The organism is Chryseobacterium sp. CBTAP 102 (genome assembly GCF_003201365.1).
GTDB lineage: Bacteria > Bacteroidota > Bacteroidia > Flavobacteriales > Weeksellaceae > Chryseobacterium > Chryseobacterium candidae.
This window is the reverse complement of sequence record NZ_QICX01000005.1, coordinates 45,885-276,570: the sequence shown is the minus strand read 5'-3', so window position 1 is coordinate 276,570 and position 230,686 is coordinate 45,885. Positions and strand designations below refer to the sequence as shown.

Below are 230,686 nucleotides of genomic sequence, written 5' to 3'. Positions count from 1 at the left end.
ACTTTATTTGCTATTTTACCATTAACATTAGGAATGTATGGGAGTTTTACATTGATGAACAATCCGGAAGGTCCTTTAGGTTTCTGGTTATCCATCATCCCGTTTACTTCACCGGTTGCCATGATTGCCAGAATTCCGTTCGGAGTTCCTGCATGGCAGATTGCATTGTCTATTACATTATTGCTGGCAACCACTATTTTTATGATCTTCCTTGCCGGAAAAATCTACCGTGTAGGGATTTTGATGTATGGGAATAAAGCTACGTTAAAAGAACTTTGGAAGTGGATTAAGGGGTAAGAAGTAAAAAGGCCAATTGATCAATACATTTATTCTATTAAGGTTTGTAATAAAAAAATCCCGGAAAAAATTGAATTTCCGGGATTTTTTATATTCTGAAATATTCTATTTGAATATATAGCTTAAAGTAAGTGCAATGACCTGTTCTGATTTTTTCTTATCAGTACCCTTAGTTTCTTTTTTAAGACCAGGGTAAGTATCACCAAGACCTAAGTCATATTTTACGGCTACTTCAAGTTGTCTTTTGTAGCTATATCCTACACCCAGTCCAAGTCCCCAGTTAAAGCTCTTCGCCTTACCATTAACGCCTGCCGGCTGGTTAGGATCAGTAACATCCGGATCATAATAAGGTCTGCTTACAGGAGCATCTTTAACGTTCTGGCTCAGCAAGAAGTTAAATCTAGGTCCTATTAATCCAAAGAATTCTGATTCTGCTTCAGAAAAATATCCTTTGAAGTAAAGAGGCACACTCAGGTAGTTATTAGCATATAAAGCGTCATAACCGCTTGCACCTTTAGCATCTTTATCTTTTCCTGTTTCTCCTGCACCATAGTACAGAACTTCAGGCTGGATAAAGAATTGATTTGCATTTCCTACGGGAATCAATGCCAATGCTCCAGCCTGGAAAGTGTATCTTGGGCCTGAAGGATTGTGAGCGTTCGATACTCTGGAGTAGTTTAAACCTCCTGTTACTCCAAATCTTGTACTTTTCCACTGCACTTGTGCGAATGATAAAGCAGAGAGCATTAAAGCAGAGGCTAATAAAAGTTTTTTCATATGTTGTGGGTTTTATATTATCCTAGAATCTTAGCTACTGTAGCACCAATATCAGCAGGAGAATCAACAACGTTGATACCGTTTTCTCTCATGATTTCCATTTTAGCCTGAGCTGTATCTTCAGCACCACCTACGATAGCACCTGCGTGTCCCATTGTTCTTCCTTTTGGAGCAGTTTGTCCAGCGATGAAACCTACAACCGGTTTAGTAGATCCGCTTGCTTTGTACCATCTTGCAGCTTCAGCTTCAAGACCTCCACCAATTTCACCGATCATTACAACAGCTTCAGTTTCAGGATCGTTGATAAATAGCTCTAAAGCTTCTCTTGTAGTTGTTCCAATGATTGGGTCACCACCGATACCGATTGCAGTAGAGATACCGTAACCTGCTCTTACTACCTGGTCAGCAGCTTCGTATGTAAGTGTTCCTGATTTTGAAACGATCCCTACTTTTCCTTTTTTGAACACGAAACCTGGCATAATACCAATTTTAGCTTCTTCAGAAGTAATGATTCCAGGGCAGTTTGGTCCGATTAATCTGCAGTCTCTGTCCGCGATATAAGATTTTACTTTTACCATATCAGCTACAGGAATACCTTCAGTAATACATACAATTACTTTGATTCCTGCTTCAGCAGCTTCCATGATAGCGTCTGCTGCGAATGCCGGTGGTACGAAAATGATACTTACGTTAGCTCCTGCTTTTTCAACCGCGTCAGCTACTGTATTAAATACCGGTTTTCCTAGGTGCTCGCTGCCTCCTTTTCCTGGAGTAACACCACCTACTACGTTTGTTCCGTATTCAATCATCTGACCAGCGTGGAAAGTTCCTTCGTTCCCTGTAAATCCTTGTACAATTACTTTAGAATCTTTGTTTACTAAAATTGACATTTTATTGTTGTTTTAATTTATTTATTATTTTATTAATGCTCACAAATTTACTTAAATTTCTTTGATTTTGGATAAAACCTTTGGAATTGTTTATTTGAGATTTCTCAGTTTTACTTCTTTTTTCAGATAAGTTTTAAAATCTTCTGCAAACATCCCGATATAGGTTCCTTTTTCAAGATCTCTGTTCACCCCTGTTTTTCCTAAAAGTACTGATCCTGACTCTATTTTGTTACCGGAAGCAATTCCTACCTGTCCCCATAATGTCACCTCATCTCCAATGATACAACATCCCGCAATTCCTACCTGAGAAGCAATCAGACATTTTTTCCCGATAACGGTATCATGTCCGATCTGAATCTGGTTATCCAAAACGGAACCTTCTCCAATGATGGTAGAGTCTGTAACGCCCCTGTCAATGGTACAGCCGTTACCGATCTCCACATTGTTTTCAATGATAACATTTCCCACAGAAATCAGACGATCAAAATTTCCATTTAATTTTCTGTAATAAAATGCATCACCTCCTAACACTGTATTGGACTGGATAATGACGTTATCACCAATTTCCGTACGGTCACCGATTACAACATTAGGGAAGATAAGGGTATTTTTCCCGATTTTCACATTATTTCCTATCACTGCTGAAGAGTGAATCTTTGTACCCTCTCCTATTTCCACGTCGTGAAGTTCTTCCGTGAAATTATAGATTCTGGTAAAATGGGTATTGATTTTATTAAAGTCTCTGAAAGGATCATCAGAAACCAAAAGTGCCTTGCCTTCCGGACAGTCTACTTCTTTATCAATTAAAATAATAGTGGCTGCAGAGTTTAATGCTTTGTCATAATATTTAGGGTGATTCACAAATACGATATCACCTGGTTTTACCATGTGAATTTCATTGGTGCCCAATACTTCAAAATCTTCCGGCCCTACAAATGCTGAGCCTATTAAATCTGCAATCGTTTTAAGCTTTTGCGGAGAATGGAATCTCATAACAATAGATTTTCTTATAAAACAAAATTCGGAGTGCTGATGCAAACCGAATTTATGTAAATTTTATTTATTCTTTTACTCTTTCTAAGTAGCTGCCGTCTTCAGTGCTTACTTTAATTCTGTCTCCCGGTTCAATGAACAAAGGAACCATTACTCTTGCTCCTGTTTCAACGATTGCGTTTTTAAGGGCATTGGTTGCCGTGTTTCCTTTTACACCCGGATCAGCTTCGATAACATCAAGGTATACTGATTGTGGAAGTTCAGCAGAAAGTGGAGTTTCATCAGCCTCTTTCAAAATGATGGTTACTTCTTCACCAGCTTTCATAAACTGAGAGTTCTCAATCATTTCTTTATTGATGTATAGCTGAGAAAAGTCATCATTGTTCATGAAGTGGAATCCGTTCTCATCATCATACAGATACTGGAATTTTCTGGTGATTACTTTTACTTCATCAATTTTGTGTCCTGCAGAGAAAGTATTATCAATTACTTTACCGTTAGTCACAGATTTTAATTTTGTTCTTACGAAAGCAGGTCCTTTTCCTGGTTTTACATGAAGAAACTCGATTACTTTAAAAATATCGTTGCTATACTCGATGCAAAGACCTTTTCTGATATCGTTACTTGTTGCCATTAATATATATTATCTTTTTTTACTTAAATTGTATTGGCTGGCAAGCAAACAGGCAGATTTGCAAATTTGCTTTTTAGCATTTCTCTTAATTACTCTCTTTACCGGTTCCGTACCCTTTTACGATACCTCTTGGTGAGTTTTGAATAAACTGTAAGATTTCATCTCTTTCAGCCGTTGGAAGCATTTCTTTTTCAATATGGGAAATAGCCTGGGAAACGTTCATCTTCATCTGGAAGATGGCTCTGTAGATTTTCTGGATTTCAAAGATCTTTTCATTCGTAAATCCTCTTCTTCTTAAACCCACAGAATTAATACCAGCATAAGACATAGGCTCTCTTGCTACTTTTACGTAAGGCGGAATATCTTTTCTTACCAGAGTACCTCCGGAAATCATGACATGTTTTCCGATTTTACCAAATTGGTGAACTGCTGACAGACCTCCCATTACGGTATAATCACCAATTTCCACATGTCCCGCAATACCACAACCGTTTACAATGATAACGTGATCTCCAATAACGCAATCATGGGCAATATGCGAAGTAGCCATAATAAGGCAGTTCGCTCCTATTTTAGTATATCCCAAAGCCTTTGTCCCCCTGTTTACGGTAACACACTCTCTGATTGTTGTGTCATCACCGATAATTACCTGGGTATCTTCACCATCAAATTTCAGATCCTGAGGAATTGCAGATATTACGGTACCGGGAAAAATCCTACAGTTTTTTCCTATTCTTGCGCCATCCATAATGGTTACATTAGGACCAATCCATGTTCCTTCTCCTATTTCTACATCCCCTGCAATGGTAGTGAAAGGTTCTACGATTACATTTTTGCTGATTTTCGCACGTTTATCAACGGCTGCTAATTGATGAATCATTTAATCAACTTTATTTTTTGCAACTTGAGCCATAAGCTCTGCTTCTACTGCTACTGCATCTCCTACATATCCATACCCCTGCATATGCACAATTCCTCTTCTGATAGGCTCTATCAATTCAATTTTGAATATAAGTGTATCTCCCGGAATTACTTTTCTCTTGAATTTCACCTTATCAATTTTGATGAAATAAGTAGAATAGTTTTCAGGATCCGGAACGCTTGCCAATACAAGAATTCCTCCTGTCTGTGCTAATGCTTCTACCTGAAGAACTCCAGGCATTACAGGTTCTTTAGGGAAGTGTCCCACGAAGAAAGGTTCGTTCATTGTTACATTTTTCAAACCTACAACGTGAGAGTCTGAAAGTTCAAGAACCTTATCAATCAATAAGAACGGAGGTCTGTGAGGCATAAGCTTCATAATTCCGTTGATATCGAATACTGGTTCTTTTGTCAGGTCAAAATCCGGAACGTTTTTCTTTTTCTGCAATTTCCACTGGCGGTTTAGTTTTTTCGCAAACTGGGTATTCACATAGTGTCCCGGTTTGTTGGCTATAACTTTACCTTTTATTTTTACTCCTGCCAGAGCAAGGTCACCAATTACATCCAGTAATTTGTGTCTTGCTGCTTCATTAGGATAGTTTAAATTAAGATTATCAAGAATACCGTTTGGTCTGATGGATACATTATCTTTTCCAAAGGCTTTCTTTAATTTTTCTGTTGTTTCAGGAGTAAGATCTTTATCTACATATACAATTGCATTGGAAATATCTCCACCTTTGATCAAACCATGATCTAAAAGCATTTCCAATTCATGCAGGAAGCTGAATGTTCTTGCTGATGAGATTTCGTCTTTAAATTCTGAAATATTTTTAAGAGTAGCATTCTGAGTACCTAATACTTTAGTCCCAAAATCTACCATAGTAGTAACTTCGTAAGTATCTGAAGGAATGATGGTGATTTCCGAACCTGTAGCCGGATCACTGTACGTAAGAACTTCTTTTACCACAAGATATTCTCTTGCAATGGTTTGTTCTGCTACTCCAACACTTTCGATTGCTTCCACAAAGTATTTTGAGGATCCATCCAAAATAGGAGGTTCAGAGGCATCCATTTCTAAAATTGCATTATCAATATCGCAGCCAACAAGGGCAGCCAAAAGATGTTCGCAAGTGGTAATTTTTACGCCTAATTTTTCTAATGTAGTTCCTCTTTCAGTTGCTACAACATAATTTACATCAGCTTCTACCTGAGGATGTCCCTCCAAGTCTGTTCTTACAAATACAAAACCTGTATTTTCTTTAGCAGGTTTAATGGTCAGTTTTACTTCTTTACCCGTATGAAGTCCAATTCCAGAAAGAGTTACCTCTTGCTGAAGTGTTTTTTGCATATCACTCATTAGTATTATCTTTTGAGTTATTCTCAAGATTATTTATTCTGTTTACTATTCCAGGTAAGTTCCTGAAATGAACATAACTCCTTAAATAGTCATTGTAACTGATTGCGGGTGAACCATACAATGTTTCTCTGTCATTAACACTGGAATTCACGCCACTCTGAGCCTGAATTTTCACCTGATTTCCTATTTTGATATGTCCTACAACGCCTACCTGGCCACCAATCTGGTTCCAGTCACCGATAGTTGTAGAACCAGCAATTCCTGCTTGTGCAGCAATTACGTTGTTCTGACCAATTTTCACATTGTGGGCAATCTGAATCAAATTGTCAATTTTGGTTCCTTTTCCGATGACAGTAGAGCCAATGGTAGCTCTGTCAATACTGCAATTTGAACCAATTTCTACATCGTCTTCAATAATTACATTTCCAAGCTGTGGTATTTTTTTGAAGCCTTCAGCTGTTGGCTGGAAACCAAAACCATCACCTCCGATTACGGTATTGGAATGAATTACACAGTTATCTCCAACAATACAGTAGTCGTAAATTCTGGCACCACTGTCTATCTTACAGTTTTTACCAATTTTCACTCCTTTTCCTATATATACATGTGGATAGATCTGTGATCCTTCCCCTATCTTAGCTTTCTCGGAAACATAGGTAAATGCTCCGATATAGGCTTTATCACCTATAACCGCTGAGTCATGAATAGATGAACCATTCTCAATACCTTCTTTTCTTCCCTGCATTTCCTGATATAAATTCATCAGAATCTGAAAAGAAAGATAGGCATCCTTTACAACGATTAAGGTAGGGTTATAATGATTTTTCTCCAGAAGTTTTTCCGAAACGATGATAACAGAGCATTTTGAGCTGTCCAAAAAATGAGAAAACCGATCTTGTGCTATAAAAGAAAGATGTCCTGATTCCCCATTTTCAATTGGTGAAACTCCCGTAATAAGTGCGTTCTCGTCACCTATTATTTTTCCGTCAATAAAACTTGCAATTTGCGAAGCTGTAAATTCCATATTCTGCAAAGATAAGAAATTCTATAATTTGCAAACATGTTTTAGTTTCAGATCGTAAATTTTAATATTCTTTAAGAGTCCAGTATGGATATATCTCTTGGAAACATAAGGATATAGCGGGTTGTTTTATTTACAATCAACCCTGATAAAAGCTGATCTTCCGACTCATGCAGCCTTGTTCTCCTGCCATTTTTATGCAGTAAATAGATGGGTTGTTTCTCTGCATGATAAGGCAGTAATCTTCTTTTAATTTCATGAACCAATTCATTACCATTATCAATTCCGAAAAGTTCATTGCTCTTTTTTATTTTTTCTTTAATTATTTCCTGGTCAAATGGATGTGATGAAATAATGGTTTTAGGCAGATTTCTCTGAATTACACATTGACACCAATACGACAAAACAAAGTCATCCGAATTCTGCCATTCTTTCATTGCCTGGATCACATCATTGTCATCAAGTTTTGTAAATCGCTCTATATCTTCATCCGTTGCAGCACTCTTTTCACGGTATAAGAAATATTGCAGATTATCCGTTGCGGGAAGTTTTGCTCCCTGAGAAATCAGATACTTTGCTCTTTCAAGGATTTTCACCAAAAGAAACTCTGCCAAAGCTGAAGTTTTATGATAATATACCTGCCAGTACATAAACATTCTGGCCGTAAGGAAATTTTCAATGGAATAAATCCCTTTTGCATCAATTACCAGTTCGCCTTCTTCACAGACATTCATCATAGAAATAATTCTCTGCGTATTAATATTTCCTTCAGACACTCCTGTAAAAAAGCTGTCTCTTTTAAGATAATCCAAACGGTCAACATCCAATTGGGAAGAGATCAGTTGATTGAAAAATTTTCTGTGATATTTCCCCTGGAACATTTCAATAGCCATTGAAAGCTGACCTTCAAATTCTTCATTTAGTTTATTCATCAATAATAAAGAAAGGTTTTCATGATGCCAGTCATCCATCAGCATACTTTCCAGCGCATGTGAAAACGGACCATGACCAATATCATGCATCAGAATGGCCAGCATCGCTCCTTTTTCTTCTTCCTCAGAAATTTTCACTCCTTTCTGCTTCAATGTTTCCAGCGCGGTAAACATCAGATGCATTGCTCCAAGAGCATGGTGAAACCTTGTATGGGTAGCCCCTGGAAATATCAGGTTCAAAAGCCCGGTCTGCCCGATTCTTCTTAATCTCTGAAAGTAGGGATGCTCAATGATATCAAATAAAATTTCGTGTGGTATTTTTATAAATCCGTGAACGGGATCGTTGATGATTTTTAGCTTATTCTGCATTGAAACGTCAGTATTAGTAAACAAAGTTAGGCATTTTAAAGTTTAGCCTTTCATTAAATTACTATTAAAATATTGGCATAATCCGTTGATCTACCCAATATTCTCATCAAAAACATCATCATATCAATTGTAGAAATTTTCTTCCGGATATTTTTTTTCAATTCAATATTTTTTGAAAACCTTTTGCGTCTGTTATATTAAAGGATTATCTTTGAGAGAAAACGCTACAACCTTTAATGAGAAAACATTCTCTTTTTCTTTTATTACTCTTAAGTTTAAATTTTTCCGCACAAATGATCACTGAGACGCAGAAGTTGGAATCTCTGTGCAGAGTTTGGGGATTTTTAAAATATTACCACCCTCATGTAGCCAAAGGGAATCTGAACTGGGACAAGGAGCTTTTTCAAAAGATCAATGAACTTGAAAATATTAACGATAAGGAATCTCTCAATAATTTGTATTCCGAATGGATTGAAAGCCTCGGAGAAGTCCCGCGCTGCAAAGAATGTTCAGTTAAAGATCAGAAAGTGTATTTCCTTAAAAATTTTGATCTGCGCTGGATAGATAATTCGCAAATTTTCTCAGATGATGTATCTCAAAACCTCCGCTATATTGAAAACAACAGGAATCTTGAAGACAATCACTATATTGGAAAAAGTGGAAGAAAAATATATTTCAGGAATGAAAAATCCTATGGTTCTAAATTTACTTCTAAAAGGAATAGTTTACTGGAGTTATTCAGATACTGGAATTACGTAGAATATTTCTTTCCCTATAAATACGAAACCGATCAGAACTGGAATGATGTCCTTACAGAAATGATCCCAAAATTTCTAATGATTGATAATGATGAAAATTTTCATTTGGCATTGGCAGAGCTGGTCACTAAAACGGATGACTCACACGCCTATATTTCGTCAAAAGAAATTCAACTTAATTTGTATGGTCAGCGAAAAATCCCGGTAGAATATTCCTATGCTGAGGGGAAATTATTGATTACAAAAATTAATACCACTCGATCCAGACATAAAAGTCCTCTGCATCCGGGAGATGTCATTTATGATATTGAGGGAAAAACTATTCCGCAAGTGATCAACAGTTTGGGAAAATATGTACCCGCTTCCAACTCATGGGGTAAAGTCAGCAAAATAGAAGACAAGCTTCTCTTCAGCAACAATGATTCTATTTCCGTAAAGATTGAAAGAGAAGGTCAAAACCTGGAAATAAAAACCAGAACATACCTTACTAAGGATATTATTCATGAAAAAATTCCGGTTCTGAAAAAATGGAAGTTTATGGATAATGAAAAGAAAATCGGGTACGTGAATATGGGAATTATAGAAAAGGAAGATCTTGATGAAATGTACAGCAGCTTAAAATCTGCCAAATCCATTATTTTTGATCTTAGGAATTATCCCAGACAAACGATCATTCCATTAAGTTACCTTCTTCTTCCTAACCCCTCGGTTTATTATCAGTTTACTTTTCCTGATACCAGCTATCCCGGCAAATTCTACAGCAGAAAAAATGTCACCGGCAGAAAAAATCCTGAATACTATAAAGGAAATGTCATCGTTTTAGTAGATGAGAATACGCAAAGCCAGGCAGAAACTACAACAATGATGCTCAAACAGCATCCTAAGGCGAAAATTATCGGGAGTAATACTTCGGGAGCCAACGGAGATGTTATTGTCTTTAAAATTGCTGATCTTAATACGCGGTTTACAGGTCTTGGTGCTTATTATCCTGATGGCAGAGAGACTCAAAGAATCGGAATTATTCCTGATATCCTGATAAAACCAAGTATAGAAGGAATAAAAAACGGAAAAGATGAAGTGCTGGAAAAGGCTTTAGAGTATATAAAAACCACTGATTAAATGAATAGAAAATGTGAATTATTTTACCGTATTTTCATTTAACTAATATTTAACTTTTAATCTTTCGATTTTGTGAGATTTTAAAAGGAATTGGTCAACATTTTGATAATATAACCATGTAAAAAATAAATTATGTCAGAAAAGATATTATGGATTGATGATGAAATAGATTTACTTAAACCTCATATCGTATTTTTAGAAAAAAAGGGTTACCAGGTAACCCCTGTAAATAATGTGAACGAGGCTTTGGAGCTTATGGATTCAGAAAAATTTGCTTTAACGCTAATTGATGAAAATATGCCGGGTATTTCCGGCCTGGAGGCTATTCCTATGATTAAGGAAAAAGATAATGCCTTAAAAATTGTCATGGTTACCAAAAGCGAAGAAGAACATATTATGGAAGAGGCTATCGGTTCCCAGATTGCCGACTATATATTAAAGCCAGTAAACCCTAATCAGATATTACTTTCCCTAAAGAAAAACCTTCAGGAGGATAATCTGGTTGAACAAAAAACAATTTTACAATACCAGCAGGAATTCAGAAACCTTTCGATGGAACTTTCTTACCTGAGAACGTATCAGGAATGGGCTGAGTATTATAAAAAGATCCTTAGCTGGGAAATCAAATTTGATAAGGTAGCAGATAATGAGTTTGCAGATCTTCTGCAGTCTCAGAAAGAAGAAGCAAATATTCAGTTTGCTAAATTCATTGAGAAAAATTATGAAAACTGGCTTACAGATTCGGATAAACCCATGATGAGCCATACACTTTTCAAGGAAAAAGTGAAACCTGAAGTAGAAAAAGAGAAAGTTCTTTTACTGATGGTAGACAACCTTCGTTATGACCAGTGGAAAGTAATTGAACCTTTATTTACAAAATATTACAATAAAATATCGGAAGATTATTACTATAGTATTCTTCCTACGGCAACACAGTATGCAAGAAACTCTTTCTTTGCGGGATTAATGCCATCCGAGATTGAAAAACGTTTTCCGGATAAATGGTTCAATGATAATGAAGAAGGAAATAAAAATGAATTTGAACGTGATTTCCTGGAAGACCAAATGAAAAGAATTGGTCTTGCATCAAAATCGATGAAGTATCTTAAAGTACTGAATGCTGATTTTGAAAGAAAGATCTACGATGATTTCAATCAGCATAAAAATAATGACCTCCTGGTCATTGTATACAACTTTATTGATATCCTGTCACACGCGAAAACAGACAATCACATAGTAGATCAGCTGATCCGTGATGATAAGACTTTCCGTTCTCTTACCTTCAACTGGTTTGAAAATTCTTCTTTATTGAAGATCATTAAAGCGGCTGCAGAAAATGGCTATAAGCTGGTTATCACCACAGATCACGGAACCGTATACGTTAAAAAACCAAGTAAAGTGGTGGGAGACAGAGAAACGTCTACCAATATCAGATATAAAACCGGTAAAAGCTTAACGTACGATGACAGTGATGTATGGGCCATTACCAATCCGGAAAAACTTTTCCTTCCCAAAGGAAACCTGAGTTCGAAATATATTTTTGCTAAAAACAATATATTCCTGGCTTATCCTAAAAATTACAATCATTTTGTAAATTACTATAAAGAAACTTATCAGCATGGAGGAATTTCACTGGAAGAATGTATCATTCCTATCAGCGTATTAGAACCCAAGTAGTTTTTTTCATAGTTTATTTAATTTTGGGTTAAAGGCGGAAAAAATCATTCGATTTTTTCCGCCTCTTTTTTAAGGCACTCATTTTGCATTTCAGAAGGCAACCTTAAATAAATATAATCTTATGAAAAAGCACATTTTTATTACAGCAGCATTCGCAACATTATTTTTAACTTCATGTAATAAAGAAAAGAAAGCAGCAGATTCCACATCCACTACTGCAGACAGTATTGCTTCTAAGCCTTCTGATTCAGCAGCTGTTCCAGGAACTCAGGATGAAATTGTAAAAAGTACTTCGAAGGACAGCAGTGGAAAAACATTGGACATGACTTTCAATAACACCCAAAATACAGCTACAGTAATTTTCAATAATGAAACAATTGAACTACAGGGACAAAAGCCTGCATCAGGAATATGGTATAAGAATGATCATTATGAGCTGAGAGGAAAAGGCGAGCAAATAGAACTGACAAAAGACGGTAAAACAATTTTTAAAAATTAAGATTACTCATTCAACATATAAAAGCCGGCTTTGAAATTCAAAACCGGCTTTTTTATTTCCCTACATTTGAAAAAATTTATTTTGTTTATGAAATTAATCACTTACAATGTCAACGGAATCAGAGCTGCTTTTACAAAAGATTTCCTGGGCTGGCTTAAAACTGCCGATCCGGATATCATCTGTATTCAGGAAAGCAAGGCCGGAAATGATCAGATAGATATCGAAAGCCTTGAAAAATTAGGGTATCACAGTTATTGGCATTCTGCAGTAAGAAAAGGCTACAGCGGGGTCGGAATTGCTTCAAAAATAAAACCTAATCATGTAGAGTATGGTTGTGGTATCGAAAGCTATGATAATGAAGGAAGAATCATCCGGGCAGATTTTGACGGATTTTCTGCTATATCAGTCTATGTTCCTTCTGCATCTAATATTGAGAGGCTGGATTTTAAAATGCAGTTTTGCCATGACTTCCTTGAGTATATCAAGAATTTAAAAAAAGAAATTCCTAACCTCATTATATCAGGTGACTTTAATATCTGCCATGAAGCTATCGATATTCACAACCCTGTTGGCTTAAAGAATGTTTCCGGTTTTCTTCCTATGGAAAGAGAGTGGATGACCAACTTCATCAATGAGTGTGAACTGATTGACAGCTTCAGATTCTTTAATAATGAACCGGATCATTATACGTGGTGGAGCTACCGACAAAATTCAAGGGAAAGAAATAAAGGCTGGAGACTAGATTATAACTTCACTTCCTATAGTTTAAAAGATAAGCTCACAAGGGCCGTTATTTTAAAGGAAGCTGTACATTCTGACCATTGTCCTGCATTACTGGAATTGGATGTATAATCAACAGGACATTCATCCATACAAAAAGCCAGCTGAATCAGCTGGCTTTTTTTTAATTTAAATCATAAGATTAATCGACAATTTCATATTCGACTGGGATAGTACCATGATTGATATCTCCAATCTCATCGAACGCAGCTTTAGACATGTCTAATGCTCTTGATGAAGGGCCACCATAAGGGCCTCGGTCATTAATTCTCACTATAACCTCTTTACCATTTCTAAGGTTAGTTACCTTAACGTTTGTTCCAAATGGAAGCGTTCTGTTTGCTGCAGTAAACTTTGAGTTATCAAAGATTTCTCCGCTGGCGGTTTTTCTACCGTTAAATCTATCGTGGTAGTACGATGCATAACTTGTTTTTTTCGCATCTGAGGTATTACTTGTAAATGAGTAAACACCTAGGGTTGAAATCATCATTATGATTACGAGAATGAATCTTTTCATCATTTTGAACTTTTATTGGTTTTGACGGGACAAAAGTATCAGGAATCTTTATAAAAAACTACTCAATATGTTAAAGACAGTTAATAAAACCTTAAATAAACGTTAACGACCTTTGTCATATACTATGAATAGGGCTTTCAGACTACATTGTTAAAAAACGTTAAAAAAAAGCTTTAAAAGTTAACATAATTAACTAATTATTGCATAATTTAAAAATTTAAAATTCAAAATCAATTCAAAATCAAGGACTTACAAAACGCGTAATGTTAAGATCCAAGTTTAAAAATTTATACTAATAAATGTAAAGTCATAAAATCTGCCTTTGAAGAAAACAGGTAACACAGCCTGTTCAACCTTATAAAACAATATTTATGGATCAAAATTTTAACGTCTATATATTCTGTTAAAATTTAAAGTCTGATCATTATTTTAATAATCTCCGTATCAAGAATAAAAAATGGTTAACATTGTATCTATAAAAGCAAAAAACCAATGATCTCTCATTGGTTTTTATTATGTAATTAAAATTCTTATTTTAAATATTCCAAGACATAATCATATGTTCCATTCGGATATACTACAGACATGCTAGGAGAACCAGTAATTGCATTACCGGCAGTTGTAGCAATTGTATAAGAATATAAACTTCTATCGTAAACAACGTTTGTACCTGCTTTATAGATAGTGATTCCATACATTGCAGTCATTCCTGTAGGAGAAGGAATATTAACAGCTGTAGAAGTTCCATTTGCTGTAAAAGTTCCTTTGATTGCATAAAGTTGCTTATCTCCTGTTGGAGTATTGATAAGGGTATTGGTTGTTGTTTCTGTCGTTCCAATGGTTACTTTTGGTGAAGCACTAAGTGGAACCCATCTTCCTGTTGTTGCAGAAAAGTTACCAGAAGTAGGTCCTGCAGTTGGATTAGAGAAATAGTAAAATCCTGGTGTAACAGCTTGAGTTCCGATCCCTGACCCTGTAGCTGGAGTATTACCAGTTCCTGTATTATAAACAATCATACCATCATAAGCAGTAGGAAAGTTATCCTCATCGCCCGTTGTTGATGCAAATGTAAAATTAGTTAGATTAGTTCTGGGAAAAACCAAACCTTTTCCATCTTTAGTGTTAGCATCATCACTGAAACCATTGGTAGCACCCGATGCATCCATAAATGCTGATTGCCCCTGAATATTTCCACTAGCAAATCCATTAGTTCTTAATTGAGCTTTAGAATATTGTGATATTGCTAATGCAGAGGCAACTATTAGTAAAAATTTTTTATTCATGACTTATATGTGTAAAAGTTTAATAAGGATAATATTATTGAGCTGAGAAAGATTGCCAATTGGTACCATCAGATACAAATGCAATACCTCTACCAGCTACTTGAATAGCGTTTACAGAAGTAGGACTAATTCCAGCAATTGAGATATTTTGAGTACCTATTCTAACAAGGGTTATAGTTTTTCCTTTATTACTCGCAGTGGCTGGAAAAGCAGTAAGGTCTGCAGAATTACCTGTAAGGAATACATATCCATTTAAATCTGCCGCAGTAAAATCATTCCCTGTAGTAGAAGTTCTAACGTTAGCTGATGGGTTTACTGTTCCACCTCCGCCAATTCCTCTCCAGACATTATTACCATTTGTTCCATCATAATAGTAGAATCCAGGAGCTGTAACATTTACAGTTTTACCTACACCAGTACCTCCAAGTCCAGTTACAAAAACTAAAGCTCCATTCTGAGCGCTTGCAGCAGTAGCATTACCATCAGCATAAGCTGCGTTCTTATTTTCTAGTTCTGCTCTAGATAAACGAGGGACTAATAAGGCATCAGGTCTTGTATTGTCTGTAGTATTGGCTACTACGTCTAATGTTGCGGCAGGTGTGGTTGTGTTAATCCCCACTCGCCCCTGTTGAGCCTTAGAAACGGCCGAAAGGCCAACAAGCATAATTGCTGTTAATAAAATTTTTTTCATAAGTTTTTAAAGATTTTTAATTACATTTTTTTCATCAATATTTTCGAAAAAAGAATATGTATCTCAACTTGTGAATATCAGATCAAATCTAAAACAATCTGATAATTATTTCAATTAAGTTTTAGCTACTTTTAATATTAACTAATTGAAAAACACATCATTTAAAAATATCGTTTCTTTCGCAAATTTAAGACATAATTTTTGAATTTATATACTCTATAAAAGAAAAATTAAAAAACCTAGATTAAGCAAAATTGCAAAACATTGAATATCAGCCATTTAAAAATACGCTACTGAAAAAATTCTATATTAATTATAATTAATAATTTAATTTTAAACATGATATTTTCGTTTGATTAATAAGCATTTAGCTAAACCAAATCTCCGTATAAATCGAATTCTTCGGCAGAGGTAATTTTAACATCCGCAAATTCACCAATGGAAATATAAGTATTTTCAGCTGAAACCAAAACAGTATTATCTACATCCGGTGAATCATACTCTGTTCTTCCGATGAAATAATTCCCTTCTTTACGGTCGAAAATACATCTGAATACTTTACCGATTTTTTCCTGATTTTTTTCCCATGAAATCTGAGACTGCAATTCCATAATTTCTTCTACTCTTGCCTCTTTTACTTCCTGTGGAATATCATCTTCCAACACATAAGCGGTGGTATTTTCTTCGTGAGAATATGTAAAGCAGCCTAATCTGTCAAACTTCTGCTCTCTTACCCATTCTTTAAGCTCCTGAAATCTTTCTTCTGTTTCACCCGGATACCCGACAATCAGTGTTGTTCTGATTGCCATATCAGGAACTTTCTCTCTGAATTTTCCTAAAAGGGCATTTGTTTTCTCATGGGTAGTTCCTCTCTTCATAGACTTCAGCAAATCTGAATTGATGTGCTGAAGAGGAATATCTATATAATTACAGATCTTAGGCTCTTCGCGGATAATATCAAGAACATCTTCAGGGAAACCGCTTGGAAATGCATAATGAAGACGAATCCATTCTACTCCTTCTACTTTTACCAACTCTTTTAGGAGGTCTCCCAATGCTCTTTTTTTATAAAGATCCAACCCATAGTAAGTAAGATCCTGAGCGATAAGAATTAATTCTTTGGTTCCCTTTTTTGCCAGTTTCTGAGCTTCTAAAACCAGTTTTTCGATTGGAGTTGAAATATGGCCTCCTCTCATCAGCGGGATAGCACAGAAAGAGCATGGTCTGTCGCAACCCTCAGAAATTTTAAGATATGCGTAATGTTTTGGAGTTGTTGTTAATCTTTCTCCTACCAGTTCATGTTTATAATCTGCTCCAAGATGCTTTAAAAGTACCGGAAGGTCTCTGGTTCCGAAATATTGGTCTACATCAGGAATCTCTTTTATCAAATCCGGTTTATATCTTTCAGATAAACATCCTGTAACAAATACTTTCTCAACCTCGCCTCTGTTTTTGGCATCAACATAATCAAGGATGGTATTGATAGATTCTTCTTTGGCATTATCAATAAATCCGCAGGTATTGATGACCACGATGTCCCCACGGTCTTCGTGAACCACTTCTTTGCCATTGGCTTTCAGCTGACTCATTAATACTTCAGAATCATATACATTCTTGGAACATCCAAGAGTGACCACATTGATTTTCTTCTTCCCTACAGATTTTGTACGCATCGTTTTGATTTTGAGTCTGCAAAGATACAAAATATTGGAGAGTTAAGATTAAAAAATGAAAACCACTTTATAAAAGTGGTTTTCAGGGATATATTTTAAAAGTTTTTTTCTTTAAATCCAGGGGCATTCTGGTCTTTTTCCGAAAGTACGGCATCTTTTTCCTCCATCTTCCAGTCGATATTAAGATCCGGATCATTGAATTTCACACTTCCTTCTGATTCTTTGTTATAAAAATTGTCACATTTATAAGAAAATACAGCGTGGGTACTCAGTACAGAAAAACCGTGTCCGAACCCTCTCGGTACATAAAGCTGTAATTTATTTTCAGCAGTAAGTTCTAGTCCGAACCACTTTCCGAATGTGGGAGAATCTTCTCTAAGGTCTACAGCCACATCCCAAACGCTTCCTTCAAGGCAGGAAACCAGTTTTGCCTGAGCATGTTCTCCTTTCTGAAGATGCAGTCCTCTCAATACTCCATAGGAAGATTTGGAAATATTATCCTGCACAAAGTGTCCGTTCATTCCGGTAAGTTCTTCGAATTTTTTTTCGTTGAATTTTTCAAAGAAGTAGCCTCTTTCATCTTCAAATATAGTAGGCTCTATGATGTAGCAGTCTTTAAGCGGGGTTTCTTTAATTTTCATAATAGTCAAAAACTCTATTTCAATGTGGTTATTAATGTTTTAAACAAGATCTTTGTATCGTTTTTGAAAGACATATTTTCAAAATAGTCCAGATTCATTTTTACTTTGTTCGGAAACAATACTTTATCATTATAAGCTAAAGGATCTTCCTGGTTGTTCAGAAGGTATTCTTCGTCTCTGTACTTAATGCTTGCTTCGCAGGTAAGCCCTGGTTTGAGTTCCAGAACTTTCCTGTCTTCTCCGACAAGTGTATCGTAATAGCCTTCGATATCAGGTCTGGGACCTACAAAACTCATATCCCCTTTTAAAATATTAAACAGTTGCGGAAATTCATCAAGCTTAAATTTTCTGAGAGTCTGCCCTACTTTTGAACATGTTCTCTTCTGCTCATGAATTGTTTTAATTTTAAAAATGGTAAAGGGTTTTCCATACTGCCCTATCCGGGTCTGAAAAAAAATTCCATTGGAAGAGGTGTCCAAACTTGCAATTACAAATAAAATAATCAGTACAGGCATAAGAAAAAGGATCAATATTGCCGCGAAGACAAAATCAAAAACTTGTTTCCAATATTTATACTGATTCATTAAATTCAAATGATATTAAATTCCAAAGTAAGCATGAACAACCTTTGCTATTCTTTCTCTGTCGCCGTCTGAAAGATTAGAACCTGAAGGAAGACATAATCCGTTGTCAAAAAGTTTTTCAGAAACATTCCCGCCATAATAAGGGGAAGTTTCAAAAACCGGTTGTAAATGCATGGGTTTCCAAAGCGGTCTTGATTCTATATTATCTTCTAAAAATGCGAATCTTAAACCTTCTCTGTCTTTTCCTGTAATTTCCGGATCAATGATCACTGCAGATAGCCAATGATTGGAATAAAAATCTTCTCCGGGTTCTGAAAATACTGTTACCCCTTCAATATTACTGAAAAGATCCTTATAGAAATTATGCATTGCTCTGCGGGCAGAAACTCTGTCTTTAAGCACTTCCATCTGTCCTCTTCCTATTCCTGCTACAATATTGCTCATTCTGTAGTTGAACCCAATTTGTGAATGCTGATAGTGTGGTGCGTTGTCTCTTGCCTGAGTGGAAAGGAAAACGGTTTTATCTTTATCTTCCTGAGTATGACAAACCAAAGCTCCGCCTCCTGAAGTGGTAATAATTTTATTTCCGTTAAAACTTAAAATACCAAAACGTCCGAATGTTCCACATGCCTGTCCTTTATAAGTTGAGCCAAGAGCTTCTGCAGCATCTTCTATCACAGGAATCTGAAACTCCTGAGCAATGGCTGTAATTTCGTCCATTTTTGCCGGCATACCGTAAAGGTGAACTACAATGATTGCTTTAGGTTTTGTTCCTTTCTGAATTCTGTCTTCAATAGCTTCTCTTAATGCTTTCGGACACATATTCCATGTAACAGGCTCACTATCCACAAAAACAGGTATTGCTCCACAATATGCAATTGGATTGGCTGAAGCAGAAAAAGTCATGGATTGGCAGATTACCTCATCCCCATGTACAATTCCGCATTCGATAAGAGCAAGGTGTAATGCTGCGGTACCTGCAGAAAGTGCAGCCACTTTTGCATTTCCACCTAAAAACTGTTCCAGATCGTTTTCAAATCCGTTGACATTTGGTCCCAATGGGGCTACCCAGTTTTCTTCAAAAGCTTCGTTGATATATTTTTGTTCATTCCCACCCATATGTGGTGAGGACAACCAGATTTTAGTATTCATATTAATCGTGAAATTTTATAGGTTTAGCTGGAATTCCTACTGCGGTACAGTTGGCAGGAAGATTTTTATACACTACTGCTCCTGCTCCGACAATAGTATTTTCACCAATCTCAAGAAGATTTATAATTTTTGCTCCAGTCCCTACATATACGGCTTCATTTATTACAACTTCTCCAGAGATATTAACTGTCGGCATGAACGAGCTATAATTTTTTATTATTGTATCATGTCCTACCGTACAGGAAAGATTAAGAATTACAAAATTTTCAATCACGATATTTATCGTAATAATAACACCTGCACAAATAATATTTCCTTTTCCAATTTGGATATCATCCTGCCCAATAATTACTGATGGATGAATTAACGTTGGAAATTCAATATTCGGATTATTTATCCTTTGTATAATTTTTTTCTTGGTCTTAGGATCTCCAATTGCTACTGCAATACATAAGAACTCCTTCACTTCATTTATTTTTTCAACCTTTCCTAAGTAGGGAACTCCATTAATATCATGATCATAGTGTTTGTCATCATAAAAACCATAAATTTCGTATTGCTTTTCTTTTTGATTGATATGATCGATCAGCATTTTCACCTCACGTCCAAATCCTCCTGCTCCAATAATTGCTATTTTTTTCATTTTTAAATATTTCCTTTAAACGGTTCCATAGTTGCTTGTCCTTCTTGTGAAATGCCTTCTCTAATAAATACTTTTTTTATTGTAAGGAAAAAGATCCTAAGATCAACAATAAATGATATATTTTCTACATACCATAGATCATAATCAAATTTTTGATTCCATGATATTGCATTTCTTCCATTTACCTGCGCCCATCCTGTAATTCCAGGTCTTACTTCATGCCTTCGTGCCTGACGCTCATTATAAAGCGGCAGATATTGTACAAGAAGAGGTCTGGGACCAATCAGTGACATATCTCCTTTCAAAACATTGATTAACTGTGGAATTTCATCCAAAGATGTTTTGCGAACGAATGAGCCTATAGGTGTTAATCTTTCTGCATCTGATAAAAGGTTTCCGTTGGAATCCTTTTTATCATTCATTGTTTTAAACTTTATAATTTTAAATATTTTTCCGTTTTTCCCTGGTCTTAACTGGAAGAAAAAAGGTTTCCCATCATTGGATAGGAACAATCCTACCATCACAACAAGAAAAATCGGAAGTAATAAGGTAATTCCCATCAGAGAGAATACAAAGTCGAAAAACCTCTTTAAATAATTTTTATACATTCTTAAAAGTTAGATCTGTTCGTCATAATACTTGGTGGCTTTTACTCAATTCTTTTTGTTTTTGCTGTATAACTAATACCAATAATTATTGAACTAAAGTACAAAAATTCCGGTATATTAAAAAGATTACAAGATGTCTGTACGAGCGTAAAATATTGCAAAAATAAAGCAAAAATAACTTTATAGTATATATTACTTTTGTTTATGTTAAAGAAAATAGAAGCATTTTGGAATACTGACAAAAATTTTATAAAATAAATAATTAACCCTAGAATACCGGTAGCCATTAAAAGTTCTAAAAAGATGTTATGCGGATGAACTCCATCTTCAAATAAAATTCTTCCTCCTACAAAAGGATTTGAATTAAAAATTTCAAGTGCTCCTCTATATAATGGTTCTCTGCTTGAGGTATCTCCCTTGGCAAGCCAATTATACATTCTGTTGAGACTTGTTATTAAGCTGTCTCCATATTGTTCATGGAGAAAAATAAGTCCTACAAATAATAAAAGTAATGTAATGGCGTATAACAGATATTTCTTGTTTCCTTTTAAAAGAACCATATAAAAAGAGCTTACAGCAATGGCAATTAAAGGACTCCTCGCCATAGATTGTATTACATTAAAAAGCCCTAAAAAAAGACAAAAGAATAAAAAATATGATTTATAATCTTTTTTGCAAAATAAAAGCAGAAATAAAGAAATAATAAACAATGAGGCTCCTATATGACCATACATAATGTAGTATGTACTAAAAATATGATCTAAATTGATATATCCATAAATATAATTGACAACAAGAAGACCACATAAAATAAAGAGACAGTACTTTGTAATACTTTTGAAATCTACTTTATTATAATTAATACATAATAATGCTGCACCAGGAAGGAGATTCATAAATAAGATTCTGAAGATATCCTCATTCTCCAATATTATTACATCCTGTTTAAAAGAATAATTATTAAACGAATATATAAGCTTGATGATGTAAAAAATCCAAAATCCAACAAGGCTTATCAATGAAATATTTTTAAAACTAATATTTCTCCTTTCTCTATAAATTATGAATACAGACAATACAATAATAAAAATCCGATACGGTATAGAAAAGCTCCTTGGATTCATTTCCAAAGGCTTTGCGAAAGAAATAGCAATGGTATTTCCTACCATAACAGATAAAAGGAATAGTTTATAAATAAAATTTTTATCAATAGCAATTTTCAAAATAAAGTCTGTTTTTTATTTCAGCCAGTGCAAAGCTACTTCTTTTGCTTTACAGAATGAAATAAAATAGCATCCATATATTTTTTCCCCAGTACCGGATACGTTCTGTTTTCAAAAATCCATTTTCTTCCTTTATCACCTATCTCCATCCTTTCTTCCGCATTCATATTGCCATAATATAAGATTGCATCTTTGATATCCTCTGCAGAGGTACTGTTGATAAACTTACCACAATCAGCTTCATTAATCATGGAAGGATATCCGGTATAAGAAGCTATAATAGGTTTCGCTGCCAACATATATTCCACAACTTTATTCATAGATTGACCGTATTCCCATACTTTTGAATCTTTAGTAGACAAATACAGAATATCGCAAGCATCAAGAAAATATTTAACTTCACTTTGCTGAATTCTTTGTAAAAATGTTACATTGGAACAATCTTTTAGCGTTTCTTCATAGGATGCTCTAAGATCACCACTTCCCACAAGTACAAAATGGATATTATTATCGTCCTTCATCATTTTTACAGTTTCAATAAAAGGCTCCAATGCATTAGTAACCCCCATACTTCCTGCATAGCCAACAATTATTTTGTCTGATGGTATTATGTCTAAAAAAGGATTTCTTTCTTTTAGGAAGTCTTCAGAGTGGTTTTCAGGATCAAATCCCAATGGAGAGCAATGAAAGGGTCTTTGATATCCCAATAACTGCTCTACATGCAAATCTAATCTTGGCATTGTTCCTGCTACCAGATCAGATTTTTTGTATCCAAATTTCTCAATAAATCCTATCAATAAAACAAGAGGGTGCCATTTGGAAAACCCAGCCTCTTCCGTCATTGTTAAAGGCCAGATATCACGAATTTCAAAAACTAAAAAACTTCCAAATTTCTTTTTTAGATAATACCCATAAATAATGGTAAAAATCGAAAGTGATGAAACAATAACAACATCAGGTTTTGCCATGTTTGAAAGTTTCATAGAGAAAAGCTTTCTTTCAAAATCAAACCAGGACAATATTCTGTCTTTAGATGCTGTCCTGATATATTTTTTTGTTTTAATCCACCTTATAGCTACTTCATCCTGTTCTTCATCATTATAAATTTTGTCAGTTTCAGGACAATTGGTAAAATGATTGGCATCTGATGTTATCAATAAAGCTTCGTTTCCTAATTTTTTAAACTCTCTCGCCAGATAAAATAAGCGTGATGGAGCTTTTGCATATTGTGGTGGTGAGGCATATTTGGAAATTAACCAGATATTTTTTTTCATTTTCATGAGTGCAGGGTTGGGTTTTTAATTGGATATATCAGGAAATCAAGCATGATGGCTTCATTCAGAACATTACTGTTATTGAGGTTATCAATTGTGAGACTGTTTTCAAGTCGGCTAAGGTTTGATACAAAATCTTTGGCTTTGGATTTATTCTCTAAAATATTTGATTTTATTCTTTCTCCCACACCATCATTCACCCAATTTTGTGTAACATCAAAGCCTCTTTTCAGACGGTTTTTGAGGATATATCCCGGTACATCTTTTTTCATTATTTCACGTAATAGCCATTTTCCATAGCCATTTTTAATTTTAAATAAATCAGGTAATGCTAAAGCAAATTCTACCAGTCTGTAGTCCATAAAGGGCAATCTGCTCTCAATAGAAAAATACATTGAGTTTCTATCTTCATATCTTAAAAGAGAAGGGATACTATATTTTTGTATATCTGAAATCTGTCTGTCTGACAGCGATGAATTTTCAAACAGATTTAAAGAAATTTCCGGTAAGCAATCAAGGAACGATGTATCTTTTCCAGTTGTCTTCAGATATCTGTTCTTCTCATTCCAATATGTCTTTATTTGTTTTGCTTCAAATACCAACATCAGAGCTAATGAGTGAAAATATTGTAAGCCTGGCAAAACTTCTTTGTTTTCTATTGCCTTTCGCAATGCTACTACGAAAAACTTTCTGTATCCAGCAAAAATTTCATCACCTCCCTGACCTCCTAATAACACTTTAATATTTCTTGCTTTTACCTGCTTGTATACTTCATGCTGTGCTATAATACTAAGTCCCAGAAATGGAGATTCTTGTGCCTCCATGGTTTGATCATAAATATTACCCATCTCATCTGATGTATAAGAATGGTGAATATACTCAACATTAATATTTTTATCCTTTGCAAATTTATTAATAATGGGACCCTCTGATTTCGGATGATCCGGAGCTCCATAGCTAAAGGCCATCAGGTGATCTACTTCTTTCGCTGTAATTGCTGCTATAGAAGATGAGTCTACCCCACCACTTAAAGAAATTGCCAGAGGAACATCACTTCTCAGACGTATCTTGGTTGAACTTTCCAACAGAGCTTTCCCTTGGGAAATTAGTTCATCTGAGCTTAAAGATTCAAGTTCTTTTCTTTTTTTTGCCACCTGCTCTTCCAGGGAGTACCATGATTTTGTTTCTATTTTCAGTTCTCCATCCAGCGTACATTTCATCAATGATCCTGGCAAAAGATATTTTACACTTTTGAAAGGAGTTCTGTCTTCATATCCTTCAAAAAAACCGAACCTTATTCCACTGGAACAATACTCCAAATCTATCTCCTGATTTATTTGTTTTGCTACAGAGGCTATGGAAGAGGAAAACAATAGCTGACCATCAAAAAAAGTATATATTAATGGTTTAACTCCAAATCTGTCTCTTACCAGATAGAACTCTCCTTTAATTTTGTCAAATAAACCAAAAACAAACATCCCGTTTAGTTTATCCAAACAGCCTTCACCCCAGCATTCCCATGCTCTTAAAAGAACTTCAGTATCTCCTGTTGTTCTGAATATAAAACCATTTGATATCAATTCTTTACGGATTTCCTGATAGTTATATATTTCACCATTAAAAGTAATAGTATATCTATCATCATGAGAAATCATAGGTTGGTGAGAAGCTCCTGAAAGATCAATAATTGCTAACCTGGAGTGAGCTAAAGTTACTGACCATCCTTCATATTCTGTTTTTTCAACTCCATAGTAATCCGGTCCTCTTCTTCGTATATAATTATGCAAATCACTTCCTTCTTCAAAATTGAGGTTTTGTGATCTTTTAAACTCTATTGCTCCTGTTATTCCGCACATATTAGTTTGATAAAACTTTTTGATAAAACGTTAATAATTTTTCAGACTGGCTTTCCCATGAAAAATTTTCATAGACTAGCTTTTGTCCCAGTTCGCCCATTTGTTTAGCTCTTTCTTTGTTAAGAATGAAATAATCGATAGCATTGGCTATTTCCTGAGGTTTTTGAGGATTTACGAAAATACAACAATCACTCCCTTTCAATAAACTTCTCCAGTAAGGAAAATCTGAGGCAATAAACGGAATTCCCGCAACCATGTATTCAAACATTTTTATTGGCAGACTCACTAAAAATGTTGGAATGGGATGCAAAGTAACCACACCTACTAACGAACGGTTATAAATATTATCTACTTCTTCAGAATTTACATATCCATAATCATTAACAAGGTGATAGTCTTTATGTTCCTTTATCTCTTTTTCCAGAGCAGGAGAAGAGTACATGCCTGCCAGATTTAGTTTGACTTTTGATTTTGCAAGCTCCAATGAATTTATCAAATCTTTAATTCCTCTTGTACCATCAATGGACCCCACATAACAAACTTCATTCTTTTTTTCATCCCAGGAAATCCTCTCCTGTTTCTTATCAGATAAGATGGGATAGTTATTGATATTTTCAGTTTGTTTGGCAAATTTTTTAAAATAACTTTCAATATGAGGTGTTGCTCCAACCACTCCATCTATTTTTTTACAGATATAGAGTTCGAAACTCTTATATAATAGAGAAATTATATTTGAAAAAGGGGATTTTAAATAAGGTGAAACTAAAATTGTGTTTACTGTATCTTCGTGAGAATCAAAGATTACTTTTTTATTTAGCTTTTTTAGTTTTTTTGCTATTAACAGCAGCTCAGGATCATGAAGGTGAAACACATCTGCATTAAGTTCCTTAGCTTTATTAAAGATTTCAGTTGTAGTTTGTGTAATTCTTTTCAATCTACCAACTGGGGCACCTATATCTATAATTTCCACATTGTCTATCGTCTCATTACCTTTACCATCAGCAACTACCAATGACACCCTGATATCATTGGATGCCAAACTTTTGCACATCTTATGAAATATTCTGGAATCATTCCGTGGATGAACACTCGTCAGATGACATATGTGAAATTCGTATTTTTTATTCATTAATTGGATTTTGGAAAATTTTCAGGTTTCCTATTAAACATTGGTTATGTTTCATTCTTAATTATTTGATTTTCTAACAGATGGAGAATTACTTACTTGAAATACAACACTGCTAAGTCAGATTATTTCAGATTTACAATTTCCTGAAAAAAACCTTTATCATGTGTGATATAGGCACTCTGCTCAGAATAATAAAGGAATTTCCCTGCTATTCTTTCATACATGATATTGACTTCTCTGGTATTTAACATTTTCCACCAGCCAATAAAAATATGTTCAAAGTTCTGAGAGGGCTGGATTCCTTTTTTCCCACCTTTAACATCACTTCGAAAGCTACTGTTATTACCATCTATATAATTATTGAAGGTGTAAAAATCATTTTTTGAATTATAAACAGCAATTTTAGTTATCAACTGATTTGAAAGTAATGTGGTGAGTCTTTCTAAATAACTGTATTTTATTTTGTCGTTTTGAAAATTAAGTTTCAACAGATGCAGATAAGCAGACATTCTCGAAAAATGAGAGGCATCCCAATTGACATTTTGGCTCTTTTCAAGGGCTACATCCTTAAAATCCGGATGATCTTTCCAAATATTTGGCTGCAGATACCATGCTTCATCTTTAATACTTACTTCTTTTTTCAATACCTGATAGAATCTGTCTTTAATAGATACTAAATCAGGAGTTACGGTTCGTTTGGCATCTTTTTCAATGAGTAAAAGACTTACACCAGTTCCCATAACGTATAGCTCAAAATCAGTAATTGCTCTATAATAACTTAGATTACCATTAAAGTTCCCACTTAAGATATAATCTATTCTTTGTTTTGCACCATAAAATTTCTTTGATTCAGCATCCCAAATGTTTGCGGGATTATTATTCCAATAATATAACACTTCACTTTTTATGAAATCATACATCTTGGTATTTTCGGCATTGCCTTTTATTCCACTTCTTCTTAAATATTCTGAAACAGTAAAGTAAAAGGTTCTTTTAGCCAAATCATCAGCCTGCGAATTCTTTTTTACAATAAGTAATGTATTATAAGTAAACAGCTTCTGAAATTTATTTATTAACTCATTATTTTGAGTATCATAAGCATATTGCATAGGAACATACAAAAGAGCTGAACTATCATAGACAGAACTGTACCACTTGGACAGTTGAGTCTCTGAGCTAAATACATCAGTATAAAAATCCAACATTTTGGAAATCTCCTTAACGCTTAAGTTTTTGTTCGTAAATGTGGGATTATCTGATGTAAATATTAATTTATTCTGTATTGCTGGTGCTGGTTTAAAAATAGACATAGCCAAACAGAAAGAACTACTATACATCCAATAAGTAAATAATAAAGTAATCTTAAAAATCAAGGTAGAGCTTTTCATTTACGAACAAAAATTTAAATTATTTTTCAGTATACAATTTCGGAATTTTATTCACGATTTTAATTACTCTTTCAAAATCAAGTCCTAAAGTATCCAAATACCATCTGATATTCTGATAACGTGGAGTATTTTCTATTTCAACAAGTTCTAAAGCTCTTTCTCTCGTTATTTGTCCTTCTCTGATCTGATTGCTTCTGAACGTATCATGCTCTGTAAAACCAGCTACAGTATAATATACATAATTATAAAAAGCTGCAGTACCATCACCAATTCTCCAGGTAGTGGTAGTATCAATTGCTTTTTCCCAATTATAATCATTTAAAAGAGTATTGTCTACCTGCTCCTCATCCCATCTCCAATAATCAAAAATGTGATAGTAATCCTGTTTTTCTGTGAAGCTTCGATAGTATTCACCGGACAAAGTATCCCAAAGTGAGCTATTAAAATATCCAGGGCTCTCCATCATCGCTCTGAATCTTTTGGAATGATATCTCAACTGTTTCATAGCACCATGACTGTATACTCTTTTTTCTTCAAAATCAGGTTCAATATCTAAAAATCCTGTTTTAAAGTGAGTTACTTCCAATGGATTTACTCCCCAAAGATTAAGGTTGATCCCTGTTTGCTTTTTGATATCTTCCACATGTCTGAAGAAATGTTTATCTCCTGCAGTAAGCATTGCCATCATTCCTAAATGAGGTGACTTCAGCCATGCTTCAAGGTTCATTCTGATGTTTTTTCTTTTCAATGAAATATCTGCGGCAACAATAATGTTTTCTACCCCAAGATCAGCACACATACGGCTGATATTTCTTCGGCCAAGATCTGTTACCATTCCCCAGTCATAGGTATAAGTAACAGGTTTCATCTCCAGTTCCTTTACAATAAGATGCAATCCATAGCAGCTATCTCGACCTCCTGAAAAAGGAACAATACAATCCAGTTCCTTACCTTTTCTTCTGTAAGGTTCAACCAATTTAAATAATTCTTCTTTCGGTTTTGGATTATTTCTTGGTTTGTAGCTTTTACAGTAGTTACATACGCCTTCTTCATCAAATTTTATGAAAGGCATTGTCTCCGGAAGAATACATTTAGTACATCTTTTGATATTAAGCTTTTTATATTCAAGCAGTCCTTCTTCAAGAGTATTAAATTTAAACTCAGGGATTAAGTTTTCTACTCTACTTTTTTCATCTGTGACGGTAAGATTTTCTTTTGAGACTGGAATATCCAAAATCAAAGACTCTTCTTTTATCTGGGTGATATTTTCACATCCTATGATTCTAAGTCCATAGCTTTCTGATGCAAAATAAGTTTTGTCCTCATTATAACCTACATATAAACTGCCATTATTAGAAAAAAGAAGAAGTTTTCCTTTTTCTGGCAGAGCAAGAGCACAGGCAATAACTCCCTGACATAAAGAAAGTATCTCTTTAGGAAGGTTTTCTAATTTGTTTTCGTCGTTATTAAGAAATTCTTCTGCAATAGCCACAATAGCTTCGGAATCAATTTTTAATTGCCTGCTTACCGATAGTTTACTCCAGACTTCTTCTTCGTTTACTATAATCCCATTATGTATTGCACATATATTTCCTCTTATCACTGGCTGATTATCCCCCAGTCCATTAGTAATCAATCTACTATGCCCTAAAACAATATTGTTATTATATGGTTTTACCTTATTCAGTAATTTTTCAATGCTATAATCAGCTCTGTTTACTTTATATTGGTTATTTTGATAATAAATCAAACCACTAGAATCTACTCCTCTTTGTTCGGAATGCTTTACCAGAGTTTGAAACTTTTGTTTATTAATGCTGGTGTTCGATACGACACCAAAAATTCCACACATTTGTTTTTTTTTTAAATTAAATAATATTTATAGGAACCTATATAAGTATAATCTAGTTTTATAAAATTAATATTATACATTATTTCAAATGAATTTTTAATTAGTTATGCCAGCTTTGTATCTCTTCTCAGATATAAAAAACATAATCCATATTATACTGCATCTCCAGGAATCAAAAGAGTTACTTTTATTGTCTTCCAGATAAAACAGTAAAACAATAATAAATAATATCAGCATATCTTTATTGCTTTTGGAAATAGAATAATTTCTAAAAAAAAATAATACATATGCTGACAGGTATAATCCTCCTCCTAGTATCCCCAATTCCATCATTGATTCTACAAACAAATTGTGCGGATAATTACTCACATCAGCACCTTCCAGTATAAATCCTGAGCTTCCAATTCCTAATCCAAAAAAAGGATGATCTAGTATTGATTCCAATCCAATCTCAAGAAAATTTCCTCTTATAGATAAACTTGTATCTTCGTTATAAGATTTAAATATGTTAAATCGTTCAAAATCTACATTTTGAAATGCAAAAGTATAAATATTCTCTCCAAAAATAAGAATGGTAAAAAATAATGCCCCTATTGCAAACCCTGTTTTATAATTTATTTTATAATTTTTAAGATTCAAAGTAAAGAAAACAATTAAGGATAGTATCAAATTGATGATAGGTCCTCTTCCCCCAAGTTGAAACAGTAAAAATAATATTGATAATCTGTAAGCCGCAACATACCATGTTAATTTGCTTGCCAGAGAGAAAATAAAACATGCACACAGCATGATTCCAATAACCAAATATGTAGGAACTTTATCCACCAACAATTCAGAATCATGGAATATAATAAACATATTATTAAAATACAGATAAAATAACCCTACAATCATTAATCCACCAATAAGATACATCAATAATTTCAATTCAGAAAAAATAGATTTTTTAAATACAATAATGGGGTACATTACGGTAAAAATATTTAAAATAATAGCAAGAGATTTAGACTGTGCGTAAATACTAGATATTGAATAAAAATTAGAAATAAGAAAAATAAAACTTAGTATAAGAATCAAAATAACTATGAGACGGTCTTTTACTTTTAGTGGAACTATTGTTCGTAATTCAAATATCATTATTATAAAACACAACAAAAGAGACAATAGTGTCAAATCTATTGGAATAGGTAACCACTTAAGAGACCCCGAAAAAACAAAAATAAAATAAATAAATACTTTAAAAAATGTAAACTTGTCGGTAAATAATGACATATTTTTCAATTATATTTGTTTTTATTAAAATTAAGGAAGTTTTTCATTTATTATAAATCATTATATGTTGGATGAAATCTTTTTTTTGTTATTATTGTGATTTTCTATTTTTTCATATTATATTGTGAAATAAATCTCAAATACACCTTCTTATACCACTTTTGATCTCTGAAAACTCTATCATTATGCCAAAGTATGATGAAATCACCTTCAACTCTTCTTGTTATTTTGAAAAGATTTTCCAATACCTCAAAAGCTTTATCCATAGAATATTTTTGGTAATGTGTCAACGTAGCATCCATAGCAATTAGAGGAATCTCAAGAATGTTGTAAGGTTGGTCTTTTTCAAAATTGTATGGATGAAATTGGTGTGCTGTACCACATTTAAATCCTTCATGGTCTGCAAATCCCATAGTATAATCGACCTTTATACCACATTTCTCCAGGTTTTCAAAAGTTATTCTACGGTCAAATCTAAGATAATGCTGTCTTGCCAATATAATATCTCTTTCTGATGTATTTCTAAGCCTCTCTATTTCATCGTTCATAACAGCAATATCCCTGAACGTATTAAAGCCTGGATGAATACCCAGCAGCATATCTGCATCTGCAATTTTGGACATCAAATTCAAGACATTTTGGTTTATAACCTGACCTTTGTCAAATTGAGATGGCTTCGCAGTCATAAAGAAAAAAACTGATCTTAAACCGTATTTTTTTGAATCTTTATACAATTGCTCTATTCCTTTAAGGTACTGATCTTCTTTTTTAAAAACAATAGTTTTTAACATGTTCAGTATTGAACTGCATAATTGTAAAGGTCTTCTTTCTCTAATAGCTTCTGCAGCCAAAGTCTTAATCGATGTAAAAAAACCGTCAAACCTATAAAGGTTATCTATATCATGAGTAGGAACAATTACAGTTGGCTTTAATGAGGGAGTAAAACTTTGTACTTCATTTTTAAGAATTTTTCTGATCAGAAATGCGTATTCATCAACAACGGGTATAGTAATCAGATTATATTTACAGACTAAACTATCTTTATATCTGAATCTGTCATATTCATCTCGTGCTTCTGAGGTCAATTCATCATAGCATGATAATAAAACAAAAGATAAAGTAATAATATCATAATTGATTTGAATATGTCCATTATTACATTCATAAAAATCACTTACATTTTCATGAATAACCGGAATGTAATAATAATCATCATATGAAGGTATAGACTTCATGTGACCTTTGCCTTCTACCAAATCAAGCAATTTATCGTGTGAACATAACTTAAATTTAATTCTTATTCCCTCAACCTGAATCGTTACATTATCCTCCGATAAAAATTCTAAAGTTGGAGAAACGGTATAGCCAAATGCAATTTTAAGTAAAAACTTAATTGTATATAATATGGCATTTTCTGTCCGCAATTTTTTTAACATTACTTTCATGGCAACAAAAAAATCAAGATTTATTAAATAGTAAAGAGAGTAATAAATATCTAAATAGAATTACTCCTACATAAATCCATATAAAGAAATCTATTGTAGAGCTCTTTCCTAAAAAAAATGAAACAAACAAGACCAAAGTAGTAATTACCTCCCAAACGAGGAAAATTTTGTTCTTTCTTTTAACCAATACACCACTTGAATAATGAGAAAAAGACGATGAAATAACCGTAGTGAAAATTATTATTTTACTCATATCAAATGCCTTTCTCCATTTATTAATATCAAAAAATAAAGAGAAAAAATATTCCCCAAAAATTAAATATACAATAGCAAATAGTAGGGAAACCAAAAATAATAATCCAACATAGGTATTCATTTTCTTATTGAGTTTCGCTTTATTGGTTTCTGACAAATCCTTGTATATTAACCCATTTAAACTTTCAGATATTAAACTTAGTGGTTTATTCACAATTTTGGAAGCCATAAAATAATTCCCCAAAATAGCTTCTCCAAAATAATGTTTTATAAAGAAACTGGGCAGCTCTGCATTAAAAGTATTAATAAAATAAGCTGGCATCTGATGCAATGGGAAGGACTTATATTTTAATATAATGTTATAAAATTCTCTGTAAACAATTTTTTTCCTTTGTATTTTGATATAAAATAATATAAATATAGTTGCCAAAAAATTAGGTATCACATAAGATAATATCAAAACCCAATATGATAATTTTATATAATAACCAGAAAGTATAATGATAACTGCAAACACAGAGCTTAGTATCATTGATTTACTGACAATATTCAACAAGCCTTTTTTTATAAGAATATCTTTTGATGCACTATATAAAGATTGACTAAATGCAACCAACGGTACAATTAAAAAATAGGAATCTATATCAAAAAATAACATTGAAATAAGTATAACGAAAAAGGAAATTAATGAGATGGTTATACTTAAAAAAATGGAAACAGCATATAGCATACTATATTCTTCACTCTTTGCTGGTAACATAATTGCTTTGTTGTAGGATAAAGTATAAAAGTACGCTAATGGGGCTGAAATTGATAAAATAAAGGAAAGTACTCCAATTTCGTAATCAGAATAAATTCTTCCGGTTAATGGAACTGCAATCAGTAATATTAATTGAGATAATATATTGCTACCTAAAAAAGATATTATTTTTCTTTTCATAAATTTAAATAATCTTCTTTAGTTCTCTTAAAAAGAGTTTTATATACAATATATATAAACAATTTAAAATTTTTGTTCACGTACGCTTTTTTAAATTGTGATAAAAAAATATCTGATACTGAACTTTTTTTAAGAAATAATGGGGCAATTTCGCCATTCGTTAATGCTTCATGAAATTTCAGATCTTTTTTTTCATATCCCACCACTACATTTAAAAGAGTTTGAGGAATATGAGAATCAGAGCTCCAGATTACGGGTTTTTTATATTTTAGAGACAACAGATAAGACTTGTAATTATTAATGACTGATGATCTGGCGTTAAATACTTCTATCACATCAACAGCTTGTGCCAGTTCTTCTAATTGGGTGTGCCCATCATATGGATGAGGCAAAATCAAGATGGCATTTTGTTCTTTTGCACTTTTATAAAACTCCTGCCATCTCATGTCTGTAATTTCATTCTTTACATTTAATGCTATAACATCTCCCCGATCAGTTTTATATTCCGCAGCAGTAGGAACCTCTACATTCAGATTTAGTTCTTTTATTTTTCTTTGAAGTTCTAAACTCCCTTTTATGGTCTCATGATCAGTTAAAACAACAAAATCAAGTTTTTTATATCTTATTGTTTTCACTATTTTTTCAATCGTATTTATTCCATCATAGGAATAGGTACTATGAAAATGAAAAATTCCCTTTTTCATTTTATTTACTTTGAGAAAATTTTCTTTATGGTCCATATTAATTTGATTGAATCAACGAAAAAGTTTTCAAACAAGTTCGTATAAGAGTCCTTATAAAAATATTCTTTTATTTTATGCAGTTTTCCTGTTTTAAGTAAAACCAAAAGGTCTCCGTCTAAAACCCAAAAGAATTTTTTTCCAACTTCATATTTTTTTTCAGTTTGTTCTTCTATGTTATTTGAATAAGCTTCAATCAAAGTTTTTCCAAAATTGAGTCCTACTGCATAAGATAAATCTAACGAACCCCAAAATTTGGGATTTAACTCTATTAAATAATATTGTTGTTTCGTCTCATCATATTTATACTCAATCATTAATGGGCCGGACCAATTTAAATATTCTATAATTTGTTTAGATATATTAAACATTTTTTCACAAAAAATAGACTTGGCAGCTGTACTAGATCCCCCGGTAATTGGTATTTCTCTAATACGCTGGTGCATGTAATAGCTAATGATTTTACCTTCTTTAGCAATACAAAAGAAGCCTCTACCTACTCCTGATACCTGCTCCTGCATTAATAGTTTTATTCCCCTTGACAAGTATTTTTCTATTTTTTCAAATTCGGATTCAGAACCTAATTTTACATATAACGGATCAAATTTGGCTAAGCTTTCATTGCTTGATTTAACAACACAATTCTTATCTCTACTGTATAGCCTCAATTCCTCCAGATTTGAAAATAATTTACATTCAGGATAATTTACATCCCTAAGAGAGTTCAAAATTAGCATTTTATCTTTATTTAATGCTATTTCAAGACTCTCTTTTATAGGTATTAAACATAATTCTCTATATTTTTCAGAGCATATCTTTACAGCTTCGCTCCCTACAGGAATTATAAAATCGGGATTAATCTGTTTGACTGATTCTTCCAAATCCCCAACAATATAATCTTTACAATAACCCAATCTTTTAGCAAAAAAAACAGATTCTTTATCCATAGCAAAAACTTGGTGCCTATTTTCTCTATGTAATTCCCGCTGTAGCGCTATAGAGTTTTTATAATTTGCTTCCGTTATCAAAATTCTCATATCTGTTTTTCATTATTCAGGGTTGAACAAAATTCAAGGATTTGACAGTATAGTTCTTTCTTTTTTCATTCTCAAAATTCATCATTATGCCAAAGTAATAAGATTTTCCTACTTTTTATCATATATTCTCTCAATAATATCCACCACTTTCAGCCCTTCCAAAGCATTCGTAGTGATGGTATTTCTTCCTTTTAATACATCTACAACGTTTTCAATGATAAAATGGTGATTGGCCGCAGATCCTTTATAAGCACCATAATCATTTCCAGGGTTTGTTGGAGCCAATTCCGGCATTACATAGTCTTTTATATTGCAAACTTCTACTTTGTCCATATATTGTCCTCCAATCTTCACAGAACCATTCTCTGCAATGATCGTCATAGAACTTTCAAGGTTCTGATTCCAAACTGAAGTAGAATAATTTAAGGAACCCATTCCTCCATCTACAAAATCAAAGCTAACGAATCCTGAATCTTCAAAATCAGTAAGCGTTGCATGATTAAAATCTGCAAATTTTGCCTGAATATTAGTAATATCGCCGAACAGCCAGTACATGATATCAATAAAGTGAGAAAACTGTGTAAATAAGGTTCCTCCATCCAGGTCTTTTTTCCCGTGCCATGATTCTGTCTTATAATATCTGTTATCACGGTTCCAGTAGCAATTAAGCTGAACCATATATATATTCCCCAGTTTTCCGCTTTCTACCATTTCTTTCACCCATGCAGAAGGTGGAGAATATCTGTTTTGCATAACGGCAAAAACTTGTTTATGCTTGTGCAACGCTTGAAAAATAAGTTTTTCCGCATGCTGTTTTTTCAGAGCCATCGGCTTTTCTACCACAACATGCTTATCTGCATCTATCACTTTATAAGATTGCTCAAAATGGAATCCGTTGGGAGAAGCAATATTAATAACATCTACTTCAATCCCGGAAGCTAAAAACTCATCCAGTGATGTAAAAAAAGGAACGTCATAACTTTCGATTCCCAATACAGATTTATCTTTAACATCGATCAATCCAACTAATTCACATTCTTCATTTCTTGAGATCATTTCAGCATGTCTCTTTCCGATATGCCCGCACCCAACGACTGCAAATTTTATTTTTTCACTCATTTGTATGTTTTTAAATTTTTGAAACTTTATTATTTTCTAATTTGTATTTTTCTCCACTTTCTTCACAAACAGCAATATTTTCGGCATCAAACTGAAGTCTTTGTCCATATTCACTCATCCATCCCATTTGTCTTGCCGGGTTTCCTACTACCAATGCATAATCCGGCACTTCTTTTGTAACCACTGCTCCTGCACCAATAAAGGCGTACTCACCTATATTATGTCCGCAAACAATTGTTGCATTGGCTCCTATAGACGCTCCTTTTCCTACATGGGTCTTCAGATATTCATTTTTTCTGTTTACTGCACTTCTTGGATTTATCACATTGGTAAAAACCATTGAAGGGCCTAAAAAAACATCATCATCACATGTTACTCCTTCATAAATAGAAACATTATTCTGAACTTTCACATTCTGACCTAAAACTACTTTAGGTGAGATGACAACATTCTGACCTATATTACATTTTTCTCCTAAAATGCAGCCTGTCATAAGATGTGAAAAGTGCCAAATTTTGGTTCCTTTCCCTATGTGACATCCTTCGTCAATAACGGCTGTTTCGTGTGCAAAAAAATCCGACATATCTGCTTTATATTAATTAAAATAATTCTTAATTTCTGTAATAATAACATCCAGTACTTCCTGATCAAACTCTGTATGTACCGGAAGAGAAATAACTTCTGTACAAAGCTGCTCTGTAACAGGAAGACTAAAACCTTCTTCTACATATTGAAGAAAAGCTTCTTGTTTGTATAGAGGTAAAGGATAATATACCATACTTGGAATATTCTTTTCTGCCAAATACTTTTGTAATTCATCTCTTTTCCCATTTTTCACTCTAAGGGTATACTGGTGAAATACATGGGTAGAATTTACAGCTCTTTTAGGAGTTTGAATTTCAGCTATCCCTGCAAGGTTTGTATCATAATAATCTGCCATTCTGTTTCTGGCAGCTGAATACTCATCCAAATGCTTAAGCTTAACTTTTAATACCGCTGCCTGAATGGTATCCAATCTTGAATTACAGCCTAAAACTTTGTGATAATATTTCTTTTCCTGACCGTGGTTGGCAATCATCCTGATTTTGGAAGCCAATTCATCGTCGTTCGTCATCAATGCACCACCATCACCATAGCATCCGAGATTTTTTGAAGGGAAAAATGAGGTACATCCGATATGCCCTATAGTTCCTGCTTTTTTCACAGTTCCATCAGAAAAAGTATAATCGGAACCTATTGCCTGAGCATTATCTTCTATAACAAAAAGGTTGTGTCTTTCAGCAAATTCAAGAATTTTTTCCATATCAGCACTCTGGCCGTATAAATGAACAGGAACAATTGCTTTGGTTCTGGGTGTCAGATATTTTTCAAGACCATTTAACTCTATATCGAAAGTATCTTTGTTTACATCAACCATTACTGGTTTTAATCCTAAAAGACCAATCACTTCCGCAGTAGCTACGTATGTGAAAGCGGGGCAGATGATTTCGTCGCCAGGCTGCAGATCAAGTGCCATCATGGCAATTTGAAGAGCATCTGTTCCGTTGGCACATGGAATTACATGTTTTACTCCCAGATATTTTTCAAAATCATTTTGAAATTCTTTTACAGCAGGACCATTAATAAATGCTGTATTGTCTATGCATTCCTGAATACCAGCATCTACTTCTTCTTTTATTTTCAGGTATTGACCTTTAAGATCAACCATTTGAATTTTCATATTCTTAGTTTTTTGAGTGCACGGAGTGCTATTTTTTAATTCATGATAAGCTCACTTATTTTATTTCCTATGGAAAGGCACGAAGTGGCAGCCGGAGAAGGAGCATTTCTAACATGGATAATGTTTCCATTTTTCACGATATCAAAATCATCAATCAATCCTCCGTTTCTGTCGCAAGCCTGAGCTCTTACACCTGAACCACCTGTAACAAGATCGTTTTCCTGTATTTCCGGTAAAAGTTTCTGAAGGGCTTTTGTAAATGCGGACTTGGAAAGTGAACGGTGCATTTCTCCCATTCCGGTTTTTCCGTATTTCGCTACAATTTTTCTAAACCCTGGCCATAGCATGGTTTGCATGGTTTCGCTAAAATTGAAGTCGAAAAAATGGTATCCTTCTTTTTTAAAAGCCAGCACTGCATTAGGACCTGCTTCTATATTACCATCAATCATTCTGGTAAAGTGAACTCCAAGAAACGGAAAATTAGGATCAGGTACAGGATAGATAAGATGCTTTACCAGATATTTTTTTTCATCCTTAATTTTATAATATTCTCCTCTAAAAGGAATAATGACCACATCGTTTTTTTCGTTGGTCATTCTGGTTATTTTATCGGAATACAATCCTGCACAGGAAATTAACTTTTTGGTTTTAAATTCGGAAATATTGGTATTGACAATAATTTCAGATCCTTTATCAATGATGTTTTTTACTTCATTATTAAATCTTATTTCTCCTCCTAATTCTTCAAAAAGTTCTTTTATTTTTTGGGCTATTCCCGGGTAATCAATAATTCCGGTTTGCGGAACTTTAATTGCTTTTACACCTTCACAATGAGGTTCGATTTCACGGAATTCTTCTCTCGAAAGATATTTTAAATCCTGCAGTCCGTTTTCAACTCCTCTTTTATAGATATTATCCAAAAGTGGTAATTCTTCCTGAGAAGTAGCTACAATGATCTTCCCGCAAAGGTCATATCGTATGCCGTGTTTCTCAGCAAAGTGGATAACTGAGTTATACCCTTCAATGCAATTTTTAGCTTTGAGGCTTCCCGGTTTATAATAAATCCCGCTATGGATTACTCCGCTGTTATGTCCCGATTGGTGCAGGGCCACATCGTTTTCTTTTTCCAAAATTAAAATCTTAGAATCAGGATTTTTCATCTTGGTCTGATAAGCTGTGGCCAATCCTACCAAACCGGCACCAATGATTATGATATCATAGTTCATGATCAGTTATAATCTTGCGTCTACCAGATTTCTGTCTAAACATGCTTTAGTATCGAAAACCACAGCATTTTCTTTTTTAAGCTGATTCAGATCCATTTCCAGAAACTCATTATGAGATACTGCGATCACTAAAGAATCATACTTTTTCCCTTCCTCAAGAGCGTCCAGAATATCAATTCCATATTCGTGCTTTACTTCTTCCTTGCTTGCCCACGGATCATAAATATCAACATTTACTCCGTAATCAGCCAATTCTCTGTAGATATCTACTACTTTAGTATTTCTGACATCGGGACAGTTTTCTTTGAATGTAACTCCTAAAATAAGGGCACTGGAATTTTTAATTACTCCGCCTTTTGCAATAAGAAGTTTCACCACTTTAGCAGCAACAAACTTTGCAATAGAATCGTTTACACGTCTTCCGGATAAGATCACATCCGGATGATATCCGAGTTGTTCTGCTTTGTGTGCAAGGTAATAAGGATCTACGGAGATACAATGTCCTCCCACCAATCCTGGTTTATATTTAAGGAAATTATATTTTGTTCCTGCAGCTTCCAATACATCATTGGTATCAATTCCTACTCTGTCGAAAATTAAAGCCAATTCGTTAACAAAAGAAATATTAACATCTCTTTGTGCATTTTCTATAGCTTTTGAGGCTTCTGCAACTTTAATGCTAGGTGCTTTATGGGTTCCTGCAGTAATAATTTTCTTATACAGTTGATCTACTTCTTCGGCAATCTTTTCCGTAGAACCTGACGTTACTTTTTTAACGCTTGTAAGCGTATTTACTTTATCTCCCGGATTAATTCTTTCCGGAGAGTAGCCTACGAAAAAATCTTCGTTAAACGTAAGTCCTGAATATTTCTCAAGAACCGGTACACATTCTTCTTCTGTACATCCGGGAAAAACCGTAGATTCATAAATAACAATATCTCCTTTTTTGATAATTTCTCCTAACATTTTTGAAGCAGAAATCAATGGATTCAAATCGGGAGCATTATATTTATCAATAGGGGTAGGAACTGTTACAATGAATACATTAGCTTCAGCAATATCAGATAACTGGCTTGTTGCTTTATAACCTAAAGAACCATTGGATTCGTTATACTTTTTCAGTCCGCTATTTAATTTATCAACATCAGCCTCAAGCGTTATATCCTTTCCGTTATTAAGCTGATCAACACGCTGTGTATTGATATCAAATCCAAAAACAGGATAGTGATCTGCAAATTCAAGAGATAAAGGAAGACCTACATAACCCTGGCCTATAACCGCTATTTTATATGTTGTTGCCATTAACTAAATTTATTTTTTATTTTTTGAAACCAAGATTGTTCTGTATGCTGGTTATAGCCATAACCGTATTTGTTACTGTATCCTAAATTTTCTCTGCTTACATCATTAAGTACAAATCCTACATTTCTGATCTTTTTCTGATCGATATTGTTATTGGCAAATTCTAATAATGCCTTTTCAGTGTATTTAGATCTGGAAACATAAATCGTGATATCAGAAAGTTCAGCAATAAGGAAAGTATCTGTTACGAGAAGCAATGGAGCAGTATCCAGAATAATATATTCATATTTTTCTTTCAATTCACTAAGAAGGACCTCATAACGCCCGTTAGATAACAATTCTGTTGGGTTCGGAGGAATCATTCCTGAATAAATTACATCCAGGTAAGGATTAAAAGATGATACATGAATAATATCTGCAAGTTTAGTGTCTTCATTGTATAGATACTCCGTAAGCCCGGCAAGTCCTTTTCTGGCAGGATTATATCTTTGAAGCTGAGGGTTTCTGATATCAGATCCGATAATAATTGCTTTTTTCTTAGGGTTTGCCAATGTTAAAGCCAAATTCACAGATGTGAATGTTTTCCCTTCACCTTTTACGGTTGAGGTAACAAATACTACTTTCCCTTTTTTCTCTTTTGAAAGCATGAAATTCATATTGGTAATAAGAATTCTAAATGCTTCCGCCATAGGAGTAATATCATTCATTTTAACAATCTCGGAATCTCCTTTTTCAAGACTTGGCAATTCTGCAATAATAGGAGCATGTACTAGCTTCTCAAGATCATGTTTAGTAATAATCTTATTATTAAACAGTTGTCTTAAATAAATAATAATGAATGGAATTAACAATCCAAGAAATAATGAAGCAAATAAAATGGCTTGCGTCTTTGGAGCAACAGGATTTGCAAAAGCATAGGCAGCATCAATTACTCTCGCTTTTGGGGCTGTAATAGATTGTGCAATAGCTGTTTCTTCCCTTTTCTTTAATAGTAATAAATATAAGTTTTCCTTAATTTGTTGCTGTCTTTCTATTCCCCTAAATATTTTCTCTATAGAAGGAATTTTAGATATTTTTCCTGTTACCTTATTTTGTTCTCCTACATATTCATTTCTTGCAAGCTCTAATCCAGCCTTATTTCTTTGCAGAGTCTCTACAACCGAAGTACGCATTGAATTTATTTGTTTACTAGTCTCAACAACTACAGGATTATCTGTTGTAGCAGATTCTAATAATCTTGCTCTTTGCAATACTAGTTGATTATAAGAAGTGATCCCTGAAACAGCTTCGGGGTTATTCAATCCGATATTCATCGGTAAAACCTGATACTGTCCTTGTTTTGACATAAAAGAAATCAAGGAATTTGTCAGCTCTAACTGCGCATCAAGCTCCAATTGTTTTTCACGAGCCGCCGCAGAACTTTCAAGATCTATTTTAGCTTCCGTTTCAAGGTCGGTAAGATTATTTTTTGATTTAAAACTTTCTTTTTCATTTTCAACCTGACCTAATTCTACTGAAAGTCTTTTTACCCTATCTTCAATAAAATCTAATGTTTTTTTGGACTCCTGATTTTTATCCAAAATAGCATCGTTATTATAAGCGACAACTAATGAATTGAGAATATCTTGCGCCTTTGAAATTAAGGGATAATTCATTGAAAGTCTTAGTACAGTAGCTTCTTTGTTTGCTAAATTTACATTAAGAGCACTAGTTAAAGCATTAACTTTTGCTTCAACCGATGATATGATTAATTCTAAATTTTTCTTATCAATATTTGGGGATGCTTTAGGATTATATTCTGTATTTTTAGTGATGATAATATTAGCAAAAGGAAGACTTATCATTCTTCCGTAACCAGAAACAATATCTTTTTTCAACCCTTCATAATATATTACAATTTCTTCTCCTTTTAATTCTATATTAATAAGATTATTTGCCTTTTTGGAGGTCTTTTCATTTATAACTTTTACTTCAATGGGAGAAGATTCTTTGTATAGCTCAACACTACTTACTTTTCCTTTAACAATGATATTAGTTTGAAGGTTTTTATTGATAACCACATCCCTCATTAGTTTTTTTGATTTCAAAACTTCAATCTCATTTGAAATACTATTAGTTTTCATTCCTCCCAATCCTGATAAATCAGAAAGAACACCCAATTCGTTATTTGAAGAAGAATTTTTTGAATCTTTTATAAGTAAGGTGGTTTCTACATAATAGACTGGTGTCATAAATCTTATTGCAAAATACCCTATTGTCAAAGCTAAAATTGCACAAAAAATAAACCAAGGCCATCTTCTTAGATATGGTTTGATTATTTCACTAAAATTAATTTTATTTGAATTATTTTCCACTTCTGAAAATTGTGAAGTTTGCTGGTTATCCATCAATTGTTATTTCTTATTAAATAAACTTACTACTACGGCAACTGCTGTAACCGCAATAGAAATAGCGGTCAGGTAAAGGCCTGTATTTGGATTTTGTTTTGCTAAAACATCCTTTGTATTGCTTGAAGAAACAATAATAGCGTCACCCTGTTTAAGATTATAATATGGCGAATTAATCAGATTACCATCCAAAATGTTGACACGACCATGCGAAACGACACCGTTTTCAGTTCTTACAATTAAAATATCATCTCTTTTTCCATACTGAGTCAGATCACCAGCCATCCCTAAAGCATTTAAAATAGTTGCTTGTCCATTAGCTATAGTATAATCTCCTTGTCTGTTTACTTCTCCTAAAACGGTTACTTTAAAATTGGCAAGTCTCACATTAACTGTTGGATTAATAACATATTTCGTCATTTTTTCCCTTAGCTCATCTTTAAAAGCGGTTAAACTTTTGTCTGAAGTATTCAGTTTACCTAATATAGGAAAATCAATATCTCCATTTGCATCTACAATATAGGTTGGTCCTGACAGTATTGTCGCTCCCTGGTTAGGAGTATTCCCTCCTGCTACAGCATTTGTCTGGATAAGTTCTGACGAAGAGTAATTCTGATTAAAAGGTTTTACAACATCCATATCTTTAGCAGTGATCAGAATAACTAACTGATCTCCTACCTGGATGGTATTCGCTGAATTTTTAGCAGAGGCATTGATTGCAACCTGTTCTATATTCTGCATATAATTTAAATCATTCTTAGCATTAGGATTCACTTTACAGGAAATCACTAATGAAGACGCCAAAACTACTGCTAATATTTTTCCTTTCATTATTTTGTTAAATTATGCAAATATACATTTATATTTTTTCTATTTATCCAGGGCCTCATAGATTGAATTATTGCTTCGGAATTCCGGCACTATTTTTTTGAGAATCCTTACCACTTCCACTTTATCTCTTCTAAGAGAAGCTTTAGTAATTTCTTTAGTAAGCGTATCTATTTCTGCAAATCCCATAGAAGGGTCTTTAGAAATCATAATTTTATCATTATGAGTAGGAAGTGTTTTTGCGTCGTCACTCAAGAGTTCTTCATATAACTTCTCCCCAGGTCTTAGACCTGTATAAATAATCTTAATATCAATATTAGGTTCGAATCCGGATAATTTTATCATTCTTTTGGCAAGATCAATAATTTTAACAGGTTCCCCCATATCGAAAACAAAAATTTCACCTCCCTCACCCATTGTTCCGGCCTGAAGTACAAGTTCACAGGCTTCAGGAATCGTCATGAAATACCTTACAATTTCCGGATGGGTAATGGTTACCGGTCCTCCTGCTTCAATCTGCTTTTTGAAATGAGGAATAACAGAGCCATTGGATCCCAGTACATTTCCAAACCTTGTTGTAATAAACTTGGTAACGTTACCTTCTACATTCTGAAGCGACTGCACAAAAAGTTCAGCAGCTCGTTTTGATGCACCCATTACATTGGTTGGATTTACAGCTTTATCTGTAGATACCATTACGAATCTGTTTACTTTATATTTACTGGATAGTTTTGCAACAATCTTTGATCCTAATATATTAACAAAGATGGCTTCGTGAGGGTTTTCTTCCACCAAAGGGACATGCTTATAAGCAGCTGCATGATATACCATTGAGAAATTATAAGTCTGGAAAAGAGATTCCATCCTGTGATGATTGGAAACATCTCCTAAAACAAATTTGAAAGCGATATGAGGGAATTTCTCTGTCATTTCAAGTTCAATTTCATAAAGCGGTGTTTCTGCCTGATCTAAAATGACAATCAATGAAGGATTGAAAAGAGCAACCTGTCTTACAATTTCACTTCCTATGGATCCTGCTCCACCGGTTACTAATACTGTTTTATCAAAATGTCTTTTTTTAACTTTTTCGTTCTGAATTTTGATAGGTTTTCTATTCAACAGATCTTCAATTTGAAGATTTCTAATAGATCCACCCAGATCACTATCTCTAAGCTTTTGTACTGAAGGTGCTTTAAAGACGTTAAGATCCTTCTCTAAAAATAAATTTACCCATGAATTCATCTCATCTCTGGCCATCATTTCTTTAACAACAAGAACGCCATCAATGATAAGATCTTCTTTGGTATTTTCCTCTATTTTTTGTTTTTCATAAATTGGCTTTCCTAGTAGAGAGGCCCTTTTAGAATCTGTTCTTTGTGTCAAAAATCCTACTACCTGATAAGGCAAACTCGGATTATCAAGAATAGCACGGGCAATGGCAATAGATTGTTCATCAATTCCCAATACCAAAATTCTTTTTTTCAGCGCACTTCTTCTGTATTCCCTTACAATATGAAAAAATTCTTTTACATAGAGTCTGAAAAGAAATAATCCCATAAATGAAATTACAAAATAAAGCATCAGATAAGGAGTCAGTATGAATTTGCTTCCTGTAATCCAGAAATAACAGATATTTACTGTTCCGATAGCCAGCATTGTGCAAAAACAGGATATCAGAAGCTTAAATAAATCTATAAATGTGGAATGACGGATAATACCTGCATAGGTCTTGAAGACATACATAAAAGCAGCATTCACAAAGATAATAAAACTAAAAATCAAGCTTTTATCGTCATGATATATAAATTCCTGCTTGGTAATTTTTGCGATAATGTAAGTAGAAAGAAATAAAGATATTACCAGAATAATAATATCTATTACAAGAATTATCCATCTAGGAAGATATCTTACGTCTGAGAGATTGACAACATTATCCCCTCCAAATATTGTTTTTCTAAGAGAATTGTACATTGTCTATATTGGTGTTCATATTTAATTAAGGTATAATATCTAAACTATCCAATCAAAGATAATTTTGATACAATCATGCAAAAATAAAATAAATTTATTTCAATATGCTGAAATCAAAAATAAATTTGATGTTTCATTTATATAGTCTAACAATTTCATTGCGGTACAGCTAAATTCAGTGACAAAAATCGTACCATACAAACTGTTTATGAAGGTGATATTTATCTATACAAATTCTTTAATTTAACTGTTTTTCTTTAAAAGAATTATTAAATCTTTATATATCAATCTTTTTCAATGAACTGATTGTTTTTTTTCCTAAAAGTCATGCGTCAAGTTTTTTTGATTTATTAATATTTAGTCAAAAATATCAATTATTTTTTCATACTCAAAACCTTTACTCATCAAATATTTTATAGTTTTGGTTTTTTTTTGATATTCTTTCAAGCCGGTTTGCCTGGTGTAGTAATCATCAAAAATTTTTCTGATGGTTTTCTCATAATCAGATTCATCAATCTCATCAAAACAGGAGTTAATCAACCTTTCAGAAATCTGTTTCTGTTTCAGATTCATTTTAATCTTGGTCTTGCCCCAGTGTTTGATGTAAAATTTGCCTCGGATGTAGCTCCGGGTAAATCTTTCTTCGTTCAGGTAATTTTCTTTCAGGAGAAATAAAATAATTTCTTCTTTTGCTTCATCAATAAGCAGAAATTCTCTCATCTTCTGTTCCACTTCGGCATGGCAGCGATCCTGATAAACACAATAATTAACCAGTTTCTGCTTAATTTCGTCGAAAGTATAAGATTTCTTTTCCATTTGAATAAAAAAAGAATGAGCAGTCTGCCCATTCTTTACATGATATTGGAATGCCCGTTAGTAATTGAACAGAGCTTTACCTTCCATTAATTCGTTAACTTTCTTTCTTACAGATCCAAGAACTTCTTCATTTTTGATATTGTCTACTACCTCAGAAATTAATCCGGCAATAGTGTCCATATCATTTTCTTTCAACCCTCTTGTTGTAATAGCCGCAGTTCCCAATCTGATACCAGATGTTGTAAATGGTGATTTATCATCAAAAGGAACCATGTTTTTATTACAAGTAATATCAGCAAGTACTAATGCTTTTTCAGTTTCTTTACCGTTTACTCCTTTATTTCTAAGGTCTACCAGCATCAGGTGATTATCTGTACCACCGCTTACGATATCAAATCCTCTGTCTATCATTGCTTTTGATAATGCCTGAGCATTAGCTTTAACCTGTTTTGCATAGGTTTCGAACTGTACATCCAATGCTTCACCGAAAGCTACCGCTTTACCGGCAATCACGTGTTCAAGAGGTCCTCCCTGAATACCAGGGAATACAGCTCCGTCCAGTACCTGGCTCATCATTTTAATTTCTCCTTTTGGAGTTTTGTGACCGTAAGTATTTTCAAAGTCTTTCCCCATCATGATCATTCCTCCTCTTGGTCCTCTCAGGGTTTTGTGAGTAGTAGTAGTTACTACATGACAGTGTTCGAATGGAGAATTTAACAATCCTTTTGCTACTAAACCAGCCGGGTGAGCGATGTCTGCCCAAAGAGTAGCTCCTATTTCGTCTGCCACTTCTCTGAATTTAGCATAATCCAAGTCTCTTGAATATGCTGAGAAACCAGCGATAAGCATTTTTGGCTTTTCTCTCAGTGCTACTTCTCTCATTTGGTCATAATCAATTAGACCTGTTTCCTGCTGAACTCCATAAGAAACTACGTTATACTGAATCCCTGAGAAATTCACTGCAGAACCGTGGGTAAGGTGTCCTCCCATTGAAAGGTCCATCCCCATGATTTTGTCTCCTGGTTTCAAAACTGCAAGATAAATGGCTGCATTCGCCTGAGAACCGGAATGCGGCTGAACATTCACATAATCTACTCCGAAAAGTTCTTTAGCTCTGTTGATCGCTAAAGTTTCAACCTCATCTACTACTTCACATCCTCCGTAATATCTTTTTCCGGGATATCCTTCAGCATATTTATTTGTCAGTACACTTCCCATTGCTTTCATTACATTTTCAGAAACAAAGTTTTCTGATGCAATAAGTTCTAAACCATGGGTTTGTCTTTGTCTTTCCTTTTCAATCAGGTCGAAAATAATATCCATTTTACTTTTAGTTTTTGAAATTTTCACCCCAAATGTACGGAATTTTCATCGAGATTTCTCTATTGAAAAAATGATTTTTAAACACCAAAAAATGAAAAAACACCTCCTTTTATATTATATTAAAACCGTGTCAACTTTTACATTAATTATTTTAACCATAAAAGGCACAAAAATTTAAACACTTAAGTATTTTAGGACCAGATTTTATGCATAATAAGTAAACCGAAGTTTTAAAAAATCTTTGATTTTCATCTTATGTGAACTTTTCTTCAGACTTATTTTAAACTTACTTAAGTAGACTAAAATGGTTTAAAATGAAACCTTTTGTGACTTTTGTGGTTTTATAAAGTTTAAACAACTTTATAATAAGAAAGCCTTTAAAATTCCTCATCGGCAAGTTCTTTATTCACCACAGCACCTGCAAAATTTCCCTGTGCAACTGCATTGGCTACGGAACGCATCATGGTTACATTATCTCCACAGGCAAAAACTCCGGGAATGTTTGTTTTCTGCATCATATCTACTTTAATAAATCCCTGTTCTGTCATTTCACAACCCAGATCACCAGACACATTGATATTTTGTTCAAAAGGAATTTTAGCATACAAAGCCTGTAAAGGAAGTTCTTTTCCGTTTTTGAACACTATTTTTTGAATGAAACCGTTTTCATGTTTTATTTCTTTTATTTCATCTTCGTTAAGAACGATTTTATTGTGACCCAGTTTTTCAATCTGTTCTTTTGAAAGTGAAGACTTTCCGTTGGTAAACAGGGTAAGATCTTTAGTCAGATTAAAAATCAGTTTTGAAAATTCGTAAGCCGTATCTCCATTGGAAAGAATTCCGGTAACCTCGTTTTTCACTTCATAACCATGACAGTATGGGCAGTGTATAACAGAAATTCCCCAGCATTCTGCAAATCCGGGAATATCCGGCATTATATCTTTTACTCCTGAAGCAAGAATAAGTTTTTTAGCATTAAATTTTTCACCGGAGGAAGTTTCAATCACAAAACCTTTGGTTGTCTTTTGTGTTTTCACTACGGTTCCGTTATAAAAGTGAACTGTATTGTATTTTTGAACATCTTCTTTTGCCAGCTTTGCAATTTCCGCGGGTGTTTTCCCATCATGAGTAATAAAATTATGGGAATGCGGAGTCTGTATGTTACAAGGTTTTCCGTTATCGATAATCAGAACATTTCTTAAAGATCTTCCTAAAGACATTCCTGCTGACAATCCAGAATAGCTTCCTCCTGTTATAATGACATCAAAGTTTTTGTTTTTCATAGTTCAGTTGATAGATGATAGATGATAGATGATAGATGATAGATGATAGATGATAGATGATAGTGCAAAGGTAAATTAAAATTAATTAACGCAACAAGATTGCAATAATAATTTATATCTATTAGCTTTATTTTGTAAACAAATCATCACTTCTCTCTCAATTTTGAAAAACTATTTCCACTCATTTTTTACTTCGATAATTTCGTCCTGAATTCTTTTATTGATATCTGTTTTTGCTCCCTGAAAACTGAAAATTGCGGTTCCTCTTTCTCTTGCATACGGATTGGTAATAGAATCAGCTAATTTTGAAACTTCAAAAAAAGAACCGGATTCTTCAAGTTCTTTCCCTGCTTCAGGGGCATCTTTAACTCTGATCACATTTTTATATTTCCTGTTTACATCTATCCAATTGATGTAATCCGCATGAAATGACATGGCCGTAACGCCAGCCTTCGAATAATAATTAATAGCTCCGGCCTGTCCGTAATTATCACACAGCACCATCGTATTTCCGGTTTTTGATACCCTGAAATATTCTTTATCTACTTTTTGAGCCAGCTCTTTCCAACCCTGCATATCGGCAAAATCCTGTGGCAGCGGATGATTTTTTCCATCTTCCCAGCGAAGCAGTCCGAATTTTTTGTATTGATCCTGGTGAGATTCAATATATTCAGGACTTTTATTCGGAAAGGCGACATTATATAGTGGAAGGAATAAAAGTATTGGAATAAGTATGCTAACCGGTTTCAAAAACCTTTTCCATCCTTTTTCTAACACATGCCCGAGAAAAACAGCACCAAAAGCAATATAAACCGGATAAAGCCCTATCGCGTAGTAATCTTTTGCTTTAAAAAACAAAAACAGACTAATAGTTATGATATAGCTCCAGAAGAAAAACCTGAATTTCTCAAAAGGTTTGTACAACAGTAATGCTCCCCAACCTGCAATCGTTACAAAAATAACTCCAACAAAAAATAAAATCTGTGATTTCATAAAACCCATTCGATCTACATGCACCAATTGTTTTTCAGAAAGTTCTTCCATATGATGAATAACCGGAAACTGGTTCTGGTACTGCCAAAGAAGATTGGGGAAAATAATAATTAAAGCTAAAAGAGCAGCCCAATACACATGAGGCTGCATAAAAATCTGCCTTTGCTTTGTCAACAGTAATGCAGGAATAAGCCCTAATAATGAAAAAGCAATATTATATTTGTTTAATATTCCTATTCCGACAATGATGGCACCTATATACAACCATTTTATTTTTTGAGAATTGAAATATCTGATCAGGCTGTAATAAAGGGAAAGCCAGAGTAAAATCTCCAGAGAGGTTGGCTGGAACAGCATATTAATCCGGAGAAGCACTGAAAATAATATTCCTGCAGAAGCCAGAATTTTAGCAAACAGACCTCCTTTAAGTTCTTCAACAACTTTCCATGTCAGCACAATTGTCAAAGCTCCGAACAGCACTGGAAAGAATTTAACCCAAAAAATAGAATTTCCCAACATTTTAATCATCCAGGCCAACCAGGAATTAACAGGAGGAACAGAGAGATATCCCCAGGCAAGATGATTGGCCTGATCAAGATGCAGGTATTCATCTCTGTGAAGTTCATACTCAGGGCTTATCAGTGAGTATTGGAGTGCAAACTTTGCAATGATAAAAAGAAACAGAATCCAATAGTCCTTTTTCATGGGATAATAGTTTGAAATTTAAAGATAAGACAGTTTGAATTTACTTTTTGTTACATTCTTTCTATTTTAGAATACTATCAATATATCAAAAAAGAATCCCGGAGAAAAAAATTTCTCCAGGATTCACAGTTTAAAAGTGTATAGTGTAGTTTATTATTTTTTATTTGCTTTTTCTTTAAGCTCTTCTTTGTCTTTATCAGACGGATTCCAAACTTTAATCTCCGTATCTTTTGTGATATTTGATCCCGGAAGAATCTGAACATTGATCCCATCACTTGCTCCCAGTTTCACGTATACTTTTTTGAACTTCCCATCTTTTTGTTTTACTTCTACGAAAGGTACATCTTTTCCTTGTTTCTTTTCATACTGAACTAAAGACTCATCCAATAATAATGCATTTTTCTGAGAACTCAACACAATTTCACCATTGGCCGAAAAACCTGCTCTAATATACTCATTATTAGGATTAGTTACATTACCTTCTACGGGAAATTTAATAGTTCCTGCGTTATCTTTACCTTTTGGAGCAATCATGGTTAGCTTTCCCGGAAATGTTTTATTCTGAAGAGCACCGATCACGATGTTCATATCCATACCTTCACTTAGCTTTCCTGCCTGTGCTTCATCAATTTCGCCTTTAAAAATCAAAACATTTAAATCTGCCACTGAACAGATTGTGGTTCCTGCGTTAAAGTTATTGGCTTCAATCACCTGGCTTCCTGCTTTTACAGGAACTTCAAGTACGGTACCTGAGGCTTTGGAACGGATTTCTGTAGTAGCTAAACCTTGTCCTTTAAGTTCCGGAGTTGCTCCTGTTTTAGCGATCTGCAATCTTTTTTGAGCGGTATTCAGCTGCTGCTGAGCATTTTTCAACGTCTGCTGCTGAGTGTACAACTGCTGCTGAGAGTTCAGATACTCCTGTTTAGAAGCGACTCCTTGCTTGTATAATTTGTCCTGTATTTCAAACTGCCTTTGCATATTCCCTACATTCATCTGCGCATTACTGATCTGAATCTGCGCATTCTGAACTTCCTGCTGGGCGGCGTTTACTTCAGAGATGCTTGGAACAATTTTAACGGTAGCAATCAGCTGTCCTACTTCTACCTTATCTCCTTCTTTTACTAATATTTTATCTATAATCCCTGCAATGTTGGGTTTGATTTCAATTTCTTCTTTGGGAACAATTTTTCCTGTGGCCATCACTTTATCATCCATATTCTGAATAGTAGGCTTACGGGTAAGGAAAGCCTCGCTTTCTTTAGAGTTAGATTTAATAAGATAGCCAAGCCCCGAGAACAATGCCACTGCAAATAAAAGCCCCAACACTATATAAATGGCTTTTTTCCAGGTGAATTTCTTTTTCATATGTATAGTTTATTTTTTATTTAAAGATTGAATGATTTAAAAATTAAAAGATCAATCCGGTACTTTGATAAACCGGCCGTCTTCATTTTCAAATTTTCAAATTGTTTCATTTTCAAATTAATTACTCTGTTCTTAATGCTTCAATAGGTCTTATCTTTACGGCTCTCTGCGCAGGAATCATCCCAATTATCAATCCCAAAACCACCATTACAGCCATGGCAGCAAATACGTTTCCATAGTTAACGGTCGGATTATAGAAAGGAAATGAATCCTGGCCCTGGGTAACAGCATTGAGGATCATGAGTACAAAAATTCCAAACATAAAACCCAACAGTCCCGAGGAGAGTGTGATTACAACACTTTCCAACAAAATCTGATTTCTTACTTCAGCAGGTTTTGCTCCCAATGCTCTTCTGATTCCGATTTCTTTGGTTCTTTCTTTTACCGTAATCAAAAGAATATTTGAAATAGCGATTACTCCTGCAAGAATAGTCAGTGTCCCAACAATAATGGTCAGTAACTGCATCCCTGTAAGAAAACCAGTCAGTTTTTTAAACTCTTTTCCAAGGTTGAAGCTTCCGAAAGCATTGGTATCTTCAGGTGAAACTTTATTTTTGGTTTTTAGAACCTGCTTCACATCCTCTTCCACAGAATTGACGTTAGCATTAGGCTTGCTTACGATAGCAAACATGTCTATCTGGTCTCCTGCATTATACATTTTTGTGTAAGTGGAAAGTGGAATGAAAGCTGTCTGGTCATTTTCTAAGCCGCCTCCTTTTTTCACACGGAAAACTCCGATGACATTAAAGAAGAGACCTTTAATATTGATTGATTTTCCTATTGGATTTTCTTGTTTCTTGGAATCAAAGAAGTTTTTATAAATTTCTTCTCCAATAACGACTACATTCTTATTCCCGGAAACATCTGCATCATTGATGTAGCGCCCGTAGATCAGTTTCTTTTCTGATATTTTATTTCCTACAGAATAATCTCCCGTAAGCGAATAGGTTCCGTTTTTCCCGTTTCTTGACATTGCTTCTCCCGGTGTTCCGGTAAAACTTCCTCTTGCATTTTGCGGCGATATATAATCTATGTCAGTTACTTTTCTTTTCAGCATATCCATATCTACCAGGTTCAGGTGAACTTCTCTTCCTTTAGGAAAACCGTCATATGGAATAGACGTTTTCTGTGCCCACAAGAAGATTGAATTGGTAGCAAAACCGGAAAATAATTTATCAAAACCATTCTCCATTCCTTTTGCGGCTCCAAGAAGGCTTACATACAAAAACATCCCCCATCCTACGCCGATCATGGTAAGAAATGTTCGGAGTTTATTATTCCTCAATGAATAATAAATCTCCTGCCAAGTATCTTTTTTAAATATGATATTCACCTTTTTGAATTATAAGTTATAAATTATGATTTATGAAATTCATTCATCCTTTTAACTAAAGACCTGCTTTTGCTTTTTAGTTTATATTATTCTGTTCTCAGTGCTTCAATAGGTTTTATTCTTGAAGCTCTGTACGCGGGTACAAATCCAGCAATCAATCCTGAAAAAATCAGTGCAATAAATGCCATAATAATAGCTCCCCATCCTACACTCGGGCTTTTAATAAAGAATTCTTCGAGATTGTCACCAATAAGGGTTAATGTCAAAACACCTATTCCTACTCCTATAAGTCCGGATACCACTGTAATCACAACACTTTCCTGAACAATCAGACCTACGATTCCGGCTGGTTTTGCTCCAATGGCTTTTCGTACCCCGATTTCTTTGGTTCTTTCTTTCACGATATACACCATGATATTACTGATCCCGATAATTCCAGCAAGCAATGTCCCCAGGCCAATAAATCCAACAATAGCGGTAAGAACTGCCAAAAAAGTAAATGTATCATTCATGTTTTTGGCGTTATTCCAGACACGAACTCCATTTTCATCATCAGGAGAAACATTTTTTCTGGCTTTCAATTTATCTTGTAGCTCATCACCATATTTTATAGCCTGATCCGGAGTCAGCTTATCACTATAGGTGATATATGCTATATTTACAGTATCAGAACCTTTTTTCATCTGCTGCAAAGTGGTAATAGGAACTGTAATATGTCTTTCATCTCTGTCTCCTCCATCATCTGAAAAGACTCCTATCACCTTGTACATCGTTCCATTAATATCAAGATCTTTTCCAATAGGATTTCCATTTTTGATCAAATCACGCTGAACCATTCTTCCGATTACTGCCACATTTAATTTCCTTGTCAAATCCATAGATGTCAGATAACGGCCATCAATAATTTTTCTATTCTCAATAACCTGCTCCCCCGGCTCAGCACCATTGATCTGATAAAGACCACTCTCTTTCCCATATTTCACCATTAAATTGGCGCTATACCTGGGACTTGAAGGACCCGTTTTTTCCTTATCCGCATTAATCAAAAAATCATAGTCTGCGTTATTCATTGAAACATTTCTATCAGACTGTAACCCTTTATACGCTAAAGTGGCTTTCCCGGTTGAAATAACAATAAGGTTCTTAGCATCTCCGGCAAATCCCTCAAAGAAAGCATTCTGAAGTCCTTTTCCAATTCCAAAAAGTACAATGAAAATAAACAGTCCCAGGGCTACCGTAAACCCTGAAAGTACCGTCCTGAGCACATTGCTCCGGATAGAACTGAATATTTCCTGCCAACGATCTAGGTCAAACATTTTTATTGGTATTTAAAGATTGAAAAATTTAAAGATTAAAAAACTGAATCAGTAAATTTTCAAATTATCTCATTTTCAAATTATCAAATTCCTAAAGCACAATCTGCTTAATAAACTCATCACTTTCAATAATCCCGTCCTTCAGTACTACATTCCTTTTGGTTTGTGCAGCTACATCGGGTTCGTGGGTTACAACAATGATTGTTTTCCCCTCATTATTAATATCCTGAAGCAGTTTCATAATATCATGAGTGGTTTTGGAATCCAATGCTCCTGTAGGCTCATCTGCCAGTACTACTTTAGGATCTGTAATCAAAGCTCTTGCAATAGCGACTCTTTGTTTCTGTCCTCCTGAAAGTTCACTTGGAAGGTGGTTAGCCCACTGTGCCAATCCTACTTTCTCCAGGTATTCCATCGCTTTCTGATTTCGCTCTTTTCTCGGTACATTCTGATAGTACAAAGGCAGAGAAACATTTTCCAGGGCTGTTTTATAATTGATAAGGTTAAAAGACTGGAAAATAAATCCTAAGAATCTACTTCTGTATTCGGCCGCTTTTACTTCGGACAAATGCTCAATAGGAACTCCATCCAATTCATAGATTCCTGAATCTTTTTCATCCAGAATTCCAATAATATTAAGAAGTGTGGATTTTCCGGAACCGGAACTTCCCATAATGGAAACAAACTCTCCTTCAGAAATATTCAGATTAATTCCTTTGAGAACATGAAGCTTGCTTTTGCCTGTATCGTATGACTTATTTAAATCCTGAATTACTAACATTAAGTGATGTATGTTTTATACCCAATAAGTAGATCATATTTTCAAATTGTTACAAGAATAAAAATTTATTCAAATATTTTTTTGTTTAACACATTAATCCTTTATTTATAATAGTTTATAAAATATCGTTTAACTGTAACTCCTCATTTGCATCTATTTATCCTCAAGATTGCGGTCCAGCCTATTATCCGAGCCAGTTTCATGTAAATGTGGAAAACTTTTCAGGCTAAAAGTCAGCCTATTAGTATTTACCTCTTTCAAAATCAGTTCTTTTTTTCGAACTTTGCTACTAGTTCTTTACAAGAAATATGGATTTGCGGAAGTGAATAACTTTAATTCACAACCCGCAGAAAAACAAAAAGTTAAGTATTTCCGGAACTTTATCCACAGGGATCTAAATTATTTAATTATAAAGATATTTAATATGGGAATTTTTGATAAAAGAGTAAGTTATAAGCCATTTGAATACCCGGAGGTTCTTCAATTTGTAGAGGCCATCAACAAATCGTTCTGGGTGCATTCGGAAGTGGACTTTACTGCAGATGTTCAGGATTTTCATTCGCAGTTGGAACCACATGAGAAGCATGCTGTGAAAAATGCGCTGTTAGCCATTGCACAGATCGAGGTGTCTGTAAAGACATTCTGGGGAAATTTATACAACCACCTACCAAAACCGGAGTTCAATGGATTAGGATCTACTTTTGCAGAATGCGAGTTCCGTCATTCTGAAGCATATTCCCGCTTATTAGAGGTATTAGGATATAATGACGAGTTCCTTAACGTGATCGAAATTCCTGCCGTAAAAGGAAGAATAGAGTTTCTTGGAAATGCCTTAAAGCATGCTAATTCTGCAACACCTAAAGAGTATGTTTCTGCTTTACTATTATTCAGTATTTTAGTGGAAAACGTTTCTCTTTTCTCGCAGTTTGCCATCATCCTTTCTTTCACAAGATTCAAAGGTTTCATGAAGAATGTTTCCAATATCATTGCATGGACTTCCGTAGATGAGCAGATTCACGCCAATGCAGGAATCTACCTGATCAACAAAATCCGTGAGGAACAGCCTGACTTGTTAACAGACAGCGATATCGAAGACATTTACACCTTAGTAGATGAGTCTATCGCAAGAGAAGGAGATATTCTTAGCTGGATCTTTGAACTGGGAGAAATCGACAACGTTTCCAAAGAAGACCTGTTAAACTTCATGAAATACCGTGTGGATGACAGCCTGAAGAAAATCAACATGAAAACAAGATACAACATTACTCCTGAGCAATACAGACCAATGGTATGGTTCGAGGAAGAAGTTTTCGCCAATTCATTAGATGATTTCTTTGCCAAAAGACCTGTAGACTACACGAAACACGATAAGAGTATTACTGCGAACGATTTGTTCTAATATTCGGGCGCGAGCGAAGCGAGCGTCAAAGCAGTTAGTATCAGAATTATGCTTTTCTGATTAATAAGTGGAATTGCTGTTCATGAATAAAGCACAAATACAAAAAGAAATGATCAATGTAATAGTAACCTATACGGTAAACCCGGAATTTGTTCCAAACAATACCACCAATATCCAAAAGTTTCTGGAAGATTTCAAAAATTTAGATCCTTCCACTTTTGAATACAAAGTTTTTGTAAAGGAAGATGGTGTTACTTTTGTACATTATTCAAACTACATCAATGAAGAAGTTCATCATGAGGTTTTGAACGTTCCGTCTTTTAAAGAATTTCAGACATTAAGAGACGAAAGCGGGCTGAACGGTTCCCACAAAGTAGAAATTTTACAATCAATACTATAAAAAAAACAAAATTCCGGAGTGATTCTCTCATTCCGGAATTCGAAAATATAACATCTATGGAAGAACAAAATTCAAATATATGGTGGCTCAATGAAGAGTCTGAGCAAATGCTGAACAGAGGATATCTGTTAAAAGGTGAAACGGTAGACGGAGCTATCGACAGAATTACCACTGCCGCTGCAAAAAGGTTATACAAACCTGAACTTCAACCGGCATTCAAAGAAATGATCACAAAAGGATGGATCAGCTTCTCTTCTCCTGTATGGGCTAATATGGGGACGGAAAGAGGTCTTCCTATCTCATGTTTCAATGTTCACATTCCGGACAGTATTGAAGGGATTACCCACAAAATGGGTGAAGTTATCATGCAGACCAAAATCGGAGGCGGTACTTCAGGATATTTTGGAGAATTGAGAAACAGAGGAACCGCTGTAACGGATAACGGAAAATCTTCAGGAGCCGTTTCATTCATGAAGCTTTTCGATACGGCTATGGATGTAGTTTCTCAGGGAGGTGTAAGAAGAGGTGCTTTTGCAGCTTACTTAGATATTGACCACGGAGATATTGAAGAATTTTTATCCATTAAAGACATCGGCAGCCCTATCCAGAACCTGTTTACCGGAGTATGTGTACCCGATTACTGGATGCAGGATATGATTGAGGGTGATATGGAAAAACGTAAAGTTTGGGCAAGAGTATTGGAAAGCCGCCAGCAAAAAGGTCTTCCGTATATTTTCTTCACAGACAATGTGAACAGAAATAAACCTCAGGTTTATAAAGATTTGGGAATGACGGTGAATGCAAGTAACCTTTGTTCTGAAATCATGCTTCCTTCTACTATGGAAGAGTCTTTCATCTGCTGTCTGTCTTCCATGAATCTCGAGCTGTACGATGAGTGGAAAGATACCGATGCAGTAAAACTGGCAGTCTACTTCCTTGATGCTGTATTATCAGAGTTTATTGACAAAACTGAAGGTAACTACTACCTACAGGGAGCAAGAAACTTCGCTATGCGTCACAGAGCACTTGGATTAGGAGTTTTAGGATATCATTCTTATCTGCAGAAAAATATGATTCCGTTTGAAAGCTTTGAAGCGACTCAGTTCAACGCAAGAGCATTCAGACATATTAAAGAGCAGGCTGAGCAGGCTTCAAGAGAGCTTGCGAACATCTATGGAGAACCGGAAGTATTGAAAGGGTACGGATTAAGAAATACCACTACAATGGCTATTGCTCCTACCACTTCAAGTTCTGCCATCTTAGGACAGACTTCTCCTGGAATTGAGCCTTTCTCTTCCAACTATTATAAGGCAGGCCTTGCGAAAGGAAACTTTATGCGTAAAAACAAATACCTGGCGAAACTATTGAAGGAAAAAGGGTTGGATAACGAAGAAACATGGAGAACAATCATGTTGAACCACGGGTCTGTACAACACCTGAACGAGCTTACTCCTGAAGAAAAGGCAGTATTCAAAACGTTCAAAGAAATCTCTCCAATGGAAATTATTTCTCAGGCAGCCCAGAGACAACAGTATATTGACCAGGCACAGTCTCTGAATCTGCAGATTCCTTCTACAATGCCTGTAAAAGATGTCAACTATCTTTATATTGAGGCCTGGAAAAAAGGAGTAAAAACACTTTATTACCAAAGAAGTTCATCCGTTTCAAAAGAAATGATGGTTAACTTCGTATCATGTTCAAGCTGTGAGGCATAAAAAATCACAAATAATAAACATTTCTATAGTAAAACACGCTTTTTAAGCGTGTTTTTTTATTGCAACAAAAACTTTAACAAATTTTAACATTTGAAGTTAAAAAAAACTATTTCTCTTTAATCATTCATTAATACTGAAAATTTATAACCATCACTCCCTAAATAGTGAATCAAGTCCCTGTATTATTGATTTTTCATTATTATTATAAACCATTTTTATATACATTTGTTAAAAATAAATAAAAACAAATGTATTTATAATACAAAAACCTCAATAAAAAAGTTAATACAAAATAAAGCTTATATTTTTGTTTAGTTTAATAAAATAGCCGGTTTGGATAATTATAAAACAACATATATTAAAATTAATTAGCTAAAAACACGCTGAATTAAAATACAATACAAAAAAAACACAAAATCTTCATTTAAAACACAAACAAAATTTCAATATTTAATATTATTGAAAAACTAACCCAGGTATAAACACAAACAATTATTTCGAACATGAACAAAATTATTACCTTAATGCTTACATTGCTCAGCATTACTTTTTATGCACAGGTTGGAATTAACACTACAACTCCTGATCAAAGCACAGTTTTAGACGTTACAAGTACTTCCAAAGGCGTACTTCTGCCAAGAATCAGCAATCTATCCGCTGTCACCACTCCGGCAACCGGTCTGATTATCTTTGATACCAATAAAAAATGTATCAGCCAAAATGTAGGAACTCCCGCAACTCCGGATTGGGTATGCCTTTCTCCCTATGTCAATAAGTTTTTCTACATGCCAAGTGTAGTTTTTGATACTACAACAATCACAACGGGCCAAACGAAAGATCTGTACACATTGTATAAAAATCAGTTTTCAAATATCCCGGCAAATGCAAGAAGTACATCTGCTCCTGCATCGATACCTTTTTTTCCCAATGCAACAGATTTATATTATTATGTGACAGGTTATGATACCACTGTTTTTAAAATAAACAGTATCAGCAGTACAGGTGTATTGAATTACGATGTTTTATCCAATGCTACTCCGGCAGCTTTTATTAACATCGTATTTGTTGTAAAATAAGCAGTTATGAAAAAGTATGTTAAAAGGCTATCATTGATGAGCCTGTTTTTTTCGCTGCTTACAAACTTCATGTATGCACAGACAGACAGTACAGAAGTAGCAAGTATATATGGATTTTATTCCTATTCGAGCTCGCTTATGAACGCTTCTTCAGCTTCCGAACTTACGATACAGGGAAATGCATCACATACCTCTACCGGAGTGCAACTTACTCCTGCAAGTTTAGGGCAGTTTGGAGGATTGTTTATCAATGGAAGAACCTTTACCTCGGTTAATGGTCTTCATGTTGAGTTTGAATATGACATGAAAAACGGAACTCCTTTCACTGGTACTTTTGGAGATGGCTTATCCTTTTTCCTGTATGATGGAGCTGTGACAAATCCAGTAATCGGAGCACCCGGAGCGGGTCTTGGATATTCTTACAACAGGGCAAAGGACACCTATGCAAGCCAGAGAAAAGCAGGTCTATCGTCTGCTTATCTTGGTATTGCCCTTGATGAATTTGGGAATTTCAAATCAAAGCGTTTTCAGGGTGAATCAAGGGTAAACGGAATCACTGGAGTAACCTGGTCACAACCTACAAGCCATGTTACCCTCAGAGGAGCAAGAGGAGCTGCTATCAATACAAACGGATTAGGAGAAGGCTTTACAGGATATCCTGTTCTTATTACGCGTTCCACTTTAAGTAACTCGGGAACTGTGGGCAGGGAACTGCAAGCAGACAGAAGCTACCTTGCTACGTCCAATACTCTTTCTACCGTGTTTGATCTCAGAAACAATGCCGGAGAGTTCAGAAAAGTATATCTGGATCTGATTCCCCATTTTACAAGTGCTACCACTACAGACGGATTTGATATAAAAGTAGACATCCAGACAACACAAAACGGAACGCCTGTTAATGTCATCAATTATTATCATTATAAGACTTCAGTACCTTATATGGAAAATGCCAATCCTCAGACAACAGATTTCAATACTTCAGATATAGAAGGAGCTGCAACTCCTCAGACGCTTAATGCAACCGCACCTGCCTTTCTTAAATTAGGTTTTGCAGCCTCTACAGGAGCTGCATTTCAGCAACATATTATCCGAAATGTAAAATTAACCCTTCCTTATTCAGCAGTTACCAATGATGATGCAGCTTCAACGTGTAAGTATCAGGCTGTAAATATCCCTGTTTTCAATAATGATATTGCCTACAAAGGACCAATAAGCATCACAACTCCACCTACCGGAAGTAATGCCAATATTGATTATTCAACATTCAGTTTTGCAAAGACCAGCGACACGGATCTCACATTGTACCGCAAAAAAGTAACTTCTGCCGGTACCTGGACGTACAACAAGTCTACAGGCATTGTCACATTCACTCCTTCAAGCGGATTTACAGGAACTGCTACAATGACGTACAGCATAAAAGGAAAAACGGTAAAGGATTCAAGTGGTACAATCATTGAACCTTATGGTGATACAGCCTATCGGTCTGTTCCCGCTACAATTACTGTTAATTTAAAAACTACCGGCTGCACCTATCCTGTCATTTCAAATAGAATGGTAACACAGGGGGTAAAATAAATTATCAAAAAGATCTTCAAAATAATGAAGATCTTTTTTGTTTATATTTGTGTCTATTGTTTAATACCAAAACTACAGATATGAAATTCGGACAAGTAGAAGATCCATCGAAAATAGATTTCACACTACCTAAAGACCATCCCAGAACCAAGGAAATACTGGCTCTTAATAAAAAAGGACTGGAAAACATTTCTATCGGATGTGCGAAATGGAATAAAACAGATCTTAAAGGATTCTATCCTAAAGGAACTAAGGATGAACTGACCTATTACGCCACTCAGTTTAATTCTATTGAGCTGAATGCTACTTTCTATGGAATGCCCACTCCGGATCAGGTGAAAACCTGGAAAGAAAAAACGCCGGAAAATTTTAAATTTTTCCCTAAAATCACCAATACCGTTTCCCATTTCAGAAGGCTGATTGATGTTACCGATCCTGTAACTCATTTTGCTTCCGCTATTATCAATTTTGATGAGAAACTAGGGATGGCTTTCCTTCAGCTTCACGATAATTTTAAACCTAAAGATTATGACAGACTGGAAAAGTTTGTAAAAGAATGGCCTAAAGAAGTCCCGTTAGCCATAGAACTCCGGAATACGGAATGGTTCACCAATGAGGAAATCCTGAATACAACCTGTGATCTTTTTGAAGCTCATAATATCACCAATATTATTGTAGATACTGCCGGAAGAAGAGATATGCTTCATATGCGCCTTACCACACCCAATGCATTTATCCGTTATGTAGGAGCCAACGCAGAAAGTGACTACGAAAGACTGGATGACTGGCTGAAACATCTTACCCAATGGAAAAAAGAAGGTCTTCAGAATCTTTATTTCTTTGTACACCAGAATATTGAAAAAGCATCTCCTTTATTGTCTGCTTATTTCATCAGGAAAGTGAATGAGGAATGGAAAACGAATATTCATATTCCGCAGATGGCTACGGAGACTACCGGGACACTTTTTTAATGATATAGAGTATAAATAGAATAATTTCGATATATTTTAAAAACAGCCGTTTACTTCCTTTTCATCAAGAAAAATTCGTATATTAGAATATAATGTATTTCACTAAACATTATGCTTTAAAACATAAATCATGGAAAAGGAAATTTGCACAATCAGTATTGCTACCAACTGGCTTGGTGATGAATATATTTTTTATGAAAATCATACCATAAAAAGAGTGTATGACAACCACAGTTTGAATTCCAATAAGAGCGAATGGCTTAAACCCAAAGAAATCAGTAAACAAAATAAGGATAAACTTATTAAAGCCTGTCCTGAAGAATTTAAGGAACAGATTATGCAGATTCTGGATTATCCTTAACAGAAACAGAAAAGCTAATGAGTTTTCAATACTCATTAGCTTTTCTGTTTATTTTTTCTAAGAAGCAATACAAGATTGAGAAATAGAAGCAGAAAATCCAGTGTAATCCAGATTCCCAGTTTTGTATTCTCATAATTATAACCATCTACCTGCTTTTTTGCCGCCTCAGAAAGTTTCATACTTTGATTGATATAGTTCTGTACTTCTACAATCTGGTCAATATTCTTATTGGGTACAGAATGTTGAGAAAAATATACGAGGTTTTTCTTCCCAAGATAGCCTACTATCCAATATTCATCAGACTTATCCATTTTGAGATATTCTATTCTGTAATACTCCGGACGTATTTTTCCGATATGTTTAGGTTCAAGAACTGTATTCTTATCTGTTTTATTTACCTTGATTAAATAAAAGTCCAATGCCTGCGGAAGTTTATTAACCACCTGAAGCCCCACAGAATTATCCACAAATGCCACTGCGCTTTTCTTGATAAACCAATATGTAAAAACAGAAATTGAAAAAACCACCGTTACAATACGAAACAGTTTTGCCCATCTTGCTATGCTTCCTGATTTAACCTTAAACAGGACCAATGAAAGGACACAAGCCAGAAATATGATAAAAATAATGAGTGTCATATTTTACAAAGATACTTCTTATCTCTATTTTATCTATATTTGCGTCCATATTTTTAATTCTAAATAACCATGAAAAAAATACTTTCTGGCCTTATTTTCTTTAGTGTAGCTTCATTTTATGCACAAGTGAAATTTGAAAAAGGCTATATTATAGACCAAAATAATACAAAAAAAGAAGTTTTGATTAAAAACAAAGGATGGGTAAGCAATCCTGATAGCTTTGTTTTTAAAACAGATGAAAACTCTGCTGAAGATAAAGGTACAACTTCTACAATTAAGGAATTTGGGATATACAATGATGCCAAATATGTTACTTACAATGGTGATATCGACAACTCATCAGACGATATTTCCAGTTTTTCCCATACCAATGAACCTAAGTTTGTAAAGAGTTCAGTATTCCTGAAAGAACTTGTTACCGGAAGTAAAAAACTATATATTTATAAAGGTCATATTACAAGATATTTTTATTCTGAATCAGATGCGATCATCCATCCATTAATTTATAAAAAATATTTTTTTAATGGGAATAGTTCTCAGGTTGCTACCAATGATCAATATCTTAATCAGTTAAAAACTATTTTTTCTGATAACAGTGATGTCCAATCATTAGTAAACAGAACACAATATACAGCGTCTAGTTTAACGAAAATATTTAAGACTTATAATAGTAAAAATTCTGATGGAACAACTAACCAAATCAATGATCGGAATTTTACAGAAAATAAAAAGCAGGCGAAATTCAATCTTGCTGTCAGACCGGGAATTAATTTTTATGCACCGTTAAAATTGGAAGATTCTTACAGAAATCCAGGCTTTTCTTCAAAATCAAATTTCAGAATAGGTCTGGAAGCCGAATTGGTGTTACCTTTCAACAAGAATAAATGGTCTATCATCCTTGAGCCTACGTTCTCTCAGTATACCAATAAAAAAACAACTATCCGAACAGAGGATAATCTCTATAATATCACCATGGATAGTTATTCTTCCATTATTATTCCCGTAGGGATAAGGTACTCTATGTTTTTGAATGATAAATCTAAAATCTTTGTTAATGCTGCCATCAACATATTCAACATAAAAACAAGTTCTCCATCTTCAATAGATATAGATTATGATGGAAAAGTATTTGATAATATAGCCCTTGCTTCCAATCAAACTTTCAGAGGTTCATCACTCGGTGCTGGATTTATTTACAATAACAAATTCAGCATAGAAGCAAGATTTAATAACCGTACCAACATTCTGTATAAGGATCTTCCTCATGCAGATCTTAAATCTTTTTCTTTAATTCTGGGATATAATATTTTCTAGTCTACATTCCATTCTTTATAAAACTGGTCGAGGAAATTCAACATATAATGGTGTCTTTCTTCGGCCATTTTTTTTCCTTTTTCAGTATTCATCATATCTTTCAAAAGCAGTAACTTTTCATAGAAATGATTAATAGTGGTTCCATCAGACTTTTTATATTCTTCTTTTGACATTCCCAGTTTGGGTTTTATATCCGGATGATACATCAGGTTATTTTTAAAACCTCCAAAATTGAATGTTCTTGCAATTCCAATAGCTCCTATGGCATCAATACGGTCTGCATCCTGTACAATCTGAAGTTCAACAGGTGGATTTTCGGGTGCCTGATCTCTGTTTTTAAACGAAATATTTTCAATCACAAACAACACCTTCTGAATGGTTTGTTCAGAAACATTCTGTTCTTCAAGAAATGCTCTGGATATTTTGGGAGCAATGGTTTCATCACCGTTATGAAATTTAGGATCGGCAATATCGTGAAGAAGTGCAGACAATTCTACTACTTCTTTGTCACAATCTTCTGTTTCTGCTATCTGAGCGGCCAGTTTCCAGACTCTTTCAATATGGAACCAGTCATGTCCTGCTTCTGCTCCTTCTAATTTTTCTTTTACAAATGCTACTGTGTTGTCAATCGTACTTTTCATTTATCTATCAGTTCATTTAAAATAATATCCCATAGTTTGCTGTTGTAACTTCTAAAAAAATTGATATGTCCTATTTCATTCTGATCAGATTCTGAAGCCGCGACCAATCTGTATGTAGGTTTGAGATTTGAATAGGTATTATTTAATAAACTTAATACTCCTTTTTCTGTAAGCCATATATCATCTTCAGCCCGGATTACAAATACTTTCTGGGTCAGATTTTTAGAAAAGTCATCAATTTTTTCCAACAGCTTATTGGTTGATTTCTTGTTTAAAATTAAGGTTCTCCAGTCATATGCGCAATTTTTTGGAAGACTTTCTCCCAGTCCAAACCAATGTGCGGGGAAATATCCTAACAATGAAGTTGTTAATGGCTGGGCAATTCCAAAGCCTAAATACGCTTCAACTTTTGTTCTCCCTTTAAGGTTTCCTACAAAGGCATTTTGCGTACCCACAAAAACAAATTCTTCAAAGATTTTGGAATCTGCATTCATTCCCAGAATCAACGCGCCTACAGAATGGCCCAAACAGTACTTTTTATATTCTTTAAATTCTGACTTGATATATTGAGTTACCGCTTTATAATCTTTTGAGCCCCAAAGTCTCATAGAGCCATGAAATCCTCTCATATTTTCCGGTTTTGAAAGCCCTATTCCTCTGTAATCATAGGTAACAACGGTAAATCCCTTTTCACAGAAGTAGCTGGCAAAAGAAAAGTAGACCTGCTGTTTTACTCCTGTTGCTGAGTTGATCAGGAGTAATTTCCCATTATCTTTTTCCGGTTTAAATAAATGGCCAGTCAGCGAGACATGGTCTTCTGTGGTTAATATTAGTTTTTCCATACTATAAAAAGAAAAAATCCACTATAAAAGTGGACATTTTACTTATATTTTTATGTTAAGTTTCAGACTTTTGATATGCCGTAAATAGCTTTAAGAAAAGAAATCTGATATTCTCGGAAGTCCTGTCTGAGAGCCTTTGCCTCCGGAAACCCTTGATGAAACTTCATTCCCGAATTTCACACATTCTTCAATGGAATTCCCATGGCATAATGCAATGGCAAATCCTGATGTAAATGCATCACCCATCCCCATTTTATATACTTTTTCATCTTTATCGTTTCTGTAATATTTCATTTCTGTACCATCAAAATAAATGGTGGAATTGGTATCATCTCTTACAAAAACTTTATTGAAATATTTTTTAAGAACCTCTTCCCTTTTTTCTTCCCCGAAAATAACATATAATTCGTTACTTTTTGCCACAATAAAGTCTACCATTTCTAGAATTTCTTCACTGACTCTCATTGCAGGAGAAGCATACAACCCTACTTTTTTTCCGTATTTCTTAGCTTTTCTAATGGTATGCTCTACAACATCCATAGAAACTTCAAGCTGTACCAATACAAGGTCTGTGGTATGAAAATACTTGTCTGCTTCGTCTACATGGGATTTGCTAAGGTGTTTATTGGCGGCAGGTACTACAACAATCGCTGCGTTTCCGTGAGAAGTTGTTACATAAGCTGTTCCTGTAGCTTCTTTATCTGTTTCATGAACAAATCCTACATTCACATTTTCGCTTACCAGATTTCTCATAATCTGCTGCCCAAGAGGATCCATCCCGACGCATCCGATAAAATATACACTTGCTCCCAGTCTGGCTGTACCTACTGATTGATTGGCTCCCTTCCCCCCAAAATAACTATCTGACTTGACGGCTAAAACCGTTTCATTAGGCAAAGGGAGTTTTTCGGTTTCAAGAACCAAATCTATCGATGAGCTGCCCACAACAATAATACGGGGTTGTTCTGATGAGAAATTCATTGTGTTTTGTATTAGCTTTAAAATTTATAACTGACAAAAATTGTGTCTCAAAAATAACTAATTTAAAATTAACTTATTTCTATAAATTCAGTAATTATTTTCACTGGCTGTTGATCTTTGTTGTAGGCTATATAGCTGGCATAAAATCCTTCTCCATATCCGGTTTCAAAAGCAAATATAGTTCCGGGATGTTCTTTTGCCGGTTTAAGAAAGGCGTATTGATCTATTGCTCCGTTTTCATCAAAGAAGTAGTCATGGAAGAATTCTTCATAGATTCCCATAAAATCACCTCCTTTATTTTGATATAATCTTTGCTCCAGTTCGTTAAGACTGTTTTGGGTATCAACATCCATCAGGCATCCCATCCCACTTTCTACAGGATATCCGAAAACCTCTCCTTCCTCAAGATCTTTTATTTTCTGTCCTGCTGTGGTAGCCATTTTCCATTCTTTAATTTCAGAATTATTGAATATAATTTCGGCATAGGCAACACAGTTGCTATCTCTTTCTTTGTGAAGCATTACTGCGAAATCTCCTTTCGGAAATTCTGTAGTGAAAGGAAGCATATCATTAGTAATCAAAGGATCACAGGCAACCAGTTTCCCGCTTGAAAGATAAATCTTTCCTACTTCAAAACTTTCAAGCAAAGGACTTTCTACAAAGTCTTTCGAGAATAGTTTTTGTATGTTTTCTATATGTGTCATTGTATTTATTCTTTAAACCATCAGGCTGGATACAATTATACATGTGTATCCAGCCTGAGATTTGACAAAATTTATTGTCTATACTTTACAAACTTTTCAGTTTCTCTTCAAGGATCGCAATCTTATCCTGAGCATCTTTTTGTTTCTTACGCTCTACCTCAACAATTTCCGGCTTAGCATTGGCAACAAACTTCTCATTGGAAAGTTTTTTATCTACTGAAATCAAGAATCCTTTTAAATATTTCAATTCTTCTTCAGTTTTAGTTTTTTCTTCTGCCAAATCTAAGTTTTCACTTAATGGAATAGAAACTTCAGTTGCTCCTACCAGGAAGGTAAAACTCGGCTTATCAGTTTTCTGTCCAAAATGGATATCAGAAACATTAGCAAGCTTTCTTACTACAGCTTCATTGGCAAATTCAGATGCATTGGTATAAACCTCAACCGCTTCTCTTGGTGATATTCCTTTTGTCTGACGGTAATTTCTAACTCCTGAAATCAACTCTGCTGCCGTTTCAAAGTTTTTAATAATTGTCTCATCAAACGCTCCTGCTTCTTTCTGTTGAGCGATTACTAAAGCCTCATCAATACTTCTATCTGAGATAGTCTGCCATAGTTCTTCTGTCAGGAAAGGCATGAACGGATGAAGTAACTTCATCAGCTCTTCAAAGAAATATATTGTTTTGTTATACACTTCTTTAGAGATTCCTTCTCCATAGTTAGGTTTGATCGCTTCAAGATACCAACCGCAAAAATCATCCCAAATTAATTTATAGATCAAATGCAATGCATCAGAAATTCTGAATTTCTCGAACTGATCATTAATTTCAACGATTGTTTTGTTCAGTTTATTTTCAAACCACTCAATAGCTTGGTTATCTGTAGCAACAGCCGGCTTATCTTCATGATTCCACATATTGATCAGACGGAATGCATTCCAGATCTTCGTCATGAAGTTTCTTCCCTGAAGCATCAGATCTTCATCAAAAAGAAGGTCATTTCCAGCCGCAGAACTCAATAGAATTCCTACACGTACTCCATCAGCTCCATATTTTTCCATTAATTCAATAGGATCAGGAGAGTTTCCTAGAGATTTAGACATCTTTCTTCTCTGCTTATCTCTTACAATTCCTGTAAAATAAACATTCTTGAACGGAACTTCTTTTCTGTATTCCAACCCGGCCATGATCATTCTGGCTACCCAGAAGAAAATAATATCCGGACCTGTTACCAAATCAGAGGTTGGATAATAATAGTTGATATCTTTATTTTCAGGATCAAGTAATCCGTCAAATACAGACATTGGCCACAGCCATGAGGAGAACCATGTGTCTAATGCATCATCATCTTGTCTTAAATCTTCAAGATTAGCAATAATTCCTTTTTGTTCTTCTAATACTACAAGAGCCTGATGCTTATCTTCAGCAACTACAAAATCATTTTCTCCTTCCCCATAGTAATAAGCAGGAATCTGCTGTCCCCACCAAAGCTGACGGGAAATATTCCAGTCACGGATGTTCTCCATCCAGTGCTTATAGGTATTTTTAAACTTTTCAGGATAAAACTTAACCTCATCATCCATTACTACATCCAGAGCAGGCTTAGCAATTTCAGACATTTTAAGGAACCACTGTACTGAAACTTTAGGTTCAATAACAGCACCTGTTCTCTCAGAAGTTCCTACTTTATTGACATAGTCTTCAGCTTTCAGTAAAAGATCTTTTTCTTCAAGTTCTTTAGCGATTTGTTTTCTTACATCAAATCTGTTTTTTCCTGCATAATGTAGACCATGCTCGTTAAGGTTTCCGTCATCATCCAGCGCATCAATCATTTTTAATTGATGTTTCTGTCCGATTTCGTAGTCATTGATATCGTGAGCAGGAGTAATTTTCAAAGCTCCTGTTCCGAATTCAATATCCACATATTCATCTTCAATGATTGGGATTACTCTGTCAACGATGGGTACGATTACATTTTTACCTTTCAGGTGAGCATATCTTTCATCATTCGGATTGATACATACCGCTGTATCCCCAAAAATAGTTTCAGGACGCGTAGTAGCAACCGAAAGAAATTCTTCAGATCCTTCGATTTTATATTTAAGGAAATATAATTTTCCGTTTTGTTCTTTAAATATTACTTCTTCGTCAGAGATATTGGTTTTCGCTTCCGGATCCCAGTTGACCATTCTGTACCCTCTGTAGATGAGTCCTTTATTATAAAGATCTACAAAACTTTTGATAACCTGCTGGGAAAGTTTGTCTTCCATAGTGAATCTGGTTCTGTCCCAATCACATGAACATCCCAGCTTTTTCAGCTGCTCAAGGATAGTTCCTCCATATTTATTGGTCCAGTCCCATGCGTGGGTTAAAAACTCCTCACGGGTAATATCTGACTTACTGACTCCTTCAGACTTCAGTTTAGCAACAACTTTGGCTTCAGTAGCAATTGAAGCGTGATCTGTTCCCGGTATCCAACAAGCATTAAAACCGCGCATTCTTGCACGACGGACCAGAACATCCTGAATGGTATTGTTCAACATATGTCCCATGTGTAGTATCCCCGTTACGTTTGGAGGAGGAATCACTATGGTATATGGTGGTTTGTCATTAGGTTCTGAGTGGAAAAATTTGTTTTCCAACCAGTAATTGTACCATTTTTGTTCTGTTTCCTGTGGATTGTACTTTTCTGAAATCTGCATAAATTCTATTTCTTTGGCTTGCAATTTGCAAAAATAGTCTAAAGAAAAAAATTTTTAAGCATGAATTAAAATAATTTTTAACTTTGTTTCACAAAAATTATCTAACAAACGTATTAACATTCAAGAATATGAAAAAATTAATTGCAGGAATTGCATTATTCGGGACTTTTGCTCTGGCATCTGCACAAACCATTACATTTGATAAAACGACTTTCGATTACGGAACTATTAAGCCTAATGCTGATGGTACAAGATTCTTTACTGTAACGAACTCTGGTGATAAGCCTTTGATTCTTTCCAATGTAAAGCCTTCTTGTGGATGTACAACTCCTGAATTCAGCCAGGATCCTATCATGCCCGGAAAGTCTGCGAAAATTAAGGTGGGATACAATACAGCTATTCCTGGCCCTTTCAACAAAATGATTGAGGTTTTCTCTAATGATCCTGCAAACAACAGAAGTGTAATCTACATCAAAGGTAACGTAGATGCTAACGCTCCTGAGCCAAAAGTGTTAACTCCTGCTGAGCAGAAAGAAGCTGCTAAAGCTGAGAAAAAAGCTGCAAAACTTGCAAAAAAGGCTGCTGCGAAGTAAGCTCTACTCAAAAAAATAAAAGAACCGTCTCCATGGAGGCGGTTTTTTTATTACATTTATGTTTGATTAGGTGGCAGATGACAGGTAATAGGTGGCAGTAAATGTATTGACGTTTATCAAATATATTATTCAGGGTTTGGCTGAAGCCTTCGGATCTTTTTTAAATGGCTGGGCTAAAGCTCACCCCTATCGAATTGTAATAACATCTTCACTTTTATCTTTTTACTTTTATCTTTTTACTTTTATCTTTTTACTTTTATCTTTTTACTTTTATCTTTTTACTTTTATCTTTAAATAAAAAAAATATGGACACCGATTTCTCAGATAACTTTAAGGTAAACGGAAAATTTTCGATAAAAAAAGCATCAACGTCTTATAATGGAAAGCTCACTAAAGAAGAGGGAGAGCAAATGCTGATTCAGGAAAAAGAAAAACTTCGTGAGCTGCAGGAAAAATTATATGCCGACGGAAGCAAGTCTTTGCTGGTTGTATTGCAGGCTATGGATGCAGCAGGAAAAGACAGTATGATAGAGCATGTTTTCGGAGGAGTGAATCCTCAGGGATGTAATGTAACCAGTTTTAAAACACCAAGCTCCAAAGAATATTCTCATGATTTTTTATGGAGACATTACCTTGCCCTGCCACAGAAAGGAATGATAGGAATTTTCAACCGCTCTCATTATGAAAGCGTTCTGGTATGCAAGGTGCATCCTGAATATAATCTGAGCGAAAAAACATGGTCTTCCGTAAAAGATTTTGACAGCAAATTCTGGGAAAACAGGTATGAAAGTATCCGGAATTTTGAAAAACATCTTTCACAAAACGGAACAACTGTTGTGAAGATCTTTTTAAATGTTTCTAAGAATGAACAGAAAAAAAGACTTTTGGACAGAATAGATGAGCAGGAAAAAAACTGGAAATTCTCTGCTGGAGATCTTCCGGAAAGAGCCTTATTTGAACAATACATGGAGGCGTATGAAACCGCTATCAACGAAACATCCAAAGATAACGCACCCTGGTATGTGCTTCCTGCAGACAATAAGTGGTTCGCAAGAGTAGCCGCTATTCAGATCATTATTGATACTTTGGAGAAAATGAATCTTAAATATCCCTCTCTTTCAGATAAAGACAGACAGGAATTACAGGAATCTAAAAAACAGTTGGAAAGTGAATAAACTAGGTTGAAATTTAGAGGCTTGAAGATGGAGGTTTACAATCATTACGTTAAAAAACTTCACTCTTCCAGCCTCTGACTTCCAGCTTTTAAAAAATCACGAGAAAATCTATAAGCCGGATTCTGTACTTCCGAAAAAGTGCCTGTTATTTATCTACGTATTACATTGCTGCAACACTTGAGCTGATTACCCCTCGGCTTTCAGGACGAGCCGCCCCTATTTTCATTACTGAAAAGAACCGATATACTTATCATTGCACCGCAAAGAGTTTACCTGGTTTCACTACAGCCGAACTGTACCTGCTTTCTGTTGCACTTGTCCTACCCTCACGGGTGACGGATGTTATCCGCTTTGCTGCTCTATGGTGTCCGGACTTTCCTACCTCCCGTAAAACGGGAAATCAACAAGCCGATTTTCTCGCGGATGCAAAGGTACATAAATTTTGTGGTAAAAAAGATAAATAGAGAAATGACTACCGGGTTTTAGCTCTCTGTAAATGGTATTGATTGGTAAATATCTTTCTTTTCTTTTTTAATGAAAATACGAATTAATATTCTAAAACCTGAGCAGCTATCCGCTATTCTGCTATTTAACCTTTTTACGATTTCTTATTATAATTTTCACTAATTACTACTTTATTATTATCTTCGTGCCATTATATATCTATGGATTCCAGAGAAAAAGAATTTGCGCAGCTTATCAAAGATAATCAGGGACTGATTATTAAAGTATCGCGCCTCTATACCAATTCTCTGGAAGATGAAGAGGATCTCTTCCAGGAAATCGTGTTACAGCTCTGGAGAAGTTATGATTCCTTCAAAGGAAATTCTAAAATTTCCACATGGATGTATCGTGTAGCGCTCAATACAGCCATTACTCTTTTTAGAAAAAAAAGCAAAAGCCTTCCTACGAATGAGCTGGACGTCAACCACAAGGATTTTGTGGAAGATGATGATGAAAAACAGCAGCAGGTATCACTTTTGTATACTGTAATCAAGACTCTTCCTAATGTGGAAAGAGCCATTGTCATGATGTATCTTGACGATCTGCCTTACAAGGACATCGCAGAAAACCTCGGAATCACTGAAGTCAATGCACGCGTGAAAATGAACAGATTAAAGAAAACCCTTAAAGAACAGATGGAAAAATATGCCTGAATTTGATTTAGATAGCTTTAAGAAAACATGGCAGGAACAACCTGTACAGCATAAATATGACAACACTGAGATTCTTCAGATGTTGAATAGAAAGTCACGAAACTATGTAAAATATATTTTCTGGATCAGCGTCGTAGAATTACTGTTCTTTTCAGTATTGGGACTGTTTTTCTTTTTCCCTGAAGAGGAATCAGACAGCTTCCGCAAAATGCTTGAAAGATTAGGTGCTCAGGAAGCTCCTGAAGTAGAAAACAACTTCGGTTATGCTTATTTAGCTATCAAGGTCTTAAGTTTATTGATCACAGCATATTTTGTATTAAAATTTTACCAGAATTACCGAAGAATCAAAATTGAAGAAAATCTGAAGGGTCTTATCACCCGAATTATTAAATTCAAAACAACAGTCAATGCTTTTATTCTCATCAGCATCGTATTATTGTTAATATTCACTTTTGTATTGGTTGCTTTTATCTTTTATATACTAGATTCTCAGAATATAGAGCCTAGTGGTTCCAATCTTACGATTATTATTGTTGGAATAGCAGTAAGCACATTGCTTGCGATTTCTATGATCTGGCTTTATTACAGACTGGTATATGGCACTATTATTAAAAAGCTTGATAAAAATCTAAAACAGCTTAAAGAAATAGATTCTCAGGAAAATTAGTATACATAGGCATAGTTCGGGATATAATTGTTAATTTTATCCCACCAAATCTTAAACTATGCCCTTATCTTATGTATATGGAACTTCTGAGGTTTCATTATTAGGACAGACTATTGGAGCCAATCTTAAAAGTACTGTCGAAAAACACCCCCACCAGGAAGCATTAGTCTGCGTTCATCAGAATTACAGAGCTACTTATCAGGAATTTTACAATCAGACTACAGCTGTTGCAAAAGCTTTATTATTTTTAGGAGCAAAAGCGGGAGACAGAATCGGAATCTGGTCTTCCAACCGTTATGAATGGGTACTTTTACAGTATGCAACGGCAAGAATAGGAACTATTTTAGTGAATATCAATCCAGCCTACAGAACTCATGAACTGACATACGTACTCAATCAGTCTGAAGTCCGTTTTATTTTCTCTTCTTTAAGCTTTAAAACCAGCAATTATAAAGAGATGGTTGAATATGCAAAAGAAGTATGTCCAACCCTTGAGCACGAAATATTCTTTGATGAAAACTGGGAATACTTTGTGAATAACGGGCAGGAAATTTCAGATGAAGTGCTTCACAGTTTTGAAGAGCATGTACAGTTTGACGATCCTGTTAATATCCAGTATACTTCCGGAACGACCGGTTTTCCGAAAGGTGTCACACTTTCCCATCATAATATTCTCAATAACGGTTATTTTATAGGGATCAGACTAAAATATACTGAGAAAGACCGTGTCTGCATTCCTGTACCCTTTTACCACTGTTTTGGGATGGTGATCGGAAATATATGCTGTACAGCTCATGGAGCCTGTATGGTAATCCCCAATGATAGTTTTGATCCGGAGATTACCTTAAAAGCTGTTTCGGATGAAAAATGTACTTCCTTGTATGGAGTACCCACTATGTTTATTGCTGAACTGGCAGTAAAAGATTTTGACACCTATGATTTTTCAAGTTTGAGAACCGGTGTTATGGCTGGTTCCGTATGTCCTCCGGAAATTATGAAGAAAGTGGAAAGCCTGATGAATATTAAAGAAATGAGTATCTGCTATGGAATGACAGAAACTTCACCTGTATCTACTCAGACTTTAATAGGAACACCGCTGGAAAAACAGGTCAGTACTGTAGGAACCGTTCAGGATCATCTTGAAATAAAAATTGTGGATGAAAATGGCAGAACTCTTCAGCGTGGAGAACATGGTGAACTCTGTACAAGAGGCTACTCTGTCATGCTGAAATACTGGAATGATCCCGAAAATACAAAAAAAGTTTTGGATGATGCGCGCTGGATGCACACCGGAGATATGGCAGTAATGGACAAAGACGGCTATATTACCATTTCAGGAAGAATAAAAGACCTCATCATCCGGGGTGGAGAAAACATTTCGCCTAAAGAAATTGAAGATTTTTTATATACTTACACCAACATTCTGGATGTTCAGATCATTGGTATTCCCAGTGAAAAATTGGGGGAAGAAGTGATGGCCTGGGTAAAAGTGAGAAAAGGATTTACCATCAGCGCAGAAGAGCTGCAGGAATACTGCAAAGGAAGAATTGCTCATTATAAAATACCGAAATACTGGAAATTTGTAGATGAATTCCCCATGACTATTTCCGGAAAAATAAGAAAGGTTGAAATGCGGGAGATTTCTATGAAGGAGCTGGGATTGGATCATGTAAAAAGTAATCACTAAGATTGTGTAGTATAATTAAAAGCTCCAATCAATAATTTTAACTTCCTCTTCTTATCAATGAGCTTCATTTTCACCAACCAGAAATCAATAACTCTATTTTTTTTAAAAAAATAGAGTTATTTAACACACCAGCATGTGAAAAACACAGAAAACAAGAGCATTGCAGAAATTTAATTTTACTGAAAATTTAATGTGTATTTTTTGAAATAAACTAAAAAAAACAGTAAATACGATAAATAAAAAGAATATTTGGTAAATTTTTTTTTATTTTTTTTCCTTGTCATGTGATTAATATGAAATAAAATAATATATTTACAAAAAAACTAACTCATGAAAATTCTATCGGTACTAGGTGTCCTTTTGCTTAGTATAAACCTTTACTCTCAAAAAATCTCAGGGAAAGTTACCGATGAAAGCAATCAAGCTATTTCTTACTGCTCCATAAATCTGGAGAATCTAAATACCAGCACAATTACCGATGTTAATGGTAACTATGCAATAGATATCCCCGAACATGCAAAAAAAAGTGACTATATCATATTTGAATCTAATGGCTATAACGATAAAAAAGTTACTGTACAAGAAATAACCACAGATGCACATATCAAATTAGGCAAAAAGATTAATGTTATTCCGGAAATTAGTATAACAGGAAAAAAAACAAAAAATGAAGCACTGGGCAATACAAAAAGACCTATGCTTACCTTCTCTAAAATGTTTGATAAAAATGTTCCAACCATAGAGCAGGGACAAATATTCAACATTTATAAGTGGACAAAACTTAATAGCTATAATTTTTTTATTATTCCGAGTTCTAAATTCAAGGAAATTACTTTAAAGCTTAATATATATTCTGTAAAGGATAATTTACCACAGCAATCTCTACTTTATGAAAATATTATATTCAAAACGAGCACTACAGGCTGGCAAACCATTGATCTACAAAAATATAAATTAATTTACACGGGCCTTGATCAAGTGGCAATTACCCTACAGCTTGTTGAAAGCGTACCTCAGGATAATGTAGACTTCGTATTTGGAATCTCTGCAAAAAAAACATTATCTAATGATCTGCTGCTCCGCTATCAAAGTCAGGGAAAATGGGAAGCTAGTAAAGGAAGTTTTATCTCTAATATTGATATTAATTATATAAAAGATAAAAATGAAAACACTCCGAAGAATATAAGCCAAACAGTTAATAACACTGAAGATCAAACGCTTGTTGATTATTATAACAATAAAGAGCAGGCCAAGAAAACTATGTATGGAAAAAATAAATCCGGAAAGTATATTGATCTCAAAAATGCTAAAATATACTATGAAGAATATGGAAGTGGAGAACCACTTGTACTGCTTCATGGGAACAATGGCAGTATATCAGATTTCTATAATCAGATTCCTGATTTGGCAAAACAATTCAAAGTAATTGTATTAGATACAAGAGGACAAGGAAGAAGTACAGATCTTTCCACGGAAGATTATACTTATGAAAAGTTTTCTGATGACTTACTTGCAGTAACAAAAGAACTTAACATTAACAAATTCAATATTGTAGGATGGAGTGATGGTGGAATTACAGGTTTATTATTTACTATTAATCATCCTGAATTAGTTAATAAATTGATCGTTATTGGAGCTAATCTCAATCCGGAAGGTATAGAAACTAAAACCCTGGATATGTTTAAAAAGCAACTTGAAATAAAGGATGCTCCTAACCAAAGATTAATAAAACTGATGGTTCAGCAGCCTCATATAGAGACAGATCAGCTGAAAACCATTAAAAACCCTGTTTTGGTTATTGCTGGGAGCAATGACGTAATCAAAGAAGAACACACGAAATTAATCAATAGTACCCTACCAAATTCACAGCTATTGATCGTTCCTGATGCATCCCATTATATTCCGTTTGAGAAACCAGACATACTTAATAAGTCAATCATCAAATTCTTAAAAATATAATTTAATTGATAATAAAGCGGAAACCGAAAAGCTAACGAGTAGGTACAAATTAAAATTTTTTAAACCATGAGCAAAAAGCTTACAAAAAAGTTAACTCTTAAAAAAGAGAAGTTATCTCAATTAAACTCTGAAGAAATGAAATCAGTAAAAGCTGGAAAAGAGCTAGTAACATCTGTTTTTGATTGTTCACACTGGACATGTACTGCTGGAAGCAGCAGATCTACTAACCTTTGCGTTTGTCCTGCTTAGTAAATCAGAAACATTTTATAAAAACTGTAGCTACTCCGTAAGGGGTAGCTGCTTTTAATAGCTCTATTATGGCAAATAAATTAAAAATAGGCCTTTTAGAATTTGGCATAAGAGAAAACTCGCTCAACAATTCTAAGAAATCATTATACGATATCATTGACTATGCTACAAGAGCGGATGAACTCGGTTTCTCAAGGTTTTGGGTTACTGAAAACTATTTTTCAAAAGCACATGACATGGCCTGGTCTACTCCTGAAATGCTGATTCCCATCTTATTAGGCTTAACAGAAAAAATAAAAATAGGAATTGCAGGAGTTATTTTACCCTTACAAAGCCCTTTCAGAGTGGCTCACAATTATAAGCTGTTATCCAGTTTATATCCCAAAAGATTAGACCTCGGGTTTGTTAAAGGTCTCGTTGGTGAATATGATCTTAAATATTTTAATGTGGATGTAGATAAAGATAATTATTTCTCATCATTTCTTCCCAAACTGGAATCTACGTTAAGCTTTTTAAGAGATGAAAGTGAATTTCTCAAAAAAGATTTAATTATTCCTCCTTACAAAGGAAATATTCCGGATGTATGGTATATGGGATCTTCACATTCAGGTTTAAAAGTGGCTTTAGAGCATGATCTTAATTTTGCACGATCCATATTTCATGGAGAATCAAACAAAGAGTATCTGAAAGAAGAATTACAAAATTTCAGAACAGAATACAAAGCAAAATATGGGAAAGAACCATCAATGGTCCTTACTTTTTCAGGTTGCTGTCATAAAACAAAACAAAAGGCGATCAACGTTGCTAAAAAAAGTACCAACAACGATATAAGCAACATAAGCCTTGTAGGAGACGGAAGTTTCTTTCAGGAAAAACTGCTGGAATTTAAAGAACTCTACGGATATAATGAATTTATGTTTAATAATATCTCGAGATCACACAAAGATTCCTTAACAGCTATTGAAATATTAAGCCAGTATGTATAAAGATAAAATTGACTTTTTTTTGACCCAAATTTCAGAAAAATGTAATGAAGACAAAGGTGAAAATATTACGTTTAGTCTGGGAAACGGGTATTATTCATTATTTTACAACAATGATGTTGAGATTGAAAAAATTGAGGATCTTATTGACATGGCGTCAGAAGCTTCTTATTCATCATTTGCTACCGGAAGCTTAGCCATCATCTACTTCATGAGACTTCTGCATAATTCCAATATTATTACGGATGAAGACATTGAAAGCATAGAAGAAGATTCTATTGAATTTTTCCTGGAACTGCTTTCTGCCGCTGCAGACAAAAAAGAGTACGATTTATTCACAGGTCTGATTGGGTTAGGAATCTATTTTCTTGAAATTCAAAAACTGGATGCCGTTGCAAAAATAGTGTCTCACATAGACCATTTAAAACATGAAAGAAACCAATCCTTTTTCTGGATTGATCATATAGTAAAAGAAGACAATATCATTGACCTTGGTCTTGCTCACGGCCAGCCTTCTATCATATCCTTTTTAGCCGAATGCTATCATAAAGACTGTGAGAAGGAAACATGTGCAAAACTGATCAGGGGAAGTGTCAACTTTCTAAAGGAACTTTATGAAGAAAATAAAGATGCACAATTCATATTTCCTTCAAAACTCAATATCGCCACAGGAGAGAAACAGTTATCGGAAAGACTTGCATGGTGCTATGGTGATTTAGGAGTTGCAATAAGCATCTGGAAAGCTTACACCGTTTTACAGGATGAGGAGCTGAAAACGATGTGCCACTCGATGATTTTGAATTTAACAAAAGTAAAAGCAGACAGATCCGGGGTTTTTTATAGTCAAAAAAATGAGTGTATAGACACGGGAATATGCCACGGAACATCTGGAATTTCTCATATATTCAATAAATTCCACAGGATATTTCAAAATGAAGAACTAAAAAAGGCTCACGATTACTGGATGTCTCTAACCTTACAACAACTGGATAAAGGAGCAAAATTTCCTTTCGATCTTAAGAATGACGAGTGGGCAGAACATACAGGACTTCTGGAAGGTATTTCCGGAGTAGGAATGGTATTGCTGGATTATCAGTATCCCGATAAAGCCAAAGATTGGGACAAAATTTATTTAATGAACATAGGATGAAATACAACGATATAGAAAAACTTAACTTTTACCTGCTGAGAACCCCTCTTCTTCCACAGAAAAACATTGATCAGTGGGAAGAGGACATCCATACAGAAAGTTTCCGTAATACCATTTATTTATCATCACCGGATTTATATGAACAGCTTATCAACCTGGACGAAAAAAAATTGTCCAAAGAAAAAGCGGATAAAATAAAAAAATCTCTGTTAAAATATTGGCTGAGAACTCATTTCAGAACCATCCCTTTCGGCACCAATGCCGGTGTAAGTATGGGCGAATGGAGTGACAGTACTCATATTACCCTGGATAAAGACCAGGATAAAATATTTGCAAGACTGGATATGCAGCTTTTGCATGATATTACGGTAAAGCTGGAAGAAAATATGCAGGTGAGAAAAGTTTGTAAATTCTATACCAACAATACCATCTACAGCATTAAAAATAAATACCGTTATATTGAGCCTACCATCAAGGATTCAGGGTTGAAGTATGAGATTATTTCTACCGAGAAAAACAAATATCTGAATTCAATCATAAAAGCCTGTCAGGATGGTTTAACGCTTTCAGAAATCATAGAAATATTAGTTAATCAGGAAATTTCTTATGAAGACAGTTTCGACTATATCAACGAATTGATAGATTCAAAAATTCTTGTCACTGAACTTTCACCAAAGGTTACTGACAAGAATTTTCAGAATTTTATCTATCAGTTTTTAAAAGATTTGAAAATTCCAGCGGATGAAGAAAACAAAGAGACTGCAGAACTGATCCAAAGCCTGATTACTATCTTTGAAATTGTACAGAAAGCTAACGAAACCAATAGTACATTTCTTTCTGTTGATCAGATTTCTGAGATATTAACCTCAATCGGGATTAAAAATCACAAAAAGAATATCCTTCAGACAGACTTACTGAAAGGGAAAACATCCAATACACTAGATAAAAATATTTTTAAGGACTTTAAAAAAGTACTTTCTACAGTCTTTCAGATTGGAGCTGCAGATACTATTGACGCTCTGGATAATTTTAAAAAGGAATTCATCGCAAGATATGATCAGCAGGAAATTCCGATACTATTGGCTCTTGATCCGCTCTCAGGTATCAGCTATCCTTTACATTCGGATAATGAAAATTCTAATTTGACAGACGGAATTCAGTTTAAGTCTGAAAATACCACCAACATTATTCAGGGATCTTTGAAATGGAATCAGTTTTTAGGAGAAAAGCTCATTAATGCCCTAAAAAATAATGAAGATGTAATACAGATTATACAAGAAGAAGTTTCTCCCTTTTTAGAAGAGAATAAAAACATTCCTTTTTCAATGTCTTCATTGGTCCATATCTATGAAGATCAGGAAGGAAAACCTGTTATTTTCCATAAATACAGTGACGGACCTTCATCTTCTACCTACCTGGGACGTTTTTGTCATATGGATGATCAGTTGGAGGCATCAGTAAAAAATGCACTGTCAGAAGAAGAGTCTTTCTTTGACGGGCAGATCATTGCTGAAGTGGTACACAATCCGCAGCCAAGAGTTGGAAATATTACAATCAGACCTCATCTGAGAAAGTATGAAATACCAATCATCAACCTCCACAATACTGATGGCGAGCCTATTTATCTGAATGACATTATGATTTCTGTGAAAAATGACAGAATTGTTCTGCGTTCTAAAAAATATAATAAAGAAGTTATTCCAAGTCTTTCATCTGCACATAATTATAACCTGCATAAAGTACCGATGTATCATTTTCTATGTGATCTTCAGTACCAGCACACAACGCCTTCCTATAACTGGAACTGGGGTATGTTTGTTAATTATGAATATCTGCCCAGAATAATGATCAATAATGTGATTCTGTCCAGAGCATCGTGGTTGTTGGATTATGATAAAATTTTCAATGGAAAAAAAGCTTCTATTCAGGTTTTCAAAGAGTATTTAAAGGAGAAAAATATTCCTGAAATCTGTGTTTTCACAGAAAAAGACATGGAACTTCCTGTATTTACAAACAATCCTCTTTCTCTGGAAATACTTTTTGACCATTTATCAAAAGAAAAACAGATAAGAGTTTTGGAAAACCTTTCCAGTCAATACAAAACTGTTACTAAGGATGCTAACGGAAATCATCACAGCAATGAATTCCTTATCCCATGGAATAATTTCAGCAGCAAAAAGAAAGATAAACTAACCCTTTTCCCTGTAAAAAATACAGTGACCCGAAATTTTGTTCCGGGAAGTGAGTGGCTTTTCTACAAAATCTATTGCAGCACAAAGGTTTCGGATCAGATTATTAAAGATACCCTCTATAAATTTGCCAGTGGACTTGCTAAAAAAGGAATTATAAAAAAATGGTTCTTCATACGTTACAGTGATCCGGACATGCACATCAGAATAAGATTTCTGACAACTTCACAAGATCATATTCTTTCTAGCCAGATTTATCAGTTGCTTGACAAATATCTGACCCGGGAAATGATTATCCATAAAATTGTTCTGGACACCTACAACAGGGAGATTGAGCGATATGGTGAAACCACAATAGACCAGATGGAAAGTATTTTTTACTTTGACAGTGAATGCGTCTGCCAGTTACTGAAAGAAGCCGAATACACTGAAACTCCCATCTGGAAAGCTGCCGTTGCCGGAATCAACCGTATTCTTGATGATTTCGGTTATAACATGACAGAAAAAAGGGACATTCTGAATCAACTTGCCAATGGATACGGAAGTATGCTTGATGACAATTCTAAACAGACATTAAAAGATAAATACAGAGATCACAGACATCAAACCCTGGAACTTTTGGCAGGTAAAGATGAGTTCTCAAAGATCCTGGATATAAGATCTAAAAAAACAGCCCGTTATATTGCTGAAGTAAAGGAACTACAGTCTCAGCAAATGGTAAAATCATTAGTAGTAAGCTATATTCATATGTTTATCAACAGAATATTTGCTTCAAAACCGAATATCCATGAGTCTGTTTTATACTACTTCTTACACAAAAGCTATGACTCATTACTGAATATAAAAAAACTGATGTAAGATGACCAGAATCGCATTAATAAACTGTTATTTTGGCAAAAGCTGGCCTGAGTATTTCAACCATTTTTTATACAGCTGCAAATACAATCCGGATGTTGATTTTTTATTATTTACCAACCTGGAAGCGCCTTTTCATCTACCGAATGTTCATTTTATAAAGATCAGTAGTCTTGCTGAATTCAGTGCAATAGCAAGCGAAAAGCTGGATTTATCCATCAACATTCTGGATGGTTATAAATTGTGTGATTTTAAACCTGCTTATGGATTAATTTTTCAGGATTATTTAAAGGAATACGACTTTTGGGGATATTGTGACATTGATATTATTTTCGGGAATATCCGGTATTTTATCACAGAGAAATTATTGAAAAAATATGATGTTATTTCACCCCACAAAAATTACCCTGCGGGATTCTTCACCCTGTTGAAAAATAATGAACAGTGCATTAATCTTTTCAAACAGAGCAAAGATTATGCGCATATTCTACAGAATACACGTCATTTCTGTTTTGATGAATGTAACTTTGAGTTTAATCTTGTTTATACCAAAGATATTACTGAGATCCAAACTGAAATTGAAAGTTTCACTCTTGTTGTAAGGAAGCTGGAACTTCAAAAGGAAATTAAATATTATCATAAAAACATCGTTCAGGAGTTTGTTTATTCCAATGTAACCCATCACTGGGTAGAAGGTAATATTTTCAATACCGTAACGGAAAAACAATACCTGCTGATTCACCTTATCAATCTTAAGGATAATCCGTATTTCTTTATAGATCCTTTTGAAGCAAAAGGCAATTTTTCAATTTCTCCACAGGGAATTCATTATAAATCTAACAAAATATCTTATCCTTTAAAAAAGATCAGAAGAAAAATAGAGAGTAGAATAACCAATACCCGTTACAGATTTTTATTTTGGAAATCCAGGCTTCTTGCTTACAACCAAAAACAACATGTGAATTTTCTGGAAGAACAGTCTTACAAGATCGGAAAAACCCATATTACCTTTTATCCGCAAGACAAAAATAAACTGATCATTATTAACGAAAGTGAAAACGCACTCTATTACAATCAGTTTTCTCTTTATAAGCTTAAGGGCAATCAATGGATAGGGATAAGTAAAAAGAATATCAGTACGATTGATTTTCATTATAAAAACGAAGAAAATATCCCCTATAAAATAAGCATAAAGAATATCAAGAATCACATCACAGAAAATGCCTACTATATTTATTAAAAAACTTCAGCATTTATGATTGCAAAATATGAGTATCTCCTGTCCTTTAATTTTTTGTTGAAGAAATTTGTACAGCAGCATAAAAAAGCAGGAAAAATAAAAGACTATACCCTACCGCTGGAAGATTATAACTTTTTTAGCTTTTACAATATACTACAAAATGATTTTGATATTGAGGCAATGGTAATAAGGCTGGACGAGTGGGAAGATATTGAAGAACTGAGCTTTCCCGCTATTGCTTTCTTAAAGATCAATGGAGGAATTTTTGTCCTGTTGAATGATTATAAAGATGGAAAAATACATTGGGAAAGCAAAGAATATGGAAAACAGGTCAATACATTCAGTCTGTTTAGAAGAATAAGTGACAATATATTTCTGATTTCTTAGGCGTATCAGATGAATTTAAAATACAATAAAAAAGGTGAATAGATCTATTCACCTTTTTTATTTTTATCAACTTAAAGTTCTTTTCTTAATCTTGCGACAGGAATATTGAGCTGTTCACGATATTTTGCAATCGTTCTTCTGGCAATATTATACCCCTGTTCCTTCAGAATCACCACTAATGCATCATCTGTAAGCGGCTTTCTCTTATTTTCTTTGCTGATAACTTCCTGAAGATGGGTTTTGATCTCTTTGGTAGAAACCTCTTCTCCATCATCATTCGTTAAGCTGTCTGAGAACAGATCTTTTAAATATACAATACCGTTAGGAGTATCTGCATACTTACTTTTTACCACCCTTGAAATGGTAGAAATATCAAAACCTGTAATATCAGCAACATCTTTTAGAATCATTGGTTTCAGCGACTTTTCGTCTCCGGTAATGAAATAATCCTTCTGGAACTTTACAATGGCTGTAATCGTCTGTAATAATGTATTCTGACGCTGGTTAATGGCATCAATATACCATTTTGCAGCATCCAGCTTCTGTTTGATAAATAAAGCTGCCTGCTTGTGTTCCGATGAGTTTTTATCATGGGAATAGGTGGTCAGGATATCTTTATATTCTTCGGACACTCTTAATGTAGGTGCATTCTTGCTGTTCAGCATAGGAACTACCTGCCCGTCTTTCACCTGAATCACAAAGTCCGGAATAATTTCCTGATTAATGGTAATCGTCTGGGTATCAAAATTCCCTCCTACTTTCGGAGATAATTTTGAGATTTCATCCAGAGCATCTTTAAGATCATCTTCTTCAATATCATATTTCTGAATGATCTTGTTATAATGCTTATTGGTTAAAGCTTCAAACTGATGTCTTAAAATATTGGCAGCCAAAGAAACAGCTTTATCAGAGCTTACTTTCTTTTCAATCTGTAATAAAAGACATTCCTGCAGACCTCTTGCTCCTACTCCTGGCGGATCCAGCTTCTGAACATAATTTTCAAGGATATCCTCTACTCTTTCTTTAGTGGTATAGATTCCCTGTGAGAAAGCAAGATCATCAACTATTGATTTAATCTCTCTTCTCAGATATCCGTCTGTATCTAGATTCCCGATAAGGTATTCTGCAATCTTAAGATCTTCATCATTGATATTTACCAAATGAATCTGTTCTGTAAGATAATCATATAAAGACTGTCCTTCCGTTAAAAGACTCTCGTTATCAAATTCTTCATCATCCGGAGAGTAGTTGCTGGATGCGGTTTTATAGCTTGGTTCGTCGTCATAGATATATTCATTGACGTCGAAATCTGTCTCAATGCTTTCTGTACCCTCATCCTGATAAGCATCTTCCAGAGAAGAATACTCATCTTCCTTGGAATCTTCTTTCGCAATTTCCAAAGCTGGGTTTTCTTCTAACTCTCTTTCCAACTCCTCTTCAAATTCAAGAGTATGAAGCTGAATAAGCTTCATCAACTGGATCTGCTGAGGGGCCAGCTTCTGTCCTAATTTGAGTTGTAAGTGTTGTTTAAGCATATTCTTATTTACGTTTTAACATAACATATTCTACGAATTTAATAAATTTATTTGATAAAAAACACATTTAGCATGATTTTTGCATTACTTATCTTAATATAATAAACTATTAAATAATAAAAAAAGCCTTAACTTGTGATTAAGGCTTTTTTTATTGTTCTAGAATTCAGCGCTTTTCGGCGTTCTAGGGAAAGGGATTACATCTCTGATGTTCGTCATTCCCGTTACGAAAAGAACTAATCTTTCCAATCCTAAACCAAAGCCTGCATGCGGTACAGAACCGAATTTTCTGGTATCAAGGTACCACCAAAGCTCGTGTTCATCTACGTGCATATCTGCCATCTTCTGTTTCAAAACATCTAATCTTGCTTCTCTCTCTGATCCGCCAATGATCTCACCGATACCAGGGAAAAGAACATCCATAGCGGCAACGGTTTTGTTGTCATCGTTCAGTTTCATATAGAAAGCTTTGATTTCTTTCGGATAGTCAAATAATACTACCGGGCTTTCAAAGTGTTTTTCAACAAGGTATCTTTCATGCTCAGACTGAAGGTCTGTTCCCCATTTTTCAACCGGGTAAGCAAATTTTCCTTTTTTGTTTTCTTTAGAGTTCAATAAAATTTCGATGGCTTCTGTATAGCTTACACGCTTAAAACGCTTAGCGACAACATTCTGAAGTTTTTCGATAAGACCTTCTTTTGCTCTTTCTTTTTCCGGTTTTGTCTTTTGTTCTTCCGCAAAACGGTTGTCTAAGAATTCAAGATCATCTTTACAGTTATCCAATACATACTGGATCACATATTTTAAGAAATCTTCCGCAAGGTCGATATTGTCTTCAAGGTTGTTGAATGCCACTTCCGGCTCAATCATCCAGAATTCTGCAAGGTGTCTTGTGGTGTTAGAATTTTCAGCACGGAAAGTAGGTCCGAATGTATAGATTCTTCCCAATCCCATTGCAGCAGTTTCTCCTTCAAGTTGTCCTGAAACGGTAAGGTTTGTTTTTTTACCGAAGAAATCCTGTGCAAAATCAATTTCACCATCTTCAGTTTTCGGCATGTTATTCAGATCAAAGTTGGTTACCCCAAACATTTCACCTGCTCCTTCTGCATCAGCTCCTGTAATTACCGGTGTATTGATATAGAAAAACTGATTCTGGTTGAAGAATGAATGAACGGCAAAACTTACTGCGTGACGTACTCTGAATACTGCTCCGAAAAGGTTCGTTCTGAATCTTAAGTGAGCCTGCTCACGAAGTTTTTCAAGACTGTGTTTCTTAGGCTGAAGAATTGTACTCTGAAGTTCTTCCGTAAAGTTATCTCCTAAAATAATAATTTTTTTTGCGATAATTTCCACAGACTGTCCTGCTCCCTGGCTTTCCACCACTTCTCCTACTACTTTCAGGGAAGAAGCTGTACTTATATTCTTGATGATGGCTTCATCAAAATTTTCGAAATCAACAACTATCTGCAAATTATTAATCGTAGAACCATCATTAAGCGCAATAAAGCGATTAGCACGGAAGGATCTTACCCATCCGTAAACTGTAATGTCATGATGTAATACTTTCTTGTAATCCTTTAGGACTTCTTTGATCGTTTGCTTTTTCATTTGTTGATGATAAATTTTTTATATAAAAATTAATGTCTGCAAAGTTACAAAAAAACAGCGCAACTTGATGATTGCGCCGTCTTTAAAAATCATTTAACAAGTATTTAAACTTTCTGTTCAGGAAATTCACCTTTTCTTCTGCTGGCTCTTCTTCATTTTCAGGTACATTTCCACTCAATATTATCCTGAACTTCAATAAACTCCGAAATACCCGGAATGAACACACTTACACAATCACTTTTAAAAGAATAAAATATGATTTTATTCTGAGTTTTCATGGAATTAGTCTATTGTAAATGGTTATTAGTTTTTAAGTGATACGTTTGTGGTCATTACCGGGTCTTACATCCATTTTTAGACTATACTATACTTTTAAACTGTGGCGGATTCACCGGATTTATATTGTTTAATGATTTTTAAATGATCACTACACTTTACATCTTTAAACTCTGAACAATTTCTTCATTATTTATATTTTAGTTTTATTGGTTACTTTTTTAGTTTTCATCCTCTTCATTAATAATTTTTATGATACAATTCCTGACTTGTTTTTTTAAATGATCAACATTTTGGAACTGATATCTTGTATTGTGCACATACAAAATAAATGGTTGTGTTTTTACCTGAAGCAAAGATGCAGGAAGTGGAAGAATGACACAAGGGAATGCTTTATAGATTCATAAATTTATATACCTAAAAACATGAATTTATAAACAATAAACAACTAAAAAACAATAGATTAAACTTAATCCAAAGACATATTTTCAATTTCTTTCAAGTAGACAGAAAGTGGTGTTCCCGTTCGTTTTTTGAAGGCTAAAGTGAAAGCCTGCTCATTATTATATCCTAATTCTTCGGCAATAAAAGGAATTTTATAAGACCTGAATTTTTTGTCGTTGGCCAATCTGCTGATGGCATAATCAATACGAAGATCATTGAGATAGGTTGCAAAGTTTTTCCCTTTGTAAGTATTGATAATTTCTGACAGGTATTTTGAGTTTGTTTTTATTTTTTTTGCCAGACTTCCCAACGTAATTCCTTTATTCAAAAACTGATCTTTGCTTTCAAATATTTCAAGTTCATGTAAAATATTCCGGGCAATATCTTCAGAAATAGTTCTGGATGTTTTATCTTCTGGATTTTCTGGACTTTCTGAGACAAGAGGTTCTGATGAAATTTCTTTATTCATTTCCCGGTCATTGTTTTTTCCTACCCTGTTTTCATTAACGGATTGAATAAGGTCCTGGGCGATCTTCTTATAGTTCTTTTCAGACTTTTTATATTTAAAATAAACGTTGATAAATAGCAAATGTGAAATCAACAAAAGGCTCAGCACGATATAAAAAAGGCTTTTTCTTTTGGTAAGCTCATTGGTAATGTCATCTTTCTCCTGCTGCAGCTCCGGAGTATCATATCTTCTGGGAAGTTCTCTGGAAATATACCTGAACTGATTATCCAGAACCTGATCCACCTTTAAAAACCGGTCTACATAATACAGCTGCTTTTCTTTATCATTATTTTCTTTATAATAATCAATCAGGTAAGTGTATACATCTCTCAGCTCTGGATAAATATAATTTGTTTTAAGAACCAAAGAATCAATCTTTCGAAACAATTCTGCTGCTTTCTCTTTTTCCTGAAGTCCTGCATAAGATTTCCCCAAATACAGAAGGGTATAATTATGGTTTCTTTTACTGCCATTATTTTTGGTGAAGAAATACTTTTCACACTTCAATAAACCGTTAATCGCTTTCTGATAGTTTTTCAAATGCAGATGATAATATCCCAGCAGCCCAAGGTTCTGATAATAACGGTAAACATCTTTATTTTTTTTGGAATCCAATAAGCCTTCCTGTATCAATGCATAAGCAGAATCCATTTTATTGATCTCTATATAGGCATCTGCCAGATTCAATTTCAGAGAATTCTTTTCATCCTGATTCATATAATCGGCATCATAGGCATAATGTTTCAGAACTTTTGCTGTCTCGGCATGTTTTCCGATATAATTATTAAGATAGGCAATACTGGTATGCGCCATAGCAATCTGCCTTTTATTTCCTTTTTCTTTTGCATATTTTAATCCCAGGATATAATTGTTTAATGCAGCCTGGAGATTATTAGTTTTAAGATACAGGTTTCCTCTTAACAGATAGATTCTCGCCGGATAGATATTTTCTTTTGAATTTCTGGTGATGCGTTGTAAGCTGTCAAGGTATTTTAATGCATTGGGTAAATCTTCCTCAAAATGAATCATAACATATCCCTCAGCAATCTGGGGCATATTTTTTTCAGATTTAGCCTTTTTAAGATAAGAACCGGCAATACTTTTTGTACGGTTCGTATCTCCGGGCAAAGCCTTATAGAATTCATCTTCCAATTCTTTATAAGTCCTTTTTTCCGGAATTTTTTTTTCAGCATTATTGGTCTGTGCATGAAAAAACACATTTCCAATAACCAATAACATTAGTAAATATTTTAATTTCATCACTCATCCTGGCTATATTACAAAAATATTATTTTTCTTCAGTAGATGCACCACTCCTTTTGCTTTTTTCCATGTATTAATCAATATTTTCGTTAAAATCAATGATGATAAATCAACAAAGAGAGAGTACATAGTAAAATTACACTCTCTCAAAAAATCACTTCCACTCTACTTTTCCTTCCATATAATATACCCTTCCCTTATCTTCATAAAGAAGATCATATCCCTGAGAGGTCAGATAAAAATGGCAGACTTTAGTTTCGTTTCTTTCTTTAAAATCTATAACTGCAGGACACATTTTCGCCTGATCCATTTTCTTCACCATTAAATCAAAATTTTTCTGAATATTTTTCCTGCTGTACAGTGATAGCATCCGGTCATCAATAAAGCGGATATATTTCAAAGATGAAAGTGGATAAGTAATTAATTTAAAAGATTCTCCCGCAAGCCTGGCAGCATTTTCATTGAAAAAATTCGTCATTGAAAGGCTGTCCTTTGTAATATTCTTCACCACACTTGATTCATATCTTTTCCCATCCGAAAATTCCATACTGTAGATCGCTTCCATTTTAATGGCAAAACCTTTCCCGGATTTTCTTAAATCTGTCAGATCTGTAAATTCTTTTCCTTTTTTAATGACAATCAAAACATTCCCTTCTCCAAAATCACAGTCATAATATTTTTTATAATCAAAAGGTTCTTCTGTTTGGGTATTCAATGTATCAACTGCTGTATTTTGTGAAAAAATACGGACGGACAGCATCAGTGAAAATAATATAAGTTTATAATTTTTCATAGTTGAATTATTTATGAGTTAAAAATCATTTAAAAGACAAGGTTAATTCCTATTCCGAAGCGAAATCCTTTAATGGGAAATGGTTTATACGTATGATATTCAAAGTTGTACCCGAATTCTGCACAAAAGAAATGATAAAAACTGATTCCCGCTTTGGGTGAAACCGCATAAGGCGAAACTCCTGCGCCCGCATACAAAGAGGATACTTCGGCACCGTCCCGGAACGAAACAACTTTTCTGAAATAATCAAACTCCGGAATGACCAGTAGTTTTCTTTCATCCCACCAGTTAAAATGACCTCTTAAGCTGTAGTAATTCTTATCCCCATCAGTCAGTTTTGTTCCTATGGACAAAAATGCTTTATTATCCATTGAAGTTCCTTCAATTCTGGTACTGAGAAGAATGACCAGCCATTTTTTTTCTTTAACTTCTTCAAATTGAGCCTTCATAAAGCCACAAAGAAATAGTACTGTAATGATAACAAACCTTCTCATAGCGTTTTATCTACTTTTTGTTTCTTAAAATTCCAGTTGATCAGAGGAAGCTTTCTTCTTCCATTCTCATTCCATCCTCCAATTTGTATTCCTCTGAAATCTTTACATTGATTGTACAAACCGATCTGTATTCCCCGGCATTTCTGCCCGATATTGGCCAATGGCGCTACAGAAACACCTTTCATCTCATGATGCAGATTAAAAAACGGAGAAACAGACATCCCATTCGTCACAGCATACGTATTGATATTACTCGAAACATTGATTTCCAGTCCATTGGTTACCGTAGGTTCCATATTGATGAGCGATAGCTGCAGTCCGTTAATGGTATTCATTTTTTCACGGGGAACAATTACATAATCATCATTAAGATTCCAATGATCAGGCTGTAAAGTAAAAAGCATGAGTGGTGGAAGAAAAATGCCCATCACATTAAAACCCATTCCTAATCCGTTCACTTTTTTAGGCTTAAAATGATCTTCCTCATCATAATATTTAAATAAAACTCCATTGACATTTCTCACATTTTTTGAAGGTGAAGCTGCAATCAGTCTTGGTTTCAAAGAATCTAATTTTAGACTGTCTGATGCATAAGCCAGACTATTGATTAAAAGACCTGCTACTAATAAAATTCGTTTTTTCATAACTCGTTATTTTAAATTACAGATCAAAATTATCCGCAGAAGACTCAGTTTCGAATGTGAAAAAAAATTAAAAAAAACATTCTGTTTGCGAAAATCGCAAAACGTGGGGTTGGAAGCAGGAAGAAAGAAGCCGGAAGTCACTTTGAGTGATCAATAGTAATAGTGATTATAAATCCAATTACTTTTAAATTGTTATTGATTTTTTCGACCTCTGATACTTCGCTTCTCGCAGCTTCAAGCTTCCGTCCTTCTCAACAGAAAATCAACAACTCTTTCCACAAAAAATACTACATTTGTGAAAATCACAAAACTATGCACCAGGAAGCTTTATTGAAGGAAATCCGAAGAAAAATTGGTGAGAAATCTTTAAATGATGAGATTGCCAACATTCTTAACATCAGCTATGATGCAGCTCACAGAAGGACTTCAATGAAAGCCAAGTTCAGTTTTGAGGAAGCTCTGGAACTCGCCAAATATTATCAGATCTCTCTGGATCAGTTTCTGGGAACGGAAAATCAGTTGGTGGTCAAAAGAACGCAACCTGTAAAAACCACCGAAGATCTTTTAAATTATTTCGAGAACTCTTTGAAAATTTTGAATGTTTTTCAGAACATCACCAATTCCAAAGTATTTTATTCTGCAAAAGACATCCCGTTTTTTTATACTATTTCAGATTCAATGCTGTCTCGTTTCAAGTTTTATGTCTGGATGAATTTATTGAACCAGGATAAGTTTTTAAGTCCGTTTCATGAGTTTACGATGGAATACCATTCTGTAAAAAACGAGATGCTGAAAGATCTTTATGATAAACAAAACGTAACGGAAATATGGAATGACACCACCATTATGAGTGCTTTAAGACAAATTTCGTTCTATTATGAAATGGGTTTATTAAAGAAAAATGATGTGGATCTTATTCTGGAAGATCTGAAAAAATTACTGGAAGGGCTCGAAATCAAAACACTTGAAAAAACTAATTTTCAGATCTATGTGAATGATTTAGTCATTTTAAATAACAGTATTTTATTTAAAAATGAAGAACAATGTTCCTTTTTTGTACCTTTCAGCATGTTCGGATATATGATGACCAATGATAAAATTACGTGTGAGGATTCTCTGAGCTATTTTGAGCATCAGATCAAAAATTCCAGATCGCTGAATGAATCCGGAAACAGGGAAAGAAAAATATTTTTCAATAAAATGTACGACCAGATTGACCGATTAAAACAAAATTTATCATAAAGACCTTCTATAGCTAACGAACTTTTGAGGGATATTTTTATGAAAAAGGGTATTTTAAAAAAGCAGGAAAGAAAAACTTATTTGCTTATTGCAAAACTATTCGTCTTTCTTTGAAGGAACCAGAAAAACATCGATAAGACCTTCAGGAAGTTCCATTTTGATGGTTCTTTCTTCTCTGTCCAATTCAAGAATCCAGTCTTTGATCATAGGAATAACCACTTCTTTCCCATCAAGATTGGTAATGAAATACACTTGCGCTGTCTGATCATTTACAGATCTGATCACGCCACAGTTGTTATCATCCTGATCAAAAATCTCGAATCCGATGATTTCGTGGTAGTAGAATTGTTTTCCTGAAAGTTTAGGCAGTGAAGCAAGTGGAAGGTAAACACTTTTACCCAACACCTGATCTACCATAGCCTCAGAAGAATTTTTGAATGCAAGATTCAGAGCATCCAGTTTGCTCCATGATGATTTTTCAATAAAAAATGGAACCAATAATCCGTTGATTTCAACGAATATTGATTCCAGTTTATTGTAAAGCTCGGGTTGATCGGTATCCAATTTAAGGATTACGTTACCCGCAAGTCCATGTCTGCGTGTGATTTTACCTAAAAAATAGCAATCTTCTTTACGCATAACAGGGTTTGTTCTTAAGCTTCAGTGTTTTCTTCAGTTTCAGCAGCAGGAGTTTCTCCTTCTGTAGCTTCAGCAACAACTTCTTCAGCAGGTGCATTTGCAGCTTCTTCAGCAGCTTTAGCATCAGCTTCAGCTTGTGCAGCAGCAGCAACTCTGGCTTCGTTTACTTTTACTTCAGCTTCTAAAGCAGCTTTCTTAGCATCAGCTTTAGCTGTAGCTAAACCGTCTACTTTACCTTGTACTTTAGCATCTTTAGCTTCTACCCAGGCATTGAATCTTTTTTCAGCTTCAGCTTCATCAAAAGCACCTTTAGCTACACCACCTTGTAAGTGTTTTTTGTAAAGAGCACCTTTGTAAGATAAAATAGCTCTAGCAGTATCAGTTGGCTGAGCACCGTTGTTTAACCACTTTACAGCAGAATCAACGTTCAATTCGATAGTTGCCGGGTTAGTAATTGGGTTGTAAGTACCTAGTTTTTCGATGAATCTACCATCTCTTCTAGCTCTAGAATCTGCAACCACGATGTGGAAAAAAGGCTTTCCTTTTTTACCGTGTCTTTGTAATCTGATTTTTACTGACATAATGTTTGAATTTTACGGGAACTCGTCCCAGTTAAATATTTAAGAGTGCAAAGATAATAAAAAAGTTTGAAGTAAAAAGCTCTGAGAGAAAAGTTTTATAAATTCAAATTGTTTTTTTAACTAAACAGTGCAAAAGAGAAGACTGTTGAAATAATAACAGAAATTAAAACAGCCATGAAAACAACAAAATTATCTCTTGTCTTTCCTGTAATCCCACAGATCACCAAATAGTTGATAATATAAGCAGGTATCATCAGAAAAAATGAAAACTGTCCGGTAGATGTAATCACAGCCTTAAAAAAAAGACTTCCAGTAAAAGAAGCTATTACAAGTCCTAAAAGGCTTTTGAAAATTATTTTCTTATCTATCTTATCGTTTTCTCTAACTTTTGAAAACTGATCAAATTTATTCAGAATAAAAATCTTCAAATCGCTGCTGCCAATCATTTCTGAAGAAATACTTTCAAGGATAGCATCTATATTTTCTCCTTTCTGTACTTTTTTGTGTACTTCAAATGAAATTCTCCCCTTTTCTTTGACTAGTATTTTTCTGTATTCTGCTGCTTTTACAAATTCATCATAATTGAATTTCTGACTGATGGCCTCACGCAATTCATCATTGACTTTGCCCGTATGATCAGTCATATGAAGATAAGCAGCATGCAAATCTTCCTCATTATAATTTCTGTAAATATCCTTCATTTTACACTTCACCCATATAGAAAAGTCCCAGACATTTCTGGTTTTCCTCAATAGTAAGAGAGTTTTTCAACTCGTCTACAATTTTGGGAGAACTCCAGTAGCAGCCGATATTATTTGCAGTGCAGGTAAGATACATATTCTGTACGGCCATTGATGTGGCTGCTATTTCTTCCCATTCCGGAACCATACCACTGAAATTGACTACGATAGAAACGACAACATTGGCTTTATTGATTTTGAAACCAATATCATTGTATTTTTTTTCCAGGAAAAGTGGTTCGGGTGTAGTGGCTTTATAGATAGCCTGCATTTCTGATGCCAGCTGTGCTTTTTCTTCCCCTTTGAATATTTTGAAACGCCAGGGTTTAGTACGTTTATGATTGGGAGCCAATGTAGCAGCGTTTAAAATCTCCTCCAAAACTTCCTGCGGGATTTCCGCATCGGTATAATCCTTCGGAAAAATACTTCTTCTTTGCTCTATGATTTCTTTTAAAATGGATGCATTATTCATGCCTGCAAATTTACAACATGAAATTCAATCCATTGCATTTAAAACATCAACTATTGATAGCTATTTTATAATTTTTATACGCTTTGTAATTACTTATGATAAAGGTTATAAGAATGATTAAGATCAATAATATCCCCAGCCATCTTTCATATTCTTCTCCTTCCACAGGATTCAGCATGTACAAGGCAATAAAACTTATAGCATACACCACTCCGGCCCTTATCCAATTACGGCCGGGATCTGGATATTCTTTTACCACACTTGCCTTGTTATAATTAAAAATTGGAAGCAGTTTATGCTGATCCCACACTACCAATATGAAAACAGCTATCATCATTAAAGATGTTATCATCCATGTTCCAGTAAAGGAGAGACTGATAGTAATGATCCATATATTAGTCAATATAGCCAGAAACATCAATGCTCCAAGTGTTGCGAAACGCTGAGTCATCAGTAGAATTCCGGCTGTTAGCTGTGCCAGTCCTAAGAAATTCCAATAAAAACCAGACCGATAAAGAGCTTCAAAGAAATACCCGATCGGATGATCTGTTGAAATTCTTGTGAACCTCTCCCCCAATAGCTTTACCAGTCCTGACGGAAAAAAAGCAAAGCCCACCAGATATCTCAGATGTATAATTACCCAATGATTGAACCTGCTGGTTCTTAAATTATCAAATTTCATGGTTATATATTTCTGATGTCCAAAATATTAAATAAAAAGAAAACTTCAAATAAATTTGAAGCTTTCTTTTATGATCCATTCATGATTTAGTTGTGAGGCAAAATTTGCTATGCACATTTATAATACTTCCACAATTTTCTGATGGATTTTGTTTAGGGTAAATTCATCGCCTGGTTTCATGCCCATCATTTTTTTTGCCATAGGACTTTCCGGAGATATCGCGTAAAACCTGTCTCCTTCAAAAAAGAATTCACCTAATGACACTGATATATAAAACCTGGCTTTGTTGGTGATGACCAGCGAGCCAAGCTGTACTCTTTCTGTAGCTGTATTCAGGACTTTTGCCATATTTATTTTAAGATCATTCAAAGCCCCCAGCTGTCGCTGCATCTGATAAATCTCCTCTTGCATCTCTTCTCTCATGCTGTCATATTTCGGAGTTTTTTTAATATCGCGGCTGGCTTCAAGGGTAAATTCAATAAAGTTTTTAAGCTTTTCAATTTTCTCTGCAATGATTGTCTTCACAAAGTCTCTGATATCACTTTTTTCAAATACAATCTTCTCCATACAATCGATTCTTTATATAAAGATAATATTTTTAGAATAATATTTCAATAACGTAATGGAAAATAACTTTTGAAAAATGGGCATTATCCGCAAAAATGAAAGTATAGAAGACTATGATTACACTCTATGAATAATAAAGCCCTGTAAACTTTACAAGGCTTTCTTATTATTTTTCGGCTAATTTCTTAAGATTATCCAGACCCTGACCAAACATTTTATCCATGTTATTATCCATCATAGGCTTCATAATCTTCATCATACTATTCAGTTCATTATCTATCATCCAGGTTACTCTGGTTCCATTCCCTTCACGAGTCAGCACAATATTAGCTTTTGCATATCCTTCAAAAGGTTCTATAAAGTGAAGTTTTGTCGCCATTTTCTGATTAGGGATCAGTTCGGTAATAGATTGTTCACCTTCCCCTACATTTTTATCTCCTTTCCAGTGATAAGAATCTCCTAATTTATCTCCTTCTCCTGAATAGGTAATCACAATGTTTTTATCGGCTTTGGAGAAAGGATCCCATTGGTTATATCCTTTTAAGTTCCCCGTATAAGTCCATACTTTTTCCTGGGGTGCGTTGATGACAACAGATTTTTCATAGTGATAGTCTTTACTGAAAGCCAGCACAGCAATGACAGCATAGATAAGAATCAGTACGATGATGATACCGATAATTTTTAAGAGTGTTTTCATAGTTTATATATTTAAGGTTATTTATTTAAATAATAATTTTCAAATCTGTTCTCAAAATTAAATAATCCCACATCACTCCATCTTTTCATATGACAAGATTAATTAAAGATAAGGTATTTTTGTCACAACTTGCCAGTGAGGCATTATTTTTGAGCATTTCAGCTGTGATTCCCAATGAATCATTACATTTACCTTATACAAAAAGATCCAAAAATGAATATTTTAACAGAAAAATTTAACACTCCATATCATTCAGCCCCGTTTGATGTCATTAAAAATGAAGATTATCTTCCGGCATTTAAAGATTTAATTCAACAATCTGAAGCAGAAATTGATGCGATTGTCAATAATTCTGAAGCTCCTACTTTTGAAAATGTTATTGAAGCATTGGCCTATTCCGGAGAACAGATGGATGTGGTATCCAATATTTTTTTCAATTTAAATTCTGCAGAGACCAGCGATGAAATTCAGCAGATTGCCCAGGAGGTTTCACCAATTTTAACGGAATATTCTTCAAAAATTTCTCAAAACGAAGCCCTTTTCAACAAAATTAAAAAAGTATATGATGAAAAGGAAAAATATAATCTGAATGAAGAGCAGGAAATGCTTTTGAATGAAACCTACAAAGGTTTTGTAAGAAGCGGTGCTTTACTGAATGAGGAAGACAAAGAAAAATTAAAGAAAATCAGCATGGATCTTTCTTTAAAATCTTTACAGTTCGGACAAAATGTACTGGCATCCACCAATGCTTATTTTAAACATATCACTAATAAAGAAGATCTTGCAGGAATTCCTGGGGCGATCATTGATCAATATGCTGAAGAAGCGAAAGAAAGGAATCTTGAAGGCTGGGTGGTCACTTTACAGTATCCAAGCTATATTCCATTCATGACCTATGCTGAAAACCGTGAACTGAGAAAGGAGCTGGCTTTAGCCAATGGTAAAAAGTCTTTCGATGGTGGTGAATTTGACAATCAGAATTTGATTAAAGAACTTCTGAATTTAAAACAACAAAAAGCTGAACTTTTAGGATATAAAAACTACGCTGATTTCGTTCTTGAAGAAAGAATGGCCAAGTCTCCGGTAAAAGTTTTGGATTTTTTAAATGAACTTCTGGCCAAAGCAAAACCGTATGCTGATAAAGAAATTGAAGAATTAAAAGCGTTAGCAAAAGCTGACGGAATTGAGGAAATGCAAGGTTACGACCATGCATTCTATGCTGAAAAACTTCGTAAGGCGAAATTTGATCTTAATGATGAAGAATTAAAACCCTATTTTCCGTTAAACCAGGTACAGGATGCTGTATTCGGGCTGGCTGGAGAACTTTTCGGACTGACTTTTGAGGAAAGAAATGACATTCCGAAATACCACGACGATGTAAAAGTATATGAAGTAAAAGAAATTATAGCGGTTTCCAGTACAGGAAAGACAGAATCTGATTATAAGGCGTTATTATACGTTGATTATTTTCCGAGAAAAGGAAAAAGAGCCGGCGCATGGATGACCAGCTACAAAAACCAATACAAGCGAAACGGGGAAAATTCCCGTCCTCATATTTCCATTGTCTGCAACTTCAGCAAACCAACAAAAGATACCCCTAGCTTACTGACTTTCCAGGAAGTGACTACTTTATTCCACGAGTTTGGGCATGCACTTCACGGGATGATGGCAGATACTCAATATCCTACTCTTTCCGGAACTTCTGTGAAATGGGACTTTGTAGAACTTCCGTCACAGTTTCTGGAAAATTTCTGCTATGAGCCGGAATTCTTAAAAACTTTTGCAACACATTATAAGACCGGAGAAGTACTTCCTGACGAAAAAATTGAAAAAATTGAGCAGTCTAAAAACTTCATGGAAGGATATCAGACTTTAAGACAGCTAGGTTTTGGACTTCTGGATATGAACTATCACACAAAAGTGGCAGAACTGGAAAACGAAAGCGTTAAAGAGTTTGAAGATAAATATACCCAAGCAACCACTCTTTACCCTTCTAATGCTGAAACAGCAATGAGCCCAAGTTTCTCACACATTTTCCAGGGAGGATATTCCGCAGGATATTATTCTTACAAATGGGCGGAAGTTCTGGATGCTGATGCTTTCCAGTATTTCAAAGAAAACGGAATTTTTAATCCTGAGATTGCAGCCAAATATAAAGTATTACTTTCTTCGGGCGGAACAAAAGATCCGATGGAGCTTTATAAAAATTTCAGAGGTAGTGAACCAAAAGTAGAAAGTTTGCTGAAAAGAGCGTTTGGATAGAATACAGACTGAGATGACGACAGAAAAAATTAACATGCTGGAAACTATTTTTAATCAATCTTTAAAAACAGCTCTTGACAATACTACTCCAGAAAAGATTGATGAAATTCTTGACAACAGAGATTCTGCAGAGTTTTCAGATGAATGGATGAAAGCGTATCAGGTGATTGAAGAAAAAACTTTTGATGAGGAAACAGAAGACCAGATAACTGATATCCGAAAGGAGATTTTTGTTTCCACTTTCAAAAGTACTGGTTCTTCGGATCTTCCGGCTTATATTTCGGATGATTTTGGTTTGATTTGCTCTTACTACATTCATCAGGTTGAAAACAGCTGGGTCACCAATTTGCTTTTCACCTATCTTCATCATCAGATTCCACAAGGTGAACTGATGAAAACAGAAAAAACAATGAAAAAACTGATCCCATAGATCAGAAAATACAATATAAAGAACAGCGATTGCTGTTCTTTTTGTTTTAAATTAGTAGCTCGATAATTTCAAAATCAATTCCTGATCCATGACCACCCAAGAACAAATTCAGGACTATATCAACAGCCAACCGGAAGTTAAACGTAATGATATGGAGGAACTCCATCAAATCATTCTCGAACTCATGCCGGATTGCCAGCTGTGGTTCCTCGATGGTAAAAACAGCGAAAACAAGACAGTTTCCAATCCCAATATCGGATATGGATCATATACCATGCAGTATGCTGGCGGAAAAACAAGAGATTTTTATCAGATTGGAATGAGCGCCAATACAACAGGTATTTCCCTTTATATCATGAATATCAGTGATAAAACTTATTTATCTAAAACCTATGGAGAAAAAATAGGTAAAGCCAGCGTCACTGGATATTGTATTAAGTTCAAAGCATTGAAAGATATCAATATTCAAATCCTGAAAGCTGCCATACTGGATGGACTTAAAGAGTAAAAAGCTAAATTTGCACATTAAGTAAGCATTCATTCTGTAATTTTAAATAATGAGCACGATAACAACAAGATTAGAAAACGTAAAAAAACTTCAGGCTAAAAGATGGGAAAATGAAGACCATTGGGACACTTTGAACGAGCTTTTAGTTAAAGAATTAGAGGAAATTTTACTTATTGAACCTGAAAATACTTCAGCTTTAATCAATATTGGTGCTATTTATTCTGATATGGGAGAAAATGAAATGGCTCTGGAGTATTTAAAAAAGGCATTGGATTTAGGTTCCAAAGACAAAAATCTTTTTGTAAATCTTGCCATTGTTCTTGTTTATATGGAAAAACATCAGGAAGAGTATTTGGAATATCTTGAAGAAGCGGAGGATAAAACGGAAGACCCTCTCACTTTTAAAGCCTATTTTGATCCTGAGTCCCGTTAAAAATCAATTCATTAAAAACAAAAAATCATGCTACTAGCCATATTACTCCCATTCTTATCTTTCATGGTCCGTGGAAAAGTTCTCACCGGAATCGTATGTCTGATTTTACAGATCACTCTGATCGGATGGCTTCCTGCTGCTATCTGGGCCGTACTTTCTTTAAATAATGCAAGAGCCGATAAAAGAAATGACAGGCTAATAAAAGCAATGCGGGAAAACAAAAGATAAAGCTTACTCAAAACCAACACAAACAACTGATTTAAAATCAATTAACAAACACCATCTATTATTTTCTAATTTTTGATTTATAATTTTCATGATAAAAATTTGCGAAACCGAAAAGTTGCATATATATTTGCAACCATATGGTTTCATTTAAAAATCATCATCTATGAGAAGAGATATTTTCCAGGCAATAGCAGATCCCACACGCAGGGCCATTATTGCGCTGATCGCAGTACAGGCAATGACACCCAATGCCATTGCAGAGCATTTTGATACCACAAGACAGGCTGTTTCAAAACACCTTAAAATCCTGACAGAATGTGAATTGGTGACTCAAAATCACCAGGGAAGGGAAATTTATTACTTGTTAGAAATTGATAAGATGAAAGAAATAGATCATTGGCTGGAACAATTCAGAAAAATCTGGGAAAGCCGTTTCGGGCAGCTTGATACTTTACTGACCACATTAAAAAGCCAGCAGAATAAAATTTAATACAACAACCAAACTATAAAATAGTATTATGAAACATCATCTTCAGTTCGATTTTCTTGCAGACAAAGAAAAGAACACCTTAACGATCAGACGTGAGTTTATGGCCAACCGACAATTGGTATGGGACTGCTACACAAAAAGTGAACTTCTGGACCGCTGGTTTGCCCCGAAACCACTGACCACAAAAACAAAATCAATGGAATTCCGTGAAGGCGGACACTGGCATTATGCTATGGTAGAGCCCAATGGAACAGAATATTGGGGCTGGGTAAGCTACCATAAGATCAACTCCATTGATTCTTATACTTCCAGCGATGCATTCTGTAATGAAAAAGGAGAAATCAACACAGACCTTCCTCAGGCAGAATGGGTAGTCACTTTCACGGATAAAAATGAAAACACCCTTGTAGAAACTATTGTCACCTATCAATCCTTAACTGATCTGGAAACCATTATCGAAATGGGTATGGAACAGGGAATGAGAGCTACATTGGAAAAACTTGACGAATTATTACTCACATTAAACCCATAAAAAATGAGCCAAAAAATCACAGTTTCTGCTACCATTAATGCAGATGCAAAAAAAGTATGGAATTATTACACAAATCCCGAAAACATCATCCAATGGAACTTTGCTGATCCTTCATGGCAGTGTCCTTCTGCTTCCAATGATATGAAAGTAGGCGGAAAATATGCGGCAAGAATGGAAGCTAAAGATGGAAGCTTCGGTTTCGACTTTGAGGCTGTATATGACGAAATAAAAGATGGGGAAAGCTTTAAGTACACTATGCCGGACGGAAGACAGGTACAGGTTGATTTTAAAGAAAAAGAGGGTCAGACCCATGTAGATGTAGCTTTCGATCCGGAAAACCAGAACCCTGAAGAAATGCAGAAAGCAGGCTGGCAGGCCATTCTCGATAATTTCAAAAAATACACAGAATCGAATTAAAAAATTCTCCCATGAGGATTGATATAAAGCTGGATCTTTTAGATTCAGCTTTTACTTTTTCAGTGATTAGAAAACCCTGAATTCCAATAATATTGTACATTTACTTTTCAAAGTCTGAATGGCTGAGTTCAAAGAACCTCAATTTTTGAAGCTATGAAAGAAAAGCTCTGGAAGATGTTGATTATCCTGCAGAAAAATTTGATGTAATACTCAGCTCACTCCCATTACATTATATAGAATCATTCGATGTTATTGCTCAGCACATCTATACATGGCTTACTCCCGGCGGATCTTTTGTATTTTCAGTAGAGCATCCTGTATTTACTGCGGAAGGCGGTCAGGACTGGATGTATGATACAAATGGTGAAAAAATCTGCTGGACCGTAGACCGATATTTTACAGAAAGAAAAAGAAACAATATTTTTTTGGGTGAAAATGTGACCCAATACCACCGTACTCTAACTTCTTATTTAAATACATTATTAAAGCACGGTTTCAAAATCAGAGAAATCATCGAGCCAAAGTCAACTCCGGACATGTTGAAAGAAATTCGTGAGATGAAAGAAGAACTCCGCAGACCTATGATGTTAGTCATTTCTGTTTCCAAATAATTTTATAGAATATCAACATTTTAAAATAAAAAAACAATCACCTATATTGTATAACATAGTAATAAAAATGTTTTATATCTTTGTATAACAAATTACATCGATATGATTATTAAAAAACTGATAACCACTCTTGCTTTGCTTCCATTTTTAAACAATACGATGGATGCTCAGTTACAATCAAAAGGATATGAAAAGAAAATTGACAGTATTATTCAAACTGAATTCGGAAATAAAAATGAACCGGGAGGTGTATTTCTGATCACTCAAAACGGAAAAAACCTGTACCGGAAAGCATTTGGTAAAGCCAATCTTGAACTCAATGTGAATATGACTCCGGACAATGTTTTCCAGATCGGTTCTATGACCAAACAGTTTACTGCCATAGCCATTCTGATGCTCGAGCAGCAAGGGAAACTCAATGTTAATAATCCTGTTTCCCAATACATCAAAGATTATCCCAACGGAGATAAGATCACTATTCATCATCTTCTGACGCATACTTCCGGAATAAAAGATTTTACGAAAATAAAATCGCTTTCTTCCATCGCTCAAAAAGAGATGAAACCTGAAGAGATGGTCAATTTTTTCAAAAACGAACCTGTAGATTTCGCTCCGGGAGAAAAATTTGATTACAACAATTCCGGCTATATTGTTTTGGGATATATTATCGAACTTGTTTCGGGGATCACTTATGAAAATTTTATTAAGAAAAATATTTTTGATAAGGCAGGAATGAATCATTCCTATTACGCTTCCGACAGAAAAGTTATTCCTCAAAGAGCATATGGCTACCACAAAAAAGAACAGGGATTTGTAAATAAAACCGTTATCAGTTTCAGCATTCCCTTTTCTTCCGGTTCATTGATGTCTACGGCAGATGATATGCTGAAATGGCAGCAGGCTTTACAGCAAAATCTATTGCTGGATTCAACAGAAACTCAAAAAGCTTTTCAGAAATATAAACTGAATAATGGTGAAGAATTTACTTACGGATACGGATGGCATTTGAAAGAGATCAATGGAATTTCTGACCGCGAGCATGGTGGAAGTGTCTTTGGATTTAAAAGCATGGGTATTTACATTCCCAGTGAAAATATCTACGTAATTGGCCTCAGCAACTGTGACTGCCACTCTCCTACTGAAATAACCAGAAATATGGCAAAAGCCACTTTAAATGAAATTAAAACCTCATCAAAAAAACAATAAAAGCAGTATTTATTTTTTATACCTCGTTTCAGGAAGAACATGATCCGGAACTTTAAAAATACAGATCATTACAAAAATCAGACAGAAAATATTAATCAGCAGAGCAACAGAGAAAGCATTGTTATAATGCTTTACAACAGGTTTTTCTCCAAGAAAATAATAAAAAATACTACCTACAGCAACTATTCCGACAATGGCTGCAATCTGCTGAAAAGTATTATAAACACCGGATGCATTCCCGATCAGCTTTTCAGACATTCCCGACAAAGCAATAGTAGCAAGCGATGGTATGACAGATCCTATTCCCAGTCCATGCAAAAATAACAGCAGACAGAAAACCGGAAAGCCAGTCTCCATTCTGAATAAAAACAACTGAAAGACAAGAACTACAATAATAAAGAAAAGTCCTGCTATCAGGGCTTTTTTGCCATATCTTAAAATCAGCTTTACTGAAAGAACGGAAGCCACAATAAAACCCAATCCCTGAAAAACTATAATCTCACCTGCATCTAAAGGACTGATCTTTAATCCATTTTGAAAAAAGAGAGACAGAATATAAAAATAAGAGTCCAGCATGATAAAAAAGAAGGAAACCGCTACAATCCCCAGGTTAAAGTTTGTAAAACGGAACAGTTCAAAATCAATCAGATAAGAACGTTTATTGTGGATTCTTTTCTTCTGATCTTTTATAAAAATGAACAAAATTCCGGCTGAAATAATCATTAATAACCCATTCTTGAAATTAAACCCTTCATGCTCAGACATAGTAAAGGCATAAGTAGCACAGAACAATCCTCCAGAAAGAACTAAAACACCGCCGGCATTAAAAGACTGCTGTACAGAAATTTTAGACTCATCCATTAGTTTCAGGGTAAAGAAAACAGCCGGTAAACATATGGGAATATTCATCAGGAAAATAAGTCTCCAGGGTTCTTCTATCATTGTCAGAGACGAAAAATAACCTCCAAGAAACTGCCCCAGAACAGTTCCTATTCCAATGGTAATCCCATACCAGCCCATCGCTTTGATACGTTTCTGATGATCAGGAAACATAATCTGTATCATGGAAAGTACCTGCGGAGCCATCATAGCAGCGCTTATCCCCTGCACAAACCTTGAAATAACCAGCTGCTCCGCACCTGCAGAAAGCCCACACGCAATGGAACTGACCATGAAAGCTAATAATCCGGTGATATAGATCTTTTTTCTTCCGTACAGATCTCCCAATCTTCCTCCGGTAATCAGTAAAGAAGCAAAACCGATAAGATAAGCTGCAATCATAAACTGCATTTCTCCATGAGAAGCATGAAGGTCTCTTTGTATCGAAGGTATGGACACATTGATGATAAAAATATCCATTATCGTCAACAACTGACCCAACAATATCACCAATAATTTCAAATACTTATATTTCATTTTTATATAGATATATCTATTTTTAATGTATCAAAAAAAAGTTAAGGCAATAAACCCTGAACAATTTTTTTCACCTGGTCAAAAGCATCATTTTGTCTATTGATCGTGGATGTAACAACTGCTCCCTCTATTAAAAGGAAAATATTTTCTGCTATTAAATCAGAATCTATCTTCTGCACTTGAACTGCATATTCATTAACGAGTGTTCTAATCATCTCTTTTTGTTTTTCTTTATGCTCTTTGACAAAACCGGAAACGGAAGGATTACCTTCTCCTATTTCGGACACAATTTTAATAAAGTGGCACCCTGCAAACTTTGAGGTCTGCTGCAGTTTTTTTCTGTAATCAATGAGGGTAAGAAGTTTTTCTCTCGGATCTGAAATTTTAGAGGTGCTGTTTTCAAACCCTTCAAACCAGCTAAGTTCCTCTTTGACAAGATAAGCCTGAAGAAGATCATTTTTAGATGAAAAGTGATTATACAAAGAACCAATGGCGATATCAGCTTCAGCAATAATCTGATTGATTCCCGTAGAATTGTACCCTTGTCTGTAAAACAGATCTGAAGCAACCCTGATAATTCTTTCGCGCACTTTTTCTTTTTTCATCGTAAAAATTTTTACAAAAGTAAATAAAAAATAGATAAGTCTATATATTTTTATAATTGAGATAAAATTCTATTTTAGATTCAGGAAATAATCTCCTGACTGTTATCATACCTAAAAAAGCAGACAAAAAATGTGTTTTTGCAGTAGCAGAATCTGAAGAATCAGAAGGAAACAGAATTGCACTTCATAAAACGGTAAAATAACCATACCATTCACAGCATATTAATTTTTTTAATACAGTTGACGCATATTTCGTATATTTAAACAACCATTTGAAATCTAATTTGGTAAATAACTATGGCAGAAGAACTTTATTTCATCAAGACCAATCCTACTATTGCCAAGATTAATTTGTACAATAAGCTCTGCCGTGAAGAAGAAAATATTCTGAAATTCCTTCAGCCTGAAGCGCAAAATACCCTTGAAACCATTAAAGAAAAAGTAAAAGATTCCGTTGAAGAACTTACTCAGGAAGAACTTCTGCTTATTTTCCAGTGGTTTCATCAAGTATATTCTTCAGATCACGAGGAAACCAAAACACAGCTTTTCATCAATGGTATTGATCTTTTTTATGAAATTCCAACAACTGTTCATGCCGAAAATTTCGTGCAGATTCTTTCAGATTATGAAAAGCTTCTGAAGCAGGACATGAATTACATGGTTGATGCTAAAAATTTTAATCAATTTCTGATCTACGGAATATTTCTTACAGAAATTCTCAACAGAGAACAGCATCAGGATAATATACTTTGTGAATATCTGAAACCGGACAACAAATCTTTATATCTCCTGGCAGAAAACCAATGTGGACTGAAAGAGCCTGATCATAAACTGATCCCGGATCTTCAGCATTACTTTACAGATCTGTATGATCTGACCAAATTTTACAAAGGTTCTATCATCAAGCTCGAGAATCAATAAAAATGAGGCTTTTTAAGTCTCTACAAGCATTCCGGGATTTCTCATGAGATAATCTAATGCTTCTTTCACAGCTTCTTCGGGACTTTTGGGATTGAATCCCAATTCAGTTCTGGCTTTAGAAATATCAAAATCCTGCTGTAACCCTGAAAACATAGCAATATCTTTTCGGGTGAGTACGGGTGGCTTTCCGCTTAGTTTTGCAGTCAATTCCATGATACCGGCAATTGTAAACAAGATACTCCTGGGAACGGAACGCGGAATATTCAGTTTCAGCTCCGGATAAAGGGTATTGGCCAGAATGGTGGTATCCGTGATGGTCATACACTTTTCATTGGCAAGGATATAACGTTCACCGGAACGTCCTTTTTCAGCTGCCAGAAAGCATCCTTCTGCAACATCTTTCACATCAATCCAGTTCAGGGTAATTTTAGTATCTACAGGGATTTTTCTATTCAAAATTAATTTGAGAACTCCATAGGAAACATTTAACGGTAAAAATGCTTTACTGCCAATCATAGCGGAAGGCAAGACGGAAACAAGTTTTATACCGTGTTTTGCCGCCAGATCAAAAGCCAGTTTCTCTCCATCATTTTTAGAATTATAATACATATCTCTACGATCCGGATTATAACCGTTACTTTCTCTGGCAGGTAACTTTGTATAATCGAGTGCGGCAATAGAACTTACATACACTATTTTCTTTACGCCTGCTTCTGCAGCGGCTTCGATGGTATTCCGGGTACCATTGATATTAACGTCATAGATTTCTTTTCTGGGATCTTTAGCCCATAATTTAAAAGAAGCTCCTACCGCATAAAATGTTTCCACACCCTGAAGGGCTTTTACAAAAGAGGCCTTGTCGGTAATATCCGCCTGTACCAGCTCACAATCCAATCCTTCAAAAGGCTTTCTGTTCTTTGTATTTCTTACTGCTGCCCGTACCGGAAGTCCCTGTTTTAATAAAAATCTTACTAAATTATTTCCCAAATGTCCATTAGCTCCTGAGACAAGGCTTAGATTATTTTTTGTCATTATATTAATTTTAATGCTGCAAACTTCATCTTCCCGGAACCGGAACCACTTGACTTTTGTTAGTTAATTATTTTTCTCCGGATTCTGCTCAGACTTTCTGGCTTCATCCCTAAAAATGAAGCGATGTACTGGATAGGAACATTTTGAATAATTTCAGGATAATCATTCATGAGTTGCAGATAGCGTTGTTCAGCATTCAAAACAGATAATTCTCTGGAACGCTTTTCATTATATGATATCGACTGTTGAAAAACTGAAATGCTAAAATCTTTCATAGCCTGACTTTGGCTGATCAAATGATCAAGATTTTCTTTGGAAATTCTCAAAAGTTCAGAATCAGTGACAGATTCTATGGTATTTTCTGAAACAGTACTGTTGATAAAATCGGAATAAGACGTAAAAAATCCCGGTGGACAATTGATATGTGTTGTCGCTTCATTACCCTTTTCATCTGTATAAAAAAGCCTAAGATAACCTGAAACAATATAATAAAGATATTGAGGTACTCTTCCAGCCTCTTCTATTATTGTATTTTTAGAAAATGCCACAGGCTCAAAATATTTTCTGACCGTCTCTGTTTCTTCCTGAGTGAAACCATAACCGGAATGCATATATTGTAAAAGCTTGTCGTACATTGAAATAAATCTGTTTTAATCTTACACAAAAATACCAAAAGAAAATTTCAATAGTAATGAGTTTAAAAAAATATTGACCTCCAATGTAACTTCCTGCACTCAATAATTGTCTTGTAAATATAACCGGAAAAAACTGTCACTTAAAATGCGGCAAAAATAATTTGTGAATCAGGATAAAAACTATAACACAGCCGGCAGTTTCCTTTACAATGTGGAACTGCCGCCTTTTTTATGAATCTGCCTGACTGCAAAAAAATAATATCCTGTTCCTCCTACAGAATAAGCCAGTACATCAAGAAAATCACCGGTAAAACTGGTAGACAGTTTCGGGCAGAGTACTTCAAACAGAAAAGAAAGATACAATACTGAGGTCAGCATAAATTTCAAATCAGGTTTCCATTGATAGTTCAGAACCGAATTCATGATATATTCTATCAGATAGCAATACATAGGAACTGTAATACAATCCGTAAAATAATCATTGATAACAGGGATAAAAATTCCGCTTCGTCTCAGCAGAATAATGATACCCCAGACTGCCAGCCCCAGCAGAAACCAATATGAAATTCTTTTTTTCATTACAGATGCAATATGGCCATTATTATCCCGAGAATCACCTGCACTATTTTTGATATAACTTCCTGAGGATCTGCCCTATTTTCTTTATCAGTACTTTCTGCTGAATCATAATTGAATTTCTGTTTACCTTCCATTGTCATAAGATTTGATAGTGCAAATATATTAAATTAGAACAATTGTTCTAATTTTAAAAATATGATTTATATCCCCTTTGATATTCTTATCTTTGAATTATGAAGACCAAGGATAAAATTCTGTCCAAAGCATTGGAATTATTTAATGACAAAGGGTATAACAATGTTACCACAAGGCATATTGCGGCTGAACTTAATATCAGTGCAGGAAATCTTCATTATCATTTCAAGCACTCAGAAGATATCATTAAAATCCTTTTCTCAGAACTTACCCTAAAAATGGATGAGCTTCTGAACCTGATGAAAAAAACAGAGAATAAAACACTGGAAGATCTCTACAAATTCACGTATTCTACCTCCGAAATTTTTTATTCCTATCGTTTTATATTTATCAATTTTATAGATATTCTGAGCCAGAATCCTGACGTAGAATCTAAATATGAAAGGATTAATTTTAGCAGAAAAGAAGAATTCCAGCAGATTTTTTCGGATCTTCAGAAGAGCAATATATTTCAGAAAGATATTCCTCATTTTATAATTGATGGTCTTGTTGAGCAGATTTTTATTATTGCCGACAACTGGCTTACGCACAACAGGCTTATTTTGAAACTTAATCCAAAAGAAGCGGTTCAGCATTATACTCTTCTGCAAATGAATCTTTTTTATCCACATTTCAATAAAGAACAGCAAAAACTGTATGAAGAACATTACATCCCATAATCACAGCATAACCCTCAGAAAAGGAGCCAATGATGATCTCCCCGAAATGTTGCAGCTTTTTAGAGCAACAATAGATGAAGTAGGTAAAAAAGATTACGATATTCAACAGATCGAAGCCTGGAAATCCGGTGCGGAGAATGAGGAAAGATGGATGAAAGTGATCAGAGATCAATATGTTTTAATTGCTGTCACCGAAAATCAGATAGTGGGTTTCTGTACGCTCGATCAGGGAAATTATATTGATCTGCTTTTTGTACACAAAGATCATCAGAGCAAAGGAATTGCCTCCAAGCTTTATCATTCAATTGAAAAAGAAGCTTTGCAGCATTCTGAGAAAAAACTTACCGCTGATGTAAGCAAAACTGCCAGGCCATTTTTTGAAAAAGTCGGTTTTCAAATTGTACAGGAGCAGACAGTCAATGTAAAAGGAATTGCTTTGACCAATTATAAAATGGTAAAAACCCTTTCCAAATAATGAAATTACATCCGGAATATAATGAGTACAGAATTTCAGTTCCACATGAATTTGAAAACGTATTTACTCACTTTTATTTTGCTGAAAATACTTCTGAAACATCAGTTGCCAAAACACTTTTACCCACTTATCAGACGATACTGTTATTTTGTTTTGGGGAAAGTGCTACCATGTCTACTCGTGAAAAGACCATTATAAATCTGGATAAATGTATGGTATTCGGACCTGTGAGACAAGCTTTCGAATATACACTTCCTGCAGGATGTTCTATTCTTGTTGCTAATTTTAAAGATGATGCTTTTTTCAGATTTTTTGGGAAGATATCCATTGAGCAGTCGGTAAGACATCCGGACGAACTGTTGGAAGAAAATTGTTTTACGGATCTTTGGCACCAGCTTACACAATTGGATTCAACCACAGAACAGGTAAATCATATTCTTGAATTCTGCAGCCCCTATCTTCAGCATCAGGATTCTACCAGCCAGCTTTTGAGCAGTTTTGATAATCATCTTTTAAATCCTGTCAAAGTAATTGCGGAGCAGACTCAACAGACGGAAAGAAACATTCAGCGAAAGCAGAAAGAACAGTTTGGATATTCTTTAAAAGAGCTTAACCGTTATAATCGTTTTTTAAAAGCGATAAAAATAATTGAAGAGGAAACCGAAAAACAAAAACAGGTCAAATGGTTCACCATCATTGATGAATGCGGTTACTATGATCAGAGCCAGCTTATTCATGATTTCAAGCATTTTATCAACATTTCACCGGCTCAGTATTTAAAATTCCAGCAGGAAATCTGTAATCCTAAATCCCAATAGACCATTTCGTTTTCTTACAATTTTTGAGAAGTACCCCGCAGTACTTTTGTCTCATTAATCTTAACAATCCAAACAATGAGACATTTAATCATTTACGCGCACCCTAATGAAAACAGCTTAAATCATCATCTTTTAAGCACTGTTGTTGAAACACTCCAATCCCGTAACGAGGAAATTATTGTAAGGGATCTTTATACAATCGGTTTCGATCCGGTACTTTCTCTCGCAGATATGCAGGGACAGCGTATAGGAGAAATATCGGATGATGTAAGGACTGAACAGGAGCATATTTCATGGGCAGAACGGATCACCTTTATTTATCCGATCTGGTGGACGGGACTTCCGGCTATGATGAAAGGATATATAGACCGTGTATTCAGTTATGGGTTTGCTTACCGTTATGATCAGGGTATACAGAAAGGTCTTTTGAAAGGTAAAAAAACTGTAATTATCAATACCCATGGAAAATCTAATGAAGAATATGAAAAAACAGGAATGGATAAAGCGCTTACACTGACCTCCGACAATGGTATTTTCATCTATTCCGGACTGGAGATCATCAGCCATTTATTTTTTGATAAAGCAGACAAAGCGTCTGCAGAAAATCTGGACATCTGGAAAGATCAGATTAAAAATTTATACTCTGAACATGTCCTTAAAGATTAATTTTTCTATAATAACGTCTATTGAAAACTGGAAGATCAGCCCTGTTATAAAGGCTTCTTACCAAGTGACGAAAAAAATAATAAAACACGGTTTTTATATCTTTATCCTGTATTTTGCTTTTAAGGGATTTGTGGCATGAAATTGGCTTCAAAAATCGCAAGTAAAATTGTTTTGAACCATTATTTTAAGCCATTAAGATTGATGGATGGTTAAGTTTTTTCTTAAAAACAAATCTTGTTATAACCCTGCAATATGTCTTAATGGTTTAAATACTGGCTCCTCAGGAAATCCCTGTATATTGTCACAATGAAACATCTGAACAGCATATTACGTCTTCCATTCTTCAGTGAATATTACACTCCGGACTATCGTTCGGGAAGACTTTCTATATCTGTAATCCAATAAAATAATCTAACGTATATATAGAGCCCGGACAGTACCTGTCCGGGCTTTTTTCATTTTAAAACTATTCAACATGATTGATTCATTACAAGAAAATGTGGCTATCATCCTGCCGGAAAATGGTTTGGAAGAAAAACTGGCTCAAGCCGAAAAGGAAAACAGAAAACTTATCATCAAGCTAGGCTTTGATCCCACGGCTCCGAATCTGCATCTGGGACATGCCGTAGTCTTAAAAAAACTGAAACAGTTTCAGGACCTGGGGCATCAGATCGTTATTGTGGTAGGAAGTTTTACGGCAAGAATTGGTGATCCCACCGGAAAAAACAAAGCAAGAAAACCTTTGAGTGCTGAAGATGTGCGGCATAATGCCCAGACCTATATCAATCAGCTTTCCAAGGTAATTGATGTACAGAAGACGAAGATTGTTTTCAATTCTGACTGGCTGGATGCTTTAAACTTTTCTGAGGTAATTCAGCTGCTTTCAAAAGTTACCGTTGCTCAATTGATGCACCGCAATGATTTTAATAAAAGGTTTACAGAAAATACCCCTATTGCTATGCATGAACTGGTATACCCTATTCTTCAGGGTTTTGATTCTGTAAAAATAAAATGTGATATTGAAATGGGGGGCACGGATCAGCTTTTCAACTGTACCATGGGAAGACAGCTTCAGGAAGTACACCAAATGCCAGCTCAGATTGTGATGTGCATGCCATTACTGAAAGGGCTTGACGGAAAGGAAAAAATGAGTAAATCCCTGAACAATATTATCGGGCTAACGGACGAACCCAATGAAATGTTTGGAAAAACCATGTCTATTCCGGATGCTTTGATTGAGGAGTTTATCAATCTTACCACTGATTTTTCTGTAGAGGAAAAAACAGCACTTTTTTCGAGAATAAAAGAAGGTGAAAACCCTATGAATATTAAAAAGCTGATTGCTAAAAATATCATCAGCCAATACCATAATTCGGCTTCAGCGGAAAATGCAGAACAGTTTTTCATCAATCAGTTTCAGAATAAAAATTTTGAGGATAAAGTCTATGAACCTGTAGCCATTGGTCTATTGAAAGGTATGGAAAACAGAATTTCTATTATTGAACTTTGTCATCAGCTTAAAAATGACCTCAGCAAATCGGCCATACGAAGATTAATTGAGAGTGGAGGTATTCAGATCAATACCATTAAAATAACGGACGCAAATGAAAAAATAGAACTGATTCCTCAAACTAAAATAAAAATTGGGAGAAGGGGCTTTTTTGAACTGGTATGAAGATGGAAGCAGGAAGCTGGATGATTGAAGTTTTGGCAGACGATGAACTTATGAATTTTTTTGACAGGAATTTTTTTTTAACAAAAGCTAAAATGTAAGTAAGGATGGAAGATGGGAGAAGGAAGTTTTTGGCAGACGTGAAACTTATGAAGTTCTTTGACAGAAATATTTTTTTTAACAAAAGCGATTAAAAAAGGCAAAAGACCTCTACGACACAATAGTAACATCCAGCTTCCTTCTTCCAGCTTCCAACCTTTAACATATGTAAGAAAAAAATGGGACTGAAAGTTGTATTAAAATAAGCTTTAATTTTTTATTTTTGAATATGGATCTTAACCTTCGCTATAAACAAGCTGATGAAACTGATATTGATTTTCTTCTCAATCTCAGAATGAAAACCATGAATCCTCATTATGAAGCTTCCGGACTTTCCACGGATAGGGAAACGACTATGCAAAGAATTCTGTATCAGTTTGAAAAAGCCAATATTATCTATTTAAACAATCAACCTATCGGACTGTTAAAACTAGACAGAACATTTACCAATATTGATATTCTGCAGCTTCAGATAGATCCCAGCCAACAGGGCAAAGGACTTGGAAAAAAGATTTTGTCTGATATTCTGGAGGAAGCCTCATTAGCAGGAAAAACGGTGTCATTAAGTGTCTTAAAAACCAATAAGGCTCAGTATCTTTATAAAAGTCTTGGTTTCAGAATCGTGGATGAAGATCAGTATTCTTATTTTATGGAAACGGAAAGGGAGTAAAGTGAATTTACTTAGATTTCGGCTAATGCCGTTGGTTTTCTTTAATTAAAATGGGGTTTCTCAAAAATCAAATAATTTGATTTTTGCCATTCTGACAAAGGAAGAATTTCATACATAAACATCCATATGAGATTCTTCACTACATTTCATTTCATTCAGAATGACAAGCCTGAAACAAGCATCTATTATGTATTTTACTGATTTGCCATGGTTACGTAGATCAATCTTCCGCCTTCTTCTGAAGATAAAAGTATTTTTTTACCATCGGTGAGTTCTACCATAGAACCTGACGGAATTTCTTTTTGTTCTGTGACATCTTTCATTCCGGATAATCCCTGATTCACCAATACCCATTTTCCCTGATGGAATGTGAAATATCCTACAGGCATTTTATCCTGCATGGTCAGGTTTTCGTTGCGTATTACTTTTCTGGAAACATGCCATTTGAACAGATACTGGTTATGATAGACCATCAGCCTGTGATTTTCGGGCTTCCATACCTCATCATCAAATCTGAAATAAAGATCTAATACAGGAAGTGTTTCCTGATGAGGTGTTCCGCAGAACGGACATTTTGGATTGCTGGTATTATCAAAGACATACCATTTTTCAGTACAGCCGGAATTATGGCAAGGCTGGATAAGATCTACGGTTTTAAGCAAAGCGGCTTCCCATTCATTGGCCGTGGGACGTCTGATGGGATCATGTAATCCGTCTATGAATGTTTTTCTGAACAATTCTGAAAGATAAGGGCCTGTAACCGTATAAGGAATCTTCTGAGGATCACCCCAGAATGCATCCCATTTTCTGAGATGATCTGCTTTTACCTGATTGGAAGGGTTTTCGGGATGTTCTACAAACAACGCTTTTTCTCCCATGGATAAAATTTCATCTTTTTCGGAATCCAGATCCCAGATTTTACCTCCACGAAGAGGATGCCTTCTCAGCAGATACATATAAATCAGAACGGCAAGAGCATGCAGATCTGTTTTTTGATTGGGTAAATGTCTGTTAGGATCCTGAAGATTCAAATGTTTTGTTTTCAACACCTCAGGGGCAATAAAATCTGCGGTGCCTATCACTTCCGGTGGAAAGAGTTTGGGTACAACAAGGCCATCAATATCAATGATACATGCGGATTTTGTAACAGGATCTACCAAAATATTATTGTATGATAAATCGGAATGTGCCAGCCCCATCTGATGCAGCTTTTTTACTCCTCTGCTGATATTGACTGCAATCTGGAAATAGCTCAGCCAATCTCCCAGTTCTGACTGATCCAGTCTCAGCGGATACTGCTGATTCCTGAACATGGGGGCAGTAAACCACTTTCCTACTTTATCCTGTCCCTGTATATTATCTGAACCAATATAGCCTTTGGTAAAATAAAATTTATGGTGATAAACAGGAACTACAATTCCTGTGAGCTTATTTCTTTCAACAATATCATAAGGCCACCTGAAAATTTCATTCAGGAAGTATTCAGAAGTATTTCCGTTCTGTATGCTTTGAAGATAGGTGGAGACAATTCTCATAATCCTTTCTTTCTGTCCTTCATCCAGCGGATTCCGGTAGAAAGCGACTACATATTCTTTATCAGGCGAAAAATAAACATCTTTCACACCGCCCCGGATAGGGTTTTCATCTACATATTCATAGGATTTGGCTGTGTCCAGAACAGAAACAACCTTAATGGTCTTTTTCATGGTATTAATAGATTATTGCCAATGTACGGTCATCGTGGTTTCCTCTGCTCCAGAAATCGCTCCAGATCAAAAGTTCTTCATCAATTTTTTCATCGTTGATAAAATCTGCTTTTGTTCTGTCATCATTATTTCCTGCAAGGTCTTCAAAAAAGGCTTTCCAGCTTTCTGTATCTTCCAGTTTACTTTCTGTGGTAAATTTAGGATCATAAATACCATCCGTCATCAGTACCAGATAAGAAAAATCTTCCACACACGTAATTCTAAAACGGGAAGCTATTTTCTCATTAAAAATCTCTTTCATGGTGATAAAACGAGTGCCACCACCAAACTCTCCCACATCCATTTGGTTTAAAAGTTTTACTTCAGAAAAGTCAGTGTTAATCAGATTGATGGGGCAATCTCCTACTCCAAAGCTCAGAATAACATATCCGAAACTGAACTTTTTAACCAAAGTAAAAATAAGGGTTGCATGCAGATCATTCAAAGAAAGTTCATTTTCTGCGGCTATTTTTTCTAATGCGTGATAAACATGTACAACACTTTCCGATAAAACATTGATAATTTTCTGTTGAGCTTCCAATTTTTCTTCGTCGGAAGATTGACGGTTGTACAGCATGCTGATATTATCTTCAATCCGGTTTAAAACCTCCTGTGAATTGAAAAACTGATTGATGGTTGTTGTTGCCAGTCTTGAACCTTCTCTTGCGGCCTTTGCTGAGCCTGCTCCATCTGAAACAGAAACAATATTCCAGTTTAAGGGAAGCGAATTTACAGCAAAATCATCTTCGCGAAATTTCCCTTCATGGGCATGGGAACGCCCTCTTTTGGAAGCCACCACAATTTTTTTATCTGAAAAAGAACCTTTGAATGAATCTTCTTCCGGCTTATAAAAAATTGCATTTTTATCGCCTGGAATATTTTTCCATAGGTCTTTCGGATCTGCATTCACAAAGAGCTGTATTTTCTTTGTTTCAATCTGATTCTGATCCTGAATGTGATAAAACTGAACATCCAGATGATACATATTATTAGTAACCGGAGTTCCTGAAATTTTTCCGTTTTCAAAACTAAGTCCTGTTTCTTCCAGGTTTCCGATTTTCTGAATCTTGATGTTAGGAAACTCTTCCATATCGAAACTGAATTCATAGAACTGTTTGGCACTGGCATTTTTCAATACCCAATGAGCATCTTTAAATTCTTCTTTTTCTTTATAGATAAGTGTTTGCTCCATAGTTTTCGGTTTGGATCCATCAGCAGACTTTCTGAAAAATTTGCCCATCATTACCCCAGAGTTCTGTTAATATCAAATCCGCCGCCGGAAAATCCATAATAATCCGAAGTTCCGCACCATGGACATTTGCTGTATCCTTCTCCTCTCAGGCAGTGAATACCTCCACATGAGCAGGTAGCTAATGCAATAGGATTCGCACAGTGAGGACATGAAGTTCCTCCGTCCAGTTCTTCTATATTGATTTTAAGCTGTGTTTTCTGATTGGAGGAAAGCCTGTAGTAGGCTTTTTCATCAATTTTATACGCTCCGTCAAGCCTGTAGTATCTTGTAGCCATTCCCGGAATACTTGATTCTGCAAATGCTTTTTTAAACTTCATCAGATAAAGTTTTTCCGTTTCCTGGCATTTTCCGTTCAATACTACAAAATTATTATCCGGGAATCTCTGTTCCATTTCAGGATCTACTTTTTCAAGAATCATGGAATCGATTTTAGACAAATTAATTCCTTCTTTTTTAGCTTCTGTTACACTCTGGCTGGTAGTTTTAATAGAATCTGTTACCCATTTGAAAAACTCTTTGTAAGAATTTTCATCGGAATTATTGAACAGTAAAACATTATCTGCCAGAGAACCGAGAAGTTTGTAATTGGTATTTTCCCCAATAGATACGGCAATCGTATTGGATTTCCCGTTGTATTTATTGTTCCATCTTTCAATGGCTTTGGTAGCATCATCAGTAGGAACTCCGTCTGTAAAAAGAAAGACGATAGGTTTCCAGTCGCCTTTTCTTTCATACGTTGTTTTCACAATATCCCTGTCGATACAATCCATTACTTTGATCAAGCCCTGAGAAAGTGATGTACCGCTTCCAATTGGAATTTTAGGGGGATAAAAACTGATGATATCCTGCATCGGAGTAATCACTTCCGCTTCTCCTGCAAAACCGATTACAGAAATATAAACGGTTTCAAGTGAATAGGGATCTTTTTTTAATTCCCTTATAATATTGGCGATACCTTCCTGTACCTGCTCAATAGGTTCTCCTACCATAGATTCGGAGATGTCTACTAAAAAATAAATAGGCAGTCTTCTCATTGTGTAAAGACAGTTTTTTAAATAATAATATTAAGTTCCGATGGTGGTGGAGGTAATATGAGATTTTCTCCGGTATTCTGTGATTGCCCTCCCTGTGTAATAGAAGAACTCACCCATTTGAAAAAAGAAGAAAGTGTAATAGCGTCCGTAGTATCCAGCTTCACGACATGATCGGTCAGTTCTTTGAGAAACTGTTCATCTGCTTTCGGGCCTGCAGCACATCCTACGATGGCACCAAATTCCAGTCCCCTGATCACCGGAATCATCTGTCTGTATTTCTGAATATCTGAAGGTTTTCCATCTGTAAATATAAATAACAGTGGCTGCCAGTCTCCCTTTGTATCGGCAGATTCTTTGATTATTTCCTTCTGCACCAATTCCGAAACCATTTCCAGCGCTGCTCCAGTATGCGTTGGACCGCTATCCGGACAGGTTATTTCCATGGGATAAAAACTTACCAGATCTGTTAATGGGATGATATTTTTAACTTCTCTGTCGAAGGTAATGACACTCAAATGCAGGCTGTCCATCGCCTGCGGATCTGCACGAAGCATACTGATAAGGCCGTTAAAACCATTGTTCAGCGCCTGAATAGGTTCTCCGTTCATAGATCCCGAAGTATCTAATAAAAAATAAGCTAATAATCTCCTGCTCATTATAGACAAATATTAATTCTGAAGCCGGCGGAGGAAGTCGGAGACTTCCAAGCCGGCTTTTGTGTGAGTTGAAAAAATTGAAAATCTAGTTGGAATACGCGTATTGCTGTCTCAGAATATCAATAAAGTTATCTGTATGATGCGGCTCTCCAACAGCACGGAATTTCCAGTCTCCGTTATGACGATATGCTTCTGCAAAAACCATTGCACACATTCCGTTCATACTTGAATCACCGGAAAGGCTGTATTTCGTAATTTCTTTTCCTGTAGCATCTACCGCACGGATAAATGCATTTTCAATCATTCCGAAGTGCTGGTTATTGGTTCTTCCCTGATAAATGGTAACCAGAAATACAATTTTCTGGTAACTCTGATCCAGCTGATCCAGTTTTACGATGATTTGTTCATCATCTCCATCTCCTGCTCCCGTTCTGTTGTCTCCGGTAAGCCATACATTCCCGCTTGGATGCTGCATGGAATTGAAGAATACCACATCTCCCTGATAAAGCCCCATCTGTCTTCCGTCATTGGTTTGCACCGTTCTTCCAAGATTAGCTACTTTTCCGTTGCCATCTAAAAGAAATGCTACTGCATCAAGGTCATATTCTGCTTCTTTACTGAAGAGTTTCCCAAAAAATCCGCTGCTTTGTTTTCTTACGTCCCATCCTAAACCGATGGTTACTTTTGAAAGATCATAAACGCTTTCGCCACGGTCATTTTTTCTCAAATCTATCGTTTGTCCTTTCTGTAAATTGATTGCCATAGTTATAGTTTTTTTGTATTTGATGATTTATTTGATGATTTGTCCTTTGTAGTATTTTTCAAGGAAGAAGCCAAGATCTGCTCTGTATCCTATTCCTGAAGCTTCAAATTTCCAGCTTCCGTTTCTTTTATACAGTCTTCCGAACTCTACACCGGTTTCAATAGAAAAGTCTTCATCCAGTTCATATTTTGCAATTTCCTGGTTGGAGTTATTATCTACCACTCTGATATAAGAATTTCTTACCTGTCCGAAATTCTGTCTTCTTCTTTCAAAATCTTCAATGGTTACCACAAAAAGAATCTCTTCCACTCTTGAATCTACTTTATCAAGGTCTATAATAATCGCTTCATCATCATCACCATCGCTGTTTTTACCACTCGGATCATCCCCTGTATGGGTAAGAGCTCCGTCCGGAGAATTCAGGTTATTGTAAAAAACAAAGTATTCTTCGCTTACTAATTTTCTGTCAGAATCAATCATGATTGCAGAAGCATCCAGGTCAAAGTCGTAGCCGGTTCCTTCATTCGGATCCCAGCCTAATCCAATCGTCATTTTAGTTAATCCTATCTCGATCTTTTGTCCTTTCTGGAGATTAATTGCCATAGTGTTTTATATTATGATTATTTTTTGCATTAAGATAGAAGTGATTTATGAACTGACCAAATTTATTGATGAAAAAATGTTCCCTACCGATTAATTTTAAACTCTTTAAGTCACAAAATGGCCATAAAAAAAGGTTCAATTAAAAAATTGAACCTTGTATATTTAAAAATGTGTTGAATTAATTTTCAAATTCTTTATCCGAAACAGCGGCATTTCTTGCTTTTGTCAGCATAGGAATTGAGATTAATCCCATGACCAGCATAATCACAATCTGCAGCGGTAAAGAAATAAAGGAATAGGTAAGCCCCATTTCACCCCCGAAATCTGCACTTTTTCCTACTGAAATGAAAAGAGCCATAAAACCATACTTCATGGCCAGGTTATATGCTCCGATTCCTCCACTGGCAGGGATAATCATCCCTAATGTTCCTACAACAATAATGAAGAAACCGTCTGCAAAGGTAAATGCGGATGTTTCAGGAAGAGCAAAACACACCAGATAAGCGGCCAGATAATAGCAAATCCAGATTCCTAATGTATAAAGAATGAATTTTCCTTTTTCTTTTAATTTAAAGATGGAGGTTATCCCTTGAAAAATACCATCAATAAAGCTGACTATTTTTCCTAAAAACGGAACTTCTGCCAGTTTCTTTTTAAATACAAAAAATATAACTGTTCCTACTACCAGAATAGAAAGCATTAATATTATTTTATTAGGATTAATATCCACTCCTGAATTTTTATAGAATGACAGAATAGCTTCGTATTTAAACAATAATGTCAATCCTAAGAAACCTAGCATACAGATCAGGTCTACAACTCTTTCCAAAATAATGGTTCCGAAAGATTTGTCTACAGGTACTTTTTCCACGCCATATAAAGCGGTTGCTCTTGCCACTTCTCCACTTCTGGGGATGGTAAGATTCATCAGATATCCAAATGATATGGACCAAAGTGCATTGGAATTTGAAATCCTGTGCCCCATTGGCTCCAGCATCAGATTCCAGCGGATCGCTCTGAACCAGTACGCAAGAAGACCAAATACGGAAGCAAACAATACCCAAAGATAATTTGCTTTCGCCAGAGACTTCTGAATGACTTTAAAATCCAGCCCTTTTAAGGCAAGCCATAAAAAAAAGCCTGCAAAAGCAAGCGATATTACTATTGTAAGTATTGATTTTACCGGACTTTTTGATGTTTTCTCCATGTACTATGTAAGAAGATTTGTTTTTTCATCCGGGAAAACGATTTTCGGCTGGAAGTCTTTTGCTTCTTCCGGGGTCATCTGAGCATAGGCAATAATGATGATGATATCATCTTTCTGTACTTTTCTTGCTGCAGGACCATTCAGGCATACTTCTCCTGATTTTCTTTTCCCTTTGATCACGTAGGTATCAAAACGTTCTCCGTTATTCACATTCACGATATAGACTCTTTCTCCCACTACCAGGCCGGCAGCTTCTATAAGATCTTCATCAATCGTTATACTCCCTATATAATTAAGGTCAGAGGCAGTTACTCTCACCCTATGAATCTTAGACTTGAAAACTTCTATTAACATGCTGCAAATTTATTAATAAAAATTAATAAAACAGGCCTTTATTAACATTTTAAAACTCCCACAAACACAGGGATTTAATTTAACAAAACACAAAAAATATAAAAATTAATTATAAATTTAATAATCATATGGTCAAAAAAATTAATTGTTTATATATAATTTAGGATTTAATAAATACGAAAAATAATATCAGCTTTTTGCTAAAGTCAATACACATAAGCATTTGGCATGATTTTAGTGACCTGTAACGTAGATTTTCTGTGAAAAGTGGAATTATCATATTTTAACTGATTTCAGTGAAAAGTAAAAAATTTTCACAAGTTTTAATAAAAAAATTGCACAATTAGAAAATAGTACTATATTTGCTATAATTACGAACTAACTTTAATATTAAAAATTATGAACAAGTCTGAATTAATCGACGCAATCGCAAAAGATGCAGGTATCACTAAAGTTGCAGCAAAAGCTGCTTTAGAGTCTTTTATTGGTAACGTTACAACTACTTTAAAGAAAAAAGATGGAAAAGTTTCTTTAGTAGGTTTCGGTACTTTCTCAGTAGCTGAGAGAGCAGCTAGACAAGGTATTAACCCTGCAACTAAAAAACCGATCAAAATTGCTGCTAAAAAAGTTGCTAAATTCAAAGCTGGAGCAGATTTATCAAATGCAGTTTCAGGTGCTAAGAAAAAATAATCATTCAGATTAAAAAAATTCAAGGGCTGTTTCTAAGAAATAGCCTTTTTTGTTTTCAAACAATAACAGGAAACTTAAACCATTAAGAAGTTTTAAGCTCCTAAAGATGATTATGTTTTGGCTATTATACTTAAAAAATAAGCGGGCTAAAGCCCGCTCCATTGATATTACAAAGTTTATATTTTCAGGATGATGATTTGATATTTCACAAACATCATCACTGGCTTCTACCCCCAGATTCTCTCATTACGGAGCCAGTCTCGAAATCTTCCAGTCAAGGTCCTCAAGTTCATAAATTATCCTGTCATGAAGACGGTTTGGCCTTCCCTGCCAGAATTCTATTTCATAAGGTCTTGCAATATATCCGCCCCAATTGGCGGGTCTTGGTACTTCCGTATTTTCATACTCCTTTTCCAGTTCTTTTAATTTCTCTTCCAGAAACTCTTTGTTTGGGATCACCTGGCTTTGCGGGGAGACCACAGCTCCAAGCTGACTTCCTTTCGGCCTTGAATGAAAATAACCGTCACTAAGGTTTTCTGCCACTTTCTCAAGATCAGCCTTGATGATAATCTGTCTTTCAAGATTAGGCCAGAAAAAATGCAGGCAGGCTTTATGATTGTCTTCTATTGCTTTTCCTTTTCTGCTGTTATAATTGGTATAAAAAATAAACCCTTCATAGGTATATGCTTTAAGAAGCACCATTCTTGTTCTTGGACACCCATCTTCTTCTACTGTAGAAACCGCCATAGCATTAGCTTCTGAGATCATTGGGTTCTCGCTTGCCTCCAAAAACCAGTCTCTAAACTGTTCAATTGGATTTTGTTTTATCTCACTTTCAATAAGTTGGGATTTCTCGTACACTTTTCTTTTGTCGTGCAGGTTTTCCATAAATATTTTTTATTAAATTTGAGTATGAATCACTCATACAAAGGTAAAATATTAATCTCGACACCCGACATTTCCGGTGATATTTTTTCAAGATCAGTAGTATTGGTTATTGAACATAATGAAAGTGGTGCATTTGGTTTGATATTGAATAAAAAGAACAGCCAGATGAGTAGCAAATTCAAAGATTTTTTTGACTTTAAAATTGAGGTATATGATGGAGGACCTGTAGAAAATGACAAGGTATTCTTCATTGTAAAAGGCAAAAGAGTTACAGAAATTTATACAGACATTACTGATGAATACTACCTTACAGAAGATATTGAGCGGATCATTAATGCGGTTTTAAGCGGTGAACTTGATATTGAACACATTAAAATATTTTCGGGATACTCTGGCTGGTCTCCTAATCAGCTGGATACGGAGGTTCAAAGGAAAATGTGGACGGTTGTGGATGTCTATAATCTTGATTATACCCTTCCCAATGATCAGACACTCTGGAAGTCTATTATGCAGAATCTTGGAGGGGAATTTCTTCTCTGGGCCAATTCACCTGAAGACATATCCCTAAATTAAATGTATATTTTTCATATTATTCCGAAAATTAACAAACTTTAAGATTCTATTAACCAATTTTAAAGAAATTTTTTCCGTTCTTTGGAAAACCAAAATCACTGATATGAAAGGTATTACCCTACTTGCTTTATCAATAGTTTCTACAGCGTTTTTATCATTTACTCCTACCAATAAAAAATATATTGTCATTGATGCCGGACATGGCGGAAATGATTTTGGGGCTGTTTATGGTGAAATTCTGGAAAAAAATATTTCATTAAGCATTGCTAAGGAAATTCGGAAAATCAATGAAAACCAGGATAAATATGAAATTATTCTAACAAGGGATTCAGACAGTTCTCCTACCCTTACTGAAAGAACAGATCTGATCAATAGGCTGAACCCTGAAATGGTCCTTTCCCTTCACGTTAACAGTTCTCCGCAAAAAGAAAGATCTGACAACGGATTTGAAGTTTACGTTCAGAATTCTGACGTTTCAAAGGAACTGGCCGGAAAAATCTACAAGAAATTCAATGCCTGTAAAATTGAGGAGCGTAATCTTCACATGCTAAGAGAGACCAAAGCACCTGCTGTATTGGTAGAGCTTGGCTTCATTAATAATTCCGACAACAGGAATTATATTACCAGTGAAAAGGGGCAGAAAGAAATCGCACAGAAATTTGTTGAGATTATCAACGAATATTAAATAAAGAAACAATTTCTGATTTACTCAGAATAAAACCCGGTAAAGGACTTCTGGAACTTTGTTGTTTACCGGGTTTGTCAATTTCTATTGATTAAAACTTTGTTTCCAGCTTTCTACCAGCTCGGAGAAGCGGGTCGTTTCAAAAGTTTTGTTTCTTATCTTACCTACAGAAAATATACCTTTCTCATCAGAAATCATTAAAATTTCTTCAGCCTTCTGGGATTCAAAAGCGATAATCTCGTGTTCCTGAATATCAGCAAGGTTATTTTTGTGTAAAAAAGTAACAAAGTTTTCCATCAGAGGAGAAATGTAAGCTCCTTCTGTCTGCTTTGGTACTTTGATAACGTCGCCCTCTAAAAAGAGAAGATTTCCGGCTGTGGTACGCGCTATTCTTTTGTTTGGATTCAGAAGAATCACATCGTCAAGGTCATTTTCCTGGGCATAAATTACCCCGTAGATATTTTCCGGACAGTGAACTCTGATGTTGCTTAAAAGGTTATTATTAACGTTGATTTCTTTAATCAAATCCAATTCAAGAGGTCTCTGATGAACAGCAAGTACATCCGCTATTTCCGTCACTTCGTAAAAATAGGAAACAGAAGATTTCGCTAGTGTTACTCCATCATCATTTCTGAACACCTGAAAATTGATAATTCCATTTTCTACTCCTTTACTTTCAATAATTTCTTTTTGAAAAAGAGTCTGGAAAAGCTCCAGGGTGTACGTCAAAGGAATATTAAGTCTCATCTTTCTCATGGAAGCCATCAGAAAAAAATAGCACTCTTCGTCCATGATCAATCTACCATTTCTTACAAAGAAAGAAACTTTTACTGAGTCTCCCCAAAGAAAAGCTCTGTTCTTTACATTTAACTCGTCTGATGTAAAATATTGATTTTCCAATTTTTGATGTAATTTATTTACAAAAAAATAATGAACGATAAATCGTTCATCAGTTTTATCATTTCCTATAGCCCGGGATTATGCCGCACCTAGTTTTATTCTAAGGTTTTCGATAAGATTTTCCCAATACATTGCATTTTCCTCTTCATCACCTTCTTCACAGAAATCTGTAATATTTAAAGCAAGGTCTTCTGTAATATCATCAATTGTGATAGTCATTTCAAAGAAATTTTTTGTTCCTTCATCTTCTTCCCATCTGAAACGCACGAAACCTTCAGGCTTATATCTGATCAAAGTGGCCTTCTCAGCAGGACCTCCACCCCAGCTAAAAAAGAAATCATCGCCTTTCTCTGTTACCTCATCCGCAAACCATTCAGACAATCCCTCTGCAGTTGCCAGATATTCATATAAAATCTCTGATAAACAGTGCATTGGAAATTCGTAATGGACTTTATGTTTCGCCATATAATCTTTGTTTTATCGTCCCGCAATATATAAATTAATTTTTTTATTACGCAAAAAAACAATTACTTTTTTATAGAATCTGCATGATATTTATCACGGGATTTGAATAACTGCGGTGTTATGTTTTAAAGCTAAAAATTACCATGCAAAAAATAAAAAAATCTCTCATTTACAGAGAGATTTTATTTTTAATTTTCATTCAGTATATCAAGAATAATCTGGCATCCTTCTCTGATTTCGTCCAGAGATAATGTAAGAGGCGGAGATATTCTCAGGTATTCATTTCTGTACAGCTGCCAGAAAACAATAAGCCCTCTTTCCATACATTTTTTAGCTACTTCCAGCGTGTATTCAGGAGTTCCTAAGTTTACGGCAAGCATCAAGCCTTTACCATTGATATTTTTGATTTTAGGGTGAACCAAAAGTTCCCTGAACAACTTCTCTTTTTCCTCTACTTCGTTCATTAAACCGCTTTCCAGAACTTCTTTTAATGTGGCATAACTTGCCGCTGCAATTAATGGATTTCCTCCAAAAGTAGTAATGTGGCCCAATTTAGGCGAATGTGAAAGGGTTTCCATGATTTCTCTGGAGCTCATAAAAGCTCCTACAGGAACTCCGCCTCCCATTCCTTTTCCCATGACAAGAATATCCGGCACAATTCCGAAGTGTTCAAAAGAGAATAACTTCCCTGTTCTTCCAAATCCCGGCTGTATTTCATCCAAAATTAAAAGCGCTCCTACTTCTTCACATCTTTTCTTGAGCTTGATCAGGTAGTCGTTATCAGAAACAAGAAACCCTGCTGCTCCCTGAATGGTTTCAAGGATAACACAAGCAGTCTTCTCCGTGATTTTACCGAAGTCTTTTTCATTGTTAAATTCAATAAAAGAAACCATTGGTAATAAAGGACGGAATTCTCTCTTGTGCGTTTCATTTCCGGAAACACTTAAAGCTCCGTGAGTATTTCCGTGGTAAGAATTTTTAAAGGAAACAATTTCTTCTCTTCCGGTATATCTTTTGGCCAGTTTTAAGCTTCCGTCAATGGCTTCTGCACCACTATTTACAAGGTAAGTAACTTCCAGTGGATCCGGAGTAGCTTCTGCAAGCAGTCTGCATAATGCAACAGGTTTTTCCTGCGCATATTCTCCGTAAACCATTACGTGAAGATATTTATCGGTCTGTTCTTTAATGGCATCCACTATTTTAGGATGTGAATGTCCCAGCGTATTGGCAGAAACTCCTGCTACAAAGTCAAGATATTTCTTTCCATCTGTACCGTAAATATAACTTCCTACTGCTTTTTCCACTTCAAAACCAGCAGCAAACTTGGTGGTTTGAGCCTGATATGTAAAAAAATCTTTATGCATTTCCATTGTCTACAAAAATTTCAGCAAAGCTATAAAAGATTCATTAAACGCTGAAATTAATCCACAAAAAAGACCAGTGAGTTACTGGTCTTTTCTATTATTTTCTGGTACGTTTGGGCTTTTTAGCTTCCTCTTTCGCTTTTTCGTCATCTATGGCTTTCTGAGCTTTATTGAAAAGCTCATTATCTGCTGTATATTGTATTTCTTCGTTATTCGGACTGTCTACAAGGATGTCCTGCCATTTCCGGATCCTGTCTTTGGTATTCCAGTTAAAATCCGGGAATTTTCTTTTCGAAGGTTCTATCATACTCATCGGATAGGTATCGGAAGCAGCTCCGATACTGCAGGAAATAATCTGAAGTGCTCTTTCTTCAAACAACGCTCCGATAATTCCGCAGGTAGACAATGTAATTCCTATTCTTTCCGGTTTTTTGGTTTCCTGATCGGTATCATCAACATAGACGATAGACTGAGCATTTCCAACAACTCTTGCTTCTTTAATAGCATTTTTCTCGTAGTAAACCGTCATGAATTTTCCTTTTACCTGATTGAACTCATCTTTCAGCGTAAGTGAGTCTACTTTACTGATGGCAAAGGCATTTCCTATTACTTTTAAGGAATCAATATCTTCTGTCTTCGTATTGAAATAAGCTTCCACTTTATCTCCGGTAACCTGTTTTTCACCGCTCCATAGAATCGGGTTGGTATACATATGCATAATTCCGTCTGTTTCATTGAAGGCAATGGAATCTGCCCTTCCCTGTGCATTGGATTTATAAACACGGGCTTTCTTATAAGCTCTTATAAAGCTTTTCTTGACTTTGATATCCAACGTATCCGGTCTTTGATAAGAGATAATTTTTTCTGCGGCAAAATAGATAGAGTCTTTTTCCATTGCTTTTACAGCATAAGGATTTTTCGTCATCATTGCGGAGTCTTTTTTCTCAAAAATTTCCCCGTAACCTCCTTTTATAAATCTTTTTTCTTTAGGATCATCAAGGGTTACATTGCCCGTTGCTTTGCCAAACCCTGAGATCTGATTATAATACATATCATCACCGGTAAGGATTTTCTCATTATAAAAGATCCTGGAATTTTTGGTTAGAAAAGCTTCCTTGGAATCCATTTTATACGTCCCTTTTTCGGTATAGATTCTGTTTCTTGGATTCGTTTTGCTGGTAATGGTTGTAGGACCTAGAAAATCAGCAATTTTTGTATTCTGATTCTGCTTGATATTTGGTCCTTCTATTGTATATTGAGGTGTTTCAATCTTTACATTTCCGGTAAGATCCACTACTCTTGTATTAAGAAAATAAGTTCCTACTTTGGCATAGGTAACATTCTGACCATCAGAGATCGTGCCCCCTGTATTAAAATAAGCCTGATTGGCCAGCCTGTCATAGTACAGGATATCTGTTTTTATGGTTTGTTTAGGATCCGTTAGGACTACATTTTTCCTGGCAACACCTTTCTGGGTATTGGCATCATATTCCATCTCACCTGCCGTGATTACAGACCCGTCTGTATTTTGAAGCCTTGTATTGCCTATTGCTTTTACAAAGTTCTCTTCATTGTACAGGATTACTTCATCCGCAGTTAGAATAGATCCCTGGTGTTCAATCTTAACATTTCCTGTAAAATATTGATTCCCGTCATATTTGTCAGGGCTTTTCTTGATCTCGTCGGCATTAATAATCTTTATTTTATCTTCAGGTCTCACCTGTTTAGGCTGAGCTGGTGAAGGAGCCTGCAAATAAGGATCTCTCTTCACAGGTGTTTTATCCTGCGCAAAATTGAGCGTAGAAATAAAGAGTAACAGAAAAAGGGCTATTCTCATTAATTAATCATTCTTAGTGCCATAGAAATACAGCGAATGAGAATCAATTTTTACGCCAAATGCTTCTTCAATGGCTTCTTTGATTCCTTGGATTCTTGGGTCACAGAATTCAATAATTTCTTCAATTTCTTTATCAGAGTCTTTTTTGTAGATCACCAGGTGGTCATGCTGTTTATCAAAATAAGACTTTTCATAAGACGAAGAAGTCAATGTCTTTTCTCCGAACTGATGCTTACGGATTAAGCCCGCATCAAGGAAAATTTCAATCGTGTTGTAAATGGTTGCTTTGGAAACATGATATTTTTTCTGCATCATCAGAAGATACAGATCATCAACATTAAAGTGATGATCCATATTATAAATCTCTTCCAATATCGTATATCTTTCAGGTGTGTTTCTGAACCCCTTTTCCAATAAGTAGTTTCTCAAAACATCCTTGATCAAAGCAATATTTTTTTCTTTTTGTACTGTATCCATTAAAAAAATTATCTACAAATTTATTGAATTTTATTTAAATAGATAGCATGGTTAAATACGAGTGACTACGAGTTGTGACGGAAATAGCCGGACTGCTCGATCTTATTGTCATAAACTGTTAATTCTGTGATGGGTGCAGATTCTACTTCAACGTTATGAGAAGATACTCCCCAGGCCTTAAAATCATCACTTCCGATATACTTCACAAAGTTGTAAATATTAAGTGTAATCTTCTGTTTAACAGTTAAAAGGATATCGTTGATATAGGTGTTATCTATGATCACATATTTAAGATCCGGTGGTATATCATGAGCTCTTAAAGATGGATGGCTGCTTCTTGATGGAATAGTTCCGTCTGCCATTAAGTCTTTAAGAACCATATTGAAATAATCGTTGATTCTCCGGTCTACTTTAAATCCTAAAAGGAAGTTGATTTTATATACTGTTCCGGGAAGAATTTCATCTACTGTATATCTGAAAGTGTATGGATCTTCCTGGTTTACGATGCTCAGGATAAAGTAATGATCTGCTCTTTTCGGCTGTTTTTTGATGATGGAATAGATAATTTTTGATTCCACTTCATCATTTCTTTTTGCTCTGCTCAGATAGGCCAGATTGGTAGCATATTTCGGAATGGTTTCGTCCAGTTTCATGTCTTTAAGAATAGACACATATTTTTCTATTTTCACAAACTGGATAAATCTTGTTTTAATCAATCTTCCGTTATACCATGCATACATAGAAATTCCGATAGAACCAGCTAATACAACAGTGATCCATCCACCTTCCATGAATTTGATGATATTCGCACTGAAGAAACCTAATTCTATTGCCATATAAACCATTGCGAAAACCAGAATCAGGACTTTGCTTACTCTGTGTTTCAGCAGCCAGAAGACCAGCAAAACGGTTGTCATCAGCATGGTCACCGTAATGGAAAGTCCATAAGCAGCTTCCATTTTTCCTGACTCTCTGAAGTGAAGAACCACAATGATACACAGGATAAGAAGTCCCCAGTTGATTCTTGGAATATACATCTGTCCTTTTACTCCGGAAGGATAATCAATTTTCTGATTCGGCCAAAGGTTAAGAGACATTGCTTCCGAGAATATGGTGAAAGAACCTGTAATCAATGCCTGGCTGGCAATAATTGCGGCGGCAGTGGCTAAAATTACTCCCGGGATGATCATCCATTCCTGCATAATTCCAAAGAACGGGTTTACTACAGAAAATCCTGGTTTATTATGATTGGTCAAAAGCCACGCTCCCTGCCCAAGGTAGTTTAGGATAAGCATAATCTTAACGAATGCCCAGCTTATTCTGATGTTTTTAGCGCCACAGTGTCCTAAATCGGAATACAATGCTTCTGCTCCGGTTGTACAAAGGAAAACAGCTCCTAAAATAACAATAGCACTCGGAGAGTTGGCAATAAGCTTGTAAGCATAGTAAGGATTGAAAGATCTTAAAATCTCAAAATTTTCACTTAGGTGCATTACTCCCAGGCCTCCCAATACCAGAAACCAAACCACCATTATAGGACCAAAAAACTTCCCGATAAAGCTGGTCCCGAATTGCTGCACCACAAAAATGGCAATCAGAATTCCAATGGTAATAGGCACAACAGGGGTGTGCGGATTATAGATTTCAAGACCTTCAATAGCTGACATTACTGTCAGTGAAGGGGTGATTACTCCGTCTGCAATAAGCGCCGCAGCACCAATGATTGCTATGAGGTACAACCATCCTTTCTTAAGGTTTCTTACTAATGAAAACAATGCAAGAATACCACCCTCACCTTTGTTATCTGCTCTCAAAGCAATGATCACATATTTGATTGTGGTCTGCAGGGTAAGAGTCCAGATAATACAGGAAAGAGCTCCTTCTATGTACTCATTGAAAGGCATATTGCTTCCCTCGGACCTTGCATTCACAATTGCTTTCATTACGTAAAGCGGAGAGGTACCAATATCTCCAAAAACAATTCCTAGAGACACTAAAACTCCCATGAAGGAAAGTTTCTTTATGTCGAAGTGGTAACCATCTTCTGTAACTTCTGCCATATCAGCTTAATTTATTTTAAAGGCGCAAATTTATACTAATTTTATGACGTCAAGAATTTTTCTTCATAAATATAATAAATGAAAAAACTTCCTTTCGGAAGTTTTTCTCTATAACTATTTTACGTACATCGCTTTTTTAATTTCCTCTTTCACTTTTTCAAGTTTAGGGAACCACTCTGCAAATAATGCAGCAGAATAAGGTGCAGGTGCATCAGGAGTAGTAATTCTCTTGATAGGAGCATCTAAATAATCAAATGCTTTTTGCTGTACCATATAAGTAATTTCTGAAGAGACGGAACCAAATGGCCAGGCTTCTTCTAAAATAACAAGTCTGTTTGTTTTCTTTACAGATTCTAAAATTGTATCAAAATCAAGAGGACGAACTGTTCTAAGGTCAATAACTTCTACAGAAATTCCTTCTTTAGCCATATCTTCTGCAGCCTGTAAAGCCAGCTTCATGATTTTTCCGAAAGAAACCAAAGTAACGTCTGTACCCTGTCTCTTGATATCTGCTTTTCCTATTGGTAAGTAATATTCTTCTTCAGGAATTTCCATTTTATCTCCATACATCTGCTCGGATTCCATGAAAATAACAGGGTCATTATCCTGGATTGCCGTTTTCAATAATCCTTTTGCATCGTATGGGTTAGAAGGTACTACCACTTTAAGTCCCGGACAGTTGGCAAACCAGCCTTCGAAAGCCTGAGAGTGAGTTGCTCCTAATTGTCCTGCAGAAGCAGTAGGTCCACGGAAAACGATTGGGCAATTCCACTGTCCTCCACTCATCTGACGGATTTTCGCCGCATTATTGATAATCTGATCAATTCCTACCAATGAGAAATTGAATGTCATAAATTCTACAATGGGTCTGTTACCATTCATTGCTGCTCCCACAGAGATTCCAGTAAATCCAAGTTCTGCAATCGGTGTATCAATTACTCTTTTCGGACCAAATTCATCCAGCATTCCTTTTGAAGCTTTATATGCACCATTATATTCTGCAACTTCCTCCCCCATCAGATAGATGGATTCGTCTTTACGCATTTCCTCGCTCATTGCCTGTGCAATTACCTCACGAAAAGTATATTCTGCCATATTTTCTTGAAAAATTTAGACTACAAAAGTAGTGTTTTTTTATTATACACATCATAAAAAGGCGTTTCATTTGAATGGAAAATTTTAATGCTTAATTTTATTTATAACGGCTTTTCTTCGTAATAGCTCTCTTATCTGCAGTTTTTCTGAAGCCTCCAAAAAAAATTCCCGATATTTCTTTTATATAAAAAAATGACACCTTAATTCTGAGGTGTCATCTAAAATTCTATTTAAACTTATATTAATTAGCTTTCTCCCAAACCTGGGTTCTTCCTAATAAAGATAATCCTAAGTAACCTCTTACATTCAGTTTATCACCAGTTCTTGTAATGGTACATTTGTATGTTTTTCCTGTTTTAGGATCCGTAATAGTTCCTCCTGTGAACTCATCACCGTCTTTTTTCAATCCTCTGATGATTTCCAATCCTAAAATTGGTTTTCCCTTTCTGTCATCCTTACAAGCTGTACAGTTAGGATCAGAAGGCTTTATCAATAACTGAGAAACTTTCCCGTAATATTTCCCATCAGATTTTTTATATACCTCCACAATAGATTTCGCCTGTTTTGTCTCATCATCTATCGTTTTCCACTTACCTTCGATCTGTGCAAACGTAAGCACACTGAACAGCGAAAGCACGAATGTTAACAATAATTTTTTCATATTTCTTATAGTTTTAATTTTAATACAATATTCTTATCTACGTATTGATAAAAATATAAATTAATTTTCAACAAACAAAAACTTTTATTATACAAAGCATAAAGAGCTAAAGAAAAACAAGAATGTCAATCAAAAATCGATTATTTATCCTTAGTAAAGCTTCCTGTTAATTACCCTGTCCATATAATCCTGATACCAGGCCTTTGCCGTTTTCTTCCCTTGCTCTACTTCAGGATTTTTAACTTCATTCATAAGATTTTTTTCAAGGCTCAGATCAGATTGAGCATACACTCCGATGATTTCTTTTCCATCAAAGCGGTAAATATAATTTCCGATCATGAACTGATCCGTACTTCCATCTGAGTTGACTACTATGAAAGGATATTTTTTATCACTCACCAAACTTCTACCCCAGCTTCTGATAGGTTTGTTATACCCGATAAGATCAGCCAGTGTAGGATAAATATCAGCCTGCTGTGCAATTTCCTGGCTGACTCCTTTTAACTGATAGGCAGGATTCGGAGAATAGAAGACCAATGGAACTGCATAGCGGTTCATCGCTCTCTCATATTCAGGATAATAGACCTGATTGGTATGATCTCCCGTGAAAACAAAGATTGTATTATTGTACCAGGGCTGTTTTTTAGCCGTCTCAAAATATTGTTTGATTGCATAATCTGTATACTGCATCGGCTCGTGGATTTCTATTTTTCCCTTTCTAAATTTCCCGTTATATTTTTCAGGGATTTTAAAAGGGTGATGTGATGATGCTGTAAATACGGTGGCCATAAAAGGCTGTTTCTTTCCTACATTCTTAGCAAAATACTGAAGGAAAGGTTCATCCCAGATCGCCCACATTCCATCAAAATCCTCATCATGATTGTATTCTGTTTTTCCGAAATAATGTTTAAATCCTAAGATATTCCCGAATCCAAGGAATCCCATAGAACCATTAGGGGCACCATGATAAAAAGAAGTATCATAGCCAAGGTCATTACACACGGAAACAATAGACTGAATTTTCTGATTGGAATACGGAGATCCTGTAAATGCGTCGGTAAGACTCGGAATTCCGGCCAATACGCTGCTCATCCCATGAATAGACTGTCTTCCGTTTGCAAAAGTATTTGGGAAAATAAGACTTTGATTAGCTAAACTATCCATAAACGGAGTATAAGAAACGTAGTCTTTAATATTTTTGTCTTTATTGAAGGCTCCAGAATACTCTCTTCCGAAAGATTCTACAATGAAAATAACAATATTGGGACGGTTCTCCACTTTCCTGTCGTATACTTTATAGGGCTGAACATTTTCTTCGATAAACTTTTCATCTACAAAATGAACTTCCTTGAAATTATTGGTATTTAAAGTCCTGAAAAAGGAAAATGTACTATTGAGCACCATATTTCCCTGCAGCGGATTGGTTACAAAACGGGTTGCATCCACCATATTGATCGGTCTTGTACTGTGTTTAAAATCTCCTCGGATTCCTCCCACAACCAGCACCGCTGTAATACACAGCGTAAGAATGGAAGTGATAAAGTAAGGAAGTAGTTTCAAAGGTTTCACATCATCCACTTTCACCCTTTTGTAAAGGAAAACCCATAAAATCATCAGCACGACGTACCAAATCAGCACAAAAGGATGTTCACCAATAGAGATCATCAGTGTTTTGGAAACATTAGACTCATGTTCTGCCACCTGAAATACTGCTGAAGTAAGCCTTGCCTGAGAAAATTTATAGTAAATAAAATCTCCGAAATTCATCGCATACGCAATCCCGTTGGTAATGAAATACAGCCAGAAAAGAATCTTCTGAAAAACTTTCTTTGTATTGATCATCAAAGGCAATAAACTAAGGAGTATAAATAAGGCATTGACATATAAAATAGCTGTGGTATCGAAGGCTGTACCATGGAAAGCCAGCTTTATATATTCTGAAATGGAATCAACTTTAATCAGATCTTTATTAAAGTACCAGAATAAAAGTCTGGCAATCTGATAAAAAACATAGGCTAAAAAAATTCTGTAAACCAGTGCCAGAACTTCCTGTTTTCTAAATCCTTTTAAAAATTTCATGGGACAAATTTACATCAAAATCACTGTAATGCATTTTTTAGTTCATATTATTTTGAGTTAGAATTTCTAAAAACTGTAATTTTGTGCTTATGGATTTTATAAAGAATAATCTGGCCAATGCCTTAACCCTCGCTAATTTATTTGCAGGCTCTATTGGGGCAATACATCTAATATTAGGAGATTATCAGACAACAGCTATCTGTCTTATTCTCTCCTCGGTTTTTGATTTTTTTGACGGCTTTGTAGCCAGAGCTTTAAAATCAAATTCCAATCTTGGGCTTCAGCTGGACTCGCTTGCAGATATGGTAAGCTTTGGGGTAATCCCCGGACTTACGATGTATAAAGCACTTGAACCTTTTGGTGCAGAACTGCTTGGCATGCATTTTCCGTTTGAGATCAAATATCTGGGACTCATTGTCACTGTATTTTCCTGCCTGAGGCTTGCTATTTTTAATCTTGATGAAGAGCAGCGTTATTATTTCAAAGGATTGAATACACCAACCAATACCGTTTTGCTGTTCGGTCTTTATTATGCCTTTAAAGAAACCGGATCTTTCAGCTTTTTATTTGATAATGAATTGTTACTGGTTCTGCTTACTCTTCTTACTTCATGGCTTCTGATCAGCCCGATCAAGATGATGGCAATGAAATTCAAATCCAAACAGTTAAAAGATAACTATCCAAAAGTCTTACTATTAGTGGGAGGAATTGCTATTCTTGCCCTGTTCCAGACTGTGGGAATCCCGATGCTTGTTTTGTATTATATATTAGTATCAATAATATTCCAAAAACAATTAAATTAATCTGTACAATTGATGGGGAATGCTATATCCTCATTTCAAATTATCAAATTAACACATTTTCAAATAGAAAAAATGAATTTAAAACTCCATAAACCACTTTGTATTTTTGACCTGGAAACTACAGGAACCAATATCGGAAAAGACAGAATTGTTGAAATCTGTATTTTAAAAGTAAACCCGGATGCTTCCAGAGAAAGCAAAACATGGCGTGTAAACCCGGAAATGCCTATCCCTAAAGAAAGCAGCGAAATTCACGGCATTTATGATGAAGATGTAAAAGATGCTCCTACTTTCAGAGATATTGCTTCTAAAATTATGGAAATGATTACCGGAAGTGATTTGGGAGGATTTAATTCCAACCGATTTGATGTTCCGCTTTTGGCAGAAGAGCTTTTAAGAGTAGGAATGGATTTTGATCTGAGTAAATTCAGACTGGTAGATGCACAGACTATTTTCCATAAAAAAGAACCCAGGAATTTAGGAGCAGCTTACCAGTTCTACTGTGGAAAAACACTGGAAAACGCCCATTCTGCAGAGGCTGATGTAATGGCGACATTTGAAGTTCTTGACGCTCAGGTTGGAAAATATGACGATATTCCCAATGAAATAGCACCTTTAAGTGAATTTACATTCCACAATAAGAATGCGGATCTTGCCGGATTCATAGGATATAATGAAAAAATGGAAGAGATTTTCAACTTTGGAAAATATAAAGGACAGGGAGTGAAAGCAGTATTCCAAAAAGATTTAGGATATTTCGGATGGCTTCAGAATGCCGATTTTCCGTTGTATACCAAAAAAGTTTTTACAAAGATTCAACTATCAAGCAGATTTTAAAAATGTCAGAACTTGTTCGTTTTAAATTTTATGAGACCGCCCTTGAAGCTAACAGGGATAAGCAGATACTGGCTGAAAACGGTATCAACAGTTTCATTGCAAATGAGCAGCTTATCCAGTCGGATTGGCTTCTTTCACAGGCAGTAGGTGGTATACAGCTTCAGGTTTTTGAAGAAGATGTAGAAAAGGCCAGGCAGATTCTACAGGATTACAAAGACAATGAACAGTATTCATTGGAAGTAGAACATACTATTTCTGATCCTGAATTTGATTTTGTATGCCCAAAATGTGGTTCCAATCATATTTACAGGGATGACAGTGCCACGAGTTTCTTCGGCATTTCCTTTCTGACGAGCCATAAATTCAAATGCTATTATTGCGGGAATGAATTTAGTCATTAAGTTTAAAACTCAGTTTAAATATATTAAATTGTTTTTTAGAAAAGTAAAAAACAATTTAATATACAAAATTAACAGTAAGAAAAACTGAGATGATTAATAAATTCTGAAAAATTATACTAAATCATATTCTAACAATTTACCATTTTAACAACATACAACTATCTATAGTTTTAATATTATTATATCATGTTTAGAAAGAACACTTAAAAATTTATAGGTTTTTCTATTAAAAAATTCAAGCCTTTAGCTGTAAGTCTTATTAAATGTACTACTATGAATATCTTTGAAATTACTTCGCATCAAATGTTATTATTTTTTAAAAAAAATCGCATTAAACATGAAAGAAAAAATAAATAAATATGAAATTTTATTTACTAAATATTCAACATTATTAATTTTAATAAGACATATTGGCTCATTAATAATCAATTGGATATTTGGAGAATATTTATATCTATACATGGATATTTTCATACTTTGTACTATTACTCCAGCTTATATTTTAATTTTTCATGTTTCAACTTTTAATTTTTTGAAATTAGGATCTATAACAAGCATATACTATTTAATTTTAATGATATTATATTCTTCTATAGGGTACTCACAAAATTTGATAATTATATTATTATATATTTTTCTATTTCCTTTAGGATTTTTGTTTTTTTTTAATTTTAAAAAAACTTTTATTTTATCTTTTTCAATACTTTTAATATTTCCCCTCAGCTATCTGATTAAGATTTATTTTAAATTGGAAGTTATTTCAGAACAATATCAAACTCTATTTAATATTTACACAACTATTTTTTCATTAGTTTTATTTTTCACTTACTTATATTATTTTATTCAAACAAATAAGCTAAAATACGTTTATAAATATACTTTAAATAATGAAATTCATATTGATGAATTTTATTTAATAAAACCTCATATTTATAGCTTTTCATCTAATTCTACTGAGTTTACAAATGAAAGTATATATGATGATCAGTCACTTTATAAATTACTATTTGACAGAATAGAAAACTATATGCAGGTATATCAGCCCTGGAAATCATCAACTTATAATCTTAATCAATTAGCAAAAGATTTAAATTCGAATCATCAATATGTTTCCTTTGCAATAAATAAGTATACTGAAAATAATTTCAAAACTTACTTAAATAATTACAGATTAAAAGCTTTTATTGATGTAGCAAAAGATAAAAATGAACAAGGCCTTTTTTCTGTAAAAGAAATTTATCTTACTGTTGGCTTTGATAATCAAGCTACATTTAATCGTGTTTTTAAAAATAAATATTCTTTAACTCCCCAAGAATACTTAAATGATCTTAAAAATAATAACGTTTAGCTTCTTACAATTATTAAAAGGTGAAAAATCCACTAATCAAATACCTAAAAACTTAACCTTTCAAAAATTCTTAATAACATGATTAATCTCTTCTTTTTGATTATTTAAAAAATCAAAAAATTCTTCTTGTGTAAACTTCACTAAAAATGTATCCATTTGAACGGTATTTAATATAAACCAATATTTTTTCAAAAAAAATCCGGAAAAACTTAAGGTTTTCCCGGATCAAATATTAAATAATCATATTGATTTATAAAAAATCATAATTTAACTTAGTATACAAAAGGATAGAATGTTGCTAGTCCCCACCACTGCGCAGTATTATTTCTAACTCTTATTTTGCTAGTTGAAATGGTATTGCTTAATACATAAGTTGTTATACTATTTTGAGTTACCGTAGGTACTGCAGCTATCCCTACCCAAGATGATCCGTTCCAGTATTCGAACTGTAGTCCTGCTACATTTGCATAAGCAGAAACCCACTGTGCATTTCCTGCCCAACAAGTAACCGGGCCAGCTGATACAGCAATCTTTTTAACAACTTTTGCAGTCCCAAAATTGATCTCAATAAATTGATCTGCTGCAGTATTTGGGGAAGCCCAACCTGTTGTGTAACTACTATCTGTCATACTAGCCTGTGTAGCAGGACAGGTGTTTCCATATCCTGAACTTGAGGCAGAATAAGTACCCGTTTTGAATTCCGTAGGATTACCTAACGTTACCTCACATGATGAGCCAATTAAACTGATTGGAAAAGTTTCTTCTTTATAAGAATTACCTGTATAGGTTCCTGATACGTTATAAACGATAGATCCTGATCCGTTCACCATATTTCCGGCAGCTCTTGTTAAAGTAAGTCCACTTTTTGAAACCACTTCTGCATTATATGAAGAAGCAAGAGTAGCAGTATAGTTAACGGTTACCGTTCCCGTATATGACTGCCCATTAATTAAAGTATTGCTGGGAGAAAGAGAAACTACAGCCGCTTCACAATCCAATACAGGAGGAGTTACCTTTGAGTCCCAATATCCTACAGGATAGAAAGTTCCTATACCCCACCATTGTGCAGTATTATTTCTCACCCTTAGTCTTGAAATAGCAGGGGTATCGCAATTTATATCTATAATAGTTACTCTATCCTGATATAGTGTAGGAACAGAAGCTAACCCTACCCAAGATGACCCATTCCAATATTCTAATTGTAATCCTGCTTGATTTGCATAATAAGAAACATAGCTTGCATTTCCTGCCCAACAAGAAACGGGACCTCCAGATAGCACAACTTTTCTCACACCCATAGAAGGAAAAGTAATCTCTACCCACTGATTGGCTGTTGTATTTGGAGAAGCCCATCCAGAAGAATAATTTGTATCTGTCATGCCGAATTGTGTGGCTGGGCAACTATTTCCATATCCATCACTAGAAGCTTTATAAACCCCTGATAAATAATCAGACTGATTATCTCCAATTACTACATTACATATACTGTTTCCTTCCACATTAATGTCTGCGGTTACAATAGCGCAATTACTTCCTGAATAAGTACCTCCAATAGTGTACTCTACAAAACCTGAAGGAGTGGCAAAAGTTCCTGCAGCACGAGTAAGTGTAATACCGCTAGGCAATGTAACAGTTTGTGCAGGATATGTTATACCGCTTTGATAAGCTTTATAAGGAATTCTTACCGTTCCTCCGCTATACGTTGTACCTGCCTTTAGGTATTTTATAGGAGTCATTCCATACACAAAAGCATTTGCACAATCCACAACAATGGATGAATTAAGGACTTCCCCAGATTTTTCACACACTAATCCATTTCCTGCAAACCTTGCTTTAAAAGGACCTGGTACAGTCGGCGTTCCGGAAATAGTATAAGATAAAATAGCACTTGCACCTGCATTAATAGTTATTGGCTGAGCCGGAGTTGGACCAGAAACAGAGAGCCCACCTGTTGCTCCTGATAAAGTAACATAATTAGTAAAATTACCGGTAATAGGAGCAAATGTATTATTATCAATCTTAAATTTAATAACATTAGCAGCAGTATTCGCTACATTTACAATATAATTACCTTCTATTGAACTTCCCGGACAATCAATACTTACTATAGCTCCTTTTGGCTCTCCTAAACATTCCCATGTTGGATTATCTGGTGTTCCAAAATTATAGTTCAAACAACCATCGCTATCACCACCTCTACAATCTGTACAGTAAACGATTAACCCTGCAGCCGGTTTTGTAATAGCATCTCGCACTGTTTTTTTCATTCTCGGTGGCAAGAAACCTTTAGTAGAAGAATTCACATCTAACATTGCGCTAGGATTAATGTTAGTGTCAGAACCAATACCAACTTCTCCTATTCTATAAATAGCGATATTCTTGTTAGCTGCTGCATCCGTTGTAGTTCCATTTAAATACCATTCAGTAGACGGCTTAGGCTGATATGTAATGTATTTAGATGTTGTGGTATCATACTTCCAAAAAGAACCATCCACAGAAGATGAATATACACTATTGGGGTTAGCAGTGACATTTGGAGTAAATAGTGTTGATACTATATTTGGATCTGTAGTATCAAAACTCACTAAACTTGCGACCTCCTCATTAACCTTAACCCATTTTTCCCCATCGTTATAATAAAAACCTTGAGTGACAGCAGAACCAAAAGTACTTTTGTTATATACTATCATGCCTCTTACGTGTAACGTTAATGGGTTAGGCAAATTCAAATCAGTCAATACAACCCTTGGTATTAATACTCCTTTTGTATCACTTACTACATCTAGTACAGAGTTTGGATCTGGTGTTATTGTATTTATCCCCACTTGAGAAAAAGTAAAGGAATAAAATAACAACAACAAAATTAATTGTAATTTTTTCATTTTCTATTTTTTAAAATTCTGAAACAAAGAAAATTAAAATGTTTACAATTAATTTTATAAAACATAAAAACCACAAAACATTATTTAAAATAATATAAATACAACAGTATCAATACTTTATTTTTTTTTGATTTATTAAAATAATTTATTCTAAATATTTATTTATAATTATTATTTAACATTATATATAAAAGAGATTCAACATAAAATTCTTAACAGGTACAGTCGATAGGAAGTATGAATAAAAATCTAGTACATTTTGAAGAATTTGCATGTCCAAAACCATCATTACGTAATGTGCTATTGTTTCCACTCCATTAGAACTTACAGTATAATGATAGGGGAAACTTACAGTATCTAATAATTCTTATATTCATAAGATTCCGGCAGCCCTTTAACATTCATTCTCATTTCTCGAAAGCTTTTTAATTTTTCATAATAATTTAGTTTTAAAATATTCTGTGGAGACTCTTTTATATGTGAATTTTAACTCCTAATATTTGTATAAATATAAAATTCAACAAACACTTTGTTCATTTAATGTAATTATCCTTAAATTGATGCAGTATTTTGTACATAATAGTATATTTGCATTATCAACAAAAACAACCGTTATAGTACAAATGGGCTGATCTCCGATCGTAAATTGAGGGTACTAAATCATAAAAATAATAATTACAGGATTTTTGAACAGCAAAATTATTTTGTATAAAAAATCTTATAAAAAGAAGATTGTATTTTCGAGTATACTGAGTATTAAACTCAAATGGACTATGATCTTAAAAAATATATAGAAAAATAATGCTTTAAAGTTAAATTAAAAAGCAATTAAGTTATGAAAATCATCTGCATAGGAAGAAATTACAGTGAGCATGCGAAAGAATTAGGAAACGAAATTCCTGAGAATCCTGTTATTTTTATGAAACCGGATACTGCCGTTCTAAAGGGGAATGATTTCTACATTCCTGAATTTTCAAATGATATTCACTACGAACTGGAAGTGGTATTAAAAATTTCCAAGGGTGGAAAATATATTCAGAAAGAAGCAGCGCACAAGCATTATGAAGAAATTGGTCTTGGAATAGATTTTACAGCCAGAGATCTTCAGAGTGAACTGAAATCAAAAGGGCTTCCATGGGAACTTGCCAAAGGTTTTGACGGTTCTGCTGTGGTAAGCAGTTTCTTTAAAAAAGAGAGTTTCAGCCTTGAAAACCTTCAGTTTTCGTTGTTAAAAAATAAAGAAAAAGTACAGGATGGTAATACTAAAGATATGATGTTCAGTTTTGATGATATTGTAACTTTTGCTTCCCAGTATTTTACACTGAGAGTAGGTGATCTGATCTTCACAGGAACTCCGAAAGGGGTTGGAAAGGTGGAAGAAAATGATATTCTGGAAGCTTACCTTGAAGAGGAAAAAATCCTTGATATCCGAATATTATAAGTATTTAATACCAAAGTCTGACAAATTTTTCCTATCTTTAGGTAACAAAACCAGAGGTTATGATAAATATTGTATTACCCGTAGATTTTGGGGACAAGACAGACCAATTGGTAGACGGTGCCATAAAATTTGCAAAACAGCTTAATGGCAGAATTTACCTGATCCACGTAGCACCATCAGATATCGGCTTTGCCATTGGTGATATGGGATTTCAATATTTTCCCGAAGTGGAAGCCAACGAAATCAGAGAAGAGCTGGTGCAGCTTAATAAAATTGAGCAAAGAATCATCAGCCATGATATCGATTGTGAGCATCTTTTAAAACAGGGACTTGCAAAAGATATTATTCTGGAACATGCAAAGGAAAAAAATGCAGATTATATTGTGATGGGATCACACGGCAGAAGCGGAATTTATGATGTATTCGTGGGAAGTTTAACCAAAGGAATTACTAAAAGTTCAACTATTCCTGTTCTGGTACTTCCAATTCACGACTAAAAAATAAAATTTTAATCGTTAGTAATAAAAAAACCGATCAAATCACAATGTTTGATCGGTTTTTTACTATATAACCAATTAATTAACCTTCTTTTTTGTAGATATTCGGATCGTAGTAAGGATGCTTACCTTCCGTTGGGGAATAATAGTCTTTATCTTTGTCACCACCTAGCGTAACCACAAGTACGTAGCACCAATAAGTAAATAGTACACAGCAAACTATAAATAGAATCCAGTTTAAAACATTTCCAAACGCATCAAAGAAACCGAAAGTCCATTTGAAAACTTTGCTTAAGAATAGAAAGAAAGACGTCATTATTTTCCTTTTTTAAATTAACTTTGTACAAATTTATAAAAAATGTTTAAATTACTTTCAAAAGAAAGCAATATTTTTTCAATTCCTGTTTATATTGGTTTTCTTCTTTTAGTAGTAATAATATTTAACATACTGAATTTCAATACATATGAAGCCATAGTTGCCGGGATAACTTTTCTGGGAATTGCTTTGGGATATTTTGGTTTTCATAGTATTGCCCTTAATTATCAGACCCATCTGCCATTATTTTTATACACCTTTTTTATTTTCGGGCTGTATCCCGGAAACCTGGATATAGGAATTGCCGTTTCTCTGCTTACCAATTCCTTTCTTATACTTCTTTTGACAAGTACAGATGAAGATATCAGAAAGAAGTCCTATGTATTGGTGGGATCTATTGTTGCCCTGAACTTTATATTTCTTCCTACCACGTGGCCTATGGCTGTTTTTGTAATCATACACGTGGTTGCTACCTCTGCCAAAATCGGGTTGAATCTTTTCAGGTTTCTTCTGGGAATTGGTCTGATTGCGTTCAGTTATTTCTCTGTAATGTATTTCGTTCAGTTCACTTCATGGAATATTGATTATTTTCCGTTTGGAAAAATGAAACCGGTAACAGATTATACGGAACTTCTGCCGTTGATCCCTGTATTGCTGATGCTTATTTACGCAGTGTATGACCATTTTAAAAATTATAACAAGAAAAGTCCGATAAGCAGATATAAATACACTTTCCTGCTGGTCTTTTCTGTAGCACAGCTTATTTCCATCATTCTATATATGAATAAAAGCTATGAATATCTGCTTCTTCTGGCCTTTCCTTCAAGTATTATTCTGAGCAGAATGATGAGATTTTTACCTAAATACTGGATGCGTGAAGCCAGTGTATGGCTTATTATTATTAGTTTACTGACCTTTAAAGCGGGTACAGTTTTTGATTTATTTTAAAAAATTATGATTCAGATAGACGATAAATTGATTTCTGAGGAAATTTTTTCCGAAGAATTTGTTTGCAACCTTACGAAATGTAAAGGTGCATGTTGTGTGGAAGGAGATGTGGGAGCTCCGTTGGATAAAGACGAGCTTGAAATATTGGACAGTATTTTTGATAAAATAAAGCCTTACCTTACCCAGGAAGGAATTAAAGCCCTTGAAGAACAGGGAACATGGACTACTGATCCACACGACGGAATGTATGTTACCCCCATGGTGGAGAACCGCGAGTGTGCCTATGTAACCTTTGATGAAAAAGGAATTACCAAATGTGGTATTGAGAAAGCATATGAAGATGGTGCTGTAGACTGGCAGAAGCCTATTTCATGCCATCTCTACCCCATCCGTGTTACGGAATATTCTTCCTTTACCGCATTGAATTATCATGAGTGGAATGTATGCAGCGATGCCTGTACGCTCGGAAAAGAGCTTCAGGTTCCTGTTTATAAGTTTTTAAAAACTCCACTGACGAGAAAGTATGGTGAAGAATTTTATACTGTTCTCAGCGAAGCCGCTGAAGAATGGAAAAAAGAATATGGTTCTTAACTGATACGTATTTGAATGAAATAATAAAAACCGCAGAGAGATCTGCGGTTTTCTTATTGCTTACGGTAAAGAAAAAATGAATTAGTTCACTATTCCTGCTTTTTGGGTTCATCTTTTTTAACTTTTTCCCATCCGTCTTCCGGCATTAGTATCGCTATATTTTTTTCCTTTGTGAGGTATTTTTTTGCAACATCCTGGAGGTCTTTTACAGTAAGTGCTTTTACTTTATCCTGGTAATTCAGAATAGCATATTGATCACTTCCGTCTAATTGATTTTGGGCAATGCCCTGCAGCCAGAATCCATTGTCTTTAAGGCTGGTTTGATATTCATTGTATTCTCCTTCTTTATATTTATCAAGATCCTTTTGTTCCGGTCCTTTATCTATTAATTTCTGTAATTCGGTCATTACACTTTTGGTAAGCTTATCTGCATTTTCAGGACCACAAGGGAAATTGATATTAAAATCATAGGCACTATATGGGACTTTACTGAAACTTCCTCCTGCACCTCCGTTGTAAATACCGCTTTCGTCTTCTCTCAGTTTTTCAAGAACTTTAATCGTAGCTACTTCTCCAAGAGCTGAAAGCGCCAAAGCTTCCTTCTCATTATAAGGCGCTTCACCATTGTAAGAAATTGTTACAAGACTCTTCGGCTCTTTTCCTTTTTTATAAACTTTTGTGTATCCTCCTTTCAGTGGCCTGTAACCTGTATCTTTAAATGTAGATGATTTTCCTGTTGCAGGAAGTGAAGCAATATACTGCAGAACTTCATTTTTAAGCTGCCCTTCCTCTATACTCCCTACAAAATAGAAGTGGAAATTACCTGCATTGGCAAATTTCTGTTTGTAGATATCATAGGCTTTTTTATAATCTGTATTTGCCCAATCTTTTTCGGTAGGTTCAAGGCTGGTAAATCTTGGGTTTTTCTGATTGATAAATTTGGAATATTCATTGGAGAAATAATATTGCGGATCTGAATCTACATTCGCCAGCATTGAAGATTTCTTTGTTTTGTAGGCGCTGAATGATTCGGGATTGTAATTCAAGTCTGTAAAACAGGCATAAATCAATTCCATAGCTGTTTTCAGATCTTTTTTCGAACTTGTTCCGGAGACCCCGTCTGTAAGACCACCTACATAAGAGCTTACACTTACCTGTTTTCCTGCAAGATAATGGGTAAGATCTGTCTTGGAAAGACCTGCTAATCCAGCTTCCAGCAAAGCATCGAATGCAAATTTTGTTGTATTGTAATCAGCATCCGGAATGACAGAAACACCTCCCAGGCTTATTCCTGCAAAAACAATTTCATCGTCTTTAAAATCTGTTTTTTTGAAGGTTACTTTAGCTCCGTTGCTTAATGTCCAGGTGGTTGTTCCTAATTTGGCATCCGTTTCCGTTTTTGTTATTTTTCCATCAGATTTGAAAGGTTTTATCAGACTTTCAATTTTAGTTTTTTCTTCATAAGGTTTAAGATCAGCCATTTTAACAGTATCAAATGTATTCAGCACCATAGCCTCTGTCGGCATTTTAATATTATCTTTTTTTGGCCCTGTAATGACGATTACCCTGCTGTCATCTTTTACAAACTTTTTGATAATTCCATTGGTTTGCTCCAGTACTATGGTTGGAAGGATTTCTTTAATATGCTCATATCCCCATGTAATCCCAGGTATGGGCTCCTGTCTCAAGAAATTGTTCACATAACCATCTATCAGATCACCGCTTTCGTTTTTGTCTTTGTTGTTGTAGGCCCATTCATAAGATGAAAGCATCTGATCTTTTGCTCTGTCCAATTCAGATTGGGTAAATCCGAATCTTTTTGCTCTTTCCACTTCTTCCAAAAGGACTCTCAGTGCATTCAGCTGATCGCCGTCTTTTGTAGCTGCTGCTCCCTGAAATGCTTCTTTACTTCTTGCATAAGTTCCTCCGTGGTAAACAGATCCATAAGTAAAGGGTGGATTCGTAGAGTTAACCAGTTCTGCCAATCTGCTGTTCAGCATCATATTCACAAGACTTTCTACAATACTCTGATCATATTGCTGAACCGTTACATCCGGCTGGTACGTTTCAGAATCTTTGATGATGAATTGTACTCCTGAACCTGTTGCATCAGGATCAGTTTCAATAGCTACCATTGCTTCTTCATGATTCGGAAGATCAAAAGATTTTCTTTCTCTAGGTTTTGAAGGATTTTTATATTTGCTGAAATTATCCTTAATTTTTCTCTCGATTTCATCTATATTGATATCTCCAACTACAACAATTGCCATCAGATCGGGCCTGTACCAATCCTGATGAAATTTTCGGATAAGATCAGGTTTGAAATTTTCAATTACTTCTTTTTTACCAATAGGAAGTCTTTCTGCATATTGAGATTGGTATAAAAGCTTAGGAAGGTATTTATCCATCATTCTTTTATCAGGTCCAAGACCTAATCTGAGTTCTTCCAGTACCACTCCTCTTTCTTTATTGATCTGTTCGTCAGAAAGTGTCGCATTAAATGCCCAGTCTTCCATCACTTTCAGTCCTGCATCGAGATTACCGGGTTTATCCAACGGAACAGGAAGCATGTAAACCGTTTCATCGAAACCTGTAGAAGCATTAAGGTGCTGACCGAACTTTACCCCAATCGACTGTAAAAAATCTACTAATTTGTTATCCGGAAAATTCCTGGTTCCATTGAAATTCATGTGCTCCATAAAGTGAGCCAGCCCTCTTTGATTTTCGTCTTCAAGAATAGATCCGGCATTAATCGCCAGACGGAATTCTACTTTTTTCTCAGGTAAAGCATTTTTTTTGATGTAGTACTTCATTCCGTTGGAAAGAGTACCAATTCTTAAGGACGGATCCACAGGGATGTTTTGTCCATACATATTGACAGACATCAGGAAGATGACTGAAAACGAAGATAACATTCTTTTCATCTACATTATTTTGACCTTTCAAAAATATTAATTCTCCCAGCGATGAGGCTTTGCCAGAGGGTTAAATTCAAGTTAAAAAATGTAATTATAATAAAATGAAAACAAATTATTGTTTTTATGTTACTTAAATTGATTTTTAATTAAAAAAATTCATCAATTAGTTAAAATAGACTAATTAAAAATAATGTTATTTTCTTATTTTACTCTTAAATTATGGTAAATCCACTATGATATTCCCTTTCTAAAACAAAAAAAATATTATATCGTACTATGGTTTTATCATTTTAATTAAAAAAATTCAGTTATCAACCTATTTCTAAAACAACGCAATAGCACTTTCAGCGAGCTTATGTGCTTTTCGGGTACATATTCTATACTAAAAAACCGGGAAATTCCCGGTTCTTTATCTCTTAAAAAGCAATTTTTACTTAAAATCGGCATCCGAAACTCCGGAATTGATGACCACTTTGTTCGTTTTAATTGTCATTTTCTGACCTCCTCCCTCAGCTTCTACTTCAGCCGGAAACTGTATTCCATCTACAGCCATATAGCTTTTAATGGTTGCTTTACCTTCCCCTGCATCCGTCTTATATAAAAGTCCTGTTCCAGCATCGAAATAAAATTTTCCTTTGTCTGAAGACAATACATTATAGTCTTTTCCATCAAGTTTTTCTGTAGATATAGTCTGGAAATTAGACGCATCAAATGCTAAAGCATCCATTGGTTTTCCTTTTTTAAGGTCTGCAATTTTGTCAGCAGGAATATCTGTTTTAGTTCCCATCTGATCAAAATATCCTTTCTCACCGTCAAAAAGCTGCACCATTTCTTTACCCATGAAAGATTGTACAGATTTGAATTTATTCCCTAATTTCTTAGTGGTCATTTGGATTTCCATTCCCTGCACAGCAACTGTGTTATCAGTAATAGTAGATTTTACAGCGTCCAGTTTATCTTTTCCACCTAATGCTTTGAAATAATTATCAACAACATCTTTAGGTGTAAGTTTTGATTTCACTGCTTCTGTTTTAGCAGATGCAGCCGCTTTTTTCTGAGCTGCTGCAGGTACTGAGAAAAGTACAGCGCAGAAAAACGGAATAATGATCTTTTTCATATTTATAATAAAGTTTAAAGGGTAAATATAGGAATATTGGCGGACATACAGATAAATGATGAGTGATAAGTGATGAATGATGAGTGATGAATATTTACATCATAAAAAAACCGCCAAAGAATTGACGGTTTTCAAATATTTATATCTGACTATAATTATTTTTTAAGTTCTTCTAAAAATTCGTCGTGAGAAATTTTAGTTTCTTTTTTGCTCGCTTTTTCAAGAATTACATCTTTCAGTTTAGCCATCGCTACTTCAGAAGAAATTTGTCTTACCTGCTCCTGGTCTTTCAACATTTCAACAGCATATTTCTGGATTTCTTCATCTCCTAAGTGGTGGATTCCGTAGATAGCCAATTGGTTTTTTACTAACTGTTCAGCCTGAGCCAATACATCAGCATAGTCAAGGTTAATTTCGTTTTCAGTCATCAATTTACCTTCGATGATCTGATATTTCAACTGGTTTTTCTCGGCTTCAAGAATTTCTTTAGCCTGATCTTCAGACTGGATATTCTGGTTAGAGAATAATAACCACTTCACAAGGAAAGATTCAGGAAGTTTTACTTCTTCTTTCTCAGTTACTTGTTCTAATACTTTATTCACGAAGTGAACATCAGCATTCTGTTGGAAATACTCGTCTAATTCAGTCTTAACTTTATCTTTAAGTTCTTCTTCGGATTTAATGTTTCCTTCTCCGTATACTTTGTCGAAAAGATCCTGATTAAGTTCAGCCAACTTTAATGAATAGAAATCTTTCACTTTAACTTCTAATTCATTGTGGTGCAGGTGCTCAACTTCTTCTTTGCTGAATCCTAATTCTTTAGCTAATTCTTCGTCACCTGCAAGAGTTTCTTTCGTTACTTTTACAGAACCTTCCATTTTCAAACCTTTTACCAATTTGAAAGCTTCTTTGTTTTCAGCTGTGATGGTAAGGTTTTTTGGGTGGTGGTGGTGCTCTCCTTCAGCATCTTCTTCCACAACCTGAGAAACTTCTAAAGCAATGTAAGAATCTTTAGTGATTTTATCCTGAGGAACCTGCTCTGCGAAACGCTTCTGCATGTTTTCAATACTCTTGCTGATTTCTTTATCGGAAGCTTCTACTTTGTAATGAGGTGCTTCATATTTAGCTAAATCTATAGTGAATTCAGGCTCATATCCTACTTCGAAAGCAACTTCTAATTGATCAGCATTGTAATCTAATTCGTTTACTGGCTGAGGAACAGGCTGACCAACTAATCTTAATTTGTTTTCATTAACATAGTTGTTTAAAGCATCAGAAACCTGTCTGTTGATTTCTTCAAATGCAATACCTGCTTCATATTGTTTTTTAACCATACTCAAAGGCACTTTCCCTTTTCTGAATCCAGGAACTTGCGCATTTTTAGCATAATTAATCAACTGCTTCTCTACTTTTTCTTTGTAGTCAGATTTTTCCAATGTTACTGTAAGCAATGCACTTACGTCATCATGGTTTTGTGCGGTAACCTTCATTATTGATTAAAATTTTAGGTTGCAAAAATAGGAATTTTTTATGAAAAAAACTCATTTAAAATCAACTTATAACGCCAAATATTGTTAAATAAAAAACCACCGGAGAATTCCGGTGGTCCAAACAAGATTAAAGGTATATTAATTAATAATATTGTAGTTGGCCTGTGCATCTGTTTCACCTCCTGTATGAGTTCCGTAAATCACTCCGTTTCCACTAACAGCAGAAGCTTCAGAAACTGTTACCGGCTCATGGAATAATGTAAGAACCAGCTGACTAGGTGCAGAAGCATTTTTTACAGCAGTATTGACCACCCATTTTGTTTTCAACCCAACACGGTTTCCGTCATCTCTTTTGGAAGATTCATCATCTGTACGGGTTAAGGTGATATCTGAGTTTGGAAAGTTGTATACCAGGAAATGTTCATTTTTTGCTTCTTTAATTTCCTGAGTAGCATCTTCGTCACCATTTTTGAAAATAACTTCTACATTATAAGTGTGGCCATTGATCAGTTTAACATTAGGGTTCGTGGTACTGTTCACCTGATAATCATAAACTACAGGAACTCCTGTAGCTTCATCCGTTACTTTTAAAAGAACATCTGACAGTTCTTCCTGAGGAAGATCATCTGCTTCATCATCGCTTCTGTTACACGATGTTAAGCTTAAAGAAACGGCTAAGAATAAAAGTCCTAAGATAAGCGTTGTATTTTTAAAAATATTTTTCATGTTTTTGATTTTAAGTAATTAAAATTGATATTTAAGAGTTAAAATAAAGTTTCTTCCCATTTCGTTGGAAAAGAAACGAAGTCTGTTCAGATAATCTCTGTACGACGTATTGAATACATTTCGGACTGAAAAATCAATTCCGAAATTTTTAGACAGATTCACCCCTGTCTGAAGGTTCCAAAGGGAATATCCGTTTGGAGGTGTAGAAATATCCACTTCTTCATTGTAAGGATTTCCGTCAGAATCGAATAATCTGATCGGAACGTTATAAACAGGAAATCTTGTCTGTTTCAGATAAGTATTGTTACTCACTGTGAAATAGAAGTTTTTCCATTCTTTTTTACTGAATTCCAAGGAATTGTTAAAATTCGGCGGCATCATGAGAATAAGCGGCACATCATGAGTAGTATCCTGCCCATATACATAGGAACCGCTTCCTTTATAAGTCAGATTATCTGTAATTTTAAGCTGAGCATCGATATCCAGTCCATACATTTTTGCATTGATCTGCTGATAACTATACTCTACAAAAGCTCCACCCCATTGTGTATTCAGATAACCTGTAGGAATCTGATTGATGAAATTCTGAGTATAAAAGAAATATGGGTTTACAGAAATGTTCAATCCTTTTAGGACATTTGCTTTTATGTCTGCCACTAAATTAAACTGATTTCCGGTTTCACTCTTCATTCTCATATTTCCTCTCTCAATGATCGCTGCAGAATGGTGAAGCCCATCTGCAAAAAGCTCTGCGATATTTGGAGATCTTGAAACTCTGGCGTAATTGAATTTCAGGTTAAAATATTCGGATGGGTGATAGACAATTCCACCGTTTACTGAAACATTATTATACGTTAATGATGGCTTGGTAAGAATTCTGTTTTGGTTTATTCTTACTACAAAATTTGAATAATCTGCCGCATATTTTTTATTCCAGTCGCTCAGACCAAACCATTTTGTTACATCATAATGATCGTAATCATATCTCCCCCCCAGTTCAATATCCAGTTCCGGCGCAATTTTATATTTTAGTACAGAATAGATTCCTGCATAATATCTGTCATAGTTCGGGACAAGACGTCTTGCCTCGGTCTGCGTATTGGAATAGTTGTTCTGATACCCTGCGTTAATCCCTGTTTCAAGATTCCAGTTTCCTCTTTCTATCAGGTGATTTACATTAAGATCGTTGGTGATCAGCTCAAGATTCAATGCCGGTTTTTTACTCAAAGCTTCTGTACGTCTGATATCATACTCTTTTCTATGATTGTACTGAAAGCTGTAAGTAGCCGTTATTTTTCCAAAATTTTCAAACCTTTTGTAAGCCGAAACTTTAGCGATATGATGTTCAATTTCCTGTTTAGGATTGTCAATATCATAGCTAAAACCTCTCTGATAAATTGGTTCCGGAGATGTAAGAGCATTACGCAGATCTTCAGAGTTTCCTACGTGAGAACTTCTAAGGATTCCGACTGTGCTTTTCGTCAGATAGTAATCAAATGAAAAACCTTTTTCAAATGTCATCTTCTGTACACCGAAATTAAATCCTGAACTCTCAAGCCCTGTATTCATCAAACCATACTCAGGAGCTTCAAGATCCCCCAGCTTTTTATAGCTTCCATTGGTTTTGATGGCCCAGCCATTCTCCCAGGTTTTTGCAAGCTTAACATTGAGATCAGCCCCTCTTCCGTTTGAAATTCCGGAAAGAGAAACATTTCCCATAATAGTATCTTTCTTTGGTAAAATCTGAGGTTGTAAAACAACGACTCCACCTACAGCACCCGCTCCATATTTCAAAGCAGATGCTCCTTTGATCACATCGATATGTTCAAAATTATTGACATCCACGTTAGGAGCGTGTTCTACTCCCCATTCTTGTTCAGCCAGCTTCACCCCATCATTAAGAATGGAAACTCTGCTTCCATAAAGACCATGAATAATAGGCTTAGCGATATTATTTCCGGTTTTAAGAACATTGACACCGGAAATATTGGTTAATAAATTCCCTAAGTTTTCGGTGACATTTCTTGAAAGCGTTGATTTATCAAGTGTTTTCACCACCATGCTTCCATTGTTCTTGTGGCTTCCGTGAACGGTCACTGTCTCAATGTCTTTGACGTGATGCTCCAGCGTAATAACCAGATGTACATCCTGATAGACTCCTATATTTTCAGTATAATCATCACAATCCGGATGTTGTGCAATGAGTGTATACTTCCCTGCAGGAATTTTATCTAAAGAAAATTTACCTTTCTTGTCTGTTTTGGCTGTAAAGTTCCCGATTTTAATCACTGCATTTTCCAGCAATGTTTTATCATGGAAATCCTGAACGGTTCCCTCTACAGTATACGTTTTTTGTGCACTTGTAAATACTGATCCACAAAAGATCAGCAGCAGGCAATATATCAATTTCATTGTAAATAGATTGATTGCGTACCCTTTTCAACAGGGTACATTTTTCGTTAAAATTTGTGGGAAGGGTTAGTTTTGATAGTACAATGCATTCGTTGTAAGAAGTTAGGATCTGAAAATTAGAAATTGAACATTATTTAAATATCAATTACAGATTATCAGGTGTTTTTCCCAACAACTTTAAACTTTAAACATTGAATTTTAAAGTACAAAACTTTAAACCCTATAGAATCTATGAATTATGCAATTGCGGGCGGTCCCCGAAGCTGGAAGGTGAATTTGGTCTGTGACCAGATTTTCTCCTGAACGGCGATAATTTGTTTTACCTCATGGCTGTAATTCTCAACAGTAAAAGCGAATTCTTCAGGAGCTAATGTATGTCCGGTAACCAAAAAGTGGCAGGCCAGACAGTCGCCAGCTTTCTCTTTAGTAACGGCTTTCGTCATCGTATTCTCTGCTTTTTTAAGATGAAAAGCCTTAAAATAATCTACAGAATCGTGATGGTGAAAGCTTTGAGAAAGCAGCGCGAGGAAATATACTCCAAACAACAGCTTGGAGATAAAACTCTTTAGGTTTCTGCTTTCTTTAATAATCATGGTTCAAAATTATGAAAATAATTTAATTGTTTCCTTTAAACTTTTATTAAATTACTTAATGATTGTTGACAATAGGTAGAAATGAGTACGATTTTGTTACAAAAAAATGCTTCATCCTATTGAGTTGATGAAGCATTTATATTTTAAATTTAATCCAGTTGTGTTCCAAGATATTCCCACTCCTGTAAAGCTGTATTCAGCTCTTCCTTAGTTTTATTGTATTGTTCTAAGGTTTCATCTGAAGGATTTTCTTTGGCAAAAGAAGCTTCCATTTGCTCTACTTTTGTTTCAAGCTCGGAAATTTTCTCTTCCACTTTCTTAATTTTATTCTGAATATTTTTTTGCTCTTTACTTACAATATTTGAAGATTGACTGCTCGTTACTACAGGTTTTTCTTCCACTTTCTTAGGTTCTACCTTTACTTCGCTGTGAAGCTTAGCTTTTTCTGCAGAAATCTCTCTGATGGTTTCCTTTTGTCTGTACTCAAGATATTCATTGATATCTCCCAGGAATTCTTTCATTTTTCCGTCACGGAATTCGTAGATCTTATCACACAATCCCTGAAGGAATTCCCTGTCGTGCGAGATTACGATTAAAGTTCCTTCAAAATTCTGCAGTGCCAGCTTGATAATTTCCTTAGACTGGATATCCAGGTGGTTGGTAGGTTCGTCCATGATCAGTGTGTTGAAAGGACGAAGTAACAGTTTACAAAGTGCCAGACGGTTTCTTTCTCCTCCGGAAAGTACTTTTGTCTTTTTAGTAACAGCATCTCCCTGGAAAAGGAAAGATCCTAATAAATCTCTTACTCTTGGTCTTGTTTCTTCTGTTGCTGCATCTTCTGCTTCTTCCAGAACTGTTTTATTAGGCGTTAAAACCTCTTCCTGATTCTGAGCGAAATATCCGATGTTAACATTATGCCCAAGATTCCATGTTCCGGAATAATCTTTAATATCTCCTGCTAAAATTTTGGCTAACGTTGTTTTCCCCTGTCCGTTCTGTCCTAAAAGAGCAATTCTGTCTCCTCTCTGAACGATAAAATCTACATCATCAAAAATCTGCTTCTGCCCATATGCTTTTCCAAGATTGATGGCTTCAAAGATTACTTTCCCCGGAACCATAGATTGTACGAAACGGATGTTGAACTTTGAAACGTCTTCGTTATCCACTTCGATACGTTCAATCTTATCTAATTTTTTAATAAGTGACTGTGCAAAAGAAGCTTTGGTAGCACTTGCACGGAACTTATTAATGTTATCTTCCATCTGTTTGATCTCCGCATCCTGATTTTTTTTAGCCTGAATCAGTTTTTCACGGCGGTCTTCTCTCATGACAAGATATTTGGAATAGTTCGCTTTATAGTCGTCAACTTTTTTGTTGTTGATATCAAAAGTACGGTTACATACCGCTGTCATAAACTGTTTATCGTGACTTACCAGAACAATAGCTCCCGGATAATCTTTGAGGAAGTTCTCCAGCCAGATGATAGATTCCATATCCAGGTGGTTGGTAGGCTCATCGAGAAGCATAATATCGTTCTTCTGAAGAAGCAGTTTTGCCAATTCGATTCTCATTCTCCACCCTCCGGAAAATTCATCAGTAATTTTCTGGAAATCATCGGCTTTAAATCCTAAACCAAATAATACCTTTTCCATATCGCCTTCAAGATTGTAGGCATCATGATTCATCAGAAGGTCATTCAGTTCGGTCATTTTATTAATCAGATCCGTGTAGGAATCACTTTCATAGTCAGTTCTCACTGTCATCTGGTGATTCACCTCTTCCAGTTCATCTTTCCAGGCATTGATCTGCTCAAAAGCCTGCATGGTTTCAGCCCATACCGTTCTTCCTTTTACAAAATCAAGATCCTGTTTAAGGAAACCAATGGTAACACTACCTTCCGTCACAACCTCTCCTTCGTAGAAATTAATTTCTCCGGAAAGCATTTTCAATAAAGTGGATTTTCCGGCTCCGTTTTTACCAACGAGACCCACTTTATCATCCTTTTTAATGGTGAAATTGACATTTTGAAATAAATAATTTCCTGAATGGTGTAACCCTAAACTTTGAACCGAAAGCATCTTAATTAATAATTAGTAATGAATAATGAATTTTCGGGTGCAAAAATACGGAAAAAGAAATGAATAGCCGAGAAATAAAAAAAGCAGCCAGTTTCGGAGCATTTTCCTTCTATCAAGACAGATGTTACCTTTTAAAAAGGAGACACCATAAGATGTCCCCTAACCTAAATTTAAAACTGAGAAGTGTTTTCACTAATTCTTCCATTCATTTAATCTAACAGCTGCAGGCGTTTTTACAATGGAACGAACCCAGATATCATTATTGGGCACGTTTGTTCCATAAAGAAAGTCAGCAACAAAGCTGTCTTCCGGCAGATGAAGTTCTACGGAAAGCCTTTTTGTCCGGCTTGTTTCATCAACGGAGGTACTGCTTGATACATTTAATCCGTTATTGATCAGCTCAATATTAATTTCACGTTGGGTTCTATCCCGGAAACTATTACTATACAATCCGAAGTTTGACGAAATATGAGTATAATCTGCAAATCTTCCGAAATCATATATTGGCTTTTTGTTTCCGGAAAGGTCTCTCAGGTATTCTTTCATTTTGATATAATATCTATTGAGAAAAGCATGTTTATTATAATCTGTTCCGAAGTAGGCTTCATTTTCTGTACTAAATACTGACAATATGGTATTGGTCTCGTCCATCATCAGTTTTCCATATACTTTTGACAGGTCATTGTATACTTTATCACGGCAGACATACGCCCGTGAAATGCCATCCACCGTTTCCACTTTATATCCTGAGAGTAAGGCATCCCAGATTTTATTTCCTTCAGCATTGGTTTTTGTATTTCTGATATCTGAAACATAATTATGCAGATCATCAACATTGATGAAATCTGTAGAAATATAAACAGATTGCGGTCCTTCCAGATAGCCGCCTCCAATATCAGCATGATCTCCTGGGACAAATACTTCTTTCCAAACTGATGGCTTATTTTCTGATTTCTGATCCTGCATTGTTTTCGAATTCTCAAAAATACCGGTAAGCGGAAAGAAAAACCTGCTCTCATTGACTGCACAGAAATGTAAAACATTTTCTACCTGTGAAGATATCTTCATATTATAAGTATTGAAAGGTTTGGACTCTACCGTATCAAAAAGTCCTAAAAATTTTATTCTGCAATTTCCTACCGCATAAAAAGTCAGAAGCTGATTACCGAAAGTTCTTGCCAGCATACCTCCTCTCCCGAATCCATAGATGTAGAAATGATATTCCTTAGTCTCATCACTTGCTGTTTTTTGCACAAAATCTCCGGCTTTCCGAAGTTTATCATCAGATGAATATCCGCTTCCATACGGCGGGTTTGCACATGTCGCCATGGCAAAATTATTATCCTCATTCCCTGTTACAGTACCAATTCCTTCAATATAAATCTTTTGATCTCCAAGGAACAGACTGTATAATTTATAGATATTGCTGAAAGTACCATAGTAGCTTTCATTATTGTTCAGCGGTTTATCCGGTGAAAGAATATTGACCCCATTGTTTCCTGTACCGTCAAAGAAAATCCCGACGGAAATCACTCTGTTACCATTCATGTTTCTACTTTAATTTTTTACTAAAGATCCTGTTGTGTTTTTTCAACTGACATCCCTAAAAGAGACATTCCAAAATAACAGAAGAAAAACAAGGTTAGCTAGAGTGAAAAGTACCAAATAAAAAATTCCGTATTTCTACGGAATCAATTTATATTTTTTCAAGTGAGTAAATATTGTTGACAATAGCATAAATCACTATTCCCACTGTATTTTTGGCTCCTATTTTTTCAAGAATACGCTGCCTGTGACTTTCTACAGTTCTTGGGCTGATAAAGAGTTTTTCTCCAATTTCGTTGTTAGTCAATTCCTGGCAGATCAGTTTTACCACATCTTTTTCTCTTTCTGATAATTCATCTTCAGTTTCAAACAGAGAATTTTTCTTGGCAGAACTGTTCATATAAGTAAACAGCATCTGATGATCTTCAGCCGTGAAAAATACCCCATTTTTATCTACCATTGTGATGGCATCAATGAAGGTTTTCTTATTCGAATTTTTGGGAAGAAATGCTGATACTCCCAGCTTAACCATGTATCCAAGAATAGAGGTTTTATAATGGGATGACAGAATAATAATTTTAAGATCCGGATATTTTTCCTTGAGGATTTCCACCAGTTCAAAACCGTTCATAGGTTTCATCTGAACATCTACGAGAGCAATATCAGGAAAATCATCTTTTAAAAGTTTTCCGAGGTCTTCTATAAAATCGGGGCCATTATCTGCGGTAAGGCAAACTGATATATTTTTTTCATTGGAAAGCAGCATTTTTACCCCTTCGAGGATCAGCTGTTCATCATCAATCAGTGCTAGTTTGATTTGGGAACTCATGATATTTTGGAATTTTTATAATTAAACGACTTCCTTTATTCGAAAAACTTTTTTTCCATTTGTGTATTGCGTTCATAGATTTGATACGGGATTCTATATTTTTGATTCCCATTCCTTTTTTCACTTTTTCATATTCAAAACCCTGTCCGTTATCAGAAATCACCACTGCCATATTATCAGGATAATCTTTAATGTAAATCCAGATATCCGTTGCATCGGAATGCTTGATCACATTGGTGGTAAATTCCTGAATAATCCTGTACAGCTGTACTTCCACGAAAAGATCTTTCTTTTCATATCCCTGCATTACCTGCAAAGAGATATTAATTTTATGGGAAAGATTGGCTATTAATTCTTCAACATATAAAACCAGCCCTACCGACTCCAGATTTACCGGGTATAATGAATGGGAAATACTTCTGGAAGCGTCAATCAGCGAAGACATCTGGCTGTAGATATTTTTTTTGATCTGCTCATCACCCTGGGTATCAAGGTTATTCAGCCATAAAGAAAGAATATTAAGGCGGTTTCCGATGTCATCATGAATCATCACTGCAATTCTTTTTCTTTCTTCTTCCTGAGCTTTAATATTTTCCAGAACTAATTTTTTCTGATGGAGTACTTCTGCTTCATGCTGTACGTTTTTTTCCTTTATAATTCTGGTAATAAAAGCTCTGTAGGCCAACAGAATAAAGGATACTATAATTGCTATGGTAACAATTATAAGGATCAGCAGATTGATATTTAAAGTTACTTCTTTAATCTGAAAAATGTGTATAAAAATGAACAGTACAAAATACTCGATAGAATATTATTGGCACTGAGAATGGTATAGTAATCGTTTTCCGACAGATTGGCAATCTGATGCTGAATAATAAAAATAAATACTGAAACTGAGTAATAGAAAAAAATACTGGCATCTACAACAAGAAAACGGTTCTGAGCAGAGGTATTCTTAATCTCGAGAATCAGGGTAAATCCGGAAAGGCAAATAATTATAATATTGGAAACCACTTTCGCAATATCAGCATTTGCAGGATAGTCAAATCCGTATTTCGAGATCATAAAGCCCGCAGCCAATACACCTACAGTTAACAGAACGTATCTTGACCAGTCCAGTTTCCTGATAAATAAGCCGGTCAGTAAAAAAAACTCTCCTGCAATGTATAAAGGATATAGGAATGATGTGTCATTCAATCTGAAGATATAAGGCAGAGCCAGATTCAGCAGTTCAATAAAAAAAAGAAAAGCAATACAATGAAAATACTGCTTTTCTTTATGATTTAATATGCGGTATTTTGCTGCTCCCAGCAGTATAACAGATAGGAGCAGTGCATAGTTCAGGAATAAAATTGCCTTATAAAGTTCAGCCATTCCTCAGTGTATCATTTAAAATTCGCATCCTACACCTTCATCCGGTATACGGCAGATAGGAGGACATGGTTTTGCCCAATCGTATGTATTTGAAATAGCTTCGGCTCCAAGTTCTGCATTCCTAAGGTTTTCACGGAAAGAGATAAAAATAAGAGTTACCAGCATTTTCCCATAAATATCATTGTATCTGATACCAAAAGAACAGGTAATACCTGCCAAACCATCATCAGAAAGGCAAAGGTCTGCAGTAGGAACATAGAATTTTCTGAAGATTCCACTTCCCTGATTTTCTCTGCTCTCTTTGTAAAACCAATCCATACCTTGATTTCTCCAGCGTTCAATAGCATCTACAGCTTTGTCCTGCTCAAGAATTGGTGTATTGGAAACCGGTAATCCCATATTGGCATTCTTTTCCATGCTTTCAAGATCTTTAGACAGAACAGCATTTTTAATAAGAGTGTATTCCTGGATCTCCTGGAGTCTAATATCTTTTTCCAGCTGGGTAAGGAAGCTGTATGGATATTCTTTTGCATCTATTTTTACTCCCTCGTTATCGATAGGATAAAAAATAAGAATCAATCTGTCTCTGTAAACTCCTACTGCAGCACAAAAGTCTTTATACTCCCTGAACCCTTTCATCCACTCAAGGTGTTCTCTGGAAATATTAAAAACATAGTTAGTAGGGATAAGTTTTTGAATTTTGGAAAAGTCAGAAAGGGACGCTTTCCACTGGTTTGATGCTGCTCTACATTCTTCTCCAGGCAGCATATAGTCTACAATGTTTAATGTTGACATAAGTATAGTTTTTAGTCGTATAAAAATATACAAACTAAACATGCTACGCAAGAAGATTTTAATTAATAATTTTTCACAGTAATATGATAACAGCTCTGTTGCTTCTCTTTGATATAATATATTCTACCAATCTTCTCATAATGCTTTAAAACTTTCTCCAGAGCTATTTCCATTTTCGGATTGTATTTTAGAACATTGTTAAATCTCACATAAGAAATATCAAAAGAATTCCCATAATTATGAGAACTAATCCCTAATGAGGCATTAGAATTCACTCTTCTTAGCCTGCACTGATCTTCAAGCGTTCTTGTAATGGATGAAACAGTAAATGTACCGCCTTTTGTATCCTTGCTGAACTTAGATGCTATTTTCTCCAGCGTGGTTTTTGCCTTTGATACCATATAAGCCCTGCTGTAATCAAGCCTTTGAACATGATATCCCTTCCCGGATTTTTTTACTTTGTGGAATTTACCGCTATTGATGTATTTCTGTACGGTCCTGGAATCTTTCAGCAGCTGTACCCCAAAACTTTTTGAGGCATCAAGATGAGATTTATAAAGCGGCGTTGGTTCAACCTTCAGTACAGTGGCAAGATCATAACAGGGAAAATCTTTTTTAGCTGCCTGCGAATAATGTAAACTATAAATAAAAGGTACAAAGACCACGCAAAAAAACTTTCTCATTCACCATCCTTTTAAATTACAAATGAAAGATAAAACATTTATGTTATATCTTTCAAAACTGACTATTATACTCTCTCAATAAATCCCAAACAAACTTTACACCAAATTGCAGATTTTACAATTTTTGTTCTCTCTTTTTTGAAATATTTTTAAGATTTATCTTTTTACTTTAAGATTTAAATTTTACATTTGAGATACTTTAAACAATAAACAACATGATAAAAAAACTTTTCGCTGAATTTTTCGGCACATTTTGGCTTGTTTTCGGAGGATGTGGAAGCGCTGTTTTCGCAGCCGGTGTTCCAGATATTGGCATCGGGCTTTTAGGAGTTGCTTTAGCCTTCGGTCTTACTGTTCTTACTATGGCTTACGCTGTAGGACATATCTCAGGAGGGCATTTTAATCCGGCGGTTTCGTTTGGACTTTTAGCAGGAGGAAGATTTTCTGCAAAAGACCTTATTCCTTACATTGTAGCACAATGTCTGGGCGCAATTGTAGCAGCAGGATGCCTGTACACGATTCTTAACGGAGCCGGAGCGGTAGAATTCTCAAAACCCGGAGATTTCGCCACCAACTTCTACGGTGAAGCCGTTTATAACGGAAAAGCTTTCAGTATGGGAGCAGCATTTCTTGCTGAGTTTTTATTAACCGCATTTTTCCTTATTGTAATCATGGGAGCTACGGATAAGTGGGCGAATGGTAAATTTGCAGGTCTTGCTATTGGTCTTGCTCTTACTTTGATCCACCTGATCTCTATCCCGATTACGAATACTTCTGTAAACCCTGCCAGATCACTTTCTCAGGCAGTCTTTGTGGGAGGAACTGCAATGTCACAGCTTTGGCTGTTCTGGGTAGCTCCTATTTTGGGAGGAATTGTAGGAGGTTTAATCTACAAGTTCTTACTTCAGAGAGATACTGCTGAAATTGCAGATTAATTTTAAAATAACATTCAATGATAAAATCCTGTCAGGCGGCAGGATTTTTTATTTTATTTTTTTGATTTCAAAAGGATTTTTAAAGATCAGCTCTTCATGCTTTCCTTTGATTTCCATTTTACGCTGAAGAAGGTTCAAAGCCATTTTTCTGATAAAAAGATCCTTGTCATTCAGTTTCCAGTAAGAATCCTTATGAAGATTTCTAGGCTGGCGAATCAGATAAAATTCAGTTTCCCAGGTATCCACATTATGATAGAACTCTATGATTCCGCAGTGTTCAGGGATAAGGGCTGCATCTACCATTCCCATTGGAAGCAAAAAGCTAAAGGAATTGCATACATAATCGCCACAGGAAATTTTATCATGTTTCAGAAATTTTTCTCCGGTATCTTTATTCAGGTATGATTTTTTGAAATCATTTTTGAAATCACTTTTTGAAAGCTTAATTTCAATTTCGTGACTTTCACCTTCTGAATTGATGATTAAGATATCTGCTTCCCAATCTGCCTGAAAATAATTCGTCAGTACGATTTCTTTTTCAAAATCGCAATGGGAATGAATGTAGGCGTGTATGAGTTCTTCTATTTTGATCATTGATATAATTGTAAAATGTACAATGTAAAAAGTATTAATGATGATGCGCTCTCCTAAAAGTCAATATTGTAAACGCTAAGTTCACAAAGTTTTTTTATTTACCGACTGTTTAAAATGTTCGCAGAGTTGTTTCACTCAGCAAAAGCCGCAAGGTATTTTTATTGATTATGATCATACAAAAATTGACAAGCGAAGCAAATTGACGATTCACAATTGCTTTTATATTTAACTTTTAGCTTACCAGCAGACTGCATCCTCTGATATCGGAATGATCTATTCTTCCTAAGACCTGAAATTTATCTCCTATTATTTTTCCCAAATCCTGTGTTGCAATAAATGAGCAGGAATGGGTGTTGGCAAGATCAATAATATTAATAGCTCCTGTTCGGCCTTCTTTTTCATAAGCTAAAGGATCTTCAGCGTTGCGAACCATAATTCTCATCCAGTTTGGACACTCATATTCATTATTTCCAAGGGAATAAGCCTGTGAAAGCAACTCTGTCATAGAGTATTCGGAATAGATTTTCTCTGTTTTAAGACCTTCCTGTAATATTTTCAGCAATTCATCCTTTGTCATTTCTTCCTTTCGCCCTTTCATACCGCCGGTTTCAATTATCACTAAATTTTCGGGGAAGTTCATGGATTCTTCGCTTTGTTCATGACAATAATCCAAAAAGTCCAGAAGAGCAAAGGAAACTCCGAAAAGAATCACTTTTTTATCCTTCAATGTGTTCAGGAGTTCAAAGAGTTCGGCATGGTTATAAAGAAAATATCCGTTTTCCGGTTTCCCGGATTTTTTCATCAGATAATCTACCATATAGATCAGTGATGAATTCTGTCTCTCCAGATAACTTGGAAGCAGCCCCAGAAAAATAAAATCTTCCGGTTTTCCGATAAACTGATCAAAGCTTTTGTAAATACTCTCCTCATAAAGCTCAGTATCTGCGATGAAATGTTTTGAAAGGTTCATTTGGGTTGTTCCTGAACTTTGAAAGAAAAGATCCGTATCAATATTTTTATCCAGAATCTGATGGTTTTTAAACATTTCAATAGGAAGAAACGGGATTTTCACCAGACTATCGACCTCATCGGGATTAACCTTCAGAAAATCAACAAATTTCCTATATATTTCAACATTTCCATATTGATAACGAAATGTTTTCAATGAGGCATTCAGAAAATCCTGTTCATTCTCTATGTTGAATATATTTTTCAATTCCATAATTTTTGAGTTTCTTAATCCCTTACTACAAGGCAATTACAGAGATAAAATATTGTTTTTAAATAATTTTTTAATGCATTAAACCTATTTTGGTAGACTTATTGCAATGTGTTACTTGGAATATGGATTAAAAACAAGAGTGGGTTTTTCCACCCGTTCGAAAGTTACCTCTTTTAGGGGTAATTTTTTTTGCTTTATTTTTGAAAAGTTTTCAGTTCAAAATCTTTTTCAAAAACCCCGTACGTGAAATAGGAAATCCAGTCTCCAAGGTTGATATATTTTGCATTATGGTCCAGATCCAGTACCATGGGCAGGTGTCTGTGTCCATAGATAAAGTAATCAATCTTCTGAGTTTTCAGTTTTTCTTTGGAATAAATAATCAGAAACTCTTTATCTTCTCCCAGAAAAGCTTTGTCTTCTTCTCCTGAGATCATTTTATTTTTTTGGGAAAGATACAACGCTATTTTCATTGCAATATCGGGATGAAGCCATTTGAAGAACCATTGTGCCAAAGGATTTGTGAATAATTTTTTCATTCTTTTATATCCTTTGTCTCCAGGTCCCAAGCCATCTCCGTGAGCCAGCAGAAACTGCTTCCCTCCCATTTCAAAATATTGTTTCTGATAGAATACGGTGCAGCCAATCTCTTCTTCCAGATAATCTTTCATCCAGAGATCATGATTTCCGACAAAGAAATAAATATGAATTCCTCTGTCTTTGAGTTCTGCAATTTTTCCAAGTACCCGGACATATCCTTTGGGAATAACATGCTTCCATTCATGCCAGAAGTCAAAAAGGTCACCCATTAAAAACAAAACCTGAGCATCTTCTTTGATCTCATCCATCCAGCGTATAAATCTATCCTCCCGTACCTTGCTTTCCTTGGGTGTAGGAGCACCAAAATGCTGATCCGAAGCGAAATATACTTTTTTTCCAGGTTCTAAATTAATTGTTGTTTTTAACACCTTCTGAGTTTTGTGAAAAATTATTGATTATCTTCTGCAAACCATTCTCCATAAGAGTTTTCTGTCTCATGAAGTTTAAGATAGGCTAAAGAAATTCCTTCGGGAAGTCTTGATTTGATTTTAGCAGCAATGGCGTACAACATGTTTTCACAGGTTGGCTGGAAGCTGCAATAGATTACTTTATGTCCTTTCTGCTCAAGGTCATCTCCCAGTTCTTTATGAGGAGACAGCGCATTGACAAGGACCGCATGATCCCATACGTCCACGATCTCAGATTTTACGATACTTTTGATATCTCCGAAATCTACCACCATTCCATTTTTAGGATTTTCAATATCATTAATCGGTCTCCCTTTCACTGTTACAAACAGCTTATAGGAGTGTCCATGCATATTTTTACACTTCCCATCGTAGTTGTAAAGCACGTGAGCCGTTTCGAATGTAAAAATTTTTGTAATACGTATCATATTACAAAGATATGACAAAACCGCTTAATAGAGAAAAGACTGTTTCTATTACGGCGATTTTAAAATATTTTTTTAGCAGGTTTTCAAAATTGATATCTATTACTTCTTGAAAATTAATTGGTCTACTTCAAAACCTAATTGATACAAATAATCCAATCCATCTTGAACTGCTATTGAATTAACACCTGACCACCCATTTTTTAATCCAAGCAAAATAAACTGTTTAATGTACTTTGGCTCATTAAGATTAACGGTATCTTCTGAGTTTGTTAATTTATTTCTCAACTTAATACCGGATTTTAAAGGCTGACCCATAATATAATGATCAAATGTTACAAACTCAACGATCAAAGGAGTCTGTTTATGCTCTCTTAGAAAAACTTTCAATGTTAGAGTATTAATTTCAGTTTCAGCGTTCAATTGATCCGTAACCGAATACAAATATTCATTATTATCGATGACTATCTTTCTTAATTTGTTTTTCATCACCTCTCTTTATCTGATCGTTTTTTCAAATCTGTTAATGACTTTATATTCTTTATTTTTAATGACAATCTCATATTCTCCTTTGTCCAGAATTAAATAACGATTGTCTTTAGATGTTTTGAGTTCAATGATATCGGCAGGAATTCCTTTTTGTTCATACTCCCCTTTTCTATAGGCAAAAATCAATACCGGATATTCTGAAACTTCACAAACCGGAATCTTATACCACTTTCTATTTTTCGTCAGCATCCAATCTGGTCTGCCTTTGATGTATTTTGTAATGGGATGAATGATTTTAATATCGGTATACAGCTCTTTATCTTCTCCGTTATAGATTGCCTGATTTTCATCTTTTAAAACAACAGGGATAGTATTATTTACCAATCTTAAAAGTGGTTCGTTATACTTTGGGTTACTTTTTTCTGAAAACTGAGTCTGATCAATGGTAAAAGGATTTATTCCAGTAAGGTCTGAAAGTCTTCCCGCCATTGTTTTTTCCCAGGATTTATGAACACCTTCATACGCATGCTGGTAACCGCAGTAGATGAAATATTTGCCATCTTTATTTTTCTGCATAAAATCGAAAATATTGTTTGCCTCTCCTATTTCCCTTTGTTTATTATTTCCTTCTGCTTCATATGGGAAAAGCTTGAACCCAATTTTCAAGGCATTGTAAATAAAGTTTCCGAATTCTGGTTCTTTGGAATAATATCCACTGTTAAGAGCAGCAAATTTCGTGGTGTTTACAGAGTCACTCGCTAATGTTTCAAGTCCCAAATATCTGTATCCGTTATCATATAACCCCTGAAGCAAGGAAGATGCGAAAGTTCGGTGACTGGCATTGTGATGGGCTTCATTAATGATGATAATCTGTTCACTAACGGATCTTTTCAAGATATAATCTTTTGCGTTGACAGGGATTAGTTTTGTAAATCTTAAACTATCTGCAGTGCTCAGCTTTTTCACTCTTCCAAAAGTCATATCCCAACTTTTCAATGCAGGGTTATATTGTCCGCTTATCGAGTAAAATGTTGCACCCATCTGGCTTCTCCAGGATTGACTTTGGGTGGAGTCTGCCACCTTTTTTTTAATATCATCTGTAAACCAGTAAGGATTTTCCTGGCCATAACCTGCCATGCTTAAGAAGAGCAATGTCAGTGAATATAAGAGCTTCATATGTATTTAGCTTTTTAATTTGATGCAAATAGTCAAAAAAACTTCTCCAACCAGTCATTTTCCAAACGTTTGATCTTTTTAGTTTCAGGATCAAACAAAATCCAGAGTGTGCTTGAATTTACCACCAGTTCATCATTGCAATAGAATTCTACTTTCCTTGGCTGCTTAGCTCCTTCCGGAGCCATTGGATAGGTTCTTACCGTAATGATATCATGCAGATAAACCTGTTTTTTGTATTGAATATGATGATCCAGAAGCATCCAGGCATCATTCGTATACTCTGTTTTATATTTCAAGAGATCCCAGTGTTCTGCAGCCACTTCTTCCACCCAGTGTACATACTGTACATTATTCACATGGCTATTGTGATCAATATGTTCTTCTGTTACTTTGATCTGTTTTTCGTACATTAAATTCATTCTGCTGAAAGTTTACTCAAATTTATCATTTTAAAACAAAATATTCTTCATGCCATTAATCACTTTTACGCATAAAAAAACGGAATCATGAATTCTGATTCCGTTGTAATATTCAGTATATTAAGTTTCTTATTTAGATTTTCCAGCAGGTTTTGCAGGCGTTGCTGCAGCTCCTAATTTACTTTTCACAAGAGCTGTGATATCTTCACTTCCATCATTGTAAATAAGATTATTAGTTTCCTGAGATGCAATATCAAAAACATAATTGATACCTTTTTCTTTGGCAGCAGCAGAAATAGCAGCTTTTACTTTTTGCTGTAACGGAGTAAACAATTCATTTTGTTTTGCAGAAATATCTTTAGCAGCCTGTGCTCTTGATTCTTCAATTTTTTTACCCAGAGTCTGCAATTCTGTTTGTGCTGCCATCAGTTCTTTCGTTACCGCTTCTTTGTTAGCTTCACTAAGAGTCTTTTCTTTATCCTGGGCTGCCTTCAATTTAGCCTGATAATCACCGATTAATTTTTCAATTTCAGTCTGCTTGGTTTTTGTAAAATTGTCCACAGTTGCACTTATTGTTTTTACTTCGGATAAACTTGCAAAAATTTCATCAGTATTCACGCTACCAATCTTTTGTTGGGCTTTTGCAGCATTGGCTGTAAGTGTTAATCCTAATGTAATAAAAAGTACTTTAATTAAATTCATTTTTAATAATATTTTTTCAGCCTCAAATATAATTCAAATTTCAATTACTTATCATGTAGTATTTATTTCTTTATTATTTTGAGATATCTATAGTGTAAAAACAGGTTTAAACACCTTTAAACAAAAGAAAAACCTTCCCGAAGACGAGAAGGTTTAATATCAAAAAAATATGAAAAAATGACTAATGGAACTGTGCGGTTTCTGTAGAATCTTTCATCGCTACTGTAGCCGAGGAACCGTTTGTGACAATATTCTGTACTTCATCAAAATATCCTGTTCCTACAAAAGACTGATGCTTCACTGCTCTGAATCCTTTCTGCTGTAATGCAAACTCACGCTCCTGAAGTTCTGAATATCCTGCCATTCCTCTTTCTTTATAAGCTAAAGCCAATTCAAACATAGCCGTGTTCAAGGCATGGAATCCTGCAAGGGTAATAAATTGGAACTTGTATCCCATTTTAGCCAGCTCTTCACGGAAAGTAGACATTTCTTCCACACTCAGTCTTGCTGCCCAGTTGAATGAAGGTGAACAGTTATAAGCCAGCATTTTTCCCGGAAATTTGGCATGAATTCCTTCTGCAAATCTTCTCGCCTGTTCCAAGTCAGGATTTGAGGTTTCCATCCAGATCAGATCTGCGTATGGAGCATAAGACAAACCTCTGTCGATTCCCTGTTCTACTCCGTTTCTTACCACATAAAATCCTTCGGAAGTTCTTTCTCCTGTCACGAATTTCTTATCCCTGTCATCAATATCGGAGGTGAGTAAATCTGCAGCATCCGCATCTGTTCTTGCAATAATAAGACTTGGAACACCTAATACATCGGCAGCCAGACGTGCTGCAATCAACTTATTGACTGCTTCCTGAGTAGGCACCAATACTTTTCCGCCTAAGTGACCGCATTTTTTGGCTGAAGAAAGCTGGTCTTCAAAATGTACGCCCGCTGCTCCCGCTTCAATCATCTGTTTCATCAGCTCAAAAGCATTCAGATTACCTCCGAAACCTGCTTCTGCATCTGCAATAATAGGCACAAGATATTCTTTGTTTCCTGTTCCGCTTACGGATTGCACCTGATCTGCCCTTAATAAGGCATTATTAATTTTCTTTACCACAGAAGGCACTGAGTTGGCCGGATATAATGACTGATCCGGATACATCTCCCCTGATAGGTTGGCATCCGCCGCAACCTGCCACCCTGAAAGATATATTGCTTCCAGCCCGGCATCTACTTCCTGTACCGCCTGATTACCTGTCAATGCGCCAAGTCCTGCCACATAATCCTGAGTATTTAATTTATTCCAGAATTTTTTGGACATTTCTGTAGCAATAGTATAATCTATGGTATAAGAACCGCGAAGTTTTAAAACTTCTTCTGCTGTATAAGGTCTTTTCACACCGTTCCAGCGTGGATTTGTAAGCCAATCCTGTTCAATAGCCTGGATTTGTTCTTGTCTTGTTTTCATAATATTGGGATTTTGTTTGATTAGGTTTGAAAATAATTTTGTTGCTGGATGCCAGTTCTATTGTTAGTGTTAATTGATAATTGGGTTTTCAACCAGCAACTATAAAACCAGCAACCAACATTTTATTAAATAAAAGGATATGCTTTAAGGGTTAGAAATTCTTCAAATTTTTCAGAAAAGATCAGTTCATTGAAAAGTTCTTTAGCGAGGTTAAATTTTCCGTTCCGGAAACGGGCTTCTCCTACATACTTTTCAATATGGTCCATTTCTTCTTTTTCCCACTGCAGTATCATGCTTCGGGTTAACGTCCTGTCATCACTCAGAACGGCTTCGTTTTTCAGCCACTGCCAGATTTGTGTTCTTGAAATCTCTGCAGTAGCGGCATCTTCCATCAGATTATAAATAGCAGCAGCACCGGTTCCCATCAGCCAGCTTTCAAGGTAAAGAATTCCAACATTGATATTTTTCCGGACTCCTTTTTCGGTAATATCTCCTTTGGGGATTTCCAGCAGCTGATTTTCCGTTATATGATATTCAAATTTTTTATCGATCTGATTTTTGGAAGGCATATACTTATCAAAAATTTCTTTTGCCACCGCTACCAATGCCGGATGTGCTACCCATGTACCATCATGACCGTTTTTCACTTCCCTTTCTTTGTCATTTTTTACTTTTTCAAAAGCTTTTTTATTGGCTTCATCATCGTCCTTTACAGGAATCTGGGCAGCCATTCCGCCGATAGCATGAACATTTCTTTTATGGCAGATTTCTATCACCCTTTTTGAGTATGCACTCATAAAAGGAGAAGTCATCGTCACCTGGTCTCTGTCCGGAACAATAAACTCGGGAAGGTTTCTGAATTTTTTAATGTAGGAGAAAATATAATCCCATCTTCCGCAATTCAGTCCTGCGCTGTGTTCTTTTAATTCAAATAAAATCTCATCAATCTGAAATGATGCAGTAATGGTTTCTATTAAAACAGTAGCTTTAATAGTTCCTTCCGGAATTCCAAGGTAGTTTTGTGCAAAAACAAAAACCTCATTCCACCATCGGGCTTCTTTATAATGTTCCAGTTTGGGAAGGTAAAAGTAAGGACCGCTGCCGTTTTCCAGAAGCTGTTTTGCGTTTCTGAAGAAATACATTCCAAAATCAGTCAGTGATCCGGAAGCTTTCTCTCCATTGATTTCAATATGTTTTTCCGGAAGATGAAGACCACGTGGACGAACCTGTAGAACAGCCGTTTTCTCATTGAGGGTATACGCTTTTCCTTTTTCATTGACAAAATCAATGTTTCGGTTAATGGCATCAGAAAGGTTAATCTGTCCCTGGATACAGTTTTCCCACACCGGCGAGCTGCTGTCTTCAAAGTCAGCCATAAATGCAGATGCTCCGGAATTCAGGGCATTGATAATCATTTTACGGTCAACAGGGCCTGTAATTTCTACTCTTCTATCCAGCATATCGTCAGGAAGTGAAGCACATACCCAATTCCCATTCCTGATGTCTGCAGTTTCTTTTAAGAACCCGGGCAGATTTCCCTGATCAAAATGTTGCTGAGTATTTTTTCTTTCTTCTAAAAGTTCAAGTCTTTTATCATTAAAGTTTTGATGAAGCGAAATCAGAAAATCTACCAAATCAGGAGTAAATATTTCCTCAAACTGCTTCTGTGACTTTATTTCTAACTGAGTCTTTGTTTCCATAACCTATTGATTTTGTGATTTGATGTTACAAACATAAATAAAAATTTTCACAAATAGCGAACGTTCGCTAAATTTATTTTAAAATTTATTATGCGAATAATCGCATCTATTTATTTATATTTGAGTAATGAATTCAGAAAGCGACTTTATCAAAACAGTTTTCGGGCTAAAACTGAAACAGCAGAGACAAAAGAAAAACTGGTCTCTGCAGGATCTTGCTGTAAAGACAGGATTATCAAAATCTTACCTCAACGAAATTGAAAACGGAAAAAAATATCCCAAGCATGATAAAATCATTCAGCTTTCTGAAGCGCTGAACTGTACTTTCGATGATCTGGTTTCTACCAAACTTGATAAAAGTCTTGCCCCTTTCAATGAAATCCTGCAGTCTGATTTCTTTAAAGAAGTTCCGCTGGAACTTTTTGGAATCAATAAGAACAACCTCATCAGCATCATCAGCGATGCTCCTAAAAAAGTAACTGCTTTTATCAATGCTCTGATCGAAATTTCTCAGAATTATAATCTGGGAAAAGAAAGATTTTATTTTGCGGTATTAAGATCATTTCAGGAATTGTATGACAATTATTTTCCGGAAATTGAAGAAAAGGTAGATTTGTTTACACATGAAAATCAGTTAAAAATCAAGAAAAGCTTAAAGTCTGATATTCTGGAGAAAATTCTTGCAGAAAAATTCAGCTACACCATTCAGTCGGAAGATTTTGAAAAATATGGAACTCTGGACAATCTGCGATCTCTTTTTATTCCGGAAAAAAAACTTTTGCTTCTGAATCAAAAACTGGAAAAGGATCAGAAAACATTCATCCTCGCTAAAGAAATCGGCTTCAATGTACTGGAATTAAAAAATCGTCCCAATACGTATTCATGGCTTGACTTCGGAAGTTTTGAAGAGATCCTGAACAACTTTTACGCCTCTTATTTTGCAGGAGCATTGCTAATTTCCAAAAAATCTGTCATTGAAAAAACTTCAGAATTTTTCCAGCAGAATACATGGGAATCTAAAAGTTTTGAGGGACTGATCGATAGTTTCACCCACTCTCCTGAAACGTTTTACTATCGGCTGACCAACATCCTCTCGGCCGAAATGGGAATTAAAGATCTTTTTTATTTATGTCTGGTAAAAAAGAAAAACTCGGATAAAATTCAGATTTTAAAAGAGCTTCATCTTAATCATCAACAGGCTCCTCATGCGAATGCAATGAACGAACATTACTGCAGAAGATGGATTGCGGTAAAAAATCTTGGTGATTTAAAAGAAAATGAAACCCTTACGGATGCTCAGATTTCTCACTATAAAGATCAGGGAATAAGCTATCTGGTAATTTCTACTTCACAGAAAAATCCTTTTTCAGATGGAAGTAACAGAAGTTATTGTCTGGGGATTTTACTGAATTCTCAAACGATTAAAAAAATAGGTTTTATCAAGTCTCCATCTTTAAAAACCATCAATGTAGGGGTTACCTGCGAATCATGCAGTATTGCCGATTGTGAAGTACGACAGGCACCGCCCGTAAGACTGGAAAAGGAACATTTTAATCTGAGTATGAAAAGTTCTGTGGAAAAGATCAGGAAAAATTTTGAAGGGATCTAAATGTGAACAGTGAATTGTTAACGCGCTTTACTTGTGAGTTCTTTCTATTTTGGATACGTGATTCAATCTTAAACGCAGAACTCGCAAAGTATTCTGTACTATTTTGTATTTTTTCGGGCGCTATGGCGTTTCACTCAGCAACGAAAAAGGATATATCTCTACTCAATTCAATACCCTTTTAACCATTTTTTACTATTGCAAAAATTGACAATTATTTTCATATCTTAGTAAAAACACACTATGATTTTAGATGTATTGTTTCCTAACCGCTGCATTCACTGCAACAGAATCATCGATCCTGAATTTTTGGTTTGTGATCTTTGTTTCAGCCAGATTCATTTTACCCATTACAATTATTTTGAAAATAATCCGGTTAAGGAAAAATGCAGTTTATTCTTTCCGGTTGAAAACGCTTATTCTTTAATACAATTTGAAGAGAAAGGCTTAAGCAGACAGATTATTCATGAGCTGAAATATAAAAGCAGAGAAAAAACTGGAAAGATTCTTGCAGACTGGACGACTGAGCGGCTGAAATTTGATGACCACAAACCTGATTTACTGGTCAGCGTACCTCTTCATCCGAGGAAACTCAAAGAGCGTGGATATAACCAACTTCATTTATACACAGAAACGTTGTCTTCATTTTACAACATCGCTTTTGATCATCAATTAATTAAACGAAATCATTATTCAAAAGCTCAGGCTTTAAAAGATAAGAAACACAGACTGGAGTCTGCCAATATGTTCTCCATTACTCAATCTATTACCGGAAAGCATATTCTACTGATTGATGATGTTTTCACTACAGGAAATACGGTTTCATCAGTGGCATGGGAAATTTTAAGTGCCGGAGATAATAAAGTGAGTGTTTTGGTGATGGCTGAGGATGCTTGATACGGGAACGGGGTGCGAGTTGTGAGTTACAGGATGCTAGTTTCGGGTTTTTCTGTGCAGAGCAATAATCAAGAATATTTTCAAACCCTACAACACTCAAACACACTTACAATTCCTCCTCCATCTATTTTCACGATTCAATTCATTTTCCTAATTTTCCGGAAACTATACAACTATGCCCAATCTGATTTTACTACACGGAGCTTTAGGTCACAGTGACATTTTTAAGCCTTATCTGAACGTTCTGTCATCATATTTTAGAGTTCATACTCCTATTTTTTCAGGACATGGAGATCAGGAACTTCCTGCAGGCGGTCTCAGTATTAAAAAGTATGTCCAGGAATTATCTGAGTATTGTAAAGTGAATCATCTGACTGACCTATCTATTTTCGGACACAGCATGGGTGGCTATGTTGCACTTTGCTACGCCATGCAAAATACTGACAATGTAAATTCTGTTATAACACTGGGCACAAAGTTCGACTGGACTGAAGAACAGGCTTTAAAAGAAAGTAAAATGCTTAATCCGGATGTTATTCTTGAAAAAATTCCTCAGTATGCCCAGCTTTTAGAATCACAACACGGAACAAAATGGAAACAGCTTCTTCCTGCTATTGCTGATTTAATGATTGATCTAGGTAAAAATCCTCCTCTGGAAAATAATTTTGCTACGATTACCACTCCGGTTCAAATCATGGTGGGAGATAAAGATAATATGGTCACTATTGAAGAGAGTATGAGAGTTTACAGAAGCCTTCCAAACGCAAAATTTGCCGTACTTCCGGACACAAAGCATCCTATGGATAAAGTACGGCCTGATTTATTATTGAACTTAATAAAAGATTTCCGGAATCTTTCTTAATTTATCGCTGAAGTTTTTCTCCGTAGCTCAAATCTCCGGCATCTCCCAAACCAGGAGTGATATACCCTTTTGATGTTAAATGTTCATCAATGGCTCCTACCCAGATATGAGCTTCAGGATAAGCATTCTGAACTGTTTCAACTCCTTGCTTCGATGCAATAGCGGCAACAATATGAAGCTGGGTTGGATTTCCGTTGGTCAGCAAATCTTTGATAGCTTCAATAAGGGAAGCTCCTGTTGCCAACATGGGATCTGCCACGATCAAAGGTCTGCCTTCAATGCTTGGGCAGGTAAGATAATCCTGTTTGATGGAGAAATAATCGTTGGCATCATGTTTTCTGTAAGCTGCTACAAAACCACAGTCTGCTCTGTCCAGATAGTTCAGAATTCCTTCGAACAACGGAACTCCGGCTCTTAAAATAGTTGTAATAACCGGTTGTACAGCTATTTCCCGGCTTTTTATCGTATCTAAAGGAGTTTGAATTTCAACTTCTCTGTATTCCAGTCCTTTACTGATTTCAAAAGCGGCAATCTCCCCGATTCTTTCCATATTCCTTCTGAATCTCATTCGGTCGTGCTGGATAGTAACGTTTCTAAGTTCATTTATCCATTCGTTGACCAGAGAGAAGTGTTGCGATAAAATAGTAAGCATGAAAATTTTATTTTTAATTTCAATTGCTGCAAAATTACAACTAAAAAACGAATTGAAAGATCGGGCTGAAAGATAAAGTCTGATCTGATAATATAAAAACCTCCGGCAAGCGAAGCTTGCCGGAGGTTTTTGATGAACATCTGTTCTTGTTATTTTTGTCTGAAATAGACTTCGATCGGAACTCCGGTAAATCCGAATTCTTTTCTCAGCTGATTTTCAGTAAATCTTTTATAAGGTTCTTTCACATACTGTGGAAGGTTGCAGAAAAATACAAACTGTGGTGAAGGCGTAGGAAGCTGAACACAATATTTGATTTTGATATACTTTCCTTTCAATGCCGGTGGTGGTGTATTTTCGAAGATCGGAAGCATTACTTCATTCAGTTTTGAAGTTTTAATTTTCTTCTTACGGTCTTCATAAACTTCCATGGCAACTTCTACAGCTTTCAGGATTCTTTGTTTCGTTAAAGCTGAAACGAATAGGATTGGAATATCCTGGAACTGACCGATCTTATCTTTGATTGATTTTTCAAAATCACGCATCGTATTGGTCTGCTTGTCCTCGATCAAATCCCACTTATTCACAAGGATTACAATTCCTTTTCTGTTTTTCTGAGCCAGTCCGAAGATGTTCATATCCTGAGATTCCCATCCCTGTGTAGCATCTACCATGATGATCACAACGTCTGAATATTCAATAGAACGGATGGATCTCATTACAGAGTAGAATTCAAGATCTTCGCTTACCTTCGACTTTCTTCTCATCCCTGCGGTATCTACCAATACAAACTCGTGTCCGAATTTATTATATAAAGTCTGGATACTGTCTCTTGTGGTTCCTGCGATATCGGTTACGATATTTCTTTCAACATCCAATAAGGCATTGGTCATTGTAGACTTTCCTACATTTGGACGACCTGCAATCGTAATTTTAGGAAGTCCTTCAAATGGATCTTTATATTCTGTAGTCGGGAAATCTTTAACGATATCATCTAATAAATCTCCTGTTCCGGAACCTGTAGCAGAAGAAAGTGTGTAATATTTATCAATTCCTAACTGATAGAATTCTGTTGCAGGAAGCTCTTCTTTTGCAGAATCTACTTTATTGATAACGATGTAAATAGGTTTATTGGATCTTCTAAGAAGTCTGTAAATCTCGTGGTCTGTGTCAGTAAGCCCTTCTTCAACGTTCATCATAAAGATAATAGAAGTTGCTTCATCCACCGCTAATTGTACCTGCTTACGGATTTCTTCTTCGAAGATATCATCTGTACCTACATCATAACCTCCGGTATCAATTACCGTAAAATCTACTCCGTTCCAGTCTGATTTTCCGTAGTGACGGTCTCTGGTAACACCAGCTGTAGAATCTACAATAGCTTCTCTTCTTTCTAATAAACGGTTAAAAAGCGTGGATTTTCCTACGTTGGGACGTCCAACGATTGCGACAATATTTGACATAAAAAATGTTTAATAATCCTTTTGCTTTGCTCAGGATATGTTATTAATGGGTTACTCCAACTTTTGGAGCCCAATTTTTTTTGCAAAGATAAGGTTTTATTATTTAAATGAACCTTGAAGGAGAGAAGCTGGAAGAAGGAGGCTGGAAGTCACTATCTAATGGGAATTCATTACTGGCTTCCCCTTAAAGCTGAACAAACAATATCTGAAAATCTGTTACTATTCTTACAAAAATTGTTTTTTTAAAAAAATTAAAAAATAATTCTTTGGATATCAATACATAAAGCTGCAATCTCAATAATTATGTTAATTAATCTTTAATTTAGATTTTCATATTTAAAATAATTTCTATAATTTCGCGGCATAGAAACAGACCCATGGTGTAGCGGTAACACTACTGATTTTGGTTCAGTCATCTGGGGTTCGAATCCCTGTGGGTCTACAAACAATAAAATAACCATCTAATTCTTAGATGGTTATTTTATTTTCAGACAATGAATTTCTTTTTATATACACTGATAGAAATTTTCACCTTTCCTCTTCATATGATGCTCAGTCCAGACAATTCGATTTCGTTGTTTTGTTTCATTTTTTAAGATTAAACTAAGCCTTTTTAAATATTCATAATTTCCTGATTCATTCATTATAAGATAAGCAGGTCTGTTAGGATTAACTTCCATCATGGTAAATACCTGATTATCAATAAAATTTACTCCTTTACAAAAATGATTTCTTCCATCTGGTAATTGTATTACGACTTAATTTAAAATGCACTGCAGTCTGTATATTATTCAATTTATTTTCCTTCTGATAGTGAAGAATCTCCAAAACAGTTCTTTTATCATATGATCTCAATTTTTGATTAGCGATTTCATTATCTGTTTCAAATAAAAGTCTATTGAGCTTAATCACATCAAGAATACTCATATATTCTTTATTTAAAATATTACCGCATACCTCAATTTTACCCGGATATTTAGCAAGCACCATATCTGTATATATTTTTTTATAATTGGGTCCTTTTATCATAATTTCCTATTTAAATTTCCTAAAACTTAATTCGTCCAAATCGCTTTACCATTTTTACATTTTCTACAATCTCATTATTGAAACAGATGATGATATAGGTTTTCATACCTATCCAATTTGAATTCAAATAATAAGTCCATACATCAGCAGGATAATGATTAAATTCACTTCCAAATTCTGACAATACTTCTTTTTTACTCAGTCCTATTAACTTTTGCAACTCATTCAATTTCATATTATGATATTTTGAGACTATTAAGTTGATGAGACAAGGAATTCTCATTCGAAAATAAGCCCGGGTAATAGTTCCGGGCTTATGATCTTTGAATATATAATATATAGATTATAATATGAGATTATTTAACAAACCATTGCAAGTATCTACCTTCTCCACTATTAAAAGAATGTGGCCTTAGGCTTGTGTAAGAACACGTTTGCGTAGCAAAGCTGTTATCATCTGTAGTACATTTTCCAAATAGGTGATTCCCTTCAACTTCACCAAAGAATCCGAATAAATTATTAAATGATGATGCATTTATTGAAGTACCGTCAGGTGCAGTTATCGTACCCGCAATACGTCCTCCTGCATCCCAGTGAGAAGTATAACCAGAATTAATATACGGGCAAACTCTCCCTGCTGTCGCAACATTATTGTAAGTAGCATTATTGGTACGGGCATCATAAACATATCCGAAGATTTTACCTGTAGTTGGAACAATTGGATGCTCGCAAGTTGATGCAACATTCGCGATATAATCATACCCTGTTGTTGGTTTTGCATTGAAAAAATTACCATTTCCCCAGCTATCATTCATATTAGTTGGATTATTGGTGATTTGAACCCTATAGTCGCCCAGAGTTGCACTTTTAGAGTTTTGCATTGCTGTAAGAGGTATTCTGTAGTTAGTATAATTCATAACCCCTGCAGCAGTTGTAACAACATTCTGTGGTGAGTTCGCAGAAAGTGCTACAGCACCTGAATTCGCGCCAATATACATACTATTAGCCGTTCCGTAAAGACCACCACCTGTGTAAGCGGTTTTTTCAGAGTATGACCACAGCAAAGTATACCCTCCATGAGTCATATCACAATAGGTTTTAATAGGTGTAGCATCTGCAGAACCAGTCTTGATCCAGTATTCCCCATCCGTTCTTTTACCAAGATTGTAAATATCTAAACATCTGTCTGCCGGATCTACAAAAGTACCTTTGGTAGTATCAAATGTTACAGAAAATGTACAGGTTTGTGAATTGGCACCATTCGTTGTAAAAGTATAAGTAAATACACCTGCACTTGTTGGAGTTCCTGAACCGTGAAGCGTTATTGAAGTACTTCCTGTTGTGATTGTTTCTGTATCGGTAAAATTGACACCGTTATTAGATGAACTAATAATGGTTACCTGTCCTCCTGTATCTACGTTAGATAAAGGTATTGTCACCGTATTGGTATTATAATCCAAAACAGTTTGTGCATTATAGGTTCCGTTTACAACTGCGCTACCACATGTGATACCATAACTGATTTGTGAGCCGCTTACCGCTACAGTTACAGATGTACATGAAGTGTCAATAGTTCCATCATATTCAAAAGATATGGTATCCGTCTGAGGTCCTGCACTAGGAGCTCCTGAGCCAGACAAGGAAATAGTAAAAGTTCCGGCATTCGGAAATACACCTGTCTTTTCAAAATAATAGCCATTGGTTGTTTTTGCAATTATATGGTAGGTTCCGGCTGTTGCAACTGTAACCGGCATCGTGATGTAATTATTTACATTAAGGGAAGTCCCTTGAGTATAAGTTCCAAAAACCTTTATTTTGCTGCAGTCTACGGTATAAACAGCAGGTTTATATGTTCCGCAAAGACTTAACCAGGTGGCATTAGTGGCTTGATAGTAATTATAACACTTTTCATCAGTATTATAAATAGTTAACCCATCTTCAGTAGCTGCCAACCCGGTAATAGCATTTCTTTGAGCAGTTGTAAGACGGGTTAGCAAAGTTCCTGTATTTTTATCTTTAGAAACAATGTCAAGCGCAGATTTGCTATTGGGACTAGTTGTATTGATTCCAACTTGAGCATATGCTTGAAAAGGAACGATCATCATTATGAAAATGAGTAATATATATTTTTTCATTTTTTGTTTTTTTGTTTTATTTAAATTACTTCGTTACGGTCCGAAGACCAAATTCTTAAGATACTATTCCCAGTATAAGGAGGTGGCCTTGATAATGACATCTTTTCTTTGTCAAATGAATTTTGCATTTTAATTATAGTATATTGTATTATTAAGATTGGTTATAAAAAGACAAATTCAGAAATATAAAATAGTGGCATTTACATTTGTATGGATTTATACTTTCCATTACCTGTTTCCGGAATAATACAGCATCAGGACCCAGATAATAAATTAAATAAATCACACTGAAATAATTAAAATTATAATTATTTATTAATTATTTAAACTTAATTTTAAATTAACCTTAATAAAACAACAATAAACAAATAATTTAATTAAAATAATTTTCAAAATATTTTTTAATGTTTATATCTTTGCATTATAATTTTTCAAAACAAATATTTTCGAAAGACATATACAGGTGCAAATGTAGGATGAAAAACAAATCAAATAAAGGCAATACAAATCAAAAACCTTAAAATAACTTAAATTACACAAAACCCTATTATTCAACATACTACAAAAAGCATTTACTAGTAAATAACTTTCAAAATAACAAAATGACTGCAAAAAAAAATATAATTGATAGCATTGAGAGGTTGAAAAAAGAGTTATTAGATAAATATATATTGTTAATGATTACTCTATTTATTATCTATGTTTCCATTTTCTATTTTTATTTATACAATAAAATAGTTATCATATATTTATTAAGCGGAATATGCTTTCTATCCTATGGTTATATTATTGTAAGAAGAAGATATTCAATAAACTCAATTGTACATACTTATTTAATACTAGCTCCTTTATATAATATTTATATTATACTTTTTTTTTGGAAAAGTTCTGTTGCCAGCTTATGTTGGCTTATCCCCATCCCTTTAGGATCAAATATCTTCTTTCAGAAAAAACAAACAATAATTTATACCGGATATTTACTATTTTTAGTCATTATCATTTATATCATTGCTGAAAATTTTTCTTTTAATTTTCAGCAATATTCACAATCACAAATAATTGTTACCGATGTCTTACTTTTTATGTCCAATATTTTGATAGTATGCCTATTAGTATATTATAAGGATTTAATAAGAAAACAGGAAATAAAATTAGAACTGGAAGAAAGCAGACTGAATAGCTCATCTTACAAAGCAAAAGTTAGAGAGAGACAGGTGATCAATAATGATATAGATCTTGATGCTTTGGAAAATATTTTCAGCAGGATTGATGAGAGCATGGAAAAAAACTTATTCTTCAAGGACAGCAAATTTAATCTGTCCTCATTAAGCGCTGCTTTACATACTAACCATCACTATATTTCAAAAGCAATCCGAAATAAAGGATATTCTAATTTTAACAGTTATATCAATAATTACAGAGTAAATTATATTAAAAAGTTATTAGACGAAGTTGACTTACAAAAGACAACATTGATGTATATTTATACTGAATCAGGTTTTTCTAACCAATCCACATTTAATCGTGTCTTTAAACAAATTGAAGGCATTACTCCTTCCGATTATATTCAAAAGAAAATGAATGAAATCAAAAAATAATTACCATTAGATATAAACACACCATAAATCATTAATTTACAAACCAATAAAATTTAAATGATTTTACTGAAATTGATTTACGTGCATATTTTCTGATTGATCCGGGATCCTATCTTTGCAGGTAGAAATAATTTAACTTCTGGTGGTGAATCTGTAAGCTGCCTGCATTTTCAAATTTTATTATTATATGTTTCCGGAAAGAACTATATTAAAACATCAGTTCTCTCCGGTTTTCATGAAATAAAACTTAAGATATGGATTCAAGGGAAATAATTAATACATACGCAACTTCTATTTTGGAATATTTCTTTATAGCAAGCTTTTTTTATATCATTTGTTATAAAATATTCGGTCGTGTACTGAAAGAGTCCAAGATTCAAAAGAAAAATTTAAATAGCAGTGACATTCGAAGAGAAATCATAAATTCACTGCTGTCTACATTTGTTATGACTGTAACAATTGTTACAGTTATAAATACTGATTTGGTAAAATACACCCAATGGTATACAGATATCAATCAATATTCATGGTGGTGGATTCCGGGGGCTTTTATTATGGGCTTAATAATTCATGATACTTATTTTTATTGGCTGCACAGATTGCTTCATATAAAACGTATTTTTAAATACGCACATCTGACACACCATAAATCCACAAATCCAACCCCGTACGCATCCTATTCGTTCCATTTTTTAGAAGCAATTGGAGAAGCATTTATTGTACCCATCATCATAGTTCTGCTCCCATTTCATCCTATAAGTTTATTATTATTCCTTGTCTCTTCTTTATTTATCAACGCCTATGGACATTTAGGGTATGAAATTGCTCCAAAGTGGTTAAGAGGGTCTTTTTTATTTACTATAATAACTACCTCAACCTACCATAATCTGCATCATTCTAAATTTAAAGGAAATTATGGATTATATTTTAGGTTTTGGGATAAAATGTTAGGTACAGAATATCCAAACTATGAAAATGTGTACGATGAAATTCAAAATAGGAGATTTCCGGATTAACGCCGTTTCAGATCCTTCAAAAAAACTTAATTAATTCATTTTTTAGATTTTTTTTAAAATCTTTTTTTTCACCCTACTTTTCTCCGATGCTATCAGTTAAAAAACAGTAATAGTATCGGAGTTTTTTAACATTCCACAAGACTATTTAAAATACTGCTATACTAAGACTTCAATAATCTTTTATTAAAAAAAAATATTAAAAACAATAGATCCTTTAATCAAACGTATGAAAATAGATAATAAAAAAAATATAAATAGAATGAGTATTGTCTTACTTTTATTTTCAGTGATTTGCGTAGCCGGCAATATAGTATTCCTTTTTACTCCATTATATCATAAGGCTATCACTTTTGTCTCAATTAGCATACTTGTATTTATAAATTTCTTTATAATCAAAAAAGTGAAATATAGTGAATTAGAAAACTCAGGAGAAATAATTACTATAAAAACCAAACACTTCATTGGCTTCTATAAATTCTATCCACCCATTGAAATCCCGATAGTTTACATACAACAAATTGATATTTTAAGGTATAGCATAAAATCTACAATTTTTATTTGCTTTACTCCTTATCATGGCAACAAAACCAAGGTCTTAAAATATTCATTGATTGGGATAAATAAAAATGAACTGAGAAAATTCAGTTCATCACTCAAAGAATTAAATAAAATTTCCAATTTTAATATTTCTATTTAATCTTTGATAGTGTTATTTCGTAAAAGAGCCATCATCCGAAAATAAAAACTACAATCTGCCAATTCTATTTTTTGAATATTCATTTATTATAGTTGCAACAAAATTTATAATAAAAACATCTTGTAAAAAATACTTCTTCATTTTGTAATAGTTATTTTCAAGAATAAGTTACATCTATAAATACCAAACAATCAATTATATGAAATCAACTATCGTAACTTACTATAATACAATACATAAGTAATATTAAAGCATTTTACAGATTTTAGTTTAAAATATGTTTTATTGATTTATTCAGACTCATACTTTTGCATCATCCAATAACACCTGTTGAAATATATTTAAATACTTTATTTTACAATTCAGGGGCAGATACTAATAAATAATATTCAGTGTAAAAATGATGAAACTATTAAATATAACTTTTAGAGAATTATTAGATAAACGATTCTAAAAACACAATTCTATCCTGGTAAAGATTCTCATTTTATAAATGTTCAATTTTATCTTTACTGATTCTTCGATGCAGGATCCTTCCCTCAAAAATTAATCAATGCCTGCATCGGAGATGTAAAAAAGTACAATTCATTACATTTCACAACATCAATTAATCTTTAATTAATCATGAAATATAAAAATATTAATATCGGTGAATTAATAAAAAAAAGAGTTCAATATTTAGGTATACATTCAGACCGGATATGTTCTTTCATGAAAATAAGTGAAAAAGAAATTGAAAATATGTATCATGATAAAAATATAGATACTGATATACTTTTAAAATGGAGTAAGTTACTTGAATATGATTTTTTCAGAATATATAGCCAGCACTTAATTCTATATGCTCCTCAAACCTCTGTAAAAAAGCATTCCTTAAAAGAAGGACTTCCTAAATTCCGTAAAAACATATACACCAAAGAATTAATAGATTTCATTTTAGACCTAATAAAAAGTGGAAAAAAAACAAGAAGTGAAATTATAAATGAATATCAAATACCTAAAACAACTTTATATAAATGGATTACGAAAGACGTTACGTTTAACAATGATCAAAATTAATTAGTTCTCCTGAAATTAATGCAAATACATCCCTTATAATCAATAAGAAAGGCAGCCATAAAAGCTGCCTTTCTCTATTTTCATTTTTATTTATTAAACCAGATCAAACCTGTCCAGATTCATCACTTTCGTCCATGCTGCCACAAAGTCTTTTACAAACTTACCTTGTGCATCAGCACTTCCGTATACCTCAGCCACGGCTCTCAATTCAGAATTAGATCCGAAAACAAGGTCTGCACGGGTTGCTGTCCATTTTGGCTGACCAGTCTTCCGATCAGTTCCGATATAAAGCTCTCTATCATCTGACATTGCTTTCCATTGAGTTCCCATATCCAGAAGATTCACAAAGAAATCATTGGTAAGAACTCCCGGACGGCTGGTGAACACGCCATGTTTTGAACCGTCAAAGTTCGTATCTAAAGCACGCATTCCTCCTATCAATACGGTTAATTCCGGGGCAGTAAGTGTTAATAACTGAGCTTTGTCAATCAGTAAAGATTCTGTAGATACGGTGTATTTTCTCTTCAGATAATTACGGAATCCATCCGCTGCAGGCTCAAGATAACCCATAGATTCTACATCCGTCTGTTCCTGAGAAGCATCCATTCTTCCCGGAGCAAAAGGAACTTTTACGTCCTGACCTGCATTTTTGGCAGCCACTTCTACTGCAGCATTACCTGCTAAAACAATCAGATCGGCTAATGATATTTTTTTACCTCCGTTTTGAGAATCGTTAAATTCTTTTTGAATTCCTTCCAGTACTCCCAATACTTTATTCAGCTGTGAAGGATTGTTGACTTCCCAGTTTCTTTGAGGCTCCAGTCTGATCCTTGCTCCATTGGCACCCCCACGCTTATCACTTCCCCGGAAAGTAGAAGCAGAAGCCCAGGCTGTAGATATCAGTTCGGAATGGCTTAATCCTGAGTTTAAAACTTTTGATTTTAGCGCTTCCACATCTTTTTCATCAACCAGTTCGTGGTTTACTTCAGGAATAGGATCCTGCCAGATCAGTTCTTCCTGCGGCACATCCGGTCCCAGATAGCGGGCACGCGGTCCCATATCTCTGTGTGTCAGTTTAAACCATGCTCTTGAAAAAGCATCAGCAAAAGCATCAGGATTTTCATAAAAATGTCTTGAAATTTTCTCATAAACAGGATCAAACCTTAAGGAAAGATCTGTTGTAAGCATTGTTGGTTTATGCTTTTTAGAAGAATCAAACGCATCAGGAATAATATCTGCTCCATCTTTTGCTACCCACTGGTGAGCTCCGGCAGGGCTTTTTGTTAATTCCCATTCATTTTCAAAAAGGTTTTTAAAGAAATAATTACTCCATTGGGTAGGCGTTTCCGTCCAGGTTACTTCCAGACCGCTGGAAATAGCATCTCTTCCGCTACCAGACTTATAAGTACTTGCCCATCCAAGCCCTTGTTGTTCAATTCCGGCTGCTTCAGGCTCTTTTCCTACATGATCTGCCGGACCCGCTCCATGGGTTTTTCCGAAAGTATGTCCTCCGGCAATCAAAGCAACGGTTTCTTCATCATTCATCGCCATACGGCCGAAAGTATCACGGATATCTTTAGCAGCGGCAATAGGGTCAGGATTTCCGTCCGGACCTTCAGGGTTTACATAAATAAGTCCCATTTGTACGGCTGCCAATGGATTTTCAAGATTTCTTGAATGAGTATCTCCATCTGCATTATCATCAGCAGGAAGAACTGCCGAATGACCTTCTTCTACTCCTTCCGAACCGTGAGCATATCGTAAATCCCCTCCAAGCCATGTTTTCTCAGATCCCCAATATACGTCGGAATCCGGTTCCCATACATCTGCACGTCCTCCCGCAAATCCGAATGTTTTAAAGCCCATGGATTCAAGAGCGATATTCCCGGTAAGGATCAGAAGATCTGCCCATGATATGTTTCTTCCATATTTCTGTTTGATCGGCCACAGCAATCTTCTTGCTTTATCAAGACTTACGTTATCAGGCCAGCTGTTTAAAGGTGCAAAACGCTGTTGTCCTGCTCCTGCTCCACCTCTTCCGTCTCCCACACGATATGTTCCGGCGCTGTGCCATGCCATACGGATAAACAAAGGACCGTAATGACCAAAGTCTGCCGGCCACCAATCCTGAGAATCTGTCATCAATGCATGAAGATCTTTTTTTACTGCTTCCAGATCAAGGCTTTCAAATGCTTTGGCATAATCGAAATCCTTATCCATAGGATCTGAAAGGGAAGAATGCTGACGCAGAAGATCTACTCTAAGCTGATCCGGCCACCAATCAGAATTCTGGGTTCCTCCTCCGGCTACACTCTTCTTCATTGTTCCGTTGTGAAACGGGCATTTACTGATGTCATTCAAATCTTTTTCCATTGTCGTTTATTTTATTTTTTATGTTGATTATTACAGTTTCAATTTTCTGTTGTAAGAATATGACAAACCTACAACGTTTGATTGATAAATACAATCTATTAATTTTTATTTCAACGATAGTTAAAAACTATAAATTAATATTTTTAACGGCACAGTTTCTGGACGCAATTGTGGTATTAAGTTAGTCATTTTTCAGATTAACTTAAATAAAAACAGCAGTATAGAGTCCAATTTAGAATTACTCAAGGTAAGAATTTAAAGGGAAAAGGAAACTGGATGCTGGAAAGAGAAAGTTTAACAGCATCATGAAATATAAATTAAGAATTTCTAAAAAAAAGAAAAAACACCCTATTTAAAGACCCACTAAAAAGTACTTCCAGCTTCCATCACCCAACTTCAGGCTTTATCTCACTAAAAATAAATTATCTATCTTTATATTGACAAAATATGAACATCTGCTATGAAAAAAATAATTGTTGTAATTCTCGTTACGTTTATCATTATTCAGTTTTTCCCTATCGATAAAACAAATCCACCACTTACTCCGGGAATGGACTTTCTAAAAATTAAAAATACACCGGAGAAAATTGCCCATACCCTCAGAACGTCATGTTATGACTGTCATTCCAATGAAACAAAGTATCCATGGTACAGCAATATTTCACCAACTTCATGGTGGGTAAAAAACCATATTAATGAAGGCAGGAAACATCTTAATTTTTCTACCTTTGCAGTATATGAGCCTCAGAGACAGGTTCATAAACTGGAAGAATGTATAGAAATGATTGAGAAAAAAGAGATGCCTCTTGAATCTTATTATTTAGGTCATCAGAATGCTAAACTGTCTGATGAGCAGCGTGCAGATCTTATTCAATATTTTAAAAAAGTAAAAGAAGACACTGAAAGAGGAATCCTGTTTAATAAATAACATCATGGAAAATTGGAAAAATAAGCATATTGTATTTTTTGATGGAGATTGCGGTGTCTGTAATTTCTGGGTGCAGTGGATTTTGGAGCGGGATAAGAAAGACCAGTTCATGTTTGCTTCTCTTCAATCTGATTTCGGACAGCAGTTCTTATCAGAAAGAGGGCTGGAAACCAATGTATTCAACACCATGTATTTATGGAAACCCGGACGGTATTATCATATCAAATCAAGAGCTGTACTGGAAATCGCTAATTTACTGGGAGGAGTTTATAAACTTTCCGTTGTTGGGAAAATTCTGCCTGTATCTTTAAGTGACAAAGTGTATGATCTCATTTCCAAAAACAGAATGAAACTGGCCAATCAGAAATGTTATTTACCGGATCAGCAGCAGAAGAAAAAGTTTATCCAGGTTTAATTAATTGTTCTTACACCGTTTCATTTAACTTATAAAAAGATCATTCCGTAAGAGTTACCTGCAATATTAATGTATTGTATAGATTCCTACGGAATGACAAATAAGACGTTTAGTTGTTTTAGTTTAATGTTTAATAAAAATTAAGCTGAAGAACAGTCTCTTACCAGCTTTATCAATTATCAATTATCAATTATCAATTATCAATTATCAATTATCAATTATCAATTATCAATTATCAATTATTACCCATTGCTCATTACTTATAAATTAAGCGACCATACAGAATAAGAATTCGGCGGGCACTGGATTTTCACCCATTTATCTCCCTGGGTTGTTGGGTACCAGTTTGAGTTCCCTGTAAAGTCTTTGATCTGCTGGCTGCTCCAGTTGGTTTCTATCCATCTTTCCTGCCAGTTTGAAGACGTATTGATGTAAACAACAAGTCCCGGATTACCATTATAACCGTTACGTCTTGCAATATATTCGTCATTATCGGTGTAGAGAATAGAAGTTGTTCCGGTAGCTTTATTATTATGAATCCAGATCAGATTGTTCAGTCTTTCTTTATTTAACCATTCTTCATAATCTCTGTAAAAAATAGTGGGATACCCTTCATGGGTTAATATATAGGCGTATGCAGGCATTTTATTGTAAATGATGTCTGTATCATGATTAGCAACAAATGTGACTGCTTTGTATGGATTTCTTTTCCACATCATATCGTCATTCAAAGCATTTAAATTACCATTATCAAAGGCTTCATCCATTTTGTAATAAGCCGCAAAATCAAATACGGAACTGTTGGCATTATTTGCCCACCACTCGAGTGTATTTACATTTGAATCCCATAATTCTCCGACAGAAAATCCTCCTACTTTAGAATTCCATGCATTAACGACCCACGGACCGAACCCTTTAACGTAATCAAACCTCCAGCCATCAAATTTCATTACGTTTTTGTAATATTTGGCAACAGAATCATCTCTTCCCCAAAGCCAGTCCTGCACATGAGGATTCGCATGGCATAAATCCGGAAAACCGCCAAAAGCTCCTTCATCATTATTTCCATAGGAATTTTTGTAAAAGTCATTATAATTTCTCTGGAATTTTCCTGAAGCAACCCCTGAAAAATTGGTCCAGGTATTGTTTCCTGTAAAAGGATTGGCTTCGGATTGCCCTCCACTGTTGTGATTGATTACAATATCTGCATATACCTGCATATTTTCAGTATGAGCCTTTGTAATCAAAGCTTCCAGTTCGGCTCTGGATCCGAAACGGGTTTCCATGCTTCCATTTTGATTAAAATCTCCAAAATCATAATAATCTGTAGGATCATATCCCATAGAATAGGCTCCGTTCTGTGCTTTTGAGGCCGGCGGTAACCATACAGCGCCAATTCCTGCATTGGACCACGCTGTCAGTTTATCTTTAACAGTATTCCACCAGTTGCCACCTTGCGGAACGTCCCAGTAAAAGCCCTGCATCAGAACTCCTCCACCGGGTCCGGCTGTGAATTTACCTTGCGCAGAACCTGAACTACTTCCTGTACTGAATGGCCGGCCATCATGATGGGTCACATTCACTGTTTTGTTATGAACTTCTTCTTGCCTGGAAGTCTCAGTTGTTAATTCATCAGTGGTTCTGCATGAGCTTACCAATGCCAAAGCCAGCATTGAAAGGAAAAAGTTTGTTTTTTTCATCGCTTTAATAAATTATCAATGTATTAAACAAGATACGATTTTATTAGATATAAACTCAAACCAATGGGAAATATTTTCATTTTCAGCAATAAATAAAGAAGAAAGACATTCAAGTTTTTCATTAAAAAATCATAAATTTTTCAGATTCCCGAGACAATTTTTCTTTTAATGCATATATTTGCATACTATGGAATACAATACCCAAAAAACTCAGCTTCATATGCCGGAATATGGCAGAATTATACAACAGTTGGTTGAGCGCTGCAAAGAACTTCCTTCCAAAGACGAAAGGAATGAAATGGCTATGGCAATCATCGATTTTATGGGTCAGAGAAACCCACAACTTCGCGACGAGGAAAATTATAAACATAAACTTTGGGATCATCTTTTTATTCTTGCCAATTATGATCTGGATGTAGAGTCCCCATATCCGTTCCCTACTCCTGAACAATTGGCAGAAAAACCTAAAAGAATGGAATATCCAAAACTTCAAGGTGACTTTAAGTTCTACGGAAAAAGTATTCTTCAATTGATCGAAAAAGCAATCGAACTGGAAACGGGTGATGAAAAAGAAGCCCTTATCGAAGTGATCGCCAACAATATGAAGAAGTCTTATAATGTCTATAATAAAGAACATGTGACGGATGATGTTATTTTCCGCCACCTGAAAGAGCTGTCTGAAAACAGGTTGGATCTTACCGGAATTGATTCTCTTGAGAAGAGTAAAATCTATTACACGAGCAATAACAACAACCGAAATAATAACAATAGTAACAACAGGAATAATAACAATAATAAAAACAATAACCAGCCCAACAAAAGAAGGCATAATAACAATCATAAAAACAGAAAATAATGAGTGGAACATTTCAAATAAGAGGAGGAAAAAGACTGCAGGGTGAAATAACTCCACAAGGAGCCAAAAATGAGGCTCTGCAAATTTTATGTGCTGTTCTTCTGACGGACGAAGAAGTAAGAATCAAAAATATTCCGGATATCCATGATGTGAACAGACTGATTGAAATTCTTGGAGATTTTGGTGTAAAAATTACTAAAAACGGACAGGGAGATTATACTTTCAAGGCTGATCAGGTTAATTTTGATTATATTAAATCTAACGAGTTCAAAAAGGACGGAGCAAAACTCCGTGGATCCATTATGCTGATGGGACCCATGCTTGCCCGCTACGGTGAGGCTTATATGCCGACTCCGGGAGGTGACAAAATCGGGAGAAGAAGACTGGATACTCACTTTCAGGGACTTGTAGAATTAGGCGCTGAATTCAATTATGATGAGGAGCAATATTTCTATTCTTTAAAAGCTAAGGAACTGAGAGGAAAATTCATCTTATTGGAAGAAGCTTCTGTAACCGGAACTGCCAATATTGTAATGGCAGCCGCTTTAGCAAAGGGAAAGACCAGAATCTACAATGCTGCCTGTGAACCTTATCTTCAGCAATTATGTAAAATGCTGAACAGAATGGGAGCGAATATCTCAGGAATCGGATCCAACCTTCTTACTATTGAAGGTGTTGAATATCTGAGAGGAACTGAACACACGATGCTTCCGGATATGGTAGAAATCGGTTCATGGATTGGTCTTGCAGCGATGACAAAATCTGAGATCACCATCAAAAATGTAAACTGGAACCAGCTTGGTGTTATCCCGAATACCTTCAGAAAATTAGGAATCCAGCTTGAGCAAAGCGGTGACGATATCTACATTCCAGCTCAGGAACATTATAAAATCCAGAAATTTATTGACGGTTCTATCCTTACCATTTCGGATGCGCCATGGCCTGGATTTACACCGGATTTATTGTCTATTATTTTAGTAGTAGCCACCCAGGCAAAAGGAAGTATTCTGGTTCATCAGAAAATGTTTGAATCCAGATTATTCTTTGTAGATAAATTAATTGATATGGGCGCGCAGATCATTTTATGTGATCCGCACAGAGCCACGGTAATCGGATTGAACCAGGAAGCTCCGTTAAGAGGAACAACCATGGTTTCCCCGGATATCAGAGCCGGAAATGCACTTCTTATTGCAGCACTTTCTGCAGAAGGAAAATCTATTATCCATAATATCGAGCAGATCGACAGAGGATATGAGAATATTGATGGAAGACTAAGAGCTATTGGTGCTGACATCGAAAGAATCTAAAATTATTTTATTTAATGATAGAAAAGCGTTCAGAAGGTTCTGAACGCTTTTTTTTTAACCACCCCGTCAAAAATTCTTTGAATTTTCGCCATCCCTCCAGAGGAGGGGAATTTTGTACCAATCGATTATTTGCTTTTAGTATAAAATAAAAAGTGCCCGGTAAAAACCAGACACTTTGAGTAATTAAAACTATATGAATCTCACTTAAAAATAGGTTCTGCAGGTATATTCTACCGCTGTATTGATAAGTTTATTTTTATTCAGATACACTTCAAGCTGCTGAAAATCATCTGAATTCACATTTATATATAACTGTACTGAGCCGAAACTGTATCCGTTCACATACTCTACATTAGCAGATAACACTTTATGACAAATGCCGAATTGATTATAGATCGTATTCATCAAATGTTCAAATTTCATTTTGCCATTCAACTCTATTTCCAGTAATAATTCTTTTTTAGGCAGGTTTATTTTATTTTGTAAAACCTGCAGGCCGGGATTCAGTGTAATCATTGCTAAACATTTTGGGGTTAAAATCTGTCAGATCATAGGGCACTCTGCTTTTAAATCTGTGACAAAAATATAAAAAAATATTAGTCCACCAAATTAGTAGACTAATATTTTTAAAAATTTAACATAAAAAAAGAAGCTCTGTTCAGCTTCTCACTATATTTTAAAAATTTCCTATTCTTTCCAATTTGTCAGAACCGGCAAGTCCGTTTGGATTGCAGCCAGGTTCACCTTCAGGGACTTTCAGATTTTTTTTAGCGTAAAATTCTTCCCAGAATGTGTTTGTTTTTCCTGTTTTCGGATCAGTAAATGTCATGGGTTCCAGTTTGAAAATATGTTCTTCCCGAAAAGCTCTTTCCACAAAATCTGAACAGTAATAAGAATTTTCATCCAGAATATAATTGAAATTGTAAGGTTTACCCAACATGGTATTCGCCTTTTTAACCGCTTCAGGAATAGCTTTCTGATATTCCGGTTTTAACCGGTAAACAATCACTTCCTGCCCTTCTTTTTTCTGATCTTTAATAAAATCTTTTACATCCTGCCTCTGAGAACCGCCTTTAGGTGCAGCGTGCAGAACAAAGATCCGGTTACCTTCTTTTTCAAGAATTCCTATATGATCAAATGAGGCTGTTTTTTGTTTTTGAGTGACATTATTAATCGCTCCCGAAAGCCCGGATTCTTTGGCTGTCACAAAAAGCAGATCACCATTTTTGAGCTGTATATTACTTATAGGAACAGTATTATTGCATTGTACCAATAATAAAATCAGACAGTATAAAAGCCCTGCAGCAGTTATTTTTTTTAATCTAAATTCACACATTCGATTCTATTTTCAGGACCAAAATTACAAAATAGAATTCATTACATTTGTGGTAATATTGATCTATTCTTCACGCCAACCCAAACATTCCAGGAATCTTATGCCGCATATTTTATTAATTGAAGACGACGACAGACTATCAAAATTGATTGCAAAGGGATTTCAGGAAGCAGAATTTGAGGTCACTGCAGCTTACGATGGAAATACGGGTCTGAAGCTGGCTTTACAGACCCATTTTGATCTGGTAGTGACAGACATTGTATTGCCCAGAAAAGATGGTCTTGAACTCTGTAACGAAATCAAAGCTTTAAAACCCAATCTTCCGGTCATAATGCTTACTGCATTGGGAACTACGGATGACAAACTGGAAGGATTTGATGCAGGAGCTGATGATTATCTTACCAAGCCTTTTGAAATGCGTGAACTGATAGCAAGAATTAAAGTACTCCTGAAAAGATTTTCACAACAGCCGCATCAAAAGGTTTCTGTTCTTAAATACGAAGGTATTGAAATGAATCTGGAACAAAAAACTGTGTACCGCGATCAAATGCCCATAAAGCTGACTCCTAAAGAGTTTAATCTTTTAAAATTCATGCTGGAGAATTCCGAAAGGGTTCTTTCCAGAAGTGAAATTGCGGAAAAAGTATGGGAAACTCATTTTGACACAGGCACTAACTTTATTGATGTCTATATCAATTATCTCAGAAAGAAAATAGATAAAGATTTTGAAACCAAACTGATCCATACCAAAGCCGGCATGGGATTTATAATGAAAAAAGACTACGAAACAGGCACTGTACAGTAAATCAGTAAGATGAACTAAAAATATCAGGATGAAAATAAGAACCAGACTTACCCTGCTTTTTACCTTAATCACGGCAATGCTTTTGGGTGTTTACAGTATTTCAATCTATTATTCATCCAAAGAAGCCAGAGAAAAATCTTTTTACAGCGAACTTCAGAACGAAGCCATTGCCAAGGCTGATTTATTTTTCCGAAGCTCACTTCCCGAACAGGAAATGCACAAGCTTTATAAAAACAATACAAGAACGCTCAATGAAGTTCAGGTAGCAATTTATGATGTTCATAAGCAGCTGGTTTATCATGATGACGCCAAAGTAGATTATGTAAAAGAAACTTCGGAAATGCTTTCTCAGATCTTTCAAAAGAAGAAAATTAATTTCTTTTTAAATGATTTGCAGGTGATCGGGATGGTGTATCAATATGAGGGACAAACGTATGCAGTAACTGCCGCAGCTTATGATCAGTACGGATATGAATATCTTACTCATCTCCTTACCATCAGCATTATCTCATTCTTCATCATTCTGGTTTTGATTTATCTGGCTGGAATATTTCTCTCCAAAAAAGCATTAAGTCCGCTGACTGAAATGGTTATTCAGATAAAAAAAATCACAGCCGGAAAACTACAGCTGCGTCTGAAAACTACAAAAGCAAAAGACGAGCTGAATGAACTAGCCCAGAACTTCAATGGAATGCTGGAACGGCTTGAAAATTCTTTTGATTCGCAAAAACATTTTGTATCCAATATTTCACACGAACTGAGAACGCCTTTATCAGCCATCATCACCGAGCTGGAACTCGCTTCTGAAAAAGATAAAACCAAAGAAGAATATCAGGAAACCATCCGAAATACATTGGATGATGCCCGAAATATGGTAAAGCTTTCCAATAGTTTAATGGATCTGGCCAAAGCAAGCTATGATCCCAATGAGATCAGCTTTTCGGAAGTTCGTCTTGATGAAGTTCTTCTGGAATCTTATACTAAAATCACAAAAGAAAATTCGGGATATAAAGTTTCGCTGAACATTGAAGATTCGGTAGAAGAAGACCAGCTTATCATTCAGGGAAATGAATATCTTCTGCAGGTTGCCTTCAATAATCTTATTGACAATGCCTGTAAATATTCTCAGGAACATACTTGCCTGATTGACGTAAGTACAGATTCAAAAATTCTCACCATCCATTTTACCAATACAGGAAATGCTATAAATGAAGACGATTTAAAGCATATCTTCAAGCCTTTCTACAGAAGTGAGAATTCCAAAAGTGAAAAAGGTCATGGAATAGGACTGTTTCTCACCGAGAAAATCATTCACCTTCATCATGCAAAAATTACTGTAGTATCAGAGTATAATGAAACTACTTTTAAAGTTAATTTTATGATCAGTTAACGTATAAAAAGACTTCATTTAAATTTATTTGAATATTAATTCCCCTTAAACCTTAATTAGATTAATGTTTTAAAAATATTCTTTCTTACTCATGAGAAAGAGATTTTTTACTGAAAATGGTAGTTCCTATACTTGCTGTAACCACACATGCAATGGAAATCCACTGTAAAAAAGATAATTCTTCAGCAAGAAAAACCAATCCTGAAAGTGCAGCAAATGCAGGTTCCAGACTCATCAGAATACTGAAAGTCTTTGCCGGAAGTTTTTTCAGCGCCATCATCTCCAGTGAAAAAGGCAAAGCACTGGAAAGAACAGCCACACCAAGACCTTTTATAAAAATAGTGGGGGTAAGATTGAAAACGGCTCCATCCCATATTGTAAAAGGAATAATTACAAGACTGGCAAATATCATCCCGGTGGTTACCGCATCTTTTCCATCCATTATTTTGGAAACCATTCCACCCATTACAATATACAGAGCCCAGAATATTCCTGCCAGAAAGGCAAGCCCAAGTCCAACCAAATCTACATGATCATTCTGCCATGGGACAATAAGCAGGATTCCCACACAGGCCAGTAAAGCCCATATCACATCCAGCAGTTTACGGGACAAAGCTAAAGCAAGAAATAACGGACCTGCAAATTCCACAGTAACCGCCAGTCCCAAAGGAATTCTTTGAATGGCCATATAAAAAATAAGATTCATTGCGGCCAGCCCTATTCCGTAGATTGCACAATATTTCCATTTCTGGCTGTTAAACTGTAAAAACTTCGGACGGTTGATCAAAGTTAACAATACAGCTGAAAGTACAATTCTTAAAGTAACCGTACCAATAGCTCCAATGGCAGGAAAAAGCTGCTTTGCAATAGAAGCACCTCCCTGCACACATATAATGGCTAAAAGCGTGGCAGGTATTGCTATGTTTGATTTTTTCATTTCCAAACTATAATGTTCAAAAGATGTTGGAAGGAAGTTTCCGGGATTAAACAAGTTCTTATTTCATATAAAAATCATGAAATTCAGCATATAAATAGCCTGCACCAAATGTATTGAAATTTTATCTCTTACAATGGGTACAGATTTCATATAAATTTTCGTACAGATTTTCTCTAATGATTTTCTAATAACATTCTAAAGCTTCTCTAACAGTAAAAAAGCATAATGGTCTTTACTTTTGCACAGTAAAAAATAAAGCATATGGACTCAGATCCTTACCGTCATTATCAATCTTAAAAGCTTTAGTTGTACTCACTTTTCCCGTACAGCTGAAAAGCTTTATAAAACAGGAAAAGTTATGAATACATTTGAATTCACCCTACGATTACTCACCGCATTCTGTCTGGGAGCCGGTATTGGTTTCGAAAGACAGTGGCGTAAAAAAAATGCAGGCCTTCGCACCAATACGCTGGTATGTATCGGCTCTGCAGCCTTTGTATTAATTGCCATCAGAATTGGTGGCGATGCGGCCGGACGAATCACCTCTTATATTGTCAGCGGAATAGGTTTCCTTGGCGGCGGTGTTATCATGAAAGACGGTCTTACCGTAAGAGGATTAAACACGGCAGCCACATTATGGTGTTCGGCGGCCATAGGCGCACTATGCGCTTTGGGATATCCTTTAGAAGCCCTCATCACAGTTCTCTTCATTGTCTCTACCAATATATTTCTGAGACCTACTATGGCCTCTCAGAAAGAAACCAGAAGCAAAAAATGGCTCAGTACCAGGAAAAATAACAAAGAAAAAGTAAAAATCAGCAACAGCACTCAATTGTATTAAGATCATGAAAAAAGTAATCTTAAGTAGTATTATTCTCTTTGCAGTTTCCTGTAAAGACAATACAACCCAGCCAAACAAAGAACCGGAAATAATGACCCGCGGTAATCAGATTACTGTTCCGGAAACCCATCCTGTTTTCAAAAAAATTAAAACGCAGGTTATTATCGAACAGGAACATAGTGATGGTGTGGTTTCAGCAGGAACAATCCAGGCAATACCCAATCATTATGCGGAAATTGCCAGTCCTTTTTCCGGAAGAATTATCCAATCGTTTATTCAGCTTGGACAACATGTATCTGCGGGGAGTCCTCTTTTTGAAATTCTATCATCAGATTATTTTTCAGTTCAAAAGGATTATACAGATGCACTGAATGATGTACAGCTCGCAGAAAAAAATTACAGACGCCAGCAGGACCTTGTAAAACATGGAGTTGGCATTCAGAAAGAACTGGATGAAGCAGAAACTGATTTTAAAAATAAAAAAACATCTCTCTCCAATGCTTCTTCTGCCTTGAAAGTCTATAACAGTAAAGGCGGAGGTATAGGAAGTCCACTCGTTGTAAGAGCACCCATTAACGGAGAAATTATTTCCAACAAAATTGTAAACGGGCAATATCTGAAAGGAGATGCAGATCCGGTAATAATCATCGCAGAATTATCAAAAGTCTGGATTTCCGGTGATGTAAAAGAAAAAGACATCCGTTTTGTCAATAAAGGAGATCAGGTTTCTGTAAAAGTAAGTGCATATCCCGACAGCAATATTACCGGAAAAGTATACCATATCAATGAAGTTGTAGACGAAGATACCCGAAGCATCAAAGTCCTTATTGAATGTGACAACCCGGACAGAAAACTAAAGCCAGGCATGTACGCTACAGTCAACTTTTCAACAACTCCGGAAAAGACAGTGATGATTCCCGTAACCGCTTTAATGCAGCAGGACAATTCCCAGTATGTATGGGTAAAAACCGGTAAGAATCAATATACAAAACGTTCTGTGACAACAGGAGAAACCGATGAAAAAACAGTTAGAATAACATCAGGCTTACAACCCGGAGAAACCATCATGACCGAAGGGGGAATTTATATGCCGGATGCAAAATAATGTAAAAGAAAAACGATGAAGAAATTACTGACAATCTCTATACAGAAGAGATGGCTTATGCTGGCTCTCTTCCTTTTACTGGGGTTCTTCGGGTATTATTCCTGGACCAGATTATCCATAGAAGCTTATCCCGATATTGCTGATGTAACCTCTCAGGTGGTAACGCAGGTTCCGGGTCTGGCTGCTGAAGAAGTAGAACAGCAGATCACTATCCCTTTGGAAAGATCCCTGAATGGTCTTCCGGGAATGCATGTGATGCGAAGCAAAAGTACCTTCGGGCTTTCCATTATTACTATGGTTTTTGATGATGGTATAGACGATTACTGGGCAAGGCAGCGTATCCAGGAAAGACTGACGGATGTGGAGCTTCCTTATGGTGCACAGCCGGGATTAGATCCCCTTACCTCGCCCATCGGCGAAGTGTATCGTTATATTATCGAAAGTAACAATCACAGCCTGCGGGAGCTTACGGATTTACAGAAGTTTGTGATTATCCCCCGTATTAAACAGATTTCAGGGATTGCTGATGTGACCAACTTCGGGGGAATTACCACTCAGTTCCAGATTGAACTGGATCCGCATAAGCTTGAACAATACGGATTATCCCTTTCCGAAGTTACCGAAACGATCTCCAAAAACAATGTGAGTGCCGGAGGAAGTATGCTTCCCCGTGGGAACCTTGCGTACGTAATCCGCGGAATCGGTTTGGTAAAAGATTTGGATGATCTTGGAAAAATTGTAGTCAAAACCCAAAATGGAGTTCCTGTTTTTCTGAATGACGTAGGAACATTGAAATACGGAAATCTGGAAAGAAAAGGAATCCTTGGCTACACAGACCATAAGCGTAATTATTCCGAAAGCGTAGAAGGAATTGTACTTTTATTAAGAGGTCAAAATCCTTCACAAGTTTTAGAAGGGGTTCATGAAGCTATTGAAGAACTGAATAACGAAACACTTCCACCGGGTGTAAAAATCCATCCTTTCCTGGATAGAACAGACCTTGTAAAAACCACGCTTACCACAGTTTCTCACACCCTCACCGAAGGAATTGTTTTGGTTATTATTGTGCTGATTGTATTTTTGGGAAGCTGGCGTGGAGCATTATTAGTGGCTATTACCATTCCGCTTTCTTTGTTATTTGCTTTTATATTGATGCATTTTACCAATATTCCGGCCAATCTGCTTTCATTGGGAGCAATTGATTTTGGAATCATTGTAGACGGGGCAATCGTCATGCTGGAAACCATTCTGAAAAAAAGAGAAGAAAATTCAGAAGAAACACTGGAAGAAAAAACGATTACTCAAAGAGTGATTGAAGTAGCCAAACCTATTTTCTTTTCCACCATCATTATCATTACTGCTTATCTTCCATTGTTTGCATTTGAAAGAGTGGAAAAAAAATTATTTACCCCTATGGCTTTTACTGTTGGATATGCTCTGTTGGGAGCTCTGGCTGTAGCATTACTGCTGATCCCCGGATTAGCGTATGTGATCTATAGAAAACCACAAAAGATCTATCACAACAAATGGCTGGAAAAACTAAGCACAGCTTACGGAAAGAGCATTGAAAAAATAATGCAGACTCCCAAAAGAGTTATCATTCCTATTATGATTGTTCTGGTATCTGCCGGAGTTCTCTCCTGGCATGTAGGAAAAGACTTCCTTCCGGAGCTGGATGAAGGTTCTATATGGCTGCAGGTACAGCTGCCACCCGGAATTTCTTTAGCCCAATCAAAGGAAATGAGCGATACCTTGCGCGCCCGTACTTTAAAACATCCCGAAATTACTTATATGATGGTTCAGGCAGGACGTAATGATGATGGTACAGACCCGTGGACGGCTTCCCACTTTGAAGTTTCTGTCGGAATAAAGCCCTACAGCGAATGGCCGGCAGGAAAGACAAAAGCAGACCTTATCAAAGAACTCGCAGCTGATTATAAAGATATGCCGGGATTCACCGTAGGTTTTTCACAACCTATGATTGACGGGGTAATGGATAAAATTTCCGGAGCTCACAGCGAATTAGTAGTAAAGGTGTATGGAGAAGATTTTAAAGAAACCAGAAGAATTGCTGAAAATGTATTGTCTACTTTAAATAAAATTCCGGGTTCTGCAGACCTTGCCATTGATCAGGAACCGCCATTACCTCAGTTGCAGATTATTGCCAACAGAGACAAAATTGCTCAGTATGGTTTGAATGTAGCAGATGTTGCCGACCTTATTGAAGTCGCTTTGGGAGGAAAAGCCATTTCCCAGATCTTTATCGGCAATAAGGTGTATGATATTTCATGCCGTTATACAGAAGACAGCCGCGACACACCAGATAAAATCGGGAACCTGATGCTTACCTCAGCTTCCGGAGCAAAAATTCCTTTATCACAGGTAGCAGAAGTGAAACTGAGTACCGGCGAAAGCACTATTACCAGAGAAATGAACAAAAGACATCTTACGGTAAAGCTGAATTTAAGAGGTACTGATCTTTCTTCTTTCCTGAAAAAAGCACAGGGTACAATTGAAAAAGAGATCAAATACGATCATGAGAAATACCAGATCAAATGGGGCGGACAGTTTGAAAATCAAAACAGGGCGTATTCAAGGCTGGCATTTATTGTTCCGTTAGCACTGGCCATTATGTTTCTGCTGTTGTATGGTGCCTTTGGAGATTTCAGACAGGCTTTGGTTCTGATGTCTATTGTTCCGCTGGCATTATTTGGCGGAATGCTCGCACTCAATATCCGGGGAATGTCTCTGAATGTATCCTCCGCAGTAGGATTTATCGCACTCTTTGGAGTTGCTATTCAGAACGGAGTGATTATGATTTCTCATATCAATGATCTCCGGAAGAAAGGATATGAGCTGAAACAGGCTGCCATCAAAGGCGCAAAAGACCGTTTCAGACCTGTACTGATGACCGCAACGGTTGCTGTAATCGGATTATTTCCGGCATCACTGGCCACAGGAATTGGTTCTGATGTACAGCGTCCATTGGCAACTGTCATTGTTTACGGGCTGATGTTCTCTACTATTTTAACCCTATTCGTGCTGCCTGCTATTTATTTTATGGCTGAACGCCTAAGCAAAAAACAAAATTTGGAATCAGATGAAAATTAAAGTTCATATTATCATATTATCTGTCGTATTGTTTAATATTACAGGTATGAAGGCACAGGAAAAAGAGCTTTTACCATTTGAAGAATACCTGAGTCTTGTCGGAAATAAGAATTTAGGCTATGCTTCTCAAAAGTACAATGTAAGTATGGCAGAAGCTGCTATCCAGACGGCTAATATGTTTCCTGATCCTGAGCTGGAAATGGAAACCACTAATAACGGTGTACATCAAAATATGGGATATGCCTACGGTGCTTCCATCGGCTGGACACTTGAATTGGGTGGTAAAAGAAAAGCCAGAGTTAATCTCGCCAGAAATCAATCCGAGCTGAGCAAAATACTATTGCAGGATTTTTTCAGGAATCTTCGTGCAGATGCCAGTTTAGGATATATTGAGGCTTTAAAATCCAAAGCTTTGCTTGAAGTGCAGCAGGATTCTTACAAAAATATGCAGCAACTGGCAAAATCCGACAGTATCCGCTACCAATTGGGAACTATAACATTAGTCGCTTCCAAACAGAGTAAGCTGGAAGCCGCTTCTTTGCTCAATGAAGTATATCAGGCTGAAAGTGCAGAACAGCAGGCTATCACCGGTTTATCGGTATTTCTGGGAGACAGCAAAATAACCGGCAGAGACGTTGCCGGAGATTTTAATGCCTTCAACAGAGATTTCAGTATGGATGATCTGATCCTCCAGGCTTTGAATGAGAGAGCAGATTTAATGGCCGCCAAACAAAATACGGAAGTTACCAAAAGCCAGATCAATCTTGAAAAAGCAAACAGAGTCATAGATCTAGGTATCAGTGCCGGAGCAGAACGACATACGGAAGCGACTAACGAAATTGCTCCTTCCCCAGCTGTAAATGCGGTAAAAATGGGCATTAGTATTCCCTTAAAATTTTCCAACAGAAGAAATGCAGGATTGAAAATAGCAGAAATGGCCCATTCGCAGGCGGAAGTTGAATATAAACAGATTGAACAGGGAATAAAAGCTGAAGTGATACAAGCCTATCAACACTATGCAGCCACTCAGAAACAGCTCAGACAATTTCATAACGGAATGCTTTCGGAAGCACAAAGCATTCTGGAAGGGATTACCTACAGCTATAAAAGAGGAGAAAGCTCTATCCTTGAAGTTTTGAATGCCCAGCGAACGTATAACAATGTAAGAAAAGATTATTATGAGGCTCTTGCAGATAACGCAGCCGCTTTGATTGAGCTTGAGCGAAAAGCGGGAATCTGGGATATTCATTTTTAGCTGGAAGATGGGTTCTGGGAGTTTTATGGAAGCCGTGGATAGATGAAAATCATTTTATTAATTTGGCAACTATATACAATTTACACCATTGTCATTCTGACGAAGGAAGAATCCATGTAAAGCCTAGATTCTTCATTTCACTACGTTACATTCAGAATGACAGAGGGCAGCAGGATTAATGTAAAATTGTATATAAATATCAATAATTTTTAAAAACTCAAAAAATTATCATCAAATTGCAATCAATAAATCTAAAAACACAAATATAACTTCCAGCTTCAAGTCTTCCCGCCTCCAGCATAAAAAAGCCCTGAAATCTATTTGATATCAGGGCTTTTTTTATTTCTTATACTGTGATTCATAAATTTTGATCCAGTCATCAGGCGTCATTTTCTGACTCAGTTCAGCTATCAGTTCAAAAGGAATATCTTCTGCTTTTTTGAAGCGTACACAGGATTTACCCATATCCAGCTTCTTTTTGGAATGTTTGGGATATTCTGCCACAAACCATTCTAGTAATTCCGGTGTGGAATACAATCCCATATGATAGAGTGCTATAAAATTCTTCTGGGAAGCTATATTAATGAATGGCAGCGGCGTTCCGGGTGCACAGTGATATCCGGCAGGATATGTTGACAAAGGAACTACCCAGCCTATCATTCCGTAATTTGTGGCTTCTTCAAAACCTTTCGGGAGATTATTATTCACCGTATCAAAAAGTTTTTTAAAAGCTTCCTGTCTTTCTTCGGGAATCTTGGAGATATAATCTTCTATGGAAACTGACTGAATCTGCATATTGTATTTTTTTCTAAAATACGATTATTTTATGAAATTGTATACACTGAACATCTGAACCTCTTTGCTGCTCTTTTGAAGGAACATCATTTTATTCACATTCGGAACGTACTGAATCATATTCCCGTCTGCAAAACCGTAGTTCTGGAAGAAATTTTTTCCCTTATAATCAAGGCTTACTTCCTGAGGTTTCAGATTGGCAAAGTCAAAAACTTTCATTGAAAACCCTGTGTTACCGAAAGCTCCTTTAGGGTAGAAAGCGGAAATATAAAGCTTGTCTCCAGCTTCCACCACATGAATTCTTTTCCCGGTAGAAGTTCCAGCTGCTACAAATTGTTTTACCTCACCTTCTTTATTAAACTTAATCAGCATTCCCGCATCCAGAGAATATACAGGATCAGGGAAGCGGTTCATTGCTGTAGGCATCGGTCTTGTTACTGTTTCCTGCTGAACAGCCATTAAAGTCTCATCCCCTTTCACAATCGTTTTGATGACCTTCACATCGTTCATATCTTTACTTCCTGCCAGATTGGTATTGCTGATGACCGCTTTTCCGGATTTCATGTCATAAAACATTACTGTTCCGAAAGTACTTGATCCAACAGTAACTGTTGCATTTTTTCTTCCAAAAGTCACCAGATAATCATTGTCATTTTTACTGAAAGCATATAATTTTTCAGGAATATATTTATCATCAAACGGAAGGTCTTTATCTTCAGTATTGGAAACCAGTTCCAGCTTATAAGATTCCTTCCAGCCTGCAGCCTTACGCAACACAACTATTTTGGCCGAATTAGTTAATGTTAAAGACTTTTCAACATAATCACTGCTTAATGTGATTTCTTTGTTCCAAACCGGAGTAAGTGTTCTCAGATCCAATACCAGAACATCATTCACATTCTCTGTTTTTTTGTTGGCAAATCTGTCATTGAAGATCGCAGCATATTTTCCGTTTTCTGAGAAAAGAACATAAGTTGTTCCTGATCTGTTGGTAGATTCAATGCTGTATTTTGCAATACTCTTTGTGGTAAAAGTGCCTTCCTTTCTGCTGAAAACATGCTGAAAAACTTCTTTTCTGTTTTCTTTTCCGAAATACTCTTCCGTAAATGCTATCAATTTATCATCATCGATCTGTTGTGATCCCAGATAATTGTGAAGCACACCGTTTGTTTTGTTGGCATAATCTTTCACATAAGTATCCACAAGACTTCCGTTCTGATCCAGTTTTCTCATCAGCAATTTTTTGTGAGGGAAAACATTTCTCATCAGTCCGTCAATATTGATAACACTGAACATATAAGAATTATAATCATCTGCCAGTACCAGTTTATCATCCGTTTCAAGATTGGCATCCACAGTGAATTTTGTTCCTTCTGTCACTTTGGTCTGTGCGTAAGAGTACACAGAAGCGGTAATTAATGCCGAAGCAAAAATCTGTTTAATCATATTGTTTTCTTTAGTTATTATAAATTTTTTCTTCCAGTCTTTTCAGTTCAAGATTGGCATCGTAGGATAATTTGATATCCACTAAATGCTCCTGTAACTCATTTAAATATTTCTCTGCTTCCTGATAGTTTCCTAAAGCAATATTCAATCTGATCAGGTTAAAATAAAGATATTCTCCGATCTTCTGATTGTAAACAGCTTTCTTATCGTTGTAATTTACTTTTGTTAAAGCTGTTTTCCAAAGATCAATTCCTTTCTGCATATTTTCCATGGCTACTTTGTTTGGTGCGTAATCTGATTTTGCCTGAAGTTTCTTCAGATTGGTCGTAACGTAGATATATGCTTTTTCCAGATCATCATATTCACCTTTATTTTTTACAGTCGCTAATGTTACTGTAGAGTTGATCGTCTGATACCCGAAGTTTTCATTGATAATATTTCTTGTACGGTCAATCGTTCTTTGCAGGAATCTTTTTTCCTGAGCATTCAGATTAATTTCATTAGTCGGAACACTTGCTATTTCTGTAAAATCTGAGAAATAGGTTTTATCCAGCTTTACAGTACCACCTTGCTTCGCTGTGATTTTTGTTGGCTGATTGGCAAAAGTCTTTCCCTGATTGTCCTGAAAATTTGTTCTTTCCATTTCAATCACAATATCAAGATAATTCCCACCTTTTGAAAAGCCGGTCACATCTATTTGGGAAGCCAGAATTTTGTTATCCACAATTAAAGCATCTCTCAGATCGGGCTGCTGATAAACCGGCATTGAAGGAATATTAAGTACAGGTCTTGAAGGAAGTCTCAGCACAGGAGCTCCGTTGGTAGCTGCAATTTTTTCAACCGCTGATAATTTGCTGTATTCTGCAGATTCCAGTTTGTATTTTTCCTGAAGTTTTTTCACCTCAGCATCATAGTCTTTTAATCTTTCCTGATGCTCATATTTGGCATTCTCAACATTAGTATGATAATTATCTACCTTTTTCTGATGGTCTTCTTTCGAAATTCTTATGACATCGTCTTTTGTAATATTATAGGGAGACTTTACCGTAATCATGTAATTTCTGTTAGAAAGTTCCGTAGGAAACACTGGTTCTTTTAAAAGCTGAAAACTGATTACTTCTTTATCAATTCGCTGAGCCTGGGAAAATTCGGAATAAAATAATGGTATTAAAAAAAGCAGTTTAAATTTATTCATGGATGTTATAGTTTTCAATGCAAATGTATAATAATTTTATGGACAATTTCTGATAATATTTTGTCCAGTTATTATTAAACTGCTCATAAAAAAAGGCAGCCACACGAGTGCAGCTACCTACAAAAATTATTAACTCAAAAAACTTTATTTTTTAATGGCTTTTACTGTTGATTTTGAACCATCTTTAAAGTTCATTGTCACCAAGTATAAACCGGCATTTAATTCACCTAACTGAAGTACTGTTGATGGGTTATCTATGGCTTTCACCTCTCTTCCCGCCACATCTGAAACTGTTATACTCTTAACATTTTTTATATCATTAATATGAAAAACATCTTTAAAAGGATTTGGATAAATATCTCCTTTTTTAAAACCATTTACTTCAGCAGTACTGAGTTGGGTATTTTTGTCTGCAGAAAAAGCAAAAAGGTTGACAATACCATCACCTCCGCTTTTTGTAAGGGTAACACTTTTTACAGATTTAGACTGGTTGGCTGTATCCATATTCAGTGCAAACTGATATATTCTGGGATTAAAGCTATCAGCTTCTATATCATCAATACCCACAACAACTCTTCCCAGACCCTGAACCGCATAATTGGAACCGCCATACCAATCAGGAATACTGATATTGGAAAATACCTGAGAAGTATTATCTGTAAATGTCACTGTAGCCATTACGGTAGCCGCACCACTTCCGCTTGTTGCAAGCATATACAGTTTTAAAGCTGCTAGTGGTGTTATAAATACAAGGGTTCCATTTTGCCCGGCAGTTTCCAACCTCAGCGAATTATTGGAATTCAGATCTCCCAACTGATAACTCAATCCGGGAGTTGAGGCTACTACAGAATTAATAATACCATTCACAGGTATACCAAAAGCCAGAGGCGGATCAGAACTCACTGCTTTAAAATCTGTCGCTACAAAAGCATACCCTACCCCATCAATATCATTGGAAACGGAATCATAAGAAGATCCGATACCATTAGCTATAACATCATCCGTATATCCGGACAGAACAGGCATTGTTTGAAAATTTTGAGCCTGCATTACAACGGTAGAGAATAAAACAACGCATGAAAGCTTTTGTAAGAATAATTTTTTTTTCATAAAGAGATCTTTTTTGTGTTTAATCTAATCCAAAAATAAAAAACCCATAATAAAAAAGCTATTTCACATAACAATAAATAACATATTGACTTAAATTGCAAAAAAAAGCTACAAAAAGGCTAAAATTATTAGTACTCAAAAAACTTATAATGAATATTATTTACTTATTCTGAATAATAGATCTTGGAAGCTAGAAATTATCTGCCTTATAAAAATTGGAATATCAAATCTCGGAAAGTTACACCTGATCACAAAAAAGGCAGCCACACGAATGCAGCTGCCTACAGAAATTATTAACTCAAAAAATTTTATTTTTTAATGGCTTTTACTGTTGATTTTGAACCATCTTTAAAGTTCATCGTTACCAAGTATAACCCGGCATTTAATTCACCTAACTGAAGTTCATTAGTTGGATTGTCTATAGCTTTCACTACTCTTCCCGCTACATCCATAACCGTTACAGATTTAACATCCCTGATATCCGCAATATGCAGAACATCTTTGAAAGGATTAGGATATACATTCACTTCTTTTTTCTTCAAATTCGTTTCTGAAGTGGATAAAGAGGTAGCCACTTCAAATGTAAAATCAATGAATTCTCCTCTTGAAATAGCAGTGCAGGGGTTTGAAGGAGCTGTACTGTTATAATCAGTCACCACTCTCATTCTATAAGTTCCAAGAGGTGTTCCTGCAGGTACAGTGATAGATCCCGAAGTACTTGTAATATAAGTGTTGGTAACAAACATTCTTTCTGAAGCTTCAAAAGTTAAGTTATTATTCCAGTCTACCCAAACGCCAATTCCACATGTAGGACCACCGGCAGTAAAAGATACTGAAGTACTGGATCCCGGAGCATTTATTATTTTGTTGCTGCTTGCTGTTAAGTTTTGATAACCACCTGCAACACTTGAACCGGACGAATAAGCCATATCTACAAGTCCTCCTGTAGAACTGAAATCAGAAAGCCAGGAATTCTGAGAACCGGATGAAGGCAGACAGTACCCTGTTCTGAATGCAGTAGCTTCACTCCAGATACTTTTGTCACTGGCACTGCATACAGATCTTACCCATGCATAATAGTTCGTATCCGCAGATAGTAAATTCAATGGCGCAGAAATAGTGGTAGAAGTTACAGAATTGGAAGCATTCAAAACCGTTGTAGCATCAGGCGCAGTATTGGTTGTACTGTAATATACTTCGTATCCGTTTGCAGGAACTGAAGCTGATGCGGTCCAACCGATTGTTGCTGAGTTCATTGTTACGTTTGATGACGTAAGTGCAGTGGGCTCAAGGCAGGAAGGGATATTCTGAACGGTAATATTATCAATATAAATAGAACGTGAAGAACCTCCTAAACCATGTTTAAATGCTAGCTGTAAATCAGTACCCGCCGGAATATTAACTGTATATTGAGTGTGGGTAGTTGTTAAAGCAATAGGAGCTCCAATTTGTGTAAAGGAATTGGGATCTGTAGGATTTGATAATGTTCCCACTAACAATGTATAATTACTTCCTCCTCCTCTTGCATAGAACCTTACACGCTTCGTACCATCTGAAAGGTTGATAGTAGGAGGTGCAACCAGCATCTGACTACCCGTAGTAGCAGTTGAATTGGTCATATAATAAGCGTTAGGAGCTGAATAATTATTTGTTGTTGTTACATATCCATAGCCTGCAAATGATGCACTTTCCAGATATGCCCAGCAGCTTGGAGCATTGGTATTTGAAGTTGAACCTGTACTTGTTGTATCAAAATTCTCTGTATATGGAACAGTGAAAGTAGAACAGGCTGTTTTAAATGTTCCTGCAAAAGACCATACGCTTTGGCTGGTTGCAGTATTACAGTTGGATTTCACCCAATAATAGTAGGTTGTATTTGAATTGAGACCTCCTATTGTTGTACTTGTTCCTGTTACTCCAGGATAAGTAGGGGTTACTGAATTTGCAGGAGTTGTGTTTGAGGTACTGTGATACACATCATAACTGGCAGCGCTCCCCGTCCAGGAAACTAAAGCAGAATTAGCTGTGACTCCGGAAACCGCCTGCAATGCTGGAGGTGCACAGTCTGAATACACATCTGCTGAAAAAGCAAAAATATTAGGATAACCCGAACCGCTTGCTTTGGTTACCATCACACTTTGTATGGGTTTTGCCTGATTAGCAGCGTCTATTACTAATGCATTTTGATAAAGTCTCGGATCCGTAGTACTGGATTCTAAGGCATCCGTAGTTCTCTTAATCCTTCCTATTCCCTGGATGGCAAAATTGGATCCACCATACCAGTCAGCAAGACCTATATTGGAAAATACCTGGCTGCTTCCATCCGTAAAATTAACTGTAACATTTACAGCAGATGTTCCGCTACCGCTGGTAGAAAGCATATACAAAGTAAAAGCGGGTTTAGGAGTGGTAAAAGTAAGAGTTCCGTTATCATTGGTAGCAGCCAGTCTTAATGAGTTATTCGCACTTAAATTTCCTAAAACATAGCTAAGTCCGGGAGTTCCTGCAACAGCAGAATTAATAATTCCATTTATTGGCAGACCATAAGTAAGCGCCGGGCTTGTAGAAGTTAACTGAAAATCTCTTGCAACAAAAGCATAAGAAACTCCATCTACATCATTGGTTGTTGAAACTGATGAGGAACCTATTCCGTTTGCAATCACGTCTGCCGTATAGCCTGAAGAAACCGGCATTGGCTGAAAATTTTGAGCCATCATTACACTGGCTGAGAAAAGAGCGATGGCAGACACCGCTCTAGAAAATAAATTTACTATCATTTTAATTACATTTGCGGCGAAATTTATAAAAAATAACAATATAAAATTATTATTTTTAATTAAAAATCAATATTTAATTAATATTAACAAAATATCAACATCAAAATTTATCAGAATAATTAGAATTTAAAAGGTATATAAAAACTTGAGAAAACTCCTTCTTAATTAACTCATAATTTTATTATTGAGAAATTAAATCCTATTTTTGTCATACAAATTTTTTGAACAATGCCGAATATTTCAAACAGAGCACTGCATATGCCGCCATCGCCGGTAAGAAAACTGGTTCCTTTTGCATTACAAGCAAAACAGAAAGGAATAAAAGTATATCACCTTAATATCGGACAGCCTGATATTGAAACTCCGGAAACAGCTTTAAATGCTTTAAAAAACATCGATTTAAAAGTATTGGAATATGCGCTTTCTGAAGGGAATATTGAATACAGAAAAGCCCTTACAGAATACTACCACTCTTTAGGCTTCTCAGATCTTACTCCTGACAACTTTATTGTTACCAACGGAGGTTCTGAAGCGCTTAACTTTGCGATTTCTACTTTATGTGACGAAGGGGATGAAGTGATTATTCCTGAACCTTATTATGCCAACTACAATGGTTTCACCAGCACATTTGATGTGAATGTAGTCGCTGTACCTTCTACAATTGATACTGGCTTTGCTTTGCCTCCTGTTGAGGAATTCGAGAAAAAAATTACAGAAAAAACAAGAGCAATCATTATCTGCAACCCTGGAAACCCTACAGGATATCTTTATACCCGTGAGGAACTTCAAAAACTGGCAGAAATTGCTTTGAAATATGACATCGTAATCATTTCTGATGAAGTATACAGAGAATACGTATATGATGGAAAGCAGCAGATTTCAATGCTTGATTTCCCTGAATTAGCAGAAAACTGTATCATCATTGACTCTGAATCCAAGCGTTACTCTATGTGTGGGGTAAGAATCGGGTGTATGGTAACACGTTCCAACAAGATCCGCAATGCTGCCATGCTTTTTGCACAGGCAAGATTAAGCCCGGTTCTTTTAGGACAGATTGCAGCAACAGCAGCTCACCAGAATGATGGCCCCTACATCAGAGCCGTAAGAGAAGAATACACCCACAGAAGAAATGTATTGGTAGATCTTTTAAATGCTATTCCTGGCGTGATCTGCCCTAAGCCAAGAGGTGCTTTCTACTGTGTTGCAGAACTTCCGGTAGACGATACTGAAAAATTTGCCCAGTGGCTGCTTGAAAAATACTCTCTTGACAACGAAACCATCATGGTTGCGCCTGCAGGAGGCTTCTACAGCAATCCTGAATTAGGTAAAAAACAGGTAAGAATTGCCTACGTTCTGAAAGAAGAAGACTTAAAAAGAAGTGCTGAAATTCTTAAAGAAGCTTTAAAGAAGTACAGAGAAGAATTCAGTCTGTAAAATAAATCCTATGCCGACAACAAAAAAACTCTATCTGAAAATCCTGTTTTCGATTCTTTTGCTGTCGGCATTTTTTTCTTGTGATTCCAAAAAGACAGAACAGTCAGTTCCTCATAAAAATCCACACGAGATTACATTCATCAGCGTATCCGATATTGAAGGGAATCTTGGAAATTACAGGATTATCAAAGCCACAAAAGATTCTGTTTTTGCAGAAAAAGGAGTGACAGCCCGTAAAACCCATAAATCATGGGCATCTGCCATCCATCCGCAAATTTGGAAAAAGCTGGTATCATCCGTCCATATTACAGATCTTGACCATATCAAAAGCTCTCCCAGCCAGCAGTCTGTAGGCGGAACAGATGAAACCTTCCAGATCCGGACTCCCAAAAAATCTCATATCTATGTGAATGCTTATGCAGACACTTTACATTACGAGCAGTTACAGCAACTTAAAAAACAACTAGACAAGATTCTTCCCAAAGAATACCAATAAAACATGCAAGAAAATTTTTCATTAAAGCCTTATAACACATTCGGTGTTGAAGCCAGGTCCCGATTTTTCACTGAAGTCAATACCATTGATGAGTTAAAAGAAGCACTCACTTTCGCGGAAACGCAGTCTCTTCAGCTTCTTTTTTTAGGAGGAGGAAGTAACATTCTTCTTACCAAAGATTTTGACGGCCTTGCCATCAGACTTAATTTAAGAGGAATTTCTGAAGAGAGCATCCATGAAAATGAAGTGCGGGTAACCGCAAAAGCAGGTGAAAACTGGCATGAATTTGTAATGTACTGCCTGCAAAAAAATTATGGCGGTCTTGAAAATCTTTCCTTAATTCCCGGAAATGTAGGCACTTCTCCGATGCAGAATATCGGGGCTTACGGAACCGAAATTAAAGACATTTTTGTAAGCTGTGAGGTTTTGGATTTAGAAAGTTTTGAACTGAGAACGTTTAATCTTGAACAATGCAGATTCGGGTACAGGGACTCTATTTTCAAACAGGAAGGAAGAGGAAGATATGTTATTCTGGAAGTTACTTTTAAACTGACTCAAAAAAATCACTCCATCAAGACAGAATATGGAGCTATCCAATCTGAACTGGAAAATCTTGGCATTGAAAACCCTACCATTCAGGATGTTTCCAGAGCAGTGATCAATATCCGACAAAGCAAATTACCAAATCCTAAAGAAATCGGAAATGCCGGAAGTTTTTTCAAGAACCCTACTATTCCTTTGGCTCAGTTTGAAGCATTAAAACAACAGTTTGAAAATATTCAGGGCTACCCGAATGGAGAGATGGTAAAAGTTCCTGCCGGATGGCTGATTGAGCAATGTGGATGGAAAGGAAAGCAGATCGGGAATGTAGCTTCACACAAACTACAGTCTCTGGTCATCATCAATGCTACAGGAAATGCTACAGGGAAAGAAATTTTTGATTTTTCTACAGAGATCATCAATTCTGTGAAAGATAAGTTCGGAATAGAGCTTGAACGGGAAGTAAATATTATTTAATCTAAAAATAGATAAAGGCTGATTCGTATGAATGCAGTCTTTTTTTATAGCATTTTTTGGATTAACTTAAAGACGCAAGGATTTTATATTTTTTTATAATATAATTTCTCACAGATTTTGCAGATGACACAGATGTTTGGAAAAATGACTTTTATCCAAATTTTGTTGAAAACCTCCGATTTTCTTACCCTTAAAAGTGATCTATTATTCAAAATCAATGCGCCTTTTCACGTACCCAACAAAAATTAATTCAGAATCAATTCACATCTAGTCTCCGGAAAATCATTATTTTAGCTTAAAAATTACAATTCGCGATGAAAATAGCTATTCTTGGAGCCGGAAATATGGGCCTTTCTTTCTCAAAATCATTTTTAAAATACGAACTGATCAAACCGGAACATCTTCACCTTATTATCAGAAGTCAGGAAAAATTCTCCAAAATAGCTGAAGAATTTCCCAAATCTAAAATTTCCACTTTTGAAGAAGTAAAAGACATCGATGCTGATCTGATTATCATCTCTGTAAAGCCTCAGGATTTTCAAAATGTGGCTCAAAATATTCAATTTACGTTCAAAGAAAACCAGATGGTTTTATCCATCATGGCAGGAATCAATATTGAAAAAATCCAAAGATTACTGAATCATCCGCTTGTTGTAAGAGCAATGCCCAACTCTCCTACCCTTCTGGGAATGGGAATCACTGGCTATACTGCAGCCAATGGCATTTCTTTCAGCCAGTTAATCAATATTGAAAGGTTATTGAACAGCACCGGAAGATCTGTTTATCTGGAAAACGAAGAACTGCTGGATGGTGTTACCGCTCTTTCAGGAAGCGGACCTGCTTATTTCTATTATATTATCGATGCAATGATTAAAGCAGGGATTGAAATGGGAATTGAAGAAAATCTTTCCAAACTTTTTGTAAAACAGACGATGCTGGGAGCTTATCATCTGATCAATAATTCAGAAAAGAATCTTGAAGAGCTGATTAAAGATGTTGCATCCAAAGGCGGAACTACCGAAGCTGCCTTAAAAACATTTGAAGAAAACAGTTTTAAAGAAATTCTGAAACAGGGAATTCTGAACGCCGAAAAACGCGCCAGGGAACTTAATAATTAAATCTTTTTTCAATCATTCTGCAAAACTCCCACCCAAGATACACTCCAAAAGTATTCAGGATGATATCGTCTACCTCAAATATTCCCATTCTTGTAAAATACTGAAGTGCTTCCACAATAACAATACATGAGATAAAGCCAAACATCAGAGGTTTCAGCTGTTTCAGTTCGGGAATAATCCAGCCCAAAAATCCAAAAGGAATAAACATTATGATATTCCCTAAAACAATACTCACAATATCTATAGTCTTATTAGGCCCCTGAATAAATTTTATGGTAGAGAAAAAAGGTTCTACCGTAATGAGATTTTCCTCATATTGAAATCTGCCCATTCCTAAAAACATCAAATAGAGCAAAAACAGAGTATACGGAACAATAATGATTTTATAAATTTTCTTTAACATGGAACTGCTAATATATTCATTTCAAAAACATTAAATTTGTGTATTAAAATAATTTAATGAAATACGTTCTGCTTACACTTATTTCAGCAATGCTGCTGTCGGTTTCATGGCCAACTTATGGGGTTCCGTTTTTTATATTTTTCGCTCTTGTTCCTCTTCTCATGATGGAGCATGGAATTTCAAAATTCTCAGATTATAAAAGGAAAAGCTGGATGGTCTTCGGATTATCTTATCTATGTTTTGTGATCTGGAACGTAGTTACTACAGGATGGCTTTATGGCTCAAAAAACCCTGACGGAAGCCATTCTCTGATGGCTGTTGTATTCCCGGTACTGGTCAATTCTCTTTTATATTCACTGGTATTCCAATGTTATCACTGGTACAAAAATGCACAGGGAACCTATTGGGGATTAGGATTCTTGATCGCCATCTGGATGAGTTTCGAAAAATTTCATTTGGGATGGGAATTGACGTGGCCTTGGCTAAACCTTGGGAATGTATTTTCAGATTACCCAAAACTGATCCAATGGTATGATACTTTAGGAGCAACCGGAGGAAGTTTCTGGATTCTTGTTATTAATGTTCTTATTTTTTACACCGTAAGAACATGGGAGGCAGGAAGAAAACGAAAAGATCTCATCAAAAATTCAGCTATTGTTGTGGCTTTAATTGTTCTGCCAATGATTATTTCAGTCATCAAATACAACAATTTTGATGAAAAACCCATAGGACAGGTCAATGTTTTGATGCTGCAGCCTGATCTTGACCCTTATGCTGAAAAATATTCGAAAGACAGTCTGACCATAGAACAGGATTTATTAGCACTTGCTGAAAAAAACTCAACAGGTAAGATTGATTATTATATAGCACCGGAAACAGCTCTTCCGGGAAGAGGATCTATTTCCGAAACTGCTTTTGAAAAGAGTTTACTTCTCAACAATATTAAAGGATTTTTATCCAGTCACCCAGGATCTGTTTTTGCCACAGGAATTTCTTCACACCGTTTTTTTTATAATCCTGCAGACTTGCCTAAAGAAGCATATCAGATCAACAGCGGAGTTTGGGTAAGCAGTTATAATACTGCCATTCAATTGGTTCCTAATCAAAAAGTTCAGGCTTATCACAAAGGAAAATTAGTCCCTGGTGTTGAAATATTTCCTTATATGAATGTTTTAAAACCATTGCTGGGAGATGCCATGCTTAACTTGGGAGGAACTGTAGCTTCTTTGGGAACAGATAAAGAAAGAGTTGCTTTCTCAAACCCTTACAACAGAGGAAAGCTAGCCCCTATCATTTGTTATGAAAGTATTTATGGTGAATTTGTAACAGACTATGTAAAAAAAGGAGCTAATTTCTTAGGTATCATGACCAATGACTCCTGGTGGGGCGTTACAGAAGGGCACAAACAGCTTTTATCTTATGCTAAACTGAGAGCTATTGAAACCAGAAGAGAAATTGCCCGTGCGGCCAACAGTGGAATTTCTGCACATATCAATGCTAAAGGTGAGATAACCGCTGACACTTTCTATGGTGACCAAACCGCTTTATTTGCGAAAGTAAATCTGTATGACACTATGACGTTTTACACCAGAGCAGGTGACCTTCTTTCAAGGTTTTCCATATTTGCACTGGGATTTTTATTGTTCTACTATCTGATTGAATGGTTCAAAAAGAAAACAAAGAAAGCTTAGTTTTTAAGCACAAATTACAGGAATCTTTATACAAATAACACAATCAGCGAGAAAATAGCACACTTGCAAACTCTGCAGATCACGCAGATTTTTGTTCCATAAAAAAGAGAAAAGCCAGCTGGACGTCTGGCTTTTCTCATTGATAGAAGATTGAATTGATTCAATTATTTAATCGTAAGTTTTCTGGTGGTTATTTCGTTTTTTATCTTCAGTTGTAATAAATACACCCCTTTAGGCAGATGAGAAACATCAATAGACTGATCTCCATTGACACTGATATTAAGTTTTCTTCCATCCATTGAATACATTTCGGCTTCTGAAACTTTTTCTCCTTTTATATACACTTTATCTGAAGTAGGATTTGGATAGATAACAAGTTGTTTTTCAGATTTGATTTCAGCTGTTCCCAGTACACCTTGTGTAGAAGCGTCAGAATATACTTTTGAAGCGTCAATAGATTTCACACTCCAGTACACATTCTGAATGGACGGATCAAGCTCAAGGAACCAAGATGGTGTTGTTACTACATATTTAGCAATATCTTGAGCGCCCTGTGCGGTTCCTACGGTAATTTCATAACGCAATGCATTCACCGGAGTTTTATCATCAGAAGCACCACTCCATGTAAAATTGAAACGGTTTCCGTTTTTAGTCAGATTCAGCTGCGTTGGTGCTGCAGGTTTTGCGTTTGACTCTGTAGAATTATTTCTAAATATTTTAGTCAGTGAAGGAAAATCTGAAGCAGACCAGTCGAACCCACCCAATAAGATGTCCGGATGATGATCATTATTACAATCAAAAAGCTGCACCAATCCAGGACCTCCGAGTTTAGTAATCCCCGTTATAGTTCCTTCATTAAATATATGATTGGAAACATCATAGATATAGGTTTTCACAACAGCTGTGTAATTCTCATTTCCTGAAATGATAAAATCGTAATAGCCGTCATTATTTAAATCTCCTACACTTAGTGCAACATCTGAAATATCACCTACGGGAATTATCTGTGGAGTTAATGCTCCGTTACCATCATTTATTAAAACAGCAGAATAGACATCATCATTGCCATCTCTTCCAATCACCACGATATCCTGAAAACCATCAGCATTAAAGTCTGCAAAATCTATCTTCCCCACCGCTACAGGCGCAAGATCCTGTGTAGGAACAAGAACTCCAGACTGGTTCATATATACTTTGGATACCGCATCTCCATTGATATCTGACCCAATAATCACAAGATCAAGAAGATTATCATTATTAAGGTCTACTACTTTAAAACTTCCACTCTGAGTTCCGTCTACCCAATTTTCTGTAAGATCAAAACCTGCACCCGTGTTTTTGTAATAATCCAGTCTATTTCCAAAACCTCCTCCATGAGCGTATTGAGTTCCATTAATGGCATAATCAGTTTTTCCATCGTGGTTAAAATCAAAAACTTCAAGGGATCCGTAAATTTTACCTGGTAATTCTGCTTCTTTTACAAATCCTGTCCCGGTATTTTTGAACCGGTATTGTTTATAATTAACAACATCCATATAGCTGAGTCCTGTAGAAATAATATCCATTAACCCATCATTATTATAATCAATGAATTTAATATCTCCAAGATGGGTTACATCTGCTCCCAATCCTACAAACGGCAATAAGGTTGTCCCATTATTCTGATATACTTCATTATAAGTACTGTCTACATTTCCGTCCCCATCAGAATCTATTGCTCCGTTGAGCACGATATCCGGTGTACCGTTATTGTCTATATCCGCAATATCAGCTGCAGAATAATAAAAGTTATTCATGCTTGTCTGCATCTCGGTAAAGTTCTGAGCCATGATGCCGACTGGTAACATAGAGCATAAAATATAAATCTTTTTCATATTTATTTTTATTTAGATTAATTAAAAACAAAGATAGAATATTAAATTCTCTGTGTAAAAAAAAGCCCGTATGAAATATATCAGCACTGATTATCTGCTGTATCCCAAGGATTCTACTATTTTAAAAATTCAATATTATTAATCAGCCACTTATTTGCAAATATTTTCCAAAAGATTTGCCTATCTAAAAAATTCTTTGTTATTTTGCACTCTCAAATATTATACAAATAAGAACATCGAGATATGTCAAGAATTTGCCAAATAACAGGAAAGCGTGCAATGGTTGGTAACAACGTTTCTCACGCTAATAACAAAACGAAGCGTCGTTTTGAAATTAACTTATTAGAGAAGAAGTTTTACCTTCCGGAGCAAGATAAGCACGTTACACTGAAAGTATCAGCTCATGGATTGAGAGTGATTAACAAGATTGGAATCGAGGAAGCTATTGAAAGAGCTACTAGAAACGGATTGATTAAAAAGAATTAATAAATCATGGCAAAAAAAGGAAATAGAGTTCAAGTAATCCTTGAATGTACAGAGCACAAAGAAAGTGGTATGCCAGGAATGTCTAGATACATTTCTACAAAAAATAAAAAGAACACTACAGAAAGATTGGAATTGAAAAAATACAATCCTGTTCTTAAGAGATCTACCCTTCACAAAGAAATTAAGTAATTTATAAATAATAACTTACCATGGCAAAGAAAGTAGTAGCAACCCTACAAAGCGGTCAGTCTAAAAAGATGACTAAAGTGGTGAAAATGATTAAGTCTTCTAAATCAGGAGCTTACGTTTTCGAAGAAAAAGTAATGAATGCTGATGAAGTAGATGGTTATTTAAAAAAATAATCAGTACTTTGTTTACAATATAAAAAACTACTCATATTTTTGAGTAGTTTTTTTTGTTATACTCATTTCATAAAAACACATTATGAGACAATTCTTTATTTTATTTTCCACGATACTGTTTACGGGTTCTCCCTACCATTCTCAAACTACTCAAAAGAAAATCAGTTCTCAGGAGAATGTAAAAATTATTATTTTAGGAAATATACAGGATGCCGGCTCCCCTCAGATCGGATGTCATAAAGAATGTTGTATGGACCTCTGGAAACACCCTCAGGAAAACAGAAAAGTAACTTCTCTGGGAGTCATTGATGAAATACTGCAGAAAAACTACATCTTCGATGCCAGCCCGGATTTTACCAGACAGGTAGAATTACTGATGGAGCATTCATCAGAACCGAGAAAGAAGGTACCTGATGGTATCTTTATCACCCATGCTCATATCGGACATTATACAGGTCTTATGTTTTTAGGAAAAGAGGGGATGAACTCCAGGGATATTCCTGTGTACACCATGCCGCGGCTTAAAAAGTTTTTCGAAAACAATGGGCCATGGTCTCAGCTGATCCGTTTGCAGAATATTATTCCTTATGAAATGCAGAATGAAACACCGATAAAGATGAACTCTCATTTAGAAGTTACTCCTATACAGGTTCCCCATCGTGATGAATATTCGGAAACCGTTGGTTTCATCATTAAAGGCCCTCATAAAAAAGCATTATTTATTCCGGATATAGACAAATGGAATAAATGGAAATACAATATTGCAGAGCTGATAAAAACAGTAGATTATGCATTTCTGGACGGTACATTCTATGACTCGGAAGAAATAGGATACAGAAATATTGAAGATATTCCACATCCATTGGTAGTGGAAAGTATGGAACTGTTTAAAAACCTGTCACCGGAATATAAAAAAAGAATTTTCTTTATCCACTTTAATCATACCAATAAAATTTTAAATCCGGAGAGCAGACAAAGTAAAGATGTACTGGAAAAAGGATTTAATATTGCACGTATGGCAGATGAGTTTGAATTATAGCGACAATCAGTTTCATTGAGGAGACAGCAATAAAACTCTTGATAATTAACTTCAGGAAATAAAAATAATAAAGACTTTGTTTACATATAAAAAAACAACTCCTGTTTTGGGTAGTTTTTTTGTTATCTTTGCTCACCAGATTATTAATCAGTAAAGTATGAAAAAGATACTTGTTCTGGCCTGTACAGCAACTTTTCTATTTTCATTCAGTCAGAAAACAATGAATTCTGTAGAATATAAAAGTTCGCCAAAAGTTTTCACTATTAAAGGATTATCACAATCAGTAAGTATTGACTGTGGAAATTCTAAAATGATTTTATTATCAGGACAGGTTCCTCTGAACTCTGAAGGTAATCTTGTGGGAAATACTATTGAAGAGCAGACGCAGCAGGTTTTCAAAAATATTGAAAACATCCTGGAAGAATATGAAGGTACAGGAAAAGATATTATCAAACTGGTAATTTATACCACAGACATCAAAAAAACACCTGATTTCAGAAAAGTAAGGGATTTGCATGTCAACCTTCAAAACCCTCCCGTAAGCAGCCTTGTAGAAGTGAGCAGGCTTTTCAGAGATGATGTGTTGATAGAAGTGGAAGCCACAGCAGTGATTAAAAATAAATAAGAATAAACTAAAACTATGAGTTGGTTTAAAAATATTTTCAAAAAAGAAGAAAAAGAAACCTTAGATAAAGGATTGGAAAAATCCAGCCAGGGATTCTTTGAAAAAATGACGAAAGCCGTAGTCGGTAAAAGCAAAGTAGATGATGAAGTTCTGGATGATCTGGAAGAAGTCCTGATTGCTTCCGATGTAGGTGCCTCTACCACGATCAAAATTATTGAAAGAATTGAGGAACGTGTTGCCAGAGATAAATATGTAGGCGTTAACGAACTTGACAAAATTCTCCGTGAAGAAATTTCGGGGTTATTGCTTGAAAACCCACATGCCGGTACGGGAAATATAGATACCTCCAAAAAGCCATATGTCATTATGGTAGTAGGAGTAAATGGTGTGGGAAAAACAACAACTATCGGAAAACTGGCTCACCAGTTCAAATCGGAAGGTAAAAAAGTAGTTCTTGGAGCTGCGGATACCTTTAGAGCTGCTGCCGTTGACCAGCTTGTTATCTGGAGCGAAAGAGTGGGAGTTCCTATTATAAAACAGGAAATGGGATCAGATCCTGCCTCTGTGGCATTTGATACCGTACAAAGTGCGGTTGCTCAAAATGCAGACGTTGTCATCATCGATACTGCAGGAAGACTTCACAACAAGATCAACCTGATGAACGAGCTTTCCAAGATCAAAAGAGTGATGCAGAAAGTAATTCCTGATGCACCCCATGAGATTCTATTGGTACTTGACGGCTCTACAGGGCAGAATGCTTTTGAACAGGCAAAACAATTTACAGCGGCAACGGAAGTAAATGCTTTAGCAGTAACAAAGCTGGACGGAACAGCCAAAGGAGGTGTTGTTATCGGAATCTCCGATCAGTTTCAGATTCCGGTGAAATATATTGGTGTAGGCGAAAAAATGCAGGATTTACAACTTTTTAATGGTACGGAATTTGTAGACTCATTCTTCAAGAAAAGATGATTTATATCATGTTTTCCCTTATATTAGCAAACAATCATTTTAAATATTAACAATAAAAAAATTTGCAACTATGGGAATTATTACATGGATTCTATTTGGCCTTATCGCAGGTGCTATCGCTAAAATGATTATGCCGGGAACTCAGGGAGGAGGATGGCTTATCACTATTATTCTGGGAATTCTGGGAGCATTTGTAGGAGGAGCTATAGGAGTTTACGTTTTACACTGGGGAGATGTCACTTCATTCTGGAATCCGAGAAGCTGGATTCTCTCAATAGGAGGCGCGTTAATTATCCTCTGGATTTACGGAATGGCTACAAAGAAAAGCTGATAATAACGTTGATAAAAATAAAATCCCGGATCTGAAATTTCAGATCCGGGATTTTTGTATACAATATAAAATTTAGTTAGTTGTTGATTCTAATCTGATAAGGCATTTCCATTTTCACCTCAGACTGTAGTTTTTTGTCTGTGATTTGCTGTAAAATTTCATAGTTGGACTTCCCTATCTTATTTTTAATAATTCTGGCAGAAACATCCTCTTCGTTCAGGTCTTTGAAGATTTGTTCAAACGGACTCATTTTCTTAGGGAACGCTTCTACGTGGTATGATTTTAATCCTGCTTTCTGTGCTGCAAACTTCACAGCATCTGTTAAAGTACCCAATTCGTCTACCAATCCTATTTCTTTTGCACGAACTCCGCTCCATACTCTACCGCCTCCTACATTATCAATCTGCTCAAAAGTTTTCTTTCTGTTCTGAGTTACAAAATGTACAAATCTTTTATAGGTACCCTCTACACTTTTTGTCATCATATTAACTCCATAAGGGGTTACACCGTTTAATCCGGAATAATACATCGAGTTGGCATTAGTAGAAACAATATCTGCACGGATTCCGTTTTTAGCAGCAATATCTTTATAGTAAGGCATCACTCCAAATACTCCGATAGAACCGGTAAGTGTATTAGGCTCTGAATAAATTTTATCCGCTGCCATGGCTACATAATATCCACCTGATGCTGCATAGTCTCCAAAAGAAACGATCAGTGGTTTTTTCTTTTTCAGCCGCTGTAATTCAAATAAGATTTCATCTGAAGCATTAGCACTTCCTCCCGGAGAGTTGATTCTGAAAACAACAGCTTTCACTTTATCATCCTCCTGAAGCTTTTTGATGTACTTCACATATTTCTCAGAATGAATATCACTGTATTCATCTCCATTATTAATAGATCCCGAAGCATACAATACTGCGATCTTTTCACCGGATTTATCCTCGTCCTCATAAGAATTGATATAACTTGTCAAAGAAATCTTGTTCAGCTTTTCTTTATCTTTCACATTGAGCTTCGCCTTAAGAAGATCTTCGTATTCTGATTTCTGGATCAGTTTATCCGCAAGTTTATATTGTAAGCTTTGCTCGGGAATCATTCCATATAAGCTGTCTGTAATCATTCTGAACTGAGCAGTATCAATTTTTCTTGAAGCAGCCATTTTACTGGAAGTGTTTTTCCACAGATCATTCAAGAGCGTACTTAACTGTTCTTTATTTTCAGGAGAAATATCATTTCTTATAAAAGGTTCTACCGCAGATTTGAATTTACCGTGACGGATGACTTCAATTCCGACCCCGTATTTATCTGCAAAATCCTTAAAGAAAGTAACCTCTGTAGAAAGACCTTTTAATTCTACCATTCCCGCCGGATGCAGGTAATATTTATCCGCAACAGATCCCAAATAATAAGCAGACTGTGATACTCCGTTTCCATAAGCATATACAAATTTTCCACTTTTCTTGAAATCTTCAATAGCATTTCTAAGATCATCAATCTGAGTAAGTCCTGCAGATAAATCATCAGCCTCTATACTGATTCCTTTAATATTATCATCAGTTTTTGCTTTGTTGATCGCCTCTAATGCATCATATATAAGAATACTTTTATTTTGGGCGCCTATACCGAATAATCCCATCTCTTCTTCCGTAGGACTATCGATTATATTGGTCTTTAAATTAATCGTAAGAACGGAGTTCTTTTTTACCGCCACCGACTTATCATTCCCCATCGCGCTAAACACAAGCATCATGATGAAAAAGATGAAAAATAGAGCGCAAAGTATGATAATTGCTACTATATTTGCCAAAACATTTTTAAAGAAACTTCTCATAAATCAATCAATTTTCTAATATGTCGCAGCATAAGGTCGTTTTGTTACTGGGAAGTAACTTAGGAGAGCAAAAAAAAAATATAGAGCTTGCATTAAAAAAGATCAATGAAGCTGGAAACAACATTTCACAAACCAGCGAATATTTAATGTCTGCCCCTGTAGAGTTTGTCAGTTCCAATATTTTTTGTAATATTGCAGCAATAATATTTACACATCTTTCACCAATTCAACTGCTTGATTGTATTAAGAATATAGAAGTTGAGATGGGAAGAATTAATGATTCAAAAGTATCCGGAGGTTATACAGACAGGATTATAGACATTGATATCATTAAGTATAATGAGTTAAATTTTAAATCAGAAAGATTAGAAATCCCTCATAAAAAACATCTTTTTGAAAGGGATTTTTCCAGAATATTATTAAAAGATTTTATTTAAAACATAAAACATATTGTATGAAATTAGGTTTATTATTATTGGCTACGTCATTGCCGATTGCAGCTTTCGCACAGAACAGCGGCACTACAGTAAACTCTTCCACAGAGTATCCTAATACATTCTCCTCAGGTTCCGCTAATGTAAAACCTTTTGACAATAAATCCAGACTTTTCAGAGACTGGTCTATTTCTGTCGGAGGAGGTCCTGCATTTATGGTACATTCCGATTTAAAATCTATCCGCAAGGATAAGACCAATTGGGGTTACAATGCTTACGTAAGCGTGGACAAACAAATCACACATGCATTCGGGCTAAGCCTTATGTATATGAGAGGAGAAACGAAACAGACAGCCCAGCTTCCCGGTGCTGCAGGTGTAAAATCAGGAGTAGCTACTGCTACAACACAGTTTGACAACATCTCTTTATTAGGAGATATCAACTTCTCGAACTTATTCAGAAGAGTAGACAACCACTCTCCATACAGATGGGCTTTCCATGGATATATGGGTATTGGACTTCAGGGATTCAGAACTTCACTGCATGATAATGACGAATTCAGATGGAGTACTACTCCAAGAAGGACTCCTTTGTTCATCAAGCAGGACATTGATATCAACTCTATCTTCTATCAGGGAGGTGTGGGAATAAAATACAATGTTTCAAAACTTATTGACGTTGAGGCAAGAACCATGTACATCATCAGTGGTGATGATGAATTCGATGGCGGCGGATGGGCAGATCCTAATGATTATGATCCTTCCACTCCAGGTTCAAAATATAACATGCTAAATTCGAGAAGATCTGATAACGCCTGGACAGTAAGTTTAGGATTATCTTTCAAACTAGGAAAGCATGAATCTCACCTGGCATGGCATGACCCGCTTCAGGAAGCTTATTACAGAACAAATGTTCTTGAAAACGCAAGTACCGATCTTGTTGTTTGCGAAAAAGGTGATGCAGACAATGATGGAGTATGCGATGACTGGGACAGACAGCTTGATACTCCTGCAGGAGCAAGAGTAGATGGTGCTGGTGTTGCTTTGGATATGGATCTTGATGGTGTTATTGACCTTTACGATAAATGCGTAACTGTTCCCGGACCTGTTGAAAATAACGGTTGTCCAGTAAAATAATTTAACAAACTTAAAATTCTTTTTCAAAAAAAGAAATCAAATAATAATACACGATGAAATTAAGTTTAGCAATTGTAGCATTAGCTTTGGCAATTCCTTCAGCCACGTATGCTCAAGACTCAACTGCAGATTCAAACGGAAAATACCCTAATACATTTTCTTCAGGATCTGCCAATGTTGCACCATTTACCAACAAATCCAAGAGATTTAATGATTGGTCTATTTCTGTAGGAGCAGGTGTTCCACTTCTTCAGTCAGCAGATTTGACCTCAATCAAAAATGGTAATGGTAAAAACCTTTTTGGTTATTCAGCATATGTAAGTATTGATAAAGCGATTACCCATGCTTTTGGGATCAATTTACAATATGACAGAGGCGAAACTAGACAAGGATGGTTCAATACTAAAAATGCAGCACCAGATGCTACAGCAGTAGGAGCAAGAACTCAGTATGACGCCATCTCTATCTTAGGAGATATTAACTTTTCAAACTTATTAAGAAGAGTTGATAACCACTCTACTTACAGATGGGCGCTTCATGGATATGCAGGTATCGGTACCATTGCATACAGAGCATACCAGAAAGACGGAAGTAACAGACAGACATTAATGACTGAAATCAAACCTTTCGAATTAGGTTCTATGTTCTTCCAGGCTGGTACAGGTCTTAAATTTAAAGTCAACAGAAGAATTGATATTGAAGGCAGATTAATGTATGTGGTAACCGGTGATGATGAATTTGACGGTGGCGGTGATGCTTACAGTGCTATCAACAAGCGTTCTGAGCAGGTTTCAGACAACTTCTTCAATGCTACTTTAGGTCTTTCTTTCAAATTAGGGAAGCATGAGTCTCATGTAATGTGGCATGACCCGCTTCAGGAGATCTATTATAAACTTGATGTACTGGCTAATAAAAATCAGGATATTGAAGTATGTAAAAAAGGTGATGCTGATAACGACGGGGTATGTGACGACTGGGACAGACAGCTTGATACTCCTGCAGGAGCAAGAGTGGACGGTGCCGGTGTTGCTCTTGATACAGACTTAGACGGTGTCATTGATCTTTACGATAAGTGTGTAACCGTTCCTGGACCTGTAGAAAATAACGGATGCCCTGTAGCAAAAAAAGACAATAACGAAACTGCTAAAGAGGTAGAAAAAACCCTGAAAGATATTTATTTCAATTTCAATAAAGCTACAATCAGACCTGAATCTAACGAAAAACTGGATCTGGCTGCTTCAATTATTAAAGAAAACGGAGGTAATTATCTGTTAACAGGACATACAGATATCAAAGGAAATGCAGCATACAACCTTAGACTGTCTAAAGAAAGAGCCGCCGCTGTAGTAGGTGCTCTGGAAAGCAGAGGCATCAATGAAAATGTGTTGAAGTCAAGAGGAGTAGGTTCTGCTGAAGCTACTATTCCTGCATCAGCTTCAGATGCTGAAAGAATGGCAGATAGAAAAGTTACGGTAAGATTTATAGAAAGTTCAGAATGGGATTCTATTAAAAAGAAAGACTATGAAGATGCTCCTGTAAAAAAAGCAGTAAAAAAAGTTCCTGCTAAGAAAAAGAAGAAATAATTTTCAAATACTTCATAAACCGAAAAGAATTGCTCTTTTCGGTTTATTTTTTTTCTACTACGAATTTTTTTACATACCTTTATCATTATTTTCAGGACAACTGTATAAAACACATTAGAAATCAGCAAGTTTGTCCTTTGAAAATAAAACCAACACAAAATCACTTTTTAACGTAAAAAAAATCATTTAAATAACTTAACTTAAAAAAATAACACTATGAAATTAAGTTTAGCAATTGTTGCATTAGCTTTGGCAATTCCTTCTGCCACGTATGCACAAGACTCAACGGCAGTTTCAAAAGGAGAATATCCTAATACATTTTCTTCGGGATCTGCTAATGTTTCCCCATTCACCAGTCAATCTAAAAGATTTAATGATTGGTCTATTTCTGCTGGGGTAGGTGTTCCACTTCTTCAGTCAGCAGATTTAACCTCGATCAAAAATGGTAACGGTAAAAACCTTTTTGGATACTCAGCGTATGTAAGTATTGATAAAGCAATTACCCATGCTTTTGGGATCAATTTACAATATGACAGAGGTGAAACCAGACAAGGATGGTTCAATACTAAAAATGCAGCACCAGATGCTACAGCAGTAGGAGCAAGAACTCAGTATGACGCCATCTCTATCTTAGGAGATATTAACTTTTCAAACTTATTAAGAAGAGTTGATAACCACTCTCCTTACAGATGGGCGCTTCATGGATATGCAGGTATTGGTACCATTGCATACAGAGCATACCAGAAAGACGGAAGTAACAGACAGACATTAATGACTGAAATCAAACCTTTCGAATTAGGTTCTATGTTCATGCAGGCTGGTACAGGTCTTAAATTTAAAGTCAACAGAAGAATTGATATTGAAGGCAGATTAATGTATGTGGTAACCGGTGATGATGAATTTGACGGTGGCGGAG

General features: G+C 35.4%; 217 protein-coding genes, 1 tRNA gene, 1 other RNA gene and 1 pseudogene (1 of these 220 running past the window's edge). 89 read left to right on the top strand and 131 right to left on the bottom strand.

The features are described 5' to 3' along the window. A protein-coding gene (locus C8D70_RS09600) for an ABC transporter permease (RefSeq protein WP_076596571.1) crosses the window boundary here: on the top strand, window positions 1–297 show its 3' end. It extends 1,014 nt beyond the left edge of the window; only the last 297 of its 1,311 coding nucleotides appear in the window; its start codon lies off the left edge, out of view; the stop codon is at window positions 295–297. Between the two features lie 105 nt (window positions 298–402). Here C8D70_RS09600 and C8D70_RS09595 read toward each other — a convergent pair whose 3' ends face one another. The 8 genes from C8D70_RS09595 to C8D70_RS09560 all read right to left on the bottom strand — a co-directional run bounded on the left by C8D70_RS09595 (window position 403) and on the right by C8D70_RS09560 (window position 8,191). Further along, entirely contained in the window at window positions 403–1,074 is a 672-nt protein-coding gene (locus tag C8D70_RS09595) for a porin family protein (RefSeq protein WP_076596572.1), read from the bottom strand. Between the two features lie 17 nt (window positions 1,075–1,091). Further along, window positions 1,092–1,964 (bottom strand): succinate--CoA ligase subunit alpha, encoded by an 873-nt coding sequence (sucD, locus tag C8D70_RS09590; RefSeq protein WP_002977143.1) that lies wholly within the window; start codon window positions 1,962–1,964, stop codon window positions 1,092–1,094. 90 nt (window positions 1,965–2,054) lie between these two features. Further along, window positions 2,055–2,957 carry an LpxD N-terminal domain-containing protein gene (locus tag C8D70_RS09585; protein WP_076596573.1) on the bottom strand — a complete coding sequence of 301 codons (903 nt, stop codon included), beginning with the start codon at window positions 2,955–2,957 and terminating at the stop codon, window positions 2,055–2,057. Between the two features lie 67 nt (window positions 2,958–3,024). Then, window positions 3,025–3,591 (bottom strand): elongation factor P, encoded by a 567-nt coding sequence (gene efp, locus C8D70_RS09580; RefSeq protein ID WP_076596574.1) that lies wholly within the window; start codon window positions 3,589–3,591, stop codon window positions 3,025–3,027. A gap of 85 nt (window positions 3,592–3,676) precedes the next feature. Continuing rightward, complete coding sequence (gene lpxA / locus C8D70_RS09575; RefSeq protein WP_076596575.1) at window positions 3,677–4,471, bottom strand: acyl-ACP--UDP-N-acetylglucosamine O-acyltransferase; 795 nt, start codon at window positions 4,469–4,471, stop codon at window positions 3,677–3,679. Continuing rightward, the gene (locus C8D70_RS09570; protein ID WP_076596576.1) at window positions 4,472–5,869 is read right to left on the bottom strand and encodes a bifunctional UDP-3-O-[3-hydroxymyristoyl] N-acetylglucosamine deacetylase/3-hydroxyacyl-ACP dehydratase; all 1,398 of its coding nucleotides are present in this window, start codon (window positions 5,867–5,869) and stop codon (window positions 4,472–4,474) included. Further along, a complete protein-coding gene (lpxD, locus tag C8D70_RS09565; protein ID WP_076596577.1) occupies window positions 5,862–6,893 on the bottom strand; it encodes a UDP-3-O-(3-hydroxymyristoyl)glucosamine N-acyltransferase in 1,032 nt (343 codons plus the stop codon). The genes C8D70_RS09570 and lpxD overlap by 8 nt, the downstream gene beginning before the upstream one ends. Before the next feature lie 71 nt (window positions 6,894–6,964). Continuing rightward, window positions 6,965–8,191: an HD domain-containing protein gene (locus C8D70_RS09560; RefSeq protein ID WP_076596578.1), complete on the bottom strand. Its 1,227-nt coding sequence runs from the start codon at window positions 8,189–8,191 to the stop codon at window positions 6,965–6,967. Between the two features lie 293 nt (window positions 8,192–8,484). Between C8D70_RS09560 and C8D70_RS09555 the strand changes: the two genes are divergently transcribed. The 4 genes from C8D70_RS09555 to C8D70_RS09540 all read left to right on the top strand — a co-directional run bounded on the left by C8D70_RS09555 (window position 8,485) and on the right by C8D70_RS09540 (window position 13,096). Continuing rightward, the gene (locus C8D70_RS09555) at window positions 8,485–10,068 is read left to right on the top strand and encodes a S41 family peptidase (RefSeq protein ID WP_181416115.1); all 1,584 of its coding nucleotides are present in this window, start codon (window positions 8,485–8,487) and stop codon (window positions 10,066–10,068) included. Window positions 10,069–10,200: 132 nt separating this feature from the next. After that, window positions 10,201–11,745: a bifunctional response regulator/alkaline phosphatase family protein gene (locus tag C8D70_RS09550; protein ID WP_110367158.1), complete on the top strand. Its 1,545-nt coding sequence runs from the start codon at window positions 10,201–10,203 to the stop codon at window positions 11,743–11,745. A 121-nt stretch (window positions 11,746–11,866) separates the two neighbouring features. After that, entirely contained in the window at window positions 11,867–12,244 is a 378-nt protein-coding gene (locus C8D70_RS09545) for an MliC family protein (RefSeq protein WP_110367157.1), read from the top strand. Window positions 12,245–12,331: 87 nt separating this feature from the next. Beyond that, entirely contained in the window at window positions 12,332–13,096 is a 765-nt protein-coding gene (locus C8D70_RS09540; protein WP_110367156.1) for an exodeoxyribonuclease III, read from the top strand. Between the two features lie 70 nt (window positions 13,097–13,166). Here the strand turns inward: C8D70_RS09540 and C8D70_RS09535 are convergent, their stop codons facing one another. From C8D70_RS09535 to C8D70_RS09360, 36 genes are all read right to left on the bottom strand, one after another. Then, window positions 13,167–13,544, bottom strand: coding sequence for a septal ring lytic transglycosylase RlpA family protein (locus C8D70_RS09535; protein ID WP_076596583.1), 378 nt, complete (start codon window positions 13,542–13,544; stop codon window positions 13,167–13,169). Window positions 13,545–14,071: 527 nt separating this feature from the next. Then, window positions 14,072–14,707 carry a hypothetical protein gene (locus C8D70_RS09530; RefSeq protein ID WP_181416114.1) on the bottom strand — a complete coding sequence of 212 codons (636 nt, stop codon included), beginning with the start codon at window positions 14,705–14,707 and terminating at the stop codon, window positions 14,072–14,074. 151 nt (window positions 14,708–14,858) lie between these two features. After that, entirely contained in the window at window positions 14,859–15,488 is a 630-nt protein-coding gene (locus C8D70_RS09525) for a hypothetical protein (protein WP_136523173.1), read from the bottom strand. A gap of 398 nt (window positions 15,489–15,886) precedes the next feature. Then, window positions 15,887–17,188, bottom strand: coding sequence for a 30S ribosomal protein S12 methylthiotransferase RimO (rimO, locus tag C8D70_RS09520; RefSeq protein ID WP_076596586.1), 1,302 nt, complete (start codon window positions 17,186–17,188; stop codon window positions 15,887–15,889). A gap of 95 nt (window positions 17,189–17,283) precedes the next feature. Next, window positions 17,284–17,829, bottom strand: coding sequence for a dTDP-4-dehydrorhamnose 3,5-epimerase (gene rfbC / locus C8D70_RS09515; protein WP_110367154.1), 546 nt, complete (start codon window positions 17,827–17,829; stop codon window positions 17,284–17,286). Window positions 17,830–17,843: 14 nt separating this feature from the next. Then, the gene (locus tag C8D70_RS09510; protein ID WP_110367153.1) at window positions 17,844–18,413 is read right to left on the bottom strand and encodes a sugar transferase; all 570 of its coding nucleotides are present in this window, start codon (window positions 18,411–18,413) and stop codon (window positions 17,844–17,846) included. Between the two features lie 15 nt (window positions 18,414–18,428). Beyond that, window positions 18,429–19,565, bottom strand: coding sequence for an aminotransferase class I/II-fold pyridoxal phosphate-dependent enzyme (locus C8D70_RS09505; RefSeq protein WP_076596589.1), 1,137 nt, complete (start codon window positions 19,563–19,565; stop codon window positions 18,429–18,431). A 1-nt stretch (window position 19,566) separates the two neighbouring features. Continuing rightward, a complete protein-coding gene (locus C8D70_RS09500) occupies window positions 19,567–20,208 on the bottom strand; it encodes an acetyltransferase (protein WP_076596590.1) in 642 nt (213 codons plus the stop codon). Between the two features lie 2 nt (window positions 20,209–20,210). Beyond that, entirely contained in the window at window positions 20,211–20,816 is a 606-nt protein-coding gene (locus C8D70_RS09495) for a sugar transferase (RefSeq protein WP_110367152.1), read from the bottom strand. Between the two features lie 41 nt (window positions 20,817–20,857). Then, window positions 20,858–22,039 carry an O-antigen ligase family protein gene (locus C8D70_RS09490; RefSeq protein ID WP_110367151.1) on the bottom strand — a complete coding sequence of 394 codons (1,182 nt, stop codon included), beginning with the start codon at window positions 22,037–22,039 and terminating at the stop codon, window positions 20,858–20,860. A gap of 35 nt (window positions 22,040–22,074) precedes the next feature. After that, window positions 22,075–23,319, bottom strand: a complete 1,245-nt coding sequence (locus tag C8D70_RS09485; protein ID WP_110367150.1) for a glycosyltransferase family 4 protein — start codon at window positions 23,317–23,319, stop codon at window positions 22,075–22,077. Beyond that, entirely contained in the window at window positions 23,316–25,169 is a 1,854-nt protein-coding gene (gene asnB, locus C8D70_RS09480) for an asparagine synthase (glutamine-hydrolyzing) (protein WP_110367149.1), read from the bottom strand. The genes C8D70_RS09485 and asnB overlap by 4 nt, the downstream gene beginning before the upstream one ends. 1 nt (window position 25,170) lies before the next feature. After that, window positions 25,171–26,298 carry a glycosyltransferase gene (locus C8D70_RS09475; RefSeq protein WP_110367148.1) on the bottom strand — a complete coding sequence of 376 codons (1,128 nt, stop codon included), beginning with the start codon at window positions 26,296–26,298 and terminating at the stop codon, window positions 25,171–25,173. A 122-nt stretch (window positions 26,299–26,420) separates the two neighbouring features. Continuing rightward, on the bottom strand, window positions 26,421–27,503 hold the full coding sequence (locus tag C8D70_RS09470) for a hypothetical protein (protein WP_181416112.1): 1,083 nt from the start codon (window positions 27,501–27,503) through the stop codon (window positions 26,421–26,423). Between the two features lie 202 nt (window positions 27,504–27,705). Next, the gene (locus C8D70_RS09465; protein ID WP_110367146.1) at window positions 27,706–29,538 is read right to left on the bottom strand and encodes a glucosamine 6-phosphate synthetase; all 1,833 of its coding nucleotides are present in this window, start codon (window positions 29,536–29,538) and stop codon (window positions 27,706–27,708) included. 96 nt (window positions 29,539–29,634) lie between these two features. Continuing rightward, complete coding sequence (locus tag C8D70_RS09460) at window positions 29,635–30,675, bottom strand: O-antigen ligase family protein (RefSeq protein ID WP_181416111.1); 1,041 nt, start codon at window positions 30,673–30,675, stop codon at window positions 29,635–29,637. Between the two features lie 239 nt (window positions 30,676–30,914). Beyond that, on the bottom strand, window positions 30,915–32,255 hold the full coding sequence (locus C8D70_RS09455) for a polysaccharide deacetylase family protein (protein WP_110367144.1): 1,341 nt from the start codon (window positions 32,253–32,255) through the stop codon (window positions 30,915–30,917). Window positions 32,256–32,268: 13 nt separating this feature from the next. Continuing rightward, the gene (locus tag C8D70_RS09450; RefSeq protein ID WP_110367143.1) at window positions 32,269–33,450 is read right to left on the bottom strand and encodes a lipopolysaccharide biosynthesis protein; all 1,182 of its coding nucleotides are present in this window, start codon (window positions 33,448–33,450) and stop codon (window positions 32,269–32,271) included. Further along, window positions 33,447–34,190, bottom strand: a complete 744-nt coding sequence (locus C8D70_RS09445; RefSeq protein ID WP_110367142.1) for a PHP domain-containing protein — start codon at window positions 34,188–34,190, stop codon at window positions 33,447–33,449. Before C8D70_RS09445 ends, C8D70_RS09450 begins: the two co-directional genes overlap by 4 nt. Further along, on the bottom strand, window positions 34,160–35,227 hold the full coding sequence (locus tag C8D70_RS09440; protein ID WP_110367141.1) for a hypothetical protein: 1,068 nt from the start codon (window positions 35,225–35,227) through the stop codon (window positions 34,160–34,162). Before C8D70_RS09440 ends, C8D70_RS09445 begins: the two co-directional genes overlap by 31 nt. A gap of 108 nt (window positions 35,228–35,335) precedes the next feature. Next, window positions 35,336–36,346, bottom strand: a complete 1,011-nt coding sequence (locus C8D70_RS09435; protein WP_110367140.1) for a Gfo/Idh/MocA family protein — start codon at window positions 36,344–36,346, stop codon at window positions 35,336–35,338. 10 nt (window positions 36,347–36,356) lie between these two features. Then, on the bottom strand, window positions 36,357–36,929 hold the full coding sequence (locus C8D70_RS09430; protein ID WP_076596603.1) for an acyltransferase: 573 nt from the start codon (window positions 36,927–36,929) through the stop codon (window positions 36,357–36,359). A gap of 12 nt (window positions 36,930–36,941) precedes the next feature. Continuing rightward, entirely contained in the window at window positions 36,942–38,066 is a 1,125-nt protein-coding gene (locus C8D70_RS09425; protein ID WP_110367139.1) for a DegT/DnrJ/EryC1/StrS family aminotransferase, read from the bottom strand. A 35-nt stretch (window positions 38,067–38,101) separates the two neighbouring features. Further along, window positions 38,102–39,292 (bottom strand): L-2-hydroxyglutarate oxidase, encoded by a 1,191-nt coding sequence (lhgO, locus tag C8D70_RS09420; RefSeq protein ID WP_076596605.1) that lies wholly within the window; start codon window positions 39,290–39,292, stop codon window positions 38,102–38,104. Window positions 39,293–39,298: 6 nt separating this feature from the next. Beyond that, window positions 39,299–40,594 carry a nucleotide sugar dehydrogenase gene (locus C8D70_RS09415; protein ID WP_076596606.1) on the bottom strand — a complete coding sequence of 432 codons (1,296 nt, stop codon included), beginning with the start codon at window positions 40,592–40,594 and terminating at the stop codon, window positions 39,299–39,301. Then, complete coding sequence (locus C8D70_RS09410) at window positions 40,594–42,981, bottom strand: GumC family protein (RefSeq protein WP_110367138.1); 2,388 nt, start codon at window positions 42,979–42,981, stop codon at window positions 40,594–40,596. The genes C8D70_RS09415 and C8D70_RS09410 overlap by 1 nt, the downstream gene beginning before the upstream one ends. 6 nt (window positions 42,982–42,987) lie before the next feature. Continuing rightward, on the bottom strand, window positions 42,988–43,812 hold the full coding sequence (locus C8D70_RS09405; RefSeq protein ID WP_110367137.1) for a polysaccharide biosynthesis/export family protein: 825 nt from the start codon (window positions 43,810–43,812) through the stop codon (window positions 42,988–42,990). 39 nt (window positions 43,813–43,851) lie between these two features. Next, a complete protein-coding gene (locus tag C8D70_RS09400) occupies window positions 43,852–45,780 on the bottom strand; it encodes a polysaccharide biosynthesis protein (RefSeq protein WP_110367136.1) in 1,929 nt (642 codons plus the stop codon). A 357-nt stretch (window positions 45,781–46,137) separates the two neighbouring features. Further along, window positions 46,138–46,596: a regulatory protein RecX gene (locus tag C8D70_RS09395; protein ID WP_083688869.1), complete on the bottom strand. Its 459-nt coding sequence runs from the start codon at window positions 46,594–46,596 to the stop codon at window positions 46,138–46,140. Between the two features lie 57 nt (window positions 46,597–46,653). Beyond that, entirely contained in the window at window positions 46,654–47,919 is a 1,266-nt protein-coding gene (glyA, locus tag C8D70_RS09390; protein WP_076596610.1) for a serine hydroxymethyltransferase, read from the bottom strand. Between the two features lie 377 nt (window positions 47,920–48,296). After that, window positions 48,297–49,202 carry an NAD(P)/FAD-dependent oxidoreductase gene (locus C8D70_RS09385; RefSeq protein ID WP_110367135.1) on the bottom strand — a complete coding sequence of 302 codons (906 nt, stop codon included), beginning with the start codon at window positions 49,200–49,202 and terminating at the stop codon, window positions 48,297–48,299. A gap of 171 nt (window positions 49,203–49,373) precedes the next feature. Then, entirely contained in the window at window positions 49,374–50,900 is a 1,527-nt protein-coding gene (locus C8D70_RS09380; RefSeq protein ID WP_110367134.1) for a glycosyltransferase family 39 protein, read from the bottom strand. Between the two features lie 153 nt (window positions 50,901–51,053). Further along, the gene (locus C8D70_RS09375; protein WP_076596291.1) at window positions 51,054–52,265 is read right to left on the bottom strand and encodes an efflux RND transporter periplasmic adaptor subunit; all 1,212 of its coding nucleotides are present in this window, start codon (window positions 52,263–52,265) and stop codon (window positions 51,054–51,056) included. A gap of 121 nt (window positions 52,266–52,386) precedes the next feature. Next, the gene (locus C8D70_RS09370; protein ID WP_076596292.1) at window positions 52,387–53,658 is read right to left on the bottom strand and encodes an ABC transporter permease; all 1,272 of its coding nucleotides are present in this window, start codon (window positions 53,656–53,658) and stop codon (window positions 52,387–52,389) included. An 86-nt stretch (window positions 53,659–53,744) separates the two neighbouring features. Next, window positions 53,745–54,974 carry an ABC transporter permease gene (locus C8D70_RS09365; RefSeq protein ID WP_076596293.1) on the bottom strand — a complete coding sequence of 410 codons (1,230 nt, stop codon included), beginning with the start codon at window positions 54,972–54,974 and terminating at the stop codon, window positions 53,745–53,747. Between the two features lie 91 nt (window positions 54,975–55,065). Then, complete coding sequence (locus tag C8D70_RS09360) at window positions 55,066–55,755, bottom strand: ABC transporter ATP-binding protein (RefSeq protein ID WP_076596294.1); 690 nt, start codon at window positions 55,753–55,755, stop codon at window positions 55,066–55,068. A gap of 424 nt (window positions 55,756–56,179) precedes the next feature. Between C8D70_RS09360 and C8D70_RS09355 the strand changes: the two genes are divergently transcribed. The 7 genes from C8D70_RS09355 (at window position 56,180) to C8D70_RS09325 (ending at window position 63,252) form a co-directional block, all read left to right on the top strand. Further along, complete coding sequence (locus C8D70_RS09355; RefSeq protein ID WP_041461620.1) at window positions 56,180–57,154, top strand: ribonucleotide-diphosphate reductase subunit beta; 975 nt, start codon at window positions 56,180–56,182, stop codon at window positions 57,152–57,154. Window positions 57,155–57,263: 109 nt separating this feature from the next. Next, complete coding sequence (locus tag C8D70_RS09350; RefSeq protein ID WP_110367181.1) at window positions 57,264–57,554, top strand: hypothetical protein; 291 nt, start codon at window positions 57,264–57,266, stop codon at window positions 57,552–57,554. A 56-nt stretch (window positions 57,555–57,610) separates the two neighbouring features. Further along, complete coding sequence (locus tag C8D70_RS09345; protein ID WP_076596295.1) at window positions 57,611–59,269, top strand: ribonucleoside-diphosphate reductase subunit alpha; 1,659 nt, start codon at window positions 57,611–57,613, stop codon at window positions 59,267–59,269. Between the two features lie 503 nt (window positions 59,270–59,772). Next, window positions 59,773–60,345, top strand: coding sequence for a hypothetical protein (locus C8D70_RS09340; RefSeq protein WP_110367132.1), 573 nt, complete (start codon window positions 59,773–59,775; stop codon window positions 60,343–60,345). Between the two features lie 6 nt (window positions 60,346–60,351). Next, entirely contained in the window at window positions 60,352–61,920 is a 1,569-nt protein-coding gene (locus tag C8D70_RS09335; protein ID WP_110367131.1) for a hypothetical protein, read from the top strand. A gap of 80 nt (window positions 61,921–62,000) precedes the next feature. Next, a complete protein-coding gene (locus tag C8D70_RS09330) occupies window positions 62,001–62,891 on the top strand; it encodes a DUF72 domain-containing protein (protein WP_076596403.1) in 891 nt (296 codons plus the stop codon). A gap of 130 nt (window positions 62,892–63,021) precedes the next feature. Further along, window positions 63,022–63,252 carry a hypothetical protein gene (locus C8D70_RS09325; protein WP_076596298.1) on the top strand — a complete coding sequence of 77 codons (231 nt, stop codon included), beginning with the start codon at window positions 63,022–63,024 and terminating at the stop codon, window positions 63,250–63,252. A gap of 35 nt (window positions 63,253–63,287) precedes the next feature. On the opposite strand, the gene C8D70_RS09320 is transcribed toward C8D70_RS09325, so the two are convergent. Continuing rightward, the gene (locus C8D70_RS09320) at window positions 63,288–63,890 is read right to left on the bottom strand and encodes a hypothetical protein (protein ID WP_110367130.1); all 603 of its coding nucleotides are present in this window, start codon (window positions 63,888–63,890) and stop codon (window positions 63,288–63,290) included. Between the two features lie 69 nt (window positions 63,891–63,959). Here C8D70_RS09320 and C8D70_RS09315 point away from each other — a divergent pair, with 69 nt between their 5' ends. Further along, window positions 63,960–65,204 (top strand): hypothetical protein, encoded by a 1,245-nt coding sequence (locus C8D70_RS09315; protein WP_076596299.1) that lies wholly within the window; start codon window positions 63,960–63,962, stop codon window positions 65,202–65,204. Here the strand turns inward: C8D70_RS09315 and C8D70_RS09310 are convergent. The 5 genes from C8D70_RS09310 to C8D70_RS09290 all read right to left on the bottom strand — a co-directional run bounded on the left by C8D70_RS09310 (window position 65,201) and on the right by C8D70_RS09290 (window position 71,070). Next, entirely contained in the window at window positions 65,201–65,845 is a 645-nt protein-coding gene (locus tag C8D70_RS09310) for an HD domain-containing protein (protein WP_110367129.1), read from the bottom strand. The two genes, C8D70_RS09315 and C8D70_RS09310, sit on opposite strands and share 4 nt — an antisense overlap. Beyond that, on the bottom strand, window positions 65,842–66,687 hold the full coding sequence (locus C8D70_RS09305; RefSeq protein ID WP_110367128.1) for a serine aminopeptidase domain-containing protein: 846 nt from the start codon (window positions 66,685–66,687) through the stop codon (window positions 65,842–65,844). Before C8D70_RS09305 ends, C8D70_RS09310 begins: the two co-directional genes overlap by 4 nt. 90 nt (window positions 66,688–66,777) lie before the next feature. Further along, a complete protein-coding gene (locus C8D70_RS09300; RefSeq protein ID WP_076596302.1) occupies window positions 66,778–67,668 on the bottom strand; it encodes a ribokinase in 891 nt (296 codons plus the stop codon). 68 nt (window positions 67,669–67,736) lie between these two features. Then, complete coding sequence (locus C8D70_RS09295) at window positions 67,737–68,372, bottom strand: DUF4241 domain-containing protein (RefSeq protein ID WP_110367127.1); 636 nt, start codon at window positions 68,370–68,372, stop codon at window positions 67,737–67,739. Between the two features lie 85 nt (window positions 68,373–68,457). Continuing rightward, window positions 68,458–71,070, bottom strand: coding sequence for a valine--tRNA ligase (locus C8D70_RS09290; RefSeq protein ID WP_110367126.1), 2,613 nt, complete (start codon window positions 71,068–71,070; stop codon window positions 68,458–68,460). Between the two features lie 128 nt (window positions 71,071–71,198). Here C8D70_RS09290 and C8D70_RS09285 point away from each other — a divergent pair, with 128 nt between their 5' ends. Together C8D70_RS09285 and C8D70_RS09280 are read left to right on the top strand one after the other, a co-directional pair. After that, window positions 71,199–71,663: a DUF1573 domain-containing protein gene (locus tag C8D70_RS09285; RefSeq protein WP_002977002.1), complete on the top strand. Its 465-nt coding sequence runs from the start codon at window positions 71,199–71,201 to the stop codon at window positions 71,661–71,663. 305 nt (window positions 71,664–71,968) lie between these two features. Continuing rightward, window positions 71,969–72,838, top strand: coding sequence for a polyphosphate kinase 2 family protein (locus C8D70_RS09280; protein ID WP_110367125.1), 870 nt, complete (start codon window positions 71,969–71,971; stop codon window positions 72,836–72,838). 95 nt (window positions 72,839–72,933) lie between these two features. Here the strand turns inward: C8D70_RS09280 and rnpB are convergent. Further along, window positions 72,934–73,258, bottom strand: an RNA gene (gene rnpB, locus C8D70_RS09275) — RNase P RNA component class A. A gap of 245 nt (window positions 73,259–73,503) precedes the next feature. Between rnpB and C8D70_RS09270 the strand changes: the two genes are divergently transcribed. The 10 genes from C8D70_RS09270 to C8D70_RS09225 all read left to right on the top strand — a co-directional run bounded on the left by C8D70_RS09270 (window position 73,504) and on the right by C8D70_RS09225 (window position 85,361). Further along, window positions 73,504–73,995 carry an RNA polymerase sigma factor gene (locus C8D70_RS09270; protein ID WP_047378820.1) on the top strand — a complete coding sequence of 164 codons (492 nt, stop codon included), beginning with the start codon at window positions 73,504–73,506 and terminating at the stop codon, window positions 73,993–73,995. Further along, window positions 73,988–74,662: a beta-carotene 15,15'-monooxygenase gene (locus tag C8D70_RS09265; protein WP_110367124.1), complete on the top strand. Its 675-nt coding sequence runs from the start codon at window positions 73,988–73,990 to the stop codon at window positions 74,660–74,662. The genes C8D70_RS09270 and C8D70_RS09265 overlap by 8 nt, the downstream gene beginning before the upstream one ends. Window positions 74,663–74,720: 58 nt before the next feature. Next, window positions 74,721–76,349: an AMP-binding protein gene (locus C8D70_RS09260; RefSeq protein ID WP_076596307.1), complete on the top strand. Its 1,629-nt coding sequence runs from the start codon at window positions 74,721–74,723 to the stop codon at window positions 76,347–76,349. Window positions 76,350–76,679: 330 nt separating this feature from the next. Continuing rightward, entirely contained in the window at window positions 76,680–78,308 is a 1,629-nt protein-coding gene (locus C8D70_RS09255; RefSeq protein WP_076596308.1) for an alpha/beta fold hydrolase, read from the top strand. Between the two features lie 66 nt (window positions 78,309–78,374). Further along, window positions 78,375–78,557 (top strand): class I lanthipeptide, encoded by a 183-nt coding sequence (locus tag C8D70_RS21320; protein WP_076596309.1) that lies wholly within the window; start codon window positions 78,375–78,377, stop codon window positions 78,555–78,557. 68 nt (window positions 78,558–78,625) lie between these two features. Next, a complete protein-coding gene (locus C8D70_RS09245) occupies window positions 78,626–79,543 on the top strand; it encodes an LLM class flavin-dependent oxidoreductase (RefSeq protein ID WP_076596310.1) in 918 nt (305 codons plus the stop codon). A gap of 19 nt (window positions 79,544–79,562) precedes the next feature. Beyond that, on the top strand, window positions 79,563–80,690 hold the full coding sequence (locus tag C8D70_RS09240; RefSeq protein WP_181416110.1) for a lanthionine synthetase LanC family protein: 1,128 nt from the start codon (window positions 79,563–79,565) through the stop codon (window positions 80,688–80,690). Beyond that, window positions 80,687–83,737 (top strand): lantibiotic dehydratase, encoded by a 3,051-nt coding sequence (locus C8D70_RS09235; RefSeq protein ID WP_110367122.1) that lies wholly within the window; start codon window positions 80,687–80,689, stop codon window positions 83,735–83,737. The genes C8D70_RS09240 and C8D70_RS09235 overlap by 4 nt, the downstream gene beginning before the upstream one ends. 1 nt (window position 83,738) lies before the next feature. Then, entirely contained in the window at window positions 83,739–84,974 is a 1,236-nt protein-coding gene (locus C8D70_RS09230; protein ID WP_110367121.1) for a DUF6625 family protein, read from the top strand. A 15-nt stretch (window positions 84,975–84,989) separates the two neighbouring features. Continuing rightward, on the top strand, window positions 84,990–85,361 hold the full coding sequence (locus C8D70_RS09225) for a hypothetical protein (RefSeq protein WP_076596314.1): 372 nt from the start codon (window positions 84,990–84,992) through the stop codon (window positions 85,359–85,361). Window positions 85,362–85,432: 71 nt separating this feature from the next. On the opposite strand, the gene rpoN is transcribed toward C8D70_RS09225, so the two are convergent. The 6 genes from rpoN to C8D70_RS09195 form a co-directional block, all read right to left on the bottom strand. Then, window positions 85,433–86,896, bottom strand: a complete 1,464-nt coding sequence (gene rpoN / locus C8D70_RS09220) for an RNA polymerase factor sigma-54 (protein WP_076596315.1) — start codon at window positions 86,894–86,896, stop codon at window positions 85,433–85,435. A 159-nt stretch (window positions 86,897–87,055) separates the two neighbouring features. Then, window positions 87,056–88,504, bottom strand: a complete 1,449-nt coding sequence (gene asnS / locus C8D70_RS09215; protein WP_076596316.1) for an asparagine--tRNA ligase — start codon at window positions 88,502–88,504, stop codon at window positions 87,056–87,058. Between the two features lie 745 nt (window positions 88,505–89,249). Then, window positions 89,250–90,971: a helix-turn-helix domain-containing protein gene (locus tag C8D70_RS09210; RefSeq protein ID WP_168802050.1), complete on the bottom strand. Its 1,722-nt coding sequence runs from the start codon at window positions 90,969–90,971 to the stop codon at window positions 89,250–89,252. 178 nt (window positions 90,972–91,149) lie between these two features. Continuing rightward, window positions 91,150–91,788 (bottom strand): hypothetical protein, encoded by a 639-nt coding sequence (locus tag C8D70_RS09205; protein ID WP_110367119.1) that lies wholly within the window; start codon window positions 91,786–91,788, stop codon window positions 91,150–91,152. 29 nt (window positions 91,789–91,817) lie between these two features. After that, window positions 91,818–92,282 carry a hypothetical protein gene (locus C8D70_RS09200; RefSeq protein WP_136523199.1) on the bottom strand — a complete coding sequence of 155 codons (465 nt, stop codon included), beginning with the start codon at window positions 92,280–92,282 and terminating at the stop codon, window positions 91,818–91,820. After that, window positions 92,279–92,926 carry a hypothetical protein gene (locus C8D70_RS09195; RefSeq protein ID WP_110367117.1) on the bottom strand — a complete coding sequence of 216 codons (648 nt, stop codon included), beginning with the start codon at window positions 92,924–92,926 and terminating at the stop codon, window positions 92,279–92,281. Before C8D70_RS09195 ends, C8D70_RS09200 begins: the two co-directional genes overlap by 4 nt. Window positions 92,927–93,121: 195 nt before the next feature. Here C8D70_RS09195 and C8D70_RS09190 point away from each other — a divergent pair, with 195 nt between their 5' ends. Then, a complete protein-coding gene (locus tag C8D70_RS09190; RefSeq protein WP_228408009.1) occupies window positions 93,122–94,168 on the top strand; it encodes a helix-turn-helix domain-containing protein in 1,047 nt (348 codons plus the stop codon). A gap of 96 nt (window positions 94,169–94,264) precedes the next feature. On the opposite strand, the gene rimM is transcribed toward C8D70_RS09190, so the two are convergent. The 7 genes from rimM to C8D70_RS09155 form a co-directional block, all read right to left on the bottom strand. After that, entirely contained in the window at window positions 94,265–94,807 is a 543-nt protein-coding gene (gene rimM / locus C8D70_RS09185; RefSeq protein ID WP_110367116.1) for a ribosome maturation factor RimM, read from the bottom strand. Between the two features lie 14 nt (window positions 94,808–94,821). Further along, window positions 94,822–95,388 carry a 30S ribosomal protein S16 gene (locus C8D70_RS09180; RefSeq protein ID WP_110367115.1) on the bottom strand — a complete coding sequence of 189 codons (567 nt, stop codon included), beginning with the start codon at window positions 95,386–95,388 and terminating at the stop codon, window positions 94,822–94,824. Between the two features lie 116 nt (window positions 95,389–95,504). After that, window positions 95,505–96,089, bottom strand: a complete 585-nt coding sequence (locus tag C8D70_RS09175) for a hypothetical protein (protein WP_110367114.1) — start codon at window positions 96,087–96,089, stop codon at window positions 95,505–95,507. Between the two features lies 1 nt (window position 96,090). Next, window positions 96,091–96,600: a nitroreductase gene (locus C8D70_RS09170; protein WP_110367113.1), complete on the bottom strand. Its 510-nt coding sequence runs from the start codon at window positions 96,598–96,600 to the stop codon at window positions 96,091–96,093. Window positions 96,601–96,646: 46 nt separating this feature from the next. Beyond that, window positions 96,647–97,282, bottom strand: coding sequence for a DoxX family membrane protein (locus C8D70_RS09165; RefSeq protein ID WP_110367112.1), 636 nt, complete (start codon window positions 97,280–97,282; stop codon window positions 96,647–96,649). A gap of 117 nt (window positions 97,283–97,399) precedes the next feature. Further along, entirely contained in the window at window positions 97,400–97,849 is a 450-nt protein-coding gene (locus C8D70_RS09160; protein ID WP_110367111.1) for a hypothetical protein, read from the bottom strand. A gap of 166 nt (window positions 97,850–98,015) precedes the next feature. Continuing rightward, window positions 98,016–98,546, bottom strand: a complete 531-nt coding sequence (locus C8D70_RS09155) for an SRPBCC family protein (protein WP_110367110.1) — start codon at window positions 98,544–98,546, stop codon at window positions 98,016–98,018. 213 nt (window positions 98,547–98,759) lie between these two features. On the opposite strand from C8D70_RS09155, the gene C8D70_RS09150 reads away from it, so the two are divergent. From C8D70_RS09150 to C8D70_RS09105, 10 genes are all read left to right on the top strand, one after another. Then, a complete protein-coding gene (locus tag C8D70_RS09150) occupies window positions 98,760–100,808 on the top strand; it encodes a M3 family metallopeptidase (RefSeq protein ID WP_110367109.1) in 2,049 nt (682 codons plus the stop codon). Between the two features lie 13 nt (window positions 100,809–100,821). Continuing rightward, a complete protein-coding gene (locus C8D70_RS09145) occupies window positions 100,822–101,238 on the top strand; it encodes a hypothetical protein (RefSeq protein ID WP_110367108.1) in 417 nt (138 codons plus the stop codon). Window positions 101,239–101,326: 88 nt separating this feature from the next. Continuing rightward, window positions 101,327–101,746, top strand: coding sequence for a DUF1801 domain-containing protein (locus C8D70_RS09140; RefSeq protein WP_076596328.1), 420 nt, complete (start codon window positions 101,327–101,329; stop codon window positions 101,744–101,746). A 49-nt stretch (window positions 101,747–101,795) separates the two neighbouring features. Then, window positions 101,796–102,179 carry a tetratricopeptide repeat protein gene (locus tag C8D70_RS09135; protein WP_076596329.1) on the top strand — a complete coding sequence of 128 codons (384 nt, stop codon included), beginning with the start codon at window positions 101,796–101,798 and terminating at the stop codon, window positions 102,177–102,179. Between the two features lie 27 nt (window positions 102,180–102,206). Beyond that, window positions 102,207–102,407: a YqaE/Pmp3 family membrane protein gene (locus C8D70_RS09130; RefSeq protein ID WP_228402547.1), complete on the top strand. Its 201-nt coding sequence runs from the start codon at window positions 102,207–102,209 to the stop codon at window positions 102,405–102,407. A 163-nt stretch (window positions 102,408–102,570) separates the two neighbouring features. Further along, a complete protein-coding gene (locus C8D70_RS09125; RefSeq protein WP_076596331.1) occupies window positions 102,571–102,897 on the top strand; it encodes an ArsR/SmtB family transcription factor in 327 nt (108 codons plus the stop codon). Window positions 102,898–102,925: 28 nt separating this feature from the next. Further along, window positions 102,926–103,429, top strand: coding sequence for an SRPBCC domain-containing protein (locus C8D70_RS09120; protein WP_110367107.1), 504 nt, complete (start codon window positions 102,926–102,928; stop codon window positions 103,427–103,429). A 3-nt stretch (window positions 103,430–103,432) separates the two neighbouring features. Further along, the gene (locus tag C8D70_RS09115) at window positions 103,433–103,846 is read left to right on the top strand and encodes an SRPBCC family protein (RefSeq protein WP_110367106.1); all 414 of its coding nucleotides are present in this window, start codon (window positions 103,433–103,435) and stop codon (window positions 103,844–103,846) included. 167 nt (window positions 103,847–104,013) lie between these two features. Continuing rightward, window positions 104,014–104,457, top strand: a complete 444-nt coding sequence (locus C8D70_RS09110) for a class I SAM-dependent methyltransferase (RefSeq protein ID WP_110367105.1) — start codon at window positions 104,014–104,016, stop codon at window positions 104,455–104,457. A gap of 102 nt (window positions 104,458–104,559) precedes the next feature. Beyond that, window positions 104,560–105,663, top strand: a complete 1,104-nt coding sequence (locus tag C8D70_RS09105) for a serine hydrolase domain-containing protein (protein WP_110367104.1) — start codon at window positions 104,560–104,562, stop codon at window positions 105,661–105,663. 9 nt (window positions 105,664–105,672) lie between these two features. On the opposite strand, the gene C8D70_RS09100 is transcribed toward C8D70_RS09105, so the two are convergent. Next, the gene (locus C8D70_RS09100; RefSeq protein WP_110367103.1) at window positions 105,673–107,079 is read right to left on the bottom strand and encodes an MFS transporter; all 1,407 of its coding nucleotides are present in this window, start codon (window positions 107,077–107,079) and stop codon (window positions 105,673–105,675) included. Between the two features lie 41 nt (window positions 107,080–107,120). After that, on the bottom strand, window positions 107,121–107,684 hold the full coding sequence (locus C8D70_RS09095; RefSeq protein ID WP_110367102.1) for a TetR/AcrR family transcriptional regulator: 564 nt from the start codon (window positions 107,682–107,684) through the stop codon (window positions 107,121–107,123). Between the two features lie 297 nt (window positions 107,685–107,981). Here C8D70_RS09095 and C8D70_RS09090 point away from each other — a divergent pair, with 297 nt between their 5' ends. Then, the gene (locus C8D70_RS09090; protein WP_110367101.1) at window positions 107,982–108,605 is read left to right on the top strand and encodes a hypothetical protein; all 624 of its coding nucleotides are present in this window, start codon (window positions 107,982–107,984) and stop codon (window positions 108,603–108,605) included. A gap of 12 nt (window positions 108,606–108,617) precedes the next feature. Here C8D70_RS09090 and C8D70_RS09085 read toward each other — a convergent pair whose 3' ends face one another. From C8D70_RS09085 to C8D70_RS21195, 4 genes are all read right to left on the bottom strand, one after another. Continuing rightward, complete coding sequence (locus C8D70_RS09085) at window positions 108,618–109,637, bottom strand: NAD-dependent epimerase/dehydratase family protein (protein ID WP_110367100.1); 1,020 nt, start codon at window positions 109,635–109,637, stop codon at window positions 108,618–108,620. 59 nt (window positions 109,638–109,696) lie between these two features. Beyond that, a complete protein-coding gene (locus C8D70_RS09080; protein WP_110367099.1) occupies window positions 109,697–110,272 on the bottom strand; it encodes a Crp/Fnr family transcriptional regulator in 576 nt (191 codons plus the stop codon). Window positions 110,273–110,476: 204 nt separating this feature from the next. Next, window positions 110,477–110,851 carry a hypothetical protein gene (locus C8D70_RS09075; RefSeq protein ID WP_110367098.1) on the bottom strand — a complete coding sequence of 125 codons (375 nt, stop codon included), beginning with the start codon at window positions 110,849–110,851 and terminating at the stop codon, window positions 110,477–110,479. Then, complete coding sequence (locus C8D70_RS21195; protein WP_262509784.1) at window positions 110,851–110,985, bottom strand: hypothetical protein; 135 nt, start codon at window positions 110,983–110,985, stop codon at window positions 110,851–110,853. The genes C8D70_RS09075 and C8D70_RS21195 overlap by 1 nt, the downstream gene beginning before the upstream one ends. Window positions 110,986–111,084: 99 nt before the next feature. Between C8D70_RS21195 and C8D70_RS09070 the strand changes: the two genes are divergently transcribed. From C8D70_RS09070 to C8D70_RS09045, 6 genes are all read left to right on the top strand, one after another. After that, window positions 111,085–111,705 carry a TetR/AcrR family transcriptional regulator gene (locus tag C8D70_RS09070; RefSeq protein ID WP_110367097.1) on the top strand — a complete coding sequence of 207 codons (621 nt, stop codon included), beginning with the start codon at window positions 111,085–111,087 and terminating at the stop codon, window positions 111,703–111,705. Beyond that, window positions 111,683–112,180: a GNAT family N-acetyltransferase gene (locus tag C8D70_RS09065; RefSeq protein WP_110367096.1), complete on the top strand. Its 498-nt coding sequence runs from the start codon at window positions 111,683–111,685 to the stop codon at window positions 112,178–112,180. The genes C8D70_RS09070 and C8D70_RS09065 overlap by 23 nt, the downstream gene beginning before the upstream one ends. Then, window positions 112,180–112,998, top strand: a complete 819-nt coding sequence (locus C8D70_RS09060) for a helix-turn-helix domain-containing protein (RefSeq protein WP_110367095.1) — start codon at window positions 112,180–112,182, stop codon at window positions 112,996–112,998. Before C8D70_RS09065 ends, C8D70_RS09060 begins: the two co-directional genes overlap by 1 nt. 75 nt (window positions 112,999–113,073) lie before the next feature. Next, a complete protein-coding gene (locus C8D70_RS09055; protein WP_110367094.1) occupies window positions 113,074–113,664 on the top strand; it encodes an NAD(P)H-dependent oxidoreductase in 591 nt (196 codons plus the stop codon). A 475-nt stretch (window positions 113,665–114,139) separates the two neighbouring features. Continuing rightward, entirely contained in the window at window positions 114,140–115,339 is a 1,200-nt protein-coding gene (gene tyrS / locus C8D70_RS09050) for a tyrosine--tRNA ligase (protein ID WP_110367093.1), read from the top strand. A gap of 325 nt (window positions 115,340–115,664) precedes the next feature. Further along, on the top strand, window positions 115,665–116,105 hold the full coding sequence (locus C8D70_RS09045) for a GNAT family N-acetyltransferase (protein WP_076596343.1): 441 nt from the start codon (window positions 115,665–115,667) through the stop codon (window positions 116,103–116,105). A 194-nt stretch (window positions 116,106–116,299) separates the two neighbouring features. Here the strand turns inward: C8D70_RS09045 and C8D70_RS09040 are convergent, their stop codons facing one another. The 8 genes from C8D70_RS09040 to panD all read right to left on the bottom strand — a co-directional run bounded on the left by C8D70_RS09040 (window position 116,300) and on the right by panD (window position 123,719). Then, entirely contained in the window at window positions 116,300–117,811 is a 1,512-nt protein-coding gene (locus C8D70_RS09040) for a helix-hairpin-helix domain-containing protein (RefSeq protein ID WP_110367092.1), read from the bottom strand. A gap of 4 nt (window positions 117,812–117,815) precedes the next feature. After that, a complete protein-coding gene (locus C8D70_RS09035; protein ID WP_110367091.1) occupies window positions 117,816–119,093 on the bottom strand; it encodes a PP2C family serine/threonine-protein phosphatase in 1,278 nt (425 codons plus the stop codon). Then, entirely contained in the window at window positions 119,093–120,136 is a 1,044-nt protein-coding gene (locus C8D70_RS09030) for a TerY-C metal binding domain-containing protein (RefSeq protein ID WP_110367090.1), read from the bottom strand. The genes C8D70_RS09035 and C8D70_RS09030 overlap by 1 nt, the downstream gene beginning before the upstream one ends. A 17-nt stretch (window positions 120,137–120,153) precedes the next feature. Beyond that, window positions 120,154–120,792 carry a vWA domain-containing protein gene (locus tag C8D70_RS09025; protein ID WP_076596346.1) on the bottom strand — a complete coding sequence of 213 codons (639 nt, stop codon included), beginning with the start codon at window positions 120,790–120,792 and terminating at the stop codon, window positions 120,154–120,156. Between the two features lie 85 nt (window positions 120,793–120,877). Continuing rightward, window positions 120,878–121,555 (bottom strand): TerD family protein, encoded by a 678-nt coding sequence (locus tag C8D70_RS09020; protein ID WP_110367089.1) that lies wholly within the window; start codon window positions 121,553–121,555, stop codon window positions 120,878–120,880. Window positions 121,556–121,582: 27 nt separating this feature from the next. Beyond that, complete coding sequence (locus C8D70_RS09015) at window positions 121,583–122,158, bottom strand: TerD family protein (RefSeq protein ID WP_076596348.1); 576 nt, start codon at window positions 122,156–122,158, stop codon at window positions 121,583–121,585. A gap of 178 nt (window positions 122,159–122,336) precedes the next feature. Beyond that, window positions 122,337–123,365, bottom strand: coding sequence for a lysylphosphatidylglycerol synthase transmembrane domain-containing protein (locus C8D70_RS09010; RefSeq protein WP_110367088.1), 1,029 nt, complete (start codon window positions 123,363–123,365; stop codon window positions 122,337–122,339). Between the two features lie 3 nt (window positions 123,366–123,368). Then, window positions 123,369–123,719, bottom strand: a complete 351-nt coding sequence (gene panD / locus C8D70_RS09005; RefSeq protein ID WP_002976902.1) for an aspartate 1-decarboxylase — start codon at window positions 123,717–123,719, stop codon at window positions 123,369–123,371. 399 nt (window positions 123,720–124,118) lie between these two features. On the opposite strand from panD, the gene C8D70_RS09000 reads away from it, so the two are divergent. Beyond that, entirely contained in the window at window positions 124,119–124,409 is a 291-nt protein-coding gene (locus tag C8D70_RS09000) for an HU family DNA-binding protein (protein WP_002976900.1), read from the top strand. A gap of 246 nt (window positions 124,410–124,655) precedes the next feature. On the opposite strand, the gene pdxH is transcribed toward C8D70_RS09000, so the two are convergent. Beyond that, window positions 124,656–125,297 carry a pyridoxamine 5'-phosphate oxidase gene (gene pdxH, locus C8D70_RS08995; protein ID WP_110367087.1) on the bottom strand — a complete coding sequence of 214 codons (642 nt, stop codon included), beginning with the start codon at window positions 125,295–125,297 and terminating at the stop codon, window positions 124,656–124,658. 24 nt (window positions 125,298–125,321) lie between these two features. On the opposite strand from pdxH, the gene C8D70_RS08990 reads away from it, so the two are divergent. Both C8D70_RS08990 and C8D70_RS08985 read left to right on the top strand, forming a co-directional pair. Beyond that, window positions 125,322–125,870 (top strand): YqgE/AlgH family protein, encoded by a 549-nt coding sequence (locus C8D70_RS08990; RefSeq protein WP_076596351.1) that lies wholly within the window; start codon window positions 125,322–125,324, stop codon window positions 125,868–125,870. 103 nt (window positions 125,871–125,973) lie between these two features. Then, window positions 125,974–126,555, top strand: a complete 582-nt coding sequence (locus C8D70_RS08985) for an N-acetylmuramoyl-L-alanine amidase (protein ID WP_076596352.1) — start codon at window positions 125,974–125,976, stop codon at window positions 126,553–126,555. A gap of 84 nt (window positions 126,556–126,639) precedes the next feature. Here the strand turns inward: C8D70_RS08985 and C8D70_RS08980 are convergent, their stop codons facing one another. The 9 genes from C8D70_RS08980 to C8D70_RS08940 all read right to left on the bottom strand — a co-directional run bounded on the left by C8D70_RS08980 (window position 126,640) and on the right by C8D70_RS08940 (window position 137,493). Continuing rightward, window positions 126,640–127,455 carry an aminotransferase class IV gene (locus tag C8D70_RS08980; RefSeq protein ID WP_110367086.1) on the bottom strand — a complete coding sequence of 272 codons (816 nt, stop codon included), beginning with the start codon at window positions 127,453–127,455 and terminating at the stop codon, window positions 126,640–126,642. Between the two features lie 78 nt (window positions 127,456–127,533). Beyond that, window positions 127,534–127,920 (bottom strand): START-like domain-containing protein, encoded by a 387-nt coding sequence (locus C8D70_RS08975; protein WP_034696870.1) that lies wholly within the window; start codon window positions 127,918–127,920, stop codon window positions 127,534–127,536. Window positions 127,921–128,108: 188 nt separating this feature from the next. Beyond that, a complete protein-coding gene (locus C8D70_RS08970) occupies window positions 128,109–129,284 on the bottom strand; it encodes an aspartate aminotransferase family protein (protein ID WP_110367180.1) in 1,176 nt (391 codons plus the stop codon). A 97-nt stretch (window positions 129,285–129,381) separates the two neighbouring features. Then, the gene (locus C8D70_RS08965) at window positions 129,382–131,121 is read right to left on the bottom strand and encodes an OstA-like protein (RefSeq protein WP_110367085.1); all 1,740 of its coding nucleotides are present in this window, start codon (window positions 131,119–131,121) and stop codon (window positions 129,382–129,384) included. Between the two features lie 3 nt (window positions 131,122–131,124). Next, window positions 131,125–131,598 (bottom strand): Fur family transcriptional regulator, encoded by a 474-nt coding sequence (locus tag C8D70_RS08960; RefSeq protein WP_027374694.1) that lies wholly within the window; start codon window positions 131,596–131,598, stop codon window positions 131,125–131,127. 65 nt (window positions 131,599–131,663) lie between these two features. Next, window positions 131,664–133,658: a KUP/HAK/KT family potassium transporter gene (locus C8D70_RS08955; RefSeq protein ID WP_076596355.1), complete on the bottom strand. Its 1,995-nt coding sequence runs from the start codon at window positions 133,656–133,658 to the stop codon at window positions 131,664–131,666. Between the two features lie 114 nt (window positions 133,659–133,772). Further along, window positions 133,773–134,753, bottom strand: coding sequence for a pyruvate dehydrogenase complex E1 component subunit beta (locus C8D70_RS08950; protein WP_076596356.1), 981 nt, complete (start codon window positions 134,751–134,753; stop codon window positions 133,773–133,775). Between the two features lie 241 nt (window positions 134,754–134,994). After that, window positions 134,995–135,414, bottom strand: a complete 420-nt coding sequence (locus C8D70_RS08945) for a DUF2147 domain-containing protein (RefSeq protein ID WP_110367084.1) — start codon at window positions 135,412–135,414, stop codon at window positions 134,995–134,997. Between the two features lie 150 nt (window positions 135,415–135,564). Continuing rightward, window positions 135,565–137,493, bottom strand: coding sequence for an LTA synthase family protein (locus C8D70_RS08940; protein ID WP_110367083.1), 1,929 nt, complete (start codon window positions 137,491–137,493; stop codon window positions 135,565–135,567). Window positions 137,494–137,582: 89 nt separating this feature from the next. Here C8D70_RS08940 and C8D70_RS08935 point away from each other — a divergent pair, with 89 nt between their 5' ends. From C8D70_RS08935 to C8D70_RS08920, 4 genes are all read left to right on the top strand, one after another. Then, the gene (locus tag C8D70_RS08935) at window positions 137,583–138,296 is read left to right on the top strand and encodes a CDP-alcohol phosphatidyltransferase family protein (RefSeq protein WP_076596359.1); all 714 of its coding nucleotides are present in this window, start codon (window positions 137,583–137,585) and stop codon (window positions 138,294–138,296) included. Window positions 138,297–138,368: 72 nt separating this feature from the next. Continuing rightward, window positions 138,369–139,133, top strand: coding sequence for a 3'-5' exonuclease (locus C8D70_RS08930; RefSeq protein WP_110367082.1), 765 nt, complete (start codon window positions 138,369–138,371; stop codon window positions 139,131–139,133). A gap of 2 nt (window positions 139,134–139,135) precedes the next feature. Then, the gene (locus C8D70_RS08925; protein ID WP_110367081.1) at window positions 139,136–139,534 is read left to right on the top strand and encodes a DUF2007 domain-containing protein; all 399 of its coding nucleotides are present in this window, start codon (window positions 139,136–139,138) and stop codon (window positions 139,532–139,534) included. 337 nt (window positions 139,535–139,871) lie between these two features. Next, window positions 139,872–140,882, top strand: coding sequence for a helix-turn-helix domain-containing protein (locus tag C8D70_RS08920; RefSeq protein WP_110367080.1), 1,011 nt, complete (start codon window positions 139,872–139,874; stop codon window positions 140,880–140,882). 272 nt (window positions 140,883–141,154) lie between these two features. Here C8D70_RS08920 and C8D70_RS08915 read toward each other — a convergent pair whose 3' ends face one another. Next, window positions 141,155–143,572 (bottom strand): discoidin domain-containing protein, encoded by a 2,418-nt coding sequence (locus C8D70_RS08915; protein WP_110367079.1) that lies wholly within the window; start codon window positions 143,570–143,572, stop codon window positions 141,155–141,157. 1,027 nt (window positions 143,573–144,599) lie between these two features. Between C8D70_RS08915 and C8D70_RS08910 the strand changes: the two genes are divergently transcribed. Continuing rightward, window positions 144,600–145,205 carry a fumarylacetoacetate hydrolase family protein gene (locus C8D70_RS08910; protein WP_110367078.1) on the top strand — a complete coding sequence of 202 codons (606 nt, stop codon included), beginning with the start codon at window positions 144,600–144,602 and terminating at the stop codon, window positions 145,203–145,205. Window positions 145,206–145,264: 59 nt separating this feature from the next. Further along, window positions 145,265–145,702, top strand: coding sequence for a universal stress protein (locus tag C8D70_RS08905; protein WP_076596364.1), 438 nt, complete (start codon window positions 145,265–145,267; stop codon window positions 145,700–145,702). An 82-nt stretch (window positions 145,703–145,784) separates the two neighbouring features. Here C8D70_RS08905 and C8D70_RS08900 read toward each other — a convergent pair whose 3' ends face one another. Then, window positions 145,785–146,018 (bottom strand): DUF6341 family protein, encoded by a 234-nt coding sequence (locus tag C8D70_RS08900; protein WP_047434770.1) that lies wholly within the window; start codon window positions 146,016–146,018, stop codon window positions 145,785–145,787. Window positions 146,019–146,060: 42 nt separating this feature from the next. Between C8D70_RS08900 and C8D70_RS08895 the strand changes: the two genes are divergently transcribed. Both C8D70_RS08895 and C8D70_RS08890 read left to right on the top strand, forming a co-directional pair. Then, the gene (locus tag C8D70_RS08895) at window positions 146,061–146,966 is read left to right on the top strand and encodes a DUF6427 family protein (protein ID WP_076596365.1); all 906 of its coding nucleotides are present in this window, start codon (window positions 146,061–146,063) and stop codon (window positions 146,964–146,966) included. 6 nt (window positions 146,967–146,972) lie between these two features. Then, the gene (locus C8D70_RS08890) at window positions 146,973–147,557 is read left to right on the top strand and encodes a DUF3109 family protein (protein ID WP_110007981.1); all 585 of its coding nucleotides are present in this window, start codon (window positions 146,973–146,975) and stop codon (window positions 147,555–147,557) included. An 89-nt stretch (window positions 147,558–147,646) separates the two neighbouring features. Here the strand turns inward: C8D70_RS08890 and C8D70_RS08885 are convergent, their stop codons facing one another. The 13 genes from C8D70_RS08885 to C8D70_RS08825 all read right to left on the bottom strand — a co-directional run bounded on the left by C8D70_RS08885 (window position 147,647) and on the right by C8D70_RS08825 (window position 164,117). Then, the gene (locus C8D70_RS08885; RefSeq protein WP_110367077.1) at window positions 147,647–150,481 is read right to left on the bottom strand and encodes a M16 family metallopeptidase; all 2,835 of its coding nucleotides are present in this window, start codon (window positions 150,479–150,481) and stop codon (window positions 147,647–147,649) included. A gap of 424 nt (window positions 150,482–150,905) precedes the next feature. Further along, the gene (locus C8D70_RS08880; RefSeq protein ID WP_110367076.1) at window positions 150,906–151,592 is read right to left on the bottom strand and encodes a hypothetical protein; all 687 of its coding nucleotides are present in this window, start codon (window positions 151,590–151,592) and stop codon (window positions 150,906–150,908) included. Window positions 151,593–151,747: 155 nt separating this feature from the next. Continuing rightward, window positions 151,748–153,082, bottom strand: a complete 1,335-nt coding sequence (locus C8D70_RS08875; protein ID WP_110367075.1) for a trigger factor — start codon at window positions 153,080–153,082, stop codon at window positions 151,748–151,750. Between the two features lie 138 nt (window positions 153,083–153,220). Continuing rightward, complete coding sequence (locus C8D70_RS08870; RefSeq protein ID WP_076596370.1) at window positions 153,221–153,808, bottom strand: hypothetical protein; 588 nt, start codon at window positions 153,806–153,808, stop codon at window positions 153,221–153,223. A gap of 18 nt (window positions 153,809–153,826) precedes the next feature. Further along, on the bottom strand, window positions 153,827–156,220 hold the full coding sequence (locus C8D70_RS08865) for a TonB-dependent receptor (protein ID WP_110367074.1): 2,394 nt from the start codon (window positions 156,218–156,220) through the stop codon (window positions 153,827–153,829). 236 nt (window positions 156,221–156,456) lie between these two features. Continuing rightward, the gene (locus C8D70_RS08860; protein ID WP_181416109.1) at window positions 156,457–156,813 is read right to left on the bottom strand and encodes a hypothetical protein; all 357 of its coding nucleotides are present in this window, start codon (window positions 156,811–156,813) and stop codon (window positions 156,457–156,459) included. A gap of 149 nt (window positions 156,814–156,962) precedes the next feature. Beyond that, the gene (locus C8D70_RS08855; RefSeq protein ID WP_110367073.1) at window positions 156,963–158,891 is read right to left on the bottom strand and encodes an ABC-F family ATP-binding cassette domain-containing protein; all 1,929 of its coding nucleotides are present in this window, start codon (window positions 158,889–158,891) and stop codon (window positions 156,963–156,965) included. Window positions 158,892–159,083: 192 nt separating this feature from the next. After that, a complete protein-coding gene (locus tag C8D70_RS08850; RefSeq protein WP_110367072.1) occupies window positions 159,084–160,439 on the bottom strand; it encodes a T6SS phospholipase effector Tle1-like catalytic domain-containing protein in 1,356 nt (451 codons plus the stop codon). Between the two features lie 148 nt (window positions 160,440–160,587). Then, window positions 160,588–161,265: a response regulator gene (locus C8D70_RS08845; protein WP_076596375.1), complete on the bottom strand. Its 678-nt coding sequence runs from the start codon at window positions 161,263–161,265 to the stop codon at window positions 160,588–160,590. Next, complete coding sequence (locus tag C8D70_RS08840; protein WP_228402552.1) at window positions 161,234–161,950, bottom strand: sensor histidine kinase; 717 nt, start codon at window positions 161,948–161,950, stop codon at window positions 161,234–161,236. The genes C8D70_RS08845 and C8D70_RS08840 overlap by 32 nt, the downstream gene beginning before the upstream one ends. Before the next feature lie 65 nt (window positions 161,951–162,015). Continuing rightward, on the bottom strand, window positions 162,016–162,639 hold the full coding sequence (locus C8D70_RS08835; protein WP_076596377.1) for a hypothetical protein: 624 nt from the start codon (window positions 162,637–162,639) through the stop codon (window positions 162,016–162,018). A 15-nt stretch (window positions 162,640–162,654) separates the two neighbouring features. Beyond that, window positions 162,655–163,434, bottom strand: coding sequence for a hypothetical protein (locus C8D70_RS08830; RefSeq protein WP_228402554.1), 780 nt, complete (start codon window positions 163,432–163,434; stop codon window positions 162,655–162,657). A gap of 62 nt (window positions 163,435–163,496) precedes the next feature. Beyond that, window positions 163,497–164,117 carry a DUF5715 family protein gene (locus C8D70_RS08825; RefSeq protein WP_076596378.1) on the bottom strand — a complete coding sequence of 207 codons (621 nt, stop codon included), beginning with the start codon at window positions 164,115–164,117 and terminating at the stop codon, window positions 163,497–163,499. A 218-nt stretch (window positions 164,118–164,335) separates the two neighbouring features. On the opposite strand from C8D70_RS08825, the gene aqpZ reads away from it, so the two are divergent. After that, window positions 164,336–165,052: an aquaporin Z gene (gene aqpZ / locus C8D70_RS08820; RefSeq protein ID WP_076596410.1), complete on the top strand. Its 717-nt coding sequence runs from the start codon at window positions 164,336–164,338 to the stop codon at window positions 165,050–165,052. Window positions 165,053–165,100: 48 nt separating this feature from the next. On the opposite strand, the gene C8D70_RS08815 is transcribed toward aqpZ, so the two are convergent. The 10 genes from C8D70_RS08815 to aceB all read right to left on the bottom strand — a co-directional run bounded on the left by C8D70_RS08815 (window position 165,101) and on the right by aceB (window position 174,245). Next, window positions 165,101–165,646, bottom strand: coding sequence for a hypothetical protein (locus C8D70_RS08815; protein WP_110367071.1), 546 nt, complete (start codon window positions 165,644–165,646; stop codon window positions 165,101–165,103). 232 nt (window positions 165,647–165,878) lie between these two features. Beyond that, the gene (locus C8D70_RS08810; RefSeq protein ID WP_181416108.1) at window positions 165,879–166,868 is read right to left on the bottom strand and encodes an acyl transferase; all 990 of its coding nucleotides are present in this window, start codon (window positions 166,866–166,868) and stop codon (window positions 165,879–165,881) included. Between the two features lie 194 nt (window positions 166,869–167,062). Beyond that, window positions 167,063–167,833: a UDP-2,3-diacylglucosamine diphosphatase gene (locus C8D70_RS08805; RefSeq protein ID WP_110367070.1), complete on the bottom strand. Its 771-nt coding sequence runs from the start codon at window positions 167,831–167,833 to the stop codon at window positions 167,063–167,065. 20 nt (window positions 167,834–167,853) lie between these two features. Next, window positions 167,854–168,300, bottom strand: a complete 447-nt coding sequence (locus C8D70_RS08800; RefSeq protein ID WP_076596381.1) for a 6-pyruvoyl trahydropterin synthase family protein — start codon at window positions 168,298–168,300, stop codon at window positions 167,854–167,856. Between the two features lie 99 nt (window positions 168,301–168,399). Then, window positions 168,400–168,786 (bottom strand): hypothetical protein, encoded by a 387-nt coding sequence (locus C8D70_RS08795; protein WP_110367069.1) that lies wholly within the window; start codon window positions 168,784–168,786, stop codon window positions 168,400–168,402. A gap of 9 nt (window positions 168,787–168,795) precedes the next feature. After that, entirely contained in the window at window positions 168,796–169,962 is a 1,167-nt protein-coding gene (locus tag C8D70_RS08790) for a hypothetical protein (protein ID WP_110367068.1), read from the bottom strand. Between the two features lie 32 nt (window positions 169,963–169,994). Continuing rightward, window positions 169,995–170,381, bottom strand: coding sequence for an acyl-CoA thioesterase (locus C8D70_RS08785; protein WP_110367067.1), 387 nt, complete (start codon window positions 170,379–170,381; stop codon window positions 169,995–169,997). A gap of 129 nt (window positions 170,382–170,510) precedes the next feature. Continuing rightward, a complete protein-coding gene (locus C8D70_RS08780) occupies window positions 170,511–171,083 on the bottom strand; it encodes an OmpH family outer membrane protein (RefSeq protein WP_076596385.1) in 573 nt (190 codons plus the stop codon). A 181-nt stretch (window positions 171,084–171,264) separates the two neighbouring features. Next, a complete protein-coding gene (gene aceA, locus C8D70_RS08775) occupies window positions 171,265–172,545 on the bottom strand; it encodes an isocitrate lyase (protein WP_076596386.1) in 1,281 nt (426 codons plus the stop codon). Between the two features lie 125 nt (window positions 172,546–172,670). Then, a complete protein-coding gene (gene aceB, locus C8D70_RS08770) occupies window positions 172,671–174,245 on the bottom strand; it encodes a malate synthase A (protein WP_110367066.1) in 1,575 nt (524 codons plus the stop codon). A gap of 127 nt (window positions 174,246–174,372) precedes the next feature. On the opposite strand from aceB, the gene C8D70_RS08765 reads away from it, so the two are divergent. From C8D70_RS08765 to C8D70_RS08755, 3 genes are all read left to right on the top strand, one after another. Beyond that, window positions 174,373–175,854 (top strand): helix-turn-helix domain-containing protein, encoded by a 1,482-nt coding sequence (locus C8D70_RS08765; RefSeq protein WP_110367065.1) that lies wholly within the window; start codon window positions 174,373–174,375, stop codon window positions 175,852–175,854. Window positions 175,855–176,094: 240 nt separating this feature from the next. Beyond that, the gene (locus tag C8D70_RS08760) at window positions 176,095–176,748 is read left to right on the top strand and encodes a ComF family protein (protein WP_110367064.1); all 654 of its coding nucleotides are present in this window, start codon (window positions 176,095–176,097) and stop codon (window positions 176,746–176,748) included. Between the two features lie 175 nt (window positions 176,749–176,923). Next, on the top strand, window positions 176,924–177,610 hold the full coding sequence (locus C8D70_RS08755; RefSeq protein WP_110367063.1) for an alpha/beta fold hydrolase: 687 nt from the start codon (window positions 176,924–176,926) through the stop codon (window positions 177,608–177,610). Window position 177,611: 1 nt separating this feature from the next. Here C8D70_RS08755 and upp read toward each other — a convergent pair whose 3' ends face one another. After that, entirely contained in the window at window positions 177,612–178,262 is a 651-nt protein-coding gene (gene upp, locus C8D70_RS08750) for a uracil phosphoribosyltransferase (RefSeq protein WP_062676151.1), read from the bottom strand. A 149-nt stretch (window positions 178,263–178,411) separates the two neighbouring features. Next, entirely contained in the window at window positions 178,412–179,722 is a 1,311-nt protein-coding gene (gene der / locus C8D70_RS08745) for a ribosome biogenesis GTPase Der (RefSeq protein ID WP_076596391.1), read from the bottom strand. A 371-nt stretch (window positions 179,723–180,093) separates the two neighbouring features. Here der and C8D70_RS08740 point away from each other — a divergent pair. After that, a tRNA-Gln gene (locus tag C8D70_RS08740) sits at window positions 180,094–180,164 on the top strand. A 275-nt stretch (window positions 180,165–180,439) separates the two neighbouring features. On the opposite strand, the gene C8D70_RS08735 is transcribed toward C8D70_RS08740, so the two are convergent. The 3 genes from C8D70_RS08735 to C8D70_RS08725 all read right to left on the bottom strand — a co-directional run bounded on the left by C8D70_RS08735 (window position 180,440) and on the right by C8D70_RS08725 (window position 182,886). After that, a complete protein-coding gene (locus C8D70_RS08735) occupies window positions 180,440–180,751 on the bottom strand; it encodes a helix-turn-helix domain-containing protein (protein WP_110367062.1) in 312 nt (103 codons plus the stop codon). Between the two features lie 19 nt (window positions 180,752–180,770). Beyond that, window positions 180,771–180,971: a hypothetical protein gene (locus C8D70_RS08730; protein ID WP_139325989.1), complete on the bottom strand. Its 201-nt coding sequence runs from the start codon at window positions 180,969–180,971 to the stop codon at window positions 180,771–180,773. A 136-nt stretch (window positions 180,972–181,107) separates the two neighbouring features. Then, complete coding sequence (locus C8D70_RS08725; RefSeq protein ID WP_146212868.1) at window positions 181,108–182,886, bottom strand: fibrinogen-like YCDxxxxGGGW domain-containing protein; 1,779 nt, start codon at window positions 182,884–182,886, stop codon at window positions 181,108–181,110. Window positions 182,887–183,488: 602 nt separating this feature from the next. Here C8D70_RS08725 and C8D70_RS08720 point away from each other — a divergent pair. The 4 genes from C8D70_RS08720 (at window position 183,489) to C8D70_RS08705 (ending at window position 187,256) form a co-directional block, all read left to right on the top strand. Further along, window positions 183,489–184,484, top strand: coding sequence for a helix-turn-helix domain-containing protein (locus C8D70_RS08720; protein WP_076595901.1), 996 nt, complete (start codon window positions 183,489–183,491; stop codon window positions 184,482–184,484). Between the two features lie 254 nt (window positions 184,485–184,738). Continuing rightward, entirely contained in the window at window positions 184,739–185,500 is a 762-nt protein-coding gene (locus tag C8D70_RS08715; protein WP_110367059.1) for a sterol desaturase family protein, read from the top strand. Window positions 185,501–185,726: 226 nt separating this feature from the next. Then, entirely contained in the window at window positions 185,727–186,197 is a 471-nt protein-coding gene (locus C8D70_RS08710) for a hypothetical protein (protein WP_110367058.1), read from the top strand. Window positions 186,198–186,821: 624 nt separating this feature from the next. After that, window positions 186,822–187,256, top strand: a complete 435-nt coding sequence (locus tag C8D70_RS08705) for a transposase (RefSeq protein WP_076595898.1) — start codon at window positions 186,822–186,824, stop codon at window positions 187,254–187,256. Between the two features lie 93 nt (window positions 187,257–187,349). Here the strand turns inward: C8D70_RS08705 and katG are convergent, their stop codons facing one another. Beyond that, the gene (gene katG, locus C8D70_RS08700; RefSeq protein WP_110367057.1) at window positions 187,350–189,629 is read right to left on the bottom strand and encodes a catalase/peroxidase HPI; all 2,280 of its coding nucleotides are present in this window, start codon (window positions 189,627–189,629) and stop codon (window positions 187,350–187,352) included. Window positions 189,630–190,089: 460 nt separating this feature from the next. On the opposite strand from katG, the gene C8D70_RS08695 reads away from it, so the two are divergent. Both C8D70_RS08695 and C8D70_RS08690 read left to right on the top strand, forming a co-directional pair. Then, the gene (locus tag C8D70_RS08695; protein WP_110367056.1) at window positions 190,090–190,557 is read left to right on the top strand and encodes a heme-binding domain-containing protein; all 468 of its coding nucleotides are present in this window, start codon (window positions 190,090–190,092) and stop codon (window positions 190,555–190,557) included. A 4-nt stretch (window positions 190,558–190,561) separates the two neighbouring features. Continuing rightward, a complete protein-coding gene (locus C8D70_RS08690; RefSeq protein ID WP_110367055.1) occupies window positions 190,562–190,972 on the top strand; it encodes a thiol-disulfide oxidoreductase DCC family protein in 411 nt (136 codons plus the stop codon). Window positions 190,973–191,232: 260 nt separating this feature from the next. Here the strand turns inward: C8D70_RS08690 and C8D70_RS08685 are convergent, their stop codons facing one another. Then, complete coding sequence (locus C8D70_RS08685; RefSeq protein ID WP_110367054.1) at window positions 191,233–192,672, bottom strand: alpha-amylase; 1,440 nt, start codon at window positions 192,670–192,672, stop codon at window positions 191,233–191,235. A gap of 187 nt (window positions 192,673–192,859) precedes the next feature. On the opposite strand from C8D70_RS08685, the gene C8D70_RS08680 reads away from it, so the two are divergent. Beyond that, window positions 192,860–193,528 carry a DUF4290 domain-containing protein gene (locus tag C8D70_RS08680; protein WP_076595893.1) on the top strand — a complete coding sequence of 223 codons (669 nt, stop codon included), beginning with the start codon at window positions 192,860–192,862 and terminating at the stop codon, window positions 193,526–193,528. Next, window positions 193,528–194,835, top strand: a complete 1,308-nt coding sequence (gene murA / locus C8D70_RS08675) for a UDP-N-acetylglucosamine 1-carboxyvinyltransferase (protein ID WP_076595892.1) — start codon at window positions 193,528–193,530, stop codon at window positions 194,833–194,835. The genes C8D70_RS08680 and murA overlap by 1 nt, the downstream gene beginning before the upstream one ends. Window positions 194,836–195,039: 204 nt before the next feature. Here the strand turns inward: murA and C8D70_RS08670 are convergent, their stop codons facing one another. Beyond that, window positions 195,040–195,351, bottom strand: a complete 312-nt coding sequence (locus C8D70_RS08670) for an NIL domain-containing protein (RefSeq protein WP_076595913.1) — start codon at window positions 195,349–195,351, stop codon at window positions 195,040–195,042. A 160-nt stretch (window positions 195,352–195,511) separates the two neighbouring features. Continuing rightward, complete coding sequence (locus C8D70_RS08665) at window positions 195,512–196,171, bottom strand: YiiX/YebB-like N1pC/P60 family cysteine hydrolase (protein WP_076595891.1); 660 nt, start codon at window positions 196,169–196,171, stop codon at window positions 195,512–195,514. 100 nt (window positions 196,172–196,271) lie between these two features. On the opposite strand from C8D70_RS08665, the gene C8D70_RS08660 reads away from it, so the two are divergent. Both C8D70_RS08660 and C8D70_RS08655 read left to right on the top strand, forming a co-directional pair. Continuing rightward, window positions 196,272–196,976, top strand: a complete 705-nt coding sequence (locus C8D70_RS08660) for a response regulator transcription factor (protein ID WP_110367053.1) — start codon at window positions 196,272–196,274, stop codon at window positions 196,974–196,976. Window positions 196,977–197,004: 28 nt separating this feature from the next. Then, window positions 197,005–198,366 carry an ATP-binding protein gene (locus C8D70_RS08655; protein WP_110367052.1) on the top strand — a complete coding sequence of 454 codons (1,362 nt, stop codon included), beginning with the start codon at window positions 197,005–197,007 and terminating at the stop codon, window positions 198,364–198,366. Window positions 198,367–198,451: 85 nt separating this feature from the next. On the opposite strand, the gene C8D70_RS08650 is transcribed toward C8D70_RS08655, so the two are convergent. Beyond that, window positions 198,452–199,303, bottom strand: coding sequence for an EamA family transporter (locus tag C8D70_RS08650; RefSeq protein ID WP_110367051.1), 852 nt, complete (start codon window positions 199,301–199,303; stop codon window positions 198,452–198,454). Window positions 199,304–199,661: 358 nt separating this feature from the next. Between C8D70_RS08650 and C8D70_RS08645 the strand changes: the two genes are divergently transcribed. Genes C8D70_RS08645 through C8D70_RS08630 form a run of 4 tightly spaced genes read left to right on the top strand, consistent with a single transcriptional unit; the run spans window position 199,662 to window position 205,615 of the window. After that, entirely contained in the window at window positions 199,662–200,144 is a 483-nt protein-coding gene (locus C8D70_RS08645) for an MgtC/SapB family protein (protein ID WP_076595888.1), read from the top strand. Between the two features lie 4 nt (window positions 200,145–200,148). Beyond that, the gene (locus C8D70_RS08640) at window positions 200,149–201,249 is read left to right on the top strand and encodes an efflux RND transporter periplasmic adaptor subunit (RefSeq protein ID WP_110367050.1); all 1,101 of its coding nucleotides are present in this window, start codon (window positions 200,149–200,151) and stop codon (window positions 201,247–201,249) included. Between the two features lie 15 nt (window positions 201,250–201,264). Continuing rightward, window positions 201,265–204,360 (top strand): efflux RND transporter permease subunit, encoded by a 3,096-nt coding sequence (locus tag C8D70_RS08635; protein ID WP_110367049.1) that lies wholly within the window; start codon window positions 201,265–201,267, stop codon window positions 204,358–204,360. Beyond that, on the top strand, window positions 204,350–205,615 hold the full coding sequence (locus C8D70_RS08630) for a TolC family protein (RefSeq protein ID WP_110367048.1): 1,266 nt from the start codon (window positions 204,350–204,352) through the stop codon (window positions 205,613–205,615). The genes C8D70_RS08635 and C8D70_RS08630 overlap by 11 nt, the downstream gene beginning before the upstream one ends. 339 nt (window positions 205,616–205,954) lie before the next feature. Here C8D70_RS08630 and C8D70_RS08625 read toward each other — a convergent pair whose 3' ends face one another. The 5 genes from C8D70_RS08625 to C8D70_RS08605 all read right to left on the bottom strand — a co-directional run bounded on the left by C8D70_RS08625 (window position 205,955) and on the right by C8D70_RS08605 (window position 212,938). Next, complete coding sequence (locus C8D70_RS08625) at window positions 205,955–206,410, bottom strand: DUF1801 domain-containing protein (protein ID WP_110367047.1); 456 nt, start codon at window positions 206,408–206,410, stop codon at window positions 205,955–205,957. Window positions 206,411–206,434: 24 nt separating this feature from the next. Next, window positions 206,435–207,856, bottom strand: coding sequence for a hypothetical protein (locus C8D70_RS08620; RefSeq protein WP_110367046.1), 1,422 nt, complete (start codon window positions 207,854–207,856; stop codon window positions 206,435–206,437). 10 nt (window positions 207,857–207,866) lie between these two features. Next, window positions 207,867–209,051 carry a hypothetical protein gene (locus C8D70_RS08615; RefSeq protein WP_110367045.1) on the bottom strand — a complete coding sequence of 395 codons (1,185 nt, stop codon included), beginning with the start codon at window positions 209,049–209,051 and terminating at the stop codon, window positions 207,867–207,869. 144 nt (window positions 209,052–209,195) lie between these two features. Further along, complete coding sequence (locus C8D70_RS08610) at window positions 209,196–210,161, bottom strand: T9SS type A sorting domain-containing protein (RefSeq protein ID WP_110367044.1); 966 nt, start codon at window positions 210,159–210,161, stop codon at window positions 209,196–209,198. Window positions 210,162–210,469: 308 nt separating this feature from the next. Continuing rightward, window positions 210,470–212,938, bottom strand: a complete 2,469-nt coding sequence (locus tag C8D70_RS08605; protein ID WP_110367043.1) for a GEVED domain-containing protein — start codon at window positions 212,936–212,938, stop codon at window positions 210,470–210,472. Between the two features lie 228 nt (window positions 212,939–213,166). Here C8D70_RS08605 and C8D70_RS08600 point away from each other — a divergent pair, with 228 nt between their 5' ends. The 4 genes from C8D70_RS08600 (at window position 213,167) to proC (ending at window position 217,003) form a co-directional block, all read left to right on the top strand. Further along, window positions 213,167–214,372, top strand: coding sequence for a pyridoxal phosphate-dependent aminotransferase (locus tag C8D70_RS08600; protein WP_076595879.1), 1,206 nt, complete (start codon window positions 213,167–213,169; stop codon window positions 214,370–214,372). A gap of 10 nt (window positions 214,373–214,382) precedes the next feature. After that, entirely contained in the window at window positions 214,383–214,868 is a 486-nt protein-coding gene (locus tag C8D70_RS08595) for a hypothetical protein (RefSeq protein WP_076595878.1), read from the top strand. Window positions 214,869–214,871: 3 nt separating this feature from the next. Beyond that, the gene (gene murB, locus C8D70_RS08590; RefSeq protein ID WP_110367042.1) at window positions 214,872–215,885 is read left to right on the top strand and encodes a UDP-N-acetylmuramate dehydrogenase; all 1,014 of its coding nucleotides are present in this window, start codon (window positions 214,872–214,874) and stop codon (window positions 215,883–215,885) included. Between the two features lie 314 nt (window positions 215,886–216,199). Then, window positions 216,200–217,003 (top strand): pyrroline-5-carboxylate reductase, encoded by an 804-nt coding sequence (gene proC / locus C8D70_RS08585; protein WP_076595876.1) that lies wholly within the window; start codon window positions 216,200–216,202, stop codon window positions 217,001–217,003. Here the strand turns inward: proC and C8D70_RS08580 are convergent. Continuing rightward, complete coding sequence (locus C8D70_RS08580) at window positions 216,993–217,406, bottom strand: VanZ family protein (protein ID WP_076595875.1); 414 nt, start codon at window positions 217,404–217,406, stop codon at window positions 216,993–216,995. The genes proC and C8D70_RS08580 overlap by 11 nt on opposite strands. A 56-nt stretch (window positions 217,407–217,462) precedes the next feature. Between C8D70_RS08580 and lnt the strand changes: the two genes are divergently transcribed. Next, window positions 217,463–219,097 carry an apolipoprotein N-acyltransferase gene (lnt, locus tag C8D70_RS08575; RefSeq protein WP_110367041.1) on the top strand — a complete coding sequence of 545 codons (1,635 nt, stop codon included), beginning with the start codon at window positions 217,463–217,465 and terminating at the stop codon, window positions 219,095–219,097. Window positions 219,098–219,261: 164 nt separating this feature from the next. Here the strand turns inward: lnt and C8D70_RS08570 are convergent, their stop codons facing one another. Continuing rightward, window positions 219,262–220,971 (bottom strand): T9SS type A sorting domain-containing protein, encoded by a 1,710-nt coding sequence (locus C8D70_RS08570; protein ID WP_228408008.1) that lies wholly within the window; start codon window positions 220,969–220,971, stop codon window positions 219,262–219,264. A 243-nt stretch (window positions 220,972–221,214) separates the two neighbouring features. Between C8D70_RS08570 and rpmB the strand changes: the two genes are divergently transcribed. The 7 genes from rpmB to C8D70_RS08535 all read left to right on the top strand — a co-directional run bounded on the left by rpmB (window position 221,215) and on the right by C8D70_RS08535 (window position 224,783). Continuing rightward, window positions 221,215–221,457, top strand: a complete 243-nt coding sequence (gene rpmB / locus C8D70_RS08565) for a 50S ribosomal protein L28 (RefSeq protein WP_002976757.1) — start codon at window positions 221,215–221,217, stop codon at window positions 221,455–221,457. A 6-nt stretch (window positions 221,458–221,463) separates the two neighbouring features. Continuing rightward, window positions 221,464–221,646 (top strand): 50S ribosomal protein L33, encoded by a 183-nt coding sequence (gene rpmG / locus C8D70_RS08560; RefSeq protein WP_027373683.1) that lies wholly within the window; start codon window positions 221,464–221,466, stop codon window positions 221,644–221,646. A 20-nt stretch (window positions 221,647–221,666) separates the two neighbouring features. Beyond that, complete coding sequence (locus C8D70_RS08555) at window positions 221,667–221,819, top strand: DUF4295 domain-containing protein (protein ID WP_073175385.1); 153 nt, start codon at window positions 221,667–221,669, stop codon at window positions 221,817–221,819. An 82-nt stretch (window positions 221,820–221,901) separates the two neighbouring features. Further along, entirely contained in the window at window positions 221,902–222,858 is a 957-nt protein-coding gene (locus C8D70_RS08550; protein ID WP_110367040.1) for an MBL fold metallo-hydrolase, read from the top strand. A 157-nt stretch (window positions 222,859–223,015) separates the two neighbouring features. Then, a complete protein-coding gene (locus C8D70_RS08545; protein WP_076595871.1) occupies window positions 223,016–223,483 on the top strand; it encodes a RidA family protein in 468 nt (155 codons plus the stop codon). Between the two features lie 15 nt (window positions 223,484–223,498). Beyond that, a complete protein-coding gene (ftsY, locus tag C8D70_RS08540) occupies window positions 223,499–224,452 on the top strand; it encodes a signal recognition particle-docking protein FtsY (RefSeq protein ID WP_076595870.1) in 954 nt (317 codons plus the stop codon). 70 nt (window positions 224,453–224,522) lie between these two features. Continuing rightward, window positions 224,523–224,783 carry a GlsB/YeaQ/YmgE family stress response membrane protein gene (locus C8D70_RS08535; protein ID WP_034694983.1) on the top strand — a complete coding sequence of 87 codons (261 nt, stop codon included), beginning with the start codon at window positions 224,523–224,525 and terminating at the stop codon, window positions 224,781–224,783. Window positions 224,784–224,859: 76 nt separating this feature from the next. Here C8D70_RS08535 and sppA read toward each other — a convergent pair whose 3' ends face one another. Continuing rightward, complete coding sequence (gene sppA, locus C8D70_RS08530) at window positions 224,860–226,617, bottom strand: signal peptide peptidase SppA (protein ID WP_110367039.1); 1,758 nt, start codon at window positions 226,615–226,617, stop codon at window positions 224,860–224,862. Between the two features lie 20 nt (window positions 226,618–226,637). Here sppA and folK point away from each other — a divergent pair, with 20 nt between their 5' ends. From folK to C8D70_RS08510, 4 genes and pseudogenes are all read left to right on the top strand, one after another. Beyond that, window positions 226,638–227,054: a 2-amino-4-hydroxy-6-hydroxymethyldihydropteridine diphosphokinase gene (folK, locus tag C8D70_RS08525; protein WP_076595868.1), complete on the top strand. Its 417-nt coding sequence runs from the start codon at window positions 226,638–226,640 to the stop codon at window positions 227,052–227,054. Window positions 227,055–227,071: 17 nt separating this feature from the next. After that, the gene (locus C8D70_RS08520) at window positions 227,072–228,187 is read left to right on the top strand and encodes a flagellar motor protein MotB (protein WP_076595867.1); all 1,116 of its coding nucleotides are present in this window, start codon (window positions 227,072–227,074) and stop codon (window positions 228,185–228,187) included. 53 nt (window positions 228,188–228,240) lie between these two features. Then, the gene (locus tag C8D70_RS08515; RefSeq protein ID WP_076595866.1) at window positions 228,241–229,770 is read left to right on the top strand and encodes an OmpA family protein; all 1,530 of its coding nucleotides are present in this window, start codon (window positions 228,241–228,243) and stop codon (window positions 229,768–229,770) included. Window positions 229,771–229,986: 216 nt separating this feature from the next. Next, window positions 229,987–230,686, top strand: a pseudogene (locus C8D70_RS08510) (OmpA family protein); the annotation flags it as partial.

Coding starts and splice junctions, on each gene's coding strand:
- C8D70_RS08900 (WP_047434770.1), bottom strand. CDS start 146,018: ATGACGTCTTTCTTTCTATTCTTAAGCAAAGTTTTCAAATGGACTTTC.
- C8D70_RS08710 (WP_110367058.1), top strand. CDS start 185,727: ATGAAAATAGATAATAAAAAAAATATAAATAGAATGAGTATTGTCTTA.
- C8D70_RS09085 (WP_110367100.1), bottom strand. CDS start 109,637: ATGACAAAAAATAATCTAAGCCTTGTCTCAGGAGCTAATGGACATTTG.
- C8D70_RS08965 (WP_110367085.1), bottom strand. CDS start 131,121: ATGAGAATAGCCCTTTTTCTGTTACTCTTTATTTCTACGCTCAATTTT.
- C8D70_RS08555 (WP_073175385.1), top strand. CDS start 221,667: ATGGCAAAGAAAGTAGTAGCAACCCTACAAAGCGGTCAGTCTAAAAAG.
- C8D70_RS09090 (WP_110367101.1), top strand. CDS start 107,982: ATGGCAGAAGAACTTTATTTCATCAAGACCAATCCTACTATTGCCAAG.
- C8D70_RS09070 (WP_110367097.1), top strand. CDS start 111,085: ATGAAGACCAAGGATAAAATTCTGTCCAAAGCATTGGAATTATTTAAT.
- C8D70_RS08520 (WP_076595867.1), top strand. CDS start 227,072: ATGAAATTAGGTTTATTATTATTGGCTACGTCATTGCCGATTGCAGCT.
- aceB (WP_110367066.1), bottom strand. CDS start 174,245: ATGGAAACAAAGACTCAGTTAGAAATAAAGTCACAGAAGCAGTTTGAG.
- C8D70_RS09300 (WP_076596302.1), bottom strand. CDS start 67,668: ATGAATTTCTCATCAGAACAACCCCGTATTATTGTTGTGGGCAGCTCA.
- C8D70_RS08550 (WP_110367040.1), top strand. CDS start 221,902: ATGAGACAATTCTTTATTTTATTTTCCACGATACTGTTTACGGGTTCT.
- C8D70_RS09195 (WP_110367117.1), bottom strand. CDS start 92,926: ATGAAAAAACGAATTTTATTAGTAGCAGGTCTTTTAATCAATAGTCTG.
- C8D70_RS08610 (WP_110367044.1), bottom strand. CDS start 210,161: ATGAAAAAAAAATTATTCTTACAAAAGCTTTCATGCGTTGTTTTATTC.
- C8D70_RS08855 (WP_110367073.1), bottom strand. CDS start 158,891: ATGCTTTCGGTTCAAAGTTTAGGGTTACACCATTCAGGAAATTATTTA.
- rimO (WP_076596586.1), bottom strand. CDS start 17,188: ATGCGTACAAAATCTGTAGGGAAGAAGAAAATCAATGTGGTCACTCTT.
- C8D70_RS09530 (WP_181416114.1), bottom strand. CDS start 14,707: ATGGATGCATCGGGTGCTACCAATGGTTTCAGTGATGATGCTAACACT.
- C8D70_RS09310 (WP_110367129.1), bottom strand. CDS start 65,845: ATGAAAAGTACGATTGACAACACAGTAGCATTTGTAAAAGAAAAATTA.
- C8D70_RS08850 (WP_110367072.1), bottom strand. CDS start 160,439: ATGAATGGTAACAGAGTGATTTCCGTCGGGATTTTCTTTGACGGTACA.
- C8D70_RS09585 (WP_076596573.1), bottom strand. CDS start 2,957: ATGAGATTCCATTCTCCGCAAAAGCTTAAAACGATTGCAGATTTAATA.
- C8D70_RS09400 (WP_110367136.1), bottom strand. CDS start 45,780: ATGTACAATTCTCTTAGAAAAACAATATTTGGAGGGGATAATGTTGTC.
- C8D70_RS08865 (WP_110367074.1), bottom strand. CDS start 156,220: ATGAAATTGATATATTGCCTGCTGCTGATCTTTTGTGGATCAGTATTT.
- C8D70_RS08985 (WP_076596352.1), top strand. CDS start 125,974: ATGAAAGGTATTACCCTACTTGCTTTATCAATAGTTTCTACAGCGTTT.
- C8D70_RS08990 (WP_076596351.1), top strand. CDS start 125,322: ATGAATCACTCATACAAAGGTAAAATATTAATCTCGACACCCGACATT.
- rfbC (WP_110367154.1), bottom strand. CDS start 17,829: ATGAAAATTAAAGAAACCCCGCTTAAAGACTGCTACATCATAGAGCCT.
- C8D70_RS08715 (WP_110367059.1), top strand. CDS start 184,739: ATGGATTCAAGGGAAATAATTAATACATACGCAACTTCTATTTTGGAA.
- C8D70_RS09345 (WP_076596295.1), top strand. CDS start 57,611: ATGGAAGAACAAAATTCAAATATATGGTGGCTCAATGAAGAGTCTGAG.
- C8D70_RS08615 (WP_110367045.1), bottom strand. CDS start 209,051: ATGAATAAATTTAAACTGCTTTTTTTAATACCATTATTTTATTCCGAA.
- C8D70_RS09025 (WP_076596346.1), bottom strand. CDS start 120,792: ATGAGCAGGAGATTATTAGCTTATTTTTTATTAGATACTTCGGGATCT.
- lhgO (WP_076596605.1), bottom strand. CDS start 39,292: ATGAACTATGATATCATAATCATTGGTGCCGGTTTGGTAGGATTGGCC.
- C8D70_RS09485 (WP_110367150.1), bottom strand. CDS start 23,319: ATGAAAATGAAAAAAAATATCTGGTTAATTTCCAAATATGCCTCACCA.
- C8D70_RS09260 (WP_076596307.1), top strand. CDS start 74,721: ATGCCCTTATCTTATGTATATGGAACTTCTGAGGTTTCATTATTAGGA.
- C8D70_RS09330 (WP_076596403.1), top strand. CDS start 62,001: ATGAAATTCGGACAAGTAGAAGATCCATCGAAAATAGATTTCACACTA.
- C8D70_RS09145 (WP_110367108.1), top strand. CDS start 100,822: ATGACGACAGAAAAAATTAACATGCTGGAAACTATTTTTAATCAATCT.
- C8D70_RS09225 (WP_076596314.1), top strand. CDS start 84,990: ATGATTGCAAAATATGAGTATCTCCTGTCCTTTAATTTTTTGTTGAAG.
- murA (WP_076595892.1), top strand. CDS start 193,528: ATGAGTGGAACATTTCAAATAAGAGGAGGAAAAAGACTGCAGGGTGAA.
- C8D70_RS08780 (WP_076596385.1), bottom strand. CDS start 171,083: ATGAATTTAATTAAAGTACTTTTTATTACATTAGGATTAACACTTACA.
- C8D70_RS08960 (WP_027374694.1), bottom strand. CDS start 131,598: ATGGATACAGTACAAAAAGAAAAAAATATTGCTTTGATCAAGGATGTT.
- C8D70_RS08955 (WP_076596355.1), bottom strand. CDS start 133,658: ATGGCAGAAGTTACAGAAGATGGTTACCACTTCGACATAAAGAAACTT.
- C8D70_RS08975 (WP_034696870.1), bottom strand. CDS start 127,920: ATGGCGAAACATAAAGTCCATTACGAATTTCCAATGCACTGTTTATCA.
- C8D70_RS08870 (WP_076596370.1), bottom strand. CDS start 153,808: ATGAAAAATATTTTTAAAAATACAACGCTTATCTTAGGACTTTTATTC.
- C8D70_RS09450 (WP_110367143.1), bottom strand. CDS start 33,450: ATGAAAAGAAAAATAATATCTTTTTTAGGTAGCAATATATTATCTCAA.
- C8D70_RS09285 (WP_002977002.1), top strand. CDS start 71,199: ATGAAAAAATTAATTGCAGGAATTGCATTATTCGGGACTTTTGCTCTG.
- C8D70_RS09595 (WP_076596572.1), bottom strand. CDS start 1,074: ATGAAAAAACTTTTATTAGCCTCTGCTTTAATGCTCTCTGCTTTATCA.
- C8D70_RS09510 (WP_110367153.1), bottom strand. CDS start 18,413: ATGAATCAGTATAAATATTGGAAACAAGTTTTTGATTTTGTCTTCGCG.
- lpxA (WP_076596575.1), bottom strand. CDS start 4,471: ATGATTCATCAATTAGCAGCCGTTGATAAACGTGCGAAAATCAGCAAA.
- C8D70_RS09120 (WP_110367107.1), top strand. CDS start 102,926: ATGAAACATCATCTTCAGTTCGATTTTCTTGCAGACAAAGAAAAGAAC.
- C8D70_RS09210 (WP_168802050.1), bottom strand. CDS start 90,971: ATGTTATTGGTTATTGGAAATGTGTTTTTTCATGCACAGACCAATAAT.
- C8D70_RS08905 (WP_076596364.1), top strand. CDS start 145,265: ATGATAAATATTGTATTACCCGTAGATTTTGGGGACAAGACAGACCAA.
- C8D70_RS08650 (WP_110367051.1), bottom strand. CDS start 199,303: ATGAAAAAATCAAACATAGCAATACCTGCCACGCTTTTAGCCATTATA.
- C8D70_RS08910 (WP_110367078.1), top strand. CDS start 144,600: ATGAAAATCATCTGCATAGGAAGAAATTACAGTGAGCATGCGAAAGAA.
- rpoN (WP_076596315.1), bottom strand. CDS start 86,896: ATGCTTAAACAACACTTACAACTCAAATTAGGACAGAAGCTGGCCCCT.
- C8D70_RS08640 (WP_110367050.1), top strand. CDS start 200,149: ATGAAAAAAGTAATCTTAAGTAGTATTATTCTCTTTGCAGTTTCCTGT.
- C8D70_RS09405 (WP_110367137.1), bottom strand. CDS start 43,812: ATGAAAGGAAAAATATTAGCAGTAGTTTTGGCGTCTTCATTAGTGATT.
- C8D70_RS08925 (WP_110367081.1), top strand. CDS start 139,136: ATGTCAGAACTTGTTCGTTTTAAATTTTATGAGACCGCCCTTGAAGCT.
- C8D70_RS09280 (WP_110367125.1), top strand. CDS start 71,969: ATGGACACCGATTTCTCAGATAACTTTAAGGTAAACGGAAAATTTTCG.
- C8D70_RS08835 (WP_076596377.1), bottom strand. CDS start 162,639: ATGGCTGAACTTTATAAGGCAATTTTATTCCTGAACTATGCACTGCTC.
- C8D70_RS08515 (WP_076595866.1), top strand. CDS start 228,241: ATGAAATTAAGTTTAGCAATTGTAGCATTAGCTTTGGCAATTCCTTCA.
- C8D70_RS09150 (WP_110367109.1), top strand. CDS start 98,760: ATGAATATTTTAACAGAAAAATTTAACACTCCATATCATTCAGCCCCG.
- rimM (WP_110367116.1), bottom strand. CDS start 94,807: ATGCGTAAAGAAGATTGCTATTTTTTAGGTAAAATCACACGCAGACAT.
- C8D70_RS09350 (WP_110367181.1), top strand. CDS start 57,264: ATGATCAATGTAATAGTAACCTATACGGTAAACCCGGAATTTGTTCCA.
- C8D70_RS09265 (WP_110367124.1), top strand. CDS start 73,988: ATGCCTGAATTTGATTTAGATAGCTTTAAGAAAACATGGCAGGAACAA.
- C8D70_RS09165 (WP_110367112.1), bottom strand. CDS start 97,282: ATGAAATTTGATAATTTAAGAACCAGCAGGTTCAATCATTGGGTAATT.
- C8D70_RS09500 (WP_076596590.1), bottom strand. CDS start 20,208: ATGAAAAAAATAGCAATTATTGGAGCAGGAGGATTTGGACGTGAGGTG.
- C8D70_RS09105 (WP_110367104.1), top strand. CDS start 104,560: ATGATTATTAAAAAACTGATAACCACTCTTGCTTTGCTTCCATTTTTA.
- glyA (WP_076596610.1), bottom strand. CDS start 47,919: ATGGATATTATTTTCGACCTGATTGAAAAGGAAAGACAAAGACAAACC.
- C8D70_RS09010 (WP_110367088.1), bottom strand. CDS start 123,365: ATGGAGAAAACATCAAAAAGTCCGGTAAAATCAATACTTACAATAGTA.
- C8D70_RS08940 (WP_110367083.1), bottom strand. CDS start 137,493: ATGAAATTTTTAAAAGGATTTAGAAAACAGGAAGTTCTGGCACTGGTT.
- C8D70_RS08895 (WP_076596365.1), top strand. CDS start 146,061: ATGTTTAAATTACTTTCAAAAGAAAGCAATATTTTTTCAATTCCTGTT.
- C8D70_RS08670 (WP_076595913.1), bottom strand. CDS start 195,351: ATGATTACACTGAATCCCGGCCTGCAGGTTTTACAAAATAAAATAAAC.
- C8D70_RS08755 (WP_110367063.1), top strand. CDS start 176,924: ATGCCCAATCTGATTTTACTACACGGAGCTTTAGGTCACAGTGACATT.
- C8D70_RS09235 (WP_110367122.1), top strand. CDS start 80,687: ATGAAATACAACGATATAGAAAAACTTAACTTTTACCTGCTGAGAACC.
- C8D70_RS08790 (WP_110367068.1), bottom strand. CDS start 169,962: ATGAAGCTCTTATATTCACTGACATTGCTCTTCTTAAGCATGGCAGGT.
- C8D70_RS08695 (WP_110367056.1), top strand. CDS start 190,090: ATGAAAAAAATAATTGTTGTAATTCTCGTTACGTTTATCATTATTCAG.
- C8D70_RS08875 (WP_110367075.1), bottom strand. CDS start 153,082: ATGAAGGTTACCGCACAAAACCATGATGACGTAAGTGCATTGCTTACA.
- C8D70_RS09375 (WP_076596291.1), bottom strand. CDS start 52,265: ATGAAAAAGAAATTCACCTGGAAAAAAGCCATTTATATAGTGTTGGGG.
- C8D70_RS08630 (WP_110367048.1), top strand. CDS start 204,350: ATGAAAATTAAAGTTCATATTATCATATTATCTGTCGTATTGTTTAAT.
- C8D70_RS09305 (WP_110367128.1), bottom strand. CDS start 66,687: ATGGAAAAACTAATATTAACCACAGAAGACCATGTCTCGCTGACTGGC.
- ftsY (WP_076595870.1), top strand. CDS start 223,499: ATGAGTTGGTTTAAAAATATTTTCAAAAAAGAAGAAAAAGAAACCTTA.
- C8D70_RS08625 (WP_110367047.1), bottom strand. CDS start 206,410: ATGCAGATTCAGTCAGTTTCCATAGAAGATTATATCTCCAAGATTCCC.
- C8D70_RS08885 (WP_110367077.1), bottom strand. CDS start 150,481: ATGAAAAGAATGTTATCTTCGTTTTCAGTCATCTTCCTGATGTCTGTC.
- der (WP_076596391.1), bottom strand. CDS start 179,722: ATGTCAAATATTGTCGCAATCGTTGGACGTCCCAACGTAGGAAAATCC.
- C8D70_RS09095 (WP_110367102.1), bottom strand. CDS start 107,684: ATGAAAAAAGAAAAAGTGCGCGAAAGAATTATCAGGGTTGCTTCAGAT.
- C8D70_RS09295 (WP_110367127.1), bottom strand. CDS start 68,372: ATGACACATATAGAAAACATACAAAAACTATTCTCGAAAGACTTTGTA.
- C8D70_RS09075 (WP_110367098.1), bottom strand. CDS start 110,851: ATGAAAAAAAGAATTTCATATTGGTTTCTGCTGGGGCTGGCAGTCTGG.
- C8D70_RS09015 (WP_076596348.1), bottom strand. CDS start 122,158: ATGGCAATTAATCTCCAGAAAGGACAAAAGATCGAGATAGGATTAACT.
- C8D70_RS09355 (WP_041461620.1), top strand. CDS start 56,180: ATGGGAATTTTTGATAAAAGAGTAAGTTATAAGCCATTTGAATACCCG.
- C8D70_RS08825 (WP_076596378.1), bottom strand. CDS start 164,117: ATGAGAAAGTTTTTTTGCGTGGTCTTTGTACCTTTTATTTATAGTTTA.
- lpxD (WP_076596577.1), bottom strand. CDS start 6,893: ATGGAATTTACAGCTTCGCAAATTGCAAGTTTTATTGACGGAAAAATA.
- sucD (WP_002977143.1), bottom strand. CDS start 1,964: ATGTCAATTTTAGTAAACAAAGATTCTAAAGTAATTGTACAAGGATTT.
- C8D70_RS09290 (WP_110367126.1), bottom strand. CDS start 71,070: ATGCAGATTTCAGAAAAGTACAATCCACAGGAAACAGAACAAAAATGG.
- C8D70_RS08935 (WP_076596359.1), top strand. CDS start 137,583: ATGGATTTTATAAAGAATAATCTGGCCAATGCCTTAACCCTCGCTAAT.
- C8D70_RS09175 (WP_110367114.1), bottom strand. CDS start 96,089: ATGAAGGATATTTACAGAAATTATAATGAGGAAGATTTGCATGCTGCT.
- C8D70_RS08605 (WP_110367043.1), bottom strand. CDS start 212,938: ATGATAGTAAATTTATTTTCTAGAGCGGTGTCTGCCATCGCTCTTTTC.
- C8D70_RS09155 (WP_110367110.1), bottom strand. CDS start 98,546: ATGAAAACACTCTTAAAAATTATCGGTATCATCATCGTACTGATTCTT.
- C8D70_RS09055 (WP_110367094.1), top strand. CDS start 113,074: ATGAGACATTTAATCATTTACGCGCACCCTAATGAAAACAGCTTAAAT.
- C8D70_RS08645 (WP_076595888.1), top strand. CDS start 199,662: ATGAATACATTTGAATTCACCCTACGATTACTCACCGCATTCTGTCTG.
- pdxH (WP_110367087.1), bottom strand. CDS start 125,297: ATGGAAAACCTGCACGACAAAAGAAAAGTGTACGAGAAATCCCAACTT.
- C8D70_RS09140 (WP_076596328.1), top strand. CDS start 101,327: ATGACCACCCAAGAACAAATTCAGGACTATATCAACAGCCAACCGGAA.
- C8D70_RS08655 (WP_110367052.1), top strand. CDS start 197,005: ATGAAAATAAGAACCAGACTTACCCTGCTTTTTACCTTAATCACGGCA.
- C8D70_RS09270 (WP_047378820.1), top strand. CDS start 73,504: ATGGATTCCAGAGAAAAAGAATTTGCGCAGCTTATCAAAGATAATCAG.
- upp (WP_062676151.1), bottom strand. CDS start 178,262: ATGCTTACTATTTTATCGCAACACTTCTCTCTGGTCAACGAATGGATA.
- C8D70_RS09340 (WP_110367132.1), top strand. CDS start 59,773: ATGAACAAAATTATTACCTTAATGCTTACATTGCTCAGCATTACTTTT.
- C8D70_RS09545 (WP_110367157.1), top strand. CDS start 11,867: ATGAAAAAGCACATTTTTATTACAGCAGCATTCGCAACATTATTTTTA.
- C8D70_RS08915 (WP_110367079.1), bottom strand. CDS start 143,572: ATGATAGTATATAACAAAAGTACTTTTGGTTCTGCTGTCACTCAAGGT.
- C8D70_RS09410 (WP_110367138.1), bottom strand. CDS start 42,981: ATGGATAACCAGCAAACTTCACAATTTTCAGAAGTGGAAAATAATTCA.
- C8D70_RS09245 (WP_076596310.1), top strand. CDS start 78,626: ATGGCAAATAAATTAAAAATAGGCCTTTTAGAATTTGGCATAAGAGAA.
- aceA (WP_076596386.1), bottom strand. CDS start 172,545: ATGAAAACAAGACAAGAACAAATCCAGGCTATTGAACAGGATTGGCTT.
- C8D70_RS08945 (WP_110367084.1), bottom strand. CDS start 135,414: ATGAAAAAATTATTGTTAACATTCGTGCTTTCGCTGTTCAGTGTGCTT.
- C8D70_RS09135 (WP_076596329.1), top strand. CDS start 101,796: ATGAGCACGATAACAACAAGATTAGAAAACGTAAAAAAACTTCAGGCT.
- C8D70_RS09040 (WP_110367092.1), bottom strand. CDS start 117,811: ATGAAAAAGACCATTAAGGTTGTTTCTGTTCTGGACACAGCCAAATCC.
- C8D70_RS08725 (WP_146212868.1), bottom strand. CDS start 182,886: ATGAAAAAATATATATTACTCATTTTCATAATGATGATCGTTCCTTTT.
- C8D70_RS08815 (WP_110367071.1), bottom strand. CDS start 165,646: ATGATCAAAATAGAAGAACTCATACACGCCTACATTCATTCCCATTGC.
- C8D70_RS09365 (WP_076596293.1), bottom strand. CDS start 54,974: ATGTTTGACCTAGATCGTTGGCAGGAAATATTCAGTTCTATCCGGAGC.
- C8D70_RS08845 (WP_076596375.1), bottom strand. CDS start 161,265: ATGAGTTCCCAAATCAAACTAGCACTGATTGATGATGAACAGCTGATC.
- C8D70_RS21320 (WP_076596309.1), top strand. CDS start 78,375: ATGAGCAAAAAGCTTACAAAAAAGTTAACTCTTAAAAAAGAGAAGTTA.
- C8D70_RS09255 (WP_076596308.1), top strand. CDS start 76,680: ATGAAAATTCTATCGGTACTAGGTGTCCTTTTGCTTAGTATAAACCTT.
- C8D70_RS09505 (WP_076596589.1), bottom strand. CDS start 19,565: ATGAATACTAAAATCTGGTTGTCCTCACCACATATGGGTGGGAATGAA.
- C8D70_RS09455 (WP_110367144.1), bottom strand. CDS start 32,255: ATGAAAGTAATGTTAAAAAAATTGCGGACAGAAAATGCCATATTATAT.
- C8D70_RS09170 (WP_110367113.1), bottom strand. CDS start 96,600: ATGAATAATGCATCCATTTTAAAAGAAATCATAGAGCAAAGAAGAAGT.
- C8D70_RS09035 (WP_110367091.1), bottom strand. CDS start 119,093: ATGATGGGCAAATTTTTCAGAAAGTCTGCTGATGGATCCAAACCGAAA.
- C8D70_RS09430 (WP_076596603.1), bottom strand. CDS start 36,929: ATGTCGGATTTTTTTGCACACGAAACAGCCGTTATTGACGAAGGATGT.
- C8D70_RS09115 (WP_110367106.1), top strand. CDS start 103,433: ATGAGCCAAAAAATCACAGTTTCTGCTACCATTAATGCAGATGCAAAA.
- efp (WP_076596574.1), bottom strand. CDS start 3,591: ATGGCAACAAGTAACGATATCAGAAAAGGTCTTTGCATCGAGTATAGC.
- C8D70_RS09560 (WP_076596578.1), bottom strand. CDS start 8,191: ATGCAGAATAAGCTAAAAATCATCAACGATCCCGTTCACGGATTTATA.
- C8D70_RS08665 (WP_076595891.1), bottom strand. CDS start 196,171: ATGTGTGAATTTAGATTAAAAAAAATAACTGCTGCAGGGCTTTTATAC.
- C8D70_RS08785 (WP_110367067.1), bottom strand. CDS start 170,381: ATGAATTTAATGTACGAAAAACAGATCAAAGTAACAGAAGAACATATT.
- C8D70_RS09230 (WP_110367121.1), top strand. CDS start 83,739: ATGACCAGAATCGCATTAATAAACTGTTATTTTGGCAAAAGCTGGCCT.
- C8D70_RS09550 (WP_110367158.1), top strand. CDS start 10,201: ATGTCAGAAAAGATATTATGGATTGATGATGAAATAGATTTACTTAAA.
- C8D70_RS09205 (WP_110367119.1), bottom strand. CDS start 91,788: ATGAAAAATTATAAACTTATATTATTTTCACTGATGCTGTCCGTCCGT.
- C8D70_RS08890 (WP_110007981.1), top strand. CDS start 146,973: ATGATTCAGATAGACGATAAATTGATTTCTGAGGAAATTTTTTCCGAA.
- asnB (WP_110367149.1), bottom strand. CDS start 25,169: ATGTGCGGAATAACAGGAGCAATAGAGTTTAAAAGATCACAAAACCTC.
- sppA (WP_110367039.1), bottom strand. CDS start 226,617: ATGAGAAGTTTCTTTAAAAATGTTTTGGCAAATATAGTAGCAATTATC.
- C8D70_RS08600 (WP_076595879.1), top strand. CDS start 213,167: ATGCCGAATATTTCAAACAGAGCACTGCATATGCCGCCATCGCCGGTA.
- C8D70_RS09160 (WP_110367111.1), bottom strand. CDS start 97,849: ATGGAGAAGATTGTATTTGAAAAAAGTGATATCAGAGACTTTGTGAAG.
- C8D70_RS08760 (WP_110367064.1), top strand. CDS start 176,095: ATGATTTTAGATGTATTGTTTCCTAACCGCTGCATTCACTGCAACAGA.
- C8D70_RS08595 (WP_076595878.1), top strand. CDS start 214,383: ATGCCGACAACAAAAAAACTCTATCTGAAAATCCTGTTTTCGATTCTT.
- C8D70_RS08680 (WP_076595893.1), top strand. CDS start 192,860: ATGGAATACAATACCCAAAAAACTCAGCTTCATATGCCGGAATATGGC.
- C8D70_RS09020 (WP_110367089.1), bottom strand. CDS start 121,555: ATGGCAATCAATTTACAGAAAGGACAAACGATAGATTTGAGAAAAAAT.
- C8D70_RS08570 (WP_228408008.1), bottom strand. CDS start 220,971: ATGAAAAAGATTTATATTTTATGCTCTATGTTACCAGTCGGCATCATG.
- asnS (WP_076596316.1), bottom strand. CDS start 88,504: ATGAAAAAGCAAACGATCAAAGAAGTCCTAAAGGATTACAAGAAAGTA.
- C8D70_RS08660 (WP_110367053.1), top strand. CDS start 196,272: ATGCCGCATATTTTATTAATTGAAGACGACGACAGACTATCAAAATTG.
- C8D70_RS09100 (WP_110367103.1), bottom strand. CDS start 107,079: ATGAAATATAAGTATTTGAAATTATTGGTGATATTGTTGGGTCAGTTG.
- C8D70_RS09325 (WP_076596298.1), top strand. CDS start 63,022: ATGGAAAAGGAAATTTGCACAATCAGTATTGCTACCAACTGGCTTGGT.
- C8D70_RS08795 (WP_110367069.1), bottom strand. CDS start 168,786: ATGAAAAACAAATTAAGAAAGATAGTCATCGATAATAATGAATATTTG.
- C8D70_RS09060 (WP_110367095.1), top strand. CDS start 112,180: ATGAAATTACATCCGGAATATAATGAGTACAGAATTTCAGTTCCACAT.
- C8D70_RS09180 (WP_110367115.1), bottom strand. CDS start 95,388: ATGTCAGTAAAAATCAGATTACAAAGACACGGTAAAAAAGGAAAGCCT.
- C8D70_RS09460 (WP_181416111.1), bottom strand. CDS start 30,675: ATGATATTTGAATTACGAACAATAGTTCCACTAAAAGTAAAAGACCGT.
- C8D70_RS09440 (WP_110367141.1), bottom strand. CDS start 35,227: ATGAGAATTTTGATAACGGAAGCAAATTATAAAAACTCTATAGCGCTA.
- C8D70_RS08830 (WP_228402554.1), bottom strand. CDS start 163,434: ATGTCAACATTAAACATTGTAGACTATATGCTGCCTGGAGAAGAATGT.
- folK (WP_076595868.1), top strand. CDS start 226,638: ATGTCGCAGCATAAGGTCGTTTTGTTACTGGGAAGTAACTTAGGAGAG.
- C8D70_RS09475 (WP_110367148.1), bottom strand. CDS start 26,298: ATGAATAAAAAATACGAATTTCACATATGTCATCTGACGAGTGTTCAT.
- C8D70_RS09315 (WP_076596299.1), top strand. CDS start 63,960: ATGAAAAAAATACTTTCTGGCCTTATTTTCTTTAGTGTAGCTTCATTT.
- C8D70_RS08690 (WP_110367055.1), top strand. CDS start 190,562: ATGGAAAATTGGAAAAATAAGCATATTGTATTTTTTGATGGAGATTGC.
- panD (WP_002976902.1), bottom strand. CDS start 123,719: ATGTTAATAGAAGTTTTCAAGTCTAAGATTCATAGGGTGAGAGTAACT.
- rpmB (WP_002976757.1), top strand. CDS start 221,215: ATGTCAAGAATTTGCCAAATAACAGGAAAGCGTGCAATGGTTGGTAAC.
- C8D70_RS09470 (WP_181416112.1), bottom strand. CDS start 27,503: ATGTTGGATTTTTATACTGATGTATTTAGCTCAGAGACTCAACTGTCC.
- C8D70_RS09335 (WP_110367131.1), top strand. CDS start 60,352: ATGAAAAAGTATGTTAAAAGGCTATCATTGATGAGCCTGTTTTTTTCG.
- C8D70_RS09570 (WP_076596576.1), bottom strand. CDS start 5,869: ATGAGTGATATGCAAAAAACACTTCAGCAAGAGGTAACTCTTTCTGGA.
- C8D70_RS09320 (WP_110367130.1), bottom strand. CDS start 63,890: ATGACACTCATTATTTTTATCATATTTCTGGCTTGTGTCCTTTCATTG.
- C8D70_RS08685 (WP_110367054.1), bottom strand. CDS start 192,672: ATGAAAAAAACAAACTTTTTCCTTTCAATGCTGGCTTTGGCATTGGTA.
- C8D70_RS08880 (WP_110367076.1), bottom strand. CDS start 151,592: ATGAAAAAGATCATTATTCCGTTTTTCTGCGCTGTACTTTTCTCAGTA.
- C8D70_RS09555 (WP_181416115.1), top strand. CDS start 8,485: ATGATCACTGAGACGCAGAAGTTGGAATCTCTGTGCAGAGTTTGGGGA.
- C8D70_RS09415 (WP_076596606.1), bottom strand. CDS start 40,594: ATGGCAACAACATATAAAATAGCGGTTATAGGCCAGGGTTATGTAGGT.
- C8D70_RS09535 (WP_076596583.1), bottom strand. CDS start 13,544: ATGATGAAAAGATTCATTCTCGTAATCATAATGATGATTTCAACCCTA.
- C8D70_RS09360 (WP_076596294.1), bottom strand. CDS start 55,755: ATGTTAGTAATTCAGGATTTAAATAAGTCATACGATACAGGCAAAAGC.
- C8D70_RS08535 (WP_034694983.1), top strand. CDS start 224,523: ATGGGAATTATTACATGGATTCTATTTGGCCTTATCGCAGGTGCTATC.
- C8D70_RS09080 (WP_110367099.1), bottom strand. CDS start 110,272: ATGTACGACAAGCTTTTACAATATATGCATTCCGGTTATGGTTTCACT.
- C8D70_RS08930 (WP_110367082.1), top strand. CDS start 138,369: ATGAATTTAAAACTCCATAAACCACTTTGTATTTTTGACCTGGAAACT.
- C8D70_RS08735 (WP_110367062.1), bottom strand. CDS start 180,751: ATGATAAAAGGACCCAATTATAAAAAAATATATACAGATATGGTGCTT.
- C8D70_RS09540 (WP_110367156.1), top strand. CDS start 12,332: ATGAAATTAATCACTTACAATGTCAACGGAATCAGAGCTGCTTTTACA.
- C8D70_RS08720 (WP_076595901.1), top strand. CDS start 183,489: ATGACTGCAAAAAAAAATATAATTGATAGCATTGAGAGGTTGAAAAAA.
- C8D70_RS09030 (WP_110367090.1), bottom strand. CDS start 120,136: ATGAGAAGACTGCCTATTTATTTTTTAGTAGACATCTCCGAATCTATG.
- C8D70_RS09045 (WP_076596343.1), top strand. CDS start 115,665: ATGGATCTTAACCTTCGCTATAAACAAGCTGATGAAACTGATATTGAT.
- C8D70_RS08810 (WP_181416108.1), bottom strand. CDS start 166,868: ATGGAATTGAAAAATATATTCAACATAGAGAATGAACAGGATTTTCTG.
- C8D70_RS09385 (WP_110367135.1), bottom strand. CDS start 49,202: ATGAAAAACAAAAACTTTGATGTCATTATAACAGGAGGAAGCTATTCT.
- C8D70_RS08635 (WP_110367049.1), top strand. CDS start 201,265: ATGAAGAAATTACTGACAATCTCTATACAGAAGAGATGGCTTATGCTG.
- C8D70_RS09380 (WP_110367134.1), bottom strand. CDS start 50,900: ATGAAAAAGGACTATTGGATTCTGTTTCTTTTTATCATTGCAAAGTTT.
- C8D70_RS09125 (WP_076596331.1), top strand. CDS start 102,571: ATGAGAAGAGATATTTTCCAGGCAATAGCAGATCCCACACGCAGGGCC.
- rpmG (WP_027373683.1), top strand. CDS start 221,464: ATGGCAAAAAAAGGAAATAGAGTTCAAGTAATCCTTGAATGTACAGAG.
- C8D70_RS08970 (WP_110367180.1), bottom strand. CDS start 129,284: ATGCATAAAGATTTTTTTACATATCAGGCTCAAACCACCAAGTTTGCT.
- tyrS (WP_110367093.1), top strand. CDS start 114,140: ATGATTGATTCATTACAAGAAAATGTGGCTATCATCCTGCCGGAAAAT.
- C8D70_RS09435 (WP_110367140.1), bottom strand. CDS start 36,346: ATGAGTGAAAAAATAAAATTTGCAGTCGTTGGGTGCGGGCATATCGGA.
- C8D70_RS09200 (WP_136523199.1), bottom strand. CDS start 92,282: ATGAGAAGGTTTGTTATCATTACAGTACTATTTCTTTGTGGCTTTATG.
- C8D70_RS08765 (WP_110367065.1), top strand. CDS start 174,373: ATGAATTCAGAAAGCGACTTTATCAAAACAGTTTTCGGGCTAAAACTG.
- C8D70_RS09425 (WP_110367139.1), bottom strand. CDS start 38,066: ATGAAAATTCAAATGGTTGATCTTAAAGGTCAATACCTGAAAATAAAA.
- murB (WP_110367042.1), top strand. CDS start 214,872: ATGCAAGAAAATTTTTCATTAAAGCCTTATAACACATTCGGTGTTGAA.
- C8D70_RS21195 (WP_262509784.1), bottom strand. CDS start 110,985: ATGGAAGGTAAACAGAAATTCAATTATGATTCAGCAGAAAGTACTGAT.
- lnt (WP_110367041.1), top strand. CDS start 217,463: ATGAAATACGTTCTGCTTACACTTATTTCAGCAATGCTGCTGTCGGTT.
- C8D70_RS09000 (WP_002976900.1), top strand. CDS start 124,119: ATGAACAAGTCTGAATTAATCGACGCAATCGCAAAAGATGCAGGTATC.
- C8D70_RS08860 (WP_181416109.1), bottom strand. CDS start 156,813: ATGATTATTAAAGAAAGCAGAAACCTAAAGAGTTTTATCTCCAAGCTG.
- C8D70_RS09065 (WP_110367096.1), top strand. CDS start 111,683: ATGAAGAACATTACATCCCATAATCACAGCATAACCCTCAGAAAAGGA.
- C8D70_RS08800 (WP_076596381.1), bottom strand. CDS start 168,300: ATGATACGTATTACAAAAATTTTTACATTCGAAACGGCTCACGTGCTT.
- C8D70_RS08580 (WP_076595875.1), bottom strand. CDS start 217,406: ATGTTAAAGAAAATTTATAAAATCATTATTGTTCCGTATACTCTGTTT.
- C8D70_RS08545 (WP_076595871.1), top strand. CDS start 223,016: ATGAAAAAGATACTTGTTCTGGCCTGTACAGCAACTTTTCTATTTTCA.
- katG (WP_110367057.1), bottom strand. CDS start 189,629: ATGGAAAAAGATTTGAATGACATCAGTAAATGCCCGTTTCACAACGGA.
- C8D70_RS09465 (WP_110367146.1), bottom strand. CDS start 29,538: ATGTGTGGAATTTTTGGTGTCGTATCGAACACCAGCATTAATAAACAA.
- C8D70_RS09525 (WP_136523173.1), bottom strand. CDS start 15,488: ATGCTTGTTGGCCTTTCGGCCGTTTCTAAGGCTCAACAGGGGCGAGTG.
- C8D70_RS09130 (WP_228402547.1), top strand. CDS start 102,207: ATGCTACTAGCCATATTACTCCCATTCTTATCTTTCATGGTCCGTGGA.
- C8D70_RS08920 (WP_110367080.1), top strand. CDS start 139,872: ATGAAAGAAAAAATAAATAAATATGAAATTTTATTTACTAAATATTCA.
- C8D70_RS09395 (WP_083688869.1), bottom strand. CDS start 46,596: ATGGAAAAGAAATCTTATACTTTCGACGAAATTAAGCAGAAACTGGTT.
- C8D70_RS08620 (WP_110367046.1), bottom strand. CDS start 207,856: ATGATTAAACAGATTTTTGCTTCGGCATTAATTACCGCTTCTGTGTAC.
- C8D70_RS08950 (WP_076596356.1), bottom strand. CDS start 134,753: ATGGCAGAATATACTTTTCGTGAGGTAATTGCACAGGCAATGAGCGAG.
- C8D70_RS08705 (WP_076595898.1), top strand. CDS start 186,822: ATGAAATATAAAAATATTAATATCGGTGAATTAATAAAAAAAAGAGTT.
- C8D70_RS09445 (WP_110367142.1), bottom strand. CDS start 34,190: ATGGACCATAAAGAAAATTTTCTCAAAGTAAATAAAATGAAAAAGGGA.
- C8D70_RS09495 (WP_110367152.1), bottom strand. CDS start 20,816: ATGTATAAAAATTATTTAAAGAGGTTTTTCGACTTTGTATTCTCTCTG.
- proC (WP_076595876.1), top strand. CDS start 216,200: ATGAAAATAGCTATTCTTGGAGCCGGAAATATGGGCCTTTCTTTCTCA.